Source organism: Arthrobacter rhamnosi, from assembly GCF_054510855.1.
Genome location: NZ_JBTNDT010000006.1, coordinates 1 through 225,275, shown reverse-complemented (window position 1 = coordinate 225,275; position 225,275 = coordinate 1). Strand labels below are relative to the sequence as shown.

Annotated in this window: 214 protein-coding genes, 4 tRNA genes and 3 pseudogenes (1 of these 221 running past the window's edge); 127 read left to right on the top strand and 94 right to left on the bottom strand. The window is 68.7% G+C overall.

Annotation, left to right across the window (positions count from 1 at the left end; translation table 11 throughout):
* The 5 genes in view from hpaH to ACX80I_RS13510 are tightly spaced (at most 39 nt apart) and all read right to left on the bottom strand, a layout consistent with a single transcriptional unit that may run on beyond the window.
* Window positions 1–11, bottom strand: the 5' end (the start) of a protein-coding gene (hpaH, locus tag ACX80I_RS13530) for a 2-oxo-hept-4-ene-1,7-dioate hydratase (RefSeq protein WP_459345635.1). It extends 775 nt beyond the left edge of the window; only the first 11 of its 786 coding nucleotides appear in the window; it begins with the start codon at window positions 9–11; its stop codon lies beyond the left edge, outside the window.
* Between the two features lie 2 nt (window positions 12–13).
* Window positions 14–1,093: a 3,4-dihydroxyphenylacetate 2,3-dioxygenase gene (gene hpaD, locus ACX80I_RS13525; protein WP_459345634.1), complete on the bottom strand. Its 1,080-nt coding sequence runs from the start codon at window positions 1,091–1,093 to the stop codon at window positions 14–16.
* 39 nt (window positions 1,094–1,132) lie between these two features.
* Window positions 1,133–2,671: a 5-carboxymethyl-2-hydroxymuconate semialdehyde dehydrogenase gene (gene hpaE / locus ACX80I_RS13520; protein ID WP_459345633.1), complete on the bottom strand. Its 1,539-nt coding sequence runs from the start codon at window positions 2,669–2,671 to the stop codon at window positions 1,133–1,135.
* Window positions 2,668–3,354, bottom strand: a complete 687-nt coding sequence (locus tag ACX80I_RS13515) for a GntR family transcriptional regulator (RefSeq protein WP_459345632.1) — start codon at window positions 3,352–3,354, stop codon at window positions 2,668–2,670. Before ACX80I_RS13515 ends, hpaE begins: the two co-directional genes overlap by 4 nt.
* On the bottom strand, window positions 3,347–4,807 hold the full coding sequence (locus tag ACX80I_RS13510) for a fumarylacetoacetate hydrolase family protein (protein ID WP_459345631.1): 1,461 nt from the start codon (window positions 4,805–4,807) through the stop codon (window positions 3,347–3,349). The genes ACX80I_RS13515 and ACX80I_RS13510 overlap by 8 nt, the downstream gene beginning before the upstream one ends.
* 211 nt (window positions 4,808–5,018) lie before the next feature.
* Here ACX80I_RS13510 and ACX80I_RS13505 point away from each other — a divergent pair, with 211 nt between their 5' ends.
* Window positions 5,019–6,932 carry an FAD-binding monooxygenase gene (locus ACX80I_RS13505; RefSeq protein WP_459345630.1) on the top strand — a complete coding sequence of 638 codons (1,914 nt, stop codon included), beginning with the start codon at window positions 5,019–5,021 and terminating at the stop codon, window positions 6,930–6,932.
* A gap of 34 nt (window positions 6,933–6,966) precedes the next feature.
* Here ACX80I_RS13505 and ACX80I_RS13500 read toward each other — a convergent pair whose 3' ends face one another.
* From ACX80I_RS13500 to paaA, 6 genes are read right to left on the bottom strand one after another with little or no spacing between them, the layout of a single operon-like run.
* On the bottom strand, window positions 6,967–7,743 hold the full coding sequence (locus tag ACX80I_RS13500; RefSeq protein ID WP_459345629.1) for an enoyl-CoA hydratase/isomerase family protein: 777 nt from the start codon (window positions 7,741–7,743) through the stop codon (window positions 6,967–6,969).
* Between the two features lie 48 nt (window positions 7,744–7,791).
* Window positions 7,792–8,955 (bottom strand): 1,2-phenylacetyl-CoA epoxidase subunit PaaE, encoded by a 1,164-nt coding sequence (gene paaE / locus ACX80I_RS13495; protein WP_459345628.1) that lies wholly within the window; start codon window positions 8,953–8,955, stop codon window positions 7,792–7,794.
* Window positions 8,955–9,494, bottom strand: coding sequence for a 1,2-phenylacetyl-CoA epoxidase subunit PaaD (paaD, locus tag ACX80I_RS13490; protein WP_459345627.1), 540 nt, complete (start codon window positions 9,492–9,494; stop codon window positions 8,955–8,957). The genes paaE and paaD overlap by 1 nt, the downstream gene beginning before the upstream one ends.
* Window positions 9,495–9,508: 14 nt before the next feature.
* Entirely contained in the window at window positions 9,509–10,339 is an 831-nt protein-coding gene (paaC, locus tag ACX80I_RS13485) for a 1,2-phenylacetyl-CoA epoxidase subunit PaaC (RefSeq protein ID WP_459345626.1), read from the bottom strand.
* Window positions 10,336–10,653 carry a 1,2-phenylacetyl-CoA epoxidase subunit PaaB gene (gene paaB, locus ACX80I_RS13480; RefSeq protein WP_459345625.1) on the bottom strand — a complete coding sequence of 106 codons (318 nt, stop codon included), beginning with the start codon at window positions 10,651–10,653 and terminating at the stop codon, window positions 10,336–10,338. The genes paaC and paaB overlap by 4 nt, the downstream gene beginning before the upstream one ends.
* A gap of 2 nt (window positions 10,654–10,655) precedes the next feature.
* The gene (gene paaA, locus ACX80I_RS13475; protein WP_459345624.1) at window positions 10,656–11,678 is read right to left on the bottom strand and encodes a 1,2-phenylacetyl-CoA epoxidase subunit PaaA; all 1,023 of its coding nucleotides are present in this window, start codon (window positions 11,676–11,678) and stop codon (window positions 10,656–10,658) included.
* Between the two features lie 155 nt (window positions 11,679–11,833).
* On the opposite strand from paaA, the gene ACX80I_RS13470 reads away from it, so the two are divergent.
* Complete coding sequence (locus ACX80I_RS13470) at window positions 11,834–12,457, top strand: TetR/AcrR family transcriptional regulator (RefSeq protein ID WP_459345623.1); 624 nt, start codon at window positions 11,834–11,836, stop codon at window positions 12,455–12,457.
* A 46-nt stretch (window positions 12,458–12,503) separates the two neighbouring features.
* Here the strand turns inward: ACX80I_RS13470 and paaZ are convergent, their stop codons facing one another.
* Genes paaZ through ACX80I_RS13450 form a run of 4 tightly spaced genes read right to left on the bottom strand, consistent with a single transcriptional unit; the run spans window position 12,504 to window position 17,481 of the window.
* Entirely contained in the window at window positions 12,504–14,591 is a 2,088-nt protein-coding gene (gene paaZ / locus ACX80I_RS13465) for a phenylacetic acid degradation bifunctional protein PaaZ (RefSeq protein WP_459345622.1), read from the bottom strand.
* Window positions 14,592–14,624: 33 nt separating this feature from the next.
* Window positions 14,625–15,488 carry a 3-hydroxyacyl-CoA dehydrogenase family protein gene (locus ACX80I_RS13460; protein WP_459345621.1) on the bottom strand — a complete coding sequence of 288 codons (864 nt, stop codon included), beginning with the start codon at window positions 15,486–15,488 and terminating at the stop codon, window positions 14,625–14,627.
* Window positions 15,485–16,276, bottom strand: a complete 792-nt coding sequence (locus ACX80I_RS13455; RefSeq protein WP_459345620.1) for an enoyl-CoA hydratase/isomerase family protein — start codon at window positions 16,274–16,276, stop codon at window positions 15,485–15,487. Before ACX80I_RS13455 ends, ACX80I_RS13460 begins: the two co-directional genes overlap by 4 nt.
* Complete coding sequence (locus tag ACX80I_RS13450) at window positions 16,273–17,481, bottom strand: thiolase family protein (RefSeq protein WP_459345619.1); 1,209 nt, start codon at window positions 17,479–17,481, stop codon at window positions 16,273–16,275. The genes ACX80I_RS13455 and ACX80I_RS13450 overlap by 4 nt, the downstream gene beginning before the upstream one ends.
* A gap of 177 nt (window positions 17,482–17,658) precedes the next feature.
* Here ACX80I_RS13450 and purD point away from each other — a divergent pair, with 177 nt between their 5' ends.
* The 3 genes from purD (at window position 17,659) to ACX80I_RS13435 (ending at window position 21,045) form a co-directional block, all read left to right on the top strand.
* A complete protein-coding gene (gene purD / locus ACX80I_RS13445) occupies window positions 17,659–18,951 on the top strand; it encodes a phosphoribosylamine--glycine ligase (RefSeq protein ID WP_459345618.1) in 1,293 nt (430 codons plus the stop codon).
* Window positions 18,948–19,847: a phosphoribosylaminoimidazolesuccinocarboxamide synthase gene (locus tag ACX80I_RS13440; RefSeq protein WP_459345617.1), complete on the top strand. Its 900-nt coding sequence runs from the start codon at window positions 18,948–18,950 to the stop codon at window positions 19,845–19,847. Before purD ends, ACX80I_RS13440 begins: the two co-directional genes overlap by 4 nt.
* A gap of 208 nt (window positions 19,848–20,055) precedes the next feature.
* The gene (locus ACX80I_RS13435) at window positions 20,056–21,045 is read left to right on the top strand and encodes an NHL repeat-containing protein (RefSeq protein ID WP_459345616.1); all 990 of its coding nucleotides are present in this window, start codon (window positions 20,056–20,058) and stop codon (window positions 21,043–21,045) included.
* A gap of 52 nt (window positions 21,046–21,097) precedes the next feature.
* On the opposite strand, the gene ACX80I_RS13430 is transcribed toward ACX80I_RS13435, so the two are convergent.
* From ACX80I_RS13430 to ACX80I_RS13410, 5 genes are all read right to left on the bottom strand, one after another.
* A tRNA-Pro gene (locus ACX80I_RS13430) sits at window positions 21,098–21,174 on the bottom strand.
* 99 nt (window positions 21,175–21,273) lie between these two features.
* Entirely contained in the window at window positions 21,274–23,139 is a 1,866-nt protein-coding gene (locus ACX80I_RS13425; RefSeq protein WP_459345615.1) for an ABC transporter ATP-binding protein, read from the bottom strand.
* Window positions 23,136–24,959 (bottom strand): ABC transporter ATP-binding protein, encoded by a 1,824-nt coding sequence (locus ACX80I_RS13420; RefSeq protein ID WP_459345614.1) that lies wholly within the window; start codon window positions 24,957–24,959, stop codon window positions 23,136–23,138. The genes ACX80I_RS13425 and ACX80I_RS13420 overlap by 4 nt, the downstream gene beginning before the upstream one ends.
* A gap of 105 nt (window positions 24,960–25,064) precedes the next feature.
* Window positions 25,065–26,006 (bottom strand): metallophosphoesterase, encoded by a 942-nt coding sequence (locus ACX80I_RS13415; RefSeq protein WP_459345613.1) that lies wholly within the window; start codon window positions 26,004–26,006, stop codon window positions 25,065–25,067.
* A gap of 28 nt (window positions 26,007–26,034) precedes the next feature.
* Entirely contained in the window at window positions 26,035–28,293 is a 2,259-nt protein-coding gene (locus tag ACX80I_RS13410; RefSeq protein ID WP_459345612.1) for a transglycosylase domain-containing protein, read from the bottom strand.
* A 35-nt stretch (window positions 28,294–28,328) separates the two neighbouring features.
* Between ACX80I_RS13410 and sp36 the strand changes: the two genes are divergently transcribed.
* Genes sp36 through ACX80I_RS13395 form a run of 3 tightly spaced genes read left to right on the top strand, consistent with a single transcriptional unit; the run spans window position 28,329 to window position 29,908 of the window.
* A complete protein-coding gene (gene sp36 / locus ACX80I_RS13405) occupies window positions 28,329–28,484 on the top strand; it encodes a Sp36 family protein (RefSeq protein ID WP_298253797.1) in 156 nt (51 codons plus the stop codon).
* A 2-nt stretch (window positions 28,485–28,486) separates the two neighbouring features.
* On the top strand, window positions 28,487–28,990 hold the full coding sequence (locus ACX80I_RS13400; RefSeq protein WP_459345611.1) for a RidA family protein: 504 nt from the start codon (window positions 28,487–28,489) through the stop codon (window positions 28,988–28,990).
* A 3-nt stretch (window positions 28,991–28,993) separates the two neighbouring features.
* Complete coding sequence (locus tag ACX80I_RS13395; protein WP_459345610.1) at window positions 28,994–29,908, top strand: NUDIX hydrolase; 915 nt, start codon at window positions 28,994–28,996, stop codon at window positions 29,906–29,908.
* Window positions 29,909–30,069: 161 nt separating this feature from the next.
* Here ACX80I_RS13395 and ACX80I_RS13390 read toward each other — a convergent pair whose 3' ends face one another.
* Entirely contained in the window at window positions 30,070–30,747 is a 678-nt protein-coding gene (locus tag ACX80I_RS13390) for a Crp/Fnr family transcriptional regulator (protein ID WP_087028341.1), read from the bottom strand.
* Window positions 30,748–30,987: 240 nt separating this feature from the next.
* Here ACX80I_RS13390 and ACX80I_RS13385 point away from each other — a divergent pair, with 240 nt between their 5' ends.
* From ACX80I_RS13385 to ACX80I_RS13370, 4 genes are all read left to right on the top strand, one after another.
* Window positions 30,988–32,184, top strand: a complete 1,197-nt coding sequence (locus tag ACX80I_RS13385) for a MarP family serine protease (RefSeq protein ID WP_459345609.1) — start codon at window positions 30,988–30,990, stop codon at window positions 32,182–32,184.
* A 297-nt stretch (window positions 32,185–32,481) separates the two neighbouring features.
* Window positions 32,482–34,176, top strand: coding sequence for an ABC transporter substrate-binding protein (locus ACX80I_RS13380; RefSeq protein WP_459345608.1), 1,695 nt, complete (start codon window positions 32,482–32,484; stop codon window positions 34,174–34,176).
* 97 nt (window positions 34,177–34,273) lie between these two features.
* A complete protein-coding gene (locus tag ACX80I_RS13375; RefSeq protein ID WP_459345607.1) occupies window positions 34,274–35,278 on the top strand; it encodes an ABC transporter permease in 1,005 nt (334 codons plus the stop codon).
* On the top strand, window positions 35,275–36,216 hold the full coding sequence (locus ACX80I_RS13370) for an ABC transporter permease (RefSeq protein WP_459345606.1): 942 nt from the start codon (window positions 35,275–35,277) through the stop codon (window positions 36,214–36,216). The genes ACX80I_RS13375 and ACX80I_RS13370 overlap by 4 nt, the downstream gene beginning before the upstream one ends.
* 79 nt (window positions 36,217–36,295) lie before the next feature.
* Here the strand turns inward: ACX80I_RS13370 and ACX80I_RS13365 are convergent, their stop codons facing one another.
* The 5 genes from ACX80I_RS13365 to ACX80I_RS13345 form a co-directional block, all read right to left on the bottom strand.
* Window positions 36,296–37,255 (bottom strand): DUF5996 family protein, encoded by a 960-nt coding sequence (locus ACX80I_RS13365; protein WP_459345605.1) that lies wholly within the window; start codon window positions 37,253–37,255, stop codon window positions 36,296–36,298.
* 132 nt (window positions 37,256–37,387) lie between these two features.
* Window positions 37,388–39,238 (bottom strand): dipeptide ABC transporter ATP-binding protein, encoded by a 1,851-nt coding sequence (locus tag ACX80I_RS13360; protein WP_459345604.1) that lies wholly within the window; start codon window positions 39,236–39,238, stop codon window positions 37,388–37,390.
* Window positions 39,239–39,293: 55 nt separating this feature from the next.
* Window positions 39,294–39,785 carry a type II 3-dehydroquinate dehydratase gene (gene aroQ, locus ACX80I_RS13355; RefSeq protein ID WP_459345603.1) on the bottom strand — a complete coding sequence of 164 codons (492 nt, stop codon included), beginning with the start codon at window positions 39,783–39,785 and terminating at the stop codon, window positions 39,294–39,296.
* Window positions 39,786–39,792: 7 nt separating this feature from the next.
* Complete coding sequence (locus ACX80I_RS13350) at window positions 39,793–41,118, bottom strand: MFS transporter (RefSeq protein ID WP_459345602.1); 1,326 nt, start codon at window positions 41,116–41,118, stop codon at window positions 39,793–39,795.
* A 171-nt stretch (window positions 41,119–41,289) separates the two neighbouring features.
* On the bottom strand, window positions 41,290–41,871 hold the full coding sequence (locus ACX80I_RS13345; RefSeq protein ID WP_459345601.1) for a TetR/AcrR family transcriptional regulator: 582 nt from the start codon (window positions 41,869–41,871) through the stop codon (window positions 41,290–41,292).
* A gap of 113 nt (window positions 41,872–41,984) precedes the next feature.
* Here ACX80I_RS13345 and ACX80I_RS13340 point away from each other — a divergent pair, with 113 nt between their 5' ends.
* Window positions 41,985–42,407 carry an organic hydroperoxide resistance protein gene (locus ACX80I_RS13340; protein WP_459345600.1) on the top strand — a complete coding sequence of 141 codons (423 nt, stop codon included), beginning with the start codon at window positions 41,985–41,987 and terminating at the stop codon, window positions 42,405–42,407.
* Window positions 42,408–42,550: 143 nt separating this feature from the next.
* Here the strand turns inward: ACX80I_RS13340 and acs are convergent, their stop codons facing one another.
* A complete protein-coding gene (acs, locus tag ACX80I_RS13335; RefSeq protein ID WP_459345599.1) occupies window positions 42,551–44,509 on the bottom strand; it encodes an acetate--CoA ligase in 1,959 nt (652 codons plus the stop codon).
* A 289-nt stretch (window positions 44,510–44,798) separates the two neighbouring features.
* Here acs and ACX80I_RS13330 point away from each other — a divergent pair, with 289 nt between their 5' ends.
* The 3 genes from ACX80I_RS13330 to ACX80I_RS13320 are packed head-to-tail and all read left to right on the top strand — an operon-like array spanning window position 44,799 to window position 47,916.
* Entirely contained in the window at window positions 44,799–46,307 is a 1,509-nt protein-coding gene (locus ACX80I_RS13330) for a hypothetical protein (protein WP_459345598.1), read from the top strand.
* Window positions 46,308–46,362: 55 nt separating this feature from the next.
* Window positions 46,363–47,166 (top strand): endonuclease III, encoded by an 804-nt coding sequence (nth, locus tag ACX80I_RS13325; RefSeq protein ID WP_459345597.1) that lies wholly within the window; start codon window positions 46,363–46,365, stop codon window positions 47,164–47,166.
* Between the two features lie 48 nt (window positions 47,167–47,214).
* Window positions 47,215–47,916, top strand: coding sequence for an NUDIX hydrolase (locus ACX80I_RS13320; protein ID WP_459345596.1), 702 nt, complete (start codon window positions 47,215–47,217; stop codon window positions 47,914–47,916).
* Here the strand turns inward: ACX80I_RS13320 and ACX80I_RS13315 are convergent.
* Together ACX80I_RS13315 and ACX80I_RS13310 are read right to left on the bottom strand one after the other, a co-directional pair.
* Window positions 47,828–49,312: a hypothetical protein gene (locus ACX80I_RS13315; protein WP_459345595.1), complete on the bottom strand. Its 1,485-nt coding sequence runs from the start codon at window positions 49,310–49,312 to the stop codon at window positions 47,828–47,830. The two genes, ACX80I_RS13320 and ACX80I_RS13315, sit on opposite strands and share 89 nt — an antisense overlap.
* 98 nt (window positions 49,313–49,410) lie before the next feature.
* Window positions 49,411–51,102, bottom strand: coding sequence for a bifunctional 3'-5' exonuclease/DNA polymerase (locus tag ACX80I_RS13310; RefSeq protein ID WP_459345594.1), 1,692 nt, complete (start codon window positions 51,100–51,102; stop codon window positions 49,411–49,413).
* A 105-nt stretch (window positions 51,103–51,207) separates the two neighbouring features.
* Between ACX80I_RS13310 and ssd the strand changes: the two genes are divergently transcribed.
* From ssd to ACX80I_RS13275, 7 genes are all read left to right on the top strand, one after another.
* Window positions 51,208–52,389, top strand: a complete 1,182-nt coding sequence (gene ssd / locus ACX80I_RS13305; protein ID WP_459345593.1) for a septum site-determining protein Ssd — start codon at window positions 51,208–51,210, stop codon at window positions 52,387–52,389.
* Complete coding sequence (locus ACX80I_RS13300) at window positions 52,386–53,699, top strand: TadA family conjugal transfer-associated ATPase (protein WP_459345592.1); 1,314 nt, start codon at window positions 52,386–52,388, stop codon at window positions 53,697–53,699. Before ssd ends, ACX80I_RS13300 begins: the two co-directional genes overlap by 4 nt.
* Complete coding sequence (locus tag ACX80I_RS13295; protein WP_459345591.1) at window positions 53,696–54,466, top strand: type II secretion system F family protein; 771 nt, start codon at window positions 53,696–53,698, stop codon at window positions 54,464–54,466. Before ACX80I_RS13300 ends, ACX80I_RS13295 begins: the two co-directional genes overlap by 4 nt.
* Window positions 54,463–55,137: a hypothetical protein gene (locus ACX80I_RS13290; protein ID WP_459345590.1), complete on the top strand. Its 675-nt coding sequence runs from the start codon at window positions 54,463–54,465 to the stop codon at window positions 55,135–55,137. The genes ACX80I_RS13295 and ACX80I_RS13290 overlap by 4 nt, the downstream gene beginning before the upstream one ends.
* A 130-nt stretch (window positions 55,138–55,267) precedes the next feature.
* A complete protein-coding gene (locus ACX80I_RS13285) occupies window positions 55,268–55,675 on the top strand; it encodes a DUF4244 domain-containing protein (protein ID WP_459345589.1) in 408 nt (135 codons plus the stop codon).
* The gene (locus ACX80I_RS13280) at window positions 55,675–56,142 is read left to right on the top strand and encodes a TadE family type IV pilus minor pilin (protein ID WP_459345588.1); all 468 of its coding nucleotides are present in this window, start codon (window positions 55,675–55,677) and stop codon (window positions 56,140–56,142) included. The genes ACX80I_RS13285 and ACX80I_RS13280 overlap by 1 nt, the downstream gene beginning before the upstream one ends.
* Before the next feature lie 4 nt (window positions 56,143–56,146).
* Window positions 56,147–56,521 carry an Rv3654c family TadE-like protein gene (locus ACX80I_RS13275; protein WP_459345587.1) on the top strand — a complete coding sequence of 125 codons (375 nt, stop codon included), beginning with the start codon at window positions 56,147–56,149 and terminating at the stop codon, window positions 56,519–56,521.
* 58 nt (window positions 56,522–56,579) lie between these two features.
* Here ACX80I_RS13275 and sftH read toward each other — a convergent pair whose 3' ends face one another.
* Entirely contained in the window at window positions 56,580–59,084 is a 2,505-nt protein-coding gene (sftH, locus tag ACX80I_RS13270; RefSeq protein ID WP_459345586.1) for a DNA 3'-5' helicase SftH, read from the bottom strand.
* A 48-nt stretch (window positions 59,085–59,132) separates the two neighbouring features.
* Window positions 59,133–59,783 carry a GNAT family N-acetyltransferase gene (locus ACX80I_RS13265; protein WP_459345585.1) on the bottom strand — a complete coding sequence of 217 codons (651 nt, stop codon included), beginning with the start codon at window positions 59,781–59,783 and terminating at the stop codon, window positions 59,133–59,135.
* Window positions 59,784–59,872: 89 nt separating this feature from the next.
* Between ACX80I_RS13265 and trhO the strand changes: the two genes are divergently transcribed.
* The 6 genes from trhO to proC all read left to right on the top strand — a co-directional run bounded on the left by trhO (window position 59,873) and on the right by proC (window position 68,307).
* Window positions 59,873–60,799, top strand: coding sequence for an oxygen-dependent tRNA uridine(34) hydroxylase TrhO (gene trhO, locus ACX80I_RS13260; RefSeq protein WP_459345584.1), 927 nt, complete (start codon window positions 59,873–59,875; stop codon window positions 60,797–60,799).
* Window positions 60,799–62,499 carry a DUF7059 domain-containing protein gene (locus ACX80I_RS13255; protein WP_459345583.1) on the top strand — a complete coding sequence of 567 codons (1,701 nt, stop codon included), beginning with the start codon at window positions 60,799–60,801 and terminating at the stop codon, window positions 62,497–62,499. The genes trhO and ACX80I_RS13255 overlap by 1 nt, the downstream gene beginning before the upstream one ends.
* Before the next feature lie 123 nt (window positions 62,500–62,622).
* Window positions 62,623–65,370 carry a type I DNA topoisomerase gene (gene topA / locus ACX80I_RS13250; RefSeq protein ID WP_459345582.1) on the top strand — a complete coding sequence of 916 codons (2,748 nt, stop codon included), beginning with the start codon at window positions 62,623–62,625 and terminating at the stop codon, window positions 65,368–65,370.
* A gap of 51 nt (window positions 65,371–65,421) precedes the next feature.
* Window positions 65,422–66,435 carry a Ppx/GppA phosphatase family protein gene (locus tag ACX80I_RS13245; RefSeq protein ID WP_459345581.1) on the top strand — a complete coding sequence of 338 codons (1,014 nt, stop codon included), beginning with the start codon at window positions 65,422–65,424 and terminating at the stop codon, window positions 66,433–66,435.
* A complete protein-coding gene (locus ACX80I_RS13240; RefSeq protein WP_459345580.1) occupies window positions 66,386–67,228 on the top strand; it encodes a sugar phosphate isomerase/epimerase family protein in 843 nt (280 codons plus the stop codon). Before ACX80I_RS13245 ends, ACX80I_RS13240 begins: the two co-directional genes overlap by 50 nt.
* A 227-nt stretch (window positions 67,229–67,455) precedes the next feature.
* Window positions 67,456–68,307, top strand: a complete 852-nt coding sequence (gene proC, locus ACX80I_RS13235; RefSeq protein WP_459345579.1) for a pyrroline-5-carboxylate reductase — start codon at window positions 67,456–67,458, stop codon at window positions 68,305–68,307.
* A gap of 37 nt (window positions 68,308–68,344) precedes the next feature.
* Here the strand turns inward: proC and ACX80I_RS13230 are convergent, their stop codons facing one another.
* Entirely contained in the window at window positions 68,345–69,013 is a 669-nt protein-coding gene (locus tag ACX80I_RS13230; protein ID WP_087074562.1) for a potassium channel family protein, read from the bottom strand.
* A complete protein-coding gene (locus ACX80I_RS13225; RefSeq protein ID WP_459345578.1) occupies window positions 69,006–70,418 on the bottom strand; it encodes a TrkH family potassium uptake protein in 1,413 nt (470 codons plus the stop codon). The genes ACX80I_RS13230 and ACX80I_RS13225 overlap by 8 nt, the downstream gene beginning before the upstream one ends.
* Before the next feature lie 133 nt (window positions 70,419–70,551).
* Here ACX80I_RS13225 and ACX80I_RS13220 point away from each other — a divergent pair, with 133 nt between their 5' ends.
* From ACX80I_RS13220 to ACX80I_RS13205, 4 genes are all read left to right on the top strand, one after another.
* Complete coding sequence (locus ACX80I_RS13220; RefSeq protein ID WP_459345577.1) at window positions 70,552–71,754, top strand: acetoin utilization protein AcuC; 1,203 nt, start codon at window positions 70,552–70,554, stop codon at window positions 71,752–71,754.
* Window positions 71,755–71,805: 51 nt separating this feature from the next.
* Window positions 71,806–72,438, top strand: a complete 633-nt coding sequence (locus ACX80I_RS13215) for an ArsR/SmtB family transcription factor (protein WP_459345576.1) — start codon at window positions 71,806–71,808, stop codon at window positions 72,436–72,438.
* 183 nt (window positions 72,439–72,621) lie between these two features.
* Complete coding sequence (locus ACX80I_RS13210; protein ID WP_459345575.1) at window positions 72,622–72,834, top strand: helix-turn-helix domain-containing protein; 213 nt, start codon at window positions 72,622–72,624, stop codon at window positions 72,832–72,834.
* 194 nt (window positions 72,835–73,028) lie between these two features.
* Window positions 73,029–73,127, top strand: coding sequence for a 30S ribosomal protein bS22 (locus ACX80I_RS13205; protein WP_003792170.1), 99 nt, complete (start codon window positions 73,029–73,031; stop codon window positions 73,125–73,127).
* A gap of 164 nt (window positions 73,128–73,291) precedes the next feature.
* Here ACX80I_RS13205 and ACX80I_RS13200 read toward each other — a convergent pair whose 3' ends face one another.
* Window positions 73,292–74,104, bottom strand: coding sequence for an HAD family hydrolase (locus ACX80I_RS13200; RefSeq protein WP_459345574.1), 813 nt, complete (start codon window positions 74,102–74,104; stop codon window positions 73,292–73,294).
* A 60-nt stretch (window positions 74,105–74,164) separates the two neighbouring features.
* Between ACX80I_RS13200 and ACX80I_RS13195 the strand changes: the two genes are divergently transcribed.
* Together ACX80I_RS13195 and ACX80I_RS13190 are read left to right on the top strand one after the other, a co-directional pair.
* Entirely contained in the window at window positions 74,165–74,422 is a 258-nt protein-coding gene (locus tag ACX80I_RS13195) for a glutaredoxin family protein (protein WP_459345573.1), read from the top strand.
* Between the two features lie 168 nt (window positions 74,423–74,590).
* The gene (locus ACX80I_RS13190) at window positions 74,591–75,298 is read left to right on the top strand and encodes a redox-sensing transcriptional repressor Rex (protein WP_459345572.1); all 708 of its coding nucleotides are present in this window, start codon (window positions 74,591–74,593) and stop codon (window positions 75,296–75,298) included.
* An 83-nt stretch (window positions 75,299–75,381) separates the two neighbouring features.
* Here the strand turns inward: ACX80I_RS13190 and ACX80I_RS13185 are convergent, their stop codons facing one another.
* A complete protein-coding gene (locus ACX80I_RS13185; protein WP_459345571.1) occupies window positions 75,382–76,065 on the bottom strand; it encodes a hypothetical protein in 684 nt (227 codons plus the stop codon).
* Window positions 76,066–76,257: 192 nt separating this feature from the next.
* The gene (locus tag ACX80I_RS13180; protein ID WP_459345570.1) at window positions 76,258–76,815 is read right to left on the bottom strand and encodes a YceI family protein; all 558 of its coding nucleotides are present in this window, start codon (window positions 76,813–76,815) and stop codon (window positions 76,258–76,260) included.
* 169 nt (window positions 76,816–76,984) lie between these two features.
* Between ACX80I_RS13180 and ACX80I_RS13175 the strand changes: the two genes are divergently transcribed.
* The 5 genes from ACX80I_RS13175 to ccsB are packed head-to-tail and all read left to right on the top strand — an operon-like array spanning window position 76,985 to window position 81,953.
* Window positions 76,985–77,662 carry a histidine phosphatase family protein gene (locus ACX80I_RS13175; RefSeq protein ID WP_459345569.1) on the top strand — a complete coding sequence of 226 codons (678 nt, stop codon included), beginning with the start codon at window positions 76,985–76,987 and terminating at the stop codon, window positions 77,660–77,662.
* A 39-nt stretch (window positions 77,663–77,701) separates the two neighbouring features.
* Complete coding sequence (locus tag ACX80I_RS13170; protein WP_459345568.1) at window positions 77,702–78,319, top strand: TlpA family protein disulfide reductase; 618 nt, start codon at window positions 77,702–77,704, stop codon at window positions 78,317–78,319.
* A gap of 21 nt (window positions 78,320–78,340) precedes the next feature.
* Window positions 78,341–79,144, top strand: a complete 804-nt coding sequence (locus ACX80I_RS13165; RefSeq protein WP_459345660.1) for a cytochrome c biogenesis CcdA family protein — start codon at window positions 78,341–78,343, stop codon at window positions 79,142–79,144.
* Between the two features lie 50 nt (window positions 79,145–79,194).
* The gene (gene resB / locus ACX80I_RS13160; RefSeq protein ID WP_459345567.1) at window positions 79,195–80,925 is read left to right on the top strand and encodes a cytochrome c biogenesis protein ResB; all 1,731 of its coding nucleotides are present in this window, start codon (window positions 79,195–79,197) and stop codon (window positions 80,923–80,925) included.
* Complete coding sequence (gene ccsB / locus ACX80I_RS13155; protein WP_459345566.1) at window positions 80,922–81,953, top strand: c-type cytochrome biogenesis protein CcsB; 1,032 nt, start codon at window positions 80,922–80,924, stop codon at window positions 81,951–81,953. Before resB ends, ccsB begins: the two co-directional genes overlap by 4 nt.
* Window positions 81,954–82,263: 310 nt before the next feature.
* Here the strand turns inward: ccsB and ACX80I_RS13150 are convergent, their stop codons facing one another.
* Window positions 82,264–82,719 (bottom strand): PLD nuclease N-terminal domain-containing protein, encoded by a 456-nt coding sequence (locus ACX80I_RS13150; RefSeq protein WP_459345565.1) that lies wholly within the window; start codon window positions 82,717–82,719, stop codon window positions 82,264–82,266.
* Between the two features lie 30 nt (window positions 82,720–82,749).
* Between ACX80I_RS13150 and ACX80I_RS13145 the strand changes: the two genes are divergently transcribed.
* Window positions 82,750–83,055, top strand: coding sequence for a DUF4229 domain-containing protein (locus ACX80I_RS13145; RefSeq protein WP_459345564.1), 306 nt, complete (start codon window positions 82,750–82,752; stop codon window positions 83,053–83,055).
* A gap of 21 nt (window positions 83,056–83,076) precedes the next feature.
* On the opposite strand, the gene ACX80I_RS13140 is transcribed toward ACX80I_RS13145, so the two are convergent.
* From ACX80I_RS13140 to ACX80I_RS13120, 5 genes are all read right to left on the bottom strand, one after another.
* A complete protein-coding gene (locus ACX80I_RS13140; RefSeq protein WP_459345563.1) occupies window positions 83,077–83,964 on the bottom strand; it encodes a 1,4-dihydroxy-2-naphthoate polyprenyltransferase in 888 nt (295 codons plus the stop codon).
* Between the two features lie 54 nt (window positions 83,965–84,018).
* Window positions 84,019–85,149 carry an AMP-binding protein gene (locus ACX80I_RS13135; protein WP_459345562.1) on the bottom strand — a complete coding sequence of 377 codons (1,131 nt, stop codon included), beginning with the start codon at window positions 85,147–85,149 and terminating at the stop codon, window positions 84,019–84,021.
* 7 nt (window positions 85,150–85,156) lie between these two features.
* Complete coding sequence (locus ACX80I_RS13130) at window positions 85,157–86,104, bottom strand: 1,4-dihydroxy-2-naphthoyl-CoA synthase (RefSeq protein ID WP_459345561.1); 948 nt, start codon at window positions 86,102–86,104, stop codon at window positions 85,157–85,159.
* 103 nt (window positions 86,105–86,207) lie between these two features.
* Entirely contained in the window at window positions 86,208–87,056 is an 849-nt protein-coding gene (locus ACX80I_RS13125) for an SGNH/GDSL hydrolase family protein (protein WP_459345560.1), read from the bottom strand.
* The gene (locus tag ACX80I_RS13120; protein ID WP_459345559.1) at window positions 87,053–87,484 is read right to left on the bottom strand and encodes a PaaI family thioesterase; all 432 of its coding nucleotides are present in this window, start codon (window positions 87,482–87,484) and stop codon (window positions 87,053–87,055) included. Before ACX80I_RS13120 ends, ACX80I_RS13125 begins: the two co-directional genes overlap by 4 nt.
* Window positions 87,485–87,976: 492 nt before the next feature.
* On the opposite strand from ACX80I_RS13120, the gene ACX80I_RS13115 reads away from it, so the two are divergent.
* The 5 genes from ACX80I_RS13115 to ACX80I_RS13095 are packed head-to-tail and all read left to right on the top strand — an operon-like array spanning window position 87,977 to window position 93,673.
* Window positions 87,977–89,215 carry an ABC transporter substrate-binding protein gene (locus ACX80I_RS13115; RefSeq protein ID WP_459345659.1) on the top strand — a complete coding sequence of 413 codons (1,239 nt, stop codon included), beginning with the start codon at window positions 87,977–87,979 and terminating at the stop codon, window positions 89,213–89,215.
* A 3-nt stretch (window positions 89,216–89,218) separates the two neighbouring features.
* Entirely contained in the window at window positions 89,219–90,205 is a 987-nt protein-coding gene (locus ACX80I_RS13110) for a carbohydrate ABC transporter permease (protein WP_459345558.1), read from the top strand.
* Window positions 90,202–91,116 carry a carbohydrate ABC transporter permease gene (locus tag ACX80I_RS13105; RefSeq protein WP_459345557.1) on the top strand — a complete coding sequence of 305 codons (915 nt, stop codon included), beginning with the start codon at window positions 90,202–90,204 and terminating at the stop codon, window positions 91,114–91,116. Before ACX80I_RS13110 ends, ACX80I_RS13105 begins: the two co-directional genes overlap by 4 nt.
* The gene (locus tag ACX80I_RS13100) at window positions 91,113–92,594 is read left to right on the top strand and encodes a GH1 family beta-glucosidase (RefSeq protein WP_459345556.1); all 1,482 of its coding nucleotides are present in this window, start codon (window positions 91,113–91,115) and stop codon (window positions 92,592–92,594) included. Before ACX80I_RS13105 ends, ACX80I_RS13100 begins: the two co-directional genes overlap by 4 nt.
* Window positions 92,594–93,673: a LacI family DNA-binding transcriptional regulator gene (locus tag ACX80I_RS13095; protein WP_459345555.1), complete on the top strand. Its 1,080-nt coding sequence runs from the start codon at window positions 92,594–92,596 to the stop codon at window positions 93,671–93,673. Before ACX80I_RS13100 ends, ACX80I_RS13095 begins: the two co-directional genes overlap by 1 nt.
* On the opposite strand, the gene ACX80I_RS13090 is transcribed toward ACX80I_RS13095, so the two are convergent.
* A complete protein-coding gene (locus ACX80I_RS13090) occupies window positions 93,604–95,799 on the bottom strand; it encodes a S9 family peptidase (protein ID WP_459345554.1) in 2,196 nt (731 codons plus the stop codon). The genes ACX80I_RS13095 and ACX80I_RS13090 overlap by 70 nt on opposite strands.
* Window positions 95,800–95,979: 180 nt before the next feature.
* On the opposite strand from ACX80I_RS13090, the gene ACX80I_RS13085 reads away from it, so the two are divergent.
* Window positions 95,980–96,477 (top strand): helicase associated domain-containing protein, encoded by a 498-nt coding sequence (locus ACX80I_RS13085; RefSeq protein ID WP_459345553.1) that lies wholly within the window; start codon window positions 95,980–95,982, stop codon window positions 96,475–96,477.
* Window positions 96,478–96,601: 124 nt separating this feature from the next.
* A complete protein-coding gene (locus ACX80I_RS13080) occupies window positions 96,602–96,997 on the top strand; it encodes a DUF7793 family protein (protein WP_459345552.1) in 396 nt (131 codons plus the stop codon).
* A 154-nt stretch (window positions 96,998–97,151) separates the two neighbouring features.
* Here the strand turns inward: ACX80I_RS13080 and ACX80I_RS13075 are convergent, their stop codons facing one another.
* Both ACX80I_RS13075 and ACX80I_RS13070 read right to left on the bottom strand, forming a co-directional pair.
* Window positions 97,152–97,667: a hypothetical protein gene (locus ACX80I_RS13075; protein WP_459345551.1), complete on the bottom strand. Its 516-nt coding sequence runs from the start codon at window positions 97,665–97,667 to the stop codon at window positions 97,152–97,154.
* Window positions 97,668–97,872: 205 nt separating this feature from the next.
* Complete coding sequence (locus tag ACX80I_RS13070) at window positions 97,873–98,334, bottom strand: Lrp/AsnC family transcriptional regulator (protein ID WP_459345550.1); 462 nt, start codon at window positions 98,332–98,334, stop codon at window positions 97,873–97,875.
* A gap of 219 nt (window positions 98,335–98,553) precedes the next feature.
* Here ACX80I_RS13070 and pdhA point away from each other — a divergent pair, with 219 nt between their 5' ends.
* Genes pdhA through ACX80I_RS13055 form a run of 3 tightly spaced genes read left to right on the top strand, consistent with a single transcriptional unit; the run spans window position 98,554 to window position 102,328 of the window.
* Window positions 98,554–99,711 (top strand): pyruvate dehydrogenase (acetyl-transferring) E1 component subunit alpha, encoded by a 1,158-nt coding sequence (gene pdhA, locus ACX80I_RS13065; RefSeq protein WP_459345658.1) that lies wholly within the window; start codon window positions 98,554–98,556, stop codon window positions 99,709–99,711.
* Window positions 99,708–100,775: an alpha-ketoacid dehydrogenase subunit beta gene (locus ACX80I_RS13060; RefSeq protein ID WP_459345549.1), complete on the top strand. Its 1,068-nt coding sequence runs from the start codon at window positions 99,708–99,710 to the stop codon at window positions 100,773–100,775. The genes pdhA and ACX80I_RS13060 overlap by 4 nt, the downstream gene beginning before the upstream one ends.
* A 2-nt stretch (window positions 100,776–100,777) precedes the next feature.
* The gene (locus ACX80I_RS13055; RefSeq protein ID WP_459345548.1) at window positions 100,778–102,328 is read left to right on the top strand and encodes a dihydrolipoamide acetyltransferase family protein; all 1,551 of its coding nucleotides are present in this window, start codon (window positions 100,778–100,780) and stop codon (window positions 102,326–102,328) included.
* Window positions 102,329–102,390: 62 nt separating this feature from the next.
* On the opposite strand, the gene ACX80I_RS13050 is transcribed toward ACX80I_RS13055, so the two are convergent.
* On the bottom strand, window positions 102,391–102,513 hold the full coding sequence (locus ACX80I_RS13050) for a hypothetical protein (protein WP_459345547.1): 123 nt from the start codon (window positions 102,511–102,513) through the stop codon (window positions 102,391–102,393).
* 137 nt (window positions 102,514–102,650) lie between these two features.
* On the opposite strand from ACX80I_RS13050, the gene ACX80I_RS13045 reads away from it, so the two are divergent.
* Window positions 102,651–105,194, top strand: a complete 2,544-nt coding sequence (locus ACX80I_RS13045) for an excinuclease ABC subunit UvrA (RefSeq protein WP_459345546.1) — start codon at window positions 102,651–102,653, stop codon at window positions 105,192–105,194.
* A gap of 25 nt (window positions 105,195–105,219) precedes the next feature.
* Here ACX80I_RS13045 and ACX80I_RS13040 read toward each other — a convergent pair whose 3' ends face one another.
* The 3 genes from ACX80I_RS13040 to yczR form a co-directional block, all read right to left on the bottom strand.
* On the bottom strand, window positions 105,220–105,840 hold the full coding sequence (locus tag ACX80I_RS13040; RefSeq protein ID WP_459345545.1) for an ECF RNA polymerase sigma factor SigK: 621 nt from the start codon (window positions 105,838–105,840) through the stop codon (window positions 105,220–105,222).
* 153 nt (window positions 105,841–105,993) lie between these two features.
* Window positions 105,994–107,103: a spore photoproduct lyase family protein gene (locus ACX80I_RS13035; RefSeq protein ID WP_459345544.1), complete on the bottom strand. Its 1,110-nt coding sequence runs from the start codon at window positions 107,101–107,103 to the stop codon at window positions 105,994–105,996.
* Between the two features lie 96 nt (window positions 107,104–107,199).
* The gene (yczR, locus tag ACX80I_RS13030; RefSeq protein ID WP_459345543.1) at window positions 107,200–108,609 is read right to left on the bottom strand and encodes a MocR-like transcription factor YczR; all 1,410 of its coding nucleotides are present in this window, start codon (window positions 108,607–108,609) and stop codon (window positions 107,200–107,202) included.
* Between the two features lie 61 nt (window positions 108,610–108,670).
* Here yczR and yczE point away from each other — a divergent pair, with 61 nt between their 5' ends.
* The 3 genes from yczE to ACX80I_RS13015 all read left to right on the top strand — a co-directional run bounded on the left by yczE (window position 108,671) and on the right by ACX80I_RS13015 (window position 110,245).
* Window positions 108,671–109,291: a membrane protein YczE gene (gene yczE / locus ACX80I_RS13025; RefSeq protein ID WP_459345542.1), complete on the top strand. Its 621-nt coding sequence runs from the start codon at window positions 108,671–108,673 to the stop codon at window positions 109,289–109,291.
* A 92-nt stretch (window positions 109,292–109,383) separates the two neighbouring features.
* On the top strand, window positions 109,384–109,710 hold the full coding sequence (locus tag ACX80I_RS13020) for an MBL fold metallo-hydrolase (RefSeq protein WP_459345541.1): 327 nt from the start codon (window positions 109,384–109,386) through the stop codon (window positions 109,708–109,710).
* Window positions 109,691–110,245: an MBL fold metallo-hydrolase gene (locus ACX80I_RS13015; RefSeq protein WP_459345540.1), complete on the top strand. Its 555-nt coding sequence runs from the start codon at window positions 109,691–109,693 to the stop codon at window positions 110,243–110,245. Before ACX80I_RS13020 ends, ACX80I_RS13015 begins: the two co-directional genes overlap by 20 nt.
* 53 nt (window positions 110,246–110,298) lie before the next feature.
* Here ACX80I_RS13015 and ACX80I_RS13010 read toward each other — a convergent pair whose 3' ends face one another.
* Window positions 110,299–111,573 carry an FAD-binding protein gene (locus tag ACX80I_RS13010; protein WP_459345539.1) on the bottom strand — a complete coding sequence of 425 codons (1,275 nt, stop codon included), beginning with the start codon at window positions 111,571–111,573 and terminating at the stop codon, window positions 110,299–110,301.
* Window positions 111,574–111,728: 155 nt separating this feature from the next.
* Here ACX80I_RS13010 and ACX80I_RS13005 point away from each other — a divergent pair, with 155 nt between their 5' ends.
* The 6 genes from ACX80I_RS13005 to ACX80I_RS12980 all read left to right on the top strand — a co-directional run bounded on the left by ACX80I_RS13005 (window position 111,729) and on the right by ACX80I_RS12980 (window position 118,824).
* Window positions 111,729–112,745 (top strand): LacI family DNA-binding transcriptional regulator, encoded by a 1,017-nt coding sequence (locus tag ACX80I_RS13005; protein WP_459345538.1) that lies wholly within the window; start codon window positions 111,729–111,731, stop codon window positions 112,743–112,745.
* 283 nt (window positions 112,746–113,028) lie between these two features.
* Entirely contained in the window at window positions 113,029–114,381 is a 1,353-nt protein-coding gene (locus tag ACX80I_RS13000) for an ABC transporter substrate-binding protein (protein WP_459345537.1), read from the top strand.
* A gap of 96 nt (window positions 114,382–114,477) precedes the next feature.
* Window positions 114,478–115,428, top strand: a complete 951-nt coding sequence (locus tag ACX80I_RS12995; protein WP_301225874.1) for a carbohydrate ABC transporter permease — start codon at window positions 114,478–114,480, stop codon at window positions 115,426–115,428.
* A gap of 3 nt (window positions 115,429–115,431) precedes the next feature.
* Window positions 115,432–116,361: a carbohydrate ABC transporter permease gene (locus ACX80I_RS12990; RefSeq protein ID WP_459345536.1), complete on the top strand. Its 930-nt coding sequence runs from the start codon at window positions 115,432–115,434 to the stop codon at window positions 116,359–116,361.
* Between the two features lie 46 nt (window positions 116,362–116,407).
* Window positions 116,408–117,919, top strand: a complete 1,512-nt coding sequence (gene arfA / locus ACX80I_RS12985) for an arabinosylfuranosidase ArfA (protein WP_459345535.1) — start codon at window positions 116,408–116,410, stop codon at window positions 117,917–117,919.
* A complete protein-coding gene (locus ACX80I_RS12980; protein ID WP_459345534.1) occupies window positions 117,916–118,824 on the top strand; it encodes an aldose 1-epimerase family protein in 909 nt (302 codons plus the stop codon). The genes arfA and ACX80I_RS12980 overlap by 4 nt, the downstream gene beginning before the upstream one ends.
* 126 nt (window positions 118,825–118,950) lie before the next feature.
* On the opposite strand, the gene ACX80I_RS12975 is transcribed toward ACX80I_RS12980, so the two are convergent.
* Together ACX80I_RS12975 and ACX80I_RS12970 are read right to left on the bottom strand one after the other, a co-directional pair.
* Complete coding sequence (locus ACX80I_RS12975; protein ID WP_459345533.1) at window positions 118,951–119,421, bottom strand: hypothetical protein; 471 nt, start codon at window positions 119,419–119,421, stop codon at window positions 118,951–118,953.
* Between the two features lie 181 nt (window positions 119,422–119,602).
* Window positions 119,603–119,905, bottom strand: a complete 303-nt coding sequence (locus ACX80I_RS12970) for a hypothetical protein (protein WP_459345532.1) — start codon at window positions 119,903–119,905, stop codon at window positions 119,603–119,605.
* Between the two features lie 132 nt (window positions 119,906–120,037).
* Between ACX80I_RS12970 and ACX80I_RS12965 the strand changes: the two genes are divergently transcribed.
* The 5 genes from ACX80I_RS12965 to ACX80I_RS12945 are packed head-to-tail and all read left to right on the top strand — an operon-like array spanning window position 120,038 to window position 123,299.
* On the top strand, window positions 120,038–120,445 hold the full coding sequence (locus tag ACX80I_RS12965) for a DUF1801 domain-containing protein (RefSeq protein WP_459345531.1): 408 nt from the start codon (window positions 120,038–120,040) through the stop codon (window positions 120,443–120,445).
* Window positions 120,442–121,188, top strand: coding sequence for a dienelactone hydrolase family protein (locus ACX80I_RS12960; protein ID WP_459345530.1), 747 nt, complete (start codon window positions 120,442–120,444; stop codon window positions 121,186–121,188). Before ACX80I_RS12965 ends, ACX80I_RS12960 begins: the two co-directional genes overlap by 4 nt.
* Window positions 121,181–121,663, top strand: a complete 483-nt coding sequence (locus tag ACX80I_RS12955; RefSeq protein WP_459345529.1) for a fluoride efflux transporter FluC — start codon at window positions 121,181–121,183, stop codon at window positions 121,661–121,663. The genes ACX80I_RS12960 and ACX80I_RS12955 overlap by 8 nt, the downstream gene beginning before the upstream one ends.
* Window positions 121,660–122,040, top strand: coding sequence for a fluoride efflux transporter CrcB (gene crcB / locus ACX80I_RS12950; RefSeq protein ID WP_459345528.1), 381 nt, complete (start codon window positions 121,660–121,662; stop codon window positions 122,038–122,040). Before ACX80I_RS12955 ends, crcB begins: the two co-directional genes overlap by 4 nt.
* Before the next feature lie 29 nt (window positions 122,041–122,069).
* Window positions 122,070–123,299: an MFS transporter gene (locus ACX80I_RS12945; protein WP_459345527.1), complete on the top strand. Its 1,230-nt coding sequence runs from the start codon at window positions 122,070–122,072 to the stop codon at window positions 123,297–123,299.
* Window positions 123,300–123,371: 72 nt separating this feature from the next.
* On the opposite strand, the gene ACX80I_RS12940 is transcribed toward ACX80I_RS12945, so the two are convergent.
* The 3 genes and pseudogenes from ACX80I_RS12940 to ACX80I_RS12930 all read right to left on the bottom strand — a co-directional run.
* Window positions 123,372–123,965, bottom strand: coding sequence for a hypothetical protein (locus tag ACX80I_RS12940; RefSeq protein ID WP_459345526.1), 594 nt, complete (start codon window positions 123,963–123,965; stop codon window positions 123,372–123,374).
* A 9-nt stretch (window positions 123,966–123,974) separates the two neighbouring features.
* Window positions 123,975–125,123: a zinc-dependent alcohol dehydrogenase gene (locus tag ACX80I_RS12935; protein ID WP_459345525.1), complete on the bottom strand. Its 1,149-nt coding sequence runs from the start codon at window positions 125,121–125,123 to the stop codon at window positions 123,975–123,977.
* Between the two features lie 430 nt (window positions 125,124–125,553).
* Window positions 125,554–126,144 (bottom strand): annotated as a pseudogene (locus ACX80I_RS12930) (phosphatase PAP2 family protein); the annotation flags it as partial.
* Between the two features lie 88 nt (window positions 126,145–126,232).
* Between ACX80I_RS12930 and ACX80I_RS12925 the strand changes: the two are divergent.
* From ACX80I_RS12925 to menD, 4 genes are all read left to right on the top strand, one after another.
* Window positions 126,233–127,258, top strand: coding sequence for an o-succinylbenzoate synthase (locus ACX80I_RS12925; RefSeq protein WP_459345657.1), 1,026 nt, complete (start codon window positions 126,233–126,235; stop codon window positions 127,256–127,258).
* A gap of 102 nt (window positions 127,259–127,360) precedes the next feature.
* Complete coding sequence (locus tag ACX80I_RS12920) at window positions 127,361–128,164, top strand: gamma-glutamyl-gamma-aminobutyrate hydrolase family protein (RefSeq protein ID WP_459345524.1); 804 nt, start codon at window positions 127,361–127,363, stop codon at window positions 128,162–128,164.
* A 171-nt stretch (window positions 128,165–128,335) separates the two neighbouring features.
* A complete protein-coding gene (locus ACX80I_RS12915) occupies window positions 128,336–130,396 on the top strand; it encodes a PhoX family protein (RefSeq protein WP_459345523.1) in 2,061 nt (686 codons plus the stop codon).
* 72 nt (window positions 130,397–130,468) lie between these two features.
* A complete protein-coding gene (gene menD, locus ACX80I_RS12910; RefSeq protein WP_459345522.1) occupies window positions 130,469–132,169 on the top strand; it encodes a 2-succinyl-5-enolpyruvyl-6-hydroxy-3-cyclohexene-1-carboxylic-acid synthase in 1,701 nt (566 codons plus the stop codon).
* Here menD and ACX80I_RS12905 read toward each other — a convergent pair whose 3' ends face one another.
* From ACX80I_RS12905 to ACX80I_RS12890, 4 genes are all read right to left on the bottom strand, one after another.
* Window positions 132,170–132,946 (bottom strand): amino acid ABC transporter ATP-binding protein, encoded by a 777-nt coding sequence (locus ACX80I_RS12905; RefSeq protein WP_459345521.1) that lies wholly within the window; start codon window positions 132,944–132,946, stop codon window positions 132,170–132,172.
* A gap of 5 nt (window positions 132,947–132,951) precedes the next feature.
* On the bottom strand, window positions 132,952–133,737 hold the full coding sequence (locus tag ACX80I_RS12900) for an amino acid ABC transporter permease (RefSeq protein ID WP_459345520.1): 786 nt from the start codon (window positions 133,735–133,737) through the stop codon (window positions 132,952–132,954).
* Window positions 133,738–133,809: 72 nt separating this feature from the next.
* Window positions 133,810–134,595, bottom strand: a complete 786-nt coding sequence (locus ACX80I_RS12895) for an ABC transporter substrate-binding protein (RefSeq protein WP_459345519.1) — start codon at window positions 134,593–134,595, stop codon at window positions 133,810–133,812.
* Window positions 134,596–134,705: 110 nt separating this feature from the next.
* A complete protein-coding gene (locus ACX80I_RS12890) occupies window positions 134,706–136,076 on the bottom strand; it encodes an isochorismate synthase (RefSeq protein ID WP_459345518.1) in 1,371 nt (456 codons plus the stop codon).
* Window positions 136,077–136,241: 165 nt separating this feature from the next.
* On the opposite strand from ACX80I_RS12890, the gene ACX80I_RS12885 reads away from it, so the two are divergent.
* The 4 genes from ACX80I_RS12885 (at window position 136,242) to ACX80I_RS12870 (ending at window position 140,633) form a co-directional block, all read left to right on the top strand.
* Entirely contained in the window at window positions 136,242–137,003 is a 762-nt protein-coding gene (locus tag ACX80I_RS12885) for a demethylmenaquinone methyltransferase (RefSeq protein ID WP_459345517.1), read from the top strand.
* Entirely contained in the window at window positions 137,004–138,320 is a 1,317-nt protein-coding gene (locus ACX80I_RS12880; RefSeq protein WP_459345516.1) for a geranylgeranyl reductase family protein, read from the top strand.
* A gap of 9 nt (window positions 138,321–138,329) precedes the next feature.
* Entirely contained in the window at window positions 138,330–139,424 is a 1,095-nt protein-coding gene (locus ACX80I_RS12875; RefSeq protein WP_459345515.1) for a polyprenyl synthetase family protein, read from the top strand.
* Between the two features lie 384 nt (window positions 139,425–139,808).
* Window positions 139,809–140,633: a DUF559 domain-containing protein gene (locus ACX80I_RS12870; RefSeq protein WP_459345514.1), complete on the top strand. Its 825-nt coding sequence runs from the start codon at window positions 139,809–139,811 to the stop codon at window positions 140,631–140,633.
* A 150-nt stretch (window positions 140,634–140,783) separates the two neighbouring features.
* Here the strand turns inward: ACX80I_RS12870 and ACX80I_RS12865 are convergent, their stop codons facing one another.
* From ACX80I_RS12865 to ACX80I_RS12855, 3 genes are all read right to left on the bottom strand, one after another.
* A complete protein-coding gene (locus tag ACX80I_RS12865; protein WP_459345513.1) occupies window positions 140,784–141,260 on the bottom strand; it encodes an HIT family protein in 477 nt (158 codons plus the stop codon).
* Window positions 141,260–141,685: a hypothetical protein gene (locus tag ACX80I_RS12860; protein ID WP_459345512.1), complete on the bottom strand. Its 426-nt coding sequence runs from the start codon at window positions 141,683–141,685 to the stop codon at window positions 141,260–141,262. The genes ACX80I_RS12865 and ACX80I_RS12860 overlap by 1 nt, the downstream gene beginning before the upstream one ends.
* Window positions 141,686–141,746: 61 nt before the next feature.
* The gene (locus tag ACX80I_RS12855; protein WP_459345511.1) at window positions 141,747–142,382 is read right to left on the bottom strand and encodes a trimeric intracellular cation channel family protein; all 636 of its coding nucleotides are present in this window, start codon (window positions 142,380–142,382) and stop codon (window positions 141,747–141,749) included.
* A gap of 124 nt (window positions 142,383–142,506) precedes the next feature.
* Between ACX80I_RS12855 and ACX80I_RS12850 the strand changes: the two genes are divergently transcribed.
* Window positions 142,507–143,475, top strand: coding sequence for an alpha/beta hydrolase (locus ACX80I_RS12850; protein ID WP_459345510.1), 969 nt, complete (start codon window positions 142,507–142,509; stop codon window positions 143,473–143,475).
* A gap of 18 nt (window positions 143,476–143,493) precedes the next feature.
* Here the strand turns inward: ACX80I_RS12850 and ACX80I_RS12845 are convergent, their stop codons facing one another.
* The 3 genes from ACX80I_RS12845 to ACX80I_RS12835 all read right to left on the bottom strand — a co-directional run bounded on the left by ACX80I_RS12845 (window position 143,494) and on the right by ACX80I_RS12835 (window position 145,475).
* Window positions 143,494–143,952: an ATP-binding protein gene (locus ACX80I_RS12845; RefSeq protein ID WP_459345509.1), complete on the bottom strand. Its 459-nt coding sequence runs from the start codon at window positions 143,950–143,952 to the stop codon at window positions 143,494–143,496.
* The gene (locus ACX80I_RS12840; RefSeq protein WP_301225932.1) at window positions 143,945–144,277 is read right to left on the bottom strand and encodes an STAS domain-containing protein; all 333 of its coding nucleotides are present in this window, start codon (window positions 144,275–144,277) and stop codon (window positions 143,945–143,947) included. Before ACX80I_RS12840 ends, ACX80I_RS12845 begins: the two co-directional genes overlap by 8 nt.
* 97 nt (window positions 144,278–144,374) lie before the next feature.
* Complete coding sequence (locus tag ACX80I_RS12835) at window positions 144,375–145,475, bottom strand: PP2C family protein-serine/threonine phosphatase (RefSeq protein WP_459345508.1); 1,101 nt, start codon at window positions 145,473–145,475, stop codon at window positions 144,375–144,377.
* 231 nt (window positions 145,476–145,706) lie between these two features.
* On the opposite strand from ACX80I_RS12835, the gene ACX80I_RS12830 reads away from it, so the two are divergent.
* Entirely contained in the window at window positions 145,707–147,392 is a 1,686-nt protein-coding gene (locus ACX80I_RS12830; RefSeq protein ID WP_459345507.1) for a sensor histidine kinase, read from the top strand.
* A gap of 554 nt (window positions 147,393–147,946) precedes the next feature.
* Here the strand turns inward: ACX80I_RS12830 and ACX80I_RS12825 are convergent.
* A pseudogene (locus ACX80I_RS12825) lies at window positions 147,947–148,498 on the bottom strand (GAF domain-containing protein); the annotation flags it as partial.
* A gap of 276 nt (window positions 148,499–148,774) precedes the next feature.
* Complete coding sequence (locus tag ACX80I_RS12820) at window positions 148,775–150,196, bottom strand: PucR family transcriptional regulator (RefSeq protein ID WP_459345506.1); 1,422 nt, start codon at window positions 150,194–150,196, stop codon at window positions 148,775–148,777.
* A 164-nt stretch (window positions 150,197–150,360) separates the two neighbouring features.
* On the opposite strand from ACX80I_RS12820, the gene ACX80I_RS12815 reads away from it, so the two are divergent.
* Both ACX80I_RS12815 and gabT read left to right on the top strand, forming a co-directional pair.
* Entirely contained in the window at window positions 150,361–151,791 is a 1,431-nt protein-coding gene (locus ACX80I_RS12815; protein WP_459345505.1) for an aminobutyraldehyde dehydrogenase, read from the top strand.
* A gap of 26 nt (window positions 151,792–151,817) precedes the next feature.
* Window positions 151,818–153,203, top strand: a complete 1,386-nt coding sequence (gene gabT / locus ACX80I_RS12810) for a 4-aminobutyrate--2-oxoglutarate transaminase (RefSeq protein ID WP_459345504.1) — start codon at window positions 151,818–151,820, stop codon at window positions 153,201–153,203.
* Between the two features lie 59 nt (window positions 153,204–153,262).
* Here gabT and ACX80I_RS12805 read toward each other — a convergent pair whose 3' ends face one another.
* A complete protein-coding gene (locus ACX80I_RS12805; RefSeq protein WP_459345503.1) occupies window positions 153,263–153,862 on the bottom strand; it encodes a GNAT family N-acetyltransferase in 600 nt (199 codons plus the stop codon).
* A 271-nt stretch (window positions 153,863–154,133) separates the two neighbouring features.
* Between ACX80I_RS12805 and ACX80I_RS12800 the strand changes: the two genes are divergently transcribed.
* On the top strand, window positions 154,134–154,712 hold the full coding sequence (locus ACX80I_RS12800; RefSeq protein WP_459345502.1) for a TetR/AcrR family transcriptional regulator: 579 nt from the start codon (window positions 154,134–154,136) through the stop codon (window positions 154,710–154,712).
* Between the two features lie 21 nt (window positions 154,713–154,733).
* Here ACX80I_RS12800 and ACX80I_RS12795 read toward each other — a convergent pair whose 3' ends face one another.
* Window positions 154,734–155,405, bottom strand: coding sequence for a TetR/AcrR family transcriptional regulator (locus ACX80I_RS12795; protein WP_459345501.1), 672 nt, complete (start codon window positions 155,403–155,405; stop codon window positions 154,734–154,736).
* An 86-nt stretch (window positions 155,406–155,491) separates the two neighbouring features.
* On the opposite strand from ACX80I_RS12795, the gene ACX80I_RS12790 reads away from it, so the two are divergent.
* The 4 genes from ACX80I_RS12790 (at window position 155,492) to ACX80I_RS12775 (ending at window position 160,156) form a co-directional block, all read left to right on the top strand.
* Window positions 155,492–156,946 carry a flavin monoamine oxidase family protein gene (locus tag ACX80I_RS12790; protein WP_459345500.1) on the top strand — a complete coding sequence of 485 codons (1,455 nt, stop codon included), beginning with the start codon at window positions 155,492–155,494 and terminating at the stop codon, window positions 156,944–156,946.
* A 2-nt stretch (window positions 156,947–156,948) separates the two neighbouring features.
* Complete coding sequence (locus tag ACX80I_RS12785; protein WP_459345499.1) at window positions 156,949–157,839, top strand: universal stress protein; 891 nt, start codon at window positions 156,949–156,951, stop codon at window positions 157,837–157,839.
* Window positions 157,836–159,356, top strand: a complete 1,521-nt coding sequence (locus tag ACX80I_RS12780) for an APC family permease (protein WP_459345498.1) — start codon at window positions 157,836–157,838, stop codon at window positions 159,354–159,356. Before ACX80I_RS12785 ends, ACX80I_RS12780 begins: the two co-directional genes overlap by 4 nt.
* 284 nt (window positions 159,357–159,640) lie before the next feature.
* The gene (locus tag ACX80I_RS12775) at window positions 159,641–160,156 is read left to right on the top strand and encodes a MarR family winged helix-turn-helix transcriptional regulator (RefSeq protein ID WP_459345497.1); all 516 of its coding nucleotides are present in this window, start codon (window positions 159,641–159,643) and stop codon (window positions 160,154–160,156) included.
* Between the two features lie 47 nt (window positions 160,157–160,203).
* Here the strand turns inward: ACX80I_RS12775 and rarD are convergent, their stop codons facing one another.
* Complete coding sequence (rarD, locus tag ACX80I_RS12770; RefSeq protein ID WP_459345496.1) at window positions 160,204–161,166, bottom strand: EamA family transporter RarD; 963 nt, start codon at window positions 161,164–161,166, stop codon at window positions 160,204–160,206.
* A gap of 185 nt (window positions 161,167–161,351) precedes the next feature.
* Between rarD and ACX80I_RS12765 the strand changes: the two genes are divergently transcribed.
* The 3 genes and pseudogenes from ACX80I_RS12765 to ACX80I_RS12755 all read left to right on the top strand — a co-directional run.
* Window positions 161,352–162,773 (top strand): FAD-dependent oxidoreductase, encoded by a 1,422-nt coding sequence (locus tag ACX80I_RS12765; RefSeq protein ID WP_459345495.1) that lies wholly within the window; start codon window positions 161,352–161,354, stop codon window positions 162,771–162,773.
* A gap of 59 nt (window positions 162,774–162,832) precedes the next feature.
* On the top strand, window positions 162,833–164,155 hold the full coding sequence (locus ACX80I_RS12760) for a GAF domain-containing protein (protein ID WP_459345494.1): 1,323 nt from the start codon (window positions 162,833–162,835) through the stop codon (window positions 164,153–164,155).
* Window positions 164,156–164,236: 81 nt separating this feature from the next.
* Window positions 164,237–164,986: pseudogene (locus tag ACX80I_RS12755) on the top strand (M23 family metallopeptidase); the annotation flags it as partial.
* A 116-nt stretch (window positions 164,987–165,102) separates the two neighbouring features.
* On the opposite strand, the gene ACX80I_RS12750 reads toward ACX80I_RS12755, so the two are convergent.
* Window positions 165,103–165,780, bottom strand: coding sequence for a hypothetical protein (locus ACX80I_RS12750; RefSeq protein ID WP_459345661.1), 678 nt, complete (start codon window positions 165,778–165,780; stop codon window positions 165,103–165,105).
* Between the two features lie 702 nt (window positions 165,781–166,482).
* On the opposite strand from ACX80I_RS12750, the gene exaC reads away from it, so the two are divergent.
* Both exaC and ACX80I_RS12740 read left to right on the top strand, forming a co-directional pair.
* Window positions 166,483–168,006, top strand: a complete 1,524-nt coding sequence (gene exaC / locus ACX80I_RS12745; protein WP_459345493.1) for an acetaldehyde dehydrogenase ExaC — start codon at window positions 166,483–166,485, stop codon at window positions 168,004–168,006.
* A gap of 8 nt (window positions 168,007–168,014) precedes the next feature.
* On the top strand, window positions 168,015–168,458 hold the full coding sequence (locus tag ACX80I_RS12740) for a DUF779 domain-containing protein (protein ID WP_459345492.1): 444 nt from the start codon (window positions 168,015–168,017) through the stop codon (window positions 168,456–168,458).
* Here the strand turns inward: ACX80I_RS12740 and ACX80I_RS12735 are convergent.
* The 3 genes from ACX80I_RS12735 to ACX80I_RS12725 all read right to left on the bottom strand — a co-directional run bounded on the left by ACX80I_RS12735 (window position 168,455) and on the right by ACX80I_RS12725 (window position 170,938).
* Complete coding sequence (locus tag ACX80I_RS12735) at window positions 168,455–168,826, bottom strand: ArsR/SmtB family transcription factor (RefSeq protein ID WP_459345491.1); 372 nt, start codon at window positions 168,824–168,826, stop codon at window positions 168,455–168,457. The two genes, ACX80I_RS12740 and ACX80I_RS12735, sit on opposite strands and share 4 nt — an antisense overlap.
* Window positions 168,826–169,743 carry a cation diffusion facilitator family transporter gene (locus ACX80I_RS12730; RefSeq protein ID WP_459345490.1) on the bottom strand — a complete coding sequence of 306 codons (918 nt, stop codon included), beginning with the start codon at window positions 169,741–169,743 and terminating at the stop codon, window positions 168,826–168,828. Before ACX80I_RS12730 ends, ACX80I_RS12735 begins: the two co-directional genes overlap by 1 nt.
* Window positions 169,744–169,963: 220 nt before the next feature.
* The gene (locus tag ACX80I_RS12725; RefSeq protein ID WP_459345489.1) at window positions 169,964–170,938 is read right to left on the bottom strand and encodes an aldo/keto reductase; all 975 of its coding nucleotides are present in this window, start codon (window positions 170,936–170,938) and stop codon (window positions 169,964–169,966) included.
* 124 nt (window positions 170,939–171,062) lie between these two features.
* Between ACX80I_RS12725 and ACX80I_RS12720 the strand changes: the two genes are divergently transcribed.
* Complete coding sequence (locus tag ACX80I_RS12720) at window positions 171,063–171,734, top strand: TetR/AcrR family transcriptional regulator (RefSeq protein WP_459345488.1); 672 nt, start codon at window positions 171,063–171,065, stop codon at window positions 171,732–171,734.
* 35 nt (window positions 171,735–171,769) lie between these two features.
* Window positions 171,770–174,319: an MMPL family transporter gene (locus ACX80I_RS12715; protein ID WP_459345487.1), complete on the top strand. Its 2,550-nt coding sequence runs from the start codon at window positions 171,770–171,772 to the stop codon at window positions 174,317–174,319.
* 23 nt (window positions 174,320–174,342) lie between these two features.
* Here the strand turns inward: ACX80I_RS12715 and ACX80I_RS12710 are convergent, their stop codons facing one another.
* From ACX80I_RS12710 to ACX80I_RS12695, 4 genes are all read right to left on the bottom strand, one after another.
* Entirely contained in the window at window positions 174,343–174,981 is a 639-nt protein-coding gene (locus ACX80I_RS12710) for a YitT family protein (protein ID WP_459345486.1), read from the bottom strand.
* A gap of 104 nt (window positions 174,982–175,085) precedes the next feature.
* On the bottom strand, window positions 175,086–176,093 hold the full coding sequence (locus ACX80I_RS12705; protein WP_459345485.1) for an adenosine deaminase: 1,008 nt from the start codon (window positions 176,091–176,093) through the stop codon (window positions 175,086–175,088).
* Window positions 176,094–176,242: 149 nt separating this feature from the next.
* Window positions 176,243–177,730, bottom strand: a complete 1,488-nt coding sequence (locus ACX80I_RS12700) for a catalase (RefSeq protein WP_459345484.1) — start codon at window positions 177,728–177,730, stop codon at window positions 176,243–176,245.
* A 7-nt stretch (window positions 177,731–177,737) separates the two neighbouring features.
* Window positions 177,738–178,226: a Fur family transcriptional regulator gene (locus ACX80I_RS12695; RefSeq protein WP_459345483.1), complete on the bottom strand. Its 489-nt coding sequence runs from the start codon at window positions 178,224–178,226 to the stop codon at window positions 177,738–177,740.
* Window positions 178,227–178,318: 92 nt separating this feature from the next.
* Here ACX80I_RS12695 and ACX80I_RS12690 point away from each other — a divergent pair, with 92 nt between their 5' ends.
* The 3 genes from ACX80I_RS12690 to htpX all read left to right on the top strand — a co-directional run bounded on the left by ACX80I_RS12690 (window position 178,319) and on the right by htpX (window position 181,367).
* Entirely contained in the window at window positions 178,319–179,023 is a 705-nt protein-coding gene (locus ACX80I_RS12690; RefSeq protein WP_459345482.1) for an alpha/beta hydrolase, read from the top strand.
* Window positions 179,024–179,072: 49 nt separating this feature from the next.
* Complete coding sequence (locus tag ACX80I_RS12685) at window positions 179,073–180,359, top strand: MFS transporter (protein WP_459345481.1); 1,287 nt, start codon at window positions 179,073–179,075, stop codon at window positions 180,357–180,359.
* A gap of 129 nt (window positions 180,360–180,488) precedes the next feature.
* Window positions 180,489–181,367, top strand: coding sequence for a zinc metalloprotease HtpX (gene htpX, locus ACX80I_RS12680; RefSeq protein WP_459345480.1), 879 nt, complete (start codon window positions 180,489–180,491; stop codon window positions 181,365–181,367).
* Between the two features lie 80 nt (window positions 181,368–181,447).
* Here the strand turns inward: htpX and ACX80I_RS12675 are convergent, their stop codons facing one another.
* A complete protein-coding gene (locus ACX80I_RS12675) occupies window positions 181,448–181,936 on the bottom strand; it encodes a YajQ family cyclic di-GMP-binding protein (RefSeq protein WP_459345479.1) in 489 nt (162 codons plus the stop codon).
* A gap of 159 nt (window positions 181,937–182,095) precedes the next feature.
* Between ACX80I_RS12675 and ACX80I_RS12670 the strand changes: the two genes are divergently transcribed.
* Both ACX80I_RS12670 and ACX80I_RS12665 read left to right on the top strand, forming a co-directional pair.
* Window positions 182,096–182,500 (top strand): hypothetical protein, encoded by a 405-nt coding sequence (locus ACX80I_RS12670; protein WP_459345478.1) that lies wholly within the window; start codon window positions 182,096–182,098, stop codon window positions 182,498–182,500.
* 88 nt (window positions 182,501–182,588) lie between these two features.
* Window positions 182,589–182,670, top strand: a tRNA-Tyr gene (locus ACX80I_RS12665).
* Window positions 182,671–182,741: 71 nt separating this feature from the next.
* Here ACX80I_RS12665 and ACX80I_RS12660 read toward each other — a convergent pair.
* Both ACX80I_RS12660 and ACX80I_RS12655 read right to left on the bottom strand, forming a co-directional pair.
* Complete coding sequence (locus ACX80I_RS12660; RefSeq protein WP_459345477.1) at window positions 182,742–183,869, bottom strand: site-specific integrase; 1,128 nt, start codon at window positions 183,867–183,869, stop codon at window positions 182,742–182,744.
* Window positions 183,856–184,479, bottom strand: a complete 624-nt coding sequence (locus ACX80I_RS12655) for a hypothetical protein (RefSeq protein ID WP_459345476.1) — start codon at window positions 184,477–184,479, stop codon at window positions 183,856–183,858. The genes ACX80I_RS12660 and ACX80I_RS12655 overlap by 14 nt, the downstream gene beginning before the upstream one ends.
* A gap of 99 nt (window positions 184,480–184,578) precedes the next feature.
* On the opposite strand from ACX80I_RS12655, the gene ACX80I_RS12650 reads away from it, so the two are divergent.
* The 9 genes from ACX80I_RS12650 to ACX80I_RS12610 all read left to right on the top strand — a co-directional run bounded on the left by ACX80I_RS12650 (window position 184,579) and on the right by ACX80I_RS12610 (window position 193,458).
* Window positions 184,579–184,773 carry a helix-turn-helix transcriptional regulator gene (locus ACX80I_RS12650; RefSeq protein WP_459345475.1) on the top strand — a complete coding sequence of 65 codons (195 nt, stop codon included), beginning with the start codon at window positions 184,579–184,581 and terminating at the stop codon, window positions 184,771–184,773.
* Between the two features lie 89 nt (window positions 184,774–184,862).
* Entirely contained in the window at window positions 184,863–185,174 is a 312-nt protein-coding gene (locus tag ACX80I_RS12645) for a DUF6907 domain-containing protein (RefSeq protein ID WP_459345474.1), read from the top strand.
* Window positions 185,175–185,931: 757 nt separating this feature from the next.
* Window positions 185,932–186,441, top strand: a complete 510-nt coding sequence (locus ACX80I_RS12640; RefSeq protein ID WP_459345473.1) for a hypothetical protein — start codon at window positions 185,932–185,934, stop codon at window positions 186,439–186,441.
* A gap of 262 nt (window positions 186,442–186,703) precedes the next feature.
* On the top strand, window positions 186,704–186,880 hold the full coding sequence (locus tag ACX80I_RS12635; RefSeq protein WP_459345472.1) for a hypothetical protein: 177 nt from the start codon (window positions 186,704–186,706) through the stop codon (window positions 186,878–186,880).
* 598 nt (window positions 186,881–187,478) lie between these two features.
* A complete protein-coding gene (locus tag ACX80I_RS12630) occupies window positions 187,479–188,444 on the top strand; it encodes a hypothetical protein (protein ID WP_459345471.1) in 966 nt (321 codons plus the stop codon).
* A gap of 68 nt (window positions 188,445–188,512) precedes the next feature.
* Window positions 188,513–188,758, top strand: coding sequence for a hypothetical protein (locus tag ACX80I_RS12625; protein ID WP_459345470.1), 246 nt, complete (start codon window positions 188,513–188,515; stop codon window positions 188,756–188,758).
* Window positions 188,759–189,356: 598 nt separating this feature from the next.
* A complete protein-coding gene (locus ACX80I_RS12620) occupies window positions 189,357–189,764 on the top strand; it encodes a phage terminase small subunit (RefSeq protein ID WP_459345469.1) in 408 nt (135 codons plus the stop codon).
* A 188-nt stretch (window positions 189,765–189,952) separates the two neighbouring features.
* Window positions 189,953–190,345 (top strand): hypothetical protein, encoded by a 393-nt coding sequence (locus tag ACX80I_RS12615; protein WP_459345468.1) that lies wholly within the window; start codon window positions 189,953–189,955, stop codon window positions 190,343–190,345.
* Window positions 190,345–193,458 carry a matrixin family metalloprotease gene (locus ACX80I_RS12610; RefSeq protein ID WP_459345467.1) on the top strand — a complete coding sequence of 1,038 codons (3,114 nt, stop codon included), beginning with the start codon at window positions 190,345–190,347 and terminating at the stop codon, window positions 193,456–193,458. Before ACX80I_RS12615 ends, ACX80I_RS12610 begins: the two co-directional genes overlap by 1 nt.
* 22 nt (window positions 193,459–193,480) lie before the next feature.
* On the opposite strand, the gene ACX80I_RS12605 is transcribed toward ACX80I_RS12610, so the two are convergent.
* Window positions 193,481–193,990 (bottom strand): hypothetical protein, encoded by a 510-nt coding sequence (locus ACX80I_RS12605; protein WP_459345466.1) that lies wholly within the window; start codon window positions 193,988–193,990, stop codon window positions 193,481–193,483.
* 226 nt (window positions 193,991–194,216) lie between these two features.
* Here ACX80I_RS12605 and ACX80I_RS12600 point away from each other — a divergent pair, with 226 nt between their 5' ends.
* Window positions 194,217–194,420: a hypothetical protein gene (locus ACX80I_RS12600; protein ID WP_459345465.1), complete on the top strand. Its 204-nt coding sequence runs from the start codon at window positions 194,217–194,219 to the stop codon at window positions 194,418–194,420.
* A gap of 142 nt (window positions 194,421–194,562) precedes the next feature.
* Here ACX80I_RS12600 and ACX80I_RS12595 read toward each other — a convergent pair whose 3' ends face one another.
* A complete protein-coding gene (locus tag ACX80I_RS12595) occupies window positions 194,563–195,003 on the bottom strand; it encodes a hypothetical protein (RefSeq protein WP_459345464.1) in 441 nt (146 codons plus the stop codon).
* A 78-nt stretch (window positions 195,004–195,081) separates the two neighbouring features.
* Here ACX80I_RS12595 and ACX80I_RS12590 point away from each other — a divergent pair, with 78 nt between their 5' ends.
* A complete protein-coding gene (locus ACX80I_RS12590) occupies window positions 195,082–196,248 on the top strand; it encodes an acyltransferase family protein (RefSeq protein WP_459345656.1) in 1,167 nt (388 codons plus the stop codon).
* An 8-nt stretch (window positions 196,249–196,256) separates the two neighbouring features.
* Here ACX80I_RS12590 and ACX80I_RS12585 read toward each other — a convergent pair whose 3' ends face one another.
* Window positions 196,257–196,697 carry a DUF6314 family protein gene (locus tag ACX80I_RS12585; protein ID WP_459345463.1) on the bottom strand — a complete coding sequence of 147 codons (441 nt, stop codon included), beginning with the start codon at window positions 196,695–196,697 and terminating at the stop codon, window positions 196,257–196,259.
* Between the two features lie 158 nt (window positions 196,698–196,855).
* On the opposite strand from ACX80I_RS12585, the gene ACX80I_RS12580 reads away from it, so the two are divergent.
* Entirely contained in the window at window positions 196,856–197,293 is a 438-nt protein-coding gene (locus ACX80I_RS12580; RefSeq protein WP_459345462.1) for a MarR family winged helix-turn-helix transcriptional regulator, read from the top strand.
* Between the two features lie 10 nt (window positions 197,294–197,303).
* Window positions 197,304–198,515 (top strand): MFS transporter, encoded by a 1,212-nt coding sequence (locus tag ACX80I_RS12575; protein WP_459345461.1) that lies wholly within the window; start codon window positions 197,304–197,306, stop codon window positions 198,513–198,515.
* A gap of 17 nt (window positions 198,516–198,532) precedes the next feature.
* Here the strand turns inward: ACX80I_RS12575 and ACX80I_RS12570 are convergent, their stop codons facing one another.
* Window positions 198,533–198,964, bottom strand: a complete 432-nt coding sequence (locus tag ACX80I_RS12570) for a DUF1810 domain-containing protein (protein ID WP_459345460.1) — start codon at window positions 198,962–198,964, stop codon at window positions 198,533–198,535.
* Window positions 198,965–199,056: 92 nt separating this feature from the next.
* Here ACX80I_RS12570 and trxA point away from each other — a divergent pair, with 92 nt between their 5' ends.
* Window positions 199,057–199,449 carry a thioredoxin gene (gene trxA, locus ACX80I_RS12565; protein WP_301226026.1) on the top strand — a complete coding sequence of 131 codons (393 nt, stop codon included), beginning with the start codon at window positions 199,057–199,059 and terminating at the stop codon, window positions 199,447–199,449.
* A 59-nt stretch (window positions 199,450–199,508) separates the two neighbouring features.
* Here the strand turns inward: trxA and ACX80I_RS12560 are convergent, their stop codons facing one another.
* Both ACX80I_RS12560 and ACX80I_RS12555 read right to left on the bottom strand, forming a co-directional pair.
* Window positions 199,509–199,799, bottom strand: coding sequence for a putative quinol monooxygenase (locus ACX80I_RS12560; protein WP_459311751.1), 291 nt, complete (start codon window positions 199,797–199,799; stop codon window positions 199,509–199,511).
* Between the two features lie 45 nt (window positions 199,800–199,844).
* A complete protein-coding gene (locus ACX80I_RS12555) occupies window positions 199,845–200,819 on the bottom strand; it encodes a DNA-3-methyladenine glycosylase family protein (RefSeq protein ID WP_459345459.1) in 975 nt (324 codons plus the stop codon).
* 106 nt (window positions 200,820–200,925) lie between these two features.
* Here ACX80I_RS12555 and ACX80I_RS12550 point away from each other — a divergent pair, with 106 nt between their 5' ends.
* A complete protein-coding gene (locus ACX80I_RS12550; protein WP_459345458.1) occupies window positions 200,926–202,170 on the top strand; it encodes a CapA family protein in 1,245 nt (414 codons plus the stop codon).
* On the opposite strand, the gene ACX80I_RS12545 is transcribed toward ACX80I_RS12550, so the two are convergent.
* Together ACX80I_RS12545 and ACX80I_RS12540 are read right to left on the bottom strand one after the other, a co-directional pair.
* Window positions 202,167–203,249 carry a tartrate dehydrogenase gene (locus ACX80I_RS12545; protein WP_459345457.1) on the bottom strand — a complete coding sequence of 361 codons (1,083 nt, stop codon included), beginning with the start codon at window positions 203,247–203,249 and terminating at the stop codon, window positions 202,167–202,169. The two genes, ACX80I_RS12550 and ACX80I_RS12545, sit on opposite strands and share 4 nt — an antisense overlap.
* 48 nt (window positions 203,250–203,297) lie before the next feature.
* The gene (locus ACX80I_RS12540) at window positions 203,298–204,449 is read right to left on the bottom strand and encodes an SLC13 family permease (protein ID WP_459345456.1); all 1,152 of its coding nucleotides are present in this window, start codon (window positions 204,447–204,449) and stop codon (window positions 203,298–203,300) included.
* Between the two features lie 135 nt (window positions 204,450–204,584).
* Here ACX80I_RS12540 and ACX80I_RS12535 point away from each other — a divergent pair, with 135 nt between their 5' ends.
* A complete protein-coding gene (locus ACX80I_RS12535; RefSeq protein ID WP_459345455.1) occupies window positions 204,585–205,961 on the top strand; it encodes a cystathionine beta-synthase in 1,377 nt (458 codons plus the stop codon).
* 27 nt (window positions 205,962–205,988) lie between these two features.
* The gene (locus ACX80I_RS12530) at window positions 205,989–207,152 is read left to right on the top strand and encodes a cystathionine gamma-synthase (protein ID WP_459345454.1); all 1,164 of its coding nucleotides are present in this window, start codon (window positions 205,989–205,991) and stop codon (window positions 207,150–207,152) included.
* A 170-nt stretch (window positions 207,153–207,322) separates the two neighbouring features.
* Here the strand turns inward: ACX80I_RS12530 and ACX80I_RS12525 are convergent, their stop codons facing one another.
* Both ACX80I_RS12525 and ACX80I_RS12520 read right to left on the bottom strand, forming a co-directional pair.
* Window positions 207,323–207,748 (bottom strand): hypothetical protein, encoded by a 426-nt coding sequence (locus tag ACX80I_RS12525; protein WP_459345453.1) that lies wholly within the window; start codon window positions 207,746–207,748, stop codon window positions 207,323–207,325.
* Window positions 207,749–207,760: 12 nt separating this feature from the next.
* Window positions 207,761–208,966: an amidohydrolase gene (locus ACX80I_RS12520; protein WP_459345452.1), complete on the bottom strand. Its 1,206-nt coding sequence runs from the start codon at window positions 208,964–208,966 to the stop codon at window positions 207,761–207,763.
* Between the two features lie 141 nt (window positions 208,967–209,107).
* On the opposite strand from ACX80I_RS12520, the gene ACX80I_RS12515 reads away from it, so the two are divergent.
* The 7 genes from ACX80I_RS12515 (at window position 209,108) to ACX80I_RS12485 (ending at window position 216,048) form a co-directional block, all read left to right on the top strand.
* Window positions 209,108–210,487, top strand: coding sequence for a glycosyltransferase 87 family protein (locus ACX80I_RS12515; protein ID WP_459345451.1), 1,380 nt, complete (start codon window positions 209,108–209,110; stop codon window positions 210,485–210,487).
* The gene (locus ACX80I_RS12510; protein ID WP_459345450.1) at window positions 210,487–212,097 is read left to right on the top strand and encodes a sensor histidine kinase; all 1,611 of its coding nucleotides are present in this window, start codon (window positions 210,487–210,489) and stop codon (window positions 212,095–212,097) included. Before ACX80I_RS12515 ends, ACX80I_RS12510 begins: the two co-directional genes overlap by 1 nt.
* On the top strand, window positions 212,094–212,768 hold the full coding sequence (locus tag ACX80I_RS12505; protein WP_459345449.1) for a response regulator: 675 nt from the start codon (window positions 212,094–212,096) through the stop codon (window positions 212,766–212,768). The genes ACX80I_RS12510 and ACX80I_RS12505 overlap by 4 nt, the downstream gene beginning before the upstream one ends.
* A 37-nt stretch (window positions 212,769–212,805) precedes the next feature.
* Complete coding sequence (locus ACX80I_RS12500) at window positions 212,806–213,462, top strand: MOSC domain-containing protein (protein ID WP_459345448.1); 657 nt, start codon at window positions 212,806–212,808, stop codon at window positions 213,460–213,462.
* Between the two features lie 335 nt (window positions 213,463–213,797).
* A complete protein-coding gene (locus tag ACX80I_RS12495) occupies window positions 213,798–215,717 on the top strand; it encodes a DEAD/DEAH box helicase (RefSeq protein WP_459345447.1) in 1,920 nt (639 codons plus the stop codon).
* Between the two features lie 131 nt (window positions 215,718–215,848).
* Window positions 215,849–215,920, top strand: a tRNA-Thr gene (locus tag ACX80I_RS12490).
* A 54-nt stretch (window positions 215,921–215,974) separates the two neighbouring features.
* Window positions 215,975–216,048 (top strand) — tRNA-Met (locus tag ACX80I_RS12485).
* Window positions 216,049–216,223: 175 nt separating this feature from the next.
* Here ACX80I_RS12485 and ACX80I_RS12480 read toward each other — a convergent pair.
* The 3 genes from ACX80I_RS12480 to ACX80I_RS12470 all read right to left on the bottom strand — a co-directional run bounded on the left by ACX80I_RS12480 (window position 216,224) and on the right by ACX80I_RS12470 (window position 219,217).
* Complete coding sequence (locus ACX80I_RS12480) at window positions 216,224–217,393, bottom strand: RtcB family protein (protein WP_459345446.1); 1,170 nt, start codon at window positions 217,391–217,393, stop codon at window positions 216,224–216,226.
* A gap of 71 nt (window positions 217,394–217,464) precedes the next feature.
* Window positions 217,465–218,094 (bottom strand): class I SAM-dependent methyltransferase, encoded by a 630-nt coding sequence (locus ACX80I_RS12475; protein ID WP_459345445.1) that lies wholly within the window; start codon window positions 218,092–218,094, stop codon window positions 217,465–217,467.
* On the bottom strand, window positions 218,084–219,217 hold the full coding sequence (locus ACX80I_RS12470) for an NAD(P)/FAD-dependent oxidoreductase (protein ID WP_459345444.1): 1,134 nt from the start codon (window positions 219,215–219,217) through the stop codon (window positions 218,084–218,086). Before ACX80I_RS12470 ends, ACX80I_RS12475 begins: the two co-directional genes overlap by 11 nt.
* Window positions 219,218–219,309: 92 nt before the next feature.
* Here ACX80I_RS12470 and ACX80I_RS12465 point away from each other — a divergent pair, with 92 nt between their 5' ends.
* The 8 genes from ACX80I_RS12465 to ACX80I_RS12430 all read left to right on the top strand — a co-directional run bounded on the left by ACX80I_RS12465 (window position 219,310) and on the right by ACX80I_RS12430 (window position 225,116).
* Window positions 219,310–219,894 (top strand): helix-turn-helix domain-containing protein, encoded by a 585-nt coding sequence (locus ACX80I_RS12465; protein ID WP_459345443.1) that lies wholly within the window; start codon window positions 219,310–219,312, stop codon window positions 219,892–219,894.
* A 136-nt stretch (window positions 219,895–220,030) separates the two neighbouring features.
* Window positions 220,031–220,597, top strand: coding sequence for a type 1 glutamine amidotransferase domain-containing protein (locus ACX80I_RS12460; RefSeq protein ID WP_459345442.1), 567 nt, complete (start codon window positions 220,031–220,033; stop codon window positions 220,595–220,597).
* Between the two features lie 121 nt (window positions 220,598–220,718).
* On the top strand, window positions 220,719–221,768 hold the full coding sequence (locus tag ACX80I_RS12455; protein ID WP_459345441.1) for an ATP-dependent DNA ligase: 1,050 nt from the start codon (window positions 220,719–220,721) through the stop codon (window positions 221,766–221,768).
* Between the two features lie 53 nt (window positions 221,769–221,821).
* Window positions 221,822–222,787: a DUF2797 domain-containing protein gene (locus ACX80I_RS12450; RefSeq protein ID WP_459345440.1), complete on the top strand. Its 966-nt coding sequence runs from the start codon at window positions 221,822–221,824 to the stop codon at window positions 222,785–222,787.
* 35 nt (window positions 222,788–222,822) lie between these two features.
* On the top strand, window positions 222,823–223,053 hold the full coding sequence (locus tag ACX80I_RS12445; protein WP_459345439.1) for a hypothetical protein: 231 nt from the start codon (window positions 222,823–222,825) through the stop codon (window positions 223,051–223,053).
* A gap of 82 nt (window positions 223,054–223,135) precedes the next feature.
* Window positions 223,136–223,585: an FAS1-like dehydratase domain-containing protein gene (locus ACX80I_RS12440; RefSeq protein WP_459345438.1), complete on the top strand. Its 450-nt coding sequence runs from the start codon at window positions 223,136–223,138 to the stop codon at window positions 223,583–223,585.
* 2 nt (window positions 223,586–223,587) lie between these two features.
* Window positions 223,588–224,028, top strand: coding sequence for a MaoC family dehydratase (locus ACX80I_RS12435; RefSeq protein WP_459345437.1), 441 nt, complete (start codon window positions 223,588–223,590; stop codon window positions 224,026–224,028).
* An 8-nt stretch (window positions 224,029–224,036) separates the two neighbouring features.
* Window positions 224,037–225,116 (top strand): UDP-N-acetylmuramate dehydrogenase, encoded by a 1,080-nt coding sequence (locus ACX80I_RS12430; protein ID WP_459345655.1) that lies wholly within the window; start codon window positions 224,037–224,039, stop codon window positions 225,114–225,116.
* The last annotated feature ends 159 nt before the right edge of the window (window positions 225,117–225,275 follow it).

Below are 225,275 nucleotides of genomic sequence, written 5' to 3'. Positions count from 1 at the left end.
TCGTCCAGCATGGCTACAGCTGCGTCCCGAGCTTGAAGCTCTCGGCTGACGCGTCGCCGTCCTTGCGGGTGTAGGAGAAGCCGTCAGCACCGACGGTCACTGCCTGCTCGCTCTTATCCTCCCGCTCGATGACGGTCTGGGGGTTCCCGTCGAGGTCCAGGACGAGGGACGCCTCGGTGTACCAGGACGGCACGACGGCGTTGCCCCACCAGTCGCGGCGCTGGTTGTCGTGCACGTCCCAGGTGATGGTCGGGTTGTCCGGGTCTCCCGTGTAGTAGTCCTGCGTGTAGATCTCGATGCGGTGACCGTCGGGATCGAGGATGTAGAGGTAGAAGGCGTTGGAGACGCCGTGGCGTCCGGGTCCGCGCTCGATGCGGTCGCTGATGCGCAGGGCGCCCATCTTGTCGCAGATCTGGATGATGTTGTGCTTCTCGTGGGTGGCGAACGCGACGTGGTGCATGCGCGGTCCGTTGCCGCCGGTGAGCGCGGTGTCGTGGACGGTCTGCTTGCGGTGCATCCATGCGGCGTAGGTGACGCCGTCGGAGTCTTGGATGTCCTCCGAGACGCGGAAGCCGAGGTCCTCGAGGTACGCCCGGCCGCGCGGCACGTCAGGGGTGACCTGGTTGAAGTGGTCCAGGCGCACCAGTTCACCCGCGGAGTAGAGGTCGTAGCGCTGGGTGAGGCGTTCGACGTGCTGCACGTCGTAGAAGAACTCGTAAGGGAAGCCCAGCGGGTCCTCGACGCGCACGGAATCCCCGACGCCCTTGGTGAAGCCGTCGGGTCGGCGTTCGGTGCGGCAGCCCAGCTCCGTGTAGTACGCCTCGGCGGCGTCGACCTCCGCCGGTGACCTCACACGGTAGGCCAGGGCGGCGACGGCGGCCACGGGTCCCTTGCGGAGCACGAGGTTGTGGTGGATGAACTCCTCCAGCGACCGGAGATAGATCGCGTTCCCGTCCTCCTCGGTGACGTGCAGGCCGAGGACGTCGACGTAGAACTCGCGCGATTGCGCGAGGTCGGTGACCACGATCTCCATGTAGGCGCAGCGGACGATGTCCGGGGCGGGGAGGGAGGGGGTGGGGACGAAATCAGTCATCGGTCGTCTCTTCTTCGAGCAGGGATGGGGTGGAAGGACTCAGCCCTCGTTGGCAGCGGAGTCCTTGGCGTTGCCGAACTTCGGTGTGTGGACGGTGCCGAGGGTGATGTGCACGGCCTGCTGGTCGGTGTAGAAGTCGATGGAGCGGTAGCCGCCCTCGTGGCCGAGCCCGGAGGCCTTGACGCCGCCGAAGGGGGTGCGGAGGTCGCGGACGTTGTGGCTGTTCAGCCACACCATCCCCGCTTCGACGTCGGAGGAGAAGGTGTGGGCACGGGTCAGGTTCTGCGTCCAGATGTACGCGGCGAGTCCGTAGCGTGTGTTGTTGGCGAGGTCCAGGGCTTCGTCGTCGTCGTCGAACGGCGTGATGGTGACGACGGGGCCGAAGATCTCCTCCTGGAAGATCCGCGCATCGGGCGCCACATCGGCGAAGACGGTCGGGGCGATGTAGTTGCCGTGCGGAAGATGGTCGGGACGGCCGCCGCCCGCCAGGAGGCGACCTTCGGTCTTGCCGATCTCCACGTAGGACGCGACCTTGTCGTAGTGCTCGGGGTGGACGAGGGCACCGACCTCGGTGTTCGGGTCGTGCGGGTCGCCGACGACGATGGTCTTCGCCCTCGCTGCGTATTTCCCGCAGAACTCGTCGTAGACCGGGCGTTCGACGAGGATGCGGGAGCCGGCGGTGCAGCGTTCGCCATTGAGGGAGAACACCCCGAAGAGGGCCGAATCGATGGCGGCGTCGAGGTCCGCGTCGGCGAAGACGACGCACGGGGACTTGCCGCCGAGTTCCATCGAGAGTCCCTTGAGGTTCGCTGCGGCGTTCCGGAAGATCGTCCGGCCGGTGGTGGTCTCGCCCGTGAAGGAGATGAGCGGCACGTCGGGGTGCTTCACGAGCGCGTCGCCGGCTTCCTCGCCGAGTCCGTGAACGAGGTTGAACACGCCGTCGGGCAGGCCGGCGTCCTGGAAGATCTGCGCCCAGAGCGATGCCGAGAGGGGCGTGAATTCGGCGGGCTTCAGGACCACGGTGTTGCCGGTCGCCAGGGCGGGAGCGAGCTTCCAGGACTCCAGCATGAAGGGCGTGTTCCAGGGAGTGATGAGCCCGGCGACACCGATGGGCTTGCGGTTCACGTAGTTGAGCTGCGTCCCGGGCACCTTCATGGCGTCGTCGAACTGGGCGACGATGAGATCCGCGAAGAAGCGGAAGTTCTCCGCCGCGCGGAGCGCCTGGCCCCTGGCCTGCGTGATGGGCAGCCCGGTGTCGAAGGTCTCGAGCTCGGCGAGCCGTTCCTCCTGGGCCTCGACGGCGTCGGCGATCCGGTTGAGGACGCGGGCGCGCTCACGGGCCTTCATCCTCGGCCAGGGCCCGTTCCTGAAGGCCGCCCGTGCTGCCGCTACCGCGAGGTCGATGTCCTCCTTCTGCCCGGCCGCGGCTGTGGCGTAGGTCGTGTTGGACACCGGGTCGAGGACGTCGAACGTCGTCCCTCCGATCGAGTCGACGAACCTGCCCCCGATGTAGTGCTGGATGGACGAGGGCAGGCTCTCGGGCACGTAGTGCCGGACGGCTGCGGCAGGGCTGGTCATGGTGTGTCCTTCCGGGAATCGGCGCCCGTCCGAGCGAGGTAGGCGTCGAGGGTGGCACTGCGGTGGAGGCGGGCGGCGCGTTCTATCTCGGCGGCGTCTGCCCCGGACTCGATGAGCCGGAGGAGTGCCTCGTGTTCGTCGACGGACTCGTGGGCGCGTCCGGGAACGAAGCGGAAGGTCGAGGAGCGCAGGGAGGCGAGGCGCGCCCAGCCGCGATGGACGAGGTCCAGCATGTGCGGGTTCGGGCAATTCTCGAACAGGACGCTGTGGAAATCCTGGTTCAGACGGGTGAAGCGCACGGGGTCGAAGTGCTGCAGGCAGTCGCGCATGTCGTCATTGACGGCGCGGGCCCGCGCGATGTCAGCGGGACTGATCAGGGGAATGGACAGGGCGGTTGCCGCGCCCTCGATGATGCTGAGGGTCTGCATCGCATAGAGGTACTCGGTGGGGTCGATGCCCGCGACCGTCGCACCGACGTTGCGTTGGAAGGTCACGAGACCTTCCGCCTCGAGCCTCCGGATCGCCTCGCGGACGGGTACTACGCTGACCCCGAGGTCCTCGGCGATCCTGGCGAGGACCAGGCGGAAGCCGGGGGAGTACGTACCGTCGGCGATGCGCGCCTTCAGGGAGTTGTAGGCCCGCTCTGACTTGCTGCTGCTCGTGGCCGTTCCTGCATCACGCATGGTCGGTCTTCTGTTCCTCATAGCGGGCCCGCCATGCTGCGTTCATGGGGTAGAGCCCCTCCACCCCGTGCCCTTCGCGGATCATGTCGGCGATGAAGACCTCCTCGTGTTCCTGTGCCAGGGAGTCGTCGGCGAGTTCCTCCGCGAGGGCAGGGGGGATGACGAGGATGCCGTCGGCGTCGGCGACGATGATGTCGCCGGGCTGGACGGTGGCGCCGCCGCAGGCGATGGTGATGTCCGTGTCCCACGGGATGTGGCGGCGCCCGAGGACGGCCGGGTGGGGGTTGGCGTAGTAGGCGGGCATGTCCATGGCCGAGACGGCGGCGACGTCGCGGATGCCGCCGTCGGTGACGATGGCCGCGGCACCGCGCACCTGCGCCCGGAGGGCCAGGATGTCGCCGATGGTGCCGGTTCCCTTCTCCCCGCGTGCTTCCATGACGAGGATCTCGCCCGCGTCGATGGAGTCGATGGCCCGTTTCTGGGCGTTGTAACCGCCGCCGTATTCCGTGAAGAGGTCCTCCCTGTTCGGGACGTAGCGCAGCGTACGGGCCAGGCCGACCACGCGGCGGTCGGGGCGGGTCGATGTGAGGCCGTCGATGCTGACGTTGTTCAGGCCACGCTTGCGCAGCTGGGAGGACAGCGTCGCCGTGGCGACTGCTTCGAGCTTCTTCTTCAGGTCAGGGGTCAGGACCGACGGGCGCGGGGAGAGCCCTGCTGCTTCCCGGGATCCGTAGGCTTCCTCACGCTGCACGTCGTCGGTCTTCGGCTGCGCGCCGAGATCCGCGAAGGGAACGGTTCCGTCCGTCACGCTGGTGACGAGGCGGCCGGTGGTGAGTCCGCCGCCGATCTCCGTGACCTCGACCTCGAGTGTGTCGCCCGGAACCGCGACCGACGCTCCCGCCGGCGTGCCGGTGAGGATGATGTCACCGGTCTCGAGCGTCAGGAGCTGGGACAGGTCGGCGATGAGCCGCGCGAACGGGAACAGCAGGTGTGCGGTGGTGTCGTCCTGTACCAGGACACCGTTGTGCCAGGTGCGGACGCGGAGGCCGGCAGGATCGACGCCGTCGGCCGGGATCAATCCCGGTCCCACCGGCGTGAATCCGTCGCCGCCCTTGGACCGGAGGTTCGAGCCCCTGTCCGCGTGGCGGAGGTCGTAGACGCCGAGGTCGTTGCTCGCCGTCACCCATGCCACGTGGTTCCAGGCGTCCGGAAGGGGTACGCGCCGGGCCGGTGGTCCGATCACCAGCGCTATCTCGCCCTCGAAGCCGAGCAGTTCGCAGCCCGCAGGCCGTTCCACCGTGCGGTTCGTGAGGGCGAGGGACGACGACGGCTTCAGGAAGTAGGACGGCTGCTCGGGGACGCGACCCCGCTGGGCAGCGCGGCTGGGGTAGTTGAGGTGGACCGCGATGACCTTGCGGGCCGTAGCCAGCATTTCCTGCGCCACTTCCTGCATAGTCCGCTCCTTCGGGGACTCATCAGATATGAAATCGTATACGGACCCTAGGTCGGGACGACGCCGCCGTCAAGGGTCCCTCCGAAGGGGGAAGGGCACCCGCTGTTGCCTGCGCTCCTCTTCGGAATTAGCGTTCAGGTGCAACAGTAGAACGAGTAGTTCGGACATCGAGCACGACCAGCGTGGCATCACGACGAAGTGAGGAAAGCCCGTGCAATTCCACCACCATGGTTACGTCTCCGGTGATCCCCGTACCCGGCCCGCAGCAGGGGTCGGAGTGGAGCGGCCTGCAGATCTTCCGAACGACGTCGACGTCCTGATCGTCGGCACCGGGCCGGCCGGCATGATCACAGCCGCGCAGCTCTCGCAGTTCCCGGGCATCACCACGCGGATTGTCGAACGTCGACCTGAACGGCTGGCCATCGGTCAGGCCGACGGCATCCAGGCCCGGAGCGTCGAGACGTTCCAGGCGTTCGGGTTCGCCCAGCGGATCACCGAGGAGGCCTACCGGATCGTCGAGATGGCCTTTTGGAAGCCGGACGCGAAGGATCCCTCGCGCATCGTCCGGACGGCCCGCCCCGAGGACGATCCGACGGGCATCAGCGAGTTCCCCCACCTCATCGTCAACCAGGCGCGGGTCCTGGACTACTTCGCCGAATTCATGAAGAACTCCCCGACCCGGATGGAGCCCGACTACGGGTACGAATTCGTCCGGCTTCAGGTCGATGACGACGCCGAGTACCCGGTGACGGTGACGCTCGTCGGGACGGCGGGGGAGCGGCAGGGACAGGAGCGCGTCGTCCGGGCGAAGTACGTGGTGGGGGCCGACGGTGCCCGCAGCAAGGTCCGCCAGGCGATCGGCTGCACGCTCGCCGGGGACAAGGCCAACCACGCCTGGGGTGTCATGGACGTCCTCGCCGTCACCGATTTTCCCGACATCCGGCGAAAGTGCGCCATCCAGTCCGGGAACGGTGGCAGCATTCTGCTGATCCCCCGCGAGGGCGGACATCTCTTCCGCATGTACGTCGACCTCGGCGAAACGGACCCGCACGACAACGGCGCCGTCCGGCGCACGACCATCGAGCAGATCATCGCCAAGGCCAATGCCATCCTCAGCCCCTACCGGCTGGACGTGCGCGACGTCCCCTGGCACAGCGTCTACGAGGTGGGGCACCGCCTGACCGATCGATTCGACGACGTCCTCCCCGCTGACATCGGTACCCGGACGCCGCGCGTGTTCATCACGGGGGACGCCTGCCACACGCACAGCGCGAAGGCCGGTCAGGGGATGAACGTCTCCATGCAGGACGGCTTCAATATCGGCTGGAAGCTCGGCCACGTGCTCGAGGGCCGCAGCCCGGAGAGCCTGCTGGCGACCTACTCGGCCGAGCGCCAGGTCGTGGCGAAGAACCTCATCGATTTCGACAGGCAGTGGTCCACCCTCATGGCCAGGAAGCCGGAAGAGTTCGACGACCCCTCCGAGCTCGAGCATTTCTACGTCCGGACACAGGAGTTCCCGGCGGGCTTCATGACGCAGTACCAGCCCTCCATGCTCATCGCGGAACCGGTGCACCAGGATCTCGCGCGGGGCTTCCCGATCGGCAAGCGGTTCAAGTCCGCCCCCGTCGTGCGGGTCTGTGACGGCATCCCGATGCACCTCGGACACCATGCGGTTGCCGACGGGCGGTGGCGTATCTACGTCTTCGCGGATGGGGCGGCAGCGGGCGCTTCGTCCACGACGGCCGGGTTCGCCGACTGGCTCATGACGGCACCCGGATCGCCCCTGGCTGCCACGCCGGAAGGCGCGGACGCGGACGCGTGGTTCGACGTGAAAGTGGTCTACCAGCAGGACCACACAAAGGTGGACCTAAGCGTGGTGCCGGTTGCCTTCAAGCCGGCGGTCGGGCCCTTCGGGCTCACCGACTACGAGAAGGTCTATGCGACGGATCCGGCTGCGGACATCTTCGACCTCCGTCGGCTCGACCGTTCCGGGGTGGTGGTCGTGGTCCGCCCCGACCAGTATGTCGCCGCCGTGGCTCCCCTCGACGCTACCGGCGAGCTCGAGCAGTTCTTCGCGGGCCTCCGCTCGCGCGGAACAGCCCGCCACCTGGGGGAGGTCCGGTGAGCGGCGAGACTTCGGGTACGGCAGCGGCGGGTCCCTACAGCTGGCCTCCGGTGAAGCGCGGTATCCGCTTCTGCTGGAACGCTGCGAAGCCCTCGGCGTAGTCGGCGCTGCCGCAGAGCCGGCCCTGCACGCGGTTCTCGTGCTCGAGCGACTCCCACAGTCCCAGCCGCTGGTCGCGGATCTGGGCCACGAGTTCGCGCGATGCGAGGAAGGCCTGTGTGGGCCCGTCGGCCACTGCTGCCGCCCTGGCACGGGTGAACTCGAGCAACTCGTCTGCTGCAAGGGATCGGCTGAAGAGGCCGGAGCGTACTGCTTCGGCTCCGGTCATGAGGTCGGCGGTGTAGATCAGGTCCAGTGCGCGGTGGGCGCCGAGCCGCTCGGTGAACAGCGCGTGCCCACCGGAGTCGAGGGTGGCACCGAGCCGTGCGAAGGGGGACCCGATTTTCGCCGTGTCCGCGACGTACACGACGTCGGTGGCGATGGCCAGGCCCAGTCCCAGCCCGAGGCAGGCGCCCTGGACCGCGGCGAAGGTGGGGGCGGGAAAGCTGCTCATGGCGCGCAGCAGGGGGGTGACCTGCTCCGCGAGGAACCCGTAGGCGTCGTCGACCGCCGGGTCGACGGCGGAGATGTCCCGGCCGGCGCAGAAGCCGCGGCCCTCGCCCCGCAGGATCAGGGCCCGCACTCCGGCCCGTCCGGCCTCGGCGTACGCGTCGCCGAGTTCCTCGAGGGCCGCCTCGTCGAGGGAGTTCATCCGGTCCGGCGCGTTCAGCACCACTTCGGCCACGGGCCCGTGGATCAGCAGGTCGATCATGGTCGCTCCTTCGCAACGGAGCCGGAGACAGAGGGCCCGGCATGGCGTTCAGGCATCGAAGTCGACCACGAGCTGATCGGACGTCGGCCGGGTCTGGCAGGTGAGGACGAAGCCGTTGTCGACTTCGTCCTTCTCCAGGGCGTAGTTCTCCTCCATGACGAAATCGCCGGAGACGACCCTGGCCCTGCAGGTGCCGCAGACGCCGCCGGCGCAGGCGAACGGCACGTCGGGGCGGACGCGCAGCGCGGCGTTCAGCACGGTCTCGCGGGCACTCCTCGGCGACTCGACGACGCCGGAGAGTCCGTCGAGGGTGAAGGTGATGCCGTAGTTCTCGCCGGCGGGGTCTGCTTCGACGCGACGGCCCTGCTGGCCCTCCGGGCTCCCGGGCTTACCCGTGGTGAAGAGTTCGAAACGGATCTTCTCCTCGGGGACGCCGCGCTCCGCGAGACTGTCGCGGCAGAGCTGGACGAGTTCGAACGGCCCACAGAGGAACCACTCGTCGGTGCGGTCCACCTGCACCACCTCGTCGAGGATGGCGTCGAGCTTGTTCCCGTCGATGCGCCCGGACATCAGGGGGCTGATGCGCTGCTCGCGGGAGAGGACGTGGTGGACGGCGAGCCGGGAGGGGTATTTGTCCTTCAGGTCGCCGAGCTCCTCGGCGAACATGACGTCGATCGCCGAGCGGTTGGCGTACACGAGGTCGAAGGTCGAGGAGTCGGAGGCACGCAGCACGGCCTTGGCGATGGCCATGATCGGTGTGATGCCGGAACCCGCGGCGAAGGCCACGAGGTGCACGGAGGCGTTGAGGGCGATCTGCTCGGCGGCAAGCTCCTCCGCGTTGTTCATCGTGGTGAGCCCGAGCCTGGGGGTGAACGCCCCCTGGGGGTTCATGACATCGAGCCGGTCACCGGCCCTGAGGGACTCGTTGGCCCAGGAGGAGAACACTCCGCCGAGGTCCTGCTTGATGGCGACCCGGATCTCCCCGGGAACAGGTTCGGCACAGAGGGAGTAGGAGCGGCGTACCTCGTGCCCGTCGATCATCGCGCGGAGGGCGACGTACTGGCCCGGAAGGTAGTTGTAGTCACGAACGAGCTCGGGGGGTACGGCGAAGGCCACCTCGACCGAATCGGAGGTGAGTCTGCGGACCTGGGTCACCTCGAGGGTGTTGAACGTGGCCCGGCGCCTGGTCGGCCCGGTGAGGGTATCGGGCATCAGTGGACCTTGAAGTAGTCGAAGGGCTCCAGGCAGTCGTTACAGACGTGGAGGGCTTTGCAGGCCGTGGATCCGAAGCGCGTCATCTCGCGGGTGTCGAGCGAGTGGCAGCGCGGGCACTTGACGGTCAGGCCGAGGCGGACGGGTCCGACGGCGGCCGTTCCCGTGGGTGGCGCGATGCCGTACTCGTCGAGCTTCCGGCGGCCCTCGGCGCTCATCCAGTCCGTGGTCCAGGCCGGCTGCAGGACGACTTCGATCCGGACGTCGTCGTACCCGGCGGCGTTCAGGGCCCGGGTCACCTCGGTGCTGATCGTCTCCATGGCGGGACACCCGGAATACGTGGGTGTGATGACGACGACGGCGCGGCCGCCGTCGATCCGTGCATTCCGGAGGATCCCGAGGTCGGCGATGGACAGGACGGGCACCTCCGGATCGTCGACGGTGGCGGCTATGTCCCACACCCGCCCTGCGTCGTCGGACGTGGGCCGCAGCTCCTGTCCCGTGGGGTACGTCGTGTCGCTGTGCTGCTCCTGGGTCATGGTCGTGCTTCCGGTCACCAGGTGGCGCCCGGGTGCTGACGGGCCAGCACCTGCATCTCGGCCAGGATGTGGCCGCGCTGCTCGCTGAACTCACCGGAACGGTTTCCACCGTAGGCGCCGGGGACGCCGGGCAGGTCGAGGCCGGCTTCACCGAGGGCAGCGCCGATCCGCCGGTCGAAGTCGGGGCGGAGGGAGGACGGCAGCACGGCGGCGCCGCCGAGGGAACGGACCAGGTCGTCGTCGTCGTGGAACAGTTCATCGACGTAGGGCCACAGGTAGTCGAACCCGGCCTGGATGCGCCGCCTGGATTCCTCGGTGCCGAGACCCAGGCGCAGCACCCACTGGGTTGCGTGGTCCTGGTGGTACTGGACCTCCTTCAGGGCCTTGCCGGCGATGGCTGCAAGCGTGGGATCCGTCGAGGACACCAGCCGGCGGTAGAGCTCGTACTGGTAGAAGGAGAAGATGAGCTGACGCGCGATCGTCTGTCCGAAGTCGCCGTTCTCCTGTTCGACGAGGCGGCACGAGCGGAATTCCTCCTCGTCCCGGAAGTACGCCAGGTCGTCCTCGGTCTTCCCCCACGCCGTGCCGGCGTAGGTGAGGAAGAAGCGGGCATGTCCGAGCAGGTCCAGGGCGATGTTGGCCAGTGCCACGTCCTCCTCGAGTTCGGGAGCGTGGGCGATCCACCCGCCCAGGCGCTGGGCGAGGATCAGGGCGTCGTCTCCCAGCCACAGGGCGTAGCGGGCGACGTCCTCGGGCGCCCTGGTGCCGGCGGCGGCGATCTCCTCGGCGCTGATGGCGCTGCCGGCGCTGATCCTCGTGGCCGAGTCGTGGGATGCGAAGCTCACAGGTGCTTCACTCCTTCACTCTTCGTGTAGTAGATGGCATGCCGGTAGCTCTTGCCCTGGGGCGATTCGAAGTAACCGCCCTTGGAGTCGGGATCCGATGCGGTGATCGCCTCGGAGGGGATGACCCAGACGGACGTGCCCTCGTTGCGACGGGTGTACAGGTCCCGGGCGTTGCGGATCGCCATGGTCGCATCCGGGGCATGCAGCGAGCCGGCGTGGACGTGGGAGAGCCCGCGCGAGGACCTCACGAACACCTCCCACAGCGGCCACGCGGCAGATGATGCTGCGCTCTCGGCGGGGTCGCCGGAATCCATGCTCAGGCTCCTGCGAGTTCGGCCGAGGCGCGCTGCGTCGCCCTCTTGCCGGCGTACGCGGCTGCCGCTTCGCGGACCCAGGCGCCGTCGTCGTGGGCTTTGCGGCGGGTCTGCAGGCGCTGGACGCTGCAGGGGCCCTTGCCGGACAGCACGGCCTTGAACTCGTTCCAGTCGAGCTGCCCGTAGTCGTAATGTCCGCGCTCCTCGTTCCACCTGAGGTCGGGATCGGGCAGGGTCAGGCCCAGGGCCTCGGCCTGCGGGACGATCATGTCCACGAAGCGCTGGCGCAGCTCGTCATTGGAGAAACGCTTGATGTTCCAGGCCATCGACTGCTGGGAGTTGGGGGAGTCCTCATCGGGAGGGCCGAACATCTGCAGGGCCGGGCCGTATGTGCGGTTCACTGCGTCCTGCGCCATCTTCTTCTGCGCGGGCGTTCCGTGGGAGAGCTCGAGCAGGATCTCGAAGCCCTGCCGCTGGTGGAAGGACTCCTCCTTGCAGACGCGCACCATCGCCCGGCCGTAGGGACCGTAGGAGGCGCGGCACAGCGGGACCTGGTTGGCGATGGCAGCGCCGTCGACCAGCCAGCCGATCGCCCCCATGTCGGCCCAGGTGCGGGCCGGGTAGTTGAAGATCGAGGAGTACTTGGCCTTGCCGTCCAGCAACTGCTGGGTGAGGACGTGGCGTGGGGTTCCCAGCGTCTCGGCCGCGGAGTAGAGGTACAGGCCGTGTCCGGCCTCGTCCTGGACCTTGGCCATGAGGATGGCCTTGCGCTTGAGCGAGGGCGCCCGGGAGATCCAGTTCCCTTCCGGCTGCATGCCGATGATCTCGGAATGCGCGTGCTGGGAGATCTGGCGGACGAGCGTCTTGCGGTAGGCCGCGGGCATCCAGTCCCGTGGCTCGATCCGGGAGTCGGCGGCGATGAGGCGGTCGAAGTGCTCCTGCCCGGCGCGGTCCTCGTCGGAGGGAACGGGGCCGGCAGCCTCGGCGGCAGGGATGGAGCGGAGCCCGGGAGTCTGCGTCGTCATGGTGTCCCATTCTTCGAAGGTGCCAGGCCAGGAGACTGACTGACCGTTCGTTCAGAATATAATGTTCATGGGACCGGGTCAACGCTCCCTGGCCGCGCAGGCCGTTCTAGACTCGTACTTCCACGTCCGTCCTCCCCGTCGAAACAGAGGTCCTCATGACGAACGCACCGGCGCCCGCGTCCGCGCCGACGGATACGCCGCGCCGGGGCCGGCCGGGCTACGACCGCGAGACGCTGCTGCGCGTGTGCGTGGACGTCTTCAACCTCCACGGGTACGACGCGACGTCGATGGGCACCCTGGCCGGGCACCTCGGGATCTCCAAGTCCGCCATCTACCACCACGTCGAGTCGAAGGAGGAGATCCTGGAGCAGGCCCTGAACCGGGCCCTCGATGCCCTCGAGGAGGTCATCGCCTCCGAGGACAGCGCCGCCGTGTCCGACCTGGAGCGGCTCGAGCACGTGGTGCGGCGGACAGTGTCCGTGCTCGTCGACCAGATGCCCTACGTGACCCTCCTGCTGCGGCTGCGGGGCAACTCCGACGTCGAACTCCGGGCGCTCGAGCGTCGGCGTTCCATCACCGCCCAGGTCGCAGCGTTCATCGAACGAGCCCAGCAGGAAGGCTCGCTGCGGACCGACCTGAGCAGCCGGTCGGCCGCCCGCCTGCTGCTGGGCATGATCAACTCGATCGTCGACTGGTACCGGCCCGAGGCCGGCAAGTCCACCGGTGAGCTCGCCGACACCGTCGTCGCGCTCGCCTTCTCCGGGTTGCGCGCTCCGTAACTGGGTCGAAACCCGGTTCGATGGCCGAGGCCGCCGTGCGGTCCGATCAGGCGGAGGGCCAGGTTTTGGCGACCAGTGTCAGCACGTCGTAGGTCGCCACGATCTCATCGCGCTGGTTGTGCAGGACCACGTCCCAGCACACCTCTCCGTACTCGTCAGTCACCCGCGGCGTGATCTGCTTCGCCGTCAGGGTCACCCGGATGGCGTCGTCGTAGGTCACGGGCGTGATGAATCGCAGGTTCTCGAGACCGTAGTTCGCCAGGACGGGTCCGGGCGCGGGGTCGACGAACAGCCCCGCGGCCCAGGAGACGAGCAGGTAGCCGTGGGCGACCCGGCGGGGGAAGAACGGGTTGGCTGTCGCAGCGTCCTCGTCGGTGTGAGCGTAGAAGGTGTCGCCGGTCGTTCCGGCGAAGTCGCTGATGTCCTCGAGGGTCACCGTGCGGAGCTCGGACGCGAACTGGTCGCCGATGCGCAGGTCTTCGAGCGATTTGCGAAAGGGGTGGATGCCCGTGCCGTTGTCCACGCTCTCGCGGGTCACGGTCTCCGCCGTGCCGCCCCGATGCCAGATCCCGGTGATGGCGGTGAGGATGTCCGGCGGACCCTGGATCGCGGTGCGCTGCATGTAGTGCTTGACGCCGCGGACGCCGCCGAGTTCCTCGCCGCCGCCTGCACGCCCCGGCCCGCCATGGATGAGGTGGGGCATGGGGGAGCCGTGACCGGTGGACGTCGTGGCGTCCTGCCGGTTCAGGTAATGCACGCGGCCGTGGTGGGCGCTGATGCCGGCGGCGAAGCGGGCCGCGGTGGCGCCGTCATTGGTGCAGACGGTCGCCACGAGTGAGCCGCCGCCGAGAGCGGCCAGGCGCACGGCGTCGTCGATGTCGGTGTAGCCGATGACGCTGGTGACCGGCCCGAAGGCTTCGACGACATGCACTTCCGGCGTCAACGGATCGTCGAAGGACAGGATGGTGACGGGGAAGAAGGCCCCTGCTGCCTCATCGGCGCCCGTCGGGGCGTCCGGACCCCCGAGGCGGACCATGCCGCCCGCTCCTACCAGTCGCTCCACCGCCTTGCGCACTTCGGACTGCTGCTCCTTGGACGCCAGGGCACCCATCGTGACGCCGTCGGTGCGCGGGTCGCCGACCACCACCCGCTGCTGCACCCGCTCCGCGACCGCCGAGACGACGTCCTCGACACGGTTCTGCGGCACGATGACGCGGCGGATGGCGGTGCACTTCTGCCCGGCCTTGGAGGTGATCTCGACGAAGACGGCCTTGACGAAGGCGTCGAATTCCGGGGTGTCGGGCGTGGCGTCCGGACCGAGGATGGCGGCGTTCAGCGAGTCCGTCTCCGCCGTGAACCGGATGCCTTCGTTGAGGACCCTGTCGGAAGAACGCAGGGTCTGCGCCGTTCCGGCGGACCCGGTGAAGGCCACGTGATCGCGGTAGTCGAGGTGATCGAGCAGGTCCCGGGCGGAGCCGGAGATCAGCTGCAGCGACCCCTCGGGCAGGATCCCGGAATCGACCATCAGCCGCACGCAGGCCTCGGTGACATAGCAGGTAGGAGTGGCGGGCTTCACGATGGTCGGCATGCCGGCGAGGAAGGACGGTGCGAACTTCTCGAGGAAGCCCCAGACCGGGAAGTTGAAGGCGTTGATCTGCACGGCGACGCCGGGCATCCGGGAGTACAGGTGCTCACCCAGGAACGATCCGTCCCTGGACAGCTGCTCGACGGCCCCGTCCACGATGACGTTGGCGTTGGGAAGCTCGCGGCGACCCTTCGAGGAGAAGGTGAACAGGGTGCCGATTCCCCCGTCCACGTCGAAGAAGTGGTCCTTGAGCGTGCCTCCCGTGAGGTAGGAGACGTCGTAGAGTGCCTGCTTGTGCTCGGTGAGGTACTGGGCGATCTCCTTGAGCTTGAGCGCGCGTTCATGGATGGTGTACTCCCCGAGCGAGTGCTGTCCCACCGTGCGCCCGAACTCGATGGCTGCCCTGATGTCGAGCCCGTCGGTCGATATGCGGGCGACCGTCTCGCCGGTCGATGCGTCCCGAACCTCGGTGACCTTCTGCGGGTCGTCCGGGGTCCACCATCGGCCCTGGACGTAGCTGGGGAGGATGGTCTGGGTCTGGAGTGCCACGGGAGTCCTTTCACTGCGATGTCGGGGGTGGATCTAGTCGTCGTAGGTGTAGAAGCCCTTGCCGGTCTTGCGGCCCAGTTCCCCGCGATCCACCATGTCGCGCATCAGTTGAGGGGGCTCGAACCGGGGGCCCAGGGTGGAGGCCAGGTACTCCGCGATCCCGAGGCGCACGTCCAGGCCGACGATGTCCGTGAGGGCGAGGGGGCCCACCGGGAACCTGTAGCCCAGCACCATCGCATTGTCGATGTCGGTTGGCGAGGCGACACCTTCCTCCACCATGCGGATGGCTTCGATCGCGATGGCGACGCCCAGTCGTGACGACGCGAAGCCGGGGGCATCACGAACCACGACCGGCGTCTTGCCGAGGTCCTGGACCCACTGCACGGAGAGGTCCCTGAGTTCGGGTGCGGTGTGCCTGGAGATGACGACCTCGACGAGCTTCGATGCCGGTACCGGGTTGAAGAAGTGCAGGCCGCAGAACCGTTCGGGCCGGGCCAACTGTTCGGCCAGTCCGTCCACGGACAGTGAGGACGTGTTCGTGGCGAGCCAGGCGGTAGGGGAGAGGTGGCGTTCGACGTCCTGCAGGGCGGAGACCTTCAGGTCCCAGGACTCGGGGACGGCCTCCACGACGAGTCCGGCCGGCGCGAAGTCGGCAGGGTCGAGGGAGACGGTGAGCCGGCTCGCGAGTTCCTCGACGGTGCTGCCGACGGTCCCGCGTTCCACGGAGGCGGCGAGGTCCCGTTCGATGCGCTGGCGGGCTGAATTCGCTGCTGCGTCGTCACGTTCCACCACCGTGACCGTCGAGCCGGCGACGAGGAGGGCGTGCGCAATGCCCCCTCCCATCCGGCCTCCGCCGAGGACGCCCGTCACGGCCGGGATGGTCTGCGCGGGGCTCATTCGTGCTCCTGGTGCGGCGGGTTCTTGCGGTCGAGGAAGGCCTGCATGCGGTCGAACTTGGCTTGGGACTCGAACAGCACGGCCTGGGCGAGCTCATCGATGTGCGGGTGGGCCGACCGGGGCGCGGCGAAGACGCGTTTGGAGATGCGCACGGCGAGTGGATCCTGCCGGGCGATGCGGTCGGCCAGCGCGTGCGCAGCTGCGAGCAGGTCGCCGGGGGGATGCAGCTCGGTGACCAGGTGCAGGGCGAGGGCCTCCTCGGCGTCGAGGATCCGCCCCGCCAGCAGGATGTCCAGCGCGACGGGCTCGCCGACGAGCTCCTTGAGCCGCCACAGCCCGCCTGCGGCGGCGATGATTCCCAGGCCGGTCTCGGGTTGCCCGAGCCGGAGGTCGGGGGTGGCGATGCGGAAGTCGGCCGCGTAGGCCAGCTCCGCGCCTCCCCCCAGGGCGAAGCCGTCGATCGCGGCGATCACGGGCAGGGGCAGCCTGTGGATCCGGTCGAAGATCTGCGAGTTGATCCCGGTCAGCGCGTCGTCGCGGCGTCGTTCCCTCAGCTGCGCGATGTCGGCTCCGGAGGCGAAGATCCCCCTCCCGTCGGCACGGGTGCCGGAGAGGATCAGGATTTTCGGCACGCGCTCCAGGTAGCCGCACACCGTGTGCAGTTCCTCGACCACGGTGGCGTCGATGGCGTTGCGTACTGCGGGGCGGTCGAGGGTGATGGAGAGGCGGTCCTCCCGTTCCTCGCTCCGCAGCGCAGTGAACTCTCCGCCGAACTGCCGGCCGGTCATGGCGTCTCCACGAGGAGGGCGCTGCCCTGGCCGACGCCCACGCACAGGGTCGCCAGCCCCCGTGCTGCTCCTTCACGCTCCATCCGTCCGAGCAGCGTGACCACCAGGCGTGACCCTGATGAGCCCAGCGGGTGTCCCAGGGCGATGGCCCCGCCGTACCTGTTGACGATGGAAGGGTCCAGCCCCAGGCGTCGAATGCAGGCGAGGGACTGCGTCGCGAAGGCTTCGTTCAACTCGACGGCATCGAGGTCTGTGATGCTCCAGCCCGCGCGCTCGAGCACCTTCTGCGTGGCGGGGACGGGCCCGAGGCCCATGAGGTGCGGTGGGACGCCGGCGGAGGCGCCGTCGACGATCCGTGCCCGCGGAGTCAGCCCGTACTTCTTCACGGCGGCTTCGGACGCGACGAGGATCGCGGAGGCTCCGTCGTTCAGGGAGGAGGAATTCCCGGCCGTGACCACCGAGCCGTGAGTCACGACCGGGCGCAGCCCGGCCAGGGTCTCCATCGTCGTTCCGGGGCGCGGTCCCTCGTCCGTGTCGACGACGGTCTCGGTCCCCTTCCGTCCCTGGACCGGAACCGGAAGAATCTCCTGGTCGAAGGAGCCGGCCTTGATGGCGGCGATCGCCTTGTCGTGCGATGCCACGGCGAATGCGTCGGCGTCCTCCCGTGTGACGCCGTCGACCCGCGCAACCTCCTCGGCGGTCTCGGGCATCGAGAACGTCATCTTGTCGATCTTCCGAAAGGCGGGATTCGTGAACCGCCAGCCGATGGAGGTGTCGAAGACCTCTCCGGGCTTCGCATAGGCCGTGGTCGGTTTCTCCATCACCCAGGGAGCACGGGACATCGACTCCACGCCGCCCGCGACCACCAGCTCCGCCGCTCCGGCCTTCACCATGTGGGAGGCCATCGTGATCGCACTTAGCCCGGAGGCACACAGCCGATTGACGGTGATCCCGGGTACGGTGTCGTCGAAACCGGCCAGCAGCCACGCCATGCGCGCGACGTTGCGGTTCTCCTCACCGGCGCCGTTGGCATTGCCCAGGATCACCTCGTCGACGGTCTGTGGGTCGATGCCGGCGTCGGTCACCACCTGCCTGACCACCAGGGCGGCCAGGTCGTCCGGGCGTATGCTCGCCAGCGATCCGCCGTACCGCCCGATCGGGGTGCGCCTGCCACCGACCAGGAAGGCTTGGGGAAGGAAAGACATGAGGCAGCTCCCGTCACGACGGGCGAGGGGTCGTCGTCGACTCCTAGTTACTGACCGTTCGTTCACCAAAGAATCCCATGCTGATCAGGGCCCGTCAACACGGGCCGTCCCGCCGGGTGGCGTAACAGGGGACGGGCGCTGTGTGCGTCGGAACCCTCTCCAGTACGCTGTCCTACTGTGAAGGTTCTTGTGCTGGGCCCCGGAGGCCGCGAACATGCCATCGTCCGGGCCTTGCTGGCCGACCCGCACGTCCGGGAGGTGCACGCGGCCCCCGGCAACGCCGGGATCGCCGAGGACGTCCCGACCCACGACGTCGACGCGAACGACCCCGCCGTCGTGACCGAACTGGCCCGCCGGCTCGGCTCCGACCTTGTCGTGATCGGCCCTGAGGCCCCGCTCGCCGCCGGCGTCGCCGATGCGCTGCTGGAGGCGAACATCCCCGTCTTCGGTCCCACGAAGGCTGCGGCCCAGCTCGAGGCGTCCAAGGCGTTCGCGAAGCAGGTCATGGCCGCTGCCGGCGTACCCACCGCGATGGCCCGGGTGGCCGCGACGGACGAGGAGGCGATCGAGGCGCTGTGCACCTTCGGCGCCCCGTACGTCGTGAAGGACGACGGGCTGGCCGCCGGCAAGGGCGTCGTCGTCACCGACGACCTCGAGGCGGCGCGTGCGCATGCGTCGGCGTGCTTCGAGGCAGGCGGCACCGTGGTCATCGAGGAATACCTCGACGGACCCGAGGTCTCGCTGTTCGTCCTCTCCGACGGCAGCACCGTGGTCCCGCTCGCGCCGGCCCAGGACTTCAAGCGCATCTCCGACGGCGACCAGGGCCCCAACACCGGGGGCATGGGCGCGTACTCGCCGCTGGAGTGGGTTCCCGGGGGCCTCGTCGACGAGGTCGTCGCCCGCGTCGCGCAGCCTGTGATCGACGAGATGGCCCTTCGCGGCACGCCCTTCGCCGGTGTCCTCTACGTGGGCCTCGCCCTCACCTCGCGGGGCATGCGGGTGATCGAATTCAACGCGCGGTTCGGTGACCCCGAGACGCAGGCGGTGCTCGCCCGGCTGACGACGCCGCTCGGGGGAGTGCTGCTCGCTGCCGCGAAGGGCGCCCTCGACCAGGTCGACCAGCTCAACTGGTCACCGAGGACGGCCGTCGCCGTCGTACTCGCATCCGAGAACTACCCCGATGCTCCCGCGACCGGGCGCCGCATCCGCGGGCTCAAGAAGGCCGCGAAGGTCGACGGCGCGCACGTGCTGCATGCCGGCACGGCGCTCCGCGACGGCAAGGTGGTCAGCGCCGGCGGCCGCGTGCTCGCCGTCGTCGGACTGGGGGACTCCCTCGAGGATGCGCGGTCCACCGCCTACGAGAGCCTGGAGCTGATCGAGCTCGAGGGTGGCCAGTACCGGACGGACATCGCGCTGAAGGCCTCCCGCTCCGAAGTCAAGGTCACCGGGCCCGCGGCGGCTCCGGCATGAGCACCTTCGCCCCCGCCCACCTCGAGCTGCCCGGCTGGCGGCACGTCTACTCCGGCAAGGTGCGGGACCTGTACGAACCGGAGGACGGGCGCGACGACGTCGTCCTCGTCGTCGCGAGCGACCGGATCAGCGCGTACGACCACGTCCTGGCCACGGAGATCCCCGACAAGGGGCGTGTGCTGACCCAGCTCAGCCTCTGGTGGTTCGAGCGGCTCACCGTCATCCCCAACCACGTGATCGCCTCCGACGGAGCCGGCGGCGTGCCGGCCGCCGTCGAGGGCCGGGCCATGATCTGCCGGAAGCTCGTCATGTACCCGATCGAGTGCATCGCCCGCGGCTACCTCACCGGGAGCGGGTTGGTCGAGTACCGGGAGTCGCAGACGGTGTGCTCCCTGCCGCTGCCCGCCGGGCTGGTGGACGGCTCACGCCTTGAGCCGGCCCTGTTCACGCCCTCGGCCAAGGCCGAGGTGGGCGAGCACGACGAGAACATCAGCTACGACGCCGTCGTCATGACCGTGGGCGACGACGCCGCGGCGCAGCTCCGTTCACTGACGCTCGACATCTACACGAGGGCCGAGGCCATCGCCCGGGAGCGCGGCATCATCCTCGCGGACACCAAGGTGGAGTTCGGCCTCGACCCATTCACCGGCCGCATCACGCTCGGAGACGAGGTGCTGACCCCCGACTCCTCCCGCTTCTGGGACGCCGCCCTCTACGCACCCGGGCAGGCGCAGCCCTCCTTCGACAAGCAGTTCGTGCGCGACTGGCTGAGGTCCGACGCCTCGGGTTGGGACCGCCACTCCGAACCGCCGGCCCTGCCGCAGGATGTCGTCGAGCGCACGCGTGCCCGCTACATCGAGGCGTACGAGCGGCTGACCGGGCGCACCTTCGCCTGAGGCTCCGCAGGCCTTGCCGTAGCGGGGCTGGACAGGCACGATGGGGCCGTGACCGGAATGTGATCGCGGTCCGGCCCCTGGTCGATACCCTGCCACCGGGCAGACTCGGCCGCATTCCACGATGATCGACCCTCTCCAGATCTCATTCGACACAGCGCCGTGCGGACCCTCCGGAAGGGGCCCTCGCGGCGCACCAGCGAGGAGCACAGTGAACACCAGCCAGAACACCACGGGCCGATCGGCCACCCGCCGGGCACTCCGCGCCGCTGCTGCCGCCGTCGCGGCAGGCATCCTCCTGCCGGGCACCGCCGCCGTCGCAGCCCCTCCCTCTCCGTCCAGCCAGGTGGCCCCCGCCTTCTCCAGGCACCAGGACAGCACCATTCCCCTCCCCGGCGCATCGTCGGCGGAGGGCATCGCGGCCGGCAGGGGCAAGACGTTCTATGCGGGCGACCTCGGCCGGGGGGACATTTTCCGCGGCGACATCCGCAAGGGTACGGCCGAACTCTTCATCGACGCCCCCGAGGGCAGGGCCGCCGTCGGACTGAAGGCGGACGTCCGGAACAAGCTGCTGTTCGTCGCGGGTGGCGCGACGGGCCAGGCGTACGTCTACGACACCCGCACCGGTGCCGCGGTCGCGGAGTTCCAGCTAGCCACGGGGGACGCGTTCATCAACGACGTCACGCTCACGAGGGACGGAGCCTACTTCACGAACTCCCGCAGTGCCGAGCTGTACTTCCTCCCGGTGGGACCGCGGGGGGCCCTCGGGGAACTGCGGACGATCCCGTTGTCCGGACCGGCAGCCGAGGTGGTGACTCCCGGATTCAACCTCAACGGCATCACCTCCGTCGACGGCGGCCGGACGCTGATCGTGGCGCATTCGGCGAACCAGGCCGTCTACACGGTGGATCCGGAGACCGGGGCCAGCGCCCTCATCGCGACGGGGGCGCTGCCGAACGTCGACGGCATCCTGGCCAAGGGCGATACGCTCTACGCCGTCCAGAACAGGCTCAACCAGGTCAGCCGGATCGACCTGTCCAGGGACCTGTCCAGCGGTGTCGTCGAGGACGTCATCATGAGCCCGCTGTTCGAGGTCCCCACCACGGTGGCCCTGTTCGGCAACACGCTGGCGCTCGCCAACGCCAAGTTCGGTGTCCCCGATCCCGACGGGTACGAGGTCGTGACCACCGCGGCCCGCTGACCGCGTCCTGACATGGGAAAGGCCCGCCGGCGTCTGCCGGCGGGCCTTTCTGTGGTCGGGGTGACAGGATTTGAACCTGCGGCCTCGTCGTCCCGAACGACGCGCGCTACCAAGCTGCGCCACACCCCGGTGTCGCTCCGGAAGGCGTGGACCTCCCGAACAGCAACTGTCCAAGAATAGCCGAGGATCAGCGGCGAGGAAAACCGGACCCGCCGAGCGCACGCCGAATCACACGAGCGAGTCCTTCCACGCCGCGTGCAGGGTGGCGAAACGGCCCGTTCCGCCGATCAGCTCCGCCGGCGTCCCATCCTCCACCACCTGGCCGTCGTGCACTACGAGGACGCGGTCGGCGATGGCCACGGTGGAGAGGCGGTGCGCGATGATCAGCGCCGTCCGGTTGCCGAGGAGCTTCTGCAGGCCCTCCTGCACCAGGCGCTCGCTCGGGATGTCGAGCGATGAGGTCGCCTCGTCGAGGATGAGGACGGTCGGATCGGCGAGGAAGGCCCGGGCGAAGCTGATGAGCTGCCGCTGCCCCGCGGACACGCGCCCGCCGCGCTTGTTGACGTCCGTGTCGAAGCCCTCGGGAAGCTCGAGGATGAAGCCCTCCGCACCCACGGCCCGGGCTGCCGCCACGATCTCCTCGCGGCCGGCATCGGGCCTGCCCAGGGCGATGTTGTCCGCCACGGATCCGCTGAAGAGGAACGCCTCCTGCGTGACCATCACGACGGCGCGCCGCAGGTCCGTCGTCGCGAGGTCCCGGAGGTCCACGCCGTCGAGCGTCAGGACGCCCTCCGACACGTCGTAGAAGCGGGCGATGAGCTTGGCGATGGTGGACTTGCCGGCTCCCGTCTGACCCACCAGGGCGACGGTCTGCCCGGCGGGGATGGACAGGTTCAGGGTGGGCAGCACCACCGGCCCGTCCCCGTAGCGGAAACCGACGTCGGAGAACTCGATGGTTCCGCGTGGCTGGGGCAGGGGCACGGGGTTCTTCGGCGGCCGGACGGTGGGCACTTCCTCCAGCAGCCCGGAGACCTTCTCCAGGGCTGCGGCGGCGGACTGGAACGAGTTGTAGAACATGGCCATCTGGTCCACGGGCTGGAAGAAGCGCTTGCTGTAGAGGAGCAGGGCGAGGAGTGCACCCACCTCGAGGGTTCCGCCGAGCACCCGGAACCCGCCGAACACCAGCACGACGGCGACGGTGACGTTGCCGATCAGCACGAGCCCGGGCTGGAAGATCCCGTTCAGGTTGATGGAGCGCACGGTGACCCTGCGGTAGTCCTCGGCCAGCTCGTCGTACCGGCGTGCATTGACCGCCTCCCGGCGGAACGCCTTCACGGCGCGGATGCCGGTCATCGTCTCGATGAAGTGGACGATCAGCTTCGCCGACACCACGCGGGATTCGCGGTAGGCGATCTGCGAGTGCTTCTGGTACCAGCGGGCCAGGAAGAACATCGGGACCGCCGCCGCCAGGATCAGGAAGCCCGTCCGCCAGTCGAGGGCGAAGATGGTCGCGGCGGTGAAGAGCATGAAGATGACGCCCGAGGCGAGGGAGCTGACACCGGAATCGAGCAGTTCCCGCAGCGCATCGAGGTCCGAGGTCTGCCGCGAGATGATGCGCCCGGACGTGTATTTCTCGTGGAACTCGAGGCTCAGCCGCTGCGTGTGGCGGAAGACCCGCACCCGGAGGTCCAGCAGCATGGTCTGGCTGAGCTCGGCCGTCGCACGCACGTAGCCCGCTGTCAGGACCGAGGCGAGTACCGCCGCCAGGAGATAGGTGCCGCCGGCCGCCCACAGCAGGAGCGGATCGCCCGCGATCAGGGCGGGCAGGGCGTGGTCGATGCCGAAGGCGATGACGGCCGGCCCTGCCACCCGGGCGGCCTGGGAGATGACGACCAGGAGGAGGGTCCACAGGAACTGCCTGCGGTTCGGCCGGATGAGCGAGCCCAGCAGCCGGAAGGACCTCGAGCGCACGGACTTGCTCTGCGCCCGGTCGAGCAGGACGTCGTCCTCGTTGAGGACGCCGGCGGAGGTCGCTCCCCGTGGTTCCCTCCCGTTGTCCCCGGGGACCCCGCCGGGTGCTGCCGTGCGGCTCATGCCAGCGCCTCCTCGTCGTCGTGCTCCGGCGGGGCCGTGCGTCCCAGCTGAGCGATCTCCTCGTCATCGAGGCTGGCGATGACGTAGCGGTAGTGGTCGTTGCGGGCCAGCAGTTCGGAGTGCGAGCCGACGTCGGCGATGCGCCCGTCCTGCAGGAGCGCCACGCGGTCCGCCAGGGCGACGGTGGACGGCCGGTGCGCCACGATCAGCGTGGTCGTCGACCTCAGGACGGCGCGCAGCCCCTCCTCGACGCGTTCCTCGGTCGCGACGTCGAGCGCCGAGAGCGGGTCGTCGAGGACCAGCACCGTGGGGCGCGCGGCGATCGCCCGTGCCAGGGCGATGCGCTGGCGCTGGCCGCCGGACAGGCTCAGGCCCTCCTCGCCGATGAGGGTGTCGAGCCCTTCCGGCAGGGCGAACGCGAACTGTGCCTGCGCCACCTCCAGCGCCTCGGTGAGGACCCTCTCGGCCTCCGGGCCGGTCGCATCGGAACCCATCAGGACGTTGTCCCGCACGGAGCTGGAGAAGAGCGTCGTGTCCTCGAAGGCGACCGCCACGAGCGTCCGCAGCTCCCCGAGGCTGAACTCCCGCAGATCCACGCCGTCGATCGTGATGCTGCCACCGGTGACGTCGTACAGCCGCGGGACGAGCTGGAGGAGGGTGCTCTTGCCGCAGCCCGTGACCCCGACCAGGGCCATGGTCTCGCCGGCCCGCAGGTGCAGGTCGATGCCGTCGAGGACGTCGCCGGCGTCGTCCTGCGCATCGGGATAGCGGAAGTGGACGGACTCGAACAGGACCTCGCCGCGGGGCTCGGCGAGGTGGGCGGGCTCGCGGGGATCCGTGATCGTGTTCTCGGAGTCCATGACCTCGTAGTGGCGGTCGATGGCAGTCTTCGCCGTGAAGGTCATGGCGAGCAGCGGGCCGATGAATTCGACCGGCCCTGCAACGGCTGCGGCGGTCGCGAAGAAGGCGACGAGCGCCCCGATGGACACGGTCCCGTCCGCGGCCAGCATGACGCCGACGACGAGGGACGCGCCCAGCGCGAGTTCGGGCAGCAGCGTGACGGTCATCGAGAAATTGGCGAGCGACTTCGCCTTGAAGATCTCGGTCCGGCGCAGTTCCTCCGCCTGCTCCTCGAAGTCCTCCAGCGCCTCGCGGCTGCGCCCGAAGGCCTTCAGGACCCGGATGCCGTGGACCGACTCCTCGACCGTGGTGGCGAGGTCGCCGGCCTGGTCCTGGCTCTTCCGGGAGACGCGGCTGTAGGACCTGCGGAAGCGGTAGCCGTAGACCATGAGGGGCACTGCGGCCGCGAGGAAGATCAGAGCGAGCACCCAGCTGGTCAGGAACATCACGGTCACGCCCATGACCACGGTCAATGAGGTGACCACCAGCATGATGAGCCCGAACGCCATCCAGCGGCGCATCAGGTTCAGGTCGCTCATGGCGCGGGAGAGGAGCTGGCCGCTGCCCCAGCGGTCGTGGAACTCGATCGTCAGGTTTTGCAGGTGGCGGTAGAAGGAGGTGCGCATGCTCGTCTCCACCGCTGTGGCCGGAGTGATGACGAATTGCCGCCGCAGTGCCACGAAGGTCGCCTCGAGGACTCCCAGCAGGAGGACGACGCCGGACGCGATCCACACGGTGCGCGCAGACCCTCCCTCCGCCAGGGCGTCATTGACCAGGACGCGCAGCACCTGGGGGATGGCGAGCGCCATGACGCTCGCTCCGAGGGCGCAGAGCAGTCCGAGAAGCAGGCGCGGGATGATCGGCCGGACGTGCGGGTACAGCCGTCCGAGCGATTGCCACAGTGTGATCTGGTTCTTCATGCCAACTCTTCGATGGTCGTTGGTGTCCCCTAGCAACCATGCTAGGGCAGAGCGGCTGTCCCACCGATCATGGTCCGTGACCCCGAAGAAGCAGGGAGATGCCGCTTAGCGGGAACTCCGGGGGGTGAGCGTCAGGAGCACTGCTTCCGGCCGGCAGGCGAACCGCACCGGCGCGAAACGCGAGGTTCCGATGCCTGCGGAGACGTTGAGCGGTACGGTGCGGCCGTTGGAGTCCCACTGGGTCAGTCCACGGGCACGCCAGGTCGGCAGGTCGCAGTTGCTGACGAGCGCTCCGTAGCCCGGGATGCACACCTGGCCGCCGTGGGTGTGGCCGGCGAGGATCAGGTCCGCTCCGCCGTCGGTGAAGTAGTCGAGGACGCGCTGGTAGGGTGCGTGCGCGACGGCGATCCGGATGTGCGGAGCCTCGGCCGAGGTGCTGCTCCCGGGAGGGTAGGGAACGTACCGGTCTCGGCCGAGGTGCGGATCATCGACCCCCGTGAAGTCGATGCGCATGTTCCGGAAGCCGATGGACTGGGCCCTGTTGGTGAGATCGACCCAGCCGGCGGCACCGAAGGCGCTGAACAGGTCCGCCCACGGCAGGTCCTGGGGGCCCTTCGGGGTGATCGACGGCCCTGCGAAGTACCGCAGCGGGTTCTTGAACACCGGAGCGTAGTAGTCGTTCGATCCCGGCACGAAGACTCCCGGAACCCTAAGCAACGGCTCGAGTGCCTCGAGCAGCGGACCGACGGCTTTCTTGGAGCTGAGGTTGTCGCCCGTGTTGACCACCAGGTCGGGCTTCAGGCTCGCGAGGCCGGCGAGCCAGTCAGCCTTGGACTTCTGTCCCGGAACCATGTGGATGTCCGACAGGTGGAGGACCCGCAGGGGAGCGGTGCCGGGCGGGAGGATCGGAACCGTCTCCTCCCGCAGCTGGTACAGCGTGCGCTCGACCGCCGAGGCGTAGGCGAGGGTTGCGGCCGCGGTGGTCAGGGTGAGCCCTGCCGCCCAGCCGAGCGGTGCCCCGCTCCGGGTTGTCTGAGTCGATTTCACGCTAGCTGCTTCCTCCGTCGTCGTCCGCCTATCCCCCAGTGGTACCACCGGTGGAGTCGCCCGTGCCAGTCCCACCGTTGTTGGGGCCGGGTGTCGCAGGAACCACCGTACGGGACGTGCTGGGGATCGGGCGCTGGGGGCCGTTGATCATGCTGGCCGGAGGGTTGGCGAACGGTGCTCCTACGTACAGGCCGGGGATCTGCTGCATGAAGCGCGCCCAGGACGGTCCCGCGATGAGCGAACCGTCGATCTCGGGGTAGACCTGCCCGCCGATCTGCAGGCCGCCGAGCGAGCTGGTTTCGCCCTCACCCTGCCAGTTCCCCACCCAGCTGGCGGTGACCATGCCGGAGTTGTAGCCCATGAACCAGGTCTGCGAACGGGCATCGTTGGTGCCGGTCTTGCCCGCCATCGGGATGTCACCGTATTCGAGGAGCTGCCCGGACCCGTTCGTCATGACGCGCTGCGTGGCGTAGTTGACTCCGCGTGCCACGTCCTGGGAGATCTTCCGCTCGCAGGACACGGCGGGGACGGGGTAGCTCGTCCCGTCGACGGCAGTCACCTCGGTGAGGGCGCGGGGATCGCAGACGACACCCTCGTTGGCGAAGCCGGAGTACGCCTTGGCCATCGACATCGGTGCGGCCTCGCCGCCACCGCCGATCAGGGCCGACGGCTGGAAACCGAACTTCGCTTCCTCGCCCTCGGAGCTCTTCGCCTGGTGGACGCCGAGGCTGTAGGCGATGTCGCGGATCCTGCAGAGGTCCAGCTGCCGGGCACTGGCCATCGTCAGGGTGTTCAGCGACTGGGCGAGACCGTCCAGGACGGTCGTGAAGCGGTAGTTGATGTCACCGTAGTTCTGCGGCGTGTAGCCGTCCTCCTCCTGGATCAGGAATTTCCCGCCCTGCGCGCAGCTGGCCTTCCACTCGTCGAACTGGCGGTAGGTCTTCTTGGTGCCGTCGAGGACCTGGTTCAGGCTCCTCCCGTCCTCCACCCACGCCGCAACGGTGAACGGCTTGTAGGTCGAGCCCGGCTGGAACCCGCCGCCGCCGCCGAGGCTCTTCGACGGGTCCCCGCCGTCGAACTGGTCCACGTTGAAGTTCAGCACCGTGTTGCCCTGGCCCGCTTCGGGGTTGTACCGGGTGTTCTGCGCCATGGACAGGATGTTGCCGGTCTTCGGGTCGAGGCTGATCATCGTGTGCCCCACCTTGCCGTCCGTGGTGTCCGGATTGGCCGTCTCGGTGACGGCGGTCTGCGCCGCGGCCTGCACCCGGGAGTCGAGCGTGGTCTTGATCGTCAGGCCCGAGCGGAACAGCACCTTCTCGCGCTCCTCCGCGGTCTCGCCGTAGGCGGGGTCGTTCATGATGAGGTGCGTGACGTAGTCGCAGAAGTAGGGGGCCTGCGCGGCACCGACGCAGCCGCTCAGGGTCGGGGTGATGTTCAGCTCGAGGTCCGTTGCGATAGCGGCGTCGTGCTGCTCCTGCGTGATCTTGCCGCGGGTCAGCATGGCGTCGATGACGATGTTGCGGCGCTGCAGCGCTCCCTCCGGGTTGGACTCGGGGCTGTAGGCGCTCGGGCCGTTGACCAGACCGGCGAGCAGCGCGCTCTGCTGGATGTTGAGGTCCTTGGCGTCGACGTTGAAGAAGTACTTCGAGGCAGCCTGGACGCCGTAGGTGGTGCCGCTGAAGGGCACGATGTTGAGGTAGCCCTCGAGGATCTCGTCCTTGCTGAGCTCCTTCTCCACGGCGATGGCGAGCTTCATCTCGCGGAGCTTGTCACCCACCGTCTTTCCGCCACCACTGAGCGTGAGCGTCCCGCCGTTCTGGCGGGCGGTGTCGATCAGGACGTTGTTGACGAACTGCTGCGTGATGGTCGACGCGCCGCGCTGCGTACCGCTCGAGACGTTGCTGGCGATCGCGCCGAGGATGCCCTCGAGGTCCACGCCGCCGTGCTCGTAGTAGCGGTAGTCCTCGATGGAGATCAGCGCGTCGCGCATGGTTGGCGACACCTGGTCGAGCGTCACCGGCTGGCGGTTCTCCTCGTAGAGGGTCGCGATGAGGGACCCGTCGGTCGCCACGATCTTGGTGGGCTGGGCGAGCGCCTCGCGCTCCAGCTCAGCCGGGAGTTCCTCGAAGAACTGGATGGAGGCGGAGGCTCCCGTCCCCGCGGCGGCAGCCACGGGTACGAGCAGGCCCGCGGCGAGCACGCCGGCGAGCCCGCTGATCCCGAGGAATGCCATGATCCTGCCGAAGGTGGTTGCCGTGTCGAACAGGGGTGATTTGCGCGCAGCCATTATTCCAGTTTACAAGCACGCGATAGGCTTTCCCCATGAAGAAATGGGAGTACTCTACGATTCCGCTCATCATCCACGCAACGAAGCAGATCCTCGACCAGTGGGGCGATGATGGGTGGGAGCTCGTGCAGGTGGTCCCCGGGCCGGACGGCAACGGCCTCGTCGCGTACCTCAAGAGGGAGAAGAACTAGCGGTGTCTGCTGGAAATACAGCTGGGAATACAGCGGTTTCGGCGGTCGAGGCACGCCTCGCGGACCTCGGGATCACGCTCCCCGAGGTGGCTCCGCCGGTCGCCTCCTACGTCCCCGCGGTCGTCACCGGCAGCTACGTGTACACGTCCGGCCAGCTGCCGTTCATTAAGGGCAAACTCCCAGCTTCGGGCAAGGTCGGCGCGGCCGAAGGCGGTGTCGACGCCGAGACGGCGGCCTCCCTCGCCGCTACCTGCGCGGTCAACGCGCTGGCGGCGATCAAGAGCCAGATCGGGGACCTCGACCGCATCACCCGCATCGTGAAGGTCGTGGGCTTCGTGGCGTCCGACCCCTCGTTCACCGGGCAGCCCGCGGTCATCAACGGCGCATCCGACCTGCTCGGAGCCGTCCTCGGCGATGCCGGTGTCCATGCCCGCTCCGCCGTAGGTGTCGCCGTCCTTCCCCTCGACTCACCCGTGGAGGTCGAACTCCTCGCGGAGTTCGTCTAGGCCGTGGACCGCGTCAGCACCAGGCTCTTCCCCGTGCACCCCGACCAGCGCACGGCAGCGGAGAGCTGGATCGAACACGGGGAGCGCACGCCCCTGAAGGCCCGGCCGGCGTCGTCGGTGGTCCTCCTGCGTGACACCGCGATCGGCACGGAGACGTATCTCTCCTACCGCCGGGGTCAGTCGCCGCTCGGCGTCATCGGGTTCCCGGGCGGGAGCATCGAGGAGTCCGACGACGACGACCTCCCGTGGTTCGGGCCCACGCCGTCGATGTGGGCGAAGACCCTCGGCGTCGAGGACCACCGGGTTGCCCGGCGGCACGTACTCTGCGCCATCCGCGAGCTGTTCGAGGAGACGGGCGTGCTCCTTGCCGGGCCCGACGCCTCGTCGATGGTGGAGGGCACCCAGGCCAAGGAATGGATGAAGGCCCGGGCGGCCATCAACGAGGGGGAGAGCCGCTTCTCGGAGATCCTTGCCCGCCGCGGCCTGGGCGTCCGCACGGACCTCATCAAGCCGCTCTCGCACTGGCTCACCCCTGATTTCGCCCACCGCCGCTTCGACACGCACTATTTCGCGGCGGCGCAGCCCGTGAACCAGGAGCCCAGCATCCTCGAGAGCAAGGGCGTCTGGGGCCAGTGGCGCTGGGCTGCGCAGGAGATCGCGAACCGGGACACGACGAGGCTCGGCGACGAGGTGGGCCAGGCGAACACCGTGGGTCGCACGCTCAGCGAGCTCGCGGTGCCGGCGGTCGAGATCATCCTCGAGAAGATCGGCTCCTCGCGCGGCTGCATCGCCTACCTCTCGCACAAGCGTCCCGTGAAGATCTACTACCCGCAGCTCGCCGAGCACGACGGTGACCTCGTGCTGCAGGTCGAATGTCCGAAGCTCAGCGAGGGCGGCTCGGTCCAGCGGGGCCGCTGACCGACCGACTTCTCTGCCGTCGAGGCGGCAGAGAAGACCGCTCTTCGCGCCCCGGGGCGGTCACTTCAGTCTCCTCGGGCCTCACCGGACCAGCGGACACCCAGCCACGACGAAGAAAGGCACCTGCTTGCGGGCAGGTGCCTTTCTTCGTCCTCTCGAAATCAGCGGCTGCGCTGGCGCAGCCGCTGGATGTCGAGGATGACGACGGCGCGGGCCTCCAGGCGGAGCCAGCCGCGCTGCACGAACTCGGCAAGGGCCTTGTTGACCGTCTCGCGGGAAGCGCCGACGAGCTGGGCCAGTTCCTCCTGGGTGAGCTCATGGGCGACGAGGATCCCGTCGGTGGCGGGCCGGCCGAAGCGGTCCGCGAGGTCGAGCAGGGCCTTCGCCACACGGCCGGGAACGTCGGAGAACACGAGGTCGGCGAGCGACTCGTTGGTGCGGCGCAGCCGTCGGGCGAGCGCCTGCAGCAGCTGGGCCGAGACCTCGGGACGGGTCTCGAGCAGCGTGCGGAGGTTCTCGTTCTTGAGGCCGGCCAGGCGTGTCTCCGAGACCGCGGTGGCGGTCGCGGTGCGCGGGCTCGGGTCGAACAGGGCCATCTCGCCGAACAACTCGCCGGGGCCGAGGATCGCGAGGAGGTTCTCGCGGCCGTCCTGGGCGGTGCGGCCCAGCTTGATCTTGCCGGAGACGATGAAGTACAGCTGGTCGCCCTGGTCACCCTCACGGAACACCGACGAGCCGCGGGGGAGGTCCACTTCGATCAACTCGTCGGTGAGTGCGGCGAAGACATCGTCTCCCAATGATGCGAAGAGGGGCGCCCGGCGCAGTACCTCGATATCCATGAATTCTCCTGATGCTCTCTGATGCGTCTCGATGCGGCGGTCCGCGCTGTATTCTCCTCTCCATCTTGCCGTACTGGAGCGGATGTGACGACAGATACGCGCTCCGGAGGCCTGTATTCCCGCTCCATTCCCGTTGGCGCACCTCTCCTTCCCACCGTGCTCCCATGCTTCGCGGCTAGAATCGCTCGCAGTGCCGGAGGTGGGCCACCTTCCGTCGGCCATAGCCAGGGGAGAATAGACGTGCCGGAACTGAATCTCGCGGGGTTCACCCTCTTCGACGTCATCCTGGCGGTGATCCTCCTCGGGTACCTCGTGAGCGGGATCCGGAAGGGGTTCCTCGTCACGCTCGGGGGCATCGCGGGTTTCGTCGCGGGTGCGGTCGCCGCGTTCTTCGCGATCCCCCTCGTCAGCGAATGGGTGCCGGACAATCCCTGGCGGCTGATCGCCGTCATCGCGACGGTGATCGTCCTCGTCCTCGTGGGCCAGGCGGTCGGTTCTGCGCTCGGCGCGTCCATCCGCCGCTGGTCCGACTTCCCGCCGCTGCGACTCGTCGACCGCCTCCTCGGCGGCGTGGTGAACGTCGTGGTCGCCGCGCTCGTCCTCTCCATGCTCGCCTTCAGCGTGGGGACCCTCGGCGTCCCGTTGGTGTCCCAGCAGCTCTCGTCCTCGCAGGTGATCCGCGGAATCGATACGGCGACACCAGGCCCGGTACGGTCGTGGATGGCGCAGCTGCGGACGATCGCCGTCGACGACGGCATCCCCACGCTGCTCGCGGGCGTCGCACCCGTGCCCGCGCAGGTACCGGACGCATCGGTGGACACTCCCGAACTCGCCGCTGCGGCCGCCTCCGTGGTCCGCATCACCGGCACGGCCTACCAGTGCGGCCAGAACCAGACGGGATCGGGTTTCGTCGTCGCTCCTGGCAGGGTCATCACGAACGCCCACGTCGTCGCCGGGGTGAACGAGCCCGTCGTCGAGGTGCCCGGCGGGGGCGCCCTACCGGGCCGGGTGGTGCAGCTCGACATGGCGCGCGACATCGCCGTGATCGCCGTCGACGACCTCGAGGCGGCCCCGCTGCCGCTCGGCGACGAACTGGCCAATGGGACGACGGCCGCCTTCGCGGGGTATCCGGCCGGCGGGCCCTACCGGATCCAGCCCGCCAGCGTCCAGGGCCTCTCGCCTGTGCTCGTGAACAACATCTACGGTGCGGACCCCCAGCCCCTCCAGGTCTACAGCCTGGCCGCGAACGTGCAGCAGGGGAACTCGGGCGGACCGCTGCTCGACCTGCAGGGCCGCGTGGCCGGCGTCGTGTTCGCCAAGTCCACGGCGGACGCCCCCGTCGGCTACGCACTCTCGCTCGAGGAGCTGCGCCCGGTCGCCGAGAGTGCCGCAGGACTGAGCGACTCCGTCTCGGCCGGGCAGTGCACACGGGGATAGGGCTCCCATGCTACGGACGGCCCTGCGCGTCCGGACCCGGTGACACCGCGATAGCGCACCGATGTTGCCGCGGCCGTTTCCGTCGTCGGTCCTCCGGTTTCTGGGATGTTACGGACCCGTATCGCTGGTCCGATTCCTTCCGCGCGATGCCAAATCGTAACCACTAAGGGCCGGGAAATGCCGTCCGCGAGCTTCCCGGAAGTTAGGCTCGTCACACGGATCAGCGCGCTCGCCGCTGTGGTCCCCATGGCTGCCGGTAGATCCGGTAGGAATCACTCGTTCACCAGGGAGCAACACATGTCTAACAAAGGCACTTCCGTGCGAGGCGCAGGATTCGCGAGAAAACGCGCTGCGCTCACCGCCGGTTTCTCCATCGCCGCCCTCCTCCTCACCGGCTGCGTGCAGAGCCAGCGCGAGGAGAACACCGGCACCGAGGGCGAGGCCGCCGTCGACTCCACCTTCGTCTTCGCCGCGTCATCGGATCCCAAGTCCCTCGACCCCGCGTTCGCCAGCGACGGGGAATCCTTCCGCGTCAGCCGCCAGATCTTCGAGGGCCTCGTCGGTGTGGAGCCCGGCACGGCCGATCCCGCCCCGCTGCTCGCGGAGTCCTGGGAGACCGCCGAGGACGGCCTGTCCACCGTCTTCCAGCTCAAGGAAGGCGTCACCTTCCACGACGGCACGCCCTTCAACGCCGAAGCCGTCTGCTTCAACTTCGACCGCTGGTACAACTGGACCGGCATCCAGCAGGCCGAGTCGACGTCGTACTATTACGGGTCTCTGTTCCGCGGCTTCGCCGACAGCCCGGAGAAGGCCGTGTACAAGTCCTGCGAGGCCAACGGAGACAACGAAGTCACGGTCAACCTCGCCAAGCCGTTCGCCGGATTCATTCCGGCACTGTCCCTGCCGGCCTTCGGGATGCAGAGCCCGACCGCGCTCGAGAAGTACAAGGCCGACGAGATCGGCGGCACGGCCGAAGCACCGTCCCTGAGCGAATACGCCCTCGGCCACCCCGTGGGCACGGGCCCGTTCAAGTTCGATTCGTGGGACGTCGGCCAGCAGCTCGAGATCTCGATCTACGACGACTACTGGGGCGACAAGGGCCAGATCACCAAGACGATCTTCCGGATCATCGACGATCCCCAGGCACGCCGCCAGGCGCTCGAGGCCGGCGACATCGACGGCTACGACCTCGTCGCTCCCGCCGACACACAGTCCCTCAAGGACGCCGGCTACAACATCACCGCGCGCGATCCGTTCACCATCCTCTACCTGGGCATGAACCAGGCCGTCCCCGAGCTCAAGGACCCGAAGGTCCGCGAGGCCATCGCCCACGCGATCGACAAGGATGCCCTCGTCGCGCAGACCCTGCCCGAGGGCACCAAGGTCGCCACGCAGTTCATCCCCGAGGTCGTCGACGGCTACAACGAGGACGTCACGACGTACGACTTCGACCCCGAGCGCGCCAAGGAACTGCTCGCCGAGGCGGGCTACCCCGACGGCTTCGAGGTGACGTTCAACTACCCGACGAACGTCTCCCGTCCGTACATGCCGACACCGGAGCAGGTCTTCACCAACCTGCAGGCCCAGCTGGCGGACGTCGGCATCACGGTCAAGCCCGCTCCCGCCGCCTGGTCGCCCGACTACCTGAACCAGGTCCAGGCGACACCCGACCACGGCCTGCACCTGCTCGGCTGGACCGGCGACTACAACGACACCGACAACTTCATCGGCGTCTTCTTCGGCCAGGAGAAGCTCGAGTTCGGCTTCGACAACCCGGAGCTGTTCGCGGCCCTCGACGAGGCCCGCGGCATGAGCGACCGCGAGGAGCAGACGGAGAAGTACAAGGAGATCAACGAGCAGATCGCCGAGTTCAACCCGGCCATCCCGCTGGCCCACCCGGCTCCCTCGCTGGCGTTCGCGCCGCGCGTCACCTCCTACCCGGCGAGCCCCGTCAACGACGAGGTCTTCACGGACATCGAGCTGAGCGAGTAGCAGCACCACACAGCGCGGGCCGGCCACTGATCCCGGTGGCCGGCCCGCGCTGTCCTACCCCCGCCCGGCATCCCGGTCCACCCGGAAGGATCCCCCAGTGTTACGCGTCATCGGTAAGCGGCTAGCCCTGCTCATTCCCACCCTGCTCGGCCTGTCCATCCTGCTGTTCCTGTGGGTACGCAATCTCCCGGGCGGCCCGGCCACCGCCCTGCTCGGTGAGAAGGCCACCCCGGAAGCCATCGCCCGGATCAACGAGCTGTACGGGTTCGACCGCCCTCTGATCACCCAGTACCTGACCTACATGGGCAAGCTGCTCCAGGGGGACTTCGGGGTCTCGATCAACACCGGGCGCCCCGTGCTCGAGGAGTTCGCCACCCGCTTCCCCGCGACGCTCGAACTCACGGTCGTCGCCCTCATCTTCGCCATCGGCGTCGGCGTCCCGCTCGGATACCTGGCGGCGCGGCACAATGGCCGGCTCATCGACCACAGCTCGGTGGTCCTCAGCCTGATCGGCATCACGGTGCCGGTCTTCTTTCTCGCGTTCATCCTCAAGTACCTGTTCGCGATCCAGTGGTCGCTCCTGCCCCCGGACGGTCGGCAGGACCCCCGGATGGATGCCACGCACTACACGCAGTTCTATGTCCTGGACGGCCTGCTGACCGGTGAGTACGACGCCGCCTGGGATGCCTTCCTGCACCTCATCCTCCCCGGGCTGGCCCTCGGCACCATCCCGCTCGCGATCATCGTCCGCATCACACGCGCCTCGGTCCTCGAGGTGCAGAACGCGGACTATGTGCGGACGGCCCGCGCCAAGGGACTCAGGGAGAGCACCATCCGGGGTAGCTTCATCCTGCGGAACGCGATGCTCCCGGTCGTCACGACCATCGGCCTCCAGCTGGGCCTGCTCATCTCGGGCGCCGTGCTGACCGAGACGGTCTTCGCCTTCAACGGGATCGGCCGGTTCCTGCGGGACGCCATCTTCGGGCTCGACTACCCCGTCCTCCAGGGCTTCATCATCTTCATCGCGATCCTCTACGCGCTGATCAACCTGATCGTCGACCTCTCCTACTCCGTCATCGACCCGAGGGTGCGTGTGCAATGAGTACCATCCTGCCCCCCGCCGCCGGCGGTTCCGTGGCCCCGAACGATCCCGCCATCGACACCGGGCGCGGCACCGGCCTGTGGAAGGACGCCTACCTCCGGCTGCGCCGGAACCCGCAGGCCATCGTGGGCGCCGTCGTCATCGGGCTCTTCCTGCTCGTGGCCATCCTTGCGCCGATCCTCGCGCCCTACGGCGGCGACGAGCTCCCTGGGCGCACTTCGATCACTCCCACCACCATCCCGGGACCGGGCGAGATCGACGGGTTCCCGCTGGGCCTGGACCGATTCGGCGGAGACGTCCTCAGCAAGCTCATCTGGGGCGCCCGGGCATCGCTGCTGATCGGCGTCGTCTCGACGGCGCTCGGTCTCGCGGGCGGCATGCTGCTGGGCGTCCTCGCCGGGGGCCTCGGCGGCTGGGTCGACAGCGCGATCATGCGGTTCGTGGACATCCTGCTGTCCGTCCCCAGCCTCCTCCTCGCCGTCAGCATCGCTGCGGTGCTGGGCCAGAGCACCTATGCGATCATGATCGCCATCGGCGTCTCGCAGATCCCCATCTTCGCGCGGCTCCTGCGCTCCACGATGCTGTCCCAGCGGGGCGCCGACTACATCCTCGCGGCGCAGACCCTGGGCCTCAGCCGCCGGACGATCACCATGAGCCACCTGTTGCCCAACAGCATGGGTCCCGTGATCGTGCAGGCCACCCTCAGCCTCGCCACCGCCGTGATCGACGCCGCAGCGCTGGCCTTCCTCGGCCTCGGTGGCGGGCTGCCGCAGACCGCCGAGTGGGGCCGCATGCTCACCTATGCGCAGGCGGAGCTCGGGGTCGCGCCGCAGCTGGCCTTCCTCCCGGGTGCGTGCATCGTCATCACGGCGCTGGGCTTCACCCTGCTGGGCGAGTCCCTGCGCGAGGCCCTCGACCCGAAAACCCGCAGGAAGTAGCACCAGCACGCCGGCGGCCACCGATCTCCGGAGCGGTGGCCGCTTCCGTCAAAGGGGCCCGCCGGGCCCGCCGCTCCCGTCAGCGGGCATGCCTGTCCAGCCGGTGCGGGTCGATGAGGAGGGCGGGATCCCAGTCGCCCGCGGTCGCCGCAGCCCGGTAGGTACCCCGCAGGAATCGGAGGAGCGTGGCGTCCGGATCCGCTGCGCCGCGCACGGCCTCGTAGGGCAGCAGGAACTGGCGGAACTCGGTGCTGTAGTAGGCGCCGTCGACGTCGATGACGGCGTCGCGGTACCCCTCCGGCTCCGGGTAGGCGTAGGAGTAGAAGGCGCCTTCCTCGCCACCGCCCGGCCAGAATCCGCAGCTCGAGAGCTCGTGCGAGTACCCCTCCTCCATGACCCAGTCGGCGCAGTTCGGGGCGCCACCGGGATGGGTCGGGGCGGCACGGCCGGTGAAACGTGTGCACGCGAGGTCCATGGCGCCCCAGAAGAAGTGCACGGGGCTCACCTTGCCGAGGAACTCCGCACGGAAGCGTGTGAGGACCCGCTCCGCCTGGATGAGCTGCCGCCAGAACGCCGTGACCGCCGCTGCGTCGTAGGATGCGTGGTGGTGGTCCTCCGGGAAAGGCACGGCCGGATCCACCTCGGTCGGGACGGGCCGGATGGGTGCCTCGATGCCCAGGTCGGACAGCGCCGTCATGGTCCGCGCGTGGAACTCCGCCACCGACTGCGGTTCAAGGGGCACGCTGCGGTCCTCACCGGAGCTGCTGCGCACCACCAGCCGGTGCGCCACGACGTCGACCTCGATGTCGAACATGCCGTCCCGGTAAGGGATCGGTGAGGTGCCGAGCCCGCGTGGCGTCACGTAGAGCGGCACCTGCCACCAGTGGTTGACCAGGGGCGCGTGCGCCATCCGGACCTTGCCTACCACCTGCAGCCACATGTGCAGCGTTGCCTGCGTGTCCTGCCAGTCCCCGACGCGCAGCGCCGGCCACCCCGAGACCGCCGTCGTTCGTCCCGCTCTGGTGACCTGCTCGCCCATGGTTCCTCCGCGTCGTCGTGTGCGGCCAATCTATGCGCCCATCGGCCCCCCGTACAGGCAGCGGCACCAAGGGGCATCCCACGTGCCGCCGGGACGGCAACCCGATCCCCGGGGATCAGGCGGGAACGGACGCTAGGACGCGAGGTCCTCGTCGATGTTGAGCTCATTGCCCGGGATGGAGGCCAGCAGCCGGCGTGTGTACGGGTGGCGGGGGTTCTGGAAGACCTCCTCGGAGCTGGCGGCCTCCACCAACTCGCCGTCCTTCATCACGCAGACGTAGTCCGAGATGAGGCGCACCACCGCGAGGTCGTGCGAGATGAACAGGTAGCTCAGGCCCAGCTCGGACTGCAGGTCGCCGAGGAGCTTGAGGATCTGGGCCTGGACCAGGACGTCGAGGGCGGAGACCGGCTCGTCGCAGACGATCAGTTCGGGCTGCAGGGCGAGCGCCCGCGCGATCGCGACACGCTGCCGCTGCCCGCCGGAGAGCTCCGCCGGGTAGCGGCGGAGGGCGTTCTGGGGGAGGGAGACCTGATCCATGAGCTCGCGGACCCGTGCCGAGCGTTCCTTTTTCGATCCGCGCTTGTAGGCGTTGAGGGGTTCCTCGACGATGCGCTCGATCGTGAACATGGGGTTCAGGGAGGAGTAGGGGTCCTGGAAGATGGGCTGCACGCGCTGGCGGAAGTCGTTGAGCTGCGTCTTGTCGAGGGTGGCGACGTCCATGCCGTCGAAGGTCATGGTGCCGGATGTGGGCTCGATGAGCTTGAGCAGCATGCGTGCCGTGGTGGTCTTGCCCGACCCCGATTCCCCGACGATCGCCACGGTCTGCCCGCGCGGGACATCGAGCGTGACGTTCTTCGCGGCGTAGAAGTCGTCCTTGCTGCCGCGGCGCTTGTAGACCTTCGTGAGGTCCCGGATCTCCACGATGTTCTGAGGGGCGGCCGCATGCTCCGCAGAGGAGGCGGGCCGGTCGGCGGACGACGTCGCGGCATGGGCGCCGGCTGCGGAGGGAAGCGGCCCTGCGGGAGGCGCCGTGTGCCCGGGGTCCGGGGTCCCGTGCCCGGCCTCGTGCTCCGCGAACACTTCCTCGGCGAGTTTCCGCCGGGTGGCGGCATCCGCCGTGAAGGCGCCGGGGCGCAGGCGGACGGCAGCGACGCTCGGAGCAGCGCGGACGAGCGACTGTGTGTAGGGGTGCTGCGGATCGTTGAGCAGCTGGTCGGCGGGGCCGGTCTCCACGACGCGTCCGCGGTGCATGACCACGAGCTGCGAGGCGCGCTCGGCGGCGAGCCCGAGGTCATGGGTGATGAGGAGCACCGACGTGCCGAGCTGGTCCGTCATCGTCTCGATCTGGTCGAGGATTATGCGCTGCACCGTGACGTCCAGGGCCGACGTCGGCTCGTCGGCGATGAGGAGCCGGGGCTGGCAGGCGAGGCCGATAGCAATGAGCGCCCGCTGGCGCATCCCGCCCGAGAACTCGTGCGGGTACTGCTTGGCACGCTCGCCGGCGTCGGGCAGACCGGCAGCCGACAGCACCTCGATGACGCGCTGCTTGACGTTCTTCTTGGTGGCCATGCCGTGGACGAGGAGCGTCTCGGCGACCTGCGTGCCGATCTTCGTCACCGGGTTGAGGTTGGACATCGGGTCCTGCGGCACGAGGCCGATCGCCCTGCCGCGGATCGAGCGCATCCTCGCTTCCGGCAGGGTCACGAGGTCCTGGCCCTCGAAGAGGATGCTGCCGGAGGTCACCCTGCCGTTCCCGGGCAGGAGGCCGATGCACGCCATCGCCGTCGTCGACTTGCCGGACCCGGATTCGCCGACGATCGCGAGGGCGCTGCCGCGCCGAAGGGTGAAGCTGGCATCCTCGACCGCCTTCACCTCACCACCGGTGGTACGGAAGCTGACCGCCAGGTTGCGCACCTCCAGCAGGGGTGCGTCGGGGTCGTCGGTCAGGTCGGTCATGCTGCCGGCCGGGGTGATGTCCGTCATAGCACCATCGTGCCCTATGCGCAGGGCGGTCGCCGCCCGATCGGCCGGCGACCGGCTAACTTTCTGGCAACGGTGCGGCGTCCGCGGCGGCAGGGCGGGCGGTGAGGCGTGCCGCCAGGTGGTCCACCGCGAGGCGATAGCCGTCGATGCCGGCGCCGACGATCACCGCGTCGGCCACGGCGGAGATGTACGAGTGGTGCCGGAACTCCTCGCGCCGGTGCACATTGCTGATGTGGACCTCCACCACCGGCAGGCCGACGCCGGCGAGGGCGTCGCGGATGGCGATCGAGGTATGCGTGAAGGCCCCGGCGTTGATGACGATCCCCTCCGACGTCGAGCGCGCGGCATGGATGGCGTCGATGATCTCGCCCTCGTGGTTCGACTGCATCGCGGTGGTGGCGCACCCGCGCTTCCGTGCGGTGTCCGATGCGAGGCGGACGACGTCGTCGAGCGTCGCCGTCCCGTACACGGCCGGTTCCCGGCTGCCGAGCAGGTTCAGGTTCGGTCCGTTGATCACGAGGATGCTGGGTGTGCGTGCCGGGCTCATGCCCTAACTATGCCGCACTGTGCGCGGCGGGTACGGGATCCGCCGATCGAGCGCGCAGGACCACCGCGCCCAGCGCTCCGGCTACGGTCACGAGGCTCAGGACCGCCAGGACGACGCCGGGGTGCCACCAGGCACCGCCCGTCGCGATCCCCAACCGCTGCGTGATCGACGGCACGAAGCCCGCCACGATGGCGGCGATGCTGTAGGCGAAGGACAGGGCGGTGAACGCCGTCGCCGGCCGGAAGATGTCCGCCATGAGCCCGCCGAGGGCGGCCCAGCTGGCGGTCGGGAGGATGCCGCCAAGGATGATCGCGGCGATGTACATCGGCTCGGTCGCGATGCTGATGACCCAGTAGAGGGGGAAGGCGATCAGGGCCGTGCCCAGCGCGCCGCCGGCCACGACCTTCGCGGAGCCGATGCGCATGGCCAGGTAGCCGAAGGCGGGGATGGTGGCGAGCTGGAGGACGGATCCCACGAGGGCGGCGTTCAGGACGGTCTCCTGCGACAGTCCGAGGGTCTGTGTGCCGTAGGCCTGCGTGTACGTGACCATCAGGAAGTAGGAACCGATTCCCAGCACCGCGGAGGCGATGGCGACCACGATGGCGACGGGCTGGGACTTCAGGACCTCGAGGAAGGGGGCGCGGGGAAGCGCGTGCCGCCGGTCCGCCTCCTGGAAGACGGGCGTCTCATCGATGGCGAGCCGGAGGTAGATCGCGACGGCGAGGAACGGGAAGGCGAGCAGGAACGGGATACGCCAGCCCCACGAGGCCATGACATCGGGGGCGACGACGGCAAGGACGAGGAAGATCGCGGAGATCAGCATGGTGCCGACGGGGGAGCCGAGCTGTGGGATGGAGGCGTACAGCGCGCGCTTGCGCGGTTCGGCGTGCTCGGTGGCGATGAGGATGGAACCGCCCCACTCGCCGCCGAGCGAGAGGCCCTGCAGCAGTCGGAGCACGGTGAGGATGATCGGGGCCCAGACGCCGATGGTGGTGTAGTCCGGCAGCAGTCCGACGGCGCCCGTGGCCAGTCCCATCAGGGTGATGGTCCAGATCAGGGTGCGCTTGCGGCCGATCCGGTCACCGAGATGCCCGAACAGGATGGCGCCGAGGGGGCGAGCGACGAACCCCATCGCGAAGACCAGGAAGGCCGACAGCGTGCCGGCGAGCGGATCCTGCTCGGTGAAGAAGACGGTGTTGAAGACGAGTGCGGCGGCCGTGCCGAACACGTAGAAGTCGTAGGACTCGAGGGCGGTTCCGACGAAGGAGGCTCCGGCGACGCGGCGGGCCATGCGCGGATTCGATACGGGGGGCTGCTGCAGGGTTGTGGACACGCTGAAATTGTCCTCTTGCCCCCGGGCCCGGGCCATCTTTTCGGACGAACGTCACACCGGCGGTACCGCGCTCCCGCCGGCAGCGCCGGTCGCGGCCTCCCGGACGCCGGGGAGACGGACGCGGGGAGATGGACACTGGGATGCCTCCGCGTCAGGCGGGGACCACGTGCGTCAGTCGGGAAGGGGCGTGCGGACGTGGGCGGCGACGATGGCGCGCCCGGCGGTCACGAGGGACCGGGTCACGGCGGACGCATCACCCATGAAGCCGTGCACCATCGCTCCGTCCCGCAGCATGATGAGCTGGTCCGCGACGACGTCGGGCTGGTCCGCCTCCAGCTCGGCCAGGAGTTCGGCGACCACGCCGTGCAGCCATGTCCGGTAGCGTTCGACGGCGTCCCGGACCGGGTTGCCGTCCGCCGGGTACTCCGCCGCCGCATTGATGAAGGTGCACCCGCGGAAGCCCGGCCGGCAGGCGGCGGTGCCGTTGACGGCGGCGAGACGGAGCAGCACGGCGCACGCGTCCCGGTCCATCCGTTCCCGCGTCACGACGGTCTCCAGCTGCTCGAGCTGGCTGTCCAGGTACGCGACCACGAGGTGGTCCTTCGACCGGAAATGCCGGTAGAACGTCACCTTGGTGGTGCCGGCGTCGGAGATGACCCTGTCGGCGCTGACCGAGCGGATGCTGGTGGTGTCGAACAGTCGGGTGGCCGAGGCGAGGATGCGCTCGCGGACGGGAAGCTGCGCGTTCATCATGCTCCATTGGAGGTTCGAGGCGGGATGCCCAGGATTTGGAGGAAGTAGAGTTACTAGTTAGTCTACCCGTAGTGAGGGTGCCAGTCCGGCCCCGGAACGGAAGGATCGACAGCATGGGTGCTCTTTACACCGCAGTGGCAACGGCAAGCGGCGACGGACGCAACGGCAAGGCACGCACCGACGACGGGGAGCTCGTCGTCGACCTGGCGGTCCCGAAGGAGATGGGTGGCACCGGCGGTGCGACGAACCCCGAGCAGCTCTTCGCCGCCGGCTACGCGGCCTGCTTCCACAGCGCACTGAAGCTCGTCGCGAGCCGCAGCAAGGCGAGGATCAGCGACACGGCGGTCACCGCCGAGGTGAGCATCAACGCGAGCGACGGCGGCGCGTTCCAGCTGGCCGTCGCCCTGCACGCCGAGATCGGCGGAGTGGACCAGGAGACCGCGGACCAGCTCGTCGAGCAGGCGCACCAGGTATGCCCGTACTCCAACGCGACCCGCGGCAACATCGAGGTCACCGTGGACGCCACCATCGGCTGACCGCTCCACCGCACGATGCCGCTCAATTTCGTCGGGCGTCGTCCCGCCGCAACGAGGAAGGACCCCCGCAGGTGCGGGGGTCCTTCCTCGTTGCGGGCCTCAGGTCCACGCCTTCCGCCCGGGTCCCGGGCCCGGCCGAACCCCTACTTGCGGAGCGAGACCGCGATCTGCTGCATGATCGTCGGATCGGACAGGGTCGTGGCATCGCCCACCTCGCGGCCCTCGGCGACGTCCTTGAGCAGGCGACGCATGATCTTCCCGCTGCGCGTCTTCGGCAGTTCGGGGACCACCAGGATGTTCCGCGGCTTGGCGATGGGCCCGATCTCCTTGCCCACATGGTTGCGCAGGGTGGTCACGATGTCGTCGTCGTCCTTGGCCGAACCGCGCAGGATGACGAACGCCACCACCGCCTCGCCCGTCGTCTCGTCACTGGCCCCGACGACGGCGGCCTCCGCCACGGACGGGTGGCTCACCAGCGCGGACTCGATCTCCGTGGTGGACAGGCGGTGGCCCGAGATGTTCATGACGTCGTCGACCCGCCCGAGGAGCCAGATGTCCCCGTCCTCGTCCTTCTTGGCGCCGTCCCCTGCGAAGTACATGTCGTCGAAGCGGGCCCAGTAGGTCTCCTTGAAGCGCTCGGGGTCACCCCAGATGCCGCGGAGCATGGCCGGCCACGGCTCCCGGATGACCAGGTAGCCGCCGGACCCGTTGGGCACGGATTCGCCCATCTCGTCGACGACGTCGACGGCGATCCCCGGCACGGCGACCTGCGCCGAACCGGGCTTGGTCGCGGTCACGCCCGGCATGGGCGCGATCATGTGGGCGCCGGTCTCCGTCTGCCACCAGGTGTCCACGATGGGAGCCTTGCCTCCGCCGATGACCTCCCGATACCACATCCACGCCTCGGGGTTGATCGGTTCCCCGACGGATCCGAGGACGCGGATGGAGGACAGGTCGTACTTCTTGGGGATGTCGCGGCCCCACTTCATGAAGGTGCGGATGGCCGTCGGCGCCGTGTAGAGGATACTGACCTTGTACTTCTCGATGAGCTCCCACCAGCGGCCCTGGTGCGGCGTGTCCGGCGTCCCCTCGTACATCAGCTGTGTCGCGCCGTTCACGAGGGGTGCATAGGCGACGTAGCTGTGCCCGGTCACCCAGCCGATGTCCGCCGTGCACCAGAAGACGTCCGTCTCGGGGCGCAGGTCGAAGGTGTTCAGGTGGGTGAAGGCGGTCTGCGTGAGGAAGCCGCCGGTCGTGTGGAGGATGCCCTTCGGCTTCCCCGTGGTGCCCGAGGTGTAGAGGATGAACAGGGGGTGCTCGGCGTCGTGCGCCACGGCCGTGTGCTCGTCCGAGGCCGTGTCGACGACGTCGTGCCACCACAGGTCGCGTCCCTCGGTCCACTGGACCGGCTCGTTGTTGCGCCGTACGACCACCACGCTGGTGATGGTGTGCCCCTCCTTCTCGAGGGCGCCGTCGACGGCGGGCTTGAGCGGACTGGGCTTGCCGCGGCGGTAGGTGCCGTCCGAGGTCACGACGATCTTGGCCTCGGCGTCGTCGATGCGGCTGCGGAGGGCGTCCGCCGAGAAGCCGCCGAAGACCACGGAGTGGACGGCGCCGATCCGGGCGCAGGCGAGCATCGTGACGACGGCCTCGGGGATCATGGGCAGGTAGACCGCCACGCGGTCACCCTTCTGCACGCCGAGGGACTCGAAGGCATTCGCCGCCTTCTTGACCTCCCGGGTCAGCTCCGCGTACGTGATGGTGCGGGTGTCGCCGGGCTCGCCCTCGAAGTGGATGGCCACGCGGTCCCCGAGTCCCGCCTCGACGTGCCGGTCCAGCGCGTTGTACGCCGCGTTGACGGTGCCGCCGACGAACCATTTGGCGAACGGTGCGTCCGACCAGTCGAGCGTCTGCGTGAAATCGGAGTCCCAGGTGAGGAGGTTCCTGGCCTGCCGGGCCCAGAACTCCGTTCCCTGCTCCCGCGCCTCGTCGTAGAGTGACGGCTGCGCGACGGCGTTCTCAGCGAATTCCTCGCTGGGCGGGAAACGGCGTTCCTCATGCAGCAGGTTCTCGAAGGCGTCGCCTTGTCGTTCGGCGCTCATGGTCTACCCCTTTGTGACGTCGTGTGGAACGGACGGGACGCAGGGTGCGGCGACGACTCGCCGCACCGCCACGTGCTCTAGGGGAACACTATCGAGTTCTGTGCGCAGCGTGTGCCCGGCGTCACAGGAGCTAGCCGAGTTGCGGCGATTGTGCGGTGAGTGGCGGGAGGCCACGACCCCGGGGTTGGTGGAGAAGGCGGGTGCCGGTGGCTAGGGTGGAAGAAGGTAATCGACACCCGCCGCTCGAGAGTGGGCCGCGGGTGACCAGCGCTAGAAACGGGAGTAAGAGATGACCGAAGCATCCGAGGGGCAGCGCACGATACGCCCTGAACCGTCGACGTCGGGACAGGGCTCCTCGCCCGGTACGGACGGATCGGCTCCAGGGACGGGCGCGAGCGCCTCCGGTGCTTCACCCCTCGCGGCAGGGACGGCGGGACAGCCCGCAGGTCACGAGGCAGGTCAGGAGGCCGGAAAGGTCGCGGGCCGGACGGCTGGACAGGCATCGGCCAGTAGCTCTGCCGGTCCGACTTCTGCCCGTCCGACTTCTGCCGGACCGACGTCTGACGGTCCGAGCTCTGCCGCGCTCGGTCCCTTCACCCTGCGTGAACTCGTCTTCGGCGGCGGTGTCGTGATCGCCTTCATCGGTACGCTGCTGCCTTTCACCGACGGCAGGGTGCTGTACGCGAACTTCTGGAACAGCGTCCCGCTCTTCTTCATAGGAATCGGCATCCTGCTGCCCGTGATCGCCCTGGCCCTGCTCGCCGGGCGGCGCCTGGGCAGTTCCGGCCTGCGAGTGGGGTCCCTGTCGGTCGATCAGTTCGCGTCGGTCTCCGCGGTCCTCGCGGCGACATACTTCTTCCTCCAGACCGTCACCGCGTTCCATCCAGGGCCACTGCTGGCGCTGATCGGCTCCCTGCTCATGCTGGCCGCCACCGTCGTCGGGCCGTTCCTCCCCGTCTTCCGGAACGACTTCGCGGGCCGGCCCGAGGCCCCGGCACATGCTGTGGCGCGCCCCATCACCGCGGCGCGCCCCCGCCCGCCCAAGCCGGCGAAGCCCGCCGCTGAAGCGAAGGCCGGCCCGGCCGGAATCACGTCCCGCACCGAGTCCGATCCTGCCGGGGTGAACCCTGCGGCTGCAGCGGTCCGGCAGAACGGAGCAGGGCTGTACGGTGCGGGCGGAGCCGGGGCAGTGGGCGCCGGGGCCGCGGCCTCGGGCCAGTCGGGTATGGAGCGCGAGGGGTCCGGGAACAGTTCGACGTCCACCTCCGTGTCCACCTCCGCGTCCACCTCCGCGTCCACCTCCGCGTCCACCTCCGAGCATGCGCCGCGTCATGTGGAGAGCGGAACCCACGCCATCGGTACTGACGAGGAGAACGGCGTGCAGAGGACGCAGGACGAGCACTCGTCTCCGGACCGTTCCTCCGACGCCGTCCAGTTCCAGCCCACGGACACCGTCGGCGAAACGCGCATCCAGGATGTCGTCCACGGCGGCTCCACCTCCGCCCCCGCTGCCTCCACCTCCGCCGCTCCCGGTGCGGAGGAACGGCGCCAGGAGACCATCACCGCGACCCGGTCCACCGACGAGGAGCCGGTCGTCGAGGCCTTCTGGTTCGCTGTCGGCTCGTCCCGACCCGTCTTCGACGAGCAGACGGGCCGCCAGGTCTTCACCCTCCAGCCAGGCGACTGGGAAGTGGGTATCGAGGATCGCGGCAACGAGTTCCTGGTGCAGGACAAGCGCACGGGGGCCGTGGGCATCCTGCGGGACCTGCGCAACATCGAGCGCGCTCCCCGCGACTGACGCCTGCCACTGGTGCCCAGTGGTACGAGAAGCACCACCGAGAGGAGATCCGCGAGTGGCAGGCAGGAAAGCGAAGCCCGAGGAGGAATCGCCCGTCGCCCTGAAGCGCCGGGCCCGAAAGATCAGTCGGGTCCTCGGCGAGACGTACCCGTACGCGGTGGCCGAGCTCGACTTCCGCGACGCCTTCGAACTCCTGGTGTCGACCGTGCTCTCCGCGCAGACCACCGACGTCCGGGTCAATCTCACCACCCCTGCGCTGTTCGAGCGATATCCCGACGCCCGTGCGATGTCCGAGGCCGAGGAACTCGAGCTGCAGGAGATCATCCGCCCCACGGGGTTCTACCGCGCGAAGGCCAACAGCCTCCTCGCACTCTCCCGGCGCCTGGTCGACGATTTCGACGGCGAGGTCCCGGGACGGCTCGAGGACCTGGTGACCCTCCCCGGTGTCGGGCGGAAGACCGCGAACGTTGTCCTGGGTAATGCCTTCGGTGTCCCGGGCATCACGGTGGACACCCACTTCGGGCGGCTGTCCCGGCGGTTCCGCTGGACGGCGTCGGAGGACCCCGTCACGGTGGAACGCGAGGTCGGTGCCCTGTTCGAGCGCAAGGACTGGACCATGCTGTCGCACCAGGTCATCTTCCATGGGCGTCGGATCTGCCATGCCAAGAAGCCCGCGTGCGGGGTGTGCCCCGTCGCCGCGCTGTGTCCGTCCTTCGGTGAAGGTGAGGTGGACCCGATGAAGGCGGCGAAGCTGCTCAAGTACGAGCTGGCACCCGGCCGCGAGGAACTGGTGGAGCTGATGCGAGCCGGGCGGACCCGCGCGGAGCTCCGCGAGGCCGGGTACGGTCTGGGTGCCTAGCCTCCGGCCCACCCTGGTCCGGGGCGCGCCCGCGGAACCGGTCCTGTCGTGACGGTGTACGACGAACTGGCGGCGTGGGCGAAGTCCATGGACCGCCCCGACGCCGCCCTGGTGCGCCCGACCGGCTGGCAGTTCGCACGGCTCGATCCCGCACGGGCCCGGCGTGCGGCGGTCCTTATCCTGGTCGGTCCGCGCGACGTCGAACCCTCCGCGCGAGATCCTGAGCATCCCGGTCCCGACGACGTCCCCGGTCGCGACCTGGACATCCTGTTCGTGATGCGCGCCGGCTCGCTGTCCAACCACCCCGGCCAGGTCGCCTTCCCCGGCGGCACCATCGACCCGGGTGACGCGGATGAGGGCGCGGCGGCCTTGCGCGAAGCCCGGGAGGAGACAGGCGTGGATCCGGACGGCATCGAGATCCTGGGCCTGCTGCCGGAGGTGGGGCTTCCCGTCAGCAATTTCATGGTCACGCCGGTGCTCGGATGGTGGGCCGAGCAGTCGCCGATCCATGCCGTCGATACGGCGGAGTCAGAGCTGGTCTTCCGGGCTCCCGTGAGCACCCTCCTCGATCCGGAGCACCGCAGGACCGCCGTGGTCCGGCGCGACGGATTCGTCAGCAGGACCCCCGCATTCCTGGTGCCGGAAGCCGTGATCTGGGGCTTCACGGCGATGCTGCTGGACGCGATGTTCGATGGGCTCGGCTGGACGCGCGCCTGGGACCGGTCCCGGGAGATCCCCGCGCCCCTGTAAGCCGGCCGGGACCCTGAAAGCCGGCCGCCGGGATCCGGATGCGACCGGGGGAGTACCGGTCCCTGATGGAACCCGGAAGGGCAGCCAGGCCGGTGACCGTGTCGACCCGGCCCTTCGCCCTGAGGGCCGCCTCGGCGGCGGGTACGACGGGCGAGGCACCGAAGCGGGAACTCCGCAGCACCGCCAGGGCCTGATCCGCCCCGCTACCCCTGACCGCCCCGGGTCCGAGCACGGCGCGCCGCACCTGGTAGGACAGGACGTTCCGCGCCAGAACGGCAGGACTCGACAGAGCGACGGAGACAGCCGTCGAATCGAGTCCGCGGAGCCCGGCCGCTCCGAGGGGCCGGAGGATGCGCACGGCCGGCGCGAGGCGGGACGGGCGACCCGTTGCGGTTCCCGCGCTCGGCGCCGATCCGAGCGCCTGTCGGGCGGACCGGAGAAGGGCCGGCGCCCGTGCGCCCTGCAGCCCCGTGACCAGCCTCGCCGCTCCGGGTAGCCGCGCGGCAACGACCGGCACGGTGCGCGCGAGCGCGCTCAGCCGTGCGAGGACCTGATGTACCCGGGCCACCATCTGCGCGGTGCGGGCCGCACCGACCAGGGCGGTGATCGCGGCCGAACCACCGAGCGTGGCGAAGCTCAGCGCGGTTCCGACGGCCGCCAGCGCCGCACACTCCAGGGTGAACGACCGGGTCTCGTTGATCAGCTCCTGATGCGCCTGCTCGACGGCGGCGGCGAGCGACGCGCACCCGGTGGCGATGTCCCTCGACGCCTCGGCAACACGACGGCCGCAGCTCTGGAGCACCGCACTCCTCGTCCGGAGGAGCACGAGATCCTCGGCCAGCAGGCCATCGAGGAGCATGTGCGACTGGGAGGCGGGACCGTCGAGGGTCGCGTCGACGTCATTGGCGAGTACGGCCCAGGACATCCCCGCCGAACGGAGGAGTTCCGGATCACCGGAGGGCCACGCCACGCCGGCTATCCCGGCGACGATGTCCCAGCACGGAGGGGGCCAGCCGGGATTGACATCACAGGCGGACGGCGGGCACGGAGCGGCTCCTTCCCCGACCGCCGCCGGAAGCGACGGGCGAATCAGCGCGGACATGCCGCCGGAAGCGACGTGCTCCGCGAGGATGTAGTTTCCCGCCGAGATGGCCAGTGCCTGCGACGTGTCCGATGACGCGAGCGCGAGCTCGTGGCACGCGGCCAGGACCTCGCGGGCCGCCGGGTCGTAGGAGGCGGCCCAGCCGGCGCCCAGAGCGTCCCACCCGGCCATGCCGGCGGTCCGCACCAGTGCCGCACTCGCCGCACCCGCGGCGTCGGCGAGTCCACGGGCGGCGACCGAGGCCAGCGTTGCTGCTTCCGCGTACCGGTCGGTATCGATCCTCAGGACGTTCACGCACTCCGCCTTCCCGCACTCGTGCTGCCACCGTACGGGGAGACCGGTCCGTGCTCGAAGTGTCCTCGGACGATGTGGACAACGGTCCGGAGTCCGAACTACTTCGCGTCCGCGTAAGAGGAGACCGCGACGGTGTTGATGGAGAACTCGATGGGGATGTCGCCATAGATCAGCCGCGTCGCCGCCCGGGCGGCGAGGTCGAGGATGGTGCCCGCCTCGTCCGCCTGCTGCGCGGGGACATGCAGCACCACTTCATCGTGCAGGAAGAAGATGATGCGGCTTCGCGGTTCCGGGATGCTGCTTGCGGCCAGCCGCCGTCGGATCTCGGCGAGCCAGCACAGCGCCCATTCCGCAGCCGAGGCCTGGACCACGAAGTTCCGCGTGAAGCGGCCGCGAGCCCGGGCCGCTCCGTCCGCCCGGCGCTGCTCCTCCGCCGTCGTCGTCCTCTGCCTCGCTCGCCATTCCTCCGACGCGGGCGGGCAGCCGCGGCCGAGGTAGCTGGAAACGCCGCCCCCTGCCTCACCGGCCCGGGCGGCCGATTCCACGACGGCGATGGCCCGCGGGTAGGCGCGCGTCAGCTGTGGCATCAGCCTGCCCGATTCGCCGCTCGTCGCGCCGTACATCGCGCCGAGCATGGCGAGTTTCGCCTGAGCGCGGTCGCCGCCGAACCCCTGGTCCGCGATCCCCTGGTAGAGGTCCTGTCCGCGGGCCGCGGCTGCGAGCGCCGCGTCCTGCCCGAGGGCTGCCAGGACCCTCGGCTCGAGCTGCGCCGCGTCGGCGACGAGGAAGACATGGCCCTCGTCGGGCCGGACGGCGTCGCGCACCTGCCGTGGGATCTGCAGTGCACCTCCGCCGCGCGACGCCCAGCGTCCCGACACGACACCGCCCACCACGTACTCGGGCCGGAACCTGCCGTCCCGGACCCAGGCGTCGAGCCAGTTCCAGCCGTTCGCGGTCAGCAGGCGCGAGAGCTTCTTGTAGGCGAGGAGCGGTTCGATGGCCGGATGCTCCTGCCGCTCGAGTTCCCAGGAGCGCGTCGTCCGGACCTCGATACCGGCGCGGTGCAGGGCGCGCAGAACCTCCTGCTGTGAATCGGGATTGAGCGAGGGGTTACCCAGGGCGGTGCGCAGCTCCTGGGCGAGCCGCTCCAACTCAGCCGGTCTCGAGCCCTCCGGCGGGCGCGGTCCGAGGGTCCGTTCCAGCAGGTCCTCATGGACGTCCCGGCGCCAGGGAAGCCCCCAGTGCTCCATCTCGGCGGCGATGAGCGAGCCCGCGGATTCCGCGGCGACGAGGAGATTCAGGCGCCCAGGCCCCGCACCCGATACCGCGGCGAGCTGCTCCCTGAACTGCCCGGCGACGTCGCCCACCGGGGGGCCCACCGGTTCCTGCGGTTCGTCGAACAGCGAGTGCTGGTTCGGCGCCGCAGGGGGCGGCAGCAGGTGACGGGCAGGCTCCGTGCCATCGTCCGTTCCGGCGCTGGCCCTCAGGGATTCGATGTACGGAGAGGGGCGGCACGACGGCGAGTGCGCGAGGATGTTTCCCGTCAGCGACAGGTCCCAGCACCTGTCCACGGACACGCCTGCGGACAGGAGGTCGGGGTACCAGAGGCGCGTGCTGCTCCAGACCCAGCGCGGCCGCCGGGTCTCCGCCTCTGCGACGGCGGCCGCGAACGCGTCGTGATCGACGACGTCGGGCTCCCCGAGCTGCCGGCCCTCGGAGTCCAGCTGCTGGAGCGCCATTCCTGCGCTGCCACCGCGACTCGACGGCACGGAGGCCACGGCAATGTACATGAGCACATTGTCGGCGGTGGGGGTGTCATTCCTCGAATCGGGAGGGTTGTCCACATGGCGGCCGTGCCCGCTCCGGAGGGAACTCCCGCCGAGGACGCTTGACCGATGACGCAGGCGATGTGGGCCCTGAACGCCCGGCGGGGGCCGGTGGTCCTTGCGGGCGGCTCGCAGCTGGTCAAGGACCAGGTGGCGAGGGCCTGTGCTGCCGCAGGCGTCGCGCCGATGCTCGTGCCCGTCCTCGCCGAAGCCCTTTCCCTCGATCCACTGGTGCTTCTCGTCGGCTGCGAGCAGGTCACTGAAGGGCTGCACGGCCGGCGTGAGGTCATCGTGGTCGGGGGAGCCGGGGATGAAGCGAGGGCATGGGGGAGCGCCGCCGGCCTGCCGTCGTCCCGCGTCGTCATCCTGCCCCAGGGTGCAGGCTGGCTCGCGGAACACCTCGGACGATTGCTGAACCCGGCCGCCACCGGGCCCGTGGTCGGTGTCCTCGGGGCCGCCGGCGGATGTGGGGTCAGTACGTTCGCTTTCTGGTGTGCACGCCATGCCGCCGCCGGGGGAGGGTCCGCATTGCTGGTGGATGGGAATCCCCTGGGTGGGGGCCTGGACCTCGCCCTCGGCCTCGAGGACCGCCCCGGCGTGCGATGGCATGACCTCGGGGAGATCCGAGGCACACTGAGTGCCGAGCAGCTCGCGGCGGCGCTGCCGACGGACGGTACCTTCTCCCTGCTGTCACACGCCGCGCCGACCGGCGCCGTCCAGATTCTGTCAGGGGACGGCATGGGGTCCGCCGGAGTCGTCCTCGAAGCTGCGCGGGGTGCCTTCGACACCAGTTTCATCGATCTGGGCAGCAGTGGTGCCGCCGTTCCGTCGCTGGTGGCTGCGTGCGATCGGCTGGTCCTCCTCGTCCCGGCCCGGCCTCGCAGCGTCGCCGCAGCTGCCGCCGTCCTGCAGGCCCTCGGGTCGGCACCCGTGACGGTGGTGCTGCGCGGTCCGGTCCTCGACCGCCTGGATGCGTGGTTCGTCGCCGAATCCGTCGGACGAGCCGGCCCCCTCCCGTACCTTCCCTTCGTGCGGGGAGTGGCGCAGGCGGAAGCAGACGGCAGGATGCTCGATTTCCGCCTGCCGAAGAAGGCGCGGAAGCTCGTTCAGTCCGTGGTCGACGGTGTCGTCGCAGGTGCCGTCGCAGGTGCCGTCGCAGGTGCCGTCGCGGGTGCCGTCGCGGGTGCCGTCGGGGGTGCCGTCGGGGGCGCCGTCGGGGGCGCCGTGGCGGGTAGGGAGCGGACGGCATGAGGGGCGGCGACATGCCGGGCGGCCCCACCCGGCGCCAACTGCGTGCCACCCTCGGCAGTGTCCCTGCCTACCAGGATCCTCCGGGGTGGCCGGCCGGCGACAGGGCAGGGGGCAAGGATCCCGGAGGGGCACCCGGGGCATCGGCGTCCTCCGGGGCATCGGGGGCCTTCATGGTCGAGTCGGTGCGGAGGGCTGTTCTTGCCGGAGATGTGCCGGCGACCGGAGCGGCCTTCGCCGACGCCGTGGGATCGAGCGGGAAGCTGCTCGGGTCGGAGGGGACCCTGTCCGCGCTCGATCACGTCCGTGCCGAGCTCAAGGGACTGGGGCCGCTCGAGCATCTCCTGGCGGAGGAAACCATCACGGACATCCTCGTCAACGGGCCCGATGACGTGTGGGTCGACGGCGCGACCGGCCTGCGGCGAATCGGCTGCATGTTCGACACCGACCAGGAGGTGCGCGCGCTCGCCGTCCGCCTCGTGGCCGCCGGCGGCAGGCGCCTCGACGACGGGTGTCCCGCCGTGGACGTGCGTCTGGGAGGGCTGCGGATCCACGCCGTCCTCCCGCCGATCTCGACGGCGGGGACACTCCTGTCGATCCGGATCCGGAGGCCCCGGGTGTTCACCCTCCCGGAGCTCGTCGCCAGCGGGACAGTCGCCCCCGCTATGGCAGAGGCCTTGACGCTGATGATGCGGCACCGCCTGAATTTCCTCGTCAGCGGTGCGACAGGAACCGGGAAGACCACACTCCTCTCCACCCTCCTCGGCCTGGCCGGGCACCAGGAGCGCGTGGTGCTGGTCGAGGATGCGGCAGAGCTCAACCCGTCCCACCCGCACACGGTCGGACTCCAGTCCCGTCACGGCAACCTCGAGGGGGCGGGCGTGCTCGATCTCACCGAACTCGTGCGGCAGGCGCTGAGGATGAGGCCGGATCGGTTGGTGGTCGGGGAATGCCGCGGTGCGGAGGTTCGCGAGTTGCTGTCGGCGATGAACACAGGGCACGACGGCGGTGGGGGAACGGTGCATGCGAGTTCGGCGAACGCCGTCCCGGCCCGTCTGAGCGCGCTCGCCGCTCTTGCTGGTCTGGCCCCGGAAGCCCTCGCACTGCAGGCGGCCAGCGGTCTGGACGTAGTGGTGCATGTCGTACGCGATACCCGGGGCCGACGCGTCGAAAGCATCGGACTCGTGGAGCTGAGCCAGGGCAAGGACCTCGCGGTGACGCCCGCCCTGGTCGATACCGGTACGGGTTGCCGCCGGGCGGCGGGATGGAGCGGCTTCGCCGTCAGGGTGGGCTGGACCGGGCCCGACCCGTGACCGGGACGACCGTCGCATGCCTGCTGGCGTGTGCTTCCATCGTGCTCGCACTCCCCAGGGCGGTACCGCGGGGCAGGAGGCCGCAGTCAGGTACGGTCCTCGCCGGGGCGTCCGGTGTCCGGGGCGCCGGCGTCCGGGCAGGGCGCGGGCCGACGGGCGCCAGGACGGCCGACCTGCACGAATTGCCGCTGTTCGTCCACCAGCTGGCCGGGCTCCTCAGGGCGGGGCGGCCACCCCACGTCCTGTGGGCGGACCTCGAGCTCGTCTATGCAGATCGGCACAGCGCTTTCGGCGATGCAGCCCTACCGGTGATCGCGACGGCACGCCGGGCGGCCGGCCTGGGCCTCAGCGTCCCGGATGCCCTCCGTCAGGCTGCGGGAGGCTCCAGCGCCACACACCGCAGGGGCTCGAGCAGCGCCCACGTCGACCGCCTGTGGATCGACCTCGCGGGCTGTCTGGAGGTTGCAGAGCGCAGCGGGGCGCCGCTGGCGGGGATCCTCGAGCACTACGCGGCCCAGCTCGACGCCCAGCTCGACGGGCTCTCCGCCCGCGACACTGCGCTGGCAGGACCCCGTGCAACGGTCGTCCTCCTCGCCTGGCTACCGGTCGTCGGCCTGGTCCTCGGCTTCGCCCTCGGCATCAACCCGTTCGAGGTACTCGCCGGCTCGGCCCTGGGACGGCTCGCCCTCATGACGGGCGCAGTCCTGATGGTGGCATCACGCGAATGGTCCCGGCGCCTGGTGCAGCGCGCAGGAGGTGCGCCATGATGGCCGGGCCACTGGTCTCCCTGTTGCTGGCCGCTGCGGCTCTCACGCTGATGGTCGGATCGGGACGGGTCAGGACCAGGATCCCGCCACCCGCACGTCCGGGAGGACGACGGGGGATCAGGGACGCCCCGCTCATCCTCGACCTGCTGGCCGCCGTGTTGTCCTCGGGTGCCTCGGTCGAGAAGGCCCTGTTCCTCGTGGCGGAGACCTGCGAGCCCCGGATCCGCTCGTCCCTGGTGCGCGTTTACGCCGCCCGGGTCCTCGGCGCTTCATGGGACGCCGCATGGGATGCCGCATGGGATGCCGCGGGGGACATCGCAGGGGAATCCGCCGGCAGAGCCGTGAGGCACGACGGGTGGACCGGTAGGAGCCGTCCCGCTGCCCGGAAGCAGCGGGCTCCCCGGCTCCGCCGGGGACGTGGAGTGACGGTTCAGGGTGGGGTCGTCGACGACGTCCGGCAGGGCCTTCGCTTCGCCACGTCCACGGGTGCGCCGTCCGCGGCGCTCCTGCATGCCCACGCGGCTCAGCTGAGACGGCGGCACAACCGGGAGGTGGACAGGAAAGCCGCGGCACTGGGAGTGCAACTCGTCCTGCCCCTCGGCCTGTGTTCGCTACCTGCCTTCATCTGCCTCGGAGTCGTGCCCGTCGTCCTGGGGCTCCTGCCCCTCTAGTTCCGCCAGCAGTTATCCACTTAGCCCTCCGGGGAATCCACCGGGCACGTCCCCCTCGGGAGAGTTGTTCCTGCGGCGACTGCCGCTCCCAGCACGGGGACCAACGCCCCCGCCGACAGAAGGAGTTCCCATGTCATCGGAAACACACGCAAGGATGCCGGGTGGTTCCTCGTTCCAGGTGCCCGCGGAAGCCCGACATGACGGATCGTTCTGCCCGATCAGCGAGTCCCCGGTCGATGGGGTCAGCCCCGAGCCGGTCCTCGGACAGGACGGCAAGGGGTGTTTCCCCCGCCCGGAGCCCGTGGGCGACCGGGCCGCCCGTCGGGCTGATGCCCGGCGGCGGCGGTCGAACGCACGGATCATCCGGCACCGCCAGGATGACGTGCCCGGTGGGGAGGCAGGCATGGCGACCGCCGAGTACGCCATCGCCACGCTCGCCGCAGTCGCCTTCGCGGCATTGCTCGTCGCGGTGCTGTCCAGTGGCGAGGTCAAGGGCCTCCTGATGTCCCTGATCACGTCTGCGCTGAACTTCGGCTGATGGGTGCGGACCGGGGCAGGCCGCGGCGGGGACGGACGGGATGGGAACCGCACCGCCGCCGCGTTCCTGCCGGCGGTCTCGGCGGGACGCCTTCCGCCTGGGACCGTGGCAGGGGACGCGCACGCCCTGGCCAGCGCGGGTCGGTCACCGCCGAGGTCGCCGTCGTCCTTCCCGTCCTGGTCGTCCTGCTCGCGCTCCTGCTCGGTACCGCGCACATCGGCACGGTCCAGCTGCAGCTGGAGGAAGCAGCACGGGCAGGAGCACGCGAGGCCATGCGGGGTGAGAGCAGTGCGTCCGTGGAACAGACGGTCCGGCGGCTTGCAGGAAGCAACGCGACCACTTCCGTGGCGTTCGGCTCCGGCTGGACCACCGTGGAGGTGAGGGCGCGGGTCGATGGGCCTGTCGTCGAATTGATGGGAATCGAGCTGATTGCGACCGCCTCGGGGAAGGAGGAGGACCGTGGGTAGGTGCATGACCGTGGGCAGCGCGGGGTCGCCCATCGACTCCGAGGGCGGGGCCGGGACGCTGCTGATGGCAGGCCTCGCCATGCTGGCACTGCTGCTGATCGCCTCCGCGGCCCTGCTGCTGCAGGCCGCATCGGGCGCGTCGAAAGCGGCGACAGCAGCAGATCTCGCCGCACTGGCCGCAGCGGACGCTGCCCGGGGACTCACGGTCGGCGACCCGTGCTCCACGGCCGGATCAGTTGCGGAACACCATGGCGCAGTTGTGCAGGCCTGCACCATCGGCGAGACGGGTCCGGGAACCGCCCTGGTCCGCGTCTCCGTCGGCATTGCGGGCCAGCTTCCCGATGCGGTGGGTGCGGCGCGGGCCGGGCCGCCGCCATGATGTCGACGGCAGCGCGGCCTGGACGTCCTCCATGACGCCGTCTCCTGGTCCTGGCGGTCTAGGCTTTCCGGCCCAATGCGATGGCGGATCCGGAGGCCACTTCGGACGCCACTCCGGACGTGACGACCGTGGATCCGGCCGCCGCTCCGGACGCCGCCGCTCCGGACGCCGGTGCACCGCGGGAGCCGGAACCCGTCCCGGAGGCGGAGTCCGTCCCCGGTGCCGGCTCGGCTCCGGTCGCCGCGCCGGCGGCCTGCTTGAGGATCAGGGAGAGGACCGCGACGGCACCGCCCTTGCTGAGCGGATTGTTGCGGTTGCCGCACTTCGGGGACTGGACGCAGGAGGGGCAGCCGGACTCGCACTCGCAGGCTTCGATCGCGTCCCGGGTCGCGGACAGCCAGGTCCGTGCCGCCTCGAAACCGCGCTCGGCGAAGCCTGCACCGCCCGGGTGGCCGTCGTACACGAAGATGGTCGGCAGCCCCGTGTCGGCGTGCAGGGCCGTGGACACCCCACCGATGTCCCACCGGTCGCTCGACGCCACCAGGGGCAGCAGCCCGATCGCGGCATGCTCCGCCGCATGGAGTGCTCCGGGAAGCTCCTCCGCGAGGATGCCTTCCGCCGCGAGGAGTTCCGCGCTGATCTCGAACCACACGCTCTTCGTGAAGAGGTCCCGTGCCCCGAGTTCGAGCGGCTCCTCGCCCAGGACCTCGTTGGAGGAGAAAGCCTTGCGCTGGAAGGACACCACCTGGGTGGTGACCTTCACATCGCCGAAGTTGGCGAGGACACCGCCCCAGAGTCGGCTGACGTCGCGCCCGATGACCTCGATCTGCGTGACGTCCCGCGCCTGCGTGTAGTAGTCGGGATGGGCGCGCGAGACGACAGCACAGTGGTCCTGCTCGTTGAGCTCCTGCACCACGTAGGTCCGCCCCTGATGGACGTAAACCGCGCCCGGATGCGCCTGGTAGTGGCTCTGGGGCGAGTCCATCGTCCCGAGCAGCGCCCCGGAATCAGCCTCCACGATGTTGATCGGCCCGCCGCCGTCGGCGCGCAGGTTGACCATCGCGGCGGCGCTCTGCGGGTGCGTCCAGAACCATCCCGCGGGGCGCCGCCGCAGGAAGCCCTGGTCGCACAGGGTGCCGAGCAGATCCTCCGCGGTCGCACCGAACAGGCCGAGGTCCTCCTCGGTGAGGGGCAGCTCGGCCGCGGCGGCGCACAGGTGCGGACCGAGGACATAGGGATTGGAGGGATCGAACACGGTCGCCTCGACGGCGAGGTCGAAGACCGCCTCGGGGTGGTGCACCAGGTAGGTGTCCAGCGGGTCGTCGCTGGCGACGAAGGCCGCGAGGGCGTCCTGTCCTGACCGTCCGGCGCGGCCGATCTGCTGCATGAGGGAAGCCCTCGTCCCGGGCCAGCCGGCCACCAGGACGGCATCGAGGCCGGAGATGTCGATGCCGAGTTCCAGCGCGGACGTGCTGGCGACACCCAGCAGTTCCCCGCTCCGCAGCGCAGCTTCGAGCGCCCTGCGTTCCTCCGGCAGGTATCCGGACCGGTAGGCCGCGATGCGGTGCGGGAGGCTCGGGTGCACATCCTCGAGCATCCTCCGGGAGGTCTGGGCAATGCTCTCCGCACCGCGACGCGACTTGATGAACGCGATGGTCCTCACCCGGGAGGACACGAGGTTCGCGAGCAGGTCGGACGTCTCGGCAATGACGGTCCGCCGGGTGGGAGCGCCGTTCTCGCCCTTCATGCCCGTGAGCTGGGGCTCCCAGAACGCGACCGTCGTCGAACCGTGCGGCGAGCTGTCCTCGGCGACGGCGGACACCGGGGCGCCGATCAGTCGCCCGAAGGACGCGGCGGGCTCCGCCGACGTCGCCGAGGCCCCGATGAACACAGGGTTCGCGCCATAGCTCGCGCAGATCCGCCGCAACCGTCGGAGGAGGTTGGCGACGTGGGAGCCGAACACCCCCCGGTAGCTGTGGGCTTCGTCGATGATCACGTACTTGAGGCGCCGGAAGAAGCGGGCCCACCAGGTGTGGTTGGGCAGGATGCCGTAGTGCAGCATGTCCGGGTTCGCGAGGACCAGGTTCGCGTGGTCGCGGATCCAGCGGCGCGCGCCGGACTCCGTGTCGCCGTCGTACGTCTCGGCCCGAACCGTGGGCAGTTTCAGTGCGTTGATGGCGGACAACTGGTCCGCGGCCAGGGCCTTGGTGGGCGCGAGGTAGAGGGCCACGGACCCGTTAGGTGCGAGGGTCGCGCGATTTCCGAGTTCGCTGCGGTGGATCTCGTCGAGGACCGGAAGCTGGTAGCAGAGGGACTTCCCCGAGGCGGTGCCCGTCGCGATGATCGTGTGCGCTCCGTCGTGGGCGGACCTGGCCCCCTCCACCTGGTGCCGCCACGGTTCGACCACTCCGCGGGTCCTGAACGCCTCGATGACGTCCTGGTGCGCCCATTCGGGCCAGGGTGCGTGCTCGGCCTCCCGGGCCGGGATCTCGCGGACGTGCAGCAGTTGCTCAGGGTCGGGTCCACCTCCGAGCAACGGGATCAGGGAGTTCTGCGCAGCCACGCCGCAATTGTCCCATCGCGCATCCCGCATGCACGGCGGAAACGGTCCTTATCCTCTGATGACGAACACGTCGGCGAGATTCTGCCACCCGAGGAATGCGTAGAGGGCGCGGCCGTCCGCCGAGGCCATGAGCAGCCCGGTGGTGATGTCGTCCTCCAGGACCGCGGCGGTCAGGGCACGCATGACGTAGCTGCCGAGGCCCCGCCGCCGGTAGCCCTCCTCCGTGACGATGCGATCGTAGACCGCGTACTCGCCCACCACGGCGACCGACCCCCGGGCCGCGAGCTCCCCGCCGGCATGGACCGTCACGCTGCGGCAGGCGCCCTCACGGGAGCGCTTGAGGGTGAAGTCCTCACCGGGCGCCCGCGGGTCCTCGACGTCCTGGCCCCGCATGTCGAGACTCATCAGGGACTGCTGGCGGTCCGTGACCTGCACGTGGAGCGGCTGGGCCGCGTCGATGAGCTCCTGCATCCGGCGGGTGACGACCGTCAGCACCCGTCCCGGATCCTGCCGGGTCTCGGATGCCAGCTCGAGGAACCGTTCGGTGGTGGGTTCGAAGAGGAAGTGCTCCGTCCGGTTCTGCTGGTCGGTCAGCAGGACGGAGGTACTGCGCCCGTCCCTATGCGGTTCGTATCCGCGGCACGCGGACCATCCGTCGATCCAGGTCTGAAGGAGCTCGTCATCTGCGTGTGCGCCCATGTGCTGAACCATAGTTCGCGGGGACCGCGAATCACAGGGACTGCAGCCGCGGAGGCGGCCGTGTGACGCCGCGAAGTAGGCTTTAAGCCGTGTCGATGAACCGTATTGCCCTTTATTACGCCTTTTCACCCCTGCCGGATCCTGAGGCAATCCGCCTGTGGCAGCGCGCACTCTGCGAGAAGTGGGGGCTGCGCGGGAGGATCCTCATCTCCAGGGACGGCATCAACGGAACGGTGGGCGGCGAGATCTCGGCCGTGAAGCAGTACGTGAAGACGACGCGTGAGTACCCGGCGTTCCGTGGCATGGAGATCAAGTGGTCCGACGGCGGCGCGGACGACTTCCCGAGGCTGAGCGTGAAGGTGCGGGACGAGATCGTCTCCTTCGGTGCCCCGGGTGAGCTGAAGGTCGACGGGAACGGGGTCGTGGGCGGCGGCACGCACCTCGCGCCCGAGGAGCTGCATGCGCTGGTCGACGCCAAGCGGGCGGAGGGGGAGGAGGTCGTCTTCTTCGACGGCCGGAACGCCCTCGAGGCGCAGATCGGCCGCTTCAAGGGGGCGGTGGTCCCCGACGTGCGCACCACGCACGACTTCGTCCGCGAACTGGACTCCGGCAAGTACGACGACCTGAAGGACAAGCCTGTCGTGACCTACTGCACGGGCGGCATCCGCTGCGAGGTGCTCTCCAGCCTCATGGTCAACCGCGGCTTCCAGGAGGTCTACCAGCTCGACGGCGGCATCGTGCGCTACGGCGAGAAGTACCGCGACGGCGGACTCTGGGAGGGCTCGCTCTACGTCTTCGACAAGCGCATGCACCTCGAATTCAGCGACGACGCCGTGACGATCGGCAAGTGCGTGCGCTGCCAGACACCCACGAACAAGTTCGAGAACTGCTCCAACCCGTCCTGCCGCAACCTGACCCTGTACTGCGCCGGGTGCGCTGCGGACCCCGCCACCCTGCGCTGCCCGCAGGGGTGCGAGTCCGACGAGGCCGAGGCCACGGCAGCAGGCGCTGCCTGATGCCGGTCACCGGAAGTGCCGGCCGGCAGGAGTTCGACGACGACGTCGCGTCCGCGCCGTCGAGCACGGACCTGACATCGCTCGAGGCGCTCGCCGGGGACCTGGCTGCCCTCGACTACACCGTCGACGGCGTCGAAGCCCTTCTCGGCGCTCCCGCGTACTCCGCACTCGGCCGGGGCCAGCTGGTGCCGGCGCTCCTGGAATGCCGGCGCCTCCTCCGTGGAGGCGGGACCGCGCAGGTCATCCCGGTGCTGCTGTGGCTCCTCGGGGAGACTGTTCCGGAAGAGGGGCTCCGGGCCGCTTTCCCCGGCGTCAGCGTCCCCGGCCTCGAACGCCTGAGGCTCATCGAGAGGGCCGGGCCTGACGGCGTCGCCGCGGAAGGCGCCACGGGAGCCGGCGGAGATACCGCTGACGGTGCCGCCGGCAGCGATGCGGGAGCGGCCCCCACGCGCTGGCGTGCAGCTGTCGAGCTGCGTCCCTACGGCTCGGACGTCGGAGGCAACCTGTGGGTGGCGAGCGACCTCGGTGCGGAACAGCGCCCAGGAGCCCTGCGCCACGACCACGTCCTGGGCATCGGAGGGGCGTCGCTGACCCTGGCTCAGACCGTCATGAGGACGCCGGTGGACCGGGCCCTGGACCTGGGAACAGGGTGCGGCATCCAGGTCTTCCACCTCCTGGCGCACGCCCGCCACGTGACGGCGACCGACATCTCCGACCGCGCCCTCGCGTTCGCCCGGTTCAACCTCCTGCTCAACGCACCGGCACTGGACATCGACGCCCAGCGGCTCGGGGACCGGGTTCTCCTCCGCCGGGGCAGCCTGCTCGCGCCGGTCGAGGGGGAGCACTTCGACCTGGTGGTCTCCAATCCGCCCTTCGTGATCACGCCGCGCACGGGGGAGGAAGGCTATACCTACCGTGACGGGGGACTGGCAGGGGATGCCATCGTCGAGACTCTGGTCCGGGACCTGCCCGGGATCCTCGCACCGGGCGGTGCCGCGCAACTGCTCGGCAACTGGGAGATCACCGAGGGTGCGGCGTGGGATCGCCGCATCCGGAGCTTCGTCCCTCCCGGCGTGGACGCCTGGATCATCCAGCGTGAGCAGCTGACGCCGGTGCAGTACGCCGAGACGTGGCTGCGCGACGCCGCCGAGAATCGTGACCGCGGCTCCTACCTGGACGGCTTCGCCGCCTACCTGGCCGACTTCGCCTCCCGGAACGTCGAGGCGATCGGCTTCGGGTCGGTGTGGCTCCGCAGGCCGGGCACACCCAGCAACCTCGTCCGCGTGACGCTCGAGGAGATCACCCACGACATCGAGCAGCCCGTGGGCCCGCACCTGGCCGCCGCCGTCAGCCGCAGCGACTGGTTGGCCGCCCACACCGAGCAGGCCGCCTCGGGCATCGGCATCGCCGACGAGTTCCTGCTCGTCGCCGACGACGTCACCGAGGAACGCCACCAGCGGCCCGGTGCCGAGCACCCCGGAGTCATCCTTCTGCGGCAGGGAGCCGGCCTCCGGCGCACCACGCTCCTGAGCACCGAGCTCGCCGGATTCGTCTCCGCGTGCGACGGCGACCTCACGGCGGGGCAGATCGCGGGCGCCCTCGCCATGCTGCTGGAGAGGCCCGATGCGGCCTTCACCGCGGCACTGCTGGTCGACGTCGAGCAGCTCATCCGGGAAGGCTTCCTGATTCCTGCGCCCTGAAACCAGCGGTTACCCTTGTGCAGGTACGCATGACGCATACTGTCAGGTGAGGCCCAGCAGCGGGATCCGGACCGGATATCCGCGTTCCTGCTGCGGCATCGCACCCGCTTATATAGGAGAGAAGTGCCGACCAAGGCCACGGACAAGAAGCACGGCAAGAAGCTCGTCATCGTTGAGTCCCCCAGCAAGATCAAGAGCATCTCGGGCTACCTCGGCGAGGGCTTCCAGGTCGCCGCGTCCATGGGGCACATCCGCGACCTGCCGCAGCCCTCCGACCTCCCCGCGGAACTCAAGAAGTCCTCCGTCGGCAAGTTCGCGGTGGACCTCGACAAGGATTTCGAGCCGTACTACGTCGTCTCCCCCGAGAAGCGGAAGACCGTCGCGGAGCTCAAGGCAGCCCTGAAGGACGCCGACGAGCTCTACCTCGCAACCGATGCGGACCGCGAGGGTGAGGCCATCGCCTGGCACCTGCTGCAGGTCCTCAAGCCGAAGGTCCCCGTCTACCGGCTGACGTTCGGTGAGATCACCAAGGAAGCCGTCACGCGCGCCATGGGCGAACTGCGCGACGTCGACATCCCCATGGTCGATGCCCAGGAGACCCGGCGTATCCTCGACCGGCTCTACGGGTACGAGATCTCACCCGTCCTCTGGCGCAAGGTGGCCCGGGGCCTGTCCGCCGGCCGCGTGCAGTCCGTCGCCACCCGCCTCGTCGTCGAACGCGAACGCGAGCGCATGGCGTTCCGCGCGGCGTCGTACTGGGACCTCACGGGCACCTTCACACCCGAGGATTCCTCGAAGGGCAGCACCTTCCCCGCGAAGCTCGTCGCCGTCGACGGCAGCCGCATCGCCTCCGGCAAGGACTTCTCCGACCGCGGTGAGCTGAAGGCGGCCAGCGCCGTCCGGCTCGACGAGGACGCCGCGCGCTCCCTCGCCGTCGGGCTGGAGAGCGCCGCCTTCACCGTGCGGTCCGTGGAGACCAAGCCCTACACGCGCCGTCCCGCGGCGCCGTTCACCACGTCGACCCTGCAGCAGGAGGCGGCCCGCAAGCTGCGCTTCAGCTCGAAGGTCACCATGCAGGTGGCGCAGCGGCTGTACGAGAACGGGTACATCACCTACATGCGTACCGATTCGTCGGCGCTGTCGGACCAGGCCATCAACGCCGCCCGTCGCCAGGCGTCGGAGCTGTACGGCCCGGAGTACGTCCCCGGGTCTCCCCGCGTCTACAAGGGCAAGGCCAAGAACGCGCAGGAGGCGCACGAGGCCATCCGCCCCGCCGGCGACTCCTTCCGCACGCCCGCCCAGGTGGCGCAGGGCCTGCGTGGCGACGAGTTCCGGCTCTACGAGCTGATCTGGAAGCGGACCGTCGCCTCGCAGATGGCGGATGCCAAGGGCTCGACGGCCTCGCTGCGCCTCGGTGCCAGGAGCGCCGACGGCCGGGATGCCGAATTCTCCGCATCCGGCACCGTCATCACCTTCCGTGGCTTCATGGCCGCCTACGAGGAAGGCCGCGACGCGGACCGCAACGAGGACGGCACCGACGACGACGCGCAGGGTACGCGCCTGCCCAACGTCGACCAGGGCGATGCCCTCGGCGCGACGGCGATCGAGGCCTCCGGCCACGAGACGTCGCCGCCCCCGCGCTACACCGAGGCGTCCCTGGTGAAGGTCCTCGACGAGCGCGGCATCGGCCGCCCGTCGACCTACGCCGCGACGATGTCCACGATCATGGACCGCGGCTACGTCCGGACTCGGGGCCAGGCCCTCGTGCCGAGCTGGATCGCCTTCTCCGTGGTACGCCTGCTCGAGGAGCACTTCAACGACTACGTCGACTACGACTTCACGGCGGAGCTCGAGGAGGACCTGGACCGCATCTCCCGCGGGGAGACCGGCCGTGTGGAGTGGCTCAACCACTTCTACTACGGGGACCGCAAGGACACCGGCCTGCACACGATCGTCAGCGAGCTCGGCGAGATCGACGCGCGCCGCATCAACTCGGTGGAGATCGCCGACGGCATCACGCTGCGCGTGGGCAAGTTCGGACCGTATCTCGAGAAGCCCCTGCCACCGGACGCACCGGAGGGGACCGAGCCGCAGCGTGCGAACGTGCCCGAGGACCTCGCGCCGGACGAGCTGACCGCCGAGAAGGCGATCGAGCTGATGGAGGCCCCGACGTCGGAGGAGCGTGTCCTCGGGACCGACCCGGAGACCGGGCGGACCATCGTGGCACGCGACGGCCGCTACGGACCGTACGTGATCGAGCTGATCCCCGAGCAGACGGCCGAGGAACTGGCCAGCCAGCCGGTCGAGTACTACAAGAACGGCAAGCCCAAGCCGCCGAAGAAGCCCGCGAAGGTCAAGCCGCGCACCGGCTCGCTCTTCAAGTCCATGTCGGTGGACACGGTCACGCTCGAGGATGCCCTCAAGCTGATGAACCTGCCGCGCGTCCTCGGGACGGATGAGGACGGCAAGGAGATCACGGTGCAGAACGGCCGATTCGGCCCGTACCTGAAGAAGGGCAGCGACTCCCGCTCCATCGGCTCGGAGGAGGAGATCTTCACGATCACCTTCGAGCAGGCGCAGGAACTCTACAAGCAGCCCAAGCAGCGTGCCGGCAGGACGGTCACCCCACCGCTGGCCGAGTTCGGGGACGATCCCGTGAGCGAGAAGCCCATCGTGGTGAAGGACGGCCGCTTCGGCCCCTACATCACGGACGGCGTCACCAACATCACGGTGCCCGGCTCCATGGCGATCGAGGAACTGACACGTGAACAGGCGATCGACATGCTCGCCGACAAGCGTGCCAAGGGCCCGGCCCCGAAGAAGACCACGCGCCGGGCGCCTGCGAAGCGCAAGGTCGCGGCGGGCAAGTAGCGCCGCGGGACAACAGACGATATCGGGGGATGAGCGGGAAGCGCGGGAACAATGCGGCTAGGTGTGCTGGACATAGGGTCGAACACGGTCCATTTGCTGCTCGTGGACGCCCACCCGGGTGGGCGTCCCGTGCCGTTCGCCTCCCACAAGAAGCCCCTCCAGCTCGTGGCCTATCTCGACGAGCACGGCAGCATCTCGCGGGAGGGCCAGGACGAGCTCGTGGGCTTCGTCGGCGAGGCGCGTGAGTTCGCGCGCGGGCACGACGCCGAGGACTTCCTCGCGTTCTGCACCTCGGCCATCCGCGAGGCCGGCAACGGCAGCGAGGTCCTCGCGCGCGTACGCGAGGAGACCGGCGTCGACCTCCAGGAACTGTCCGGGGACCAGGAAGCCGCGGTGACCTTCCAGGCCGTCCGCCGCTGGTACGGCTGGGGCGCCGAGTCCATCCTCAACCTCGACATCGGCGGTGGGTCCTTCGAGATGGCGATGGGCACGGACGAGCTCCCCGAGGTGGCGCTGTCCGTTCCGCTCGGCGCGGGCCGCCTCACCCGCGACTGGCTCCGCGGGGACCCGCCGTCGGCGAAGAGCGTGAAGGAACTGCGCCGCTACATCCGGGAGACCCTCCGGGAAGCGGTGCCGCAGTTCGCCCACCTCGGCAGCCCCCACCTCGTGGCCGGCACCTCGAAGACCTTCCGCTCGCTGGCGCGCATCGCAGGGGCGGCCCCGTCGGCCGCCGGGCCCTTCGTGCGCCGCGAGCTGCGCCTGGAGGACCTCAAGCTGTGGACCAAGCGGCTGGCCGCGATGAGCGTCAAGGACCGCATCAACCTCGACGGCGTCTCCGAACTCCGTGCGCCGCAGGTCCTCGCGGGTGCGCTCGTCGCCGAATGCGCCCTCGAACTGTTCGACGTCCCGTCCATGGACATCTGCCCCTGGGCGCTGCGGGAAGGCCTGCTGCTGCGGCGGTTCGACGCCAAGATGTTCGAGGCCGACGAGCCGCTGCCCGGAGTCGGGGTGGGCCATGTCCAGCTCGACTCGGCACGCCGTGTGTCCCTGCCCGGGGGAGCCTGACGTGGCACAGCCCGACGGCCGCATCCCGGTCGCGCTGTCCAGCGCATCCGTCTATCCGCTCTCCGTCCACGACGCCTTCGCGCTCGCACAGGACCTCGGCTACGACGGCGTGGAGGTCATGGTCACCAACAACTCGGTGAGCCAGAACCCCGACCAGCTCAGCATGCTCAGCCAGCGCTACGAGATGCCGATCCTGGCCATCCACGCACCGACCCTCCTGTTGACGCAGCAGGTGTGGGGCAAGGCCTGGACGAAGATCGAGCTCTCCGCCGCCATGGCCGCGGAGGTGGGGGCGAAGACCGTGGTGACGCATCCCCCGTTCCGGTGGCAGACGGGCTATGCCGAGGAGTTCCCGGAGGGCATCACGCGGGTCGCCCGCGAGTACGGCGTCGAGATCGCCGTCGAGAACATGTACCCGTGGAAGGTCCGGGGCCGCGAGGCGAAAGCGTACCTGCCGCACTGGAACCCCGTTCCCGAGCCGTACGAGCGCATCACGTGGGACTTCTCCCATGCCGCGATCGCCGGGATGGACTCCTACGAGGAGATCCGGACCCTGGGGAACAGGCTCGCGCACGTGCACCTGACGGACGGCACGCCGAACGGCAAGGACGAGCACCTGCTCCCGGGCCAGGGCCAGCAGCGGTGCGCCGAGGCGCTCAACCACCTCGCCGACGCAGAGTGGGACGGGGTGGTGGCCGTGGAGGTCAGCACGCGCCGGGCCCGCGGGGCGGGCGAGCGCGAGGAATGGCTCGCGGAGACGCTCCGCTTCGCGCGGATGAACCTGCGCCACTGACGTTCCGCCGGCAACGGCGGGTGAGACGGGGCCGGAACCACGAAGAATGGCGCCGGCGGAAACGGATGTTGGGGATCATCCACTACCGCCGACGCCGGACCGGATCAGGAATTCCGGCCTATCACTCGCACCTTTATGGGGTAGTTGGAATACTAGGCGCCTTCCTTGTGCCGTAACACCCAGAACGCTGGGAACGGGCTGGAAACAGCTCGTGGCAGGATGGGGCCATGACGACGGACACCACGCAGCGCATCGCCTTCCTCGGCTGCGGATCCATGAACGAGTCCATCCTGGCCGGGCTCCTGGCGGCCGGTCTCGACCCCGCCCTGGTCACGGCCACCGTGCGGCGCGCCGAGCGAGCGGAGGAACTCCGGCACCGCCACGGGATCGACGCGCGGGCCACCTCGGAGGTCGACGGCGCGAACACCGCAGCCGTCCAGGACGCCGACGTCGTCATCCTGGGGGTGAAACCCGTGGGCATCGTCCCGCTCGCCCGGGAGGTCGCTCCGGCGCTGAAGCCCTCCGCCGTGGTCCTGAGCGTTGCCGCCGCCGTGTCCATCGCGATGATCGAGGCCGCCCTGCCCGCGGGGCAGCCTGTCATCCGGTCGATGCCCAACACCCCCTCACGGCTGGGCAGGGGGGTGCTGTCCATCTCCGCGGGATCCTCCGCCGGACCGGACCTCATGGCGCAGGCGCGGAAGCTGCTGCGGCCGGCCGGGACCGTCGTCGAGATCCCGGAGGAGCAGGTCGACGCGCTGTCGGCCGTCAGCGGCTCCGGCCCCGCCTACGCCTTCTACCTCGCCGAGGCCATGGCCGCGGCAGGCGAGGAGCTCGGACTCGATCCGGACCTGGCCGGGCTGATCGCCCGCGAGACGGTCGCCGGGGCAGGCTTCATGCTCGCCGAGGAGGGCGCTGACGCCTCGGCGCTGCGGCGGGCGGTCACCAGCCCGAACGGCACCACGCAGAGCGCGATCGAGACCTTCGACAAGCTCGGGCTGGCACACATCATCGCGGACGGCGCCCAGGCCGCCACTGCCCGCGCGGCCGAGATCACCCGCGAGCTGGCGGAGCCGGCCTGACCCCGCCGGGCCGTCGGCCGACCCCGACGGGCCGTGGCTAGGGCCGGCCGGCGAAGCGCTCGAGCAGGTCCACGTGCCCCGAGACGATCAGCATGTCGCGGCCGGACACCTTCGTCTCGGGCCGCGCATAGGTGAAGTCCTCGCCGGGTGATTTCACGCCGACCACCGTGACGCCGTACTTCGAGCGCACGGACGACTCGGCGAGCGTGAAGCCCTGGGTCTCCTTCGGCGGGTACATCTTCACGATCGCGAAGCCGTCGTCGAACTCGATGAAGTCGAGCATGCGCCCGCCGACGAGGTGCGCGGCCCGCTGGCCGGCGTCCGCCTCGGGATAGATGACGTGGTTGGCGCCGATGCGCTTGAGGATCTTGCCGTGCGACGGGGTGATGGCCTTGACCCACAGGTGGTCGATGCCGAGGTCCACGAGGTTGGCGGCGATGAGCACACTGGACTCGATAGAGGTCCCGACCCCGACCACGGCGGCGGAGAACTCCTGGGCACCGAGCTGACGGAGTGCGTCGATGTTCGTCGCATCCGCCTCCACGACGTGCGTGAGGATGCCCGCGAACTTCTGGACCAGCTGCGGGTCCCGCTCGATGGCCAGGACCTCGCGGCCCTGTCGGACCAGTTGTTCGGCCGTGGCCGCGCCGAAGCGGCCGAGTCCGATCACGAGGACGGGTGCGTTGTGGGCGGGTCTTTCAGCCAATGATCGGCCTCTCGTCGGGGTAGTGGTAGAGCGTGCTGCGCTGCCTCAGCGCGAGGGCCGAGGCCAGGGTGATGGTGCCCATGCGCCCGGCGAACATCAGGGCGGACAGGACGTACTTGCCTGCAGGGGGCAGTTCGGCGCTCAGGTTGGTGCTGAGGCCGACGGTCGCGAACGCGGAGATGACCTCGAAGACCACCTTGTCGAGCGGTTCGTCGGAGAGGGCGAGGATGAGGCCGCTGCCGACCAGGACGAGCGTGGCGCCCATGAAGATCACCGAGATGGCGACGCGCATCACGCTGTGCGGGATGGTGCGTCCCCAGGCCCGCACGTCGGAGTCACCGCGTGCTTCGGCAACGATAGCGAGGAACATGACGGCGATGGTGGTGACCTTGATCCCGCCGGCCGTCGACGCGGACCCGCCGCCCGCGAACATGAGGGCGTCCGTCAGGAGCATCGTCGTCGTGTTCATGTCGTTCTGGTCCACGAGGTTGAACCCGCCGGAGCGCGTCATGACCGAGGCGAAGAAGGCATGGATGGTCTTGTCGGCGACGCTGAGGTCGGCGATCGTGCGGCTGTTCTCCCACTCGAGGAATCCCCACGCGAAGGTGCCCGCTACGAGCAGGATCAGCGAGACGGACACCGTGAGTTTTGCGTGCAGCGTCCACTTCCTGAACCGGTAGCCCACCTGCACGAGGACCATGACCACGGGGAAGCCGAGGCTGCCGAGGAAGACGCCCACCATGAGGGGGGTGAGGATCCAGAGATCCGTCTCGTAGGGCACCAGTCCGTCGCTGTGCGGGGTGAAGCCTGCGTTGTTGAAGGCGGAGATGGAGTAGAAGATGCCGTGCCAGAGCGCCTGCCACCACGGTTCGCCGAGGAGCATGAACCGGGGGATCAGGACGACGGCGAGCACCACCTCGATCACCACGGAGGTGGTGATGACGATCCGCAGGAGCGTGCCGATCTCACCGAGGCGGCTCGCATTGTTCAGGGCCTCCTGCGCCAGCAGCTTCCCCCGGACCCCGAGGCGCTTGCTGACGATCAGGGCCAGGAGGGACGCGAGCGTGAGGGTGCCGAGGCCGCCGATGAAGATGCCGAGCAGGATCACCAGTTGCCCGAAGAAGGACCAGTGCGTCGCCGTGGACACGACGGTGAGCCCGGTGACGCAGACGGCGGACACCGCTGTGAAGAACGCATCGTGGAGGGGGGTGACCGTGCCGCTGTTGGTCGACATGGGCAGGCTCAGCAGTGCCGTGAAGACCAGGATGACGGCGGTGAAGATGAAGAGGGCGAGCCGGGCGGGCGAGCTGTTCGCGAAGGAGTCGACGAAGTCGCGGATCGAGGCCAACAGCCTGAAGTACCCGTTGTGATCGTCCTTCAGCCGTCGTGGCTGGAAATTCACCATTGCCGCCCGCTCTGCCCCGTTCGCTGGTCCTCCCGCCGAAGCGGCATCGGAATCATCCCTTGTCCCTTGCAGTAGTAAAGCATCTCACCCGGATGCATCGTCGGAATATCGCCTATCGCGTAGCCTTGCAGGGATGTCTACGCATTCAGGGCCAGCGGTGCCCCTACAGGTCGTCTGGGACGAATCGATGCTGGCCTACAACTTCGGCGGACAGCACCCCATGAACCCGGAGAGGCTGCACCTCACCGCCCGCCTCACGCGGAACTGCGGCCTGCTCGACCTCGGCCACGTGACGGTCGCGTCACCCTTCGTGGCCTCGGACGACGACCTCGCGACGGTCCACAGCCCCGATTACATCAGTGCCGTCCGCAGTGTCAGCAGCAACCCGGACCGCTCGGACGCCGGAAGGGGACTCGGCACCGAGGACACCCCAGCGTTCGTGGGCATGCACGAGGCGAGCGCCCGCCTTGCGGGCGGTTCGCTGGGCGCCGCCGACGCGATTCTGCAGGGCTCCGTCGTGCGGGCGGTCAATTTCGGCGGAGGCATGCACCACGCGGCCCGGTCGCGCGCGAGCGGCTTCTGCATCTACAACGACGCCGCGGCGGCCGTCCAGCGCCTGCTCGACCGCGGCGCCCGGCGCGTCCTCTACATCGACGTCGACGCCCACCACGGCGACGGAACCCAGAGCATCTTCTGGGACGAACCCCGCGTCATGACGATCTCCCTCCACGAGACGGGCATGAGTCTCTTCCCCGGGACCGGCTTCGCCAACGAGACGGGCGGACCGAATGCCGAGGGCTACGCCGTGAACGTCGCGCTGCCGACGGTCGCGGGGGATTCCGCCGTGCTGCGGGCCTTCCACGCCGTCGTGCCGCAGCTCGCCGCAGCCTTCGCGCCCGATGTCATCGTCAGCCAGCACGGCTGCGACTCCCACCGGGAGGATCCGCTCACCAACCTGCGCGTCAGCGTCGACGCACAGCACGCGATGATGCTCGGCGTGCGGGAGCTGGCGGACCGGCTCTGCGACGGGCGGTGGATCGCGACCGGCGGCGGCGGCTACGCCCTGGCGAGCGTGGTGCCCCGGTCCTGGACGCTGCTGGTCGCCGTGGCCGCCGGAGCCGCGATAGTGCCATCGACTCCGGTGCCTGCGGCGTGGCGGGATTACGTGCTCGAGCGGCACGGGATCGACACCCCGGCGCTGATGGGCGACGGCGCCGATCCGTGGTGGCGCTCCTGGGAGATCGGGTACGACCCGAACGACGACCTGGACCGCACGGTGATGGCCACCCGCAAGGCAGTGTTCCCGCTCCACGGGCTGGACCCCTGGTTCGACTGATCTCCCGGGCATCAGGATGCCGTCCGGCGTATATATCGCTAGGGTGGGCGAATGGGAATCGATGATGTATTCGCTGTCATCGCCGAAGGAACGCGCAGGCAGATCCTCAAGCATCTGCGCGACGGCGACAAAGCGGTGGGGGAGCTCGTTGTCGAGCTGCAGGTGAGCCAGCCGACGGTGTCCAAGCACCTGAAAGTCCTCCGGGAGGCAGGGCTGGTCAGCATGAGGGCACAGGGTCAGAAGCGTTACTACTCACTGGACACCGCCCCTCTCGGGCTCGTGCGGGACTGGCTCGCCGAATTCGATCCGCGCGTGGCGGAGCCCGGGGCCGCCGAACCGGCCGGCGGAAGCGTCGCCGCAGGAACCGGGTCCGGCGCGGGACCCGAGACGGCATCGGACGCTGGTCCGGACGCTGTACCTGAGGCTGTACCTGAGGCGGGATCGGACGCGGCACCGGATCCTGTACTGGATGCTGTGCCGGATGTCGTGCCGGAGGGCGTGTCCCGCGCGGTCGCCGAGGCGACGCCGGCAGACGCGGGAGTCCTCGCCGCTGCGGTCCTGGCAGATCCGGAGGTCCCGGTCGAGCAAGGTGCCCCGAGAGCGCAGATCGGCAGGACCATGGGCAGGGCCGCCGAGCGCGCCGCAGATCTCCTGTCGCAGTTGCGCCGTCGTCGCGATTCCTGAGGCCCTCTGTGCGGGGCCGGTGCCGGGCGTCCTTTTCGTTTGGTTGCACCAGCCACTAAAGTGATTCCTCAGGCGGATCATCCTTTGCTACAAGGCGACACGCCGTGCAGTCGCTCCGGGCATCCTTCTCGATGCCGGTCCCGGAGCGGGATCCAGGCCTCCATGCAAAGGAATAGTGGTGTGATGGCAGACGGGAAGAATTTCTCGGATGTGCAGTTTCTGACGGTCGCGGAGGTGGCCGAGCTCATGCGTGTCTCACGGATGACGGTGTACAGGCTCGTCCACGCGGGAGACCTGCCGGCAGTCCAGTTCGGTCGGTCCTACCGGGTCCCCGAATCGGCAGTGGGGGAGTTCCTCCACCGGGCGCAGGTCGACGTGCGGACCGAGAGCGCCTGAGCGGCGGGCCGTCCAGTCCGTTCTCCAAACGGATGTACCCTGTTAAGGAGCGTTTGGGGCGGGCCTAGGCCCGCTCGACTTTTTGCATCATCCGGGCAACTGCCAGCAGGCATGCGCCTTTCGTCATCACAGCGCCGGCCTCCTGGCTTCCTGCCTGGATCCGCGCTGGCTACACAACAGTTTGTGAGGACTCTATGGGTTCAGTAATCAAGAAGCGCCGCAAGCGTATGGCAAAGAAGAAGCACCGCAAGCTGCTTCGCAAGACCCGTCACCAGCGCCGCAACAAGAAGTAGACAGGCGCCCGGCCTCGAGCCGGAGTGTGCCGACCGGCCCGGATCCCCGCCCTGCGGGGAGCCGGGCCGTCGTCGTTCCAGGGGTTGTCCGGGGGCTCCGGGAGCACCGCCGGGGTTGTCCGGAGGGGGTTGCCGGGGCTGTCCGGACGGACGGGGCAGCTGCGTCAGTGGGCCCTGAAGCGGGAGAACCCGCGCCAGAGTCCGTAGATGGAGCCGGCGACGGTGGCCGCGCGCAGGCCGAACGTGGCGGCCCGCCGGCCGCTGCGGAAGTCGTAGACGGGCCAGTTGTTCGCGCGGGCGTGGCGGCGGAGTTTGCTGTCCGGATTGATGGCGACGGGATGCCCCACGACCGTCAGCAGCGGGATGTCGTTGTAGGAGTCGCTGTATCCCCAGCAGCGCGCAAGGTCGAGGTTCTCGCGCTCCGCCAGCGCCACGATGGCGGCGGCCTTCGCGGGTCCGTGCAGGAACTCGCCGACAAGCTTTCCCGTATAGAGGCCGTCCGCGACCTCGCCTACCGTGCCGAGGGCGCCGGTCAGTCCGAGGCGGCTCGAGATGACCGCGGCGACCTCGACGGGCGTCCCGGTGACGAGCCAGACCTGCCGGTTCGAGGACAGGTGCTGCTCCGCGAGGGCGCGGGCGCCGGGCCAGATCTTCGAGGCGATCATCTCGTCGTACACCTCCTCGCCGAGGGCGAGGATGTCCTCGTGGGCGATGCCGATGGCGAAGGCGAGGGCGGCGTCGCGGACCGAATTGACGTCCGTCATCGTCTCACCCCGCATGATGAAGCGAAGCTGCTTCCACGCCAGCCCCGCGGCGAAGCGGAGGGTGAAGGCCTTGCGCTGGTACATCTTGCGGGCCACGTGGAACAGGCTCGCGCCGCGCATCAGCGTGTTGTCGACATCGAAGAAGGCTGCTTCGCCCTCGGCCGGCGCCGGAGGCTCTTGGGAGGGCTGCGTGCCCCGGGCGGCGTCCGGCATGATGCGAGTCTAGTTCTTTCCCTCCGTGCCTGCCCTGCGGCGCGGCAGTACGGTTGGAGGATGGAAATGCCCGCGGATCCGCCTGGTGCCGGCGTCGTTCTCCTGACCCGGCCGGAGTGCCACCTCTGCGAGGACGCGCGCATCGTCGTGGGGCGGGTGACGGCGGAACTCGGCCTCGGGTGGCGGGAGCTGTCCGTGACGGATGCGCCCGCCCTCGGGAAACGGTTCGCCGAGGAACTGCCCGTCCTGTTCATCGACGGCGTGCAGCGGGACTTCTGGTCCATCGACGAGACGAGGCTGCGCCGGCTGCTGTCCTAGGGGCCGCCCTGCCCGGGCCTGCCGGGCGCTGACCGTCCTGCCGGGCAGGGCCCGGCTTGGAGGCCCCGCGTCGTCGGCATACAGTGGTTCTACTTCCGCCCCCGACGCCGGGGGACACCAGGAACTGCCGCCCCGGCACCGGGCGCGGCGGTGCTAGCAACGGAGCCGATGACAGTGACAACGCCGGAGATGCCAGGCCTTCACCCCGTGGGCGACTCGGCGCGTCACATTCCGCCGGCCTCCGTCGCCCGGCTCACCATCTATCTGCGGGCGCTCAACTCCCTGCTGGCCGAGGGCATCGAACGCGTGTCGTCGGAGGAGCTGGCGGATGCCGCCGGTGTCAACTCTCCGATGCTCCGCAAGGACCTCTCCTACCTCGGGTCCTACGGCACGCGCGGGGTCGGGTACGACGTGCAGTACCTGAACCGACAGATCTCCATCGCCCTCGGGCTCACGCTGGACTGGCGCGTGGCCATTCTCGGCGCAGGTAATCTCGGGCGCGCGCTGGCCGGCTATTCCGGGTTCGTCTCACGCGGCTTCGAGATCGTCGCGATCTTCGATGCGGACCAGCTCGTGGTCGGTTCCGAAGTGGGGTATCTCCGCGTCAGCGCCGTGGACGACCTCGAGACGGTGCTGGAGCGCACCCGGACCAACATGGTGGTCCTCGCCGTGCCGGCGTCCGTGGCGCAGGAGCTGTGCGACCGGCTCGTCGCCGCGGGGATCTCGAGCATCCTCAGCTTCGCGCCGGTGGTGCTGCAGGTGCCGCCGCACGTGCAGCTGCGGAAGGTGGACATGTCCACGGAGCTGCAGATCCTGGCGTACCACGCGCAGAGGGCGCAGGAGCCGGACCTCGGCCCGATCTCCCGCGCCCAGTAGCCCGCCCGACGCGTGACCCGCTCGAGGCCGGGCCGCGCCCAGTAGCCCGCTCGCGGCATGATCCGCTCGATGCGGGGCCGCGCTCAGTAGCCGAGCCGCCGCGGCGCGAAGTAGGGCCGCGAGGGCCTGAGATACGTCAGGACGACGCCGGCGACTCCGAGGAGCATGACGATGACGGCCAGTGCGAGCGACAGTTCTGACGGCGTCGCCAGGGGCTGGTCGCTCAGCTCGGCGGCCCGGCCGACCAGCGGCATGAGGAGGAAGCTGCTGAGGACGGACATCACGTTCAGCGCGGCGAGCACCGTCGCGGTGATGCGCGCCCAGTTGTGGCCCTTCCTGATGAAGACCGCCAGCACCACGTACACGGCGGCGAAGAGCGCCGCGAACACGATGCCCAGCCCGACGCCGACTGATGCGCCCGCGATGTCGGGTACCTCGGTGGTCAGGGCCGAGATGATCGACGCGACGAGCGAGAGGGCGCCGGCGGCCACGATTAGGTAGTAGGCCCTCACGACCTCCACCGGAGCGGGACCCTTCTCCACCGGCCGCGGGCCCGCACCTCCGCCGGGGTAGGCGTAGGGTTGGGCGGCCTGGTAGCCGTACTGGCCGGCGTGGCCCGGTTGTCCCATCTGGCCGTAGCCTGTCCTGCCGCCATTCTGCTGCCAGGGGCCCTGCTGCCCGGACGGGGACGTGCCGCCCGTCGAACCCGGGGGAGTCCCGAACTGCCTGTCGTCCTGGCCCGAAGGCGGGTTGTCCTGCGTGCTCATCGCGGCCCCGTCGTGTGGTCTGCCATCCGGCCGGGGCGCCCCTCTGGACGCGCCGTGCGCGGATGCGGTCCATGTCAGCCTAGTTCGTCGGACCGGGCGGGAACAGGGCTCAACGCCGACGGCCGGCGTCGTCCAGTGGACGACGCCGGCCGTGAGCCGCAGTGCCTTTCGGCAGGGAAACCGGGCGGCCGATCAGACCGTTACGGCGGCGGAAGCCACGAAGGCGGCTTCGATGGTGATGGTCACCTTGTCGCCGACGAGGACGCCGCCGGCTTCGAGGGCCGCGTTCCAGGTCAGGCCGAAGTCCTTGCGGGAGATGCTGGTGGAGGCGGAGATGCCGGCGCGGGTGGCACCGAAGGGATCGACCGCGACGCCGTTGAACTCGGCGTCCAGGACGACGGGCCGGGTGATGCCGCGGATGGTGAGGTCGCCGTGGATCCTGTAGGTCTCGCCCGAGCCCTCGTGGGACGTCGAGACGAAGGTCATCTCCGGGAATTCCTCCACGTCGAAGAAGTCGGCGCCCTTGACGTGCGCGTCGCGGTTCTCGTCACCCGAGGTGAAGGAGGCGGTCCTGATGGTCGCCGTGATGCGGGAGTCCTCAAGGGAGGAGCCGACCGCGAGGGATGCGTCGACGTCCTTGAACGAGCCGCGGACCTTGCTGATGCCTGCGTGGCGGACGCTGAAGCCGACTTCGCTGTGAGCGGGGTCGAAGGACCAGGTGCCGGTGGTGAGGCCTGAGGGGACAGTCATGGTGAACTCCTGAGTGGAAGTGGGTGGCGCATGCTTACGAGATACAAAAGCATGCGTATGCATCTTTTATTCCAGAGATCGGTAAAACCTTCAAGTAAAGCGATGGCGAGGGCCGGCGGCCGTGATTCCCGATTGGCCGTCGCACGGGGCCATGCGGGAAACTGGAGGCATGCAGAGATCAACCGTCCACCTGGTGCGCCACGGTGAGGTCCACAACCCCGAGGGGGTCCTCTACGGGAGGCTCCCCGAGTTCCACCTCTCCGAACTCGGCCGGCGGATGGCCGAGCAGGTGGCCGGCTACTTCGAACAGCGGCGGGACGAGGGTGCCAATATCGTCCACCTCGTGGCGTCTCCGCTCACCCGGGCACAGGAGACGGCGCAGCCGCTTGCCGACGCCCTGGGCCTCCCGATCACGACCGATGAGCGCATCATCGAGGCGGAGAACGGCTTCGAGGGTATGTCGAAGATCAAGAGCCGGCTCCGCCAGCCGCGCTACTGGCCGCTCCTCGTCAACCCGTTCAAGCCGTCCTGGGGTGAGCCCTACCACCAGCAGGTGGAGCGCGTGATGGCGGGCGTCCAGGATGCCCGACGCCGTGCCGTCGAGCTCGCAGGACAGGAAGCAGCGGATCGTCCGCCCGAGGCCATCCTGGTCAGCCACCAGTTGCCGATCTGGGTGACGAGGCTGGCCGCCGAGCACCGCCGACTGTGGCACGACCCGCGCCAGCGCGAGTGCACGCTCACGTCGGTCACGTCCCTCGACTTCGAGGGCGACGCCATCCGGCGGGTGCGCTACGCGGAGCCCTGCGCCGACCTGCTGCCCGGTGCGGCGAATGTCCCCGGCGCGTAATAGAATTACTACACGCCGTAGAAATCATCGGAAGAAGCCGTGACCACAACCGCCCGTTCTCCCAAGCGCCGCCTCCTGCTCAAGCTGGGTATGGTGCTGGCCTTCAGCGTGCCGGTTTCGCTCGTAGCGTCCTGCGCCGCTGAGGATCCTCTCGCCCAGCAGGCCGCAGCGGGGGACGGCAAGAACTACATTGCGGGGGACGGCTCCGTCACCGAGTACGCGGAGGCGGACCGGGGCGAGCCCGTGGACGTGACCGGCAGCTTGTTCGACGGCACCTCCGTCTCCAGTTCCGACTGGAGCGGCCAGGTCACCGTCCTGAACTTCTGGTACGCCTCCTGTGCACCCTGCCGGGAAGAGGCGCCCGACCTCGTGGCACTCCACGACGAGTACGGACCCCAGGGCGCAGCGTTCTACGGCGTGAACATCCGCGACGAGCAGGCGACGGCAGAGGCCTTCGAGCGCAGCTTCGGCATCCCCTACGAGAGCTTCAAGGACAAGGACGGCGGGGTGCTGCTCGATATGACGCAGTACGTTCCCCCGCAGGCCGTTCCCACCACGATCGTCCTCGATCGCGAGGGCCGGGTCTCCGCACGCATCCTCGGACTCGCCGACCGCGGGACCCTCAAGGCGCTCATCTCCGATGCGCTCGCCGAGTAGCGCGGTCGCCGCGCCGTGCCGATGACCCTGTCGATGGCGGGCCAGCTGACCGTGTCCGTTCCCCTCGTGGCGGGGAACGCCTTCGCCGACGCCGTCCTCAACGGCTCCATGCTCCTCGCCCTGCCGGTCGCGCTGCTGGCGGGCCTCGTCTCCTTCGCGTCCCCCTGCGTCCTGCCCCTGGTCCCGGGATACCTCGGGTACGTCACGGGACTGACGGGAGTGGACCTCGAGAAGCAGAAGAAGGGGAGGATGCTCGCCGGGATCGGGCTCTTCGTCCTCGGTTTCTCCGTCGTCTTCATGGCCTACGGAACGCTGTTCGGCCAGCTCGGAGCGTTCCTGAGGGTCTCGCAGGGATGGCTCATCCAGGTGTTCGGCCTCGTCGTGATCCTGCTGGGCATCGTGTTCATGGGCGGCATCTCCTGGTTCCAGCGCGAGAGCCGTGTGCACGCGAAGGTGCCCGCGGGGCTCCTGGGTGCCCCCTTGCTCGGTGTGACCTTCGGACTGGGCTGGGCTCCGTGCATCGGTCCGACACTGGGGGCCGTGCAGCTGCTGGCGATCTCCGGGAACGATGCGACGGCCCTGAAGGGCGCCGTCCTCACGTTCGTCTACTGCCTGGGCCTGGGCCTGCCGTTCCTGCTGATCGCACTGGGCGTGCGGCGCGGCATGGGAGCCCTCGCCTTCTTCCGGAAGCACCGGCTCCTGCTGCAGCGGGCAGGGGGAGGGCTGCTGGTGCTGGTCGGAGTCCTCATGGTGACCGGCGTCTGGAACTACTGGATCACGCAACTCCAGGACCTCCTCATCGGCAACGTCGTCCTGCCGATCTGACCCATGACGACCCAAGCCACGCGAGGACCGACACGAAGGGAAAGGGTACAGTGAAGCAGGACACTCCGCAGGACACGAGGGAACGGGCAGGCGCCCAGGGCGCGACGTCCGACGTCGTGCTGCCCTCACTCGGGTTCCTCGGCACCCTGCGGTGGGCTTGGACGCAGCTCACCAGCATGCGCACCGCGCTGTTCCTGCTCCTCCTGCTCGCCGTCGCCGCCGTTCCCGGTTCGCTGTTCCCGCAGCGCCCCGCCAATCCCGCCGTGGTCACGCGGTACATCCAGGACAACCCCGACACCGGGCCCGTCCTCGACTGGTTCCAGCTGTTCGACGTCTACTCATCGGTCTGGTTCTCCGCGATCTACCTCCTGCTCTTCATCTCCCTCATCGGGTGCGTGGTGCCGCGGGCGATCGCCCACTTCAAGGCCGTCCGTTCCAAGCCCCCGCGCACTCCCAAGCGGCTCTCCCGCCTGCCCGTCTACGGGACGCTCGAGGTGCCCGCGCACACCGCACGCGAAGCCGGTCTCACCCCGGCGTCCGCCGCCGAGGAGGCCGCCGCCGTCCTGCGGAAGCGCGGCTACCGCGTGGACCTGCGCGACGCGGAGACCGACCGTCCGTCCGTCGGCGCGGAGCGCGGCCTGGCGAAGGAGCTCGGCAACCTCGTCTTCCACACCTCACTCATCGGCGTCCTGGTCTCGGTCGCCGTCGGCGGGCTCTTCGGCTACAACGGCCAGAAGGTCGTCGTCGAGGGTGAAAGCTTCGTCAACGCCCTCATCGGCTACGACACCTTCAACCCCGGCTCCAACTTCTCGGACGACCAGCTCGAGCCGTACTCGCTCCGCCTCGACTCGTTCGACGTCCGCTTCGACCGGGAGCAGGAGAGCCACTACGGTCAGCCGCTCGACTTCACCGCGAACGTCACCACACAGGACGGGCCGGGGGAGGACGAGACGCAGCAGGTCCTCAAGGTCAACGCACCACTCACGATCGGCGGGACGAACGTGTACCTCGTCGGCAACGGCTACGCGCCCGTGGTGACGGTCCGGGACGGCGAGGGGAACATCGCCCAGCAGGGCCCCGTCGTCGCGGTTCCGTCGGACGGCCTCTACACCTCCCTGATGGTCATCAAGGCTCCGGATGCCAAGCCGGACCAGCTCGGGTTCGTGGGCTTCTTCCTCCCCACCGCCTTCGTCGACGAGCAGGGCGTCTCCTTCTCGCGCGACCCGGACCCCTTCAACCCGCAGCTCAACCTGAACTCCTACTACGGGGACCTGGGGCTGGACGACGGCACGCCGGAGAACGTCTACGTCCTCGATACCGAGAACCTCACCGAGCTCAACAGCCGGAACAGTGACGACGGCGGCATCGTGCTCGGCGTGGGCCAGACCTTCGATCTGCCCGAGGGCAAGGGGTCGATCACCTTCGACGGGCTCAAGCGCTACGTCGCACTCGACATCCACCACGATCCGGGCGAGACGGGAGCCCTCGTGTTCTCGACCCTCGCGCTGCTCGGCCTCTCCGCGTCCCTGTTCATCGGCCGTCGCAGGCTTTGGGTGCGGACGGGCGAACACCCGGACGGGCGCATCATGGTCGAGTACGGGCTCCTCGCGCGCGGCGAGGACAACCGACTGCCGACCGAGGGCAAGGCCGTCGAGAAGCTGCTGGCGGACCGCTGGTTGGTGCCGTCCGCCGCGGCGGGGGAAAATGGACAGCAGGAGGTCGGCGCCTCGTCGGCAGCCGGCGCGGGGCAGTCGCACCACAACTCAAAGGACAACTCATGACAGCACCAGTCAACGCTGAGCTCGGGCAGGTCAGTGAGCTCTTCATGCTGCTGGCCTCCATCGCCTACGTGGTGGCACTCGTCTTCTTCGTGCTCGACCTCGTGAAGTCGAGCCCGACCATCGGTTCCCTCGAAGCGCGCCTCGCCGGCGAGCAGGCGAGCCCCGCGCGTGCCCTCGCCGGTGTCGGCTCCCGTGGGGCGGGTTCGACGACGGCGGCCGCGAGGACGTCGCCTGCGGCCGACGACTCCATGGAGTACGGATCCGGGCCCCGCCGCAGGACCGCGCGGATCGCCGTCTCGCTGACAATCCTGGCCGCCGTCATCCACGGTGCCGCCGTCATCACCCGTGGAGTCGCCGCGCACCGCGTCCCGTGGGGCAACATGTACGAGTTCTGCACCACGGGCGCGTTCCTCGTCGCGGCGATCTTCCTCATCACCCTCACCCGCAAGGACCTGCGCTTCGTCGGCTCCTTCGTGGTGGGACTCGTGGTCATCATGCTGTGCGCCGCCACTGTCGGGTTCCCCACGCCGGTCGCGCGCCTGATCCCGGCCCTGCAGAGCTACTGGCTGATCGTGCACGTATCCATCGCCGTCGCGTCCTCGGCACTGTTCACGATCACGTTCTCGATGTCCGTGCTCCAGCTCCTGCAGACCTCGCGCGAGGCCAAGCTCCTCGCGGGTAAGGCGGACCCCGCGAAATTCCTCCGCCTGGTGCCGTCCGCCCTCAGCCTCGAGAACCTGTCCTACCGCCTCAACGCCATCGCCTTCGTCGGTTGGACCTTCACCCTCATGGCCGGTGCCATCTGGGCGGAGCAGGCGTGGGGCCGCTACTGGGGCTGGGACACCAAGGAGGTCTGGACCTTCGTGATCTGGACCGTCTACGCCGGGTACCTGCACGCGCGGGCTACGCGCGGCTGGACCGGGACACGTGCAGCGTGGCTCTCGATCGTCGGGTACCTGTGCATCGTGTTCAACTTCACGATCGTGAACATCTACTTCTCCGGCCTCCACAGCTACTCCGGGGTCTAGGCCGGGTCTCCCGTCCTCCCCGGTATACGAAAGCCCCGCGGCACGTGCCGCGGGGCTTTCGCGTACCGGGAGGACAGGGTGCCGCAGGGCGGCCGCGGGCCGACGTCGCCGCGGAGGCTCGCGCATGCCGGGAGGGGCTGCGTGCGCCTCTGGAGGCTTTCGCATGCCGGGAGGGGCCGGCGGGCGTCGCTAGGGGCTTTCGCATGCTGGGAGGGGCCGCGGGCGCCTCTGGAGGCTTTCGCGTACCGGGAGGGGCTGCGGGCGTCGGGGCCGACACGTCGCCGCGCGAGGTGTCAGGGCTCCGGACGCGTCAGGGGCGGTGGACTCCCGCAGGACCGGATCCGGCGTCGTCGTTGCCCTCGCCGTTGCCCTCGCCGTCGTGCTTGTCGTCCTTGCGGCTGTCGCCGGAGGCGTCGCGGGCCTTGGCATCACGCTCCCGCTGTTCCTTCTCGCGGAGGCGTTTTTCCTGCTCGCGGGCCCGCTGCCGGCGCTGGGCCTCGAGGTTCTGGAGGAATGCGGGATCGTCGTCGGGAGCGGTCGGCGTGCGGGGCGCCGGGCGGCGCGGCCCGGAGGGACCCTCGCTGCGCGGGCGGCCGAACAGGAACCACATTCCCGCACCGATGAGCGGCAGTACGAGGATCGTGACGAACCACGCGGTCTTCGAGATGCTCCGCACTTCGTGTTTTCGGCTCATGACGCAGTCGATCAGTGCATAGATCACGACGGCGACCCCCAGGATCGCGGCGAAGAGCAGGAGGCGGGGCATGCGCCAATTGTAGGCGAGTAAACTTGCAGCGTGGCCTTCCTCAAATTCACCGCCCTCCGCCTGCTGCTCATCGTCGTGTTCTATGTGGCGTGCGTGCTGCTCGGGCTGGGACTCTTCCTGTCCGCGGTGGTGGCGGCCATCCTCGCCTGGTGCGTGACGTACCTCTTCTTCCGCACGCTCCGGGATGCCGCAGGGGCCACACTGCAGCGCCGGTTCACCCCCGGTGCCCCGCCGCTCCGCACCGCCGTCGAGCTCGACGACGCTGCGGCCGAGGACTCGCTGGATCCCAACACCCGGGTCAATGCGGATCGCCGACCCCGCGGCAACGCGGCCTGACCCCCGGCAGAGCGCGGCTGCTCAGCCTCGCAGCAGCACGGTGGTGACGATGCCCGCAGCGAAGAGCATGCTGAACGCGAGGTTGATCAGACCCGTCTGCTTCAGCACCGGGATCAGGCTCCTGCCCTTGTCACCCTTCAGCATCAGCCGGCTCGGCGTCAGGCAGGCCGGGATGAGCAGCAGGACGAGCAGCACCCAGGGGTAGTCGTAGCTCAGGAACACGGGCAGCAGGATGGCCGCGGCCAGCATCAGGACGTAGCTGACGCGGGCAGCAGGGTCCCCCAGCCGGACGGCGAGCGTCCTCTTCCCGACGACGCTGTCCGTCGGGATGTCCCGGACGTTGTTGGCCATCAGGAGTGCCACGGCGATCAGGCCGGTGCTCACGGCACCGATCCACGCCGTCCCGCTGAGCTGGCCCGCCTGCGTGTAGGTGGTTCCGAGAGTTGCGACCAGCCCGAAGAACACGAAGACGAACAGGTCGCCCAGGCCGAGATACCCATAGGGATTCTTTCCGCCGGTATAGCCCCACGCGGCAGCGATGCAGCCCACGCCGACGAGGAGCAGCACCCAGGTCTGCGACAGCACCACCAGAGCCAGGCCGGCGAGCATCGCGAGGCCGAAGCATGTGAAGGCGGCGAGCTTGACCTGCCGCGGCTGCGCGACGCCCGACCCCGTCAGGCGCAACGGGCCGACGCGCTCGTCGTCCGTCCCCCGGATGCCGTCGGAGTAGTCGTTCGCGTAGTTCACGCCGACCTGCAGCAGCACGGAGACGACCGCCGCGAGCACGGCGTTGACGGGCCGGAAGGATCCGAGGCCGAACGCAGCGGCGCTCCCGATGATCACGGGCGCGAGGGCCATCGGGAGGGTGCGGGGGCGGGCTCCTTCAAGCCATTGAGCGGCAGTCGCCACGGAGTTCCTTCTTGTCGGGTCGGGCGGTCGGTCGTGCTTAGAACCTCGAACGTCCTAGGCGCGTTCGAGGAGCGCCTGGATGGTCCGGCGATCGGGCTTGCCGCCGGGTAGCAGGGGGAACGCGTCGAGGCTCACGATGGCCTTGGGCACGGCGTGCGCTCCCAGTTCGACATGGACCGCCTGCCGGATGACGTCGGCATCGACGTCGCCCACGATCGCCGCGGCGACGGCGGTGCCCCATTCCTCGCTGCGGATGCCGAGCACCATCGCCTGTTCCACCCCGGGGAGGGCCTGGATCACATCGGAGACCTTCGCGGCCGACACCTTGAGTGCGCCGGTGATGATGACGTCGTCCAGGCGCCCGTGGACGGTGACGGACCCGTCGAGGGCCACGTCGCCGGCGTCGTCCGTGACGAACCAGCGCTGGCCGGAATTGAAGACGAACTTCTCCTCCGTGAGCTCGGGGGCATCGAGGTAGCCGTCGGCGAGGACGGACCCGCCGATGCGCAGCCGCCCTGCGACCGAGCGGAGCTCGACGCCCTCGAGCGGGGTCCCGTCGTAGACGCATCCGCCACAGGTCTCGCTCATGCCGTAGGTCTCGACGATCTTGAGGTCCTGGCTGCGGGCGAGGGCGCGCAGGGGTGCCCCGGCCCGTGCCCCGCCGAGCAGGATGGCGTCGAAACGGCGCAGGAGCCGGAGCGTCTCGGCGGACGGGTCCGTCAGCAGCCGGTGGAGTTGCGTGGGGACCAGGGAGGTGAGACGGACCCGGTCGGTCAGTTCCGCCGCAGCCTGGGTGAAGGCCTCCGGCGTGAAACCCGCGGCGGTGTCCATGACCCAGGGCTGCGTGCCGGCGTAGAGCGACCGGACGAGCACCTGGAAACCGGCGACGTAGTGCACGGGGAGGGTGAGGAGCCATTGGCCCTCCGCCTTCAGGGCGAAGGCCGTACCCATCGCTGACGCGGCGAGGGCATCGACGCTGAGCATCGTCTGCTTGGGCGTGCCGGTGGACCCCGACGTGCTGATGACGGCGGCGATCTCGTCATTCGGCAGCGAGCCGCCGAAGGCCTGGTCCGGCAGCACGTGGGGTGCGACGGCGGGGCCCTCGCCTGCCAGCGCGGCGGCGAGGGGCTTCAGCAGACCGAGGGGGTCGAAGCCCTCGGGGGTGTGCACGGGGAGGAGTTCCACGTGTCTCCTAGAAGTAGTAGGGGAACGAGGACCAGTCCGGAGCGCGTTTCTCGAGGAACGCCTCCTTGCCCTCCACGGCCTCGTCGGTCATGTACGCGAGGCGCGTCGCTTCACCGGCGAACACCTGCTGGCCCGCGAGGCCGTCGTCGGCGAGGTTGAAGGCGAACTTGAGCATGCGGATGGCCTGCGGACTCTGCCGCGCGATGTCGGCGGCGTAGGCCAGCGCCGTCGTCTCCAGTTCCGCGTGATCGACCGCCTCGTTGACCGCGCCGATGTCCACCATGTCCTGTGCGGAGTATTCGCGGGCCAGGAAGAAGATCTCGCGTGCCTTCTTCTGGCCGATCTGCCGTGCCAGGAGCGCGGAGCCGTAGCCGGCATCGAAGCTGCCCACGGTGGCATCGGTCTGCTTGAACCTCCCGTGCTGGGCCGAGGCGATCGTCAGGTCCGCGACGACGTGCAGGCTGTGTCCGCCACCGGCCGCCCAGCCGTTGACGACGGCGATGACGACCTTCGGCATGGTCCGGATGAGCCTCTGGACCTCGAGGATGTGGAGGCGGCCCGCACGGGCGGGGTCGATGGTCTCCTTCGTCTCGCCCTCCGCGTACCGGTACCCGTCACGGCCCCGGATGCGCTGGTCGCCGCCCGAGCAGAAGGAATGGCCGCCGTCCCGCGGACTGGGACCGTTGCCGGTCAGCAGCACGGTCGCGACGTCGGGGGTCATGCGGGCGTGGTCGAGGGCCCGGTACAGCTCATCCACCGTTCCGGGGCGGAAGGCGTTGCGGACCTCCGGGCGGTCGAACGCGATGCGCACGGTGGGGAGGTCGCGCACCGCGGCGCCGTCCCGCTCCACCTGGCGGTGGTAGGTCAGATCCGTGAAGTCCTCGAAACCCGCCACGACGCGCCAGCGGGTGGGATCGAAGATGTCGGATACCTTGGCGGGAAGCTCTGAAGTCACCCGTCGAGTCTAGCGGCGAGGCAACCCGGGGCGGGTCCGGACATCCCGCTGCACGAGGGCGGAGCCGGCTTCCCCGGGCAGGGCAGGACGCGCCAGCAGCAGCCTAGCGCTGGAGCTGGGCGAAGTTGACCGCGCTCCGCACGGCCGGGTAGTACCCGGACCTGTAGCCTTCGGCCGTGGGATGCAGGATGTCGACGGCGCCCAGCTGGGAGACGATCCATGAGTCGGGGGAGCCGATCCCGTGTCCCTCGAACCTCGGCACCAGGTCCACGAAGAGAAAGCCGTGCGCTTCTGCCTGTTCACGGATCAGGGCGTTCAGGGCGTCGGTGCCCTGGTTGAACGCCTCCTGCGACGCCAGGGGAATCAGCGCGTTGCCGAATTCGGGCGAGAACAGGTGCGGGTAGCCGGTGACGACGACGGTGGCGTTGGGCGCGGCTGCCTGGATGCTGTCGTACAGGGCGTCGAGGTTCGCGGCGAGCACCGGCAGCGCTGTCGCACTCGTGGCCGCGATGACCTGCTGGCAGACCTCGGTGGGCTGCGTGACGCAGACCCCTGCCACGGTGCCGAAGCCGGCGTCGTTGCCGCCGGCCGAGGTGGTCACGAGATCGGTGTCCGCGGACAGCGCAGCCAGCTGCTCCTGGAGGTCGATAGCGCCTCCGGGCTCGGTGGCGACCTTCGCGCCTGCACACGTGGCGTCGGCGACCAGGTCGATCTGCTTCTTGGCGTCCAGGATGCCGGGCAACCCCAGGGGCGACTGGCCGCACGCGTTGACGTACGAGCCCGCGCCGAAACCGGACGCGTAGGAGTCACCGAGGGCCACATAGGACAGTGGCTCCTTGGGCGCTGCCGCGGCAGGACCCGCGGAACCGCCGAGCAGCGCCGCGGAGGCGGCGGCAGCAAGGGCGATGAACCTGGTGGAGCGGAACCTGAGGGTGCGCGTCGCTGGAGTCATGGCTTAAAGCTACTCACGGTTGCGGGTTTGTCGAGGAGGAGGTTGGTGATGCGGAGCGTGCAGAGTCGCCGCCCGGCGTCGTCGGTCAGGAGCACCTCGTGCGTCGTGAGGGTCCGGCCGAGGTGGATCGGGGTCGCCGTGATCGTGACCGTGCCGTCCCGCGCGCTGCGATGGTGGGTTGCCGACACGTCCACTCCGACGGCGGTCTTCCCGAGGGTGGACGCATGGATCACCGCGGCCCAGGAGCCGACGGCCTCGCCGACGGCAAGGGACGCGCCTCCGTGGAGGAGCCCGAAGGACTGGCGGTTGCCTTCCACGGGCATCGTCGCTACGACCCGTTCGGCTGATTGCTCGAGGATGGCAACGCCCATCTTCTCGTCGAGTTCGCCGAGCGAGATGGTCCAGGGGGGAAGGGATTCGTGCGTCATCGCCCGGCTGCTCCTGATCGCGGTCTGATCGGTCGTCCACCACTCTAGCGGCGGGGGCACCGGTACGTGGTGCGTCGTAACGATCGGATCACGGGTGCGTGGGCACAACTGCTCTGACCTGCGGCGATACACTCCGCGGCACGGAATCTCGACTCCGTGGAAGCGCTCCCACTTGACAGTGTCGGAGGTCACAGTCAGGATGGGTGCACAGCGTGAGAGCGCTCCCACGGTGCCTGATCAGCCGGTGGAATTCGCGGTCTCTCCTGTGTTCTCTTCGGCAGGGTTCGGGGTGCCCCGTAACCGCCGCCGCCACCGCCCTGGACCGGCTCCGCAGGAAGCGGCTCCACAGGCGGATTCCCTCCGGCAGGTCCTGTCGGGATGTTCCACCTTGACTCCGCTGCACCCCGCAGCGGTATCCGAGCTGACAAAGGAGTCACCGTGCACAGCAGAGCACGTATCACCGCACTTTCGGCCGCGGCAGCATGCCTGGCCATGGCCCTCACCGCCTGCGGGTCCGGCGGATCCGGCGAGGCCGGCGTCGACGGCGAAACCGGTACCGAGGACGTCACCCTCTCCGTCGGCACGTTCAACGAATTCGGCTACGAGGAGCTGTTCGAGGAATACGAGCAGCTCAACCCGAACGTCACCCTCGAACACAAGAAGGCAGCCACCTCCAACGAGGCCCGGGACAACCTCACTACGAGGCTCGCCGCCGGATCCGGTCTCTCGGACATCGAGGCGATCGAGGTGGACTGGCTGCCCGAACTGCTCGAGTTCCCCGACCAGTTCGCCGACCTCACCGACCCCGCCGTCGAGGGCCGCTGGCTGGACTGGAAGACCGCCGCGGCGACCACCGAGGACGGGCAGCTCATCGGATACGGCACCGACGCCGGGCCGCAGGGCGTGTGCTACCGCGCCGACCTGTTCGAGAAGGCCGGACTGCCGAGCGACCGGGAGTCCGTCGCCGAGATGCTCGACGGTTCGTGGCAGGACTACTTCGATGCGGGCAAGAAGTTCGTCGCCGCCAGCGACGGCGTGGCCTGGTTCGATTCCGCCGGGGCCACCTACCAGGGCATGATCAACCAGGTCCAGAACGCCTATGAGGACGACGACGCCGCGGTGATCGCCACCGAGAACCCCGAGGTCAAGGACATCTATGAGCAGGTCCTGCAGGCGTCCGTAGCCGACGGGCTCTCGGCCCACCTCACGCAGTGGGAGGACGACTGGACGGCGAGCTTCCAGTCCGACGCCTTCGCCACGAAGCTCTGCCCGGGCTGGATGCTCGGCATCATCGAGGGCAACGCCGAAGGCGTCGAGGGCTGGGACATCGCTGATGTCTTCCCCGGCGGCGGTGGCAACTGGGGCGGTTCGTACCTGACCGTTCCCACCCAGGGCGCACACCAGGCCGAAGCCAAGAAGCTCGCCGAATGGCTGACCGCCCCGGAGCAGCAGATCAAGGCCTTCGAGTCGAAGGGCACGTTCCCCAGCCAGGTGGAGGCGCTCGAGAGCGAGGAACTCCAGGGACAGGTCGACCCGTTCTTCAACGACGCACCGACCGGTGAGATCCTCGCCAACCGCGCCGCCGCCGTCGAGGTCACGCCGTTCAAGGGCCCCAAGTACTTCGCGATCAACGACGCGATGCAGCAGGCCCTGACCCGCGTCGACGTCGACAAGACCGACGACCCGGCCTCCTCCTGGGAGAAGTTCGTCACCGCTGTGGGCGCTCTGTAGCCGATGGCCGTCACGGACCGGGTCCAACCTCCTCCCGATACGCATCAGCGGGCGCCGCGCGACAGGAGCGTCAAGCGGCTGGCCCTCTCCCAGAAGGTGTCGAAGTGGGACGTCAAGCTGTCCCCGTACCTCTACATCTCGCCGTTCTTCCTGCTCTTCGCCATCACGGGCCTGTTCCCCCTGCTGTACACGGCATGGGTCTCGCTCCACACCTGGAACCTCATCGGGGGTCAGGGCGAGTTCACGGGGCTGAAGAACTACGAATTCGTGCTCGCGCAGCCGTTCTTCTGGAATGCGGTAGGGAACACGTTCAGCATCTTCCTCCTCTCGTCCATCCCGCAGGTCGTCCTCGCCATCGCCATCGCGGCGGTGCTGGACGCCAACCTGAGGGCTCGGACGTTCTGGCGGATGGGCGTCCTCGTTCCCTTCGTGGTGGCCCCCGTGGCCGTCGGGTTGATCTTCAACAACCTCTACGCCGACCAGGCGGGCCTGGTCAACGAGCTGTTGACGGGGATAGGGCTGGACCCGGTCCGCTGGCACTCCGAGTCCCTGGCGAGCCACGCGGCGATCGCCACGATGGTGAACTTCCGGTGGACCGGGTACAACGCGCTCATCTTCCTCGCCGCCATGCAGGCCGTCCCCCGGGATGTCTACGAGGCGGCGACCATCGACGGTGCCGGACGCCTCCGGCAGTTCTTCTCCGTCACAGTCCCCATGCTGCGGCCGACCATCATCTTCGTGGTCATCACCGCCACCATCGGCGGACTCCAGATCTTCGACGAGGCCAGGGTCTTCGACCAGGCGGGCCTCGGCGGCGCGGACCGGCAATGGCAGACGCTCACCATGTACATCTGGGAGCTCGGCTGGGGCCAGCGCAACTTCGGCAGGGCCTCGGCGGTCGCCTGGCTCCTGTTCCTCATCATCGTCCTCATAGCGATGGCCAACTTCCTCATCACCCGCCGCATCGCAAGCCAGGGAGGCCGACGATGAGCTCCATCCCCATGATCGAGCAGACTGCAGGCAAGGGCGCGGCCCGTGCGGCGCAGCGGGGCCTCGGCGCGCGGCGCCGCGGCGCTCCGGGTGGCACGATGCGGCGTCCCGGGTTCCTGACCTACGGCTTCCTCGGCGCGGTGATCCTCGGTTCCGTGTTCCCGCTGTGGTGGTCCTTCCTGGTGGGCAGCCACGACAGCTCGGTGATCAGCAAGGGCGTACCCCTGATTCCCGGGGGCAACTTCCTCGCCAATGCCGCCACCGTCCTGGACAGCATCCCGTTCTGGAAGGCACTCGGCAACAGCTTCATCGTCTCCACGGTCACGGCGGCGTCCGTGGTGCTGTTCTCGACCCTCGCCGGCTTCGCCTTCGCCAAGCTCCGCTTCCGGGGCAGCAAGGCACTGCTGGTGTTTGTGGTCGCCACGATGGCCGTACCCACCCAGCTGGGTGTGGTGCCCCTGTTCATCGTCATGGCGAAGCTCGGCTGGACCGGCTCGCTCTGGGCCGTCATCGTCCCGGGCGTCGTGACGGCGTTCGGGGTCTTCTGGATGACGCAGTACCTGCGGGACGCGCTGCCGGACGAGCTGATCGAGGCCGTGCGGATCGACGGCGCCTCCATGATCCAGGCGTTCTGGTACGTTGGCCTTCCAGCGGCCCGACCGGCGGCGGCGATGCTCGCACTGTTCACGTTCGTCGCCACGTGGACCAACTTCTTCTGGCCGTTCATCGTGCTGGATCCGTCCAACCCCACACTCCCGGTGGCGCTGCAGCTGCTCCAGGCCGCGCACTTCGTCGATTACTCGATCGTGCTCGCCGGAGCGGTTCTCTCCACCATCCCGCTGCTGCTCCTCTTCGCGGTCGCGGGACGCCAACTCGTTTCAGGAATCATGCAAGGAGCAGTCAAAGGATGAGCAGCACCGAACGAACCTTCCCCGAGGGCTTCCTCTGGGGCGCGGCGACAGCCGCCTACCAGATCGAGGGCGCCGCCCGGGAAGGCGGCAGGGGACCGTCCATCTGGGACACGTTCTCCCGTGTCCCCGGAGCGGTGGCCGACGCGCACAACGGCGACGTCGCCTGCGACCACTACCACCGGTCCGCCGAGGACGTGGGGCTCATGAAGAGCCTCAACCTGCAGGCCTACCGCTTCTCGACGTCGTGGTCGCGCTGCATGCCGGACGGAGTGACGCCCAACATCGAGGGGATCCGGTTCTACTCCACCCTCGTGGACCAGCTCCTCCAGGCCGGGATCACGCCGTGGCTCACCCTCTACCACTGGGACCTGCCGCAGGCCCTCGAGGACAAGGGCGGCTGGACGAACCGCGATACCGCCTACCGCTTCGCCGAGTACGCAGCGGTGATGCACGAGGCCCTCGGTGATCGCGTCCGGATCTGGACGACCCTCAACGAACCCTGGTGCGCGGCGTTCCTCGGCTACGCGGCCGGCGTGCATGCGCCGGGACGGCAGGAGCCGACCGCGGCGCTCGCCGCCGCCCACCACCTGCTGCTCGCGCACGGGCTGGCAACCCGGGAGCTGCGCCGCCGGGACGGGGACGCCACGCTCGGCATCACCCTGAACCTCACCGTCCCTGATCCCCTCGATCCCTCCAGCGAGGACGACCGTGACGCCGCCCGGCGCATCGACGGCCAGTTCAACCGCATCTTCCTCGACCCCGTGCTGCGTGGCTCGTACCCGGAGGACGTGCTCCGGGACGTCGAGCACCTGGGGCTGACCGATTCCATCCGGACAGGCGACCTGGAGATCATCGGCACGCCGATCGATGTGCTGGGCGTCAACTACTACCACGGCGAGGCCGTGACGAAGACGCCGTCGGACGAGGCGGTGCCGCAGGAGGGCCACGCGCCCGTCGAGCGCCCGGTCTCCTCGCCCTACGTCGCCGCCCACGGCGTACGCTCCGTTCCGCGGGGCCTGCCGGTCACGGCTATGGACTGGGAGGTGCAGCCGGACGGTCTCCGCCGCCTGCTGAACAGGCTGCAGGACGAGTACACCGGCCCTGCGGGCATCCCGATCTACATCACGGAGAACGGTGCCGCCTACGACGACGCCCCCGACGGGTCCGGCTTCGTGGACGACCAGGACCGCCTCGCATTCTTCGACGTCCACCTCCGGGCCGTGAAGGACGCGATCGACGACGGCGTGGACCTCCGGGGCTACCTGGCGTGGTCCCTGCTGGACAACTTCGAGTGGGCGTGGGGCTACCACCAGCGCTTCGGGCTGGTCCGGGTTGACTACGGGACGCAGGAGCGCACCCCGAAGGCCAGCGCCCTCTGGTACGCACGCGTCGCGGCCTCCAATGCGCTCCCGTCGGCCGTACCGTCGACTGTCTCGTCGACTGACGGCGGAAGCGCGGGTGTCGTATTGTCGAGGTGATGAACACCTCCCCGCCCCGGTCGCTGCGGCACGCAGCAGCTCGCCCGAGCCCCACGCTCGAGGATCTCGCCGTGGCCGCCGGGGTGTCGCGGTCCACCGCGTCGCGCGCCATCAACGGCGGGGACCGTGTCAGCCCCGAGGCGCAGGCCGCGGTGGACCGCGCCGTCGTCGCCCTCGGCTACATCCCCAACCGGGCCGCCCGCAGCCTCGTGACCCGCCGGACGTCCTCCATCGCCCTGGTCATCCCGGAGCCGGATGTCCGCGTCATGATGGATCCCTTCTTCGCCGTCGTCATCACCGGCATCACGGAGGCCCTCCGTGAGACCGACGTGCAGCTGGTGCTGCTGATGTCGAGGACCGACGACGACTCGTCCCGCACGCTGCGCTACCTGCGGGGCGGGCACGTGGACGGCGCCATCGTCGTCTCGCACCACAAGGCCGACTCCTGGGCGAGGTCCCTCGCCGAGACCGGCCTGCCGACCATCTTCATCGGACGCCCGTGGGACATGGCGTTCGACGTCACGTATGTGGATACCGACAACGTGGGCGGCGGACGCCTCGCCGCACGTCATCTCGCTGGGATCGGGCGACGCCGTCTCGCGACGGTCGCGGGCCCTGCGGACATGACAGCCGCCGTCGACCGCCTCCGCGGCTGGAGGGAGGGCCTGGCCGAGGCAGGGCTGGCCGAGGGTCCGGTGGTCCATGCCGACTTCACCACCGACGGCGCCGCGGCCGCGGCACGCAGGCTCCTCGCCGAGCACCCCGACATCGACGGGATCTTCGCGGCCTCGGACCTCATGGCCCTCGGGGTCCTGGACGCCATCCAGGCTGCCGGCAAGACGGTCCCCGGGGACGTCGCCCTGATGGGGTACGACAACCACGCCGTGGCGGAGACAGCGCCGACGCCCCTCACCACCATCACCCAGCCCATGGTCGAGATGGCCGTGAAGGCCGGGTCCATGCTCCTCGAGGAGATCGAGGCTCCGGGCTCGCACCCGGAGCCGGTGATCTACTCCACGGAACTGGTGGAACGCGCGAGCACCTCCGTGGCGCCCACCGCGTCCGCCGCGAAGGCGTAGTCCCAGGCGACGTCACGCCAGCGGGAGTAGCGTCCGCTGGCCCCGCCGTGGCCGCCGTCCATCTCGGTCTTCAGGACGATCGGCTCGCTGCCCGTGGTCGTCTCGCGGAGCTGCGCCACCCACTTCGCCGGTTCGACGTAGAGCACCCGGGTGTCGTTGTAGCTCGTGACGGCCGCGATGCGCGGGTACGGTACCGGCCGCACGTTCTCGTAGGGCGTGTACTCCTTCATGTAGCGGTACACCTCGGGGTCGGTGATCGGGTTGCCCCATTCCTCCCATTCGAGCGCCGAGAGGGGTAGCTCCGGGTCGAGGATGGTGGTGAGTGCGTCCACGAACGGTACCTGTGCCACGATCGCGCGGTACTTCTCGGGAGCGAGGTTGGCGACGGCACCCATGAGGAGGCCGCCGGCGGACCCGCCCATGGCGGCGATCCGCCCGGGATCGACCCAGCCCGAGGCGCCGAGGTAGGTGGTGGCATCGACGAAGTCGGTGAAGGTGTTCTTCTTCTGGAGTTTCTTGCCCTGGTCGTACCAGCTGCGCCCCATCTCACCGCCGCCGCGGATGTGGGCGGTGACGAAGATGATGCCGCGGTCCAGCAGGGACAGCCGCGCGATGGAGAAGGCCGGGTCCATGCTGACCTCGTAGCTGCCGTACGCGTAGATGACCGCGGGATTGGTGCCGTCCCGGACGAGTTCCGCGCGGCGGACGACCGAGAGCGGGATCAGGGTGCCGTCCGCGGCCGGCGCCCACTGCCGCTCGGCGACGTAGGAGGCGGGGTCGTAGCCGCCGCGCACCTCCGTCTCCTTGCGTAGCTTCAGCGAGCCGTCCTCGAGGACGTAGTCGTAGACGCGCGGGGGCGTGAGGTAGGAGGTGTAGGACAGCCGGATGATCGGGGAGTCGAACTCCGCGTTGGCGAGGTTGCTCGAGAAGAGCTCCTCGTCGAAGTCCGGTTCCGTCGGCGGCTCCTGGTCCACCGTCCCGAGCCCCGCCAGCGGGAGGACCTGCACGCGCTCGATGGTGTCCTTCCGCACGGACAGCACGAGGTGGGTGCGCGTGACCGAGGCGCCGTTCACCCGGACGGCGTCGTCGTGCGGGATGACCGTGGTCCACGTCTGCTCCGCGAGCGGGCGTGCGAACTCGTCCGCGGCGACAAGGCTCACCATGGAGTTCTTCGCGTCGCGGTCGTGCGTCAGCAGGTAGTGGGGCGCACCATCGATGGTGACGGGCTCGGCGTCGTACAGGATGCGCTCGTCGCGGGAGATCAGGGTGGTCAGCCCGTCCTCCGGCCTCGCGAGGTCGAGGACGCGGTACTCGCTGTACTCGGAGCATCCGATACTGATGAGGAGCTGCGTGCGGTCGGCGGAGACCTCGAAGCCGGTCCACATCGCGACGTCGTCCTCCTGGTACACCACGACGTCGTCCGCGACCGGGGTGCCCAGCGTGTGGACGCGCACCTGGTAGGGGCGCCAGGCGTCATCGACGACCGTGTAGTAGACGCGCGTACCGTCGGGGGAGAAGGACAACCCGTAGAAGATGTTCGGCACCTCGTCGGGGAGGAGTTCCCCCGTCTCGAGGTTCTTGATGCGCAGCGTGAACCGCTCGTCGCCGGCGTTGTCCTCGCAGTAGGCGAGCAGCGTCCCGTCCTCGGTGACGGACAGGCCCCCGAGGGAGAAGAACGGCTTGCCCTCGGCGAGTTCATTGCCGTCGAGCAGGATCTGCTCGCCCGGAACGGGCCGGCCGGGTACGACCTCGGGGGGCGTCCAGTCGCGGCCGAGGTCGCCGGTGTCCTCCGCGGCAGTCCGGCACTGGATGCCGTACTGCTTCCCTTCCTCGGTCCGCGAGTAGTACCACCAGCCGTTCTTGCGAGCCGGCACCGACAGGTCGGTCTCCTGCGTCCGTTCCCTGATCTCGTCGAAGATCGCTTCCCGCAGCGGTTCCTGGTGGCGCGTGACGGCGTCGGTGTACTCGTTCTCGCGCGTGAGGTAGTCGATCAGCTCGGGGCTCTCCTTGTCGCGCATCCACTCGTAGGAGTCGACGAACGTGTCGCCGTGGTGCGTGCGCGACTGAGGCACTTTCCTGGCCGGCGGCGGAACGGGGACAACGAGTGCGATGGCGTCAGCGGTCATGGCACCCATCTTGCCACTGCCGCTCCGGCGTCCGGTGACCCCGGCCGGCCCGAGCGGCCCTCGGACCGGGCGGCCCGCCGTGCTGTTTCGACGTCATGAACCGGTCAGATGTAGTTAGTAAGCATACTTATCAGTAAACTCACTATTGACGTCCGATTCCTGCTTCCGAGAGGCCATTCCATGGCGACGACATCCTGGGAGGTTCGGCTGAGGGCCCTGACGGCCTTCGTCGCCGCCGAAGGTCGGGAACCCTCCGCTCGCGCAGCCTCGCCCGGGGAGCACCGGCTCGCCCTCTGGCTCGAGGAGCAGCGGAAGTCGGTGCGGGCCGGGAAGCTGGGTGCCGGCCGCGTACTCGCCCTGCAGGAAGCAGGGCTGCTGCAGACGCGGGAGCAGCGCGACAGTAGCCACAGCGGTGCGGTGTGGCTGAAGGTCGAGAGCATCGCCGACTTCCTGGAGGAGGAGGGGCGCCTGCCGTCGTTGACGTCGCCGCAGTCGGCCGGAGAGAAGCGCCTGGCGGCCTGGCTGCACGCGCAGCTCGCCGGACGCTCGACTGCCGAACCGGCCGCTGCCCTGCGTCACCTCGTGCAGGCGGCGGAAGCGGCCGAAGCGGCAAGGGCGGCGGAAGCGGCTGCCACGGCGGAAGCCCGCAGAGCCGCAATCCTCGCCCACTCGCGCTGACCACTCGGACCGGAAGCGTCCCTCGGACCGGTCGTCATGGTATCTTCTGGCACATCCGGCGTCATCGCGCGCTCCGCGGCAGTGCGGCAAGCGCGGACGTCGAGGCGTCGTCCGAAGGGGGACCATGGAAAGCCTGGCGGCAGCGGGTGGAAGGGCTACGGTCCGGCTGGTGGGCTCGGACCTCCAGCACCTCGCCTGGGCTGGGCGCGTGGCGATCACTCCCGACGACGCACTGTCCGTCCTCGCCGTGAGCAGGCAGCTCTCGGGCGGCCGCCCCTACGCGATCCTCGTCGAGATGACCGAGATCGTCGATCTTCACCCCGGTGCGCGTGCTGCGTTCAATGCGGAGGCACTCGTGGTCGCGGCGGCATTGCTGGGGAATGGGCCCATGGACGAGGTGCTGGCGGCAGGAGCCCGCCGTGCCGTTCATCCCACCCGCTTCTTCACCTCGGAAGCCAGCGCGTACGAGTGGCTGCGGGCTTCGCTGGAAGATTCCAGGTCAGGGCCGACCAAGCCGTAGTTCCGCTGCTTCCGGGCCGCATCGGCGCCGACGGGCGGACGCCGACAAGCGGAAAAGGCTGCTCGGCTCCGTTCTACCCATGATCGGGACCCGGACAGGCCGCAGGCACGTCCAGCCACTGCCGGAAGTGCCTGCGATTGCCGAGTTGAGCGGGTCAGGGTGCGAGCACCGCGCAGACGTCCGTCACCGTGCCGGAGCCGGAGAACAGCCTCTTCTCGGATCCATCCGCGTTGAGGGCGAAGTTGACGTTGCCCGCCGTGAGGAAGAGGCCTTCGGAATGGTCATCGGTCTGGGGGACCCTGACGAGGTTCCTTCCGATCGATCTGATCTCCTGCGAGCCGTCGGGCAGGGTGAGGGTATGCGCGGAACCCGTGATGACGTAGGTCACCGTCGGCCCGGTCTCGCCGGTCGGTGACACGCCGGTCAGGGTGACCTTGGCACCCGGTGAGATCTCGATCGTCCGGGGGCCGGGCAGGTCGATGGTCTTGATCTTCCCCGTGAGCTGGGCTGTGACGTCGAAACCCGGGCAGTCGAACCCGAAAGCATCCTGCAGGACGAAAGGCTCCGTGGGATACGGGGCCGGGACGTTGGGTTTTTCTGCGGCGACGGCCGGACCGGCGCCTGCGACGAGTCCGGCAGCGAGAACGATTGGTGCGAGCCTGCTGTTCATGGAGTTGCTCCTTCGCGACTGGTTGATTCCCCACTCTGGAACGGGACGAGTCCCTGCCGTGAGACCATCCAGATGCGCGCCGACTAAGGCTTTCACCGCACCATGACAGGGTCAAGGGCCGGACAAGGCGGCAACTATCCCGGGAGCCCGGTGATTCGGACGAGCGCACTGCTTTTCTCCCCGCCGCCGTTCCAAAAGCCTGAACTCAGCGCGTGTCGAGGTCCTCGAAGACGAGGAACGTCTGCGTGTCGAGTACGCCGGGCATCGACTGCAACTGGTCGAAGATGACGCGTCGCAGCCCGACGTTGTCTTCGGCCCGCACCAGGAGGATCACGTCGAAGTCGCCACCCACCAGTGCGATGTGATGGATCTCCGGGATGGTCCGGAGGCTGTCCCGGAGCTCCCGCCACGAATCCTGCCGCACCTTGAGGGTGACGTAGGCGGAGGATCGCAGCCCCGCCTTGGCGTGATCGATGATCGCGGTGAACCGGGTCAGGACGCCGTCCTCGGTCAGTCTCGCGATCCGTGAATAGGCATGTGCGCGCGAGATGTGCACGCGCTCCGCCACGGAGGTGACCGACTGCCGGCCGTCCCTCGTGAGCTCGGCGAGGATCTTCCGATCGACGTCGTCCAGGCCACCATCCGCCACGTGTCCACACTCCTTCATGTAATGCAGTTCACACTACCGATTCGTCCAAACGATAGGGCGCTTTTCGCCTGATAATCCACACTTCCCGCAGTCCATGGATACAAAAGAAGCGCCTGCGCATACTGGACCTACACAGCATCCAGCGTCGGAGCTACCGCCCGGCGCCTCGTAGCAGAGCCGCCGCGGGCGGTCGAAGATGGAGGCGGGATGAGTACGGCAACGAATGGGCGCGGAAGCATGGAGGCGTCGGCCGGTGGGACCCGGTCGAATCTGGACATCACACTGCTCCCGTCGGCGAAGCCCGTCCAGCTGGTGGATCCGGAGGGATGCCACACCCACGACGACCGCTACCCGCTGCCGGACGGGGAGCTGTTGCTCAGCGCCTACGGACGCCTCGTCGCGGGCCGCCGCATCAACGACCAGGCCAACGCCCTCGTCCGGCAGGGGCGCCTGGCGGTCTATCCCTCGTCCCACGGCCAGGAAGCCTGCCAGGTGGCCGCCGCCGTCGTCCTCACCGAGGAGGACTGGCTCTTCCCCACCTACCGCGACACCGTCGCCGTCATCACCCGTGGCGTCGATCCTCTCCAGGTCCTCTCCCTGCTGCGAGGCGACTGGCACGGCGGCTACGACCCGCACGAGCATCGGGTGGCACCGCAGACCACGCCGCTCGCCACCCAGCTGCTGCATGCCGTCGGGGTGGCCCACGCAGCCAAGCTGCGCGGTGAGTCCACCGTGGTCCTGGCGATGTGCGGGGACGGGGCGACCAGCGAGGGTGACTTCCACGAGGCGATGAACTTCGCGGCCGTCTTCCACGTCCCCGTGGTGTTCCTCGTCCAGAACAACGAGTTCGCGATCTCCGTTCCTCTCGAGCACCAGACGGTCGCTCCCTCGCTCGCGCACAAGGCGATCGGCTATGGGATGCCCGGCGAGCGCGTCGACGGCAACGACCTCGCTGCCCTGCTCGCCGTGCTCGGAGCCGCGGTGGACCGCGCGCGCGATGGCGGCGGACCCTCGCTCATCGAGGCGCACACGTACCGGATGCACCCCCATACCAACGCCGATGATGCCACGCGCTACCGCTCGGCAGACGACGTCGAGCGCTGGGTGCCCAGGGACCCGATCCTGCGGATGCGCACCTACCTGCGCGGGCTGACCCTGCTCACGGACGAGGGCGAGCACGCCCTGTCCGACGCGGCGGATTCGATTGCCGCCACCATCCGCAGGGGACTGAACACGGACGCCGACGTGGACCCGGCACAGCTGTTCGAGTACGTGTACGCCGAGAAGACATCCCAGCTGCGTGAGCAGGCGGAGCAGCTGCGGGAGGAACTCGCGCGGGATGCGGAGGCCGCATCAGCGGGAGCCGGGGACCAGGCGGAGGCGGAACTGGGATGACGCAGACCACGGAGGCACCCTCGACGGGCTCCCCGCAACGGTCCAGGCCCGGTCCGGTCAAGGCCGCCCCGACCTTCGCACAGGCACTCAATGCTGCGCTCGCGGATGCGATGGAGGCTGACCCGACCGTCCTGATGTTCGGCGAGGACGTGGGGGTGCTCGGCGGAGTCTTCCGCATCACCGACGGCCTCACCGCCAGGTTCGGGGAGGAACGCTGCTTCGATACGCCGCTCGCCGAGGCGGGCATCGTGGGGATGGCCGTGGGCATGGCCATGAACGGCATGAGGCCCGTGGTCGAGATGCAGTTCGACGCCTTCGCCTACCCGGCCTTCGAGCAGGTGGTGAGCCATGTCGCGAAGATGCGCAACCGCACGCGGGGCGCGGTGCCCCTGCCGATCGTCATCCGGATCCCCTACGCCGGGGGCATCGGCGGCGTCGAGCACCACTGTGATTCGTCCGAGGCCTACTATGCGCACACGCCCGGCCTCACGGTGCTCGCTCCGGCGACGGTGCGCGATGCCTACTTCCTGCTGCGCGAGGCCATCGCGTCCCCGGATCCGGTGGTGTTCCTGGAACCGAAGAAGCTGTACTGGTCGCGGGAGGACGTCGACCTCGCGGAGCTCCGGCGAACCGTCGACGACGGGCAGGCACCCCGGCGCATCGGCCGCGCCGTCGTCGCCCGTGCCGGAACCGACGCGACCCTCATCAGCTACGGCCCATCCGTTCCGACGGCTCTCGCAGCAGCTGCCGCTGCCGCCGAGGAGGGGCGCTCGATCGAGGTCATCGACCTCCGGTCCATCGTCCCGTTCGACGACGAGACCGTCTGCGAGAGCGTACGACGCACCGGGCGCGCCGTCGTCATCGCCGAAGCCCCGGGGTTCGCCTCGGTCGCCTCGGAGATCGTGGCGCGGGTGCAGGAGCGCTGCTTCCATTCCCTCGCTGCACCCGTGCTCCGGGTCACGGGCTTCGACATCCCGTACCCCTCCCCGAAACTCGAGCACTTCTACCTGCCGAGCGTCGACCGCATCCTGGACGCCGTGGACGACCTGCAGTGGGAGGACTGACCGTGAGCGTGCCGACCATCACCCCGAAGATCCTGGTCTTCACCCTTCCCGACCTCGGGGAGGGCCTGACCGAGGCGGAGCTCGTGTCCTGGCTCGTCGCCGAAGGCGATGAGGTCGTTGTCGACCAGCCGGTCGCCGAGGTGGAGACCGCCAAGTCCGTCGTCGAGGTTCCGTCGCCCTTCGCGGGCACCGTCGCTGTCCTGCACGGCAAGCCCGGGGAGGTACTGGTCGTCGGAGCGCCCTTCCTGTCGGTGCGCCCGGAGGGTGTCGACTCCCCGATTCCCGCTCCGACTCCCGGTGAGGGGTCCGCGCAGGAGTTTGCGCAGGAGTCCCTCGGGCAAGCGGCAGCCGAGATGCGGGAGGAGGCGGGGGTTCCCGCGCCGGTGGCCCGGGGGATGGACGACCGGCCCGCGGGCAGTGCGGGTTCGGGAAACGTGCTGATCGGGTACGGGACCCCCGGCGGCCTCACGGGAGGGCGGACCCGTCCGCGCAGGAAGGGCAGCCGTCCTGCCGCGTCCGCACCGGCCACCGGGTTGACCGCCATCATGGACCCCGGGGCGGCTCCTATGACATCGCCTCCGGCAGCGGCCCGCGGGCTCGCACCCCTCTGCGTGTCTCCGCTGGTCCGCAGGCTGGCCCGGGATCACGGACTGCGCCTGGAGACCATTCCCGGATCGGGGGAGGAGGGGCTTATCCTGCGCAGGGATGTGGAGCAGGCCCTCGCGCGATCGGGGGATCGATCCGGCGCGGTCCTACCGGCCGGACCGACCGGTGACCGGCCGTCCACGGGCGAGGATTCCCGCGTCCATCCGCCGCAGTCGCATGGGCTCGACTCCCGCTCGGGGCTCGCCGTGCTGGAGCGGACACCGCTGCGGGGGGCCCGCCGGACCATCGCTGACGCGATGACCCGCAGCAGGCGCGAGATCCCGGAGGCGACGGTCTGGGTCGACGTCGACGTGACGGCCCTCGTCGAGCTGCGTGAGGTCATGAAGCGACGCAGACCCGACGCGGTCCCCGGCATCCTGGCCTTCGTGGCCCGTTTCGTGGTCGCGGGCCTCGCCCGGTACCCGGAGTTGAACAGCCGGATCGCTACGGGCGGCGACGGCACCCAGGAGGTGGTGCGGGTGGACGGCGTCAACCTCGGGATCGCCGCGCAGACGGAGCGGGGGCTCGTGGTGCCCAGCATCCGCCGGGCGGACACCCTGTCCGCCCGTGAGCTCGATGCGGAGATCCGACGCCTTGCCGCCAACGCACGTGAGGGCAAGGCCTCCCCGTCGGACCTGTCCTCGGGCACCTTCACCCTCAACAACTACGGCGTGTTCGGCGTCGACGGCAGCGCGGCGATCATCAACTACCCGGAGGCGGCGATCCTCGGCCTGGGCCGCATCCTCGATCGTCCCTGGGTGGTGGACGGGCAGCTCGCGGTGCGCAAGGTGACCGAACTGACGCTCGCGTTCGACCACCGCGTCTGCGACGGCGGCACCGCGGGTGGGTTCCTGCGCTTCGTGGCGGACGCGATGGAGGACCCGGGGGCAATGCTCGCCGACCTGTAGCCGCGCCCCTCCGAAAGCTTCACCGAAAAGAGGTCGCGGCGACGGGTATCAGCGATCCGGCATCAGACGTCGTCGTCCACATGGTCGTCGGCCTTCCCGTGGGTCTGGCGGGAGGGGCGCGGCAGGGCGTCGTTGTCGGGGTTGAGGTCGTCCAGGGTGGGGAACTCTTCGTTGATATCAGCCATTCCACCACCCTGGGAGGAGGACATCGGCCGGTCGATGCGAATCCGCCGGCCTCGTGCGCCTTCCGCTTCGATTCCAGGCGACCTATGATTCCGGTGGCCGTGCCCCGGGGCGGTCGAAGGACCGTAGGGTGGGGCTGGTGATCGAATCATTGAACGACGCCCCTGCCGAGCTGTCGAGTGTCCGGGACGGGTTCGTCCGGGTACGCGGCGCGAGCGAGAACAACCTGCGCGGGATCGACGTCGACTGTCCGAGGGACGCCGTCGTCGCCTTCACCGGCGTGTCGGGCTCGGGGAAGTCCTCGCTGGCCTTCGGGACCATCTACGCGGAAGCCCAGCGGCGGTACCTCGAATCCGTGGCTCCGTACGCGCGCAGGCTCATCCAGCAGGGGCACACGCCGCATGTCGGGTCGATCACCGGGCTTCCTCCCGCCGTCGCCCTCCAGCAGCGCCGCGGCACGCCGAGCGTGCGCTCCACCGTCGGCACCCTGACCACGCTCTCGAACTCCCTCCGCATGCTGTACTCACGGGCCGGGACGTACCCGGCGGATGCAGCGGGCAGGCTGGAGTCGGACGCGTTCTCGCCCAACACGGCCGCCGGAGCATGTCCCCGCTGCCACGGACTCGGGATCGCCCGGGAGGTGACGGAGAAGACGCTCGTCCCCGACGCGTCCCTGACGATCCGCGAAGGCGCCATCGCGGCCTGGCCCGGTGCCTGGCAGGGCAAGAACCTCCGTGATGTGGTCAGCGAGCTGGGCCACGACATCGATGTCCCCTGGCGGGACCTTTCGGAGGAGGCACGGGCCTGGCTCCTGTTCACCGAGGAGCAGCCCGTCGTCGAGGTCACCCCGCAGCGGGACCGTGTGGCCAAGCCCTACAAGGGGCGGTTCTGGAGTGCGAAGAGCTACGTGCTGCACACGCTGCACGACTCCAAGAGCCAGCAGATGCGCGACCGCGTACTGCCCTTTCTGGAATCCGGGCCCTGCGGCGTGTGCGGAGGCAGCGGATTGCGCCCGGAGGCGCTTGCCGTGACGTTCGGCGGGCTCTCGATCGCTGACGCCAACGCCTTGCCGCTGGGGGAGTTGGCGGCCCGGCTAGAGCCCGCGGCGACCATCGAGCACCCGGCAGCCGCGCACCGGTCCTCCTCCTCGGGCGAGGGTACGGAGGTGTCCGTCACCATCAGCCGGGACCTCGTCCAGCGGCTGGGCGTCCTGGTCGACCTCGGCCTGGGGTACCTGAGCCTCAACCGGGCTACGCCGACGCTCTCGCCCGGTGAGATGCAGCGGCTGCGGATCGCCACGCAGCTCCGTTCGGGCCTGTTCGGTGTGGTCTACGTGCTCGACGAGCCGTCCGCCGGCCTGCATCCCGCCGACGTCGAGCCGCTCCTCGCCGTGCTGGAGGCCCTGAAGGACGCGGGGAACACCGTCTTCGTGGTCGAGCACAACATGGACGTCGTCCGACGGTCGGACTGGATCGTCGACGTCGGACCGCTCGCCGGGGAGGGCGGAGGCACCATCATCTACAGCGGGCCCGCCGACGGACTGGCGGACGTCCCCGATTCCCTGACGGCACCCTTCCTGTCCGGGACGGCGCCGTCCCGCGACGGGCAGGGCGAGGTGCGGACGCCGGCCGCGTGGTTGCGGCTCGAGGCGATCCACCGCCACAACCTCCGGGGGCTGGACGCGGAGATCCCCGTGGGAGTGCTGACAGCAGTGACCGGTGTCTCCGGCTCCGGGAAGTCCACGCTCGTGAGCAAGGTCCTGGCGGAGGCGGTCGGGTCCCGGGTACGGGATGACACGCCGGCCGACGGCGAGCCGGGCGACGACGTCGCCGACTCGGCGGCCACCGTCGTCGGACGCATCAGCGGACTCGAACGCATCGACCGCCTGGTCAGCGTGGACCAGAAGCCGATCGGCCGGACACCGCGCTCGAATCTCGCCACCTACACGGGGCTCTTCGACGCGGTGCGGAAAGCCTTCGCGGCGACGCCCGCCGCGAGGGCGGAGGGCTACGGTGCGGGCCGGTTCTCCTTCAACGTGCAGGGCGGCCGGTGCGAGACCTGCCAGGGCGAAGGCTTCGTGTCCGTCGAGCTCCTCTTCCTGCCCGGAAGCTACGGGCCCTGCCCCACCTGCCACGGCTCCCGCTACAACGAGGAGACCCTGTCGGTGAAGTTCAACGGGCGCACCATCGCCGACGTCCTCGGGATGACGGTCGATGACGCGGCCGGCTTCCTCGGCGATGTCCCGGGCGCGGCCCGTTCCCTCGCCACGCTCCGGGAAGTGGGGCTCGGCTACCTGCGGCTCGGCCAGCCTGCCACCGAGTTGTCCGGAGGGGAGGCCCAGCGCATCAAACTGGCGACCGAACTCCAGCGTGCCCGGCGCGGTTCCACCCTCTACCTGCTCGACGAACCGACCACGGGGCTGCATCCCGCGGACGTCGTCCTGCTCCTCGCCCAGCTACGGAAGCTGGTGGAGGCCGGCAACACGGTCGTCGTCGTGGAGCACACCATGGCCGTCGTCGCCGCAGCCGACTGGGTGGTCGACCTCGGTCCCGGCGGCGGCTCGGCCGGTGGCCGCATCGTCGCCACCGGGACTCCGCAGCAGGTTGCCGCGCTGGCTTCGGGGACGAGCGTCACGGCGCCCTACCTCGCGGACTATCTCGACGGGCGCCCTCCTGCAGCGTGACGTTCCGCATCCCCTCCCGTTGCGGTCAGGCGGATTCCTGCAGGCACGAGCTGAGACGTTTGATGCCGTCGCGGATTCGGGTCTTCGCCGTCGGCACGGGGATGCCGAGATGGTCGGCGACCTGCGTATAGGTCATGCCCGCGTAGTACGCGAGGTCGATGGCCTCACGCTGCACTGCGGAGAGCATTCCCAGGCCCGCCCGGACCGCGTCGGTCTCAGCCCGTTGGACGACGGCGTCGGCGACCTGGTCGTAGTCGACGTCACGGTTCCTGATGCCCCAGTTCAGATCCCTGGCGCGGGAGGATTCCTCGGCGCGGACCCTGTCCACCGCGCGGCGGTGCGCGAGCGTCAGAATCCATGACATCCCCGAGCCCAGGGCGGGTTCGAAACGGGCTGCTCCACCCTGCCAGAGGGCGAGGTACACGTCCTGCGTCGTCTCGGCGCTCATCTCCGCGTCCACCAGCACCCTGCGCACCAGTCCGTACACACGGCGGGAGGTGCACTCGTACAGTGCGGTGAACGCCGCCACATCACCGTCAGCGACACGCAGCAGCAACGGACCCACCGACACCGGACCGCCGGCGCGGGCAGATGGATCGGGCGGACTCGATCGAGGGGACAGGACCGGCAGCGGAGCAGTGAGCATATGACTGAGACCTTCTAGGAACCACCACGGTCAATCAGAGGCCCACGACACTGTGCGCCACGACCCGACTGATTGCTAAGTAACCTAAGGACATTCAACCACAGGTTGCAGGGCGCCACCAGAGACCCCGCCACCGGAACCAGTGCCTGCGCGTCAGGTCCAGTAGAGCAGCCGGGCAGCCGGCAGGCGCCGCTCGAGCTCCTCCGTGAACCACCCCCGCAGTTCCGCCATGGTCTGCTTCGGGTACACGTACTTCACTCCGCCGAATTTCGAACGCTTCTGGCTCCGTAGATCCTCGTCCATCTCGAGCTTGGTCTTCGGGTACCACCCCAACAGCACCTCCTTGCTCGAGGGGGTGAAGCGGTGCGTGATGATCTCGGCCGTGAGATCTAGGTCGTCGATGCCGGCGACCGCGGCGGAGATATCGTCCAGCAACGCGCCGTACTGCTCCCGCCAGCCGGGGATCGGCATGATCGGGGCGATCGTCAAGCCCACCCGGTAGCCCGCGGTCGCCACCGCGCGGAGAGCGGCGAGGCGCGCGAGCATCCGCGCGGTTCCGCCTTCGAAGCGGTTCGCCACCTCTGCGGCATTGACCGAGAACCGTACGCGCGTCCGCCGCCCGTGGTCCAGGGTCACCAGTTCGCCGACGTCGTCGAACTTCGTGGTGAACCGCAGCTGCACGTCGCGACCGAACTCACCGGCACCGACGCGGGAGATGGCGGCGGCAAGCGAACCGGTGACGTTCTCGATGCCGAGTGGATCGGTGTAGCAGGACATCTCGAAGGTCGTCCCCTCGTTCCCGCGCTCTCGGGTCCCGTGGGTGACGGAACCCCTGCCGGCATGAGTGCGTACGCCGTCCAGCACATCATCGATATTGGCGTACACGCGGGTCACGGGCGGCCCCTGCAGGGACCCGGCGAGGTAGCAGTACTGGCAGTGGGCAGGACAGCCCCTGGCGAGGTCGATCCGCCAGTCAGCGCTCGGCGGGATCGGTTGCGGCTTGAGGGCGCTGGGAGGGGCTACGACGACCGCAAGCGTGTTCTTCGCCGACGCATAGGTCTCGCGCTCATTGGCGCCGCGGAGGCCTGTGAGCGCATTTCCGGGAAGAAACCGGATGTCGTCGACCCCCGCACGCTCGCACCGCGTGATGATCTCGGCCGTGTGCGGAAGATCCGCCGCAGCGCGCGTGATCATCACATGGCGGGGGACCCACAGACGCGGAGGAGAGATAGAGGTCAGATCCAGTTCCTGGAGTGTCGTCATCACCCTGTACAACAACCGGGACGGCGGGTCTGTTCCGTCCCTTCCGGTCCCGGAGGGCTCTCGACGCAGGGAAGGACATCGGCGGCAGTAAGGGCCCTACACCAGCGCCGGGGCGAAGTCGTCCCGGACCGGCACCCCCGGATCCAGCGAGTGCCAGGCGGAGGACAGGATGTCGACGGCCCGGCGCGTGTCCTCGAGCGGGTAGCTGAAGGGGACGCGGAGGAAGCGCTCGAAGACCCCGCCGATGCCGAAGCGCGGCCCCGCTCCCAGCAGCAGCCCACGGTCCCGGGCCGCGAGGGCGAGCTGCGAACTGACGGGCGCACCGAGGTTGACCCACGTGCACAGACCGCCGGACACGCGCGGGACCTCCCACTCCGGCAGCACCCCGCGCAGGAGCGCCTCGAGGTTCGCGCGGCCCTCCGCCAGCTGGCCCGCGCGGAACCGCAGCAGCTCGTCATAGTTCCCGAGCATCTCGAGAGCTATCAGCTGCTCGAGGATCGGTGTCCCCAGATCCTGCGCGTACCGGGACTGCACGAGCCGGTGGATCAGCTCCTCCCCGGCGCGGATCCACCCGATACGCAGTCCGCCCCAGACCGTCTTGCCCATGGATCCGATCAGGACGGCCGGCCCGTAGGCGGCGAGGGGGAGTTCCGCACCGCCGTCGATGCGCAGCTCGGCCATCGTCTCATCGGCGACGACGACCGTGTCCTGGCGCGCGGCTGCGTCCATCAGCCTCTGCCGCTGCTCGGCGGGCATGACGGCGCCGGTCGGGTTGTGGAAGTCGGGCATGACATAGGCCAGGGCCGGCTGCGCGCGCCGGACGGCCTGGTCGAGTTCCTCGTCGTCCCAGCCGCGGTGCACATCTACCGCCACGGGAATGAGGCGCCGGCCGGCCGACCGGAGGGCTTCGTACGCGTGGGGGTAGCTGGGTGCCTCCACGAGCACCGTATCGGTGCGCTTCAGCAGGGTTCGCGCGATGAGCGCGATGGCGTGCTGTGCACCGAGGGTGACCATGATCTGGTGCGGACCGGTAGGGACGCCGCGCGCCGTGTACCGGTCCGCGAGGGCCTGCCGCAGGCGCGGGAGTCCGTGCGGGTCGTAGCCGCTCGCATTCAGGTAGGCGGGCAGCTCCGCCGCTGCCCTGGCCGCGGCCTCACCGACCTGGGGCGCCGCCGGAAGGGTCGCCTTGCTGAGGTCGAGGACGACGGCGCTGCCGCCGTCGTCGTGCGTGGCACCGCGGCCGGGCATGGCGACGACGCTTCCCGAACCCCGCGTGCTCTCGATGTAGCCGGCAGACCTGAGCCGCGCATAGGACGCGGCCACCAGGGTGCGGCTGACGGCGAGCTGTGCGGCGAGCTCGCGCTCCGCCGGCAGCCGTGTGCCGAGGGGGATCCGGCCGTCCAGGGCGAGCAGCCGGATGCGGTCCGCCAGGGCTACGTAGGCGGGTCCGGTGGAGCGCCAGGCGCCGAGTTCCGTGACCAGGCGGCGGGCGGGTAGAACCATCATGGGGCCACGATGCCACGATTGGCATCTTGATGTAAGTCCAATCAACGGCTCTACTGGAAGAATGACGTTTCTCGGCGCCCGGCGCGGGCTGCAGCTCCTTCTCGGCCTCTTCCTCTACGGCTTCTCGCTCGCCATGATGATCCGGGCCACCCTCGGGGTGTCGCCGTGGGACGTCCTCAGCCAGGGAAGCTCCCTCCGGACCGGGATCCCGTTCGGGTTCATGACCAACATCATCGGCTTGATCGTCCTGCTGCTCTGGATACCGCTCAGGCAGCGACCCGGCATCGGGACCATCCTGAATGCGCTGCTCGTGGGACCGAGCGCCGAGGTGGGCCTCGCGCTCCTGGCCGAGCCGGGCGCGCTGTGGGCGCGGGTCCTGCTGTTCACGGGGGGACTTGTGCTGCTGGCCGCCGCAAGCGGGCTCTACATCGGTGCGCGCCTCGGCCCCGGCCCCCGCGACGGTCTCATGACCGGTCTCCACGACCGCTTCGGTTTGCCGATCTGGCTCGTACGCACGGCGATCGAGGGCACGGTGCTGCTGCTCGGCTGGCTGCTCGGAGGATCGGTGGGCCTCGGAACGGTGGCCTTCGCACTCCTCATCGGGCCGCTGGTGAATGTCGCGCTGCCGCTGTTCCGCATCCCCGAGCGTCCCCGGCCGGTGCCGGAGCTCGCGGTCGGCTGATTCCCGGCGCCCGCGGAACTCCCTCGCGGAGCCGGAGGTGACCGGCGGACGCCGACCTAGACTGGTAGTCCTGCCGCCACCGAGAGGATCCCATGATCACCGTTGTCCCCGCCGCCGAGAACCTCAGTCCCTGGCGGGAGGTGGGGCAGGGCATCTACGTGCTGCGCACCGCCGGTTTCCGGATGAACATCGGGCTCGTCGTCGGGGCGGACCGGGCGCTCGTCGTCGACACCGGTGCCGGCCCCCTCGGTGCCGCCGAGGTGTTCGCGCACGTGCGGGACGTCACGGCGCTGCCGCTGATCGTCGTCAACACGCACGCTCATGCCGACCACTTCTTCGGCAACAGCTACTTCGCCTCGCGGCGTCGAGGAGTTCTGGGCGACGTCGCGCTGCAGCTCGGTGCAGGCAGAGACCGGTGAGGAACAGCGGGCGCTGGTTGCCGCCGTCGAGCCCGCCATGGGCGTGGGGGACGGCGCCCAGACGGACGTCCTGCCTGCCAATCGCCTGGTGGACGGGGCACCCGTGGACCTCGACCTCGGCGGCGTATCCGTGACCCTGTTCCACCTCGGCCGGGGCCACACCGACCACGACCTCCTGGTCGGAGCGGGCAACGTCCTCTTCACCGGGGACCTCGTCGAAGAGGGGGCCGACCCGGCGTTCGAGGACTCGTTCCCCACCGACTGGGTGCGGACGCTCGGCAAGATGGTGGCGCTGGAGGACCTCTACGACGTCTTCGTACCCGGACACGGCGAGCCCGTAGCCGTGGCCGAGGTCATCACGCAGATGAACAAGATGCGCAGTGCCGTCCGCGTGACCCGCCTCGCGATGGACGAGGCGTCCCTGGACGTGACGAAGGCCATCCCCATCCTGCCGTACGGTCCCGAGCAGTCGCGGGTCCTGCTGATCCGCCTGCGCACGCTGGCGCACTGGAAGTGGCTCACGCGCAAGCACTAGCGCGGGGCCGGCGGCGGCTTCTTCGATGACCGCCGGAGCGGTGACCTGACCTTCTAGGGCGTCGCGCCGAAGATCGTGCGGTCGAGGAAGGGGTTGCGGAACTTGCCCTCGGGGTCCATGCGCAGGGCCAGCGCACGGAAGTCGTCGAAGCGGGGGTAGAGCGGCGCGAGTTGTGCGGCCTCGGCAGCGAACAGCTTGCCCCAGTGCGGGCGGGCCTCAAGCGGGGCAAGCGCGGCCTCGATCTCGGGCAGGAGTGCTTCCACCTCGTCCTGCAGGGGCTTCCAGGTGAAGTGCAGGCCGATCCCGGGGCGCTGGTAGTTGGTGCTGAGCCACAGCTCGTCCGCCGCCATCGACCGCACTTCCGAGACCTGCAGCAGGGGGGTGATCCGCGGGGCGAGTTCGCGCATCCGCTGGATCGCCTCGACGGCGTGCCCGCTTCCCACGAGGTACTCGGTCTGCAGTTCATCCCCGTTGCTGGGGGTGAACGCGAGCCGGAAGTGCGCCAGACGGTCCGACCACGGTCCGGGGACGCCGAGCTGCTGCGTGCAGTGGTCGGCGGCCACGCCCGGCACTGGGTGGAGGGCGCGCTCCGCGGGGGCTCCGCCGTAGAACTTCTCCGGCACGCCGGAGCCGCTGTCGAGCCGGCTCTTGAGCCAGGCCTGGCCGATCGTGTCCCCGGACCAGTCGGTGAACAGACTGACGCTGTAGGCGGACGAGGTCGCGGCATCGTAGTCGGCGAGGACCGCGTCCCACGGCACCCCGGTGAACACGTCCTGGCGCACCTCGAAGGTCGGCTCGATGCGCAGGGTCACGCGGTGGACGACACCGAGTGCGCCGAGACCGACCACCATCCCGTCGAAGTCCGCGTCCCCCTTCGCGACGTTCCGGACCTCGCCGGATGCGGTGACGAACTCCAGTCCGACGACGGCCGTGGCGAGGTTGCCGTTGGCGTTCCCCGAACCGTGGGTGGCCGTGGCGATGGCGCCGCCGACCGAGATGTGGGGGAGTGAGGCGAGGTTGTGGAGGGCGAAGCCACGGCGCTGCAGGTGCTCCGCGAGGACCCCGTACCGCACCCCGGCGCCGACCGTGACGGTGAGCGCCCGCTCATCGACGTCGACGCCCGGATCGAGCACGTCCAGGGACACGAGGGTCTCGGGGCTGTCGGCGATGTCGTTGAAGGAGTGGCGCGAGCCGAGCGCACTGACGCGCGTGGCGCCGGCCACCGTCCGCTGGAGGTCGGCGAGCGATGTGGGATGCTCGATCGTGCGGGCGCGGTACCCGTAGTTCCCCGCCCAGTTGAGCCGGTCCCGTACCTGTTCCTCGATCATGGTGGTCCTTCTCTGGCCGGTATCGCGACGATGGGATGAAAGACGATGGGATGAAACCTGGCACCACCTCGTCAACGGTGCCCGGCCATCCTACATCGTTGTAGACTCACCTCACGCGTGACGTACAGGGCATCACGGCGGGAGGAGGGAGCGGCATGGCGGCCACACTGAAGGACGTGGCGCTGGCGGCCGGTGTCTCGATCAAGACCGTCTCGAACGTCATCAACGACTACCAGCACATCCGCGCGGACACCAAGCAGCGGGTCATGGAGGCCATCTCCGAGCTCGGGTACAGTCCGAACCTCTCCGCGCGCAGCCTGCGCTCGGGCAGGACGGGCGTGATCGGACTCGCCGTACCCGAACTCTCGCTGAGCTACTTCGCAGAACTGGCGGACTCCATCATCCGGGCCGCCGAGCGGCGCGGGCTGAAGGTCCTCATCGAGCAGACGGGCGGGGACCGTGCCCATGAGCTCGAGATCCTCTCGAGCCCCCGGCTCCAGATGACCGACGGGTTGCTGTTCAGCCCCCTCGGGATGTCCAACGACGACGCACACCACCTGAACGTGAACTTCCCGCTCGTCCTCCTCGGTGAGCGGATCTTCGGGGGGCCGACCGACCACGTGACGATGAGCAACGTCGAATCTGCGCGCGCCGCCACGGCTCACCTGCTGTCCAAGGGGAGGCGCCGCATCGCCGTCGTCGGCGCGCACGAGGGTGAGGTGATCGGTTCCGCCGGCCTCCGACTGCGCGGGTACGAGCAGGCCCTCGAGGAGGCCGGCATCCCGGTCGATCCACGGCTGCTGGGGTACACGACGCTGTGGCATCGCTCGAACGGTGCCACAGCCATGCGGGAGCTGCTCGAGTCGGGGGTCGAATTCGATGCCGTGTTCGGCATGAACGACACCCTGGCCCTCGGTGCCATGCGGGTGCTGCAGGAAGCGGGCCGGAGGATCCCCGACGACGTCGCCGTCATCGGTTTCGACGACCTCGACGAGGGGCGCTATTCCCTGCCGACGCTCTCCACCATCGATCCCGGCCGGGACGAGATCGCCGACACCGCCGTGCGCGTCCTCCAGGAGCGCATCTCCGGCCGCGACCAGGACACCGCCCCGCGGGAGTTCGAGGCGCGTTTCCAGGTGATCGAGCGCGAATCCACGGCCCTGCCCGAGTGAGGCGGGGGTTCCGAAAAAATATCGGAGCGACTGCTTGACAGTGACCCGCCCCACTCGGCATGCTTTCTCTACAACGTTTACCTACAACGATGTAAATGACGGAACCGGCACTTGCGGAGACCCTCGCACGGCGAGCTGACCTGCAGGAGGACGGACCCGGATCAAGGAAGATTCGAGCGGGCTCAGCATCTGTTGCCCCGGCGATCCTCCTCCCTGCAGTACCCGGACCGGCCGCCCCTGGGCGGACCACGGTGGAATACCACCGCGAGAGGAAGCAAGAGATATGAAAGCCAAGTTCCTGGCATCGGCAGGCATCGTCGCCGCCACTGCTGTAGCACTGACCGGCTGCTCCGGAGGAAGCGGAAGCGACGGCGGAGGCGGCTCCGAAGCTGCGTCCTGCACCAACACCATCGTCAACGCCGAGGCCCCCCAGGTCACCGTGTGGGCCTGGTACCCCGCGTTCAACGAGGTCGTCGACCAGTTCAACAACGCCAACGACGACGTCCAGATCTGCTGGACGAACGCCGGCCAGGGCAATGACGAGTACACCAAGTTCTCCACCTCCATCGAGTCCGGCTCCGGCGCCCCCGACGTCATCCAGCTCGAATCCGAGGTCCTCTCCAGCTTCACCATCCGCGATGCGCTCGTGGACCTCACCGAGTTCGGCGCCAACGACGTCAAGGCGGACTACGCAGAGGGTGCCTGGGAAGACGCGAGCAGCGGCGACGCCGTCTACGCCATCCCCGTCGACGGCGGCCCCATGGGCATGCTCTACCGCCAGGACCTCTTCGATGCCGCCGGCATCGAGGTGCCGACCACCTGGGAGGAGTTCGAGGCAGCAGCCAAGAAGCTGAAGGAGTCCGGCGACGGCGCCGTCATCGCCGACTTCCCGACCAACGGGCGCGCGTTCAACCAGGCACTCTTCGCCCAGGCCGGCTCCGTCCCGTTCGAATACGACTCCGCGAACCCGCAGGAGATCGGCATCAAGGTGAACGACGACGGTGCCAAGAAGGTCCTCGAGTACTGGGACGGCCTCGTGAAGGACGGCCTCGTCGCCACCGATGACGCGTTCACGGCCGACTACAACACCAAGCTCGTGGACGGCTCCTACGCCGTCTACCTGGCTGCCGCCTGGGGCCCCGGCTACCTGCAGGGTCTGTCGGATGCCGATCCGAACGCCGTCTGGCGAGCGGCCCCGCTCCCGCAGTGGGACGCGGCCAGCCCCGTCCAGGTGAACTGGGGCGGCTCCACCTTCGCGGTGACCGAGCAGGCGAAGGACAAGGAGCTTGCAGCGAAGGTCGCCATGGGCATCTTCGGCAATGAGGAGGGCATGAACCTCGGCGTCGACAAGGGAGCCCTCTTCCCGTCCTACGCTCCCGTCCTCGAGTCCGAGGCATTCGCCGACAAGGAGTACGAGTTCTTCGGCGGCCAGCAGATCAACAAGGACGTCTTCCTCGACGCCGCAGCCGGCTACGAGGGCGCCACGTTCAGCCCGTTCCAGAACTACGCCTACGACCAGCTGACCGTCGAGATCTACGCGATGGTCCAGGGCGAGAAGGACGCGAGCCAGGCGCTCGACGACCTGCAGGCCTCGCTCGAGCAGTACGCGACCGAGCAGGGCTTCACCATCAAGTAAGCCGCGGGAGGGCGCCCGCTCCTGCGGGCGCCCTCCCGAACCGCTCCCGGTAGGCTTCCGCCGCACATCCGTCCCACAGCTCGAGGAAAGACCACCATGGCCACGACCACCGCGCCGACGTCGTCACACCGCGCCGAGGCACCCCACCAGGTCAAGCACCGCCCGGACAGGAACTACCGGCGCAAGCAGCGCTGGGGATGGCTGTTCGTGGCGCCCTTCGCCCTCATCTTCCTGACCTTCCTCATCCTTCCCCTGGTCTATGCCTTCCGGATGAGCCTGTTCACCAGCACCCTCGCGACCGGCAACAGGTTCGTCGGCGGAGACAACTACATCAAGGCGTTCTCCGACCCGATCTTCCTCCAGGGCCTCGGCACCGTGGCGAAGTTCGCCCTGATCATGATCCCGGCCCAGATGCTCGTGGCACTCGTCGCGGCCCTCGTCCTCGACAACCTGACCACGTGGGCCTCGAAGTTCTCCCGACTGATGATCTTCATCCCCTATGCGGTGCCGGTCGTCATCGGCGCCCTGATGTGGGGCTTCCTCTACAGCCCCCGCTTCGGCCCGGCGAGCAGCATCTTCGGCATCTTCGGACTCGCGGCACCGGAATTCCTGGCACAGGACAACATCTTCGGCAGCCTCGTGAACATCGTCACCTGGCAGTGGGCCGGCTACTACATGATCATCATCTACGCCGCCCTGCGCGGCATCGACCCCGGGATCTACGAGGCGGCGGTGCTCGACGGCGCCTCCGACCGGCAGATCGCCCTGCGGATCAAGGTCCCGATGATCTCGTCCTCCCTGGTCATGGTGGTCATCTTCGCCCTGATCGGCACCCTGCAGTTCTTCACCGAGCCCCAGGTGCTGAGGGGTGTGGCGCAGGGCGCCATCCCGACCTCCTACACGCCGAACATGTACGCGTTCTCCCTGGCGTTCTCCTACAGCCAGTTCAACTACGCCTCCGCCATCTCCTTCGCCCTCGGCATCGTCGTGTTCGTCTTCTCCTTCTTCTTCCTCTTCCTGACCCGCAAGCAGAGCGGACTGAAATAAGCCATGGCACTCGTCACAGACACCCCCCAGCAGCAGGACAGCGGGCGCAAGGTCCGCGGATCGGCCTCCCGCAACCGGGCACGCAACGGCGGTCCGCGCATCGGCTCGCACATCTTCCTGCTCATCCTCGTCATCTACTTCATCACCCCCATCTGGTGGCTGACGGTCGCGAGCACCAAGGACACTGCCGGCCTCTTCGGAGGATCGGGCGGACCGCTCTGGTTCGACAGCGAATTCCACTTCTTCAGCAACCTGCAGGGCCTGTTCGAGCGGCAGGACGGCATCTACTGGCGCTGGCTGGGCAACTCGTTCCTCTACGCGATCTCCGGTGGAGTGGGCGCGACCATCCTGGCGGTCCTTGCGGGCTACGGCTTCGCCAAGTACAACTTCCGCGGCCGGGGCGCCTTCTTCGGGATCCTGCTCGGCGCCGTCATGGTGCCGCTCACGGCGCTGGTCATCCCGACCTTCGTCCTCCTGAGCTCGGTGGGACTGGTGAACACCATCTGGGCCGTCATCCTGCCCTCGCTGCTCAGCCCCTTCGGTGTCTACCTCATGCGGGTCTTCGCGCAGGAGGCGGTGCCCGACGAGCTCCTCGACGCGGCACGGATCGACGGCGCGGGCGAGATCCGCACGTTCTTCCAGATCGCGCTTCCGCTGCTGCGCCCGGCGATCGTGACGGTGCTCCTGCTGTCCGTCGTCGGGACCTGGAACAACTTCTTCCTGCCACTCGCGGTCCTCAGCGACCCGCTGCTGCTGCCCGTCACGGTCGGCCTCAATGGTTGGCAGGCCCTCTCCAACGCCGGCAGCGGCGGCGAGGCGCTGTGGAACCTGATCACCACGGGTGCGTTCATCTCGATCATCCCGCTGATCATCGCCTTCCTCTCCCTCCAGAAGTACTGGCAGGGCGGGTTGTCGCTGGGCTCGCTCAAGTAGCCCGCACCCCGCCCGCCGCCTACCACTCCGTACAGAAAGTAGCCCGATGCAGAACGCACGCCTCACGCTCGACCCCCATTTCACGGTCGGGCCCATCAACCGCAACATCTTCGGCGGGTTCGTCGAACACCTCGGCCGCCACGTCTACGACGGCATCTACGAGCCCGGCCACGCGACCGCCGATGACGAGGGCTTCCGCCAGGACGTCATCGAGCTCGTGAAGGAGATGGGCGTCTCGACCATCCGCTACCCCGGGGGAAACTTCGTCTCCGGCTTCCGCTGGGAGGACAGCGTCGGACCGCGCGAGGAGCGCCCCACCCGCCTCGACCTCGCCTGGCACTCCACGGAGACCAACCAGGTGGGCATGCACGAGTTCGCCTCCTGGCTTCGAAAGGTCGACAGTGACCTCATGCTGGCCGTGAACCTCGGCACGCGCGGCACTCCGGAAGCACTCGACCTCCTCGAGTACTCGAACCTGCCCAAGGGCACCGCCCTCGCCGACCAGCGCATGGCCAACGGCCGCCCCGATCCGTTCGACGTCAAGATCTGGTGCCTGGGCAACGAGATGGACGGTCCGTGGCAGCTCGGCCACCGGTCCGCCGAGGACTACGGCAAGCTCGCGGCCATCACGGCGCGGGCGATGCGCCAGCTGGATCCCTCCATCGAACTCGTGGCCTGCGGCTCGTCCAGCGCCCACATGCCGACCTTCGGCGAGTGGGAGCGCGTGGTGCTCTCGCACACCTATGACGTCGTCGACTACATCTCCTGCCACGCCTACTACGAGGAGAAGAACGGCGACCTCGGGTCGTTCCTCGCCTCCGCCGTCGACATGGATTCCTTCATCGAGTCCGTCGTCGCCACCGCGGACCACGTGAAGGCGGTCCGCGGCAGCTCGAAGACCATCAACATCTCCTTCGACGAGTGGAACGTCTGGTACATCAGCCGCTTCGAGAACGTCGACAAGATCGAGGGCCTCGACAACTGGCCCGTGGCACCTCGCCTGCTCGAGGACTGCTACTCGGTCGCCGACGCCGTCGTGTTCGGCAACCTGATGATCTCCCTGCTCAAGCACGCGGACCGCGTCACCTCGGCGTCGCTCGCGCAGCTCGTCAACGTGATCGCGCCGATCATGACGGAGCCGGGCGGCCCGGCCTGGCGCCAGACCACGTTCTTCCCGTTCTCCATCACCTCGAAGCTCGCGCAGGGGTCGGTGCTCGAGCTCAAGCTCGACGCCGGCACGTACCAGACCAGCGACTACGGCGTCGTGCCCCTCGTGGATGCGGTTGCGACGCACGACGACACGACGGGCGCCACCGCCGTCTTCCTCGTCAACCGTTCGCAGACCGAGGAGACGACCGTGACCATCGACATCGCCGCGCTCAACGGGTTCAGCACCGTGGACGCGCAGTCGCTGTACGATACGGACGTATATGCCAAGAACACCCTCGAGGAGCCCGAGCGCGTGACCATGAAGACCAACACCTCAGCGAAGCTCGACGGCAACGCCGTCACCATCACGCTTCCCCCCGTGTCGTGGACGGCCGTATCCCTCGCATGAGCTCTTCCGAATACAGGATCGAGGGCGGCGGCTACACGGCCGTCGTCCTCGGTCTCGGTGCCGCTGTCCGGGAACTGACCTACGAGGGGCGGCCGCTCGTGGTCGGCTTCGGCGCCGACGAGGAGATGCCCAATTTCCGGGGCGCCTTCGTCGCGCCATGGCCGAACCGCATCGCGGACGGGCGCTACTCGTTCGACGGCTCCTCCTACGAGCTGCCGATCAACGAGCCCGAGCGCGGCACGGCCCTCCACGGTCTCGTGTTCGACATCCCCTGGACCCTCGTGGAGCACACGGGATCCGCCGTGACGCTGGGGTGCACCATCGAGCCGACGGAGGCGTACCCCTTCACGGTCGCGCTGCACGCACGCTTCGGCGTCGGACCGGAGGGCTTCCGGACGGACATCACCGCCCTCAACACGGGATCGCGGCGAGCGCCCTACGGGGTCTGCCCCCATCCGTACCTCGTCGCCGGTCCCTCACCGCTCGACGCGTGGGTCCTCGAACTGCCCGCCGCGACGGTCCTCACCGTCACTCCCGACCGCCTGCTGCCCGTGGCCAAGGAGCCCGTCGCCGGCACACCGTTCGACTTCCGCGTGGCCCACGCGCTCGGTGACGTGCAGATCGACCACGCCTTCACCGACCTGACGCGCGACGACGCCGGCCGGGCCACGGTGCGGGTCACCGATCCGCCCTCCGGGACCGGGACCGCCATGGTGTGGGACGACACCTGCCCCTGGGTGCAGATCCACACCGCGGACCTCCCGAAGAAGCCCGAGAGCACACGGCTGGGACTCGCGGTGGAACCCATGACGTGCCCGCCCGCAGCCTTCACCACCGGTGAGGATCTCGTGGTCCTCCACCCGGGGGAGACCCACCACACGGGCTGGACCATCACCGCCCTGTAGTCCCGGCGCCGTCCCCGGCCGGTGCCGTGCCGGTCGCGGACGAGAGGGCAGAAAGAACCGCTGGAGCGCCCGTTCCGCGGTTCTTTCTGTCCTCTCGCCGAATGGTCGGCAGTGTTGCGGCACGAACTAGCCGGAGCGGAGCCCGGCGTCGTCGAGCACGAGGCGCCCCTGGATCGCCCCGCCATCGCAGTGTTCGCCGTTCGGATGCACCATGGCAGGGACGACCGTGGCCGTGTAGGCGGCGGTGCGTCCGTCCCGCTGGTGGACGGTCACACCGGTAGGCACCTCATCCTCGGGCAGGTCGAGTTCCGCGAACCCGGTGAGCGTCCCGTCCGGCGTGGCGACGGCGCGGCAGGTGCCGTCCGGGGCGCAGGTTTCCTCCGTCGTCGTCGACCCGAGGGCGAGGTCGACCTCGGTGGTGCTGCAGCCGTCGTCGGTGCAGGCCGACACCTCGAGCCGTTCCGCCGCGGCGGCCGGCGCTCCCTCCAGGGTGATGGACAGACCCGGAAGGGCCGCGATGGCGGTGCAGGACTCCGCAGTACAGGACGGAAGGGCGAGGATCAGCCCGCACAGGAGGGAGGGCATCGCGGTGCGCATGGTCCACCTCCTCCCACCTCTTCGGCGGTCCTGCCCGCAGGTAGCCCGGTCGGCTGCCGGGGCAAGACAGCGCTCCTGGACCGGGGCTACCCGCCCTGATCCAAGGGCCCGCCCCGAAGCCTGCCCCCTGGAGGAACGCCTCCGCTACGACACGGCCCGGCCGGCACCGACCGGGCCGCCGTCAGGAATCGCGCCGCTGGGTGCTTCCGCGCTCGTTCGCCGCCTCGAGCACGCGTGCCGCCAGGTCGCGCGCCTCGCGGAGTCGCTCCGGCGGGCATGCATCCACGGGAGGCATCGCGAAGTCGGAGTGCCTGCGAGCGCAGGACGAGGGGGTGGAACTTCCGTCCCGCCTGAAGCACAGCAGCGCGAGGACGATGCCGCCTGCCACGAGGAGGAGGAGGGGGTAGCCCTGGGCGCCCGCGGCAAGGGCGGCGATCCCGAGGGAGATGGTCAGCATGCCGAGGAGTAAAAGGAACCTGGTCATCACACGTCCGTCGTCGTTGACTGATTGTGGTGGCACTGATAGTACTCCCGTGCCGCCGGGTCCACCGCATCGGGCGCCGTCCGGCCGCCCCTGCCCCTTCCCGCCGGCCGACGGTGCTGGCACACTGGCCCCATGGCTGGAGCTTCCGACCCCCGCGTCGACGAGTACATCGCCGCGCTGCCTCCCTGGCAGCAGGACATCTGCCGCGCGGTCCGCCGCCTCGTGCACGAAGCGGATCCGGAGGTGGAGGAGACGATCAAGCGCACGCACCGGCCCTACTTCGTCCTCCAGGGGAATGTCTGCGCCCTGCTCGCCACGAAGGACCATGTCAACGTCTTCCTGTACGACGGCGGCCTCGCACCCGATCCGAAGGGCATCATCACGGGCGGCCACACGAACTCGACGGGGAGGACGGTCGCGGTGTACCAGGACCGCCCGCTCGCCGAGGACGCGCTGCGGGAGATCTTCCGGGCGATCATCGCAGCCAACCGCGCCGGCGGTTGGCGCAGTATCAAGAAGCGTGCAAGCCTAGGCGAATGAGCTTCTTCCAGGACATCGCGACTCCCCACGGCGCGCTGTCCGCCTATGTCGCGCGGCCCGACGGTCCCGTGAAGGGCGGTCTCATCCTCATCCACGAAGTGTGGGGGCTCGTGGCCCATACCCGGGACGTGGCAGACCGTTTCGCCCGGGAAGGGTACGTGGTCGTCGCTCCCGACCTGCTCTCCGACCAGGGCATCACCGAGGAGAACACCGCGGGGATCGGTGAGGCGATCGCCGGCCCTGACGCGGAGGCACGCAACCGGGCCCAGCCGAAGCTCAGGGCACTTCTGGCGCCGCTGCAGAACCCCGAGTTCGCTGCGCTCACCACCGGGCGCGTCCAGGCCTGCTTCGACTTCCTGTACGACGACGAGGAGGTGCGCGGACGCGTGGGTATCACCGGTTTCTGTTTCGGTGGCACGTACAGCTTCTCGTTCGCCGTGCACGAGCCGAGGCTCCTCGCCTGTGTGCCCTTCTACGGCCACGCCACCTTCTCCGGCGAGGAACTCGCCCGCATCAAGGCACCTGTCCTGGCGTTCTACGGCCAGGACGACCATGCACTGAGAACCGGGCTGCCGGACCTCGACGCCGCGATGACGGATGCCGGCGTGGACTTCACGGCGAAGGTCTACCCGGGAGCGGGCCACGCCTTCTTCAACGACTCGAACCGTTTCGCGTACCGGCCCGAGGCAGCCGCGGACGCATGGGACCTGACCCTGAGCTTCCTCGCGCGGAACGTTGCCTGAGTCCACGACACGTGTGCAGAGCCGGCGCGACGACGTGCCGCCGCACGTCCGGCCCGCCTACCTCGGTCTCGTCTTCATCGGAGGCATGGGGGGAACGCTCGCCCGCTTCCTCATCGCCGCGGCACTTCCTACTCCCGCGGGGCTCCCGCTCGGCATCCTCCTGATCAACATCGCGGGTGCCTTCGCCCTCGGACTCCTCCTCGAGGCGCTGGCGCGGCGCGGCCCCGACCTGGGACGCCGTCGTGCCCTGCGACTGCTCCTGGGCACGGGCTTCCTCGGCGGCTTCACCACGTACAGTGCGCTCGCGGTCGACTCCGTGCTCCTCCTCGGGGCCGGTCGCATCTGGGCAGGGATCGCGTACCTCACGGGCTCCGTGCTGGTGGGCCTCGCAGCGACGGCGGCCGGTATCGGCGTCGGACGGCTGGTCCGCCGACCGGCCACCAGGGCGGGCACCCGTTCGGAGGGTGAACCATGAGCCTCGCCCTGGCGCTCGCGCTCGGTGTCGCGGGCGGACTCGGCGCGGTCACGCGCTTCGTGCTCGTCGGCGTTCTCCACTCGACCGCTCGGGCCGTTCTGCCCGTGGGCACCATGGCGATCAACATCAGCGGTTCCCTCCTGCTGGGACTCCTCACGGGGTTCGTCCTCGCGGCCGCACTCCCGCCCGCGTGGACCCTCGTCTGCGGCACGGGCTTCCTCGGCGGGTACACCACGTTCAGCACGGCGAGCAGCGAGACGGTCCGCCTGATCCAGGAGGGCCACGCCCGGGCAGCCCTGCTGTCCGGTGCAGGGACCGCGGTGGCGGCGCTCGCCGCAGCGGGTCTCGGCCTGTCGCTGGGCCTCCTGCTCGCCTGACATCCGAAAACCCGGGCTAGGGTTGAAGGGTGCCCCAGGAAACCTTCGACCTCCGCTCGATCGCCCTGGGAGCGTACGGTCCCTCGCTGCTGTACGGGGTGGCGACCGGCGCCATCCTCCCGGTCATCGCCCTGACCGCACGGGACCTCGGCGCCGACGTCGCCACGGCGGCCCTGGTCATCACCCTCTCCGGCATCGGTTCCCTGGTCGCGAACGTCCCGGCCACCCTGATCGCCACCCGGTTCGGTGAGCGGAAAGCACTGGTGGGTGCCGCTCTCTGGTGTGCGGCCGCGATGGTGCTGGCGCTCTGGTCGCCTACACTGCCGGTCTTCGCGGCAGCCGTGATGATGGTCGGCATGGCCGGTGCGGTGTTCGGACTCGCCCGGCAGAGCTACCTCACCGAGGCCGTTCCGGCGTACTTCCGCGCTCGCGCGCTCTCCACGCTCGGAGGCGTCACCCGCATCGGCGTCTTTCTCGGGCCTTTCGCCGCAGCCCTCGCCATGAGCGTGCTCGGTCTCGACGGCGCGTACTGGGTCGGGGGCGTGGCGAGCCTCGCCGCAGCAGCACTCAGTTGGCGGGTGCCCGAACTCGGGGCGGGCAGGAGCGGACCCGCGGGGCGGACACCGTCCGGGGCCGCTCCACCCTCGCCACCGACGGTGCGCTCGGTACTGCGCAGCCACGCGCGCATCTTCGCCACCCTGGGCATCGGGGTGCTGCTGATCGCCGCGGTCCGGGCCACGCGCCAGGCGGTGCTGCCGCTGTGGGCGGAGGACATCGGGCTGGACGCGTCCACCACGGCGCTGATCTACGGGCTGTCCGGCGCCATCGACATGCTGATCTTCTACCCCTCCGGCAAGATCATGGACGCCAAGGGTCGCCGCTGGATCGCGGTCCCGTGCATGCTGATCATGGGTACGGCGCTCGCCCTGCTGCCGTCGACCGGGGAGGCGGTGGGCCTGCTCCTCGTCGCCCTGCTCATCGGCTTCGGCAACGGCATCGGATCGGGCATCGTCATGACGCTCGGGGCTGACTTCTCGCCCTCGCCCGGACGCCCGCAGTTCCTCGGGATCTGGCGCCTGCTCACCGACGCAGGGACCATGGGCGGGCCGGCGCTCCTCTCGCTCGTGACCGCCCTTGCGACACTTTCCGCCGGGATCTGGGCGACGGCGGCCCTGGGCTTCCTCGGCGCAGCGGTCCTCTGGTACTGGATCCCGCGCGCCGCTCCGGGGTCAGCCGTCACGCCGACAGCCCGTCGCTGACAGGGCGGTCACCGCCGGACGACGGGGGCGTCGGCGTCCACCCGCCGGTCGGTGGCGACTGCGAGGGGCGCCTCAGCGCCGCCCGCGGCGCGCGATGGCACGCGCGGCCAGGACGGCGCCCGCCGACGCGGCGACCCACGGGCCCCCGACGATGATCGGATCGATCCACGTGTGGTTGACGTCCGCGCGTCCCTTGCCGAAGCGTGACGCGAGGCCGTGCCGGTGTCCCTCCGACAGCACCCCGGTCTCCGTGATGGGGTTGTCGGGGCGCAGCGTGGCGAATGAGGCCATGTGGGAGCCCCATGCGTCCACGCGGTCGCCGAGCAGGAGCAGGAGCCAGTGCGCGGCGCGGCCCTCGCTGTAGCGGTAGGCGTAGCGGCGGATGCCGCCGGAGACGCCTTTCAGGGGGACGCTCGTGCCGAAGACGGGCGTCAGCCGGCTGTGCTCGATCGACCGCTCCCGCCCCTCTCCGCCCGGCTGCTCCTCGGGGTAGTCCCAGTGCGCCCCCGTCCCGGCGGGGTCGAACACTTCGCGCGGGAACGACGGACGGTCCTTCGGGTCGAGATCTACCCCCCAGCCGGGGATCCGGGCGCGCAGCGCCTCGGCGGTCGGGATGTCTCGGGCCTTGTTCGCGAGGTAGGGCGTGGACGGCGTGGAGGACGACACGGTGATCTCCTAGCTGGGGTTCGGGATGACGAGCGTCTTGATGCAGTTGTCGAGCTTCGCCGAAAACATGTGGTAGCCCTCCGCGATCTCCTCGAGGGGTATCCGGTGCGTGACGATCTCGTTGGGCTTGAGGTAGCCGTTGCGGATGTGGTCGAAGAGGCGCGGCCACTGCCGCTTCACCGGCGTCTGGTTCATGCGCAGGGTCAGGCCCTTGTTGAGCGCGTCGCCGAATTTCACCGCACTGAAGATCGGACCATAGGCTCCGACGACGGATACCGTCCCGCCCTTGCGCACGGCGTCGATCGCCCAGTTCAGTGCGATGGGGGAGCCTCCCTGCAGCTTGAGCTTCGTGCCGGTCACCTGCTGGAGGAAGTTGCCGTCCGCCTCCGCTCCCACCGCGTCGATCACGACGTCCGCGCCGAGGTAGTCCGTGGTCTTCTTCATCTCGACCACGATGTCGTCGTACTCGGCGAAGTTGTAGGTCTCGGCGTGCGCGAAGGTGCGGGCCTTCTCGAGCCGGTACTCGAGGTGGTCGACGACGATCACGCGGCCCGCCCCCATGAGCCAGGCCGACTTCGCGGCGTACAGTCCCACCGGCCCGGCACCGAAGACCACCACGGTGTCACCCTCGACGATGTCTCCGAGCTGCGCGCCGAAGTACCCGGTCGCCAGGGCGTCGGTGAGCAGGACGGCGTCCTCGCTGTCCAGCCACTCGGGGATGATCGCCGGCCCCACGTCGGCGAAGGGCACGCGCACGAACTCCGCCTGGCCGCCGTCGTAGCCGCCCGTGGTGTGTGAGTAGCCGTAGATGCCGCCCACCGCCGTCGCGTTCGGGTTCACGTTGTGGCAGTTCGAGTACAGGCCGCGCGCGCAGAAGTAGCACGACCCGCAGTAGACGTTGAAGGGGACCATGACGCGGTCGCCGCGCGTGAGGTTCTGGACGGAGGGCCCCACCTCCTCGACGACGCCGATGAACTCGTGCCCGAACGTGGTGCCCACGCGGGTGTCCGGCATCATGCCGTGGTAGAGGTGCAGGTCCGAGCCGCAGATCGCCGCGGTCGTGACGCGCACGATCGCATCGTTCGGGTGCTCGATCTTCGGCCGGGGCTTCTCCTCGACCCGGATCTTGTAGGGCCCGCGGTACACCATGGCTTTCATCGTCCGCCTCTTTCGTCGCTGGTCCGGCCAGCGTTGCACCGTCGCGCCGGCGCGACAACAGGTGCGGTGGGATGCGGAAAGGGCGTGCGGAGGGGCCGCGAGGGTGTTACGGCCGCGTCTGCTCAGCCGTGGTCCGTGCCTGGGCCGCGAAGAGCCAGCCGACGGAGGCGGAGAGGGCGAAGCCGACGCCGACGATGCAGGTGAGGCCCGACCAGAAGAACAGGGGTACGCCCGCCGTGCCCGGTGCGGGCGCGGGGCCGATGGCCTGGACGGAGAGGTAGAGGGCGGCGGACAGCGCCAGGCTGCCGAGCCCGAGCACCCAGCACAGGACGAGCCAGCCGCGCGAGGACGCCCAGTGCGCACCGAAACCCTGCCACGTGTTCCAGGCGTTCCCGGTGCGCATGATGATCAGGCCGCCGACCAGTGTCCAGGCCCCCACGACGAGGAGGGCTGCGACGACGTCGGCCGGGCGGTGCCACAGGTTGAGGAAGGTGGCGGCGCCCGCGAGGACGGAGTAGCCCCCGCCTGCCGCGGCGGCGAAGGGGCGCCAGCGGGGCGTGGCGATGATGAAGACGGCGGCAGCGGCGGATGCCGCGAGCGTTGTATGCCCTGACGGTAATGAGTTGAAGTCCAGCGTGTCGACGCCCCGGTCGGGCCGGTCGAAGACGAGGTTCTTGAGGATCTGAGTCGTCAGGTTGGAGGCCGCGATGACGGCGACGGCGGTCAGGGCGGCGGCGTATCGCCTGCGCCCGAAGGCCACGAACAGGATGGCGGCGGCCGCGAGGACCGCCGAGATGGTGGGCAGCGTATCCAGGAACCGCAGGAACGGCAGCTGTGTGTCGGGTGCTGCGACTCCTGCCTCACGCCACGCGGATTCGTCGGCGAACTGGCCCGTGGTGGTCCGGACGAAGGCCCAGTAGGTCCATCCGAGCGCCGTCGCGCAGGCGAGAGCGGCCAGCACGAAGAGCAGCGGCGAGCGTGCTGCTTGCGCCTGCCGGGAAGGGGTTCGCTGCGAGGTCATCGACCCCATGGTTCCATACGATCCTGCGAGTTCCGCTGTCCCGGAACCTCCGGGCGAGCGGGCGCTACCGTAGCCTGAGGTCGTGCAGATGCGACCGATGGCCCCGCCGGTTCCCCTTCCGCTTCCTCCGCTGGAGGAGATCGAGGCCTCGGCCCACGTGGTGTCGGTCCCCATGCGGGTGAAGTTCCGGGGTGTCCTCGTGCGTGAGGCCCTCCTGGTCCGGGGACCGGCAGGGTGGGGCGAGTTCTGTCCGTTCCTCGAGTACGACGACGCCGAGTCCGCTCCCTGGCTCGCCTCTGCCGTCGAAGCGGCCTGGTACGGATTCCCGGACCCGATCCGCGCCTCGGTGCCCGTCAACGCGACGGTCCCCGCCGTGGGGCCCGCCGCGGTTGAAGGGGTGCTGTCCCGATTCGGTGCCGTCGGTGCAGTGAAGGTGAAGGTGGCGGAGAAGGGGCAGGACCTGGCCGACGACGTCGCCCGCGTCGCCGAAGTGCGCAGACTCCTCCCGGAGGCGGGGATCAAGGTGGACGCCAACGGCGCGTGGGAGGTCGGTGAGGCGCTCACCGCCCTCGAGGCGCTGGCGCCGTTCGACCTGCAGTACGTCGAGCAGCCGGTCGCGGACATCGCCGGACTGCGTGCGGTGAGGCTCGAGCTGCGCCGCCGCGGCGATCGGGTCCTGGTGGCGGCGGACGAGAGCGTGCGGCGCCAGGACGACCCGCTGCGCGTCGCCCGGGAGGATGCGGCCGACCTCCTCGTCATCAAGGCGCCGCCGCTCGGAGGCGTGCGCCGGGCGCTCGACATCATTGGCCGCGCGGGCCTTCCCGCCGTCGTCAGTTCCGCCCTCGACACGTCCGTCGGAATCCGTGCCGGCGTCGCCCTCGCCGCTGCGCTGCCCGAGCTGCCCTACGCCTGCGGCCTGGCAACGGTGTCGCTCATGGCCGGCGACGTCACCGACGCGTCGCTCGTGCCGCTGGGCGGCGCACTGCCCGTGCGGGACGTGGAGGTCTCCGGGGAGAAGCTGATCTCCTTCGCCGCGGCCCCGGACAGGAGGCGGGAGTGGCTGGAACGCCTGGGACGCTGCCACGCAGTTCTCGCCGCCGCGCAGCAGCGCTGACGGCGGCGGAGAACGATACGGGATCCTCACGCTCCCGTAACACGTCGTCAATGCGGAAGCACTAGAATTGGATGTCAACGATCTCCTGAAAGGAATATCCACTTGACATCCTCGGACTCGCTCCCGAAGCCGGTCATCGGCCTCACGGCCTATCTCGATCCGGCCGTCACGGAGGGGTGCGGAACCGTCGAGGCAGCCTTTCTGCCGCAGAACTACCTGGCGCCCGTCCTCGCCGCCGGTGCCATCCCCGTCCTGCTGCCGCCGCAGGGAACCGATGGCGGCGTGGTCGAGCAGCTGCTGCCACGGCTCGACGGCGTGATCGTGGTCGGAGGCTGGGACATCGACCCCTCGCGCTATGGGGCCGAGCCCCACGCCCAGACGGATGCGCCACACCTGCTGCGCGACGCGTGGGACTCCGCCGTGGTGCGGGAGGCGGTCCGGATCGACCTGCCGCTCCTCGGGATCTGCCGCGGCGAGCAGATGCTCAATGTCGCTCTCGGGGGGTCGCTGCACCAGCACCTGCCCGACCTGGTGGGTGACAGCCCCTACCAGCTGGGCGATCACCGCTTCAACGCGGTCCCCGTGGACCTGCGGCCGGGGTCGCAGGTGGCGCAGGTTCTGGGAGCGACCCACCTCGACGCCGTCCCGGTCTCCCACCACCAGGCCGTCGACCGGGTAGGACTGGGGCTGCAGGCCTCCGCGTGGAGCAGGGACGGCATCATCGAGGCCATCGAGTTCCCCTCCAACCGTTTCTGCATCGGCGTTCAGTGGCACCCCGAGCAGAGCCCGACGGAGACCGCGCTGTTCGACGCGTTCGTGCACGCGGCACGGGAGCGCCAGCTGGGGCGCGCACTCCCGCTGCGCGTCGAGGGCGGTTTCCAGGACGCGGGTCTCCCGGCAGCCTGAGACGGACGGACGGACGGACGGACGGACGGATCGGCGCCGGTCCCGGGACCGGCGCCGACGCCCGAGTTCGGACGGCGTTCATGCGCAGTTCACCGCCACGCACCGCGGTTGTTCAGGTGGAATCTGCAGGGTGGGGACCGACGACGTTCATCCTGCGAGAGGTACCACCCCATGACTGAAACTCCACGCCGCCTGCTGCCGATGCTCGGCTCCACCAAGGGAAAGCGCAGCGCCGTCACCTGTGCGCTGAAGTGTGACAACGCCTGCTCCGATGCGGTCTGCAACACCTCCACCAACACCTACTTCCGCGACATCGTCTCGAGCGAGTTCTCGCGTCGGAGTGCGCTCGGCGCCGGTGCCGCCGGTGCCCTGACCCTCCTCGTCGGCACGCAGACCGGAGCCGGCTCGGCCCAGGCCGCACCGCCTCCCGGCACGGGCTACCGGAAGAGCAACCTGCCGTTCGACGCCATCGCGCCGGTCGACGCCTCGGTGGACGCCATGACGGTACCGCAGGGCTACGGCTGGAAGCCGGTGATCCGCTGGGGTGACCCGCTGTTCGCGAACTCGCCGGCCTTCGACGCGGACAAGCAGAGCGCTGCAGCGCAGGCGCGGCAGTTCGGCTACAACTGCGACTACACGGACGTCCTCGAGGTCGAGGGCAGCAAGGGCCGCCGCGCGGTGCTCTTCGCCAACCACGAGTACACGAACGAGACCATCATGGTCCCGCCGACCACGCCTGCCGCTGAAGTGCGCGGCATTGGCAAGGCCGCCCACGGACTGTCCGTCGTCGAGCTCGAGCGCAGGAACAGGAACAAGCCGTGGTCCTACGTGCAGGGGGCCCCGCTCAACCGCCGCTACCTGACCACCACCCCGTACGAGGTGACCGGCCCCGCCGCAGGCTCCGACCTGCTGAAGACCAAGGACGACCCCTCGGGCCGCACCATCCTCGGAACGCTCGGGAACTGCGCCGGCGGCACCACTCCGTGGGGGACCATCCTCTCCGGCGAGGAGAACTTCAACGGCTACTTCGTGGCCACCGGTACCAGCGCCGGCGACCGCCGCTACGGCCTCACCAGCCGTCCGACGGCGCGCGGCTGGGAGATCGACGAGCCGCGCTTCGACACGCGGAACGCCGGGTACGAGAACGAGAAGCACAGGTTCGGCTACATCGTCGAGGTCGATCCCTTCGACCCCACCTCCACGCCGAAGAAGCACACCGCCCTCGGGCGCTTCAAGCACGAGGGCGCCAACGTCACCGTCGCGTCCGACGGCCGTGTGGTGGCGTACATGGGCGACGACGAGCGCTTCGACTACCTCTACAAGTTCGTCTCGACGAACACGGTCCAGCCCGGGACGAGCGCGGCCGCCCGCAAGGCGAATCTGACGCTGCTCAGCGAGGGCTCGCTCTACGTCGCGCGCTTCCAGGGCAACTCCCTGGCCGAGATCGACGGCACCGGCACGCTCCCTTCCGACGGCGCGTTCGACGGCGTCGGCGAGTGGCTGCCGCTCCTCATCGACAACCGGTCGGTGGTGGCCGGCATGACGGCCGAGGAGGTCGCCGTCTTCACGCGCCTGGCCGCCGACAGGATGGGCGCCACCAAGATGGACCGCTGCGAGGACGTGGAACCCAACCCCCTCACGGGCAGGGTCTACGTCGCCTGCACCAACAACACCAACCGCGGCGTGGGGTCCAACGCCGCCCCGGACGAGGCGAATCCGCGCACGCAGAACCGCGACGGTCACGTGGTCGAACTGACCGAGGCCGGCGGCAACGCGTCCGGTACCCGGTTCACCTGGAACCTGCTCCTCGTCTGCGGCGACCCTGAGCGCAACCCGGCGACGTACTTCGGCGGCTACCCGAAGGACAGGGTCTCGCCGATCTCCTGCCCCGACAACGTGGCCTTCGACTCGCAGGGCAACCTGTGGATCTCGACCGACGGCCAGCCGGGCACCGTGGGCTTCAATGACGGCCTGTTCAAGGTGGGCCTCGAAGGCGCCGAGCGGGGGCGCGTGCAGCAGTTCCTCGCGGTGCCGCGGGACGCCGAGACGTGCGGCCCGGTCATCCACGACCAGGAGGGCACGGTCTTCGTCGCCGTGCAGCACCCGGGTGAGGACGGCAGCTGGGCGGACCAGCGTTCCTTCTTCCCCGACTACGTGCCGTCCGGCAGCACTCCCGGGAAGGGCCAGGCAGCGCTTCCCCGGCCCTCCGTGGTGCAGGTCTACCGCGCCTGACCATCCTCGCGGGACGCCCGGCCCGGCGCACCCCTTCCTTTCGAGGGATGCGCCGGGTGGAAGGATGGGAGGGTGACGACACCAGCGACGCCCCCTCCTGTCCTCGACTCCGCCGCTTCGGCCGCCCGCGCGGTCGCAGCCCTAGTGGCAGGTGGCGTCGGGGACGTCGTCGTCGCGCCGGGCTCCCGCAGCGCACCCCTCGCGTACGCGCTGGCCGACGCGGAGGCCGCGGGACGCGTCCGCCTGCACGTGCGGATCGACGAGAGGTCGGCCGCCTTCACCGCCCTGGGCCTCGCACTCGGCGCCCAGCGGCCGGCGGCCGTCGTGACGACGTCGGGAACGGCGGTGGGGGAGTTGCTGCCGGCCGTCATGGAGGCCAACCATGCGGCCGTCCCCCTGGTGGTGGTGTCCGCCGACCGGCCCGGCGAGCTGCGGGGGACCGGGGCCAACCAGACCACGGTGCAGCCGGACCTGTTCGGCGTACACGTGCGGGCGGGCCTCGACCTGGGAGCCGGTGAGGATCCAACCGTCCCGATCGGGGACGCCCTGCAGGCCGCCCTCGGACGGCCCGAGGGCGGGGTGCCGCCCGGGCCGGTGCACCTGAACCTCGCCTACCGCGATCCGCTCGTGCCCTCCGGCGCAGCGTCAGGTTCCGCCGCGCCGGAGACGGCCGCGGAGGAATCCGCAGCAGTCCCGGCCGCAGCGACGAGGGTCCCGGCGCCCGTGACCGGACAGCGCGACGGCACCCGGACCGTCGTCGTCGCAGGGCATGGAGCGGGAGAGCTGGCCGCGGTCTTCGCCGCGCACCTGGACCTCCCGCTGCTCGCCGAGCCGTCGTCGAACGCGCGCTTCGGCACCAGTGCGATCGCCCCCTACCGGCTGCTGCTCGAGCACCTCGGCCCGGCCGTCACGCGCGTGGTGACCTTCGGTCGCCCCACGCTGTCGCGTCCGGTCACCGCGCTCCTCGCGCGGGCCGACGTCGAGCACGCCCTGTACCTGCCCGTGCCGGTGGCCTGGTTCGAGGAGGGCCGGCGCACCGAGCGCATCATCGACACCCTGCCCGACCTGCTGGAGTTCGCGGGGCGCGGCGAGGACGGCTGGCTCCGCTCCTGGCGGGAGGCGGGAGCGACGGCGGAAGCCGCCGTCCAGTCCCTGCTGGCGGACGAGGACCGCATCACCGGCCTGCACGTCGCCGACGCGGTGTGGGAGCACACGGACGGGAACCTGGTGCTCGGCTCCTCCAACCCCATCCGCGACGTCGACCTCGTCGCCGCGACCGACTGGCACCCCCTCGAGGTCTTCGCCAACCGGGGACTGGCCGGGATCGACGGCACCGTCTCGACGGCGACGGGCGTGGCACTCGCCGCCGGCATCCCGACACGCGTGCTGATGGGCGACCTGACGTTCCTGCACGACGTCGGCGGGCTGCTCCTCGGCAGCGGCGAACCGCAGCCGGACCTCCACATCGTGGTGCTCAATGACGGCGGCGGGGGCATCTTCGGCCTCCTCGAGCACGGGGCGGAGGCGACGACGGAGCGGTACGGGGCCGCCGTCGAGCGACTGTTCGGGACACCGCACACCGTGGACCTCGCCGCGCTCGCCGCTGCCTACGGGCTGCACTACGAGCGGGCGACCACGCTGGAGGAGCTGGATACAGCGATGGAGCGGCCCATTCGGGGCCGCTCCATCCTTGAGGTCCGGGCCGAGCGCGCGACGCTCCGGGACCTCCATGCGCGCATCCGCCGCGTCGTGGCGGAGGTCACGGTGTCCTAGCTAGAGCACCTTCGACAGGAAGAGTTTCGTCCGCTCGTGCTGGGGATTCCCGAGGACGTCCTCGGGCTTGCCCTGCTCGACGACGACGCCGCCGTCCATGAAGACGACGCGGTCGCCGACCTCGCGGGCGAATCCCATCTCGTGCGTGACTACCATCATGGTCATGCCCTCCTTGGCGAGCTGCTTCATGACCTCGAGGACGTCGCCGACGAGCTCGGGGTCCAGCGCGCTGGTGGGCTCGTCGAAGAGCATCATGTCGGGGTCCATGGACAGCGCGCGTGCGATGGCGACGCGCTGCTGCTGGCCGCCGGAGAGCTGTGCGGGGAAGGCATCGGCCTTCTCCGCGAGGCCCACCTTGGCAAGGTTCCTCCGCGCGATCTCCGTGGCCTCGGACCTGCTGCGCCGCTTGGCGCGCTGCTGCGCGAGGGTCAGGTTCTTGAGGACCGTGAGGTGCGGGAAGAGGTTGAACTGCTGGAAGACCATGCCGATGCGCGTCCGCACATCGTCGAGGTCCGTCTCGCTGTCCGTGATGTCGACGCCCTCCACCATCACCGTGCCGGTGGTGGGTTCCTCGAGCCGGTTGACGCACCGGAGCAGGGTGGACTTGCCGGAGCCGGAGGGGCCGATCACGCACACCACCTCGCCCTGGTCCACGTGGAAGTCGATGCCCTTGAGCACCTCGTTGCTGCCGAAGGTCTTGCAGAGTGCCCGGACCTCGATGGCCGGCACTGCCGCCGTCGATCCCGGTGCCGTGGCACCCGATGCTGGATGGGACACCGGAATCACCGGCCTCTCTTGTTGTGTCGTTCGAGCTTCGCGACCAGCTGGGTCAGCGGCAACGTGATGATCAGGTACATCGCCGCGGCCACCACGAGCGGTGTCGCGTTCGCCTGGCTGGTCAGGGCGTCACGCGAGAACGTGGTCAGTTCACGGTCGCCGATGGCCATGCCCGCGATGAACAGGAGGGACGTGTCCTTGATGAGGATCACGAGCTCGTTGGTCAGGGGAGGCGTGATGATCCGGAAGGCCTGGGGGAGGACGACGGTCACCATGGTCCACGCGGAGTTCATGCCGAGTGAGCGGGCGGCTTCCACCTGCCCCTTGGGCACCGCCTCGATGCCGGCTCGGATCGTCTCCGCGATGTAGGCCGAGGAGACGATGATGAGGGCGATCAGGCCGGCGCCCGCGTTGCCGCCCGGCGGATGCCACTGGAACGCGATGGGCACCGCGTAGGCGAATGCGAAGATCACCAGCAGGGCGGGAAGGCCACGGAAGAGCTCGATGTAGCCGGTGGCCAGCCAGCGGTACGGCAGGACCGGCGAGAGCTTCATGAGGGCGAGGACGAGCCCGAGGAGCAATCCGCCGAGAAAGGCGATGGCTGTGTAGACGATGGTGTTCTTCGCCGCGATCGTCACGATCTCCGGGAAGGAGGCCGCGGCGACGTCGAGGTCGAAGAAGTTGGAACGGATCTTCGCCCAGTCGGCGGCGAGGACGATAAGGAGGACTACGGCGGCGAACACCGCGTAGAGGACGCCCTGGATCAGGCGCCTGCGTGTCGATCGTTTCACGCGGGGGGACTACCTTCCTTCGGGAAGTGGCACCCGTGCGGCCCGGGCTCCGGGCCGCACGGGTCGGATGGGCTACTGCTCGAAGTAGGAGTCGTAGATTTCCTGGTACTTGCCGTTGTCGCGGAGGGTGGTGAGCTGCTCGTTGACGGCGGTGACCAGCGCCTCGCTGCCGTCCTTCGCCATGATGAAGCCGTACTGCTCGTCCGTGGGGTACTCCTCGGCGATGGTGAAGGCGCCGTCCTCGGTGTGGCCGATGTTGACCGGGAGGTCCTGCAGGAGGGCGTCGACGTTGCCTGCCTGGATGGCGGCGTACATCTCGGCGTCCGAGGGGAAGGCGACCAGCTCGGCCTCGGGCGCGTTCTCCGTGGCGTAGGTCTCGCCGGTGGTGCCCTGCTGGACGCCGACCTTCTTGCCGGCGAGGTCGTCGATCGAGGCGATGTCGGAATCCGTGGGAACGAGGAGGGACTGCAGCGAGTCGTAGTACGGGTCCGAGAACGCGAGGTTCGCCTTGCGCTCCTCGGTGATCGTGACCGCGCTGGCCCCGATGTCGCACTGGCGGGCCGCGAGGACGGCGCCGCTCTGGAGGCCGTTGAACTCGACGTCCTGGACGGCGAGCTCGAGATCCAGGCCGGAGGCGATCTCCTTCATGATGTCCATGTCGAAGCCGGTGTACTCGCCGTTCTCCTCGAACTCGAAGGGCGGGTAGGGGATGTCGGAGCAGACGGTCAGCGAGCCCTCGGAGACGAGGTTCAGGCCGCTCTCCTCGGCGGAGCCGGAGTTGGAACCGGAACCGGCGTCGTCGGAACCGCCGCCGCAGGCGCTCAGCGCGAGGGCGCCGGCGGCCATGGCGGCCAGCATTGCGGATTTTTTGGAAAACATGGGTACCTCACTTGGACGGGCGGAATGGAACGGAAAAAAGGTCCTGCTGATTCTAGCGACGAAAGAGAGATGTGCATCACAGGCTACAGCTATTGCCTATTGGTAACCAGAGACCCGCGCCGGGGCCCGAGACCGAGGGCTTCGGTCATGGGCCGGAACTTGCTCCACGTCTCGGCGAGCTCGGCCTCGGGCTGGGAGCCCTCCACGATGCCGCAGCCCGCGTACAGCCGGACGCGGGTGGGCGCCTCGATGACCGCTCCGCGCAGGGCGATGCCCCATTCACCGTTGCCGCCGGCGTCGATCCAGCCCACCGGCCCCGCGTAGGGGCCGCGCTCGAGGTGTTCCAGTTCGCGGATGAGGGCTCCGGCGACGGTCGTGGGCGTTCCGCAGACGGCCGCGGTGGGGTGCAGCGCCTGGACCAGGGCCAGCGAGGTCGGGACCTGGCCGGTGTCGTCGGGCGCGAGCTGGGCCGTGACGTCCGAGGCGAGGTGCCAGACGTTCGGCAGCTGCAGGACGAAGGGCTCGCTGTGCGAGGTCATGGAGCTCGTGAAGGGCTCGAGGGTCTCGGTGAGCGAGTCGATGGCGATCTGGTGCTCGTGGAGCTGCTTCTCCGATCCGGCCAGGACGCGGTCGGCGTAGCCGGGATCGCCCTCGGGCGCGTCGGCACGGTCGAGGGTGCCGGCGAGGACCCGCGCCTGGGCCGTGTTGTCCTCCACCTTGATGAGCATCTCCGGGGTCGAGCCGATGAGTCCGTCGACGGCGTACGTCCAGCAGTCCTCGTACCGCACGGCGAGCTCGCGCAGCACCTGGGCGGTGGCCACCGGCGTCTCGAGGTGCGCGACGACGTCGCGCGCCAGCACGAGCTTGCTCAGCTCACCGGCCTGCACGTGCTTCACGCCCTCCGCGACGGCGAGCTTGTACTGGTCCTCGCTGAGGACGCCCGGGCCCAGGCTGTCGCCGGGGCTGGGGGAGCGGCCGGCGTCGGGGGCGGCGAGGTAGGCGGCGAGCGCCGCTTCCGCCGCCGAGGCGCTCAACTCGGCTTCGGCGTCGTCCGTGATGTACGTCAGCCAGCTCCTTCCCCCACTGCAGCCCACCACCACCTCGGGGACGATCAGGCGCGACGGGTGCGAGGAGGTCTTGGAGAAGGCGAAGGACCCGAAGGCGATGAGGCCGGAGCCGGGGACGCCCAGCTCGTCCAGGACCTCCGCGCCGGCGAGCTCGCTGCGCCACCACTCCTGGGCCTGCGTGAAGCGGTCCGGCCCCGTTCCCGTGAATCTCGCCGTCTCCCCGTAGGCGACGAGCCCGCCGCCGCGGCGGATCCAGGTGTGGGCATCGTTGCGCACCACGTACTCGAGGAGGCCGGACCGGGGATCCATGGCGCCGCGTGCCACCGTGATGCTGCGGAGCCCGCGGGACTGTCCGGGCGCAGGCGTCAGCGCGGTGAGGGACGGAGTGCTCATGATGCTCCAAGCGTACTCCGCGGCTCCGCGCCACCTTCGTGCCGGGCCGTGAGCTTGGGCACGTCCCCGGAGGCCCGAGGAGGCCCGGCCGGGGCTGCGCGGCTCCGCCCGGATCGGGGATCGGCGCCGATTAGGTGCGGGGTGTTTGTTTGAGACAATGAGCGGGTGAATCGTGCATCCCTGGAGAAGCGCCCTGACGAAGTAGCGGCCATGTTCGACGACGTGGCCCCCAAGTACGACGTCGTCAACGACGTCCTGTCCGTGGGGCAGACCCGCCGCTGGCGTCGCATCGTCGTCGACGCGGTCGGGGCCGAACCGGGCCAGCGCGTGCTCGATCTCGCTGCCGGCACCGGCACCTCGAGCGAGCCGTACGCGGACGCCGGGATCGACGTCGTGGCCTGCGACTTCTCGCTCGGCATGCTGAAGGTGGGCAAGCGCAGGCGGCCGGACATCGCCTTCGTCGCCGGCGACGCCACGAACCTGCCGTTCGCGGACAACTCCTTCGACGCGAGCACCATCTCCTTCGGGCTCCGCAACGTTCACGAGCCGAAGAAGGCACTGGCGGAGATGCTCCGCGTCACGCGCCCGGGCGGGCGGCTGGTCATCGCGGAGTTCTCCTCGCCCACCGTCGCGCTCTGGCGCACCACGTACACCGAGTACCTGATGCGGGCGCTCCCGGCGATCGCCCGCAAGGTGAGCTCCAACCCCGACGCGTACGTCTACCTCGCCGAGTCCATCCGGGCCTGGCCGAACCAGGACGAGCTCGCGGCGTGGATCGGCGAAAGCGGCTGGAACGACGTCGAGTACCGGAACCTCAACGGCGGCATCGTGGCCGTCCACCGCGCCACCAAGGCGCCCGCGGCTCCCGGCGAGGAGCCGCTCCTGCCGGGGCAGGTCCGCCTGCGCCGCACGACGGCGGCCGTCTAGATGTCCGTGCTCATCGTCGGGGCGGGTCCTGCCGGCTCCACGGCGGCCTACTACCTCGCGAGTGCCGGAATCGAGGTCACCGTCCTCGAGAAGACGTACTTCCCCCGCGAGAAGGTGTGCGGCGACGGCCTGACCCCCCGCGCCACGCGGGAACTGCAGCTCCTCGGCCTCCCGCACGACGAGAGCGAGGGGTGGCGCCGCAACAAGGGGCTCCGCCTCATCGCGGGCAAGCGCACCGTCGAGGTGCCCTGGCCCGAACTGAGCGACTTCCCCGACTACGGCCTGGTCCGCACGCGCCTCGGCTTCGACGAGGCACTCGCGCAGCATGCGCGGGCCGCCGGAGCGACGATCCTCGAGGGCCACTCCGTGTCTTCCGCACTGCGCGACGACGCCGGACGGGTCACCGGGGTGACAGCGAACCTGCTCGACGCCGACGGCCGCAAAACGGGTGACACGCGCACCTTCGCCGCCGACGTCGTCCTCGCCGCCGACGGCAACTCGACGCGCACCGCCGTCAGCCTCGGACTGCAGAAGCGCGACGACCGGCCCCTCGGCGTCGCCGTCCGCACGTACTTCACGAGCCCCCGGACGAACGACGACTGGATGGAAGGGTGGCTCGAACTCCCGGACGCCACCGGCAAGCCGCTGCCGGGCTACGGCTGGGTCTTCGGCGTCGGCGACGGCACGTCCAACGTGGGCCTCGGCATCCTCAACTCGTCCGCCGAGTTCGGCAAGCTCGACTACAAGCAGGTCCTGCGCGACTGGACGGCGGGCATGCCGCCCGAATGGGGGTTCACGCCGGCCAACCAGGTGGGCGAGATCCGTGGAGCTGCCCTGCCCATGGGCTTCAACCGCACGCCGCACTACAGCCCCGGATTGCTGCTCCTCGGTGACGCCGGGGGCATGGTGTCCCCGTTCAACGGCGAGGGCATCTCCTACGCGATGGAATCGGCACGCTACGCCGCCGAGTTCATCACGCGGGCCGAGGGAGTGACGACGCCGCTCGGACGCGACCAGGTGATGTCCGGGTACGCGCCCTACGTACGGGAGCAGTGGGGCAGCCACTTCACGCTCGGACGCGTCTTCGCGCGGCTCATCGGCAAGCCGGCGATCCTCTCGCTGGCGCTGCGCACGGGCATGCCGGTGCCCGTGCTGATGCGGTTCGTGGTGCGGATGCTCGCCAACCTCACCGACGCCGGCGGCCGCGGGTTCGAGGACCGCGTCATCCACCTGCTCGAGTCGCTCGTGCCGCCCACCTCCAACCAGCCGTCCCTGACGGGCCACCTGCGTGCGCAAAGCGCCGCCCCACTTGGTTAGTCTTAGACCGTGACACAATCCTTCAACTCCGGGTGGACCAGCGTGGGTCCGAACAGCGCGCTGGACACGGCGGACATCCCGGACGACGCCGACGCCCTGCGTCTGCCTCCCGGCTTCGCCCTCATCGCCGAGGACCCGGAGCTGGGCCCGTCCGTCTCGTCATGCCTCGCCGAGGTGGAGAAGCAGCTCCGCGGGGCCATCGCCAACTCGGATCCACTGGCCGATGCCACGAGCCGACACCTGGTCGAGGCCGGCGGCAAGCGCATCCGCCCCCTCCTGACGATCCTCGCGTCCCACCTCGGCAACCCGACCCACGCCAAGGTGGTCCAGGCGGCCGTCGTCGTCGAACTGACGCATCTCGCCACGCTGTACCACGACGACGTCATGGACTCCGCGCCGTACCGCCGGGGCGCACCCACCGCGCACGAGGTGTGGGGCAACTCCGTCGCCATCCTCACCGGCGACCTCATCTTCGCCCGGGCATCGATCCTCGTCTCCGAACTGGGCGGTGAGGCCCTCGGTATCCAGGCCCGTACCTTCGAGCGGCTGTGCCTGGGCCAGCTGCATGAGACCGTGGGCCCGCGGGACGGCCAGGACGACCTCGAGCACTACCTCTCCGTGATCGCGGACAAGACCGGTTCGCTCGTGGCGGCCTCGGGCCAGCTCGGAGCCCTGTTCGCGGACACGTCGCCCGAGGTGGTCGACGTCATGGTCTCCTACGGTGAGAAGGTCGGTGTCGCGTTCCAGCTCGCCGACGACGTCATCGACGTCACCGGCCTGAAGGTCACGTCGGGCAAGGCGCCCGGCACGGACCTGCGCGAGGGCGTCCCCACCCTGCCGGTCATCCTGCTGCGCCGTGCCGCGGCCGCGGGGGATGCATCGGCGGCCGAGGTCATCGCCCTCGTCGACAGCGACCTCTCCTCGGACGAGGCACTCGCGGATGCCGTCGAGGCCGTGCGCTCCCACCCCCAGACACAGGAGGCGTGGGCGGTGGCGCAGCAGTGGGCCGACGACGCTGTGGCCGCCCTGGAGCCGCTGCCGGACAGCACGGTCAAGCAGGCGCTGGCGAGCTTCGCGCAGGCCGTCGTCAGCAGGGACGTCTAGCCCCTCCCGCGGCTGCCACGCAGCGCTTCGCCGTCGTTCCTGCGGCGTCGCGCATGCCTCGGTTGGCGGCCCCTGACGCTGGGCCTCGCCGTCGTTCCTGCGGCGTCGCGCACGGCTTTCCCTCGGTGGCGGCCCCTGACGCTGGGCCTCGCCGTCGTTCCTGCGGGGTCGCGCACGGCTTTTCCTCGGAAGTGTCCTTGATAATCGGCGTGTCCCGTGCCGACACGCCTCCTCCACGATGAAACGCGTGCACGACGCCGCTTCCTCCCGTGTCGCAGCACCTCACGGCCGTCGCCGGCGACATGCGCGTGCCGCTGCCCTCGGCCTGTCCACATAGCCGTGGGTCCAGAGGTGCTTACGGGCGGCAGCCTCTTGGGTTGGGCCATGACGATCGAGCAGATTCTCACGGTGTCGGGCGGTGTGGCTTCCACGGGTGACCTGTTGAAGCGAGGGGTGGGGGAGCGCGCGATCGAGCGCTACATCGGCGACGGCAGGCTTCTCCGCGTTCGACGGGGAGTCCTCGCTCTTCCCGACGCACCACCGGACTTCATCGAGGCGGTTGCCGGGGGAGCGCGGCTCACCTGCGTCTCCGCCGCGGTCCACTACAGGCTGTGGTGCACCCGACCTGCTGTCCGCATGCATGTCAGCCGGCCGACCCGCTCGGTCGCCGGCTGCATGAACCATCGCGCCGTCACCGTTCCCCCGCACCCCCAACTGCCGCTCGTCGGTGTGGCCGATGCGCTCGTGCACGTGCTGCAGTGCCGCCCTGCCGACGAGTCGGTCCCCATGGTCGAGTGTGCCCTTCGACGCGGTGACACCACGGCTGCGTTCCTCGAGTCGCGGCTGCCTGGTAAGCGCAACGGGAAGGCCCGCGCAGCATTGGCGCTGGTCGACCTCACCGCGGAATCGGCGATCGAGGTCGTCACGCGACTCCTGCTCCGCGGGGCCGGTCTCGGTGTTCGCTCACAGGTGCGGATAGCGGGCGTGGGTCGGGTGGACTTCCTGGTCGAGGATTGCCTCGTCGTGGAGATCGACGGAGCCGCGTTCCACTCCGACCGGCGGGCACTCCGGCGCGACCGCAGGCGGAACAACATGACGGTCATCGGCGGCTACACGGTGTTGCGGTTCTGCTACGAGGACGTCATGTTCGAGCCCGAGGAAGTCCTCGCCATGGTCTTCCGGGCCCTCGGGCGCCGGCCGATCCGCTGACATCGACGGCCACGCGCGGCTTCGTGCACGGCTTTAGTGGGCAACTGACTCTGATAACCGGCATGTCGTCGTAGGACACGCTCTTGTTGCCCAGAACCCATGCACGAAGCCGCATCAGCGGGTCTCGGCGGAGCGGGAACGGCGGCAGGCCTACCTCGCGGGGAGGAAAGCCCTCAGCTCGTCGGCCTTCCGGGCCCGAATCACCGGGTCGACGATCGGCCGCTTCGGCGTGAAGTAGAAGCCGTCGTCGTGCCAGCGCGGGAGCACGTGCTGGTGGTAGTGCCAGACGTGCTGGCTGCCTGCGGGCTCGTTGTGCTGGCGCGTGGAGACGCCGTCGGGGGTCCAGGCCCGCTTGATGGCGATCGCGATGTCGCGGGTGAGGGTCATGATGCGGGCAGCGACGTCGTCGGGCAGTTCGTAGAGCAGTTCGACGTGCGCGCGCGGGGTGATGAGGACGTGGCCGGGGTTCGGTTCGAAGCCGTGGGACGCGATGAACGCCAGCACGAGGTCATCGGAGTAGATGACGTCGCCGGGGCGGCACAGGTTCTTCGGGTTGCTGAAGTCGTTGCGCGCCAGGTCGCAGAACGGGCACTGGTAGCCCTCGGGGGCGTGGTGGGCGAACTCCATCAGTCCTCGTCGTCCTCCTCGAAGACCCACTCGAACAGGTCGAGCACGTATTCGCTGAACGTGCCCTCCTCGCTCTGCCACTCGCCCCGCGCGTTGTTGCGCCGCCAGACGATGGGGTCCGGCACGTCCAGCTGGTCCGCCCTCATGCCCCACGTGAACTGCTCGTCCTCGTCCTCGAGGAACAGGAGGAAGCCGTCCTCGATCTCGAGCTCGTCGGGATCCCAGAAGAAGTGGTAGGCCTCCATGATGTCCTCGGTGGCTCCGACCGCACGGTAGAACTCGCGGAGCGCCAGGGGCAGTTCGAAGTCCTTGCCCTCGAGCATCTGGGCGAGCTCGTCGTCGGACAGGCCGTCCTCCTCGGCCCACTCGCCCTCGAAGTACGAGGGCACGAGGGCGCGGAATTTGTCGGCAAACAGCTCAGTCACGAGTACTCCAGGAGTGGTGGTGGGGATGCTCCCATCCTAGCCGCCGCGCCCCGCGCCCGGGTCACCGTCGTACGCTGGCCGTCCGTGCTGCGAGCGGCGCGTGCCAACCGTAGCGCCAGGCGAGGACACGCAGGGTGAACACGAGCGACGCCGCCACGGTGCCCGTGAGGAGCGTGAAGGTCCCCGTGAGGTACAGCGCGGTGACGACGACGGCGCCGAGTAGTGCGGGCAGGGCGTAGATGTCGCGGGGATCGAAGAGCTGGGGGATCTCGTTGGCGACGACGTCGCGCAGCAGGCCCCCGCCGACGGCGGTGGTCACGCCGAGCAGGACCGCGGACACGGGATTCAGGCCCACCTCGAGTGCCTTGATCGTGCCGGTGATGCAGAACAGGGCGAGTCCGGCGGCGTCGAAGATCACCAGGACCCGCTTGACGCGCTCCACGCCGGAGAAGACGAAGTAGACGAGGACGGTGGCGAGGAGCGGAGGCAGCAGGTAGGCGGGAGTGGTGAAGGCCGCCGGCGGAACGTCGATGATGAGGTCCCGGGCCACTCCGCCGCCCAGTGATGCGAGCGATGCGAGGAGGAGCGAACCGACGATGTCGAAGCCCTTGCGCGCGGCCAGCAGGGAGCCGGAGACCGCGAAGAAGAAGACGCCGAGGAGGTCGGCGGCGAGGGCGATCTGTGAAGCGGTATCCATGTCTTCCTTCGGCGGACCGGAACGGGTGCGGCGGGGCGCTGCTCCCGTTCGTCGACGGGCGGCAGAAGGGCCCTGACCAGCATGACAGAGGCGGCGCCGCCTTCGGTTCCCCTAGGCTGGGGTCATGACCCGGGGATACGCAGCAGGCACGGAGATGGTCGAACCGAGCGCGAAGGACGGCTCACGGCCGATGCGCCTCGCGTCCCTGCTCATCGGCCTCCTCCCCACCAAGAGGATCCTGACCGGCACCGACTGGGTGAACTCGAAGTACCCGGGCCGGACCTACCCGTCGATGGCCGCCATCCCCTGGACCTTCCGGCAGACCCACAGCATCCAGGAGAAGCGGGTCGATGGTGTCCGCACGCTCACGGTCCGGCCGCTCCGCGGAGGCACGCGGTCGCACATCATCTACACGCACGGCGGCATCTACATCAACGAACTCAGCCGCCCGCACTGGTGGATCATCGCCGAGCTGACCAGGCGGACGGGCGCTGCCGTCACCGTGCCCCTGTACCGCCTCGCTCCGGAGAGCACCTACCGCGAGGCCTTTCCCTATCTGGTGAGCGTCTACCGTGAGGTGCTGCGCACCGCGGCGCCGGACGACGTGACCCTGATGGGCGATTCCGCCGGCGGTGCGCTCGCCATCGCCCAGCCCTGGGCCTTCCGCGACGCCGGCCTGCCCGTGCCCGGCCGCATCGTCGCGTTCTCCCCGTGGCTCGACGTCACGGCCACCAATCCCTCCATCCCGACGTACGACGCCGTCGACCCGATGCTCTCCGTGGGCGGCGGCGTGCAGGCAGGACTGTGGTGGGCCGGGGGCGACGATCCCAGGACACCGCTGGTCAGCCCCGCGTGCGCTCCCGGCGATCTGCTGGCCGCGGTGCCGGTCACGCGCATCTACCAGGGCACCCGCGACGTGTGCATGGCGGATGCGACAGTGTTCCGGGACAGGGCGGTTGCCGCCGGCGCCGATGTCACTCTGAAGGTCTATCCGGGCGCGTTCCACGTCTTTCCCGCGTTCCCCCGCCTGCCGGAGTCCCGGGAGGTCTATGCGGACATCGCGGCGTTCCTGGGACGGCCGCCACTGCCGTAGCAGGACGGGCCCGAGGGGTCAGTTCCCTGCGCCGGAGTCCCGGGAGAGGACCCACACGTTGGTATCGCCCTGGCGCTCGACCGTGACCGTGGTGACGAGTGCCCGGATCATCGAGAGCCCGCGGCCGGATTCGTCGTAGTCCTCGAGCAGTGCGTCCGGGTCGGAGGCCGGGGGTGGTCCGTCGAGGTCGGGCACCGGGTCGAGCGCCGCGGCCCCGATCTCGCTGATGACCGCACGGAGGCGTCCGGTGGCGACGGTGAGGTCGACTCCGAGGAGGAGGTCGCACCCGGCCTCGGGGACACCGTGCTGCACCACGTTGCTCGCGGCCTCGATCACGGCCGTGGTGAAGGCCATCTGGTCGAGTGCGGGCACGAAGGCCGCGTCGAGCCACAGCTGGTCCAGGATGCCATGCAGGTCCTCGATCGCCTGCTCGTCGGCCGGCTTCTCGAGGGTGCGCCGGGCCAGGATGTCAGTCATTGAGGAAGGCTTCCTCGGGTGTTGCGTGCGGCGTCAGGACGCGGTGCATGCTGGTCAGTTCGAGCACCATGTTCACCTGCGGCTGCACGGCGGCGATGCGCAGGTCCCCGCCCGACTGCCGGGCGAGCTTGAGGCAGCCGATCAGCGCGCCGAGGCCGGAGGAATCCATGAAGCTGGTGTCCGCGAGGTTGACGACAATCCGCTTGCCGCCCCCGCTGACGACCTCGTCGATGACCTCGCGCAGCTTGGGCGCCGCGACCATGTTCAGGCGGCCGCTGGCCGACACCTCGGTGTAGCGTCCCTTGTCCTGCGTGGTGAATTCCATCTGTACTTCCTCTTCCGATCCCTGTCCGCGTTCCTGAAGTGTTCCTGAAGTGTTCCTGAAGTGTTCCTGGAGGAGCGGCGTCGCTCCCCGGCGCAGGTCAACCCTGCAGGCGCTGGAGCACGACGACGGTGACGTCGTCGGCCACCTCGGGCACGTCGGCCATGTCCAGCAGGACCGCGCAGGCGTCCTCCGCGCTGGGGGCGGCCGTGATGACGCCCGCTACCGCCTCCGTGAACTGGTCCACCGTCTCATAGATGTCCAGCAGGCCGTCGCTCACGATGGCCAGGGAGTCGCCGGGCCGGAGGCTGACCGTACCGGGCGGCCACACCTGGTCCGGCCACGCACCGACGGGTGGTCCACCCGACGAGAGCCGCGTGACGCCACCGTCGGCCGCGACGTGCAGTGCGAGGCCATGGCCGGCGTCCACATACCCGACGGCGCCGGTGGCGGCATCGAGGCGCCCGTGGAACAGCGTGACGAACGAGCTGGTCTGCTCGAGGTCCGCCTCCGTCGCGCGCGCCGCCGTCGCGAAGGCGCTCTCGATGCTCGGCTGGGGCGCCACGGACCGCATGGTCGCGCGGACGGTCGCCGCGATCAGCGCAGCACCCATGCCCTTGCCCATCGCATCCGCGACGGTGAGGTGCAGTCCGTCCGGCGTGCGGTACCAGTCGTAGAAGTCACCCCCGACACTGCGCGACGGCCGGAACTTCCCGGCGAGCTCGTAGTCCTCGATCCTCAGGTTGTCGCGGGGGAGGAGGTTCTTCTGGACCTCGGCCGCGCGCTGGCGCTCGTCCGCGTTGGCGACGTCGACCGCCGCCTGGCGGCTCTGGCGGCGGAAGAGGGAGTTGATCCGTGCGACGAGCTCACGCGGGCTGAAGGGCTTGCTGATGTAGTCGTCCGCACCGGTCTCGAGGCCGGTCAGGCGCTCGATCTCGTCCGTACGGGCCGTGATCATCAGGATGTAGGCGTCGGAGAACTCGCGGACGGCACGGCAGACCTCCACGCCGTCGCCGTCGGGCAGGTTGAGGTCGAGCGTGATGAGGTCGGCGCCGGCGCGGGCCTTCTCCAGGCCCTCGCGGGCGGTGGCGGCCTCGGTCACCTCGAAGCCCTCACGCTTCAGGATCTGCACGAGCAGCCCCCGAATATCTACGTCGTCCTCAACAACCAGTGCACGGCGTATCTCAGGGGCGGCAGTCATGGTCCTCATTAAACGCTACGCCGCACGATCATCCGGACGCCGGGCGGAGCGTCGCCCTGATCGATGGATTGTTGCACCGAACTTGATGTGATCTTGAGGTCGGGCGCCACTTTCAGCAGCCGTAATAGCAGGGCTCCCGCGATATTCTGTGGACACTGGCGCGGGAGGTCCGCCTGGCACGTCCTGCAGGAACGGGACGGCTCGACGACGGACAAGGGGGATGGCCGACCGATGGACAGGGTGCTCTCCCACCTCACGCTCAACACGAGGCAGTTCCACGAACTGACCCTCCGGATGCGTGTCGTCCTGAGCCAGCTGCCGCTCTTCCTGACAGTCCTTCTCATCGTCGTCGGTGGCTTCCTGTTCCACCGGGACCTTTTGGCGAGCCAGGCCTTCCTGGTCGGTGTGGGACTGCAGGTCGTGCTGCTGGCGGTGTGTGTGCTCGTACCCTGGGACCGCCTGCCCCACGCCAGCTTCCTGGTCATCCCGCTCCTCGATTTCATCCCCATCGGACTCATGCGCCACGGGGCCGGCACGGTCATCACCGGTGTGGGCCTGCTGGCGGTGTTCCCCGTCATCTGGCTGGCGGCCTCCGGGCTCTACCCGCGCGCAGCCCTCGCGGTAGGCTTCCTGGCCTCGCTCGGCATCGTCTGGGCGCCCGTCTTCTTCGGCGGTGCAGCGGTCAACCTGGAGTCGCTGACCCAGTCCTTCCTCCTCCCGTTCATCATGCTCGCCATCGGCGTGACCATCCGTGTCATGACGGCGAGCATGATGGCTCAGCAGGCGGTCGTGGAGGAGAAGGATCGCGCGCTGCAGGGCCTCCTGGAGGAGAGCGCGCGGCGCGAGCGTCTGCTGGAGACCGTGGTCAACAGCGTGGACATCGGGCTGCTGGCCGTGGACGAGGCCGGCCGGCCCGTGCTCACGAACCGCAAGCTCGAGCACTTCCGGGCGCTCGCGGGCGGGACCGGCGACACCCCCGAGGCGGACCTCCAGATCTTCCAGCAGGACGGCCAGTCGGCCATGCCCGAGGCGCGGCGGCCGACGCGGCGCGCCGCCGAGGGCCAGGTCTTCTCCGATTACCTGCTCTGGTGGGGCGAACGGCCCCACCAGAGGGTGCTCTCGACGTCGTCGCGCCTGATGACGAACCAGGCCGGCTCCCGGGAGGGTTCGGTCGTGACGTTCAACGACGTCACCGAACTCGTCACCGCACTGAACGCGAAGGACGAGTTCGTGGCCACGGTGTCCCACGAATTGCGGACACCTCTGACCGCGATCCGTGGTTACCTCGAACTGCTCACCGGCATGCCCGATCTCCAGCCCGAGGTCGCCTCCGGCCTCGAGGTGGTGTCGCGTAATTCGGAGCGCCTGCACAAGCTCGTGGTGGACCTGCTCTCGACGGCCGAGGGTTCACCGGAGATCACGCCCGTTCCCACGGATCTGTCCGAACTGGTCGTCCAGCGGGTGGCCAACGCCCGGGAGCGCAACATCAACCCGCAGGTGCGCTTCGAGGACTTCACGGAGCCGGGCCTCGTGGCGTTGTGCGACGCGTCGCGGATCGGTCAGGTGCTCGACAACCTGCTCTCGAACGCCGTCAAGTACTCACCCGGCGGTGGACGCGTGACCGTCCGCGCTGCCGAGGTCGACGGCGAGGTGGAGTGCAGCGTGACGGACCAGGGCAGCGGCATGTCCACCGAGGAGCTCCGCGGTGTCTTCTCGAAGTTCTTCCGGACCTCGGCGGCACGCAATGCGGCCATCCCCGGGGTCGGGCTCGGCCTCGCCATCTCGAAGGCGATCGTGGAGCGCCATGGCGGCACCATCAGCTGCCGGAGCGTCGAGGGCGAGGGCTCGACGTTCACCTTCCGTCTTCCGCTCGCGTACGCCGGCCAGAACCAGCAGCTGCAGCCGCAGGAGCGGTAGGGGCCCGAGGAGGCCGACGCGCACTGCGCCCGCGTCAGCCTGCTGGGCCGAGGTCCACGGTCACGGTCGTGCCGCCGCCGGGCGTCTCCGTCAGGCTGATCGAGCCTCCGTGCGCCGCCGCGATCCGCGTGCAGGTCGCGAGGCCGATGCCGCTGCCTGCGGGATCCCCGTCGCGCTGCAGGCGCACGAGCGGCTCCAGCGCCCTGGTCCGGTCCTCCGCGGGGATGCCCCTGCCGTGGTCGATGACGCGCAGCACCTGTGTCTCGCCGGTGCTCGCGAGGACCTCGATCCGGGGGGGGCCGGCCCTCCGCCGAGTACTTGATGGCGTTGGAGACGAGGTTCTGCAGGAGTGCGGTGACCTGCGCCTGATCCACCGACAGCTGCGTGTCCTGGACAGTCACGACGGCGTCGTAGGCGCTGCTGAGCGGCAGGACGTCCTGAAGGACGGCGTTCATCATCGTGCCCAGGCAGACCGTCCGGCGGCTGATCGTCCCGCCGATCCGGGAGAATTCGAGGACCTCCTCGACGGTGGAGAGCATCCGGCTGGCACTGCCGCGGATGATGCTGAAGTAGCGCGCCGCGGGTCCCGAGGGTTCGACGTCGTCGTCCTGTTCGCTGAGTTCGGTGTAGCCCAGGATCGCCGTCAAGGGGTTCTTCAGGTCGTGGCTGACCCGCGCGGCGAAGCCCGCGAGGTCTTCGTTGCTGCGGCGCACCACCTCGAGGGCTTCGACGAGCTGGCGCGTCGTGAGCTGCAGTTCGAGGACCTCGACCACCTGCCGGGCGAGGATCTCGAGTCCCTCCCGTTGGTCGGGTCCGAAGCCGATCGCGCGGAGGGAGAAGACGCAGAGGGTGCCGAGCGCGTACCCGCTCCCGGTGATGAGTGGCACGGACGCGTACGACCGCACGTCCGCGATGCGGCCGTTGACGAAGGGGTTGTCGGCGAAGCGCGGGTCGAGGGACGCGTCGGCGAGCGCCGTGATGGAGCCGGACCGGAAGACCTTCGAGCACATCGAGTCCTCCCGGGAGCAGACTCCTGCGTTCACGCCCACGGCGGCGATCTGGTGCTGCTGGTCAGCGGTGATGATGTTGATGACGCCCGCGTCCATACCGCTGACCCGGACGGCGAGCTTCACGAGGTTGAGGAGCTCCGGGGGAGTCTCGTAGTCGCCCTCGTTCCCGGGGAGGCCGTCGGTCTCGCCGTAGGGAAGCCGGTAGTCCTGCAGGGCCGTCTGGCGGGCGAGCTCCTCCAGGTCCCACTCGTCGACATGAAGCACTGGCATGTATACCCCCGAAGAACTTTGAGACCGGTGTAGGTAGGTCCAACTATTACACGGGGCGTCACCCGCCGGTGCCGCCTCGCGCGAATGGTGCGGACGGGTGCGTCAGCCCAGTGCGCGCACGCGGAGGGCGAGGTACAGGTGGACGCGGTCCGCAGTGACCGCCGGGTCGTACCCGGTCAGTGTGACGACCTGCTGCAGCCGGTAGCGGATGGTGTTGCGGTGCAGGTCCAGGTCGGCGGCGACGGCGGCGACCGAGCCGTCGAGGTCGAGGTAGCGCTGGAGGGTGGCCAGGAGGCCCGCGCCGTGCGCCTCGTCGAAGGCCTCGAGGGGTTTCAGGGTCTCGCCGGCGAGGTCGGCGAGGGGTACGTCGGCGCTCGACATGAGCAGGGAGGTGATGCTCAGCCGGTCCGCGAGGTTCACGGACTGGCCGCGCTGCAGCGCCTCGCGTGCCTCGAAGTAGCTCCAGCGCAGCCCGTTCGGCTGGGCGTAGGTCCCGCCGACGCCGATGCGCGAGGTGAGCCCGGCACCGTGCAGGTACCGGCTCAGGTCCGCCGGCTCGGGTGCTGCGCCCGCCGGGAGGACGAGGACGAGCCGCTCGTCCACGAGTGCGGCGGCGGCACTGTTCCAGCCGTCGGGCAGGGGGAGCGTCCGCAGCGCACGGCGCTGCCCCGACGCGACGTCGACGATCAGCACGCTGTGCCGGGACGAGGTGTCGATGCCCGAACTGGCGAGCCTGGCTGCGGCTTCCGCCCCGGCGAGGGTGCCGCGCACCACGTCCTCCAGCAACTGGCCGGCCGCGGTCCGCGCTCCGGTGCGGTTCCTGGCCTGGTTGGTAAGCTCGACCGAGATCAGGCTCTGCGCGTAGTCGACGATCGCCGCATGCCCGTAGGGTTCCGCGATGGCGAGGGTGCACCGGTCCTTGAGTCCCGTGGCGATCGGGAGCCGGTGCCACTCGGGGGGATCGACGCGCGCCCGGGAAGGGTCCGGGGCACCCGCGATGCGCGCACCGTACTGGAAGAGGGCCACGTCGGTGCCGAGCATCCCGGCGAGTTCGCCGAGGAGGGAGCCGAGGCCTCCTGCCCCGAGCAGCGCCGATGCGAGGACGGCGTGCCCCTCCAGAAGGTTTTCGAGGCCCGCGTAGTGGTCCGCCGACAGGGCGTCGGCCACCTTCTTGCCGATGGCAATGAAGGGGGTCTCGTAGGGGACACGGAAGGCGGGCAGGCCGACGTCGTCCGCCTCCGCCAGCACGGCCGGCGGGATCCTCCGGTGGGTGAGGCCGACGCCGAAGCCGAGGGCCAGCGCTCCCGCCTCGTGCACCCGCTGCACGAAGGCGCGTTGCGCGGCTCCCGTCTTGAGCCGGACACCGGTGGTGAGGACCACCTCCGCGCCGTTGAGGAAAGGCCGGGGGTCCTCGAGTTCCGTCACCGCGACCCACTGGATGGAGGAGGCCGGGGCCTCGGAACGACCCTCCGCGACGAGTCCGAGTGCGGGATCGGAGAGGAGGTCGGGAAAGGTGATGGCCATGGAGCCAGCTTACGTGCGGCTGTGCCTTTGCACGGGCCCTTCCAGTATCTGCTGTGCAGATACACGTGGCGGAGGTTACCTCCTCCCGGTACCGTCGTCTCGATACCTGCGGCCGGTCGTATCCGGATTGCCCGCGGACTCCACCTCGTGAAAGGCACTGCAGCGTGGCTGAGACCCTTCAGAACTACATCGACGGCGTGTTCGTGACGCCGGCCGGGACCGAACTCCTGGACATCGTCAACCCGACCAACGGAGAAGTGGTGGCCCAGTCACCGGTCTCCACCCCCGCGGACGTCGATGACGCCATGCAGGCCGCGGCACGCGCCTTCACCACCTGGAAGCGGACCACGCCCAGCCAGCGCCAGCTCCTGCTGCTCCGGCTCGCCGACGCCGTCGAGGCCGCGAGTGATGAGCTCGTCGAGGCGCAGCACCGGAACACGGGCCAGGTGCGCGAGATGATCGCGGCCGAGGAGGTAGCCGCAGGAGCCGACCAGCTGCGGTTCTTCGCCGGCGCCGCGCGCATCCTCGAGGGCAAGTCCGCGGGCGAGTACCTCGAGGGCCACACGTCGTTCGTGCGCCGGGAGCCCATCGGTGTCGTCGCTCAGGTGGCCCCGTGGAACTACCCGTTCCTCATGGCCATCTGGAAGATCGGCCCCGCGCTCGCCGCCGGGAACACCGTCGTGCTCAAGCCCAGCGACACCACGCCCGAGTCCACCCTCGTGCTGGCACGCCTCACCCAGGGCATCCTGCCCGACGGCGTCCTGAACGTGGTGCTCGGCACGGGCGAGACCGGCGCTGCGATGATCGAGCACCCCGTGCCCGGTCTCGTGTCGATCACCGGATCCGTGCGCGCCGGGATCGCCGTCGCGACCGCCGCGGCCAAGGACCTGAAGCGGGCACACCTGGAGCTGGGCGGCAAGGCGCCCGCCATCGTCTTCGCCGACGCGGACCTCACGAAGACCGCCGAGGCGATCACGGAATTCGCCTTCTTCAACGCCGGCCAGGACTGCACCGCCATCACCCGCGTGCTCGTGCAGGAGGAGGCGCACGACGACCTCGTCGCCGCCATGGTCGCCCACACCGCCACCCTGAAGACGGGCAGTGAGGACGACTCCGAGAATTACTTCGGGCCGCTCAACAACATCAACCACTTCAACGCCGTCAACGCGGTCGTCGACGCGCTGCCCGCCCACTGCAGCATCGCGACCGGCGGCAAGCGCGCGGGGACCAAGGGTTACTTCTTCGAACCCACCATCATCACCGGCGCCCGCCAGGATGATCCCGTGGTGCAGCAGGAGACCTTCGGGCCGATCCTCACCGTCCAGACGTTCACCACGGAGGAGGAAGCGGTCGAACTCGCCAACGGCGTGGACTACGCCCTCGCCTCCAGCGTCTGGACCTCGAACCACGGAACCGCGATGCGCGTCTCCCGCGACCTCGATTTCGGCGCCGTGTGGATCAATACGCACATCATGCTCACCGCCGAGATGCCGCACGGCGGCTTCAAGCACTCCGGCTACGGCAAGGACCTCTCCATGTACGGCGTGGAGGACTACACCCGCATCAAGCACGTCATGAGCGTGCTGGACGTCTGATCGTCCCGTCTAGATAAGGAACTCCCATGACAACGTACGCAACTCCCTCCGGCGCGGTCGCGCCGAGCTTCCGGCTCGAGCAGAAGCGCCGCATCACCGGCGACTTCCCGGGCCCCAGGTCCACGGAACTCGCCGCCCGGCGCGCCGCCGTCGTCGCCAAGGGTGTCGCCTCGACCGTCCCCGTCTACGTCGCGGATGCCGACGGCGGCGTGATCCACGACGTCGACGGCAACTCCTTCATCGACTTCGGCTCGGGCATCGCCGTGACGACCGTCGGAGCCTCCGATCCCGCCGTCGTCGGCGCCGTGAAGGAGCAGGCCGAGCACTTCACCCACACCTGCTTCATGGTCACGCCCTACGAGGGCTACATCGCGGTCGCCGAGCAGCTCAACGAGCTGACCCCGGGCGACTTCGAGAAGCGCACCGTCCTGTTCAACTCGGGCGCCGAGGCCGTGGAGAACGCGGTCAAGGTGGCACGCCTGGCCACCGGCAGGGATGCCGTCGTCGCGTTCGACCACGCATACCACGGCCGCACCAACCTGACGATGGCACTGACGGCCAAGGCCATGCCCTACAAGACCAACTTCGGTCCGTTCGCCCCCGAGATCTACCGCGTGCCGATGAGCTACCCGTTCCGCGAGGAGAACCCCGCGATCACGGGGCCCGAGGCGGCGCAGCGCGCCATCACGATGATCGAGAAGCAGATCGGCGCCTCGTCGGTCGCCGCGATCATCATCGAGCCCGTGCAGGGTGAGGGCGGCTTCATCGTCCCCGCCGACGGCTTCCTCCCGGCCCTGGCCGAGTGGGCCAAGGCCAACGGCGTCGTCTTCATCGCCGACGAGGTCCAGTCGGGCTTCTGCCGCACCGGCGAGTGGTTCGCTGTGAACCACGAGGGCGTGGTGCCGGACATCATCACGATGGCGAAGGGCATTGCCGGCGGCTTGCCGCTCTCGGCCATCACGGGCCGCGCGGACCTGCTCGACTCCGTCCACGCCGGCGGCCTCGGCGGTACCTACGGCGGCAACCCTGTGGCGTGCGCCGCCGCGCTGGGTGCGATCTCCTCCATGAAGGAACAGGACCTCGCAGGCCGGGCCCGGCACATCGAGGCCCAGGTCACGGAGCGTTTCGCCGCCCTGCAGTCCGAGCTGGGAGACGCCAGTATCGTCGGTGAGCTCCGGGGCCGCGGCGGGATGCTCGCGATCGAGTTCGTGGAATCAGGGAGCAAAGCGCCCAACGCCGACGCCACCAAGGCGATCGCGGCACTGTGCCTGCGGGAGGGCGTCATCATCCTCACCTGTGGAACGTACGGCAACGTCGTCCGCCTGCTGCCGCCGCTCGTCATCACCGACGAGCTGCTGGCCGACGGCCTCGACGTGCTGACGAACGCTATCCGCACGGTGAACGCCGGCTGACCACCGAGCACGAAGAAGGCCCGCAGCGATGCTGCGGGCCTTCTTGTGTCGCAGGGCTGTCAGCCCACCGGGATGAGCGCCCGGAACTGCGGGTTCTCGGCCAGGAAGGCCTGTGCGTGCCTGCAGTAAGGGATCGGTGCGAGGCGGCGGCGGTGGGCGTTCAGCAGGGCCTCCCGCACGAGGACGGGCTCCAGACCGGAGCCGCGGTGGTCGGGACCGACGACGGTCTCCAGCAGGCGGATGCGTCCCGCCCGCATGTCGTACTTCACGTAGCCCACCATGGTGCCGTCGTGGAAGAGCTCGAAGCGCGAGCCCACGGGATTGTCGCGGAACTTCTCGCGCAGCTTCTCGCTCTCGGAGCGTTCGGCCGCCCGGGCCTCGCGGTCGGCAAGGGTCTCGACTACGGCTTCGTAGTCTTCCTGCAGGCCGAAGGGTGGGAAATCGGTGTCCAGCACGCGGTACAACTGGTTGCACAGGACGCGGAGCTCGCGGGTGGATACGGCGGACAGGTCGTGGGGGACATCAGGAATCACCGGGCCGAGGGCGGCGGGCGAGTCCGGCGCAGGGGCGAAGTCCACAGCGTCCAGGTCCGACCAGGCGCTCCGGGAGCCGTACTCCGCGTGCTGCGAGGGGGCTGGGGAGAGAGGGGCAACAGACATGACGAACCTCGAATGATCGACAAAAGGGGTAGGCCGTTGCTTGACCGTCCTCAGACCGTAACAGCTATCTCGGCATCCGTAAAGCTAGTTCTTCTAGCAATCAGCAGGCTCACGAGGTCTGACCCCGACATCCGGGGCGAGCCGCCTTCCGCTTGTCGGTCGTCCGCAGCCCGTCGATTCCGTCCCTTCAGGCCTTCGAGCGTCGAGCGATGACACAGCGTGTCTTCGCTCTGTCACGATGACATGCTATGTCATCGATTAGGGTAGGCGCATGAGTCGATGGGCACCGAATGCAGCGCTGCGCCTCGAACGCGCGGCACTCGAGCTCTTCGCCGAGCAGGGCTTCGCGGCGACCTCCGTACCCGAGATCGCCGCCCGCGCAGGTCTCACCACCCGCACGTTCTTCCGGCACTTCCCGGACAAGCGCGAGGTGCTCTTCCTGCTGGAGCGGGAACTCCCCGCCGTCCTCGCGCCCCTCGTGGCCGGCGCTCCCGCATTCCTGCCACCGCTCGGCATCGTGATGCACGGGTTCGAGGCGATGGCAGCCGGGCCGTTCGAGGGCTGGAGGCCGGCGCTGCAGGCCCGCCGCGCCATCATCGGCTCGGACCAGGGCCTGCGCGAACGCGAGCTGCTGAAGAACCACCTCCTCGCAGGAGTCATCACCGAGGCGCTCGCGGGGCAGGGCGTGGGCGGACGTGAGGCACGCCTGGTGGCGCACTACGGCGTCCTGGTGTTCGGGATCGCGCTGGCCGACTGGCTCGACAGCGACAGCGGCATGTTCTCCGACGTGCTGCACTCCACGGCGTACCGGATGGGACAGCTCGTCCGTCCCGCGCGCCAGGACGACTAGAAACTCAGGGCGACTAGCGCCTCAGGACGAATAGGCCGCCAGCTGCTGGCGCAGGCCGGCGATCATGCCGTCGAGCCCTGTGCGGAAGGCGGCGTCGGCAGCGCCTTCGGGGCCTGTAGAGTCGGTGGCTCGGCGCACGGCGGCGGTGAAGACGGGGAACTGGTGGGCGAGGGTGCCCGAGTCGAAGATGTCGCCGGGTGCGGCGACGTCGAGCGCCGAGCCATAGATGAAGGACTCCAGGGCCACGATCGCCGGGACGATCCGGTCCTCCGGCCAGCCCGCCCGCAGGAAGCCCTGGGCCACCTCCTCGTACATGCGCAGGGTCTCGGCGGCATCCGTCACGGGCAGGACGGCGATGACGGGGATCAGGGGTGCGTGTCGCGCGAAGACCTCCCGGTAGGACCAGGCCCACTGCCGGACGGCCTCGTCCCACGGCTCGTCGGTGAACGCGCTGAAATCCACCATGGTCATGACGTGGTCCTGCACCCACCGGAGCACTTCCTGCTTCGACTCGGCGTGGTTGTAGAGGGCCGAGGGTGCCACGCGCAGCCGGCGGGCGAGGGCCGACATGGTCAGCCCCTCGTAGCCCTCGGCGGCGATGAGGTCGAGGGCCGCCGCGGTGATGCGGTCCCTCGACAGGACGCTGCGTGGAGGCCGCCCCGCTCGCCGGGGTGCCGATGAAGCTGCGGTCATGGATCCTGCTCCCTGTTGCGGTGGCGTTAACTCTACGGGCGCGCCCTTCCCTCCGACGGCACCCATGGCTATAGTAGGGCGAAATAATGAACGCCATTCATTTAGTGGCCTGCGTCATGCAGGCCCGGGAGGAACACGTGAAGATCATCGAGCGCGACGTCGTCGTCATCGGAGCGGGGCCGTCCGGCCTCACCGCCGCACGGGAACTGAGGAAGGCCGGCCATACGGTCGCCGTCGTCGAGGCACGGGACCGGGTGGGCGGAAGGACGCACACCGACGTCATCGACGGCGCCGTCGTCGAGGTCGGGGGCCAGTGGGTCTCCCCGGACCAGACCGCCCTCATCGGGCTCCTCGACGAACTGGGCCTCGGGACGTTCTCCCGCTACCGCGAGGGCGACTCCGTCTACATCGGCCCTGACGGGAGACCGGTCCGCTACACCGGGGAGATGTTCCCCGTCAGCGACTACACACGGGAGGAGATGGAGCGCCTCATCACCCTCCTGGACCGTCTCGTGGCGGAGGCGGGACCCGAAGCGCCCTGGAACCACCCCGACGCCCGCGCCCTCGATACCATCTCCTTCCACCACTGGCTGCGGCAGCAGTCGGACGACGAGGAGGCCTGCAACAACATCGGCCTGTTCATCGCCGGCGGCATGCTGACCAAGCCCGCCCACTCCTTCTCCACGCTGCAGGCGATCCTCATGGCAGCGACCGCAGGCTCGTTCTCGAACCTCGTGGACGAGGACTTCATCCTCGACAAGCGGGTCATCGGCGGCATGCAGTCCGTGTCCGAGCGCATGGCCGCGGAACTGGGGGAGGACGTGATCCTCTCGAGCCCGGTCCGCACCCTCCGGTGGAGCGGCATGGACGGGCGCGACGGGGTGACGGTGGTCTCGGACACGGCGACGGTCAACGCGCGGTACGCCGTCGTCGCCGTTCCGCCCAACCTCTACTCGCGCATCAGCTACGAGCCGCCGCTGCCGCGCCGGCAGCACCAGATGCACCAGCACCAGTCGCTGGGGCTCGTGATCAAGGTGCATGCCGTCTACGCCACGCCGTTCTGGCGCGAGGAAGGCCTCTCCGGAACCGGGTTCAGCGCCGACTCGATCGTCCAGGAGGTCTACGACAACACCAACCACGAGGACCCGCGCGGCACCCTGGTCGGCTTCGTCTCGGACGAGAAGGCCGACGCGATGTTCGAACTCGCCCCGCACGAGCGCCGTGAACGGATCCTCGCCTCGATCGCCGGCTTCCTCGGCCCACAGGCGCTCGAACCCGAGGTGTACTACGAGTCCGACTGGGCCTCGGAGGAGTGGACGCGCGGCGCATACGCGTCGAGTTACGACCTCGGCAGCCTGCACCGCTACGGACGCGACCAGCGCACGCCGGTCGGACCGATCTACTGGTCCTGCTCGGACATCGCGGCCGAGGGCTACCAGCACGTCGACGGCGCCATCCGGATGGGGCAGCGCACCGCCGCGGCCATCCACCGTGCGCTCGCCACCGGACTGCAGCCCGCGGCGTCCGGCCGGGAATCCTGACGGTGCGCTACATCGTCGGCTATACGGCGGACGAGCGCGGGCACGACGCCGTCTGCCTGGCCGTCGCCCTGGCGCGCCGGCAGGACGCCACCCTGGACCTCGTCCTCGTCACGCCCGAGCACTCGCCCTACGCCGGGGCCTACCCGCCGGGCAAGGGCTTCGACAGCCTCCTGTCCGAGCAGATGCGGGAGTGGATGGACCAGGGGCTCGCCCTCGTGCCCGACGACGTTTCCGCACGCGGCGTGGTCGTTCGGGCCGAATCGAACGCGGAGGGCCTCATCCAGGCGGCCGAGGACACCGAGGCGTCCCTGATCGTGATCGGCGCGAGTTCACGCGGGCTCGCCACGCGGTTCAATGTCGGCAATGTGGCGCGCAGCCTCCTGCACGCGTCCCCGGTGCCGGTGGCCCTGGCCCCCCGGTCCTACCGGCGCACCGATCCCGCCACCCGCCTCACCTGCGCCGTCGGGCGGAGGGCGGGCGCCGACGACGTCATCTCCATCGCCGTCTCCTCGGCCCGCCGCCGCGGGCTGCCCCTGCGGCTCGTGTCCCTCGTCTCGCTCGACGCCGGGCCGGACTCCATCGGGGCGGAGGACGAGGCGAACCGGCGGCTCGCGGAGGCGGCGTCGTCCCTGGCGGCAGGTGGACGCGTCAGCGTCGAGACCGCGCGAGGCGCCTCCGTCGAGGAGGCCATCGAGGCCCTCGCCTGGGACGAGGGGGAGGTGCTGCTCGTCGGATCGAGCCGCCTCGCGCAGCACATGCGCATCTTCCTCGGCTCCACGGCCAACAAGATCCTACGTACGCTGACCATCCCCATGGTCGTCGTCCCGCGTACGTACGCAACGCCCGGCACCACTTCCGGACCGGGCGCCTTACCCACAGAGGCGGACGCATGAGTATCGACGAGACAACACAAAGGGGAACAGGACTCAGCAGCAAGGGCCTGGACTCCGGGACCGTAGGCCTGCTGGGCGCCGTCGTGATCGGAGTGTCCTCCGTGGCCCCCGCCTACACCCTGACCGCAGCCCTCGGCCCTACCGTTGCCGAAGTGGGGGTCAACCTCCCGGCCATCTTTCTGGTGGGCTTCATCCCCATGCTGCTCGTGGCCCTCGGCTACCGCGAGCTGAACAACTCCATGCCGGACTCCGGGACGTCCTTCACCTGGGCCACGCGGGCCTTCGGGCCCTGGATCGGCTGGATCAGCGGCTGGGCGAGTGTCGCCGCCACCGTGATCGTGCTGTCCAACCTCGCCGCCGTCGCGGTGGACTTCTTCTACCTGATGCTCGCCCAGCTGCTGGATGACCCCGCCATCGCGGACCTCACGCTGAACCTGCCGGTGAACATCGCAACGACACTCGTGTTCATCGCGCTCGCCTGCTATGTCTCGTACCGCGGGATGGAGGCCACCAAGACGGTCCAGTACGTGCTCGTCACCTTCCAGCTCGTGGTCCTCGCCTGGTTCGCCATCGCAGCCTTCCTCCACGTCGCCGACGGCACCGCCTTCGACGCGACGCCCATCAGTGCGGAGTGGTTCAACCCGTTCGCCGTCGGATCCTTCTCCGCCTTCGCCGCAGGCGTCTCGCTCTCGATCTTCATCTACTGGGGATGGGACGTGACCCTCACGATGAGCGAGGAGACCACCAACCCGAAGAAGACACCGGGCCGCGCGGGCGCACTGACCGTCTTCGTCATCGTCGTCATCTACCTCACGGTCGCGCTCGCGACCCTCGCCTTCGCAGGCGTGGGCGAGGGCGAACTGGGGGCGGGCAACCCGGACAACCAGGAGAGCATCTTCGCGACCCTCGCAGGTCCCGTCATGGGCCCCTTCGCCATCCTCATGTCCATGGCCGTGCTCAGCTCCTCGGCCGCGTCCCTGCAGTCCACGTTTGTCTCCCCGGCGCGCACGCTGCTGGCGATGGGCCACTACAAGGCCCTGCCCGAGGGCTACGGGCGGATCAGCCCCCAGCACAAGTCGCCGAGCTTCGCGACCGTCGCCGCCGCCCTCGCCGCCGCCGGTTTCTACGTGTTCACCCGGCTGGTCTCCGAGAACGCCCTCTGGGACACCATCACGGCCCTCGGCCTGATGATCTGCTTCTACTACGGCATCACCGCCCTGGCGTGCGTCTGGTACTTCCGGGCGCAGGCGTTCTCGAGCATCCGCCACATGTTCTTCCGGTTCCTGGCACCGCTGCTCGGCGGCGTGATCCTGCTGGTCATGTTCTTCAAGACGGCCGTCGACTCCATGGACCCCGAGTACGGTTCCGGGTCGGAGCTGTTCGGTATCGGCATGGTGTTCATCCTCGGCATCGGGGTCATCCTGCTCGGAGTGGTGCTGATGCTGGTGTGGGCACGGATCAATCCGGCCTTCTTCCGCCAGGAAGTGATCACCCAGGGGACCGCCCCCGCGGAGTAACGGACTGGGAACAACGGACCGGAACAGCTGGCCGGAACAGCTGGCCGGAACAGCTGGACGGGGCGGCACGGCCGGAGGCGCTGCGGAGGAATGGATCGACTCCGCGGCGCCCCCGACCGTGCCGTCCCCGTGTCCGCGGGGGGACTGCCCAGGTGGCCGACGAGGGGGGCTGATCGTGACCGGCGCCGGCACCGGCCTGCCGCGTCGCTCTCCCGCAGTCATCAGGGCGGGTAATGCCGTCACAATAGGGTGCCGATGCCCCCGCGCATGCCTACTATTCGGCCATGGAAGGACGCGATGAACGGGCAGGAAGCGATTCCCGCCGCGCCGCGCTCGACGCGGTCGAGGAGAAGGCGGCCGCGATGTGCCGCAGCGAGCAACTGGTGTGCCGTGTCCTCGCCCGCGAGATCGACCCCGGGATGGAACCGGCCGCCTACAGTGTCCTGACCGCAGTGCGCATCGCCCGGGCGTGCAGGGTCACCGATCTCGCGGCGACGCTGGGCATGAGCAAATCCGCAGTGAGCGGACATGTGGCGGCGCTGCAGCGGCTGGGCCTCGTGGAACGCCGCAGGACCGGCGACGACGAGCGTTCCCACCCGGTGGCACTGACCGAGGAAGGCATGCGCAGGGTGGAGCGTGCACGCGGGGCCCGGCGCAGGGCCTTCCGCCGGCAGCTCGAGGGCTGGAACCAGGCCGACGTCGTCGACCTCGTCGGCCTGCTGTCACGCTTCAACGCGGCATACCTCGGCGCGGAGGGCGCCATGCCCGGCGCGTCTGCGCGGCTTCCGCACCCGGACTGACCGGAGGGCGCCACCACGCAGAGGACTGCCCGGGAAGAGGCCCGTCCTCAGGCCGCCGTCGCGGCCGGTTCGGGGGTCTTCGCGGGCCGTGGCTGACGGCGGACGGTCCGCAGCATGTCGACGGTCAGGAGGATGAGGCCCGTCCAGACGAGGCCGAAGCCGATCCACCGCTCGAAGGGCATCTCCTCGTGGAGGACCAGGAGTGCGAGAACGAACTGGAGCACGGGGGCGAGGTACTGCAGGAGCCCGATGGTGGTCAGCGGCAGGCGGCGGGCCGCAGCACCGAAGAAGATCAGCGGGACGGCGGTGATGACGCCCGATGCGGCCATGATCCAGAAGTGACCCACCCCTTCGGTCACCAGGGTCGCATCACCGGTGGACCCGAGCCAGAGCATGACCGCCGCTGCGATCGGCGCCAGGGCCGCCGTCTCGATGCTGAGGCTCGTCACGGCGTCCACGCGCGGGCCCACCTTCTTCTTCGCGAAGCCGTACAGGCCGAAGGAGAAGGCGAGGGACAGGGCGATCCAGGGCACGGCCCCGTACCCGACGGCCAGGACGACCACCGCCAGCAGACCCATGCCGATCGCCGTCCACTGCAGCGGCCGGAGCTTCTCGCGCAGCACGATCACGCCCAGCAGCACCGAGACGATGGGATTGATGAAGTAGCCCAGGGCGGCCTCGATGGCCTGTCCCGTGGTGACGCTGTAGGTGTACACGAACCAGTTGACGGCGATCAGGAGCGCCGCGACCGCGAGCGTCCCGACGATCCGCGGGGTGCGCAGGGCGTCGAGCACCGGCCGCCAGGAGCGCAGGACCGTCAGGAGGAGCGCGCAGAAGAGCAGGGACCAGAGCACGCGGTTGGCGACGATCTCGATCGGACCGGCCGGCGCCAGGACGAGGAAGTACAGCGGCAGCAGACCCCAGAGCCCGTAGGCGCCGATGCCGAAGAGGATGCCTACCGAGTTCTCGCTCCTCGCGGGCCGCTGAGTCTTGTCGCCTGTTCCAGTCACGAGGGCGGGAACCCGCCCCGACCGGGCTTTATTCCCTCCCGACCTGCGCGCGGGAGACGCGTGCGCCGACGAGATCCCTGCCACTGATTTCCGCGGTGCTGCGTGCAGGCATTTAGAATAGGGAAGCGTGCGCTTATTCTGCGCCGCGCTATCCACCAGGAGCATCCCGGGAAGAAGGCTAATCAGTGTCTACCTCAGCTGCGGCACGACCGCTGCGGGTCGCGATCATCGGCGCCGGTCCGGCAGGCGTCTACGCTGCCGACATCCTGACGAAGTCGAACGAGGTCCAGGGCGGCGATTTCGCCGTCAGCATCGATCTCTTCGACCAGTACCCGGCACCCTATGGCCTGATCCGTTACGGGGTTGCTCCTGACCACCCCCGCATCAAGGGCATCGTGAACGCCCTGCACAAGGTGCTGGACCGCGGGGACATCCGCTTCCTCGGCAACGTCAACTACGGCCGGGACCTCACGCTCTCCGATTTCCGCCGCTTCTACGACGCCGTGATCTTCGCGACGGGCGCCATCCGGGACGCCGACCTGGACATCCCGGGCATCGATCTCGAGGGCTCCTTCGGAGGTGCCGACTTCGTCTCCTGGTACGACGGCCACCCCGATGTCAGCCGCGACTGGCCCCTCGAGGCGAAGGAGGTCGCGGTGATCGGCAATGGCAATGTCGCACTCGACGTCGCGCGCATCCTGTCGAAGCACGCCGACGACCTCCTCTCCACCGAGATCCCGGACAACGTCTACCAGGGCCTGAAGTCCTCGCCGGTGACCGACGTCCACGTGTTCGGCCGGCGCGGGCCGGCCCAGGTGAAGTTCACCCCGCTCGAACTCCGCGAACTCTCCCACACCCGCGACGTCGACATCGTCCTCTACCCCGAGGATTTCGACTTCGACGCGGGCTCGGAGGAGCAGATCGCGACGAACAACCAGACCAAGACAATGGTCAAGACCCTCACCAACTGGCTGGTGGAGGATGAGCCGACGGGTGCCTCCCGGCGCCTGCACCTCCACTTCCTGCACTCGCCCGTGGAGATCCACGACTCACCCGAGACGCCCGGCAAGGTCGCAGGCATGAAGTTCGAGCGCACGGAGCTGACCGGGGACGGCAACGTCCGCGGGACGGGCGAGTTCATCGACTACCCCGTCCAGGCCGTCTACCGGGCCATCGGGTACTTCGGCTCGGAACTGCCCGAGGTGGGGTTCGACGACAAGCGCGGCGTCATCCCGAACGAGGGCGGACGCGTCATCGACGAGGACGGCAGGCCCGTCCCGGGGATCTACGCCACGGGATGGATCAAGCGTGGGCCGGTGGGACTCATCGGTCACACGAAGGGTGACGCCCTGGAGACGATCGGCTTCCTCCTCGAGGACCGGCTCAACCTGCCACCCGCCGAGGACCCGTCCGAGGACGCGATCATCAACCTCCTCTCGGAGCGCGGCGTGCGGTACACGACGTGGGAAGGCTGGCTCAAGCTGGACGCCCACGAGCTGAAGCTGGGAGCGAACTTCGTGAACACGTCGGGCAACGCGGAGCTCGTACGCGAGCGCGTGAAGCTCGTGCCGCGTGAGGACATGGTGGCCATTTCTCGCGGCGAGTAGTCCCGCTACACTGTGGCCTGTCCCATCACGTCACGGGACGATCACGAAGCGGAGTGCCGATGTCGCCGTCCCGTTCCATCCCCGTAGCGGAGCTGTCCTCCGACGTCCTGCAGCGGAAGGCCCTCGCGGCCCATGAGGCACTGGGCCAGGGAGAGGGCGTGGACGGGGACCTGCGCGGCATCGTGCACGACTCCTGGCTGCGGTCACTGGCCCTCCTGCCGGATCCCGGCACGGCGCGCGCCCGGATGTTCTGCTCCGAGGAGGACCTCGAGGCGTACCGCCAGGGGCACCCACTCGCCGCGATCATGCCCGTCATCGACCGCCTGCTCGTGCAGCCGAGCCTCGAGTCGGGGATGCTCGTCGCGGTGGGGGACGAGAACGGCCGGCTGCTCTGGGTCGACGGGGATCGTGACCTGAGGCGCCGTGCCGAAGGCATGCTGTTCATGGCCGGCACGGACTGGTCCGAGGCGAGCGTCGGCACGAGTGCGCCGGGCACCGCACTGGCCCTGCAGCGCAGTGTCCAGATAGCGGGAGCCGAGCACTTCAGCCCCCTGGCCCACCCGTGGAGCTGTACAGCCGTACCCCTCCGTGACCCCGACTCGGGCACGGTGCTCGGCGTCATCGACATCACGGGAACGGCCGACGCCGTCGCCACCTCCACGCTGTCGCTCGTCGAGGCCGCAGTGGCCGCAGCCGAGGCGCACCTGAGCATCCACCGGCTCAGGAGCCGGCTGCCGGGGGCGAAGCGGCGCCGCTCGGCCTGTACCCCGGCGGCCCTCTATCGGAACAGCCTCCAGATCCTCGGCACGGATCACGGCATGGTGCATGCCGGAGGGGCGGCGCTGGAACTCAGTCCCCGCCACGCGGAACTGCTGACACTCCTGGCCCTGCACCCGGAGGGCCTGACCGCGGACCAGCTCGCCATCATGGTCTACCCCGAGGACGCATCGGTCACTACGGTCCGTGCCGAGATGCTGCGGCTGCGCAAGGTCCTGGCGGGGCACGGCGGTGGGATCGTTCCCCAGTCCCGGCCGTACCGCGTACCCACCGAACTGGTCGTGGACGCCGTCCAGGTCCTGAACTACCTCCACCGCGGCGCACACCGCATGGCGCTCGAGATCTACCGCGGGCCGGTGCTACCCCGCTCGCAGGCGCCGTCCATCGTGCGCCTGCGCGGCGAGGTCTCGGCGTTGCTACGGGACGCTGTCCTCAACGACGGGGCGCCGGACACGGTGCTGCAGTACCTTGCCCTCGCCGAGGCGGAGTACGACGCCGAGGCATGGCAGGTCGCGCTGCGGGTCCTGCCCGGGCGGTCCCCGAAGCGGGCTGCGGTCGTCGCGCACGTGGAGTGGCTCGAGGCGGAACTCTCAGCCGCACCGTAGTCCGGCTCAAGTTCTCCGAAATTTTGGTAGCGGATCCCGGTAATTCGTCGCGACCTGGCGGTGATCGGGCTACCGTTGTCCATGGTGACCTTCGATCCGGCGGGCAGAGCAGCCCTGCGGATGGACCACCAGACGCACCACTACAAGGGGAAATTCGTGACGCAGGCTGGCCAGCACCCGGGAACACCCGGGGTGCGTATCGTCCGTACCTCCCGCACGAGAATGAATGCAAGCCTGGCCATGGTGGTCTGCTTCGTCGGATTCCAGGGCATCGTCCCGCAGTCATGGGAAGCGGCGTCGGCCGTGACGACCGACGCACCGCGCCATTCCGCTGTCTCCCAGGGTGATGACGTTCCGACAGGGGTCGTGGGCTCGTCCCTGCTCGCACCGCTCGACAGTCTTGATGCGCTCGACGCGGCAGGTCCGCACAGGACGGCGGCCCCGAAACCCGCAGGAAGCGGAGCCGGCACGAACCCTGGTGCGACGGCCGCAGTCTCTCCGCAGCGACCGCCCGCGGGCAAGCTGTTCGCACCCCTCGACGAGCTCGCCCCGAGTTCCTCCTTCGGGTTCCGCATCAGCCCCATCACCGGGGAGGCGGGGGAATTCCACACGGGCCAGGACTACTCCGCCCCCTGCGGCACGCCGGTCTACGCGGCCGACGCCGGCACGGTGCGTGCCGTCGGGTGGCACCAGTGGGGAGGCGGCAACCGGGTCGAGGTCGATCACGGCAACGGCCTGATCACGAGCTACAACCACCTCCAGGGGATCTCGGTCGTGGAGGGGGACACCGTCAACAGCGGCGATCCCATCGCCGAAGTGGGCTCGACGGGTTCCTCGACCGGCTGCCACCTGCACTTCGAGACCATCCTCGACGGAGAACATGTCGACCCCGCGCGGTGGAAGCTGGTGTCCGCCCGGCATGGGGAGCGTAAGGGCGAGCTGAAGGACTACTCGCCGGTCGGCAGCAGTGCCGCGAACATCCCGGCCTGGGCGCAGTCCTCCACCCGCTCGGACCAGCAGGCACCCCTCACGGAACCCGGTGCGCTCCCCGTGGCATCCGGTCCTTCGGGAATCGTCGGAGCCGGGGGACAGCAGCCCTCCAGGCCCGCGACGCCGAACGTGCCCGGCTCGGCACCCCGAGATCCGAAACCGCCTGCTGTCGCTGGGAGTGGCGCCGCCAAGACCACCCCGAGCGCGCCCACGAAGCCCGGCAAGCCGGCCTCGACCGTTCCACGGGCCTCCAGCCCGTCCGTCCCGGCGACGACGACGAAGCCGACGACCCCGGCGACGACGACCCCGGTGAAGCCGACGACCCCGGTGAAGCCGACGACCCCGGTGAAGCCGACGACCCCGGTGAAGCCGACGACCCCGGTTAAGCCGACGACCCCGGTTAAGCCGACGACCCCGGTGAAGCCGACGACCCCGGTGAAGCCGACGACCCCGCCGGTCCCGCCCAAGTCGGCCCCGCCGAAGTCCAGCCCTTCGACGCCGCCGAAGTCGGACCCTTCCGGCCCGGACGCTACGAAGCCGGTGGATCCGACGCCGGCTCCCACCCCGGAGCCGGCTCCCACCCCGGAATCGACTCCCACCCCGAAACCGGCTCCCACCCCGGAATCGACTTCCAACCCGTCTCCTACCCCGACGCAGGATCCAAAGCCGGCTCCCACGCCGACCCCGGCTCCCACCCCGACACCGGATCCCACTCCGGATCCGGCCCCGACGACGGACCCCGCACCGGCTCCATCGTGCGATACCGATCCGTCGACGTCGGATCCGTCGGCAGATGGCGAGTCGACTCCGAATCCGTCGGCAGATGGTTCGACGACAACGGATCCCGCACCATCGAAAACCCCGACGCCCGCAGCGCCTGAACCCGTATCGGTTCCTTCCGCATCCGGCACGGACCCGACCACGGGAACTCCGGTATCGGGCACGGACCCGACCACGGGAACTCCGGTGCCGGGCACAGATCCAGTGCCGGGCACACCTCCGGCCGGGGGGACTGAAACGGCTCCGGGTGAGGAGACCGACCCTGCCGACCCGCCGTGCGGCGACCCCGAGGCCCCCGCTGATCCCGCGGCCGGCTCCGGTACCGAACCCGGCACCGAGCCTGGCACCGAGCCCGAGACAGTCTCCCCGGGGACGGACCCGTCCCAGCCGGTCGAGGGTGCGGCAGGCGCCACGCCCGGGCAGGGCTAGGCGCCGCTCGGGGCGCACCGGCCTGCACGACCGGTCCGGACATGCAACGTGGCTGCAACCATCCGGCTCCTACGCTGTCGATCAGGGACGACGACGTCCCGCATTCACGGAGTTCAAGGAGTTCGACAATGCCTGTTTACGCCCAGCCCGGCCAGGACGGTTCGAAGGTCAGTTTCAAACCGAGGTACGAGAACTGGATCGGCGGTGAATGGGTCCCCCCGATCAAGGGCCAGTATTTCGAGAACATCTCTCCCGTGACGGGCAAGAGCTTCTGTGAGGTTGCGCGCGGCACTGCGGAGGACATCGAGCTCGCGCTCGATGCGGCACACAAGGCCGCTCCCGCCTGGGGCAAGACCTCGGTCGCCGAGAGGGCCTCGGTCCTGAACCGCATCGCGGACCGTATCGAGGCGAACCTCGAAATGCTCGCGGTCGCGGAGACCTGGGACAACGGCAAGCCGGTGCGTGAAACCCTCGCCGCCGACATACCGCTCGCGGCCGACCACTTCCGGTACTTCGCCAGCGCCATCCGCGCCCAGGAAGGGCGCCTGTCACAGCTCGACGACGACATGACGGCCTACCACTACCACGAGCCGCTCGGCGTCGTCGGACAGATCATCCCCTGGAATTTCCCGATCCTCATGGCCACCTGGAAGCTCGCCCCCGCCATTGCCGCGGGGAACGCCGTCGTGCTGAAGCCGGCCGAGCAGACGCCGTCGTCCATCCTCGTCCTCATGGAGCTCCTCAGCGACATCCTGCCCGCGGGCGTCGTGAACGTCGTCAACGGGTTCGGTGTCGAGGCGGGCAAGCCGCTGGCCTCGAGCAAGCGCATCCGCAAGATCGCGTTCACCGGTGAGACGACCACGGGCCGCCTGATCAGCCAGTACGCGAGCCAGAACCTGATTCCTGTCACGCTGGAGCTCGGCGGCAAGAGCCCCAACATCTTCTTCTCAGATGTCGCGGACAGCAACGACTCGTTCTACGACAAGGCTCTCGAGGGCTTCGCGCTGTTCGCTTTCAACCAGGGCGAGGTCTGCACGTGCCCGTCCAGAGCCCTCGTGCAGGGCTCCATCTACGACTCGTTCATGTCCGACGCGATCGCCCGCGTGGGGAAGATGGTGCAGGGTAACCCGCTGGACACGGAGACGCAGGTGGGAGCCCAGGCGTCCAACGATCAGCTCGAGAAGATCCTGTCCTACATGGACATCGGCGCACAGGAGGGTGCGAAGGTCCTCATCGGAGGCGAGCGGAACGTGCTCGACGGCGACCTCGCCGAGGGCTACTACGTGAAACCCACGGTCTTCGAGGGTACCAACAGCATGCGGGTGTTCCAGGAGGAGATCTTCGGACCGGTCGTGTCCGTGACGCGCTTCGACGACTACGCCGAGGCCATGGAGATCGCCAACGACACGCTGTACGGCCTCGGTGCCGGTGTCTGGTCGAGGAACGGGAACGTGGCCTATCGTGCAGGCCGGGAGATCCAGGCGGGCAGGGTCTGGGTGAACAACTACCACGCCTACCCCGCCGGAGCAGCGTTCGGCGGCTACAAGTCCTCCGGCATCGGCCGGGAGAACCACGCCATGATGCTCGACCACTACCAGCAGACCAAGAACCTGCTGGTCAGCTACTCGGAATCCAAGCTCGGGTTCTTCTAGGAGATGCGATGACCGTCGAGGCCTCGGTGACCATCCCGGGGGAGGTCAGCTCCCGGGTGGCGCTGACGACGAGCGCCGTCGAACTGCTGGACAAACTGTGGCTCGTCCACGGGCCGCTGATGTTCCACCAGTCCGGCGGGTGTTGCGACGGTTCGTCGCCGATGTGCTATCCGGCGGGGGAGTTCCTCACCGCCGAGGCGGACATCCTCCTCGGCGTCCTCGACATCACCGCCGTATCGGGGCCTGCGGACGAGGCCGGCGGCGGAGACGCCGCCGGCCCGGCGGACGGCGACGCGCCCCGGCTCATCGAGTTCTGGATGTCCCGGGAGCAGTTCGAGTACTGGCGCCATACCCACCTCACCGTCGACGTGGTGCAGGGCCGGGGGAGTGGATTCTCCGTCGAAGCTCCGGAGGGCAAGCGGTTCCTCATCCGCTCGAGGCTGATGGGCTAGGGAAGGGGCCCGGGACCGTTTCCCGGGCCCCTTGCTCCGTCAGGAGTCATCCGGTGCCCGTGATCCTGGTGCTCCGGATCGACCGCCAGCACGATCCCGAGGAGATCGGTGAGGGCGTGGCCGAGCTTCGGATCCACGAGTTCGTAGCGCGAGCGTCTCCCCTCGGGAACGGACACGACGAGACCGCACCCGCGCAGGCACGAGAGGTGGTTGGACAGGCTCTGGCGGCTCACGCCCAGGGCCTCGGCCAGTTCACTGGGATACGCCGGCCCGTCGCGCAGGGCCACCAGGACCCGCACGCGTGTCGGGTCCGACAGAGCCGTTCCCACTCGCTCCAGTACCGATGTCGAGGTCGGGGTCTCCAGCATCAGTGACTCAACTCCGTCTCGTGGGGCACGTGGCCCAGCGGCTCGATCTGGAACGTGGAGTGGTCGATGCTCACGTCGAAGTGCTGGCCGACGCACTCCTGGAGCTGGTCGAGGACGGTGTGAGCCGAGCCGTCCCGATAGCAGCCGTCGTCGACGACGATGTGCGCCGTGAGCACGGGCAGGCCGGTGGCGATCTGGGTGATGTGCAGGTCGTGGACGTCCCGGACCTGAGGAAGGCGGGCGATGTGGGCGCGCACCTCCTCGAGGTCGATCCCGACCGGCGTGGACTCGAGGAGGACGTCGATCGTCTCGCGCAGCAGCGTCAGGGTGCGCGGGATGATGAGCGCACCGATGAGGAGGGCGACGAGGGCGTCCGCGCGCATCCATCCTGTCAGGGTGATGACGACGGCGGCGGCGATGACGGCCACCGACCCCAGAGCGTCGTTGAGCACCTCGAGGAACGCGGCCCTCAGGTTGAAACTGGCGGCGCGGTGGCGTGCAAGCAGGACGAGGGCGGCGAGGTTCCCGGCCAGGCCGACAGCGCCGAAGACGATCATCTCCGGTGCGGCCACGTCCTCGGGCGAGATCAGGCGGCGTACTCCCTCGATGACCACGTAGGTCCCTACCGCCAGCAGGAACGCTGCCTGGAGCAGTGCCGCGATGACCTCCGCGCGACGGAAACCCCACGAACGCCGAGGCGTGGCGGCGCGGACCGAGAGCGAGACGGCCCCGAGAGCCATCGCCAGGCCGGCCGCGTCGGTCAGGACGTGCACCGAATCGAAGAGCAGCGCCAGGCTGCCGGTCCACAGCGCCCCGATGACCTGAAGGACGAAGACGCAGAGCGTGATCACGAGCGCGCCGACCAACGGCTTGCGGCCGGCTGCCGCGCCGGGGGCGTGGTGGTGGTGCGAACCCATGAGGAGATAGTACAGCGGTGGATGAACACCGGCCCCGGCGGTGGAAGTCGCTGGTTCACTGATTTCCGCGGTCGCCGGGCTTCCACCCCGGGGACGGTGTCGATCGAGCAGGGGGGGCTGCCATGTCAGATCCACCTCAAGCATCCTTACGGTCCATCACCGGAAAGGACGGTCCTGGGCGGAAAGTTCCCCCTTGCGAACCGCCGGTACTGCCCTCCGGCTAGCGGTTGACGGCCGACATGTCCTCGTAGCGGTCCCCGACGGGAGCCGCGACGGCACCGAGCTGGGCGAGCTGGTCCTCCGTGAGGACCAGGGCGTCGGCCGCGACGTTCTCCTCGAGGTAGCGCACCTGCTTGGTGCCGGGGATCGGGGCGATATCGTCTCCCTGCGCCAGGAGCCAGGCCAGGGCGACCTGCCCGGGGGTGGCGTCGAGTTGGCGTGCGACGTCGTCCACCTGTTCAACGATCCGGATGTTCGCCTGCAGGTTCTCTCCGGCGAAACGGGGATTGTTGCGGCGGAAGTCCGTCTCGTCGAGCTGGTCGACCGAGCGGATGGTCCCGGTCAGGAATCCCCTGCCGAGCGGGGAGTAGGGCACGAAGCCGATACCGAGTTCGCGCACCAGCGGGAGGATCTCGGCTTCGGGATCCCTGCTCCACAGCGAGTACTCCGTCTGCAGTGCTGTCACCGGGTGGACCGCGTGCGCCCTGCGGATGGTCTCCGGCGCTGCCTCGGAGAGGCCGATGTGCCGGATCTTGCCCTCCTGGACCAGTCCGGCCAGGGCGCCCATGGTGTCCTCCACCGGCACGGATGGGTCCATGCGGTGCTGGTAGTAGAGGTCGATGGAATCGACCGCCAGGCGCTTGAGGGATCCTTCGACCGAGAGCCGCACGTTCTCCTGGCTGCCGTCCAGGCCCCGGGCATCGCCGGCCGTGTGGCGGATCGTCCCGAACTTCGTGGCGATCACGGCCTCGTCCCGCCTGCCCCGGAGGGCACGGCCCAGCAGTTCCTCGTTCGTGTAGGGGCCGTAGATCTCCGCGGTGTCGAAGAAGGTGACCCCGAGATCGAGGGCCCGGTGGATGGTCCTCGTGGCGCCGGCGTCGTCCTTGCCGCTGCCCGTGTAGAACGCGGACATTCCCATGCAGCCCAGGCCGAGCCGGGAGACGTCGAGGCCGGAGCCGAGGGTGATGGTCTTCATGGGATGCCTCCGGAGTCGAGGGTAGGGTGCCTGGGCAAGAGTACGCCCGGCGGGAACGGAGCACGAGGGAATCCCGCCATCGCATTTGTTGCACGGTGTGCAACTTCGCATCTAGGCTTGGTCCGTGCTGAGTACCACCGACAATGCGGAGCCGCTGGGGCGCCGCGAGCAGAACAAGGCCGACACGCGCCGCGCGATCGCCGACGCGGCCTTCGACCTCGCACGGTCCGTCGGCCCGGGGGCCTTCACCGTCGACCAGATCGCAGGACGCGCCGGGGTCTCGCGCCGGACGTTCTTCAACTACTTCCACAGTGCGGAGGATGCGCTGACCGTCCGCACCGACACGTTCCTCGAGCTGGCGCTCGAGGTCTTCGGGCAGATGCCCTCCGATGAACCGCTGTTCGACTCCATCGTGCGCTCCTTCAGCGAGACGACGCGGATGGAGGGCCTGTCGCTGCACGGCGAACTCTTCCGCATGGCGGACACGAATCCCGACCTCCTGCGCGCCCAGCTCCATTCGTGGGAGCGGGCCGAGACCCGGATCGTCGGGGCACTGCGCCGCCGGCTCGGGGCCGCCGCGCCGGATCTCTACCTCTCGGCCCTCGTAGGGTGCGTGCTGTCCTGCACGAAGGCCGCGATGCGGGACTGGGCGGCGAGTACGCCGGAGTCGGGCGACGACTCCGGCAAGCAGCTCGAGGCGCGTATCCTCGCTTCCCTGGCCATGCTGCGGGACGGCTTCGCTGATCCCGTCGCCGATTCCGTCGCCGTCCCCGGCGGCCCTCCTGCCGGTTCCTGACCCTTCCGCTTCCCGACTCCCCGCAAGGATTCCTCATGGCTTTTCTGCTCTACCGGCTCGGCTCGTTCGCCTTCCGCAGGCGATGGTGGGTCATTTCCGCCTGGCTCGCGATCATGCTCGCGGTGGGGGGCGCCGCCGTCGCCTTCTCCGGCACCCTGACGAACAACTTCACGATTCCCGGCACCGAGTCGCAGCGCATCTCCGACCGGTTGCGTGAGGAACTGCCCGAGGCCGTGGGCGGCACGGGTACGGTCGTCTTCACCACCGACGACGGGACCGCGTTCTCGCCGGAGCAGCGCGAGGGAGTCCAGGCCGCGCTGACAGCCATCTCGGGGCTCGACGGGGTCCGGGGCGTCATCGATCCGTTCGACGTGGCGGACCAGATGGCGGCCGGGGCCAAGGACCTCGAGTCAGGACGCGCCGAGCTGGAGGCGGGCGAGCAGCAGCTGAGCGCGGGCGAGGAGCAGCTCGAGCAGGGGCAGGCCAAGCTCGACCAGCAGCGCGCCCAGTTCGAGCAGGCCCGCCGCCTGCTTCGCCCGGCGCGGGTCGCGGCCATCGAGCAGCAGCTCGAGCAGGGGCAGGCCCAGCTCGACGCCAGCCGGACGGAACTCGACGCCGGACGTGAGCGGCTCGAGGCGAGCAGGACCCAGCTCGACCTCGGGCAGCGGCAGGTGGACGCTACCTCCGGTGTGCGCCTCCTGTCCGAGGACGGCTCCACCGCCGTCGCCAGCGTCCAGTTCGACCAGCAGATCAACAGCGTCTCGCCCGAACTGCGGGAGAGCGTGCAGGAGCAGGCCGCAGAGGCCGAGTCCGCAGGAGTGACCGTCGACTACAGCAAGGAGATCGTCGAGGACGTTTCCGGCATCGTCGGCGCCACGGAGGCCCTCGGCCTGGCCGTCGCCGCCGCCGTCCTCATCGTCATGCTCGGTACGCTGATCGCTGCCGGCCTGCCGCTCCTCATGGCCGTGGTGGGCGTCGGAGTGGGCGTAGGTATCACGTTCGCACTCTCGGGCGTCGTCGAGCTGAACAGCATCTCGCCGGTCCTCGCCCTGATGCTCGGCCTCGCCGTCGGCATCGACTACTCACTGTTCATCGTGAACCGCCACCGGACGCAGCTGCTGCACGGCATGGAGATGCAGGAGTCGATCGCCCGCGCGACCGGAACGGCAGGCAACGCCGTCCTCTTCGCGGGCATCACGGTGATCGTTGCGCTGGCGGCGCTCGCGGTCCCCGGGCTGCCGTTCCTGACCGTGATGGGCCTGTCGGCTGCCGGTACGGTCGCCGTCTCGGTGCTCGTGGCGCTGACCCTGACGCCGGCACTCCTCGCCCTGATGGGGCGGCGGATCATCTCGAAGCGCCGCTGGGACAAGGCACGCGGCCACAAGCATTCGGCGGCGGTGCCCGTGGACAGCGACAGTGGGACGTCCCTCGCGGACCAGCGGGCGGCGAACGGCTCCGGCTGGGGCGGACTCGTGACCCGGAAGCCCGTTCTGACGGTCCTCGCCGGTGTGGTCCTGCTGGGGGTCATCGCGATCCCGGCTGCGCAACTGCGCGTAGGGCTGCCCGACGGCGGCACGGAGCCCGCCGACTCGACGGCGTTCCAGGCCTACAGCACCATCGGTGAGAAGTTCGGAGCAGGAACCAACGGGCCGCTGATCGTCGTCGGGTCCCTGCCCGAGACGGCCGACGAGGCGGAGCTGACGGCCCTGCAGCTGGACGTCAACGACCTGCTGCGCAAGGTCCCCGGCGTGGCCGCCTCCGTGCCCGCGACGGTGAGCGAGGACGGCCGCACGGCGATCTTCCAGGTCATCCCGGAGGAGGGTCCGGCCAGCGAGCCCACGGAGAACCTCGTCCGCGACCTGCGGAACTCGACCGACGAATTCGAGGACCAGACCGGCGTCCCCATCGCCGTCACCGGCCAGACCGCCGCCAACATCGACGTCTCGGCCAAACTCATGGAGGCGCTGCCGGTCTACCTCGGCATCGTCGTCGGGCTGTCGCTGATCCTGCTGCTGCTGGTCTTCCGCTCGATCCTCGTGCCCGTCATCGCGACCGCCGGCTTCCTGCTCTCGCTCCTCGCGAGCTTCGGCGCCACGGTCGCCATCTACCAGTGGGGCTGGCTGGGCGACTTCTTCGGCATCACCAATCCGGGGCCGATCCTGAGCTTCCTCCCGATCATCCTGATCGGTGTGCTCTTCGGGCTCGCCATGGACTACCAGATGTTCCTGGTGTCCGGCATGCGCGAGGCGTACGTCCATGGCGGCGACCCCAAGGCGGCGGTGCGCGTCGGCTTCAGCCACGGGGCGCGCGTGGTCACGGCCGCGGCCATCATCATGGTCTCCGTCTTCGCGGGCTTCGTCTTCTCGCACCTCGCCATGGTGCGTCCCATTGGCTTCGGACTCGCCTTCGGGGTGCTGCTGGACGCGTTCGTGGTCCGTATGACGCTGGTCCCGGCCGCGATGTACCTCCTGGGCAGGCATGCATGGTGGCTGCCCGCATGGCTCGGACGGATCCTGCCCGACGTCGACGTCGAGGGCGCGAGGCTCCTGCGCGAGGAGAAGGAGCGGGAGCCGGTCCCGGTGTAGGGCGGTTACGGGGCCCGGGTGGGCTACGCGCCGAGGTAGCGCCCGGGCCGGTGGTTGAGGGCCAGCACGAGGTTGAGCAGCACGGCGCCGATCGCGGACAGCAGGACGGTCGCCGGCTCGACGACGGTGAAGGCGGCGAGGATGATGCCCGTGTCCAGTGCCATCTGCACGTACCCGGCTCGCCAGTTCAGTCGTTCCTGCAGGATCAGCGCGAGGATGTTGAAACCGCCGAGGCTCGCCTTGTGCCGGAAGAGGATGAGGAGTCCGACCCCGGCCAGCAGGTTGCCGCCGAGGGCGGCGTAGAGCGGGTTGAGGGTCATCCCGCCGAGCGCCAGCGGGTGCAGGTAGGACAGGCCCGAGACGAGGGCGACCGCCGCCATGGTGCGAAGGGTGAAGTCCCAGCCCTTCTTCCACACCGCCAGGGCGAAGAAGGGCACGTTCACGGCGAAGAACAGGACGCTGAAGGGGAGTCCTCCCGCGTAGCTCAGCAGCAGGGCGAGGCCGGCCGTACCGCCGGTGACCGCGCCGCTCGTCTTGAGCAGGAACAGGCCGAGGGACACCGTGAACGTGCCCGTGACCATCCCGAGGACGTCCTCCAGCACGGAGTGCCGGACGATCAGGTCTGCGTCGTCGAGTTCGGGGCGGTGCGTGGTGGTGTCCATGGCCGCAAGGTATCACCGGCCCTTTCCGCGGGACCAATGCATCCCCCCGGATGTGAAGGAAAGCACAGCCGGCGCCTTCCGGCGCAGGACGGTGTCGTCCGGAGTCAGGCGGTACCGGACTGCTCCGCAGCCCGCCAGGCCTCCACCTCGGCCAGCAGTGCCGCACGGCGTCCGTCATCGAGGAACGCGGACCGGAACGAGTTCCCGGCAAGCGTGGCGAGCTGGTCCGCGTCCAGCCCGAAGGCCTTCCCCAGCGCTGTGAAGTTGTCGTCCACGTAGCCGCCGAAGTAGGCAGGATCGTCCGAGTTCACGGACACGTTCAGGCCGCGGGCCAGCATCTCCGGCAGAGGATGGTCCGGCAGGGTGTCGATGGCGCGGAGCCGGACGTTCGAGAGCGGACAGACGGTCAGCGGTACGCGGTCGAGGACGAGCCGCTCCACGAGGGTGTCGTCCTCCATGCAGCGGATGCCGTGGTCCAGCCGGTCCACCCGCAGGACGTCGAGCGCCTCCCAGATGTAGGCGGGAGGGCCCTCCTCGCCAGCGTGCGCGATGCATTTCAGGCCGGCGCTGCGGGCACTCTCGTACACCTCGGAGAAGAGCGACGGCGGGTATCCCACCTCCGCCGAATCGAGACCGATACCGATGATGGGGGCGTCCATGGCGAGAAGGTCCTGCAGCACTCCGAGCGCCTCCGCGGCCGGACGGTCGCGGAGGAACGCGGCGATGAGCGCCGTGCTGACGCCGAACTCGGTCTCGCTCGTGGCGAGGGCCCCCGCCACTCCGTTCACGCACGTCTCGAGGGCGACGCCGCGGGCGAGGTGCGCCTGCGGGTCCATCATGATCTCGGCGTGGCGCACGCCGGCGGCGGATGCGCGGCGGAGGTACGCCCGCGTCATGTCCGCGAAGTCCTCTTCCGTGCGCAGCACGTCCATGTTCGCGTAGTAGAGATCGAGGAAGGACTGAAGGTCCGTGAAGGCGTAGCGGGCCGCGAGGTCCGCGGTGTCGGCGTAGGGGAGGTCGATCCCGTTGCGGGCGGCGAGCGCGAAGATGAGATCGGGCTCGAGGGTCCCCTCGATGTGCAGGTGGAGTTCGGCGCAGGGCAATGACGGCATCGCCCCAGCCTAGGAGAGCGCACCGCCACGTGGCGAACCGCCGGGCCCGGCGGGCGGACGCGGAAGGGCGGACCCGTGCGGGTCCGCCCTTCGTTCGTGCGGTGTTCGTGCAGTTCCTGCAGTGGTTCCTGCCGGCCGGTGCGGTTCCCCTAGTAGAGGGCTGCTTCCGACTCGGTGGCCGGCGTGACGCCGCGCCCGAGGTTTGCGGCAAGCTTCGCGCCGAGTTCGGCATCCACGTTGGCCCAGTACTGGACGGCCCGGGCACGGATTTCGTCGCTCTTCACGCCGCCGACCGCGCCGGTGATCGTCTCAAGGAAGCGGGCACGCTGGGCGTCGTCGAACACCTCGCGGTACAGCGTTCCGGCCTGGCCGAAGTCGTCATCCTCCGGGTGGAGGGAGTGCGCCGCCCGGACGAGGTCGCCGTCGTTCTCCCAGCCGCCGTGCGCACCGTACTGTGCGGGATCCGCGGCGGGTCCGCCCACCGAGTTCGGGGCGTACACCGGGGTGGAAGCGGAGTTGAAGTGGTAGCGGCCGGAGCCGTCCTTCGAGTAGTTCCGCACCTCGTTCTTCGGCATGTTCACCGGCAGCTGCGCGTGGTTGGTACCCACGCGGTAGCGGTGGGCGTCCGCGTAGGAGAAGATGCGGGCCTGCAGCATGCGGTCGGGGCTCGCGGCGATGCCGGGCACGAAGTTCGACGGCGCGAAGGTGGCCTGCTCGATCTGCGCGAAGTAGTTCTCCGGGTTGCGGTTGAGCGTGAGCCGGCCGACCGGGATCAGGGGGTAGTCGGCCTGCGGCCAGACCTTCGTGAGGTCGAACGGGTTGAAGCGGTACGTCTTCGCATCGTCGTAGGGCATGATCTGGACCTTGAGGTCCCAGCTCGGGTGGTTGCCCCTGGCGATGTTCTCGGACAGGTCGCGCAGGTGGTGATCGGCGTCCGAACCGGCCAGGGACTCGGCCTCGTCGACGGTGAGGACCTCGTGGCCCTGGTTGGACTTGAAGTGGTACTTTACCCAGAACTTCTCGTTGGACTCGTTGATCCACATGTACGTGTGCGAGCCGTAACCGTTCATGGTGCGCCAGGAGTTGGGCAGGCCGCGGTCGCCCATCAGCCAGGTCACCTGGTGCGCCGATTCGGGGCTCAGGGTCCAGAAGTCCCACTGCATGTCGGCGTCGCGCAGGTTGGTGCCGGGGAGGCGCTTCTGCGAGTGGATGAAGTCGGGGAACTTGATGCCGTCGCGGATGAAGAACACCGGGGTGTTGTTGCCCACGAGGTCGTAGTTGCCTTCGGAGGTGTAGAACTTGAGCGCGAAGCCGCGGGGGTCGCGCCACGTGTCGGGCGAACCCTGCTCGCCGGCCACGGAGGAGAAGCGGAGGAGGGTCTCCGTCGTCGTACCCTGCTGGAAGAGCGCCGCGCGGGTGTACATGCTGACGTCCTCGGTGGTCTCGAAAACACCGAAGGCTCCGCCGCCCTTGGCGTGGACCACGCGCTCGGGGACGCGCTCGCGGTTGAACTGGGCGAGCTTCTCGACGAGGTAGTGGTCGGTCAGCGGGATCGCGCCGTCGCGCCCGAGGACGGACGAGTTGCTGTCATCGATGACGGGGGCGCCGGACTGCGTGGTGCTGAAGTTCGCGGACATAGTGCTCCTATTCGTGGGATTCGGATGGGTGGGGGCTGGGAGCTGCCGAGCGGCAGTCGTCGCAGAGGCCCTGGTAGAGGACCTCGGCGATCTGGATGGTCATGCGGTGCGCGCCGGGCGACCACTCGGGAGTCAGGCAGGGGGCGTGTCCCACGGCGCAGTCGACGTCCTCGATCCGGCCGCAGCCGGTGCAGACGGCGTGGTGGTGGTTGTCGCCCACACGGGTCTCGTACCGGGCGGGGGAGTGCGGCGTGTCGATGCGGCGCAGGAGGCCGAGGTCGGTGAGGTCGGCCAGGATCACGTAGACCGACTGCACGGTGATGTGCGGCAGGGCGGCGCGGACCGCGGCCGCGGCGTCGTCGGCGGTGGCATGGGGCGACTGCTCGACGGCGGCGAGGACGGCGAGGCGCTGGCGCGTCACCCTCCGATGGGAGGAGTGCAGTGCCGCCGACCACCGGGCCTCACGGGCCTCCGGGGCGCTGGCTGTCTTCGTCATGCCCCGAGTCAATCAGTAAATCTGAGTAAGTCATAATAAGGCGCGACTAACTTGCGCACCACGCGGCCCATCCGGTCGGTACCGTGGAGAGTGTGAATCTCCTCGAGCGGGGCTGGGCCTGGATGCTGGACTACGCCTATGTCGGTTTCTGGCAGGTGCACGGCTTCGTCCTTCGGGAGGACCCGGCACGGTATCTGACGCCGGCGCCGGGAGCGCCCGAGGGCAAGGCCCCCGTGCTGCTGATCCCTGGCATCTACGAGACATGGCAGTTCATGCGGCCGATCGCCGACCACCTGCATCGGGCCGGCCATCCGGTCCACGTGGTGCAGAAGCTGGGCTACAACCGCGGCACCGTGGAAGCCATGGCCCTGCTGGCCGCCGGCTACATCGAGGAGCACGACCTCACCGATGTCGTCGTAGTCGCGCACAGCAAGGGCGGACTGATCGGCAAGTTCCTCATGACCATGTCCAGCATTGCTCCACGCATCACCCGCCTGGTGGCGATCAATACGCCGTTCTCCGGCTCCATCTACGCCAACTTCTTCCTCCTGCCGAGCATCCGTGCCTTCTCCCCCCGGGACCGGACCCTGCGGGCGCTGCTCGCCAACCTCGACATCAATGCGCACATCACCTCGATCTACGGCCGGTTCGATCCGCATATCCCGGGCGGCAGTTTCGTGGAGGGTGCACGCAACATCCAGCTCGACACGATGGGCCACTTCCGCCCCATCGCCGACGCGCGTGTGCTGCAGGAAGTCGACCGCGCCATCGAGGCGGGGGAGCGCGACGCCGCCTGAGCCGCCGTTTGGTTGCTGGTGCGAACCAATGCCCGGCTAGACTCTTCCCGTGCCCAGACTCCTCGCCGACATCACCCCGCTGAGGGAGTCCCCGGCATTCCGCCGGCTCTACATCGGTACGGCACTCTCCGCCATCGGTACGCAGCTCACCATCGTTGCCGTGAGCCTGCAGATCTACGCGCTCACGCAGTCGACCTTCAGCGTCGGGCTGCTCAGTCTCTTCGCCCTGGTGCCGCTCGTCGTCGCGGGCCTATACGGTGGTGCGGTCGCGGATGCGCAGGATCGCCGCAGGGTGGCGCTCTTCTCGGGCCTGGCGCTGTGGGGCACCACCATGGCCATCGCGGCCCAGGCCTGGATCGGCGCAGACAGCGTCTGGCTGCTGTACATCCTGATCGCCATCCAGTCGGGAGCCGCCGGCATCAACCAGCCCACGCGCAGCTCGATCATCCCGCGCCTCGTCCGCCCGGCACTGCTGCCCGCGGCGAATGCGCTGAGCATGATCACCTTCGGGCTCGCATTCACCGTCGGCCCGCTGCTCGCCGGTGTCCTCGTGGCACAGGTGGGCTACGCCTGGACGTACACGGTCGACGTCGTCACCTTCACGTTCGCGCTGTGGGCCGTCTTCCGCCTCCCGCCCCTGCCACCCGAGGGCCCGACCCGGCGGGCGGGCCTCGCCACGGTACTCGAGGGCTTCCGCTTCCTCGGCACGCGGCCGAACATCCGCATGACCTTCATCCTCGACCTCATCGCCATGATCACCTCCCAGCCGCGTGCACTGCTGCCCGCCGTCGGCGCAGTGCTCATCGGCGGGGGCGAGCGGACCGTGGGCATCCTGCTCGCCTCGGCCGCCTTCGGGTCGGTGCTGGCCGGCCTGTTCTCGGGACCGCTGGGCCGCGTGCACAAGCAGGGCCAGGCCGTCATCTGGTCCATCGTCGGGTGGGGTGCCTCCGTGGCCGGCTTCGGGCTGGTCGTCGTCCTTGCGACCTCGTCCGCCCTGCCGGCACCCGGCGAGGGGGAACTGTCCGCCTGGGTGCTGCCCGCATCCGCATGCCTCGTCCTCGCGGGCGTCGCAGACTCCATCAGCAGCGTCTTCCGCAACACCATCCTGCAGTCGGCGACGCCGGACGCGATGCGCGGACGCCTCCAGGGCGTCTTCATCGTCGTCGTCGCGGGTGGTCCCCGGCTCGGGGACATGGTGGCCGGCGGGCAGGCGGCGTGGCTGGGGGAGGGCTGGACCGCCGTCGTCGGCGGCCTCTGCTGCGTGGTGCTGGTGCTCGCTCTGGCCCGCTGGCAGCCGCGCTTCGCCCGGTACGACTCCCGCCGGCCGGAGCCCTGACCGCCGCTTTTCCCAGCCGCCCTTTTCCCAGCCGCCGTGCAGCGCGCCGCCGTACGATGATCGGAACACCCCGCTCCGACCCGCCGTTGTACCGATGGGCCACCGGGCCGCTACAGCCAAGGAGTGACAGTGCACAACCATTTCAACGGGGCCAAGACGGCGTTGTTGTTCGGCGCCCTCATGGGCATCTTCCTCGTCTTCGGCGCAGTGATCGCCGGCGCCACGGGCAGTTCGTCCTTCATCTGGATCTTCGCCCTCTTCGGCGTCGGGTCGATCGCCTACAGCTACTGGAACAGCGACAAGATCGCCATCCGCAGCATGGGTGCCGTCGAGGTCACCGAGCAGCAGGCGCCCGCCATGTACCGGATCGTCAGGGAGCTGAGCGCGCGCGCCGGCAAGCCGATGCCGAGGCTCTACATCTCACCGACTCTGGCGCCGAACGCCTTCGCAACCGGCCGTAATCCGGAGAACTCAGCGGTGTGCTGCACGCAGGGCATCCTGCAGCTGCTCGACGAGCGCGAACTGCGTGGCGTCCTCGGACACGAGCTCATGCACGTGTACAACCGTGACATCCTCACCGGGTCCATCGCGGCCGCCGTCGCAGGTGTCATCACCTCGGTCGCGCAGATGTTCGCCTTCACCGGCATGATGGGCGGCAACCGGAACCAGGGCGGCAACGCCATCGGTGCGCTGCTCCTCGCCATCCTCGCCCCGCTCGCCGCGGGCCTCGTCCAGACGGCCATCGGCCGCACCCGCGAGTACGACGCCGACGAGGACGGCGCGGTCCTGACCGACGATCCCCTGGCGCTCGCCTCGGCCCTCCGGAAGCTGGAGACCGGCACCCAGCGTGCTCCGCTCCCGCAGGACCAGCGCCTCGTGAACACCTCGCACCTCATGATCGCCAACCCGTTCAGGGGCGGGGGGATGGGCCGGCTGTTCGCCACCCACCCGCCGATGGGCGAGCGCATCGCGCGCCTCGAGGGCATGGCGGGCCGTCCGCTGCGTTGACGGCGTCCTGTACGACGACGGCGGCCCCACCTGCGGAAGGTGTGGGGCCGCGGTCATCGTCGACGCTCTCCTGGCGGAACCTAGCGCATGTTGACGAACTGCAGGTCGGCTTCGTCGAAGTTCTTCAGCAGGGCTATGGTGGCCTGCAGGTCGTCGCGGGACTTGGAGCTGACGCGCAGCTCGTCACCCTGGATCTGGGACTTGACGCCCTTCGGGCCCTCGTCGCGGATGAGCTTGTTGATCTTCTTGGCGATGTCCTGGGCGATGCCCTCTTTGATGGAGGTCTCCAGGCGGAATTCCTTGCCGGACGGGTAGGGCTCGCCGGTGTCGAGGGACTTCAGGGAGATGCCGCGCTTGATCATCTTGGACTGCAGGACATCGAGCACGGCCAGGACGCGCTCCTCCGAGTTGGCCTTCATAAGAATCTTCTCGCCGCTGAAGTCCACTTCGGCGCCGACTCCCTTGAAGTCGTACCGCTGAGCGATCTCCTTCTGCGCCTGGTTGAGCGCGTTGGCGACCTCCTGCTTGTCCACTTTGCTTACGACGTCGAACGTGGATTCGCTCGCCACGGTGCCTCCTCGGGGTGTTGGGTTTCTTGCATCAAGACTATCCGCAACCCCTGCGCCGGGCGCCGAACGGTTCACAGCTCCGTGCCAGTTCCCACCGGGGGTGCGTACACGCTCGGGTGGCACGCTGGGAGCCACCTACCGCACCAGAGGAGCCGAACGATGTCCACGACGCCACGCCGCCGCTACCGGGTCCGCCTCCGCAGGGCGGTGGCAGGATCCTTCCTCGCCGCGGCAGCGGCGGCGTCTGTGACAGGCCTTGCCGCAGCGCCCGCGCTCGCATTTCCGCCGGCGGTGGCCGCCGGCGTGGACTCCGCGGACTCCTCCGATGCGGACTCCTTGGACTCCTCCGGTTACGAGGCCCGCGACCTGATCCTCGGACTCCGCCTGGGGTCGTCACCGAACGCCGCATCGACGGTCACCGCAAACGGAGCGACCTCCTCGGCGGAGCGGCTCGCAGGCGTCCGCGCTGACCTCGACCGGGCGGTGCTGCTGCGGATGGTCACGCCCGAACAGGCCGACAAATTCTATGTCCAGATCGAGCGCAGGGTGGCCGCGGGGCTGTGATGCTCCGCCCGATTCGTCACTGGAGCAGTTTGTCTGTAAAGTTGTCTTGCCCGCGCTTGCTGCGGGCGGTCTTCCTACGAAGACGTTCGGCAGATTACCCGAGCGGCCAAAGGGGGCTGACTGTAAATCAGCTGGCAACGCCTACGGGGGTTCGAATCCCTCATCTGCCACAGCAAGGAGAGGCCGGTACTTCCGCTAGAAGTAGGGGAAGTACCGGCCTCTTGTGTTTAAGCGTTCGGGCTCATGCCCACATTTTGCCCACACTCGCTTGTGAGACAGCGCGATCTAGGGCGTCTGAAACCTCGTCTAAGTCCCCGTCGAACAGGTCCGCGTACACGTCAAGCGTCATCGCCGCGGAGCTATGACCGAGCATCCGTTGGATGGTTTTCACGTTCGCCCCGGACGCCACAGCGAAGCTCGCCGCGGAATGTCTCAGGTCGTGCGGTGTAATGCGGGGGATGCCGGAACGCTTCACAGCACCCGAGAACCACCCGCCGCGATCCTCTTGGACTCTCGTGGATCGCAGGTAGTCGCCATTCTCACCCGGGAACACCAACTCATCTCGAGACTTGCCCTCGCACTGTGCAGCGAGACGTTCTGCAAGGAATCTCGGGAAGGGCACTGACCGGCGTTTATGGTTCTTCGGAGTGCCGACCTCAATCCGGCCCGCGACTTCCACGGCGTTCTCCGACACGAGGATGCGGCGCTTCAGCATGTCTAGGTCCTTCACCCGCAGAGCAACCGCTTCACCCCACCGCAGGCCACAGTAGGCCAACACAAGGATCAGCGTCGGGTACTTACTCTCCCCGGCAAGCGCGTGAACCTGATCGTGCGAGAGGTAGATATGTGGCTTCTTGTTCTTCCGGGGGAGTGTTACGCCTCGAGCAGGGTTCAACAAAAGGCGCCTATCGTCCACGCAGTCATCCAGAATGGACGCCAGCACTCCATAGGCCCGCATGACAACCGTGGCACTCTTAGGCGGCTTTGGGGGGTTGGCTGATGAGTCCCCGCGCGACAGGTCCGAAACCCACTGCTGCACTGCCGTCTTGCGTACCTCAGAAACCGCTGTGCCGCCCCATACGGGCTCTACATGCACTCTCCACGCCGTAGCTACCGGACGATACGACGAGGGCTTTAGATGGCTCTGACGGCTCAGCCATGCCTCAGCCAGTGAACCAACGGTGACACGTGCGGCAGTCGCGTCGATGTACTCCCCGCGAGCTTTGGACACCTCAACGGACGCTAGGAACAGTTCGGCGTCACGCTTGGTCTTGAAGCCCCGCTTGTCGGTCTGCGTTCGGTCTGGCTTCCGGTATCGGACGCGATAGCGCTTGCCGGCGCTCGTCTCATACGGCTCAATCGTCGCCATCAGACACCCCTTGCAATTGTTCCATCAGGACGCGGGTCAAACGTCCCTTCTTCTGAGGAGAGTCATCGGGATTCGCTTGTCGCCTCACCTCTTCCGACAAAAGCACTCCCCAAAGACGCAAAGACCGCTGCGTCAGTTGATCGCGTGAGATTCCAAGCTTCTTCGCCGCCCGTTCATCCGTCAGGCTCCACTGATCGGCAGGGGGAAGCAGACCACGATGGGCCCTGTTGACGATTTCGCTCTCGCGCTCACGACCGCGATGCAGATCGTCAATCTCAAGCGAAAGCTTCTCACCGTCAAAAACCTCACGCAGCACGGGTCCGACCAACGTCATCGTTGGACCAAGAACAACGGGCTTGTCGGTTATGAGGAAATGCCCTGGAGGCACTTCCTCCCCGGATATGTCTGAGATGGCCAGGGACAACGCGAGGACCACTTGGACAGTCGCACTTCCTCGTCCACTCTCGACGTCAGCGAGTCGTCCGGTAGACCAGTTCAGGCCCAGCGCGAACCTCAGCCAGCGAGAAAGCTCGGCCAAAGTGATGTCGTACTGAGCCCGCATCTCCTTGAGGTTCGCGCCTACGACCTCCGCAACAGTCAACGGCTCCATGACCACGACAGTACACGAGATATCGAGACTTGACACCCGATCACGAGAGTGCTTTGCTCATCTCACAAGGTTCGAAATATCGAGTAGTGAGGACTGAGCATGGATGAGGAGCTGATGAAGCCAGATGAGCTGGCCCGGTTCTTGGGTACATCAACAGCGAACCTGGCGCAGCACCGTTACAGGGGGACTGGCCCCCGTTTCGTGAAGATGGGCGGCAGGGCCGTCAGATATCGCAAGAGCGATGTCACTCAGTGGCTGGATGCCAACACGCACAACCAGACAGGAGCGGCGTAATGACACTCACTGATGAACAGCGGATCCGACTAGACCGCCGGCTCCGATTCACAGCAGCAGCAACCCAAACCACTCAAAGGAGCACGACTATGACCACCACGGCCACCGCCACCCCTACGCTCACTTGCCCCGAATGGTGCATCACCGATCACTCGCAGCATCTCGAGGACCCAGAACCCTGCTGGTCCGAACTCCACCAGACGGAGATGTCTACCGTCCAGATGGAACAGCTAGCCGGCATGCCTGAATCGGCCGCAATAAATGCCTACCTCGAACATGGCGCGGAGGGTCAGACCCTGCTGAACATCAGCTCAGAAGACCTGATGAAAATGACCCCGACAGAAGCCCTGGCCTTCGCTGAGAGCGTCGTCAGGCTGGCTCATACGGCTGGGGCACGGTAGAGGGCCCTTTGGAAAAAACACCTAGAGAGATATGTCGCAGTGCCTAGGGAGCGAAATCCCAGAGGCGGTGGAAGGAGATGCACCCCCACCCCTTCACGCCAGCCGCACCCCGTCAGCCGACTCCCTAGGCAAAGTCGGATTTCCTTCCGGTCTACTTCAGCCGGTCTGACATGCGAGACAAGAATTGTCCACATGCTGAGACAAACGGCAAAAATGTCTCCCTAAGAAGATAACTACACAAGGTGACCTCTCGAACTCCCAACCACAGTCCTGGTGACTCACGGGAAAACCCGATGATGACCAGAGGAATGAAGTTGTGTCCATCCCTTAGTGGAGCGCTAGCGGAGCTAAGGGATAGACGCGGAGCGTCGGTCGCTTTTGACTTTGCTCCCAGCCCTCGAAGGTTCCAGGCCGTATCAGTTTGGTGGCAGGTGAACGCGGACAATCACGGCGAACGAAGGCGGGGGTGCTGAGGAAAAGCAGCCTAGAGGACGGGAAGGGGACGTGCTGGGGACATTGCCGGCTGACAGGAGGATTCGTGGCCTATAACACAGAAATAAAGTTTTTTCAACTTTCTGGCCGTATTCGTGCCGGATTGTAGCCCTACCCGTGTTAAACTGGTATAGGCAAAGCAAAAGCCAGTTCCCGAGACTGCAATCTCATGTGGGAACCGGCTTGTGCCATTCAATTTTGAACCGCACCACCGGGACTGTTCGCTGATCCCTAGGTGCTAGATACCCCTCATGGAGGGCTACCCGTGCTTTATACAATACCGGACAACCGAACGTCGGGCAAGGCAAGGCCCGAGACGACGTACAAGTCAATGCTGCCGGCGCATTACGCTCAGGCCGCGTCGTGGCTGACCTTCAATGAGTGGAAGCGGCTTACCGAACGCGCCCGCCGTCGAGCTACAGCACCCGTGATTCTGCCCGCGGAGAACTTCACTGATGCTCTCGACGCGGCGGACCTTTCTGGGCCCGTGAAGTTCACGCTGACAGTGATGCACGACCTTGCTAATCGTGAGGGGCATCTCCAGGTCAGCAAAGCTCATCTAGCTAACCTTCTGGGCACAACTACGCGGACGATCCAGCGGCACTGGGCTATCGCTGAGGCCCATGGCTTCCTCGTCAAGCACGACTATCCGATGGACCAGAAACGCCCTTCGGATATGTGGCTGAGACCCGGTACAGCTCCTAAGCGTGACACGTACTGGGATCAGTTCCCCGAGACGCCGATGCAGGACGCGGAGACGCCCCCGCCGTGGTGAGGTTCGCGGTTGACGAGTCTTCGTGCACCACGGTTGTTCTCTGTGGATTCTGCAAAAACTGGCGAGGAATTGAACTTGGCACGGAGCAGGCTTTGGCCCTCTTGTTCAAGCACGTCGTATCCGTCCCGCACACCGAGCCCTCCCCGTACCTGCTGAGGCTCGTGAGAGCCCTTTACGCACGGCGCGGACTCCAACCCTGGGAACGCCTCGAGCGATTGGCCCGGGACTCGATACGCACAAAGACCCAGAAGGAAGTAAGCGCATGACTGAGCGCCCAGCCTCGAAGAATCTTCTTGCATCATTCAGCCGCGAAGAACTCATAGTGATCGCCGGCGAGTGGTTGGAAAAAGCACAGCTCAAAAACCGTGAGGCACGTTTCTACCGCAATAAGTGCGAACGCCTAGAGGCTGAGCTGCTGAGCATCAGACCGCGTGGATAGTCGCCCTACGTGGGAAGAACTGGCCCGGTATCACGAGAGCCACGCCCGCTATTGGAAAGGGCTGGCTGAGCGATACAACCAGGAACTTCAAGCCCTCAAGAACAACACGCCCGAATCGGATTACCACAAGCGGATCCTTTACAAGGACCGCACGGGTGATTCAGCCGCCACCAACGCAGACAGACGTAAGAGAAAGAAGTAAGTCATGGCTTATGACTATTCATCCCGACAAATTGAGGCATGGGACTGGCCCGCTCAGTCATTCATCTACCGTGAGAAGTTTCTCCACCAGGTAGATCAGACGGCGTATTGGAAGGCTCGAGCCCTGGCTAACGGAAAGCAGGTCTCGGCTGATGTTTGAGTCACGCCCCGACTTCTACGAATTGAACCTCAGGGAATCACGGGCCCTACTTTTCAAGCGGGCGCTGCTGTCTAACCCCGAAACAGGTAGGCAGGAATTGGGGGTGGGACTTCTCTCCGGTTCTAGGGTCCGTTTCGTCATCACCATCCCAGAAGCTAACCGGCTTGCTCTAGAGCTGGTCAACGTACTTGAAATCCAGAACCCACTTTTCGCACAAACCAAAGGAAACGAATAACCATGACCGTACTTGACGAGATTTACGCGAACATCCCCGGCTACAAGGAAGCTCAGAACCTTCATGAAGGACTCCGCACCTACATGACGAAGCGGAACGCTGACACAGAGAACCCCGGCGTCCTCCAGGGCGAAGCGATCAGCGACCTCATCAAGGCTGCTGCCGCTGGCAAGGATCTTGAGCCAGTCTTCAAGAAGCTCCGTGAAGCTGAGGCGCGTCGTCTGAATAAGGCCGCTGAGGTGACCGTCCTGCACCGCGCCGTGCAGCAGACCGCAACCCAGTTCGACACCTTCAAAGAATCGGTCATTGATGAAGTGCTCGAAGGCATCAGCGAACGCCTCGAAGCGGCCACTACCAGGCTTGCCGCCCTCGAGAACGTGCCGGCCACGGCTGAACAGGCCATCGCCGCTAACAAGGTCGACGTATGGCAGGAAGCCCAGAAGCTCACCGCCGATATTGATGCTCTCGTAGCTGCATACGGCACCGTCAGCCGCCCGTTCCTGGCGAACAACTTTCTGCCCACCGTGAAACTCGGCGCGTTCTTCAAAGACCCCGCCGCGGTTGACCCCGAAATGGTGACCGTTCGGCACCAGTCATCCCTCACCGCTATGCGTAGTGGTCAAGCTGGCCCCGTCCTGGCTGATTGGTACACGGCAGTCCCGGCATCGTCCTACCGGCAGATTCTTGGCGGGGACATCGTGCCTCAGGGTGCCGACAAGACCCAGTGGTACAAGGAACTTGCCACTGCTGGACAGTTCACCGTGCGCCACCCAGAGGACGCTGTTGCCGTTGTCCAGGCCGCTGAGCGTGCCGTCCAGATGAACGGCATCGGGTCCAACGCTGGCGCATGGGAAGACATCAGTGCCTACCTCCAGGCCATCGGTGACACGGACGCCGCACAGCACGCGGAGGACCAGCTTGCCGCGTACCTGCACAAGGGCGCACGGAAGGTTCGCAAGGCTGCGTAGGACATAGCAACTCTTTGAGGGGCGGGTGAGGCAACTCACCTGCCCCTCAATCATTGACAGGACAAACAATGAAGATCAAACACAACACTGCCGCTTATCGTGAGCTGCTGCGCTCTCAGGCAATGCTCGATGAAGTGAAGAAGAGGGCTGACCGTATCGCGGCTGCCGCGGGCCCAGGATTCGAGTCATCGGCAATCGTCGGCAAGAACAGGGCCCGCGCCTCAGTGCGCACCACCGACATTCCCTCAATGATCCGCAACAGCCGTGAGAACACTCTTATCAGGGCGCTTAGGGGCGGTTCGGGCGGGGATTGACCCATTGCCCCGTGTGGAAAATCGGGCATGAGTGAGAAAGGCACTGTGCCTATGTGGTGCCTTTCGAGAGGGCGGGAAAGGGGATGGCCGTACCTCGTGGACCCCCTGCCCGAACCCTCTCAATTTCGCCCCCTTTGCCTAGCGAAAGATATCCCCCCGAGCTATTTGGTCCACGTGAAACGGAAGCCTAATGACTTGGAATACGAACCGTGCAGCCCGTTTGCCGTCCAATTGGCGCGCATTACGGGCTCAGGTGAAGCAAAGAGCAGGCAATCAATGCCAATGGGTAACAGCAGGTATCAGATGCCTTGACCCTGGCAATGAGTGTGACCACATAAAGCCCGGTGACGATCACAGCATGGGCAACCTGCAATGGCTCTGCGCAGATCACCACCATCAGAAGACGATGCAGGAAGCACAGTCGGCCCGCCGTGCTGTCTCCCGCAAACGCCCACCCATGCGACACCCCGGACTCAACTAGGCCCCCCACGGGGAGGCCCTTTCCCCCGGTCGCACAGGACACCTTTCGGCTTAGCGTGGCGGGCCCGGTACGGGTTCCCAGGTCGCGGCCAATTAGACAGATATTGGAGGTTTTGGCATGCCCGGACCGGCGCCTAACCCATTTGCACGACGTAAGAATGCACGATCAGGTTGGACTCTGCTGCCCGCTGATGGGCGTAAGGGTGCTGCCCCCGAATGGCCGATTGGTAGGCCCTCAGCTAAGCAGGCACGGCTCTGGGCGTCGCTCTGGGCCACACCTCAGGCTGAGGCTTGGGAAGCTCTGGGCTGGACACGGGTTGTTGCCCGTTACGCGGACATCGTTCTGGCGTGCGAGAAGCCCGAAGCCTCTGCTGCGCTGATGGGTGAAGCACGTCAGCTCGAGGACAGGTTGGGGCTGTCGCCTATGGCTATGAAGCGGTTGCAGTGGGTGATTGACGAAGCGTCTAAAGGTGTCGCGTCGGTGACTGCGTTGCATGACTATCAGAAGCTCTACGCGGATCTTTGACCCCCTCCTCCTTGCCCCTTTCCCCTGGGGTTATGCGACTCTCTACGGCTAGTCGCATTTCCTACCGGGGGTGTGTCAGGTGTGTCTATCATTGATCGCCTTTACCCATTAATAGGTCTAATTGGGCCTCATATTGCTTTACGCATTCACCATTCGGTGAGTGCGTTTCTTGTTTAAGGAGTTTTGTTTTGGAATCAAAAAGAGAGCGGCTCATTTTCCTGGAGTCGATGGCTAAGCGGCTGGTGAAGGCGGTTGGCCCGCTGTATCGGGCGAGCCTGTGCGTCGGGTACGAGTACACCAACGATCACGAAGCCTGGGGTTTGCCGCCTCGTGAGGGCGGCTATGGGCTGGTGTCGGTTCTGCTGCGTCCGGGTCGGAAGCATGTGACGTTTGCCGGGGATCGGAAGCTCGCGCGGTCGGTGGAGGCAGTGCTGACGGGGGAGTTGGGCCAGCACGGCAAGTTCCCGAGCCTCAATTCTGAGGACTTCGATTTCTTCCGTGAGGGCTGGGAGCCGGAGTGGTCAGATAAGGCCGCTGCTGGTTCGTGGGAGCCTGTCCGCCCCATTGGGGAGGCTGCCTGATGGCCGTTGAACTGGCTCACGCATTCGTGAGCGTCACGCCCTCCTTCAAGGGTATGCAGACGGCCATCAATAAGGAGTTTGGTGGGGCTGAGAAGACTGCCGGCTCGTACGGCGTTGCCATGGGCAAGAATCTTGGCTCTGGGTTCGCTGACACGTTCAAGAAGGTTGCTGGGCCCGCTCTGGCGGTGTTTGGCGCTGGGGCTATTGCGGGTTTCGCCAAGGACGCTGTTGCTGGTTTCTCCGAGCTTGAGGACAGCTCGGCTGCTGCTGGTGTTGTCTTTGGCAAGAACATGGACTCGATCATCAAGCAGTCGGCGACTGCTTCGAAAACGATGGGCTTGACGCAGCAGCAGGTAATTAATGCTGCGAACACCTTCGGCACGTACGGTAAGGCTGCCGGGCTCAGTGGGCAGGCTCTGGCTGACTTCTCCACTGAGCAGACGCAACTCGCCGCGGATATGGCGTCGTTCAAGGGCACGAGTCCTGAGCAGGCAATCGAGGCTATTGGTGCGGCTCTGCGTGGTGAGACTGAGCCGATCCGTGCGTATGGTGTGATGCTCGATGATGCGTCGCTGAAGAATGAGGCTCTTGCTCAGGGGCTCATCACGTCGACTAAGGAGGCGCTCTCACCGCAGAATAAGACGCTTGCTGCTCAAGCTCTGATCCTGAAGCAGACGGCGGATGCTCAGGGCGATTTTGCGCGGACATCTGACTCCACCGCCAACGTGGCCAAGACCCTGACCGCTGAAACGGCTGACCTATCCGCCAAATTCGGATCCGTCCTCGCGCCGGCTTTCACCGCGGCGCGCACAGCGGCCATCGGCGCGGTGTCCGGCGTGAGCGGGATTCTCGACAAGGTCGTTGCCTTCCAGGGCGTCCTGAGCGGTGGTGGGCTGACCCCTGATTTGGTGAAGGCTATTGGACTGAATCCTTCCAAGGGGTTCGGGCTCGCAGTCAACGAGGGCATCGGTTCGATCAGGGCGTTCGGTGCTGCCTGGAAGTACAACGACGGTGAGGTCACGTCTTCGGGGCTGCCCGGGTTCATGGAGAAGGCTGCGTTCAAGATCCGTCAGGGCCTCGAGGGCGTCCTGCCGGTTGTCACGCAGCTTGGCCCGCCCTTGGTGGCACTCCTGATGGCGCTGTCACCGGTCCAGTTGGTGTTTCAGGCATTGCTTCCGGTCCTACCTCAGGTCTCAAGCATCATCGCGCAACTGGCGGTTATCGCCGGTCAGCTCACCGCGGTAATCGCTGACGGGCTCGTCGTCGCGATGCAGATCCTCACCCCGATCATTTCGGGTGTCCTGACGGTACTTGCCGGCTTCGTCGGTGGGATTACCAGCTCTGAGGCTGGCATGAACGCACTGATGACGACTCTGGCGGTGGCCGGCGGCGTGTGGGCTGCCTACCAAGTCCGGCTTTTGGCTACGACGGTTGCGACGAACGCGCACATTCTGGCAACTAAGGCTCAGGCTGTTGCCGCTAAGGCTGCTGCTGCTGGGCAGTGGCTGATGAATGGTGCCCTGGTAGCTAACCCGATTGGGATTGTCGTAATGGCGGTCGCTGGGCTGGTTGCGGGGTTGGTGTACTTCTTCACGCAAACGAAGATCGGCCGTCAGATCGTCGAGACCGTCTGGGGCGCCATCAAGACGTTCATTGGTGGGGTTGCTCGGTGGTTCCAGACCTACGTCTTGCCGACTATCGCCGCTGTTCTATCTGCTGTCAGTTCCCGGTTCGAGTTCTTCCGTGATGTTGCGGTTCTGGCGTTCACGGCGATTCGGGACAAGATTGGTGACGCGTGGGGCAAGATCAGGGGCACGTTCGACCTGTTGAAGTCGGCGGTGCAGACTGCACTTCCGAAGGCTTTCGAGGCTGCGAAGGATGGTATCGGCAGGGCTTGGGACGCGATCAAGGCTAAGGTTCGCGAGCCTGTCGTCGCGGTTATCAAGTTCATCAATGAGGGCTTGATCGCCCGCTTCAATGACATTCCGGGCGTCGACATCAAACCACTTAAGGCCCCTCCCGGGTTCGCCAACGGCGGTTACACGGGTGACGGGCGGAAGTACGATCCTGCGGGCATCGTCCACAAGGGCGAGTACGTGTTCACGAAGGAACAGACCGCAGCTCTGGGCAAGGAACGCCTTGCGAGCATGGCTCATGCTGCGGTTCGTGGTGGTGCCGCGTCCGTGGGCGAGGGCAACATGGGTGGCTTCTTCACGGGTAACGCGAATGCTATTGCGCGTCACGGGGCTTACTACCTGAAGGAAGGCCCGGGTGTTGGTGCCTGGAACTTCCGTGGTGCCGCTGCCCTGTGGAATGGTGCGGCTGGCGTGAAGGTCGGCGTTGGTACTGGCAAGCATCAGGGTTATGTGTCGTCGCTTGAGCGTGGCAATAACATCCTTGGTTATACGACTGGGACGAACATTGACATGTCGCCTTCGTGGGCTGCTCGTCTTGGGGCTGCTCAGCGTCGGACTGTTGCGGCTCACGAGATCGGGCACGCGCTGGGCCTGCCTCACAACTCGTCGCGGTCGATTATGCAGCCGAACCTGGCGAACATGGCCTCGACGCCTACAGCCGTTGATATTCGGAACCTTCAGTCGCTCTATCCGGGCGGCACTGGTCGTGCGGGTTCTGAGAACCCGTTTGAGGGTCTCATTGATGGGCTGATGGGTGCCATTAAGAAGAGGTTCCCGGGCTCGAACATGTTCGTTGATGCTGCTGGTGGTCTGGCTAAGACGGGGATCGAGCAAGTTATGAAAATGGTGACGGACATTAAGAACGGCATCAAGAACATCGCCGGGAATGTGTTCGAGAAGGTGAAGGGGTTCTTTGGTGGTGGTGCTGCCATGGCTCCGACGCTTTATGACAACGGTGGGGTCCTGCCAACGAACGGTGGGCGTCCTTTCCTGGTGCAGAACAAGACCAGGAAGCCTGAGTACATCTTCACCAACCGTGAGATGCGGGAGCTAAGCAGCGGGCGCGGTGGGGACGGGGTAGTCAACAACTACTACGGGCCCGTCGGGCTCGATCCCGAACAGCTAGCTCGAGCACAAGAAATCTCGCGTCGCCGGGCGCAGACGATGGCCGGCATGGGCGGGATGGTAATCGCCTAGAGGAACAGGGTAGGGCCCGCCGCTACATCGAAGCGCCGGGCCCTACTTCTCCGATCTGACGAACTTGATCCTTGTCGGAAAGAGCGTTCATCAAAGTGAGGAACTTGTCGTCACGAATCATCGCGGCAAACTTCTCGTTTGCTTCGACGGCCTTCAAACCGATCAGCTCGTAGAGCCCGAAGAGCTTGTCCGTCTCGGGCAGGCTCTCCTCCTCGCTCAGGTCCTCCCAGGTAAGGCGACCAACCTCCTTCGTAGGTTTCTCGTCCTCTGGTGAAGCCTTCTCCTCGATGGTCAGTTCGATCGCGCCGGACCACTCAGCCTTCGGGCTGATGGCGAGCCGCATCTCCGCGAGTGTGGCACCGTACACCGCCACCCCATCGTTTAATTCGTCTATCTCCCACTCCAGCTCACCGAGGGCAGTGCGAGCCGTGAGGGTGTCGAGGAGGGTGAGCCACTGCTCGTTGGTGAACATCCTTGGCCGGTCCGTTCTGTCGAAGTTGCGTACGACCCTAAGCGCAATGCTGCCGCTCACGTAAGTGTTCCATGCACCCTACTTCGCCCTACCCCTGAAGGGGGCTGCCCACACCAGGGGGCAAACGTGGGACCTGACTTGCACCGCCTCATCGCCACCCTAACAAGCGGTAGTGACGTGGTCACTGAACGCGATGAGACTTGGAAGACCCTGCGAGTGTGACGCAAGTCATAGCTTTCGGATGTTGCACGCTGTAACGTCACATTACGACTTTGGAGGTGGTTGCATGGAAGACGAGAGTTGGCCTGATGCCCACTTCCCGCTTTACTTCCTACCCTGTGGTCACACTCATGAGACACCCACCGAGGATCCCTCGACGGACTCGATCTTCGACGAGTATGCGGGCGCCATCGATGCCTTCTCCGATGACCCTGAGTTCATTGCCAAGACGAGGCTTGTCGAGCCATCCTTCGTGATCTCCAGGCGATAGCTACTGGGTGTACGTCTGGATTGAAGCCGACTTCGAGCATCGGCAGTATCTGCATAGTTTTTGCTGTGCTCCTATGCCTCGCAGCGAGTCGCGCCACCTTCGCCGAGACCACCCAGAGGCCTATGCCATTGAGGTCCAGGGGCTAATCCGGAACCTTCGACCGAGGCACAAACCGCCACGGAAGATCCTCCTCCGGGTGCATGAGGAAACTTCCTTCATCCAGTCCGTGGTGTCGTATCGGATGGCGGTTGAGGCAGACGGCCATCATCGGGCGAATATCTATCTTCTGGCAACTCACAAGTTGTTTGAACGCTCTGGCATCGCGCAGATGACCTACGACAAAACTATAGAAGATGTAGTAGGGGTCGCTCGGGCGGCTGACAGATTCAACAGCTTGACGCTGGTCGCCCAGGTGCGGCCCAACAACGAACCCTGTAAGGCCTTCATCAAGAGGAACGGATGGCGGTTCCTCGAGAGCGATCCGCAGGGCGAGTATGAACGATGGGTTGTACGCTTCTCTGTTGCCCTCGACCGCTAGGGCTTGCCCACATCGTGCCCACACTTTGCCCACATCGGTACTCATTCTCAGTTATTCGACGTGATGTTATTCCGCATGCTTACTGGGATTTGGAGCTATCACAAGGTATGAAAGAGAGTTCGAATCCCTCATCTGCCACAGCAAGGAAGGGCCCGCTCCAATGGAGCGGGCCCTTCTGTTTCCGTCATCGATCTCGTCCACTCATCCTGGCCGCGGGGCCATCCGCGGAGGCGTCGTCCACGAAGCTTCAGTACGCATGCTCAGGACGTCTCGAGTGGGGAGGCCGCCATCAGCACTACGCCCGGGCCGCGGATCGGCTGGCTGGACAGCCTGCGCGGCGTCGCCATCCTCCTCGTCGTCGTGCTGCACGCGGGGGAGTCCCTCCGGATCGCCGGAGGATCCACCGCCGGTATCGACGGGTTCAACCTTTTCCTCGAGCCCTTCCGGATGCCCGTCCTGATGTTCCTCTCGGGGATCCTGCTGCCGCGGTCGGTCGCGAAACCATGGCGCGAGTACCTCGCCGGCAAGGTCTCCCTGGTCGCGTGGCCGTATGTCCTGTGGTCGCTGATCATCCTGACGGCGACCGGTGATCTCAGTCCCGGTGGCGTGGCGCAGATCTTCTACCTCGCACCGACCTACCTCTGGTACCTCTGGTTCATCCTCGCCTTCTACGCGCTCGCCTACCCGCTGCGGCGCATCTCGCCGATCGTCGCGTCAGGTGTCGGCCTGGTGGCCTCGCTGGTGCTGCCCGACGGCAGCCGGCCCGAGACGATGGCCTTCCTCGCTGCGTTCTTCTTCCTGGGAGCCTGGTGCGCCGTGCATCCCCGGCTCCTGGAACGGGCTCGAGCGAATCCCTGGCTGCTCGGTGCGGGAGCGGTCTCCGCAGCCGCCGTGGGTGTGTTCAACGTGGTCGACCGGAACGTCCTGTATCGCACGGAGTACGCCTGGGGAGTCCTGGGTGGACTGGTCGTCGCCTGCTGGCTCTTCCCTCGGCTGGGACCCACCTGGGCGACGGGCGCCCTCGAGTTCGTCGGCCGCTACTCGATCGTCTTCTACGTCGCGCACCTGGGACCGATCATGATCATGCTCGCGCTCGCCGACGGCCTCGGACTGACGGGGGAGTGGTTCGTGTTCCCCCTGCTGCTCCTCGGGGGCGTCGGGGTGCCGCTCGGCCTCGCCTGGATGTACTCGACGAGGGAGCACGCCTCGGTCAACCTGCTGTTCGAACTGCCGGCGCTGAAAGCCAGGCCGCGCGAGCACGCCGAAGGCTTCCGCCGGGCGAGGGCCTGAGCGAGGTTTCAGTCCTGGCGCGTGAGCGTCGTCGTCAGCAGATGGTCCTTCGCCGGTCCGGTGACGTCCCAGGAGTACTCGACGGTGCGGAACGAGGGGATCCGGAAGTCGACGAGGTAGGTGTCCGGAGAGCACCAGTGCTCGTCATGTGCCCTGCCGCTGCGGAGGTCGAGGCGGCAGAGCAACCGTCCGTCCGGGAAGTGGATCGCCATCGTCGTGCCCTGGGCCGTGACCCGGTAGGAGCGGGAGGCCGGCCCCTGGAAGGAGGGCCAGGACACGGTGCCCTCCTCGTCCCACCGCAGTCCGTCGTCGTCGCGCGTGAAGGTCGTGATGCCCGCGAAGAGCCCTTCCGTGCCGCTCGAACGGTCCAGCAGGTGGCGGCGGGTCGACCAGCTGCCGGCGAGGAAGGCGAGCGGGTCGACGACGGGGAGAACTGCGCTCGATGCCACCCCGCTGCCTCCCCTCGGTCCTCCGCGCCACGTCGGCGCTTTCTGGCACTCTACGTCCTGTCCCGGCTACGTCCTGTCCCGGCTACGTCTTGTCCCGACACCGTCCTGCCCTGACGTCGGCTTGCCGCGCCCTCGGTGGAATGTTAGGCTACCTAACTATGAGTCCCTCCACCGACGTGCCCCTGCTGGCCCTCGCGCAGTCCTTCCGCACCACCCTGCGCCACGCCGTGTACCTCAGCCGCTCGATGGACAGCGACGGGGAGCTGACCACCATGCAGATGAGCACACTCAGCATGGCGGCGGAGGAACCGTTGCGGGTGAGCCGTGTCGCCGCCAACCTCGGCATCCGCGTCCCCTCGGCCACCGAGCAGATCATCAAGCTCGAACAGGCCGGCCTCGTCCTCCGGCAGCCGGATCCCACCGACTCGCGGGGTGTCCTCGTCCAGCTCACGGACAAGGGCCGGGCGGCCTGGGAGGCCGCCAGCCGGCGCCGTAACGAGCGCGTCGCCGCACTGCTGGACCAGCTCGACGAGGAGGACCGCGCCACGCTCGCGGCCGCCCTGCCGATCATCGAGAAACTGAACCACACCGCCTAGGAGTACCCGAGTGACCACCCACGCGCAGCCCGCATCGGTCCTTGCCGAGGAGAAGCAGTCCTTCTTCCGGCAGCCCAGAGCCGTGTGGGCCACAGCCCTGGCGGCCGTGTTCGCCTTCATGGGCATCGGTCTCGTCGACCCGATCCTTCCCGCCATCGCCGAGAACCTCGACGCTTCGCCGAGCCAGGTGTCGCTGCTGTTCACGAGCTACTTCCTCGTGACGGCCGTGGCGATGCTCGTGACCGGCTTCATCTCCTCGCGCATCGGCGGAAAGAGGACGCTGCTGCTCGGACTGGGACTGATCGTGGTGTTCGCCTCGCTCTCGGGCCTGTCCGGTGACGTGGCCACCCTGGTCGGCTTCCGGGCCGGCTGGGGCCTTGGCAACGCGCTCTTCGTGGCCACCGCGCTCGCCGTCATCGTCGGCGTGGCCAGCGGGGGTACCGCCACAGCGATCATCCTCTACGAGGCGGCCCTCGGCCTCGGGATCTCACTCGGCCCGCTGCTCGGTGCGCTCCTCGGCGGCTGGCAGTGGCGTGCGCCGTTCTTCGGCACCGCCGTGCTCATGGCCGCGGCGTTCCTCGCCCTCACCATCCTGCTGCCCGCCATGCCCCGGCCCGCCACCACGACATCGCTCAAGGACCCGCTCGTCGCACTCGGGCACAGGGGCCTGCGCACCACGGCGTCGAGCGCCCTCTTCTACAACTACGGGTTCTTCACCATCCTCGCCTTCACACCCTTCGTGCTGGGGATGGATGCGTACGGTATCGGTGCCGTGTTCTTCGGCTGGGGCCTCATGGTCGCGGTCTTCTCGGTCCTCGTGGCACCCGCGCTGCAGCGCATGCTCGGCACCACCCGCGTGCTGCTCCTGACCCTCGCGGCCCTGGTCCTCGTGCTCGTGGGCCTCGCCCTGGCCGCAGAGCGCTCGGTGACCGCCGTCGTCGTGCTGGTGATCATCTCCGGCGCCCTGCTGGGCATCAACAACACCCTGTACACGGAGCTCGCGATGGGTGTTTCGGATTCGCCGCGGCCCGTCGCATCCGCCGGCTACAACTTCGTCCGGTGGATGGGAGGGGCGCTCGCACCCTTCGCTGCGACGAAGCTGGCGGAGGTCTTCAACCCGCAGGCCACCTACGCCGTCGCCGCGGTTATGGTGCTCGTCGCAGGAGCCGTGATCCTCGCAGGCCGCGTCTCGCTCACGCACGCAGCCGAGGTCGGCGGGTAGGAGCGGGACCGATGGCGTCAGCCGTCGAGGATCGACGTCGTCGCCCGGTCCTCCTGGCCCGCGTAATACCGGTCGAGCACGGCCTTGAACCACGGTTCCTGCGGGCCGACCCGGTGGAAGAGCGTCATCGAGGACTGCAGCTTGCGGGCGTCGATCCCGCCGAGTACCGCGACCGGATCGCTTCCCTCGAGGTTGAGGAGCGCGTGGACGCTCTCCAGCAGGCGGGGTCCGAGCAGGGTATGCGCCAGATAGGCGCGGGCCTCGTCGATCGAGCCGATGGCGTACCGGACCGACGTCGGGCTGCTGCCGAGTCCTGCCACCTGCGGGAAGACGAACCACATCCAGTGCCCCACCTTCCGGCCGTTCTGCAGCTCGGCGAGGGCCTGCTCATAGGTACCGGAGGCCTCCTGCGCGTGGACGAATCGTGCGAGGTCGTAGGTGTCGGTCATGCGGGCCTCCGGTGGGAGCGTGAGAACGGGCGGTCACTTCATCGGTAGCGAACAGGACTGACAGGTCCGGCGGCGGTCGCTAGCGTTAAGGCATGTCGACAATCAATATCACTGAGGCAAGCTTCCCGGAAACCATCGAGGGCAACGACATCGTGTTCGTCGATTTCTGGGCCGACTGGTGCGGGCCGTGCAAGCAGTTCGCGCCGGTGTACGACGCCGTCTCGCAGCAGCACGAGGACGTCACCTTCGCGAAGGTCGACACCGAGGCGGAGCAGTCGCTCGCCGCGGCCGCAGGGATCACCTCCATCCCGACGCTCATGGCGTTCCGCGAGAAGGTCCTGGTGTTCTCCCAGCCCGGTGCCCTCAACGCGACGCAGTTCGGCGAACTCGTCGACGCCGTGAAGGGACTCGACATGAAGGCAGTGCACGAGCAGATCGCGCAGCAGCAGGCCCAGGGCGGAAGCCCGGCCGGGGACGCGCAGTAGCCGTCCCGAGACCCGAAGAGCCCCGCACTCGATGAGTGCGGGGCTCTTGCGTGGAGGGATCAGGCCGCCTGATCCGAACGCACCACATCGACGGGCTTGGCCAGCAGTGCGCTCAGCGATTCGTTGAGGTCCTGCACGGCAGGTCCGCGCAGGTGCGTGTCCAGGAGTTCGGTGGATTCCCACTGCTCCGTGAGGACGATGCGGTCCTCCTGCGCGTCCGTGATCTCGTACCGGATGCAGCCGGGCTCCTGCACCACCTGTTCGATGGCGATGTCGAGGGCGAGCTTCACGCGGAAGAACTCGCCGTCGAGGGGGGTGAATACTGCGGTGACGTCTACGGGTTGGGTCATCCCTCAACCCTAGCGGTGCTCGTTCGTCCGCCGCATTCCTGCGTCCTAGCGCCGCCGGTGGTCCTCGGGGGATAGCCGGGGACCGAAGGTCGGCTTGCGGAAGCCGCTCGAGTAGAGCGACCGGACGACGCGCTGGCGCTGCCCCCTCCAGGGTTCGAGCAGTTCGATCATTCCGGCGTCGTCGGTCCGCCGGCCGGTGAGGGCCGCGCCCACGTAGGCCGCGAGGTGGTAGTCGCCCACGGAGATGGAGTCGGGGCAGCCGTGCGTGCGCTGCACCACTTCCGCCACCGTCCACACGCCGATGCCGGGAATGGACCTCAGGCCGGCGCGGACGGCCTCCCCGCCCGGCAGCGACGCGAGGCGCTCCAGTCCGCTCGCCACGAGGGCCGCCCTGAGGATGGTCGCCGAGCGCTTCGAGTCCACTCCGGCCTTGTGCCAGTCCCAGGAGGGGACGCGGCGCCACTGTTCCGCGGTCGGGGGTAGGCGGAGCTCCGCGGGGGCGAACTCTCCCGCACCAGGAGCGGCGTCCCCGTACCGGGTGAGCAGGTAGCGCCAGGCGCGCTTGGCCTCGATGCCCGTGACCTTCTGTTCGAGGATCGCCCGGGCCACCGTGTCGAGCATGCGGCGCGACGCCGGCAGCCGTAGCCCCGGGTCGAGGTAGCGGCCCTTGCGGGCGAGCTCGGGCAGGCCGGCGCGGAACCGGGGGCTGTCGAAGGCGCTCCAGTCGTCCTCCGCGCCGAGCAGGCGGGGAAGGGACTCGAGCGCCCGGGCGGCACCAGGCCCCCACGCCGTGGCCCGGATGCGGCTGTCGTTCAACGAGCCGCGCTGCCGCAGAGCGAGCGTGACCGGCCCGTCACTCGTCCGGAAGGCGAGCCAGCGATCGGGCCCCTGGACGATGAACGAGGGGTCGTGCGGGCCGCATTGCAGGGTACCCACCGTCCCTGCCAGGTTGTACGGGCCGTCGGGAATCCATTCCGTGGCTTCCGCGCCGGAGGAAACGGCGGCGGGGGCGATGCTCATGCATTCATCGTCCCACGAGGCCCCCGCGGTCCCGGGATGTGTCATGCTCGGGGTTCCGTAGGGGTAGCATCGGGCAGTCCGGTGGAAGAGGTGGAAGGAACAGCAGATGGCAGAGGTGCGGAGTGCTCGGGCGGGGAGGATCCCGCGTGCGGCGGCCAGGGGCCGGCGTCTCGGCGTCCTCCTGGGGCTGGCTCTGCTGTGCGGCGGGTGCACGGCGGACGGGGCCGGTGAGGCCGCGGGGACTTCGACGCCGGCCGCTCCAGCGACGCCGTCGCCGTCCCCGTCCCCGACGCCGTCCTCCCAGGCATGCGAGGACTGTGTCGGGATCGTGCTCACGGGCGACCTCCTGGTGCATCCGCAACTGTGGGATCAGGCCGCGGAGGATGCGGCGGTGACGGGGAAGTCTCCGCTCGACTTCGAGCCGCTTCTTGCGGGCCAGCGCCCCTACCTCGCGGCCGGGACGCTGGGGATCTGCCACCTGGAGACCCCGGTGGCCGACCCGGAAGGGCCCTTCTCGGGATACCCGCAGTTCAACGTGCCCCCGCAGATCGTCCTCGCCGCGAAGGAGGTCGGGTACGACGCCTGCACCACCGCCAGCAACCATTCGATGGACTGGGGCCCGGAGGGCGTGGAGCGTTCGCTCGCGGCCCTGGACGCGGCGGGCCTCCGGCACACGGGGTCCTATGCAAGCGCCGCTGATGCCGGGAAGGCCCTGATCCTCGAGCAGCCGGAGGCGAAGGTGGCCGTCATCGAAGCGACCTACGGCCTCAACGGGCTGGTGCCCGACCAGCCCTGGCGGGTGGACCTGCTCGACACGGCCACGATGATCGGCAAGGCCAGGGCCGCCAGGGAGCAGGGAGCGGACATCGTGATCGCAGCCCTGCACGCCGGCGACGAATACGCCTCCGTCCCGAACGCCCAGCAGACCGAGGTGGCGCACGCGCTCGCCGACAGCGGTGAGGTGGACTTCATCTACGGACACCACACCCACTCGGTCCTGCCCATCGAGCAGTACAACGGCACCTGGATCGTCTACGGCCTGGGGAACGGGGTGACCGAACTGTCGCCCACGTACGAGGTCAACAACGAGGGACTGATGGTCCGGGCCCGCCTCAGCCGGGATGACGCGGGCGCCTGGTCGGTTTCCGGGCTGGACTGGCTGCCGTCGCTGATCGTCGCCGGGCCGTATCGCTGGTGTTCGCTGGCGCCCGACCAGCCGGCCGGCGCCTGCTCGTCGCCCGAGCAGGAGGCGGCCGTCCGGGAGCGCACCCGGAGCGTGGTCGAATCCCTCGGCGCGGCCGAGGCGGGAGCCCGCCAGTGGGAGCTGTCCACGGAGGGCCCGGGACGCTAGCGCGTCCCTGCGATGACCGACGCGATGGTTCCGCCGAGCGACGCCGTCGTCCCTGTGCCGCCCAGGTCCCGCGTCAGCGCATCGCCGCCGGTAGCCAGCACCGACTCGATGGCGCCCAGGATCCCGGCGGCCGCCTCCGTCTCGCCGAGGTGGTCCAGCATCATCGACGCACTCCAGATCTGGCCCACCGGGTTCGCGATGCCCTTGCCGGCGATGTCCGGCGCGGAGCCGTGGACCGGTTCGAAGAGGCTGGGGAAGGTGCGGTCCGGATTGATGTTCCCGCTGGGCGCCACGCCGATGGTGCCGGTACAGGCCGGTCCCAGGTCGGAGAGGATGTCCCCGAAGAGGTTGCTCGCCACGACGACGTCGAACCAGTCGGGGTGGAGCACGAAGTTCGCACAGAGGATGTCGATGTGGAACTTGTCCACGCGTACGTCGTCGTACCTGCCCGCCATCGCCTCCACCCGCTCGTCCCAGTACGGCATGGTGATCGAGATGCCGTTGCTCTTCGTCGCGGACGTGAGGTGCTTCTTCCCGCGCTTCTGCGCCAGATTAAAGGCGTACCGCAGGATGCGATCCACGCCCGTGCGGGTCATGACCGTGTCCTGGATGACCGTCTCGCGGTCGGTGCCCTCGAACATCCTGCCCCCGACGCTCGAGTACTCGCCCTCGGTGTTCTCGCGGACCACGTAGAAATCCACGTCACCCGGCTTCCTGCCGGCGAGGGGGCTGGTGATCCCGGGCAGCAGCCTCACCGGGCGGAGGTTGACGTACTGGTCGAAGTGGCGCCGGAACTGCAGCAGGCTGCCCCACAGGGACACATGGTCCGGCACGACGTCCGGCCAGCCCACGGCCCCGAAAAAGATCGCGTCGAAGCGGCGCAGTTCCTCGAACCAGCCGTCGGGCAGCATCTGGCCGTGCTCCAGATAGTAGTCGGCGCTGGCGTAGTCGAACTCGACCGCGTCCACCTCGAAGCCGTACGCGTCCGCGGCCGCCCGGAGCGCCCGAAGGCCCTCCGGCATGACCTCCTTGCCGATGCCGTCGCCGGCTATGACCGCGATGCGGTAGCTGTTCGTCATGGGAGTTCTCCTCATCGGCAGGCGGCTTACCGTTCCAGCCTAGGCTCATCAGCCCCAGGAGAGCACGAGGACGGCGGACGGCAGCGCCAGTGCCGTCATCAGCAACCCGGCGAGGCCGAAGGGCACCCAGCGGATGGACAGACCCAGGGATCGCAGCCGCTCGGCCCACAGGAGTGTCGCGAGCGAGCCCCAGGGAGTGACGAGGGGGCCGAGGTTCACGCCGACGAGCAGGGCGGCGAGGCGTAGCGGGGACGCGGCGGAGGGCTCGAGGGCGAGATATGCGGGCAGGTTGTTGACGGCGTTCGCTCCGGCCGCTCCTACGGCGGCCAGCCGCAGCAGGTCCGGGAAGTCCTCGCCGGTACCTGCCGCGGGGGCGAGAAAGGTGTCGAGGCCCTGTGCGTGCGCGGCGGTGACGAGAACGAAGAGGCTGAGCGCGAGGACGAGCGGAGCGACGGGGAGCATCTTCACCGTCAACGTGCCGGGCCGACGGACCGCGAAGAGCACGGCCAGGACCACCGCGGCGAGGGTCGCGCTCAGTGCGACCGGCAGCCCGCTGACCAGTGCCGGCAGGAGGAGTGCGAGGACCGCGTACCCGCAGCGCAGCAGCACGCGGTCCTCGGCGGGGCGCGCAGGGGCGGGGGAGAACCGTCCCGAGAGCTGCCGCCGGAAGATCAGCAGCAGGACAGTGCAGGGCACGACGACGCCGACCAGCGCAGGGCCGGCCACGAGGCCCGCGAACTGCACCGGACTGAGCTGCAGCCCTTCCTGGACCAGCAGGTTGGTCAGGTTGGACACCGGCAGGAGCAGCGACGCGGTATTGGCGAGCCAGACGATCGTCACGGCGAACGGCAGTGGCGGCAGGCCGGCCCTGCGGGCGAGGAGCACCACGAGCGGAGTGAGCAGCACGGCCGTCGTGTCCAGCGAGAAGAACACCGTGCAGGCCACGGAGAGGAGGACCGTCACGAGCCACAGGACCAGGGTCCGGCCTCGGGCCGCGCGGGCCGAGGCCGCGATGATCTTCTCGAAGACCCCGGCAGCGAAGAGGAGGTCGGTGGCCACCGTCATGGCGGCCACGAAGAGCAGGATCGGCCAGATGCGCGCCCACAGCTCCGCCAGGTCGGAACCGGGCAGCGCACCGGTTCCGACGCAGAGTGCCGCGAGGACCGGCAGGATCGCGCGGGAGGCACTGCGAAGGTTCAAGGGTGGTCTCCGTTCCGCCGGACAGTATGGCACGGACGCCCGGGAGTGCTCCGCGGCGACTCCCGTCCGGGCGAGGACGTCCCGCGGCGTAGCGGCGGCATGGAGGTCGGCGCGCCAGCCGGTAGCGTTGTAGGCATGAAGTACGCCAATTCCATTGTTGACCTGATCGGCAACACCCCGCTCGTCAAGCTCAACTCCGTCACCGACGGCATCGCAGCCACCGTCCTCGCGAAGGTCGAATACCTCAACCCCGGCGGGTCGGTGAAGGACCGCATCGCGGCGAAGATCATCGATGCCGCGGAGGCCGAGGGCAAGATCAAGCCCGGCGGCACCATCGTCGAACCGACCTCCGGCAACACCGGCGTCGGTCTCGCCCTCGTCGCCCAGCAGCGCGGCTACAAGTGCGTCTTCGTGGTGCCCGACAAGGTGGGCGAGGACAAGCGCAACGTCCTCAAGGCCTACGGCGCGGAGGTCGTCGTCACGCCGACCGCCGTCGCCCCCGACAGCCCGCAGTCCTACTACGGCGTCTCCGACCGCCTGGTCCGCGAGATCCCCGGCGCGTACAAGCCGGACCAGTTCTCGAACCAGAACGGGCCCCTGAGCCACTACGAGACCACCGGCCCCGAGATCTGGAACGACACCGACGGCAAGCTCACGCACTTCGTCACGGGCGTCGGCACGGGCGGCACCATCACCGGCACGGGACGGTACCTCAAGGAGATCTCCGCGGACCGGGAGGGCGGCCCCGTGCGCATCATCGGCGCCGACCCCGAGGGCTCCATCTACTCGGGCGGCACCGGGCGTCCCTACTTCGTGGAGGGCGTCGGCGAGGACATGTGGCCGGACTCCTACGATCCGTCTATCCCGGACGAGATCCATGCCGTCACGGATGCCGAGAGCTTCGAGATGACGCGGCGCCTCGCCCGCGAGGAGGGCCTGCTGGTCGGCGGCTCCTGCGGCATGGCCGTCGTCGCGGCCCTCCGTGTCGCGAAGGACCTGACGGCCGACGACGTCGTCGTGGTCCTCCTGCCCGACGGCGGCCGGGGCTACCTCGGCAAGATCTTCAACGACGACTGGATGAGGTCCTACGGGTTCCTGGACAGCGGTGAGGACGCGAGCGTCGGCGACGTGCTGCGCGCCAAGAACGGTTCGATGCCGGACCTCGTCCACACGCACCCCTCCGAGACGGTCCGGGACGTCATCTCGATCATGGACGAGTACGGGGTCTCCAGCATCCCGGTGCTGTCCCAGGAGCCACCCGTCAAGATGGGCGAGGTGCTGGGCTCGGTCGACGAGCGCTCCCTGACGGCGAAGATCTTCCACGGCGAGGCTCGCCTCACCGACAAGATCTCCCAGCACATGGACGCGAAGCTGCCCCTGATCGGGTCGCTCGAATCCATCGGGACGGCGCGCGAACGGCTCCAGGACAGCGACACGCTGATGGTGACGTTCGTCGGGTCACCCGTGGGAATTCTTACGCGCCATGACTTGCTGACATATGTGAGCAAGTAACACCCCGATCCGAATTCCAGGAGCATCGTGACGCACTCGAACGACCAGGGCTTCAACACCCGAGCCGTCCACGCGGGCCAGACCCCCGACCCCACCACCGGAGCGGTGATCCCGCCCCTCTACCAGACCACCACCTTCGCGCAGGACGGCATCGGCAAGCTGCGCAACGGGTACGAGTACGGGCGCGGCACCAACCCCACCCGGGATGCGCTGCAGACCCAGATCGCGGCGCTCGAGGGCGGCAAGCGCGCCTTCAGCTTCTCGTCCGGCCTCGCCGCCGAGGACGCGCTCATCCGGGCCGCGCTCCGCCCCGGCGACCACATCGTCCTCGGGAACGACGCCTACGGTGGAACCTACCGACTGATCGACCGCGTCCTGTCCCAGTGGGGCATCACCAACACCGCCGTGGACATGGCGGACACCGCTGCGGTCCAGGCGGCCATCGCGGCGAACAACACGAAGATGGTGTGGGTGGAGACGCCGTCGAACCCCATGATGAAGATCACCGACATCGCCGCGACCGCCCAGCTCGCGCATGACGCCGGCGCCCTGCTCGTCGTGGACAACACGTTCGCGTCGCCGTACCTGCAGCAGCCGCTCACGTTCGGAGCGGACGTGGTGGTGCACTCGACCACCAAGTACATCGGCGGGCACTCGGATGCCAGCGGCGGGGCCGTCATCGTGAACGACGACGAGCTCGCCGAGAAGATCGGCTTCGTGCAGTTCGCCGTCGGCGCCGTGTCCGCACCCATGGAGGCCTGGCTCACCACGCGCGGACTCAAGACCCTCGGGGTCCGCATGGACCGCCACTCCTCGAACGCCACCGCGATCGCGCGCTGGCTGCAGGAGCAGGACGAGGTGGAGCGTGTGTACTACCCAGGGCTGCCCGAGCATCCGGGCCACGACCTCGCCGCAGCACAGATGAAGGACTTCGGCGGCATGATCTCCGTGACATTCAAGGGCGGGGCGGAGGCCGCGAAGAAGGTGGCGGAGTCCACCCACGTCTTTATCCTCGCGGAGTCCCTCGGCGGCATCGAGTCGCTGATGAACTACCCCTCCGACATGACGCACGCGTCGGTCAAGGGCACGGAGCTCGCGGTACCCGAGAACCTGATCCGGCTGTCCGTCGGCATCGAGGACGTCGAGGACCTGATCGGTGACCTCGAGCAGGCCATCTCCTCCCTGCGCTAGCTCCTGCTGTCCTCCACGAAAGGCCCCTCCGGTGGGAGGGGCCTTTCGTGTGTCCGGGGCGGTCCGGGGCGTCGCCGCCGCGCCGGGTGCCCAGAGCCGGGGGTGCGCCGCCCCGGGTCTGCGCCGCCGCGCCGGGTGCCCGGGCGCAGGGTGCCCGGGCGGATGTGGGGCTATCGTGACCCCGGCAGCCGGAAGCGCTTCCTCGCCTTCGGCTGGGTCTGCTGGAAGAAGGCGCTGCTCTGCGGCAGCCACAGGAGCAGCACGGCAATCAGCATCCCGACGGCGATCAGGGACAGGCCCGGCGTCCCGCGGACGACGACGGGCACTCCCGCGATGATGCCGATGGTGCTCAGCAGCTCGCGGGCGCTCCTCCTGCCCCGGCGCAGCGGGAGCAGGAGGATCAACTGCAGGACGGCGAGCGCCCCGAGGAGCGTGCCGAGCCCGATGAACCCTGCACGGTCGAGGTCCCGCACCGCAGCTGATGCGATGAACGTGCCTGCCGCGACGAGCAGCAGCACCGCGACCACGAGCCACAGGGCGATCGCTGCCCGCAGCGGGAACGGCCGGGGCGGCAGGGGATCCTTGCGCGGACTCACCGGAGGGACGGCCTAGCCCCGGGGAGCGACGGTGCCGCTGCGCGTCTCGGTGTCGTAGGAGTAGACCTCGGTGCCGCCGATCCACACCTGCAGGGCGCGCTGCATCACATCGAGCGGATCGCCGCTCCAGAGCACCAGGTCCGCGTCCTTCCCGACGGCGAGCGAGCCGAGGCGGTCCGCCAGGCTGAGGACCTTCGCGGGGTTGATGGTGATGGAGCGCAGGGCGGTCTCCCGGTCGAGGCCCTCCTTGATCGCCAGGGTGGCCTGATGCACCAGGAAGTTGATCGGGATGACGGGGTGGTCCGTGATGATCGAGATCTCGACGCCGGCCCGCGCGAGCTTGCCGGGGTTGGCGATGGAGCGGCCGCGCAGCTCCACCTTGGACTTCGTGGTGAACAGGGGGCCGATCAGGACGGGGGTTCCGCGTTCTGCGAGGACGTCGCCGAGCAGGTGCGCCTCGGTGCCGTGGTCGAGGACGAGGTCGTACCCGAACTCGTCGGCGATGCGGAGAGCTGTCGCGATGTCGTCGGCACGGTGCGCGTGCTGGCGCCAGGGGATCTCGCGCCGCAGCACCATGGCCAGGGCCTCGAGGTGCGGGTCCCGCGCGTTCTCGTCGTCCTTGCCCATGTAGTTCTGGGCCTTCATGAACGCCTCGCGGATGACGAGCGCCGTGCCGAGGCGGGTCGACGGCATCTTGCCCTTGCCGCCGTAGACGCGCTTCGGGTTCTCGCCGAGTGCCGACTTCAGTCCGCTGGGGGAGCGCAGCACCATCTCCTCGAGGTACCGCCCGTGCGTGTGGATGGCGACGGCGAGCCCGCCGATGGGGTTGCCGGAGCCGGGGTTCACGTTCACGGTGGTGACCCCGCCCGCGAGTGCGTCGTCGAACCCGGGGTCGTACGGGTTGATGGCGTCGATCGCCCGGACGCCGGCCGTGTTCGGCTCGGTCATCTCATTGGTGTCATCCCCGGCTATTCCCTCGCCCTCCTCGTGCGTGCCCAGGTGCACATGGGCGTCCACGAACCCGGGGAGCAGCCACTTTCCTGCCGCGTCGATGACGGTGGCGCCGTCGGGCATGGGAACGGAGGGACCGAGCGCCGAGATCCGCCCGTGCTCGACGACGACCGTGCCGTCGAAGGGCTCGCCGTCGATCGGGACGACGTGGGCGTTGGTGATGGCTGTGGCGGGAGCGGGCGGGGTCGTGCCGCTGGGGGAGGACATGGTCGGCCTTTCGCAGGGGGGCGGGGTGATTTCCACCATATCCGCACGCGGGTGGCAGCCCGGGAGCCGTGCCTACACTGGATGAGCCGTTCTCCGGCCCATCGGGACCGGAGACCGCACCCTGTCCATCGGAAGGAAAGCATGAGCCAGCGCAGTACCGCGGCAGGAGTCCGGGCGCTGGGCCTTGTCGCCGCAGGAGTGGTGGCCTGGGCCCTGATGGCCTGGGCGTTCGCCTGGGCCGACGTCATCGGCCTCGATTTCCGGGTGTACCGCATGGGCGGGCAGTCCGTGGTCGACGGCGACGGCTCGCTGTACACGCGGTCCTTCGGGGAGGGCGAGGGGTCCCTCCTCTTCACGTATCCGCCGTTCGCGGCGCTCGCCTTCACGGTGCTCACGCTCGTCAGCGCCGAGACCGGCGCAATGCTTTTCGTGTGGCTGTCGATCCTCATCGCGGCCGCGACGTCCCTGCTGGCCACCCGGTACCTCGGCGGGTTCCGCACCGTCCGGGACGTGGTGAGGCGCCCCACGGCGCTGCCGCTGGCGATCGCCGGAACCGGGCTCGTCTCCCTCCTGGGCCCGTGGCGCGAGACCATGGCCTTCTCGCAGGTCAACATCCTGCTCTTCGCGATGATCGCCGCTGACCTCCTCTCGGGGCCGCACCGCCGGTTGCCCACCGGACTGCTCACGGGCATCGCGGCCGGCATCAAGCTGACGCCGCTGGTCTTCGGCCTGTACTTCCTCGTGCGCGGCGAGTGGAAGCAGCTGTTCACCATGGCGGCCGGCTTCTTCGGGACCATCGCGCTCGGTTTCCTGCTACTGCCGGCCGAATCGGCGATGTACTGGCTGCAGATGCTGCGGGACACCGGCCGGATCGGCGGCGAGGGCTATGTGGACAACCTCTCCATCCGCGGTGCCATCCTCCACTTCCTGGGCCCGGACTTCCCCTCCACCGTTCCGTGGCTGCTCATCTCACTGCTGCTCGTGGCGGCGACGGCCTACATCATCCGTGAGGCCCGACGGCGTGCGGACCGGTTCCTGCCGATCGCCATGACCTCGCTGCTCATGCTCCTCATCTCACCGATCTCGTGGTCGCACCACTGGGTCTGGATCGTCGTCGTCCTGGCGGTCCTCGCAGGCCAGGCTGCCGGGCTTCCCGGGGAACTGCGCGCGTACCGCACGACGGCGGCCGTACTCTTCGTGCTCACCCTCCTGGTCTTCATCTACTCGCCCAAGACGATCGGTCTGCTGTTGGGTGCGGACGACCTCGATTCCCAGCTGGTGACCGGCTGGCTCATGGCGTCCAGTGCCGGCGTGTTCTGCGCGCTCGCCGTCACCGTGTTCTGGGTCCTCCTGTCGCGGACGCTGCGAGCGGTGCGCCCGGAGCAAGAGCTGCACCCGCAACGGGCGGTGCGTCCACGGAACGAGGAGCAGGCCACGGCGGGCGGCGGCACCGGCAGGGACCGCGTGTCCGGCGCCCTGCACGGCCGGTCCGACGACGGCGCCTTCCGCGGCACCCGCTGATGGTCACCGCAGTGCGGCGCACCCTCGCGGCTCCGGTCGGCCGCCTGCGGGTCGCCGCGGGCTGCGCCGTCGCGCTGGTCCTGCCGCCACTGCTCGAGGCGGCCGTCTTCCTGGCGGGGCACTCGCTGCTCGCGGTCGATGTCCTCTTCCAGCTCGCCGGGGTCATCGCCGTCGCCCTGATCGGCGGCCTCTGGCCCGCGCTGCTCGGCGCCCTGTGGAGCAGCATCATCCTGAACTACACCTCGACGGAGCCCTTCGGGTCCCTCGAGATCTCGGATGCCGAGAACGTCATCACAGTGCTGATCTTCATCGCCGTCGCGGTGACGGTGTCGCTCGTCGTCGGGCTGTCGGCACGCCGGTCCCGGGAGGCGGCCCTGGCGCAGCAGGAGGCCGCCCTGCTCGGCGAACTCGCGCGTGGCGCACTGGCCGAGGAGGACACGCTCCAAGGCTTCCTGCGCCACGTCCAGACCCAGTTCGACGTCGATGCCGTGGCGCTGTTCGGGCTCGTCGGCCCCTCGGAACAGGACGCCGAGGACGGGTCCGACGCCCCGGGTGCCGGAAGGATGGAGCGCAAGGCCCTGGCCGTACGCCCACCGGTGCCCGGTCCTGCCCTCCCGGGAGCCGTCCGCGGAGGGGCGGTGGCACCCGCTGCGGCACCCGCTGCGGGCGCCAGGACGGACGCCGGGCCGCGCGCCCCGCAGGCAGGTGACATGGACCGCTGGACGATGGACTCCGCGACCACGGTCGAAGCGGTCGACGGCGACTTCGTCCTCGCGCTCTACGGGCACCACCTCTCCTCGCGCGAGCGCGGACTGCTGACGGCATTCGCCGGCCAACTCCGCTCGATGCTGCAGCGGCAGGAACTCCTCGCGAGCACGCGCACCAACCAGAGGCTCGTCGAGGGCAACGTCATGCGTACGGCAATCCTGCGCTCGGTGTCCCACGACCTGCGGACCCCCCTCGCCGGGATCAAGCTCGCCGTCAGCAGCCTCCGGCAGTCCGATGTGACGTTCTCCCAGGAGGACGAGGACGAACTGCTGGAGACCATCGAGGACTACTCGGACCGGCTGGACGCGCTCGTCAACAACCTGCTGGACATGTCGCGCATCACCGGAGACGCGGTGAACGCGCACGTACGCCCACTGCGGTGGATCGACGTCGTCGGGCCCGCCCTCGCCAACGTGCCCGAGGACCGCGTCCGCGTGCACATCCCGCCGAACCTGCCGGCCATCGAGGGAGACCCCGGGCTGCTGGAGCGCGTGATTGCGAACATCGTCGAGAACGCGGTGAAGTACGCGCCGGGTTCCCCGATCGAGGTCACCGCATCCGTCGGCGGTACCGGGAGGGCCCTGATCAACGGCTTCCCGGCCAGCGAGCTGCGCGTCATCGACCACGGACACGGTGTGTCCCGCGACGACGTCGACGCCATGTTCCGCCCGTTCCAGCGGCTCGACGACGCACCGTCAGGGGCCGGCGTCGGGCTCGGGCTCGCGGTGGCCAAGGGATTCACGGAGGTCATGGGCGGCGTGCTCGACGCCGAGCAGACTCCCGGCGGCGGTCTGACGTTCGTCATCCGCCTGCCCATCTCGACGGGGGTGGTGGAGCTGTGACGCGCGTGCTCGTCGTCGACGACGAACCGCAGCTCCTCCGTGCCCTGGAGATCAACGTCCGCGCCTACGGCTACCAGTGCGTGACGGCGGTCGACGGCGAGACGGCACTCGCAGCTGCGTCCGAACACCACCCCGACATCATCGTGCTGGACCTCGGGCTGCCGGACATCGACGGGGTGGACGTCATCCGTCGGATCCGTGGCTGGTCGCAGGTGCACATCATCGTGCTGTCCGCCCGGCACGGCTCGCAGGACAAGGTCGATGCCCTCGATGCGGGTGCGGACGATTACGTGACGAAGCCGTTCGGTCTCGATGAACTGCTCGCACGCCTCCGCGCGGCCAGCCGGCGTGCGGCGGCCGAGGCCGGCGCGCCGGTCATCGAGACAGCCGACTTCACACTCGACGCCGGAGCCCGCCGGGTGCTGAAGGACGGCCGGGACATTCGGCTCACGCCCACCGAGTGGAAGATCGTCGACCGCCTGATCGCGCATCCGGGCCGGCTCGTCTCGCAGCAGCAGCTGCTGCTCGATGTGTGGGGCCCGGCGTATGCGAAGGACGTCCAGTACCTCCGTGTGTACATGGCGCAACTGCGGAAGAAGCTCGAACCCGATCCGGGCGCTCCCCGCTACTTCGTCACCGAGAGTGGCATGGGCTACCGGTTCGAGCCGTGACGCGGGAGGCCGGCGAGGTGCTCCTAGGATGGTCGCCATGACCACCGGCACCCTCCTCGCCATCTGTCGCGTGCACGAGCTCCTTCCCACGCGGGACTCGACCGGAGTCACCGCGATCGACAAACGGGCGGTCGGCGGGCCGGTGAACGTGCACTCGCTGGGCCTGACCGGCGACGTCCAGGCGAGCCGCAAGCACCACGGCGGCCCCACGAAGGCCCTCTACGCCTACGCGCAGGACGACGCCGACTACTGGTCGCGGCAGCTGGGACGCGAGGTGACGCCGGGCCTGTTCGGTGAGAACCTCCGCGTGGTGGGCATCGACGCCTCTTCCGCCGTCATCGGCGAGCGCTGGCGCGTGGGGGAGCAGGTGGTGCTCGAGGTGACCATGCCGCGCACGCCCTGCGTGAACTTCGCCCGGTACCTCGGCGAGAAGTCCTGGGTGAAGCGCTTCGCGGAGGCGAACCGTGTGGGCACCTACCTGAGCGTCGTGACGAAGGGCAGCATCATCGCGGGCGACACCATCCACGTGGACAGCGTCCCCGACCACGGCGTCACCGCGGCACAGGTCCACGCGGGCCTCGACGAGCCGCAGGCGCAGAGGCTGCTCGACACCGCGGCCGAAGGGCATCTCACGCTCACCCCGCAGGTCCGCAAGGCTGCGCTGAAGGCACTGAGAGCCGCCCCGTCGGCCTGACGTGCCGAAGGTCACCTCCCGGAGGACGCCGGATGGAACGGGTCGGTCCCGTCGTGCAGTAGACTGGATATATCCCCCACACCGGTATTCCCTTTATTTCCGCCCCTCAGGGCCGGATAGGTTGTGTTGGGGCTCGGAGCACAGACTCGCGAGCAGATTCATCAGGGAGCGCCGGCTAGAAGAAAAGTCACACATCACTGCTGAGAGAGCAGAGACCACGGTGTGACGAGGAAGTTCGGCCTCGGGATTGAAACAGTGCCGGATTTCCATGTTCATTCGGCACTGCAGGCTCCTTCCTGTCAGGCCGTCCGGCACCTACCTGAAGGAATTCTTCCGTGCCTGAAAACCTGTCCGAGCAGATCACCGACACCACCCTCGTCACCGAGACCACCGCAGCGGTTCCCGCAGCAGAGTCCGACGACGACGGCGTGGACATCCGCTTCACCGAGCTGAACCTCGACGGCCGCATCCTCGCGGCGCTGACCGACCTCGGCTACGAGAAGCCCTCACCCATCCAGGCAGCGACCATCCCCGCGCTGCTCGAAGGCCGCGACGTCGTCGGGCTGGCCCAGACGGGCACCGGCAAGACCGCCGCGTTCGCCGTGCCCGCGCTGTCCAAGATGGCGGAACTGGCCGACGTCAACGGTGGACCCAGCAAGAACACGCAGGTCCTGGTGCTCGCACCGACCCGCGAGCTCGCGCTGCAGGTAGCCGATGCCTTCACCTCCTACGCCAAGCACATGGAGGGCTTCACCGTCCTCCCCGTCTACGGAGGATCGCCCTACGGCCCCCAGCTCAACGGCCTCCGCCGCGGAGCGCAGGTCGTCGTCGGTACCCCCGGCCGCGTCATCGACCATATCGAGAAGGGTTCCCTGGACCTCTCAAACCTCGAGTACGTCGTGCTCGACGAGGCCGACGAGATGCTGCGCATGGGCTTCGCCGAGGACGTGGAGAAGATTCTCGCCTCCACGCCGGCGGAGAAGCAGGTTGCACTGTTCTCCGCGACCATGCCCCCGGCCATCCGCCGTATCGCCAAGAAGTACCTGAACGATCCGGCCGAGATCTCCGTCAAGGGCAAGACGACGACGGGCACCAACACGCGTCAGCGCTACCTGCAGGTCATGGGCCCGCACAAGCTCGACGCGATGACCCGCATCCTTGAGGTCGAGGACTACGACGGCATCATCGCCTTCGTCCGTACCAAGGCGGCTACCGAAGACCTGGCGGACAAGTTGCGTTCACGGGGCTTCACGGCAGCAGCCATCAACGGAGACATCCCCCAGCAGCAGCGCGAGCGCACCGTCGAGGCGCTGCGCGAAGGCAAGATCGACATCCTCGTCGCCACGGACGTAGCAGCCCGCGGTCTCGACGTGGAGCGCATCTCGCTCGTCGTGAACTACGACATCCCGAACGACACCGAGTCCTACGTGCACCGCATCGGCCGCACCGGCCGTGCAGGCCGTTCCGGTGACGCGATCCTCTTCATCACCCCGCGTGAGAAGTACCTGCTCCGTTCGATCGAGAAGGCCACGCGCCAGCCCGTCGAGCAGATGCAGCTGCCCTCCACCGAGAAGATCAACGAGCTGCGCCTCAGCAAGTTCGCGGACAAGATCACGCAGACGCTGGCCGGCAAGGACGTCGCGCTGTTCCGCGACCTGATCGCCACCTACGAGCGCGAGCACGACGTGCCCGCCAGCGAGATCGCTGCAGCCCTCGCCGTCATGGCGCAGGGCGGCCAGCCGATCCTCGTGCAGGACATCCCCGTCGCTCCCGCAGGACAGCGCGAGCGCGCCGAGGGACGCAAGGATGCCTTCGGGTCCCGCGGCCCGACGCGCACGCTCACCGAGGGCAACGCCACCTACCGCATCGCGGTGGGCCGTCGCCAGCGCGTGATGCCGGGCTCGATCGTCGGTGCCATCGCCAACGAGGGTGGCCTGTCCTCCTCGCAGATCGGCGGCATCGACATCCGTGCCGACCACAGCCTGGTGGAGCTGCCCGCGGACCTGACCACCGACCAGCTGCGCGCGCTCTCCAAGACGCGCATCGGCGGCGAGCTCATCCACCTCGAGCTCGACAAGGGACGCAAGCCCGCAGGTAACCGCGGCGCAGGCGAGTTCAAGAAGCCCTTCAAGAAGGACTTCCCGAAGCGTGACAGCGACACCCGGTTTTCGGGCGACGCCAACCGCAAGCCCCGCCACGCCAAGGGCGCCGGAGCCGGAGCAGGACGCTCCACCGCGCAGTCCGAGCAGTGGTAGGAACTAGCTAGGCGAAACCCCGTCGGACCCGTGCACTGCACGGGTCCGACGCGGAATCCGGGGTCCGTCCCTCAGGAGGCGGCTGTCGATTTCGCACCAGCGGCTCGGAACTGGTAAAGTTTCTTGCTGTTGCCCCCCTAGCTCAGTGGTAGAGCGCGTTCTTGGTAAGAACGAGGTCACCGGATCGATTCCGGTGGGGGGCTCGTAAATGAGGGGCCCGTGACGATCATCCGATCGGTGCGGGCAGCCTCATTTAGGGCGGTGTAGCTCAGCTGGTTAGAGCGCACGACTCATAATCGTGAGGTCGTGGGATCGAGTCCCACCACCGCTACGGACAAGGCCCCGGAACTACGGTTCCGGGGCCTTTCTCGTTCTCCGGATACCGGGACGACGAAGCCCGACAGGCGTGCCTGCCGGGCTTCGATCGGATGCTCTGCTCCGAAGGTCTGGAGGAGGGCTACGATCGACGGCGAGGTGAGAGGCCGTTCGACGGCCACGGCGGCCGATCAGTCGCCCTTCACATTGATGATCTGGCGCAGCGTATGGCGGATGTCCACCAGGTCCTTCGCATCCTGCATGACGACGTCGATGTCCTTGTAGGCCGCGGGGATCTCGTCGAGGAACGCCGGGGTGTCACGGAACTCGATGCCTCGCATGGCGGCACGGAGCTGGTCCTGGGTGAACGTCCTGCGGGCAGCATTGCGGGAGTACTCGCGTCCGGCCCCGTGCGGGGCCGAATCCATCGCCTCCCGGTTGCCCCTGCCCGTGACCACGTAGGACCGCGTGCCCATCGAACCGGGGATCAGCCCGGGACGCCCGGGGTCGGCCGCGATGGCACCCTTGCGGGACAGCCACACGTCCTTGCCGTAGTGCGTCTCCCGCTGGGTGTAGTTGTGGTGGCAGTTGATGCGTTCGCGCTCCTGCACCGGCCTGCCCACCCAGGCGGTGAACTGGCGGACCACGCGGTCCATCATCTCCTCACGGTTGAGCAGCGCGAATCTCTGAGCCCACATCAGTTCGCCGATGTACCGGTCGAATTCGGGCGTGCCCTCCTCGAGGTGCGCGAGGTCCCGGTGCGGCAGGGTGATGGACCGGCGTGCGCAGTAGTCCTGTGCTGCCACGATGTGCCGCTGCGCGATGCGGTTCCCGATGCCCCGGGACCCGGAGTGCAGGAAGAGCCACACGTCGTCCACTTCGTCGAGGGACACCTCGATGAAGTGGTTGCCCGAACCGAGCGTGCCGAGTTGCAGGCGCCAGGCCTTCACGTAGGTCGACGGGTCGAAGCCGGCCGCGCGCGCGTCCCGTTCGAGGGTGTCGATGCGGGGCTCGGCGGAGGCGCTCACCCGCTTGTTGTTGTTGCCGGCCGAGAGGGGGACGGCCCGTTCGATCGCCTCGCGCAGGACACGGCGATCGAGGCGGGCGATGTCCCGCGCGGTGTAGTCGGTGCGCACGGCGACCATCCCGCAGCCGATATCGACGCCGACGGCTGCGGGGATGATCGCCCCCAGGGTCGGCAGGACCGAGCCGACCGCGCAACCCAGGCCGAGGTGGGCGTCCGGCATGGACGCGAAGTGCGGGTACACGAACGGCATCGAGCTCGTCATCCGATTCTGCGCCAGCGTCGCGTCATCGATGATGCTGGCGAAATTGACGTACTTCTCGCTGATCCACTCCATCCGTCGAGGCTACCGAGGAGCCCGGCGGGACGGCAGGCCGTACGTCCTCCCGCCGGACCCTTGCGGATGGCTCAGCGGATCCGTACCGCCTGGAGCACCGCATCGTGGACGGTGACGTCCCGGCCGTCCCCCGTGTGCTCGGTCCGCGGGCGCGACTCGCAGACCCGGATGTCCCAGGCGTCGTCGAGGAGGGCCGCGATCTCCTGCGGCGTGTAGAACAGCTCGGGCTGCGGCGGCCGCCGGATCTCGGTCTTCAGGTCCGAGGGGTCATGGGCAACGATCAGCAGCGTCCCGCCGGCACCGACGAGGGCCGCCATCGCACGGAAGACGCGCGAGCGTTCCGGTTCGGGCAGGTGCATAAAGTGGGCGGAGACGAGGTCCAGGCCGCCGGGCAGTTCCGGCGAGGCCAGCAGGTCCACCTGCCGGAACTCCAGGCGTTCGGCGACGGAGGCGTCGAGGTCCTCCGCATGGGCGCGGGCCCGCGAGAGTGCGACGTCGGAGATGTCGATCCCCAGGACCTCCCAGCCGCGGGAGGCGAGCCACACGGCATCCGCTCCCTCCCCGCAGCCGACGTCGAGCGCCCTTCCCGGCGGCAGGTCCTCCACTCCCGTCACGAGCTGCCGGTTCGGCCTACCGCTCCAGATCCTTGCGTGCTGCCGGTAGCGGTCGTCCCAGAATTCCTGCGTGTACTCAACCCGCACGGCGCATCCCTTCTTCCGTTCCTGCCCCGGTGATGCCCGCTGCTGCCTGGAGCGGAGCGCCGGTGGACGCTGCGGCGCCCGTTCCTGCCCCATCATCGAGCCCATGGCGGCGTGTGCCAAGGACCCGCACCGAGACTCCCGCCTCCGACGACGCCGAGAAGGGGCCGCTGTAGCCCTCGACGGCCCACGCCGTCTCCTCCTCCACAAGGTCAGCGTTGATCGCCGCGCCGGCCATGGTCCCCTCGGCCGCGGCGACGACGACCTGCGCAGCGAGATTCGAGACATTGCCCGCGACGTAGACGCCCCGAACGGACGTCATCCCCCGCTGTCCCGGTGCCACGAAGGAGCCCATCCCCGAGGGATGGTCCTCCGGCCGAAGCCCCAGGGCTTCCAGGAGCCCGCTGTTCGACTCCATCCGCGTGCCGACGGCGACGGCGTGCAGCGGGAAGCGGCGGGCCCCCTGGACCGTCACGCCCGTGAGCACATGGTCCTCCTCGTCGATGGAGGCGACCGGCCCGTCGACGACACGCACGGAGCGCGCGGCAAGCCTGCCCCACTCGTCGTCCGTGGGAGTGACGGTGTCGTTCAGGAACAGGGTGATGTCGTCGGACCACTGCCGGAACAGCAGGGCCTGGTGCACGGACAGGGGCCCGGTGCCGAGGATGCCGATGCTCCGGCCCCGCACCTCGTACCCGTGGCAGTACGGGCAGTGGATGACGCCGCGGCCCCACTGCGTCCGCAGGCCCGGAATGTCGGGGAGGCCGTCCGTCAGACCCGTGGTGACGAGCAGGCGCCGTCCGCTGAAGCGCCTCCCATCAGCCGTCCCCGCGATGAACCCTTCCGCATCCCGCTGCACCGATGTGACCTCCGCTGCAACGACGGTTGCACCATATCCTTCGGCCTCGGCCCGGCCGATTTCCAGCAGGCCGCGAGGGCTCATGCCCTCGCGGGACAGGAATCCGTGGACTCCTGAGGCGGCGGCGTTGCGGGGTCGTCCGGAGTCGAGGACAAGGACGGATCGGAGCGCGCGGCCCAGGGTGACGGCGGCGCTGAGCCCGGCGGCCCCGCCTCCGACGACGACGACGTCGTACCTGTCCTGCGCGGGCTGGGTGATGACTGGCATGGTGGTTCTCCTTCTGTTCCACTGATACGTCCAGCATCGGCTGCTCGGTGAAGAAAGCGCAAACATGTTTGCCGGTATGGCAAGATGGCTCCATGCCAGCAGATCTCACTCCAGTGCTCGACGCCGTCGGGCCACGACTCCGTGCCCTGCGCACCGAACGGAACCTGACCCTCGGCGAGGTGTCCTCGGCGTGCGGGGTATCCGTCAGCACCCTGTCCAGGCTCGAGTCCGGCCAGAGGCGGCCCAATCTCGAGCTCCTGCTGCCCATCGCGCAGCTCTACGGCGTGCCGCTCGACGACCTCGTCGGCGCGCCTCCCTCCGGCGATCCCCGGGTCCACCTGCGCCCCATCCAGCACCACGGCATGACGGCCATCCCCCTGACCCGGCGGCCGGGCGGCGTGCAGGCGTACAAGCTGGTGCTCGCGGGGAACGCACGCGGCACGGAGCCCGACCTGCGGGTCCATGAGGGCTACGAATGGCTCTACATCCTCAACGGCTCCCTGCGGCTCGTCCTCGCCGACAACGACTTCGTGCTCGGACCCGGCGAGGCGGCAGAGTTCGACACCCACACGCCCCACTGGTTCGCCAGCGCCAACGGGGAGGCGGTCGAGCTCATCAGCCTCTTCGGGCAGCAGGGCGAGCGGATGCACGTGCGCGCCCGGCCGAAGCGGCCGTAGCGGACCGGGCGCGGATCGCGCCCGCAGCGTCATGCCCGGCGGCCCCTCCGCGGGAATTGCTCAGCTTGCTTATCACTTGGGTGCTTCCTAGGGTGGAAGCGGTACGACAGCCACGCTCTACGCAAGGGAGAACAGCATGTCCGAACACAACATCTCAGGCAAGAAGGTCGCATTCCTGCTGACGGACGGGGTGGAGCAGATCGAGCTCACGAGCCCGTGGAACGCGGTCAAGGAAGCGGGCGGTGTCCCCACGCTGGTCTCACCCAAGACCGGGACGCTGCAGGGCTTCGACGGCGTGGACAAGGGTGACACGTTCGACGTGGATCTCGCGGTGGCCGACGCCACGGCGGACGACTTCGACGCCCTGGTCCTGCCGGGCGGCGTGGTCAACGCGGACTTCCTGCGTGTGGACAAGGACGCCCAGGCCTTCACCCGGGCATTCTTCGAACAGCACAAGCCGGTGGCGTCCATCTGCCACGGGCCCTGGCTGCTGATCGAGGCCGGAGTGGTCAGCGGGCGCGACCTGACGTCCTACCACACGCTCGCCACCGACCTGAAGAACGCCGGCGCCAACTGGAGCGACGAGGAAGTGGTGGTGGACCAGGGCCTCGTGACCAGCCGCAACCCCGGGGACCTCGACGCCTTCAACGACAAGCTCCTCGAGGAGATCGAGGAAGGGCCGCACGAGGGCCAGACCCCCTAGTCCGCCCGTCATCTCCCGTGGATCGCGCCCGCAGCTCCGTGCTGCCTCCCGGTGCCCGGACGGGCGCGGTGCCCAGCTCTCCGCATAGCCAAGCAGGCTCTCCATGGGACAGGATCAGGGCATGACGAACCTGCCGTTTCCCGTCCAGCCGATGCTCGCGAAGGCCGTGGACGCCGTCCCCGAGCCGGACGGCGTCCCTGGCGGACTGCTCTACGAGCCGAAATGGGACGGCTTCCGGGCGATCGTGAGGATCGAGGACGGCACCTGCGAGATCGGGAGCCGCGGCTCGAAGATGCTCACCCGCTACTTCCCCGAACTCGTCGACGCGCTGCTCGAGAACCTCCCCGGGCGCTGCGTCGTCGACGGTGAGATCGTGGTGCGCCAGGGCGAGCACGGCGCGGAGAGGCTGGACTGGGAGGCCCTGTCCCAGCGCATCCACCCGGCGGAGAGCAGGGTACGCCTCCTCGCGGGGCAGACGCCGTCGTCGTTCATCGCCTTCGACCTCCTCGGCATCGACGACAACGACCTGACGGGCGTGCCCTTCAGCCGGCGGCGGACCGCGCTGGAGGGCATCGGGGAATCCTTCTCCGCGCCGGTCCACCTGTCGCAGGTCACGCACGACGTCGAACTCGCCCGGCGCTGGCTCGTGGAGTTCGAGGGCGCCGGACTGGACGGCGTCGTGGCAAAGCCTCTTACGGCGGTGTACGGGCCGAACAAGCGGCTCATGCTCAAGGTCAAGCACCATCGCAGCGCCGACGTCGTGGTGCTCGGGTACCGGGTACACAAGTCCGGCCAGGGTGTCGGCTCCCTGCTGCTCGGCCTGTTCGACGACGGCGGCGAGCTGCGGAACGTGGGCGGCATCTCTGCCTTCTCCGACAAGCGGCGCCTGGAGCTCGTGGACGAGCTGGAGCCCGACGTCATGCGCGACGACAGCGGCGACGTCCAGCTCGGCGCGACCGAGCGCAGCCGTTTCGCCTCCGCGAAGGACGTGTCCTACATCCGGCTGGAGCCCCGGCGGGTCGTCGAGGTGCGGTACGACCAGATGGAGGGCGACCGCTTCCGCCACACCGTCCAGTTCGAACGGTGGCGGCCCGACCGTGAGGCGCGCTCCTGCACCTTCGAGCAGCTCGAGATCCCCGCGGCCTACGACCTCAGCAAGGTGCTCGCCTGAGCCGCCCGGGTTCCGCGGACCGCACCGCCGCTCCACCTCTCTAGGCTGGAGGGATGAACCCCACCACCCTCTGCAGCGGCGTCGCCTGGCACGCCGCGGGTCCCGTCCTGTCGCTGCACCCGGTGCCTCCGGAGAAGGGACCCGAGGAACCGTCCGGGGCGCAGGCGGACGGCGGAGCGCGCGGCGACGGGCGATGGGACCTCGACCTCCCCGGGAGGAAGCTGGCCTTCGAGGTCCCGGAGGAGGGCAGGTTCTGCCTGGGGTTCCAGCGTGTCCATGGACGCGATGACCGCACCCGGGTGCCCTGCGCGGACCAGGCGCGGACCGAACGCGGTTACCAGTGCAGCCGGTGCCTCGCCCAGGACGACGTCCGTTTCATGCACGACATCCATCGCTCCGGCATCGCTCCGGCCGGGCTCAAGCGGTACCTCGATCAGCCGCATTGGTTGTACGTCGCGACGTTTGCGGACGGTTCGAGCAAGGTCGGCACGGCGTCGGATCCGCGGAAGCGGGCGCGCCTCGTGGAACAGGGCGCCATTGTCGCGCAGTTCGTCGCCCATGCGGCCGACGGGCGGATCGTCCGGATCCTCGAGGACGAGGTGACCCGCACGGTCGGCCTGCAGCAGGCCGTGAGGTCCGGGGCCAAGGCGGCATCCCTGTGCGCGCCGCTGCCCTTCGCGCGGCTCGAATCCATCAACGACGGCTTCGCCCTGGCTGCCCGGGGGCTGCTCGAGGCCGGAATGGGCATCGATGGCTTCGAGGTGGTGCACGAGGAGTTCGACCCGCCGCCGTCGTGGTCCGCCGTCCTCGGCCTGACTGGACTGCAGCCGTACCCGCAGCCCCTCGGGACCGGGCAGCACGGGTTCATCATCCGGGAGGTGGTCGGCCCGTCGGCCCTGGTCTCGATCGAGGGCACGGACCTGGTGTTCGTCGCGGACCTCGCCCAGCTCAAGGGCAGGCGGCTGCGCCTCGGGGACTTCAGCACACCGGTACCCGCCGTGCAGGAAGCCCTCTTCTGAGCAACGCGCCCCACCGCCGGCAGTAGAATCGGATCATGCTGAATACGCCCTGGGAGACCGGCTCGGACCTGTACCGACGGCTGGTGGTCTCGGCACTGGTGACCACGGCGATCGGCATCCTCATCGCCGTGGTCGGTGCCGCGACGGACCGGCCCGGTCTCGTCGTCACGGGCATCCCGATCATCGTGGTCGGCATGGTGTGCCACCTCGCAGGCATGGTCGTCCGCGCACGCGACGCCCGACGCCGCAGGACGGACACGCGCTGACCGGAGCGCCGATCGACGCCGACCCCCAGATTCCGCACCAGGATTGCCCGCAACGCCCGACCCCGCTTCCACCGGAGGATCCATGACCATCGACCCAGACCTGCAGGGACGCAGCTATCCCGCAGGAGACACCTACTTCGTGGGACGCGAGGCCATCCGCGATTTCGCCCGGGCCGTCAAGGCCACCCACGCGGCACACTACGACGTCGACGCCGCGGCAGCGCTGGGGTACCGGGACCTCGTGGCCCCGCCCACGTTCGCCATCATCGTGGCCCAGCGTGCCGACGCCCAGCTCATCAGTGATCCGAGCGCGGGCATCGACTTCACCCGCGTGGTCCACGCCGACCAGCGCTTCGTCCACCACCGCCCCATCCTCGCCGGGGACGAACTCGTCGCCGAACTGCACGTGGACTCCGTGCGCTCCATGGGCGGCGGAGCGATGATCACCACGCGCGCCGAGATCTCGACCGTCGACGGCGAGCCGACGGCCACGTCCACCTCATCCATCCTCGTGCGCGGAGAGGACCAGTAACCATGGCAGTATCAGCAGCTTCCCTCGAGGTCGGCCAGCAGATCGGCTCCACCACGATCGGCATCACCCGGCAGGACCTCGTGCGGTACGCCGGTGCCTCCGGAGACCTCAACCCGATCCACTGGAACCAGTCCTTCGCGGAGGGCGTCGGGCTTCCCGGCGTCATCGCGCACGGGATGTTCACGATGGGTGCGGCGGTGCAGCTCGTGACCGACTGGAGCGGCGACCCGGCCGCCGTCGTCGACTACCAGACCCGCTTCACCAAGCCGGTGATCGTCGAGGACACGACGGCGCAGCCCGGCGAGCCCGGCGCGGTCGTCGAGGTGACCGGCGTGATCGGTGCGATCGATACCGAACGGTCGACGGCGCGCATCGACCTCACCGTGACATTCGCCGGACAGAAGGTCCTCGTCAAGGCCCAGGCCGTGGTGAAACTCCCGTGACCGTCCCCGTGACGGGCACGCGCCTCGCCGACCTCACGACGGCCCGCGTAGGAGGGCCTGCGCGTACTCTCGTGGAAGCATCGACGGAAGCCGAGATCGTCGAGGCGGTCCGCGCCGCCGATGCCGCGGGGGAGCCACTCCTGATCGTCAGCGGGGGCTCGAACCTCCTCATCGGTGACGACGGTTTCGACGGGACGGTCGTCCACATCACCTCCACCGGCTTCACGGTGAACGACGACGACGCCACCTGCGGCGGCGTCATGGTCAAGGTGCAGGCAGGCCAGGACTGGGACGAGCTCGTCCGGTACACGGTGATGCACGCGTTCTCCGGGCTCGAGGCCCTCTCGGGCATCCCCGGCTCCACCGGGGCCACGCCCGTCCAGAACGTCGGGGCGTACGGATCGGACGTGTCCCAGACGATCGCCACCGTGCGGACGTACGACCGCGAGACGGACAGCATCAGGAGCTTCACCAACTTCGAGCTGAAGTTCGGCTACCGGGACTCCCTCCTCAAGCAGAGCACCATCGACGGGTCGCCCCGCTACGTGGTGCTGTCGGTCGAGTTCCAGCTGGGACTGGGCCGCAGGAGCAAGCCGGTCCGGTACGCGGAACTCGCTCGCGCCCTGGGGATCGAGGTGGGCGCCCGAGCCTACGCGAACGACGTGCGCCGCGAGGTGCTGAAGCTGCGGGCCGGCAAGGGCATGGTGCTCGACGCCTCCGACCCCGACACCTGGAGCACGGGATCGTTCTTCACTAATCCAGTCGTCGCCCAGGAGACTGCGGACCGTCTGCCGGCGGAGGCCCCCCGGTACCCGTCCGGCGCCGACGGCCGGGTGAAGCTCAGCGCGGCCTGGCTGATCGAGCACGCCGGGTTCTCGAAGGGCTTCGGCCTGGGCGCCGACGACGGGCACGCTGCGGCAGGAGGGCGGGCATCGCTGTCCAGCAAGCACACGCTGGCCGTCACCAACAGGGGAGGCGCCTCGGCGTCGGACCTCCTGGCCGTTGCAGGGCTCGTGCGGGACGGGGTCGAGCGCACCTTCGGCATCCGGCTGGAACCGGAGCCGCTGCTCATCAACTGCACGCTCTGAGCAGCCCGGCCCACGCCGGCCGGGCCGTTCCGTCCCGGTGCTCCTAGATGTACTGGGCCGGGACGTTGTTGACGCTTGGGGCTTGATAAGAGGAGGACCTCCGGGCTTAGTGGAGCTGTCTAGTTCCCACACTTCGCGACCGGAGGTCCTCGTGTCCCA

Bases quoted from the DNA above. Each gene is read 5' to 3' on its own strand.
- ACX80I_RS12625 (WP_459345470.1), top strand. From the start codon at position 188,513: ATGAAGATCAAACACAACACTGCCGCTTATCGTGAGCTGCTGCGCTCT.
- ACX80I_RS13255 (WP_459345583.1), top strand. From the start codon at position 60,799: ATGCCGGTCACCGGAAGTGCCGGCCGGCAGGAGTTCGACGACGACGTC.
- ACX80I_RS13420 (WP_459345614.1), bottom strand. From the start codon at position 24,959: ATGAAGAACCAGATCACACTGTGGCAATCGCTCGGACGGCTGTACCCG.
- ACX80I_RS13390 (WP_087028341.1), bottom strand. From the start codon at position 30,747: ATGGATATCGAGGTACTGCGCCGGGCGCCCCTCTTCGCATCATTGGGA.
- ACX80I_RS13470 (WP_459345623.1), top strand. From the start codon at position 11,834: ATGACGAACGCACCGGCGCCCGCGTCCGCGCCGACGGATACGCCGCGC.
- ACX80I_RS13040 (WP_459345545.1), bottom strand. From the start codon at position 105,840: ATGCTCACTGCTCCGCTGCCGGTCCTGTCCCCTCGATCGAGTCCGCCC.
- ACX80I_RS13460 (WP_459345621.1), bottom strand. From the start codon at position 15,488: ATGAGCCCCGCGCAGACCATCCCGGCCGTGACGGGCGTCCTCGGCGGA.
- ACX80I_RS12980 (WP_459345534.1), top strand. From the start codon at position 117,916: ATGAGCTCTTCCGAATACAGGATCGAGGGCGGCGGCTACACGGCCGTC.
- trxA (WP_301226026.1), top strand. From the start codon at position 199,057: ATGTCGACAATCAATATCACTGAGGCAAGCTTCCCGGAAACCATCGAG.
- ACX80I_RS12670 (WP_459345478.1), top strand. From the start codon at position 182,096: ATGTCCACGACGCCACGCCGCCGCTACCGGGTCCGCCTCCGCAGGGCG.
- ACX80I_RS13125 (WP_459345560.1), bottom strand. From the start codon at position 87,056: ATGACTCCAGCGACGCGCACCCTCAGGTTCCGCTCCACCAGGTTCATC.
- ACX80I_RS12570 (WP_459345460.1), bottom strand. From the start codon at position 198,964: ATGACCGACACCTACGACCTCGCACGATTCGTCCACGCGCAGGAGGCC.
- ACX80I_RS13365 (WP_459345605.1), bottom strand. From the start codon at position 37,255: ATGGGCGAGCAGGTCACCAGAGCGGGACGAACGACGGCGGTCTCGGGG.
- ACX80I_RS13210 (WP_459345575.1), top strand. From the start codon at position 72,622: ATGGCAGACGGGAAGAATTTCTCGGATGTGCAGTTTCTGACGGTCGCG.
- ACX80I_RS13330 (WP_459345598.1), top strand. From the start codon at position 44,799: ATGACCGAAGCATCCGAGGGGCAGCGCACGATACGCCCTGAACCGTCG.
- ACX80I_RS13090 (WP_459345554.1), bottom strand. From the start codon at position 95,799: ATGACCGCTGACGCCATCGCACTCGTTGTCCCCGTTCCGCCGCCGGCC.
- ACX80I_RS12480 (WP_459345446.1), bottom strand. From the start codon at position 217,393: ATGGAGTGGATCAGCGAGAAGTACGTCAATTTCGCCAGCATCATCGAT.
- ACX80I_RS12800 (WP_459345502.1), top strand. From the start codon at position 154,134: ATGAGTCGATGGGCACCGAATGCAGCGCTGCGCCTCGAACGCGCGGCA.
- paaB (WP_459345625.1), bottom strand. From the start codon at position 10,653: ATGGATTCCGGCGACCCCGCCGAGAGCGCAGCATCATCTGCCGCGTGG.
- ACX80I_RS12915 (WP_459345523.1), top strand. From the start codon at position 128,336: ATGACTGAAACTCCACGCCGCCTGCTGCCGATGCTCGGCTCCACCAAG.
- ACX80I_RS12795 (WP_459345501.1), bottom strand. From the start codon at position 155,405: ATGACCGCAGCTTCATCGGCACCCCGGCGAGCGGGGCGGCCTCCACGC.
- ACX80I_RS13345 (WP_459345601.1), bottom strand. From the start codon at position 41,871: ATGATGAACGCGCAGCTTCCCGTCCGCGAGCGCATCCTCGCCTCGGCC.
- ACX80I_RS13340 (WP_459345600.1), top strand. From the start codon at position 41,985: ATGGGTGCTCTTTACACCGCAGTGGCAACGGCAAGCGGCGACGGACGC.
- ACX80I_RS12510 (WP_459345450.1), top strand. From the start codon at position 210,487: ATGGTCACCGCAGTGCGGCGCACCCTCGCGGCTCCGGTCGGCCGCCTG.
- ACX80I_RS13000 (WP_459345537.1), top strand. From the start codon at position 113,029: ATGAAAGCCAAGTTCCTGGCATCGGCAGGCATCGTCGCCGCCACTGCT.
- ACX80I_RS12520 (WP_459345452.1), bottom strand. From the start codon at position 208,966: ATGTCCTCCCCCAGCGGCACGACCCCGCCCGCTCCCGCCACAGCCATC.
- ACX80I_RS12660 (WP_459345477.1), bottom strand. From the start codon at position 183,869: ATGGCGACGATTGAGCCGTATGAGACGAGCGCCGGCAAGCGCTATCGC.
- ACX80I_RS12805 (WP_459345503.1), bottom strand. From the start codon at position 153,862: ATGTCTGTTGCCCCTCTCTCCCCAGCCCCCTCGCAGCACGCGGAGTAC.
- ACX80I_RS12895 (WP_459345519.1), bottom strand. From the start codon at position 134,595: ATGCTGGCCGCCATGGCCGCCGGCGCCCTCGCGCTGAGCGCCTGCGGC.
- exaC (WP_459345493.1), top strand. From the start codon at position 166,483: ATGCCTGTTTACGCCCAGCCCGGCCAGGACGGTTCGAAGGTCAGTTTC.
- hpaD (WP_459345634.1), bottom strand. From the start codon at position 1,093: ATGACTGATTTCGTCCCCACCCCCTCCCTCCCCGCCCCGGACATCGTC.
- yczE (WP_459345542.1), top strand. From the start codon at position 108,671: ATGACGTTTCTCGGCGCCCGGCGCGGGCTGCAGCTCCTTCTCGGCCTC.
- ACX80I_RS12545 (WP_459345457.1), bottom strand. From the start codon at position 203,249: ATGACGAACAGCTACCGCATCGCGGTCATAGCCGGCGACGGCATCGGC.
- paaA (WP_459345624.1), bottom strand. From the start codon at position 11,678: ATGACGACGCAGACTCCCGGGCTCCGCTCCATCCCTGCCGCCGAGGCT.
- ACX80I_RS12710 (WP_459345486.1), bottom strand. From the start codon at position 174,981: ATGGACACCACCACGCACCGCCCCGAACTCGACGACGCAGACCTGATC.
- ACX80I_RS12630 (WP_459345471.1), top strand. From the start codon at position 187,479: ATGACCGTACTTGACGAGATTTACGCGAACATCCCCGGCTACAAGGAA.
- ACX80I_RS13070 (WP_459345550.1), bottom strand. From the start codon at position 98,334: ATGAAGGAGTGTGGACACGTGGCGGATGGTGGCCTGGACGACGTCGAT.
- ACX80I_RS12820 (WP_459345506.1), bottom strand. From the start codon at position 150,196: ATGGCCATCACCTTTCCCGACCTCCTCTCCGATCCCGCACTCGGACTC.
- ACX80I_RS12515 (WP_459345451.1), top strand. From the start codon at position 209,108: ATGAGCCAGCGCAGTACCGCGGCAGGAGTCCGGGCGCTGGGCCTTGTC.
- ACX80I_RS12760 (WP_459345494.1), top strand. From the start codon at position 162,833: ATGTCGCCGTCCCGTTCCATCCCCGTAGCGGAGCTGTCCTCCGACGTC.
- ACX80I_RS12870 (WP_459345514.1), top strand. From the start codon at position 139,809: ATGACGATCGAGCAGATTCTCACGGTGTCGGGCGGTGTGGCTTCCACG.
- ACX80I_RS13120 (WP_459345559.1), bottom strand. From the start codon at position 87,484: ATGACGCACGAATCCCTTCCCCCCTGGACCATCTCGCTCGGCGAACTC.
- ACX80I_RS12975 (WP_459345533.1), bottom strand. From the start codon at position 119,421: ATGCGCACCGCGATGCCCTCCCTCCTGTGCGGGCTGATCCTCGCCCTT.
- ACX80I_RS13020 (WP_459345541.1), top strand. From the start codon at position 109,384: ATGATCACCGTTGTCCCCGCCGCCGAGAACCTCAGTCCCTGGCGGGAG.
- ACX80I_RS13180 (WP_459345570.1), bottom strand. From the start codon at position 76,815: ATGACTGTCCCCTCAGGCCTCACCACCGGCACCTGGTCCTTCGACCCC.
- ACX80I_RS12550 (WP_459345458.1), top strand. From the start codon at position 200,926: ATGGCAGAGGTGCGGAGTGCTCGGGCGGGGAGGATCCCGCGTGCGGCG.
- ACX80I_RS13080 (WP_459345552.1), top strand. From the start codon at position 96,602: ATGGAAAGCCTGGCGGCAGCGGGTGGAAGGGCTACGGTCCGGCTGGTG.
- ACX80I_RS12450 (WP_459345440.1), top strand. From the start codon at position 221,822: ATGAACCCCACCACCCTCTGCAGCGGCGTCGCCTGGCACGCCGCGGGT.
- ACX80I_RS13425 (WP_459345615.1), bottom strand. From the start codon at position 23,139: ATGAGCCGCACGGCAGCACCCGGCGGGGTCCCCGGGGACAACGGGAGG.
- ACX80I_RS13455 (WP_459345620.1), bottom strand. From the start codon at position 16,276: ATGACCGGCCGGCAGTTCGGCGGAGAGTTCACTGCGCTGCGGAGCGAG.
- ACX80I_RS13190 (WP_459345572.1), top strand. From the start codon at position 74,591: ATGACAGTGACAACGCCGGAGATGCCAGGCCTTCACCCCGTGGGCGAC.
- ACX80I_RS13205 (WP_003792170.1), top strand. From the start codon at position 73,029: ATGGGTTCAGTAATCAAGAAGCGCCGCAAGCGTATGGCAAAGAAGAAG.
- ACX80I_RS12935 (WP_459345525.1), bottom strand. From the start codon at position 125,123: ATGAAAGCCATGGTGTACCGCGGGCCCTACAAGATCCGGGTCGAGGAG.
- ACX80I_RS12850 (WP_459345510.1), top strand. From the start codon at position 142,507: ATGACCCGGGGATACGCAGCAGGCACGGAGATGGTCGAACCGAGCGCG.
- ACX80I_RS12560 (WP_459311751.1), bottom strand. From the start codon at position 199,799: ATGACCCAACCCGTAGACGTCACCGCAGTATTCACCCCCCTCGACGGC.
- ACX80I_RS13500 (WP_459345629.1), bottom strand. From the start codon at position 7,743: ATGATCGACCTGCTGATCCACGGGCCCGTGGCCGAAGTGGTGCTGAAC.
- aroQ (WP_459345603.1), bottom strand. From the start codon at position 39,785: ATGAGCCCGGCACGCACACCCAGCATCCTCGTGATCAACGGACCGAAC.
- ACX80I_RS13005 (WP_459345538.1), top strand. From the start codon at position 111,729: ATGGCGGCCACACTGAAGGACGTGGCGCTGGCGGCCGGTGTCTCGATC.
- acs (WP_459345599.1), bottom strand. From the start codon at position 44,509: ATGAGCGCCGAACGACAAGGCGACGCCTTCGAGAACCTGCTGCATGAG.
- ACX80I_RS13510 (WP_459345631.1), bottom strand. From the start codon at position 4,807: ATGCAGGAAGTGGCGCAGGAAATGCTGGCTACGGCCCGCAAGGTCATC.
- ACX80I_RS13115 (WP_459345659.1), top strand. From the start codon at position 87,977: ATGGCCCTCACCGCCTGCGGGTCCGGCGGATCCGGCGAGGCCGGCGTC.
- ACX80I_RS12845 (WP_459345509.1), bottom strand. From the start codon at position 143,952: ATGACTGACATCCTGGCCCGGCGCACCCTCGAGAAGCCGGCCGACGAG.
- ACX80I_RS12440 (WP_459345438.1), top strand. From the start codon at position 223,136: ATGACCATCGACCCAGACCTGCAGGGACGCAGCTATCCCGCAGGAGAC.
- ACX80I_RS13035 (WP_459345544.1), bottom strand. From the start codon at position 107,103: ATGACGACACTCCAGGAACTGGATCTGACCTCTATCTCTCCTCCGCGT.
- ACX80I_RS13050 (WP_459345547.1), bottom strand. From the start codon at position 102,513: ATGGCTGATATCAACGAAGAGTTCCCCACCCTGGACGACCTCAACCCC.
- ACX80I_RS12855 (WP_459345511.1), bottom strand. From the start codon at position 142,382: ATGGATACCGCTTCACAGATCGCCCTCGCCGCCGACCTCCTCGGCGTC.
- ACX80I_RS13105 (WP_459345557.1), top strand. From the start codon at position 90,202: ATGAGCTCCATCCCCATGATCGAGCAGACTGCAGGCAAGGGCGCGGCC.
- ACX80I_RS13220 (WP_459345577.1), top strand. From the start codon at position 70,552: ATGTCTACGCATTCAGGGCCAGCGGTGCCCCTACAGGTCGTCTGGGAC.
- ACX80I_RS13100 (WP_459345556.1), top strand. From the start codon at position 91,113: ATGAGCAGCACCGAACGAACCTTCCCCGAGGGCTTCCTCTGGGGCGCG.
- ACX80I_RS13265 (WP_459345585.1), bottom strand. From the start codon at position 59,783: ATGGGCGCACACGCAGATGACGAGCTCCTTCAGACCTGGATCGACGGA.
- ACX80I_RS12960 (WP_459345530.1), top strand. From the start codon at position 120,442: ATGAGCTTCTTCCAGGACATCGCGACTCCCCACGGCGCGCTGTCCGCC.
- ACX80I_RS12715 (WP_459345487.1), top strand. From the start codon at position 171,770: ATGGCTTTTCTGCTCTACCGGCTCGGCTCGTTCGCCTTCCGCAGGCGA.
- ACX80I_RS12635 (WP_459345472.1), top strand. From the start codon at position 186,704: ATGACTGAGCGCCCAGCCTCGAAGAATCTTCTTGCATCATTCAGCCGC.
- ACX80I_RS13440 (WP_459345617.1), top strand. From the start codon at position 18,948: ATGAGCACCTTCGCCCCCGCCCACCTCGAGCTGCCCGGCTGGCGGCAC.
- ACX80I_RS13360 (WP_459345604.1), bottom strand. From the start codon at position 39,238: ATGACGGACATCACCCCGGCCGGCAGCATGACCGACCTGACCGACGAC.
- ACX80I_RS12990 (WP_459345536.1), top strand. From the start codon at position 115,432: ATGGCACTCGTCACAGACACCCCCCAGCAGCAGGACAGCGGGCGCAAG.
- ACX80I_RS13410 (WP_459345612.1), bottom strand. From the start codon at position 28,293: ATGGCTGCGCGCAAATCACCCCTGTTCGACACGGCAACCACCTTCGGC.
- ACX80I_RS13110 (WP_459345558.1), top strand. From the start codon at position 89,219: ATGGCCGTCACGGACCGGGTCCAACCTCCTCCCGATACGCATCAGCGG.
- gabT (WP_459345504.1), top strand. From the start codon at position 151,818: ATGACAACGTACGCAACTCCCTCCGGCGCGGTCGCGCCGAGCTTCCGG.
- ACX80I_RS13280 (WP_459345588.1), top strand. From the start codon at position 55,675: ATGGGTGCGGACCGGGGCAGGCCGCGGCGGGGACGGACGGGATGGGAA.
- pdhA (WP_459345658.1), top strand. From the start codon at position 98,554: ATGGAGGCGTCGGCCGGTGGGACCCGGTCGAATCTGGACATCACACTG.
- yczR (WP_459345543.1), bottom strand. From the start codon at position 108,609: ATGATGGTTCTACCCGCCCGCCGCCTGGTCACGGAACTCGGCGCCTGG.
- ACX80I_RS13285 (WP_459345589.1), top strand. From the start codon at position 55,268: ATGTCATCGGAAACACACGCAAGGATGCCGGGTGGTTCCTCGTTCCAG.
- ACX80I_RS12830 (WP_459345507.1), top strand. From the start codon at position 145,707: ATGGACAGGGTGCTCTCCCACCTCACGCTCAACACGAGGCAGTTCCAC.
- ACX80I_RS12890 (WP_459345518.1), bottom strand. From the start codon at position 136,076: ATGAGCACTCCGTCCCTCACCGCGCTGACGCCTGCGCCCGGACAGTCC.
- paaD (WP_459345627.1), bottom strand. From the start codon at position 9,494: ATGACCCAGGAGCAGCACAGCGACACGACGTACCCCACGGGACAGGAG.
- ACX80I_RS13010 (WP_459345539.1), bottom strand. From the start codon at position 111,573: ATGATCGAGGAACAGGTACGGGACCGGCTCAACTGGGCGGGGAACTAC.
- ACX80I_RS13075 (WP_459345551.1), bottom strand. From the start codon at position 97,667: ATGAACAGCAGGCTCGCACCAATCGTTCTCGCTGCCGGACTCGTCGCA.
- ccsB (WP_459345566.1), top strand. From the start codon at position 80,922: ATGACAGCACCAGTCAACGCTGAGCTCGGGCAGGTCAGTGAGCTCTTC.
- ACX80I_RS12695 (WP_459345483.1), bottom strand. From the start codon at position 178,226: ATGACGAAGACAGCCAGCGCCCCGGAGGCCCGTGAGGCCCGGTGGTCG.
- ACX80I_RS12965 (WP_459345531.1), top strand. From the start codon at position 120,038: ATGGCTGGAGCTTCCGACCCCCGCGTCGACGAGTACATCGCCGCGCTG.
- ACX80I_RS13200 (WP_459345574.1), bottom strand. From the start codon at position 74,104: ATGCCGGACGCCGCCCGGGGCACGCAGCCCTCCCAAGAGCCTCCGGCG.
- ACX80I_RS12650 (WP_459345475.1), top strand. From the start codon at position 184,579: ATGGATGAGGAGCTGATGAAGCCAGATGAGCTGGCCCGGTTCTTGGGT.
- ACX80I_RS12460 (WP_459345442.1), top strand. From the start codon at position 220,031: ATGTCCGAACACAACATCTCAGGCAAGAAGGTCGCATTCCTGCTGACG.
- ACX80I_RS12970 (WP_459345532.1), bottom strand. From the start codon at position 119,905: ATGACCAGGTTCCTTTTACTCCTCGGCATGCTGACCATCTCCCTCGGG.
- ACX80I_RS13215 (WP_459345576.1), top strand. From the start codon at position 71,806: ATGGGAATCGATGATGTATTCGCTGTCATCGCCGAAGGAACGCGCAGG.
- ACX80I_RS13380 (WP_459345608.1), top strand. From the start codon at position 32,482: ATGTCTAACAAAGGCACTTCCGTGCGAGGCGCAGGATTCGCGAGAAAA.
- ACX80I_RS12995 (WP_301225874.1), top strand. From the start codon at position 114,478: ATGGCCACGACCACCGCGCCGACGTCGTCACACCGCGCCGAGGCACCC.
- ACX80I_RS12470 (WP_459345444.1), bottom strand. From the start codon at position 219,217: ATGCCAGTCATCACCCAGCCCGCGCAGGACAGGTACGACGTCGTCGTC.
- ACX80I_RS12880 (WP_459345516.1), top strand. From the start codon at position 137,004: ATGTCCGTGCTCATCGTCGGGGCGGGTCCTGCCGGCTCCACGGCGGCC.
- ACX80I_RS12595 (WP_459345464.1), bottom strand. From the start codon at position 195,003: ATGAGTACCGATGTGGGCAAAGTGTGGGCACGATGTGGGCAAGCCCTA.
- ACX80I_RS13515 (WP_459345632.1), bottom strand. From the start codon at position 3,354: ATGCGTGATGCAGGAACGGCCACGAGCAGCAGCAAGTCAGAGCGGGCC.
- ACX80I_RS12535 (WP_459345455.1), top strand. From the start codon at position 204,585: ATGAAGTACGCCAATTCCATTGTTGACCTGATCGGCAACACCCCGCTC.
- ACX80I_RS12865 (WP_459345513.1), bottom strand. From the start codon at position 141,260: ATGGAGTTCGCCCACCACGCCCCCGAGGGCTACCAGTGCCCGTTCTGC.
- ACX80I_RS13195 (WP_459345573.1), top strand. From the start codon at position 74,165: ATGGAAATGCCCGCGGATCCGCCTGGTGCCGGCGTCGTTCTCCTGACC.
- ACX80I_RS13450 (WP_459345619.1), bottom strand. From the start codon at position 17,481: ATGTCTTTCCTTCCCCAAGCCTTCCTGGTCGGTGGCAGGCGCACCCCG.
- ACX80I_RS12500 (WP_459345448.1), top strand. From the start codon at position 212,806: ATGACCACCGGCACCCTCCTCGCCATCTGTCGCGTGCACGAGCTCCTT.
- ACX80I_RS12655 (WP_459345476.1), bottom strand. From the start codon at position 184,479: ATGGAGCCGTTGACTGTTGCGGAGGTCGTAGGCGCGAACCTCAAGGAG.
- arfA (WP_459345535.1), top strand. From the start codon at position 116,408: ATGCAGAACGCACGCCTCACGCTCGACCCCCATTTCACGGTCGGGCCC.
- ACX80I_RS13310 (WP_459345594.1), bottom strand. From the start codon at position 51,102: ATGTACATTGCCGTGGCCTCCGTGCCGTCGAGTCGCGGTGGCAGCGCA.
- ACX80I_RS12580 (WP_459345462.1), top strand. From the start codon at position 196,856: ATGAGTCCCTCCACCGACGTGCCCCTGCTGGCCCTCGCGCAGTCCTTC.
- ACX80I_RS13245 (WP_459345581.1), top strand. From the start codon at position 65,422: ATGCGGCTAGGTGTGCTGGACATAGGGTCGAACACGGTCCATTTGCTG.
- ACX80I_RS12700 (WP_459345484.1), bottom strand. From the start codon at position 177,730: ATGTCCGCGAACTTCAGCACCACGCAGTCCGGCGCCCCCGTCATCGAT.
- ACX80I_RS12620 (WP_459345469.1), top strand. From the start codon at position 189,357: ATGCCCGGACCGGCGCCTAACCCATTTGCACGACGTAAGAATGCACGA.
- ssd (WP_459345593.1), top strand. From the start codon at position 51,208: ATGACGCAGGCGATGTGGGCCCTGAACGCCCGGCGGGGGCCGGTGGTC.
- ACX80I_RS13275 (WP_459345587.1), top strand. From the start codon at position 56,147: ATGACCGTGGGCAGCGCGGGGTCGCCCATCGACTCCGAGGGCGGGGCC.
- hpaE (WP_459345633.1), bottom strand. From the start codon at position 2,671: ATGACCAGCCCTGCCGCAGCCGTCCGGCACTACGTGCCCGAGAGCCTG.
- ACX80I_RS13290 (WP_459345590.1), top strand. From the start codon at position 54,463: ATGATGGCCGGGCCACTGGTCTCCCTGTTGCTGGCCGCTGCGGCTCTC.
- ACX80I_RS13085 (WP_459345553.1), top strand. From the start codon at position 95,980: ATGGCGACGACATCCTGGGAGGTTCGGCTGAGGGCCCTGACGGCCTTC.
- ACX80I_RS12555 (WP_459345459.1), bottom strand. From the start codon at position 200,819: ATGAGCATCGCCCCCGCCGCCGTTTCCTCCGGCGCGGAAGCCACGGAA.
- ACX80I_RS13225 (WP_459345578.1), bottom strand. From the start codon at position 70,418: ATGGTGAATTTCCAGCCACGACGGCTGAAGGACGATCACAACGGGTAC.
- ACX80I_RS12780 (WP_459345498.1), top strand. From the start codon at position 157,836: ATGAGTATCGACGAGACAACACAAAGGGGAACAGGACTCAGCAGCAAG.
- ACX80I_RS12445 (WP_459345439.1), top strand. From the start codon at position 222,823: ATGCTGAATACGCCCTGGGAGACCGGCTCGGACCTGTACCGACGGCTG.
- ACX80I_RS12740 (WP_459345492.1), top strand. From the start codon at position 168,015: ATGACCGTCGAGGCCTCGGTGACCATCCCGGGGGAGGTCAGCTCCCGG.
- ACX80I_RS12925 (WP_459345657.1), top strand. From the start codon at position 126,233: ATGCGACCGATGGCCCCGCCGGTTCCCCTTCCGCTTCCTCCGCTGGAG.
- ACX80I_RS12435 (WP_459345437.1), top strand. From the start codon at position 223,588: ATGGCAGTATCAGCAGCTTCCCTCGAGGTCGGCCAGCAGATCGGCTCC.
- crcB (WP_459345528.1), top strand. From the start codon at position 121,660: ATGAGCCTCGCCCTGGCGCTCGCGCTCGGTGTCGCGGGCGGACTCGGC.
- ACX80I_RS12645 (WP_459345474.1), top strand. From the start codon at position 184,863: ATGACCACCACGGCCACCGCCACCCCTACGCTCACTTGCCCCGAATGG.
- ACX80I_RS13370 (WP_459345606.1), top strand. From the start codon at position 35,275: ATGAGTACCATCCTGCCCCCCGCCGCCGGCGGTTCCGTGGCCCCGAAC.
- ACX80I_RS13175 (WP_459345569.1), top strand. From the start codon at position 76,985: ATGCAGAGATCAACCGTCCACCTGGTGCGCCACGGTGAGGTCCACAAC.
- ACX80I_RS13095 (WP_459345555.1), top strand. From the start codon at position 92,594: ATGAACACCTCCCCGCCCCGGTCGCTGCGGCACGCAGCAGCTCGCCCG.
- ACX80I_RS13300 (WP_459345592.1), top strand. From the start codon at position 52,386: ATGAGGGGCGGCGACATGCCGGGCGGCCCCACCCGGCGCCAACTGCGT.
- ACX80I_RS12735 (WP_459345491.1), bottom strand. From the start codon at position 168,826: ATGCTGGAGACCCCGACCTCGACATCGGTACTGGAGCGAGTGGGAACG.
- ACX80I_RS12705 (WP_459345485.1), bottom strand. From the start codon at position 176,093: ATGCCGTCATTGCCCTGCGCCGAACTCCACCTGCACATCGAGGGGACC.
- ACX80I_RS12840 (WP_301225932.1), bottom strand. From the start codon at position 144,277: ATGGAATTCACCACGCAGGACAAGGGACGCTACACCGAGGTGTCGGCC.
- ACX80I_RS12730 (WP_459345490.1), bottom strand. From the start codon at position 169,743: ATGGGTTCGCACCACCACCACGCCCCCGGCGCGGCAGCCGGCCGCAAG.
- ACX80I_RS13240 (WP_459345580.1), top strand. From the start codon at position 66,386: ATGTCCAGCTCGACTCGGCACGCCGTGTGTCCCTGCCCGGGGGAGCCT.
- sp36 (WP_298253797.1), top strand. From the start codon at position 28,329: ATGAAGAAATGGGAGTACTCTACGATTCCGCTCATCATCCACGCAACG.
- ACX80I_RS12790 (WP_459345500.1), top strand. From the start codon at position 155,492: ATGAACGCCATTCATTTAGTGGCCTGCGTCATGCAGGCCCGGGAGGAA.
- paaE (WP_459345628.1), bottom strand. From the start codon at position 8,955: ATGCCCGATACCCTCACCGGGCCGACCAGGCGCCGGGCCACGTTCAAC.
- ACX80I_RS13060 (WP_459345549.1), top strand. From the start codon at position 99,708: ATGACGCAGACCACGGAGGCACCCTCGACGGGCTCCCCGCAACGGTCC.
- ACX80I_RS12455 (WP_459345441.1), top strand. From the start codon at position 220,719: ATGACGAACCTGCCGTTTCCCGTCCAGCCGATGCTCGCGAAGGCCGTG.
- ACX80I_RS12600 (WP_459345465.1), top strand. From the start codon at position 194,217: ATGGAAGACGAGAGTTGGCCTGATGCCCACTTCCCGCTTTACTTCCTA.
- ACX80I_RS12775 (WP_459345497.1), top strand. From the start codon at position 159,641: ATGGAAGGACGCGATGAACGGGCAGGAAGCGATTCCCGCCGCGCCGCG.
- ACX80I_RS12725 (WP_459345489.1), bottom strand. From the start codon at position 170,938: ATGAAGACCATCACCCTCGGCTCCGGCCTCGACGTCTCCCGGCTCGGC.
- ACX80I_RS13150 (WP_459345565.1), bottom strand. From the start codon at position 82,719: ATGCCCCGCCTCCTGCTCTTCGCCGCGATCCTGGGGGTCGCCGTCGTG.
- ACX80I_RS12610 (WP_459345467.1), top strand. From the start codon at position 190,345: ATGGCCGTTGAACTGGCTCACGCATTCGTGAGCGTCACGCCCTCCTTC.
- ACX80I_RS13185 (WP_459345571.1), bottom strand. From the start codon at position 76,065: ATGAGCACGCAGGACAACCCGCCTTCGGGCCAGGACGACAGGCAGTTC.
- ACX80I_RS12835 (WP_459345508.1), bottom strand. From the start codon at position 145,475: ATGACTGCCGCCCCTGAGATACGCCGTGCACTGGTTGTTGAGGACGAC.
- ACX80I_RS12465 (WP_459345443.1), top strand. From the start codon at position 219,310: ATGCCAGCAGATCTCACTCCAGTGCTCGACGCCGTCGGGCCACGACTC.
- ACX80I_RS13165 (WP_459345660.1), top strand. From the start codon at position 78,341: ATGACCCTGTCGATGGCGGGCCAGCTGACCGTGTCCGTTCCCCTCGTG.
- proC (WP_459345579.1), top strand. From the start codon at position 67,456: ATGACGACGGACACCACGCAGCGCATCGCCTTCCTCGGCTGCGGATCC.